193 protein-coding genes and 1 pseudogene (2 of these 194 only partly in view) are annotated in these 225,622 nt (G+C 74.6%); 87 read left to right on the plus strand and 107 right to left on the minus strand.

Annotated features, from left to right (window positions below; all coding sequences use genetic code 11):
- The 6 genes from ACIQOW_RS15915 to ACIQOW_RS15940 all read left to right on the plus strand — a co-directional run.
- Positions 1-485: the 3' portion of an ABC transporter ATP-binding protein gene (locus tag ACIQOW_RS15915; protein ID WP_401084647.1), read on the plus strand. The gene continues 730 nt to the left of window position 1, outside the view; only the last 485 of its 1,215 coding nucleotides appear in the window; the start codon falls outside the window, past its left edge; its stop codon occupies positions 483-485.
- Complete coding sequence (locus tag ACIQOW_RS15920; protein ID WP_188300696.1) at positions 475-1,143, plus strand: ABC transporter permease; 669 nt, start codon at positions 475-477, stop codon at positions 1,141-1,143. Before ACIQOW_RS15915 ends, ACIQOW_RS15920 begins: the two co-directional genes overlap by 11 nt.
- Positions 1,140-1,817, plus strand: a complete 678-nt coding sequence (locus ACIQOW_RS15925) for an ABC transporter permease (protein ID WP_401084650.1) — start codon at positions 1,140-1,142, stop codon at positions 1,815-1,817. The genes ACIQOW_RS15920 and ACIQOW_RS15925 overlap by 4 nt, the downstream gene beginning before the upstream one ends.
- Positions 1,818-1,861: 44 nt before the next feature.
- Entirely contained in the window at positions 1,862-2,803 is a 942-nt protein-coding gene (locus ACIQOW_RS15930) for an ABC transporter substrate-binding protein (protein WP_401084653.1), read from the plus strand.
- Between the two features lie 304 nt (positions 2,804-3,107).
- Positions 3,108-3,704, plus strand: a complete 597-nt coding sequence (locus ACIQOW_RS15935) for a hypothetical protein (protein ID WP_401084656.1) — start codon at positions 3,108-3,110, stop codon at positions 3,702-3,704.
- A 612-nt stretch (positions 3,705-4,316) separates the two neighbouring features.
- Complete coding sequence (locus tag ACIQOW_RS15940; RefSeq protein ID WP_401084658.1) at positions 4,317-6,374, plus strand: glycosyl hydrolase family 18 protein; 2,058 nt, start codon at positions 4,317-4,319, stop codon at positions 6,372-6,374.
- 122 nt (positions 6,375-6,496) lie between these two features.
- Here ACIQOW_RS15940 and ACIQOW_RS15945 read toward each other — a convergent pair whose 3' ends face one another.
- The 7 genes from ACIQOW_RS15945 to ACIQOW_RS15975 all read right to left on the minus strand — a co-directional run bounded on the left by ACIQOW_RS15945 (position 6,497) and on the right by ACIQOW_RS15975 (position 13,156).
- The gene (locus tag ACIQOW_RS15945; RefSeq protein WP_401084661.1) at positions 6,497-7,810 is read right to left on the minus strand and encodes a multidrug effflux MFS transporter; all 1,314 of its coding nucleotides are present in this window, start codon (positions 7,808-7,810) and stop codon (positions 6,497-6,499) included.
- A 336-nt stretch (positions 7,811-8,146) separates the two neighbouring features.
- On the minus strand, positions 8,147-8,629 hold the full coding sequence (locus ACIQOW_RS15950) for a hypothetical protein (protein WP_188300702.1): 483 nt from the start codon (positions 8,627-8,629) through the stop codon (positions 8,147-8,149).
- A gap of 466 nt (positions 8,630-9,095) precedes the next feature.
- Entirely contained in the window at positions 9,096-9,974 is an 879-nt protein-coding gene (locus ACIQOW_RS15955; RefSeq protein ID WP_401084665.1) for an alkaline phosphatase family protein, read from the minus strand.
- A 218-nt stretch (positions 9,975-10,192) separates the two neighbouring features.
- The gene (locus tag ACIQOW_RS15960; protein WP_401084668.1) at positions 10,193-10,591 is read right to left on the minus strand and encodes an ADP-ribosylation/crystallin J1; all 399 of its coding nucleotides are present in this window, start codon (positions 10,589-10,591) and stop codon (positions 10,193-10,195) included.
- A 74-nt stretch (positions 10,592-10,665) separates the two neighbouring features.
- Positions 10,666-11,853: an acyl-CoA dehydrogenase family protein gene (locus tag ACIQOW_RS15965; RefSeq protein ID WP_401084670.1), complete on the minus strand. Its 1,188-nt coding sequence runs from the start codon at positions 11,851-11,853 to the stop codon at positions 10,666-10,668.
- A gap of 209 nt (positions 11,854-12,062) precedes the next feature.
- Entirely contained in the window at positions 12,063-12,371 is a 309-nt protein-coding gene (locus ACIQOW_RS15970) for an AzlD domain-containing protein (protein WP_401085281.1), read from the minus strand.
- Complete coding sequence (locus tag ACIQOW_RS15975) at positions 12,371-13,156, minus strand: AzlC family ABC transporter permease (protein WP_401084673.1); 786 nt, start codon at positions 13,154-13,156, stop codon at positions 12,371-12,373. The genes ACIQOW_RS15970 and ACIQOW_RS15975 overlap by 1 nt, the downstream gene beginning before the upstream one ends.
- Before the next feature lie 153 nt (positions 13,157-13,309).
- Between ACIQOW_RS15975 and ACIQOW_RS15980 the strand changes: the two genes are divergently transcribed.
- Complete coding sequence (locus ACIQOW_RS15980; protein ID WP_401084676.1) at positions 13,310-13,948, plus strand: helix-turn-helix domain-containing protein; 639 nt, start codon at positions 13,310-13,312, stop codon at positions 13,946-13,948.
- A gap of 21 nt (positions 13,949-13,969) precedes the next feature.
- On the opposite strand, the gene ACIQOW_RS15985 is transcribed toward ACIQOW_RS15980, so the two are convergent.
- Positions 13,970-15,961: a cholesterol oxidase substrate-binding domain-containing protein gene (locus ACIQOW_RS15985; RefSeq protein ID WP_401084679.1), complete on the minus strand. Its 1,992-nt coding sequence runs from the start codon at positions 15,959-15,961 to the stop codon at positions 13,970-13,972.
- A gap of 297 nt (positions 15,962-16,258) precedes the next feature.
- Between ACIQOW_RS15985 and ACIQOW_RS15990 the strand changes: the two genes are divergently transcribed.
- The gene (locus ACIQOW_RS15990) at positions 16,259-17,068 is read left to right on the plus strand and encodes a carbon-nitrogen hydrolase family protein (protein ID WP_401084682.1); all 810 of its coding nucleotides are present in this window, start codon (positions 16,259-16,261) and stop codon (positions 17,066-17,068) included.
- 155 nt (positions 17,069-17,223) lie between these two features.
- Positions 17,224-18,630 (plus strand): class II fumarate hydratase, encoded by a 1,407-nt coding sequence (locus ACIQOW_RS15995; RefSeq protein ID WP_401084684.1) that lies wholly within the window; start codon positions 17,224-17,226, stop codon positions 18,628-18,630.
- Positions 18,631-18,739: 109 nt separating this feature from the next.
- On the opposite strand, the gene ACIQOW_RS16000 is transcribed toward ACIQOW_RS15995, so the two are convergent.
- A complete protein-coding gene (locus ACIQOW_RS16000; protein WP_401085284.1) occupies positions 18,740-19,186 on the minus strand; it encodes an SPW repeat protein in 447 nt (148 codons plus the stop codon).
- Positions 19,187-19,398: 212 nt separating this feature from the next.
- Here ACIQOW_RS16000 and ACIQOW_RS16005 point away from each other — a divergent pair, with 212 nt between their 5' ends.
- Together ACIQOW_RS16005 and ACIQOW_RS16010 are read left to right on the plus strand one after the other, a co-directional pair.
- Positions 19,399-19,953 carry a PadR family transcriptional regulator gene (locus tag ACIQOW_RS16005; RefSeq protein ID WP_401084687.1) on the plus strand — a complete coding sequence of 185 codons (555 nt, stop codon included), beginning with the start codon at positions 19,399-19,401 and terminating at the stop codon, positions 19,951-19,953.
- 182 nt (positions 19,954-20,135) lie between these two features.
- The gene (locus ACIQOW_RS16010) at positions 20,136-21,851 is read left to right on the plus strand and encodes an acyl-CoA dehydrogenase family protein (RefSeq protein WP_401084690.1); all 1,716 of its coding nucleotides are present in this window, start codon (positions 20,136-20,138) and stop codon (positions 21,849-21,851) included.
- Positions 21,852-22,016: 165 nt separating this feature from the next.
- On the opposite strand, the gene ACIQOW_RS16015 is transcribed toward ACIQOW_RS16010, so the two are convergent.
- The 4 genes from ACIQOW_RS16015 to ACIQOW_RS16030 form a co-directional block, all read right to left on the minus strand.
- Positions 22,017-22,727: a response regulator gene (locus ACIQOW_RS16015; RefSeq protein WP_401084693.1), complete on the minus strand. Its 711-nt coding sequence runs from the start codon at positions 22,725-22,727 to the stop codon at positions 22,017-22,019.
- Positions 22,728-22,941: 214 nt separating this feature from the next.
- Complete coding sequence (locus ACIQOW_RS16020; RefSeq protein ID WP_401084696.1) at positions 22,942-23,604, minus strand: hypothetical protein; 663 nt, start codon at positions 23,602-23,604, stop codon at positions 22,942-22,944.
- Positions 23,605-23,640: 36 nt separating this feature from the next.
- Positions 23,641-24,051, minus strand: coding sequence for a hypothetical protein (locus tag ACIQOW_RS16025; protein ID WP_188300716.1), 411 nt, complete (start codon positions 24,049-24,051; stop codon positions 23,641-23,643).
- Positions 24,048-24,467, minus strand: coding sequence for a hypothetical protein (locus ACIQOW_RS16030; protein WP_401084700.1), 420 nt, complete (start codon positions 24,465-24,467; stop codon positions 24,048-24,050). The genes ACIQOW_RS16025 and ACIQOW_RS16030 overlap by 4 nt, the downstream gene beginning before the upstream one ends.
- Positions 24,468-24,808: 341 nt before the next feature.
- On the opposite strand from ACIQOW_RS16030, the gene ACIQOW_RS16035 reads away from it, so the two are divergent.
- The 5 genes from ACIQOW_RS16035 (at position 24,809) to fahA (ending at position 31,167) form a co-directional block, all read left to right on the plus strand.
- Positions 24,809-26,239 (plus strand): phosphoribosyltransferase family protein, encoded by a 1,431-nt coding sequence (locus ACIQOW_RS16035; protein WP_401084703.1) that lies wholly within the window; start codon positions 24,809-24,811, stop codon positions 26,237-26,239.
- A 231-nt stretch (positions 26,240-26,470) separates the two neighbouring features.
- Positions 26,471-27,685, plus strand: a complete 1,215-nt coding sequence (gene hppD, locus ACIQOW_RS16040; RefSeq protein ID WP_401084705.1) for a 4-hydroxyphenylpyruvate dioxygenase — start codon at positions 26,471-26,473, stop codon at positions 27,683-27,685.
- A 97-nt stretch (positions 27,686-27,782) separates the two neighbouring features.
- Positions 27,783-28,985: a homogentisate 1,2-dioxygenase gene (locus ACIQOW_RS16045; protein WP_401084708.1), complete on the plus strand. Its 1,203-nt coding sequence runs from the start codon at positions 27,783-27,785 to the stop codon at positions 28,983-28,985.
- Positions 28,982-29,947 carry a hypothetical protein gene (locus ACIQOW_RS16050; RefSeq protein ID WP_401084711.1) on the plus strand — a complete coding sequence of 322 codons (966 nt, stop codon included), beginning with the start codon at positions 28,982-28,984 and terminating at the stop codon, positions 29,945-29,947. Before ACIQOW_RS16045 ends, ACIQOW_RS16050 begins: the two co-directional genes overlap by 4 nt.
- Positions 29,944-31,167: a fumarylacetoacetase gene (gene fahA, locus ACIQOW_RS16055; RefSeq protein WP_401084713.1), complete on the plus strand. Its 1,224-nt coding sequence runs from the start codon at positions 29,944-29,946 to the stop codon at positions 31,165-31,167. Before ACIQOW_RS16050 ends, fahA begins: the two co-directional genes overlap by 4 nt.
- A 118-nt stretch (positions 31,168-31,285) precedes the next feature.
- On the opposite strand, the gene ACIQOW_RS16060 is transcribed toward fahA, so the two are convergent.
- Positions 31,286-32,056, minus strand: coding sequence for an SDR family oxidoreductase (locus ACIQOW_RS16060; protein WP_401084715.1), 771 nt, complete (start codon positions 32,054-32,056; stop codon positions 31,286-31,288).
- A gap of 99 nt (positions 32,057-32,155) precedes the next feature.
- On the opposite strand from ACIQOW_RS16060, the gene ACIQOW_RS16065 reads away from it, so the two are divergent.
- The 5 genes from ACIQOW_RS16065 to ACIQOW_RS16085 all read left to right on the plus strand — a co-directional run bounded on the left by ACIQOW_RS16065 (position 32,156) and on the right by ACIQOW_RS16085 (position 38,756).
- Positions 32,156-32,833: a TetR/AcrR family transcriptional regulator gene (locus ACIQOW_RS16065; protein ID WP_401084717.1), complete on the plus strand. Its 678-nt coding sequence runs from the start codon at positions 32,156-32,158 to the stop codon at positions 32,831-32,833.
- 218 nt (positions 32,834-33,051) lie between these two features.
- The gene (locus ACIQOW_RS16070; protein WP_401084720.1) at positions 33,052-34,155 is read left to right on the plus strand and encodes an enoyl-CoA hydratase/isomerase family protein; all 1,104 of its coding nucleotides are present in this window, start codon (positions 33,052-33,054) and stop codon (positions 34,153-34,155) included.
- 40 nt (positions 34,156-34,195) lie between these two features.
- Positions 34,196-34,888: a GntR family transcriptional regulator gene (locus ACIQOW_RS16075; RefSeq protein WP_401084723.1), complete on the plus strand. Its 693-nt coding sequence runs from the start codon at positions 34,196-34,198 to the stop codon at positions 34,886-34,888.
- Positions 34,889-35,098: 210 nt separating this feature from the next.
- Complete coding sequence (gene aceE / locus ACIQOW_RS16080; protein WP_401084726.1) at positions 35,099-37,813, plus strand: pyruvate dehydrogenase (acetyl-transferring), homodimeric type; 2,715 nt, start codon at positions 35,099-35,101, stop codon at positions 37,811-37,813.
- A 157-nt stretch (positions 37,814-37,970) separates the two neighbouring features.
- On the plus strand, positions 37,971-38,756 hold the full coding sequence (locus ACIQOW_RS16085) for an enoyl-CoA hydratase (protein WP_401084728.1): 786 nt from the start codon (positions 37,971-37,973) through the stop codon (positions 38,754-38,756).
- A gap of 120 nt (positions 38,757-38,876) precedes the next feature.
- Here the strand turns inward: ACIQOW_RS16085 and ACIQOW_RS16090 are convergent, their stop codons facing one another.
- On the minus strand, positions 38,877-40,697 hold the full coding sequence (locus ACIQOW_RS16090; RefSeq protein WP_401084731.1) for an NAD-binding protein: 1,821 nt from the start codon (positions 40,695-40,697) through the stop codon (positions 38,877-38,879).
- Positions 40,698-40,941: 244 nt separating this feature from the next.
- Here ACIQOW_RS16090 and ACIQOW_RS16095 point away from each other — a divergent pair, with 244 nt between their 5' ends.
- Positions 40,942-41,541, plus strand: a complete 600-nt coding sequence (locus ACIQOW_RS16095; RefSeq protein ID WP_188300727.1) for an HdeD family acid-resistance protein — start codon at positions 40,942-40,944, stop codon at positions 41,539-41,541.
- A gap of 40 nt (positions 41,542-41,581) precedes the next feature.
- On the opposite strand, the gene ACIQOW_RS16100 is transcribed toward ACIQOW_RS16095, so the two are convergent.
- The 3 genes from ACIQOW_RS16100 to ACIQOW_RS16110 all read right to left on the minus strand — a co-directional run bounded on the left by ACIQOW_RS16100 (position 41,582) and on the right by ACIQOW_RS16110 (position 44,488).
- Complete coding sequence (locus ACIQOW_RS16100) at positions 41,582-42,217, minus strand: DUF6461 domain-containing protein (protein ID WP_401084735.1); 636 nt, start codon at positions 42,215-42,217, stop codon at positions 41,582-41,584.
- Positions 42,218-42,264: 47 nt separating this feature from the next.
- Positions 42,265-43,626 carry a CoA transferase gene (locus tag ACIQOW_RS16105; protein WP_401084738.1) on the minus strand — a complete coding sequence of 454 codons (1,362 nt, stop codon included), beginning with the start codon at positions 43,624-43,626 and terminating at the stop codon, positions 42,265-42,267.
- A gap of 232 nt (positions 43,627-43,858) precedes the next feature.
- A complete protein-coding gene (locus ACIQOW_RS16110) occupies positions 43,859-44,488 on the minus strand; it encodes a LysE family translocator (RefSeq protein WP_188300730.1) in 630 nt (209 codons plus the stop codon).
- Positions 44,489-44,691: 203 nt separating this feature from the next.
- On the opposite strand from ACIQOW_RS16110, the gene ACIQOW_RS16115 reads away from it, so the two are divergent.
- Entirely contained in the window at positions 44,692-45,150 is a 459-nt protein-coding gene (locus tag ACIQOW_RS16115; RefSeq protein WP_401084741.1) for an Lrp/AsnC family transcriptional regulator, read from the plus strand.
- Positions 45,151-45,229: 79 nt separating this feature from the next.
- Positions 45,230-45,916: an MBL fold metallo-hydrolase gene (locus ACIQOW_RS16120; RefSeq protein WP_401085287.1), complete on the plus strand. Its 687-nt coding sequence runs from the start codon at positions 45,230-45,232 to the stop codon at positions 45,914-45,916.
- Positions 45,917-46,006: 90 nt separating this feature from the next.
- On the opposite strand, the gene ACIQOW_RS16125 is transcribed toward ACIQOW_RS16120, so the two are convergent.
- Positions 46,007-47,590: a cytochrome P450 gene (locus tag ACIQOW_RS16125; protein WP_401084744.1), complete on the minus strand. Its 1,584-nt coding sequence runs from the start codon at positions 47,588-47,590 to the stop codon at positions 46,007-46,009.
- Between the two features lie 273 nt (positions 47,591-47,863).
- On the opposite strand from ACIQOW_RS16125, the gene ACIQOW_RS16130 reads away from it, so the two are divergent.
- Positions 47,864-48,790, plus strand: coding sequence for a hypothetical protein (locus tag ACIQOW_RS16130; protein WP_401084747.1), 927 nt, complete (start codon positions 47,864-47,866; stop codon positions 48,788-48,790).
- 322 nt (positions 48,791-49,112) lie between these two features.
- Here the strand turns inward: ACIQOW_RS16130 and ACIQOW_RS16135 are convergent, their stop codons facing one another.
- Entirely contained in the window at positions 49,113-49,364 is a 252-nt protein-coding gene (locus tag ACIQOW_RS16135; protein WP_401084750.1) for a zf-HC2 domain-containing protein, read from the minus strand.
- A gap of 85 nt (positions 49,365-49,449) precedes the next feature.
- On the opposite strand from ACIQOW_RS16135, the gene ACIQOW_RS16140 reads away from it, so the two are divergent.
- The 4 genes from ACIQOW_RS16140 to ACIQOW_RS16155 all read left to right on the plus strand — a co-directional run bounded on the left by ACIQOW_RS16140 (position 49,450) and on the right by ACIQOW_RS16155 (position 54,244).
- Entirely contained in the window at positions 49,450-50,013 is a 564-nt protein-coding gene (locus ACIQOW_RS16140; RefSeq protein ID WP_401084753.1) for a sigma-70 family RNA polymerase sigma factor, read from the plus strand.
- 277 nt (positions 50,014-50,290) lie between these two features.
- Positions 50,291-51,670, plus strand: coding sequence for an MFS transporter (locus ACIQOW_RS16145; RefSeq protein ID WP_401084755.1), 1,380 nt, complete (start codon positions 50,291-50,293; stop codon positions 51,668-51,670).
- Between the two features lie 103 nt (positions 51,671-51,773).
- Positions 51,774-53,087, plus strand: coding sequence for a cytochrome P450 (locus ACIQOW_RS16150; RefSeq protein ID WP_401084758.1), 1,314 nt, complete (start codon positions 51,774-51,776; stop codon positions 53,085-53,087).
- Between the two features lie 92 nt (positions 53,088-53,179).
- Positions 53,180-54,244 (plus strand): L-tyrosine/L-tryptophan isonitrile synthase family protein, encoded by a 1,065-nt coding sequence (locus ACIQOW_RS16155; RefSeq protein ID WP_401084761.1) that lies wholly within the window; start codon positions 53,180-53,182, stop codon positions 54,242-54,244.
- An 18-nt stretch (positions 54,245-54,262) separates the two neighbouring features.
- Here the strand turns inward: ACIQOW_RS16155 and ACIQOW_RS16160 are convergent, their stop codons facing one another.
- The 3 genes from ACIQOW_RS16160 to ACIQOW_RS16170 are packed head-to-tail and all read right to left on the minus strand — an operon-like array spanning position 54,263 to position 57,267.
- Complete coding sequence (locus ACIQOW_RS16160; RefSeq protein WP_401084762.1) at positions 54,263-55,060, minus strand: ABC transporter ATP-binding protein; 798 nt, start codon at positions 55,058-55,060, stop codon at positions 54,263-54,265.
- The gene (locus tag ACIQOW_RS16165) at positions 55,057-56,145 is read right to left on the minus strand and encodes an iron ABC transporter permease (RefSeq protein ID WP_188299959.1); all 1,089 of its coding nucleotides are present in this window, start codon (positions 56,143-56,145) and stop codon (positions 55,057-55,059) included. Before ACIQOW_RS16165 ends, ACIQOW_RS16160 begins: the two co-directional genes overlap by 4 nt.
- 3 nt (positions 56,146-56,148) lie before the next feature.
- Positions 56,149-57,267, minus strand: coding sequence for an ABC transporter substrate-binding protein (locus ACIQOW_RS16170; RefSeq protein WP_401084766.1), 1,119 nt, complete (start codon positions 57,265-57,267; stop codon positions 56,149-56,151).
- Between the two features lie 306 nt (positions 57,268-57,573).
- On the opposite strand from ACIQOW_RS16170, the gene ACIQOW_RS16175 reads away from it, so the two are divergent.
- Complete coding sequence (locus tag ACIQOW_RS16175) at positions 57,574-58,425, plus strand: helical backbone metal receptor (RefSeq protein ID WP_401084769.1); 852 nt, start codon at positions 57,574-57,576, stop codon at positions 58,423-58,425.
- Between the two features lie 90 nt (positions 58,426-58,515).
- Here the strand turns inward: ACIQOW_RS16175 and ACIQOW_RS16180 are convergent, their stop codons facing one another.
- Both ACIQOW_RS16180 and ACIQOW_RS16185 read right to left on the minus strand, forming a co-directional pair.
- Positions 58,516-59,235, minus strand: coding sequence for a response regulator (locus ACIQOW_RS16180; RefSeq protein ID WP_401084772.1), 720 nt, complete (start codon positions 59,233-59,235; stop codon positions 58,516-58,518).
- Positions 59,232-60,482 carry a sensor histidine kinase gene (locus ACIQOW_RS16185; RefSeq protein WP_401084775.1) on the minus strand — a complete coding sequence of 417 codons (1,251 nt, stop codon included), beginning with the start codon at positions 60,480-60,482 and terminating at the stop codon, positions 59,232-59,234. Before ACIQOW_RS16185 ends, ACIQOW_RS16180 begins: the two co-directional genes overlap by 4 nt.
- 164 nt (positions 60,483-60,646) lie before the next feature.
- Here ACIQOW_RS16185 and ACIQOW_RS16190 point away from each other — a divergent pair, with 164 nt between their 5' ends.
- The gene (locus ACIQOW_RS16190; protein WP_401084777.1) at positions 60,647-61,570 is read left to right on the plus strand and encodes an ABC transporter ATP-binding protein; all 924 of its coding nucleotides are present in this window, start codon (positions 60,647-60,649) and stop codon (positions 61,568-61,570) included.
- Complete coding sequence (locus ACIQOW_RS16195) at positions 61,567-62,343, plus strand: ABC transporter permease (RefSeq protein WP_401084779.1); 777 nt, start codon at positions 61,567-61,569, stop codon at positions 62,341-62,343. Before ACIQOW_RS16190 ends, ACIQOW_RS16195 begins: the two co-directional genes overlap by 4 nt.
- A 244-nt stretch (positions 62,344-62,587) precedes the next feature.
- Here ACIQOW_RS16195 and ACIQOW_RS16200 read toward each other — a convergent pair whose 3' ends face one another.
- The 3 genes from ACIQOW_RS16200 to ACIQOW_RS16210 all read right to left on the minus strand — a co-directional run bounded on the left by ACIQOW_RS16200 (position 62,588) and on the right by ACIQOW_RS16210 (position 68,092).
- A complete protein-coding gene (locus ACIQOW_RS16200; RefSeq protein ID WP_401084782.1) occupies positions 62,588-64,924 on the minus strand; it encodes a hypothetical protein in 2,337 nt (778 codons plus the stop codon).
- A 278-nt stretch (positions 64,925-65,202) separates the two neighbouring features.
- The gene (locus ACIQOW_RS16205; protein WP_401085289.1) at positions 65,203-66,741 is read right to left on the minus strand and encodes a lipase maturation factor family protein; all 1,539 of its coding nucleotides are present in this window, start codon (positions 66,739-66,741) and stop codon (positions 65,203-65,205) included.
- A gap of 277 nt (positions 66,742-67,018) precedes the next feature.
- Positions 67,019-68,092 (minus strand): GAF domain-containing protein, encoded by a 1,074-nt coding sequence (locus tag ACIQOW_RS16210; protein ID WP_401084785.1) that lies wholly within the window; start codon positions 68,090-68,092, stop codon positions 67,019-67,021.
- Between the two features lie 415 nt (positions 68,093-68,507).
- Between ACIQOW_RS16210 and ACIQOW_RS16215 the strand changes: the two genes are divergently transcribed.
- From ACIQOW_RS16215 to ACIQOW_RS16235, 5 genes are all read left to right on the plus strand, one after another.
- Complete coding sequence (locus tag ACIQOW_RS16215; protein ID WP_401084788.1) at positions 68,508-69,782, plus strand: acyl-CoA dehydrogenase family protein; 1,275 nt, start codon at positions 68,508-68,510, stop codon at positions 69,780-69,782.
- A 242-nt stretch (positions 69,783-70,024) separates the two neighbouring features.
- Positions 70,025-72,265 carry a sensor histidine kinase gene (locus tag ACIQOW_RS16220; protein ID WP_401084790.1) on the plus strand — a complete coding sequence of 747 codons (2,241 nt, stop codon included), beginning with the start codon at positions 70,025-70,027 and terminating at the stop codon, positions 72,263-72,265.
- The gene (locus ACIQOW_RS16225) at positions 72,262-72,696 is read left to right on the plus strand and encodes a roadblock/LC7 domain-containing protein (RefSeq protein WP_401084791.1); all 435 of its coding nucleotides are present in this window, start codon (positions 72,262-72,264) and stop codon (positions 72,694-72,696) included. Before ACIQOW_RS16220 ends, ACIQOW_RS16225 begins: the two co-directional genes overlap by 4 nt.
- Positions 72,693-73,118: a DUF742 domain-containing protein gene (locus tag ACIQOW_RS16230; protein ID WP_401084794.1), complete on the plus strand. Its 426-nt coding sequence runs from the start codon at positions 72,693-72,695 to the stop codon at positions 73,116-73,118. Before ACIQOW_RS16225 ends, ACIQOW_RS16230 begins: the two co-directional genes overlap by 4 nt.
- A gap of 113 nt (positions 73,119-73,231) precedes the next feature.
- A complete protein-coding gene (locus ACIQOW_RS16235) occupies positions 73,232-73,807 on the plus strand; it encodes a GTP-binding protein (protein ID WP_401084796.1) in 576 nt (191 codons plus the stop codon).
- Between the two features lie 47 nt (positions 73,808-73,854).
- Here ACIQOW_RS16235 and ACIQOW_RS16240 read toward each other — a convergent pair whose 3' ends face one another.
- The 8 genes from ACIQOW_RS16240 to ACIQOW_RS16275 all read right to left on the minus strand — a co-directional run bounded on the left by ACIQOW_RS16240 (position 73,855) and on the right by ACIQOW_RS16275 (position 89,645).
- Positions 73,855-74,313 (minus strand): MarR family winged helix-turn-helix transcriptional regulator, encoded by a 459-nt coding sequence (locus ACIQOW_RS16240; protein ID WP_401084799.1) that lies wholly within the window; start codon positions 74,311-74,313, stop codon positions 73,855-73,857.
- Between the two features lie 167 nt (positions 74,314-74,480).
- Positions 74,481-76,445: a hypothetical protein gene (locus tag ACIQOW_RS16245; protein ID WP_401084802.1), complete on the minus strand. Its 1,965-nt coding sequence runs from the start codon at positions 76,443-76,445 to the stop codon at positions 74,481-74,483.
- A complete protein-coding gene (locus ACIQOW_RS16250) occupies positions 76,442-80,374 on the minus strand; it encodes a DUF5682 family protein (RefSeq protein WP_401084805.1) in 3,933 nt (1,310 codons plus the stop codon). The genes ACIQOW_RS16245 and ACIQOW_RS16250 overlap by 4 nt, the downstream gene beginning before the upstream one ends.
- Positions 80,375-80,378: 4 nt before the next feature.
- The gene (locus ACIQOW_RS16255; RefSeq protein WP_188295685.1) at positions 80,379-81,542 is read right to left on the minus strand and encodes an AAA family ATPase; all 1,164 of its coding nucleotides are present in this window, start codon (positions 81,540-81,542) and stop codon (positions 80,379-80,381) included.
- Entirely contained in the window at positions 81,539-86,644 is a 5,106-nt protein-coding gene (locus ACIQOW_RS16260; protein WP_401084809.1) for a hypothetical protein, read from the minus strand. Before ACIQOW_RS16260 ends, ACIQOW_RS16255 begins: the two co-directional genes overlap by 4 nt.
- A complete protein-coding gene (locus tag ACIQOW_RS16265) occupies positions 86,641-87,498 on the minus strand; it encodes a DUF4132 domain-containing protein (protein ID WP_401084810.1) in 858 nt (285 codons plus the stop codon). The genes ACIQOW_RS16260 and ACIQOW_RS16265 overlap by 4 nt, the downstream gene beginning before the upstream one ends.
- A gap of 297 nt (positions 87,499-87,795) precedes the next feature.
- Entirely contained in the window at positions 87,796-88,578 is a 783-nt protein-coding gene (locus ACIQOW_RS16270; protein ID WP_188295684.1) for an ABC transporter ATP-binding protein, read from the minus strand.
- 35 nt (positions 88,579-88,613) lie between these two features.
- The gene (locus ACIQOW_RS16275; RefSeq protein WP_401084814.1) at positions 88,614-89,645 is read right to left on the minus strand and encodes an ABC transporter substrate-binding protein; all 1,032 of its coding nucleotides are present in this window, start codon (positions 89,643-89,645) and stop codon (positions 88,614-88,616) included.
- 105 nt (positions 89,646-89,750) lie between these two features.
- On the opposite strand from ACIQOW_RS16275, the gene fhuB reads away from it, so the two are divergent.
- The 3 genes and pseudogenes from fhuB (at position 89,751) to ACIQOW_RS16290 (ending at position 93,611) form a co-directional block, all read left to right on the plus strand.
- Positions 89,751-91,928 carry a Fe(3+)-hydroxamate ABC transporter permease FhuB gene (gene fhuB, locus ACIQOW_RS16280; protein WP_401084817.1) on the plus strand — a complete coding sequence of 726 codons (2,178 nt, stop codon included), beginning with the start codon at positions 89,751-89,753 and terminating at the stop codon, positions 91,926-91,928.
- Between the two features lie 10 nt (positions 91,929-91,938).
- A pseudogene (gene fes, locus ACIQOW_RS16285) lies at positions 91,939-93,066 on the plus strand (enterochelin esterase); the annotation flags it as partial.
- Positions 93,067-93,416: 350 nt separating this feature from the next.
- A complete protein-coding gene (locus ACIQOW_RS16290; RefSeq protein ID WP_401084820.1) occupies positions 93,417-93,611 on the plus strand; it encodes a DUF397 domain-containing protein in 195 nt (64 codons plus the stop codon).
- Here ACIQOW_RS16290 and ACIQOW_RS16295 read toward each other — a convergent pair.
- Complete coding sequence (locus ACIQOW_RS16295) at positions 93,599-94,147, minus strand: Uma2 family endonuclease (RefSeq protein WP_401084822.1); 549 nt, start codon at positions 94,145-94,147, stop codon at positions 93,599-93,601. The two genes, ACIQOW_RS16290 and ACIQOW_RS16295, sit on opposite strands and share 13 nt — an antisense overlap.
- Positions 94,148-94,241: 94 nt before the next feature.
- Here ACIQOW_RS16295 and ACIQOW_RS16300 point away from each other — a divergent pair, with 94 nt between their 5' ends.
- Positions 94,242-94,781, plus strand: a complete 540-nt coding sequence (locus ACIQOW_RS16300) for a hypothetical protein (RefSeq protein ID WP_401084825.1) — start codon at positions 94,242-94,244, stop codon at positions 94,779-94,781.
- Between the two features lie 4 nt (positions 94,782-94,785).
- On the opposite strand, the gene ACIQOW_RS16305 is transcribed toward ACIQOW_RS16300, so the two are convergent.
- From ACIQOW_RS16305 to ACIQOW_RS16315, 3 genes are read right to left on the minus strand one after another with little or no spacing between them, the layout of a single operon-like run.
- Entirely contained in the window at positions 94,786-96,180 is a 1,395-nt protein-coding gene (locus ACIQOW_RS16305; protein WP_401084828.1) for a DHA2 family efflux MFS transporter permease subunit, read from the minus strand.
- Complete coding sequence (locus ACIQOW_RS16310) at positions 96,177-96,362, minus strand: MbtH family protein (RefSeq protein WP_401084831.1); 186 nt, start codon at positions 96,360-96,362, stop codon at positions 96,177-96,179. The genes ACIQOW_RS16305 and ACIQOW_RS16310 overlap by 4 nt, the downstream gene beginning before the upstream one ends.
- Positions 96,359-103,657: an amino acid adenylation domain-containing protein gene (locus tag ACIQOW_RS16315; protein ID WP_401084834.1), complete on the minus strand. Its 7,299-nt coding sequence runs from the start codon at positions 103,655-103,657 to the stop codon at positions 96,359-96,361. Before ACIQOW_RS16315 ends, ACIQOW_RS16310 begins: the two co-directional genes overlap by 4 nt.
- A 117-nt stretch (positions 103,658-103,774) precedes the next feature.
- Between ACIQOW_RS16315 and ACIQOW_RS16320 the strand changes: the two genes are divergently transcribed.
- Positions 103,775-104,971 carry an amidohydrolase gene (locus ACIQOW_RS16320; RefSeq protein WP_401084837.1) on the plus strand — a complete coding sequence of 399 codons (1,197 nt, stop codon included), beginning with the start codon at positions 103,775-103,777 and terminating at the stop codon, positions 104,969-104,971.
- Between the two features lie 111 nt (positions 104,972-105,082).
- Here ACIQOW_RS16320 and ACIQOW_RS16325 read toward each other — a convergent pair whose 3' ends face one another.
- From ACIQOW_RS16325 to ACIQOW_RS16355, 7 genes are all read right to left on the minus strand, one after another.
- Positions 105,083-105,865: an AMP-binding protein gene (locus tag ACIQOW_RS16325; protein WP_401084840.1), complete on the minus strand. Its 783-nt coding sequence runs from the start codon at positions 105,863-105,865 to the stop codon at positions 105,083-105,085.
- Positions 105,865-106,098 carry a phosphopantetheine-binding protein gene (locus ACIQOW_RS16330; RefSeq protein ID WP_401084842.1) on the minus strand — a complete coding sequence of 78 codons (234 nt, stop codon included), beginning with the start codon at positions 106,096-106,098 and terminating at the stop codon, positions 105,865-105,867. The genes ACIQOW_RS16325 and ACIQOW_RS16330 overlap by 1 nt, the downstream gene beginning before the upstream one ends.
- Positions 106,095-106,799, minus strand: a complete 705-nt coding sequence (locus ACIQOW_RS16335; RefSeq protein WP_401084844.1) for an isochorismatase family protein — start codon at positions 106,797-106,799, stop codon at positions 106,095-106,097. Before ACIQOW_RS16335 ends, ACIQOW_RS16330 begins: the two co-directional genes overlap by 4 nt.
- A 38-nt stretch (positions 106,800-106,837) precedes the next feature.
- The gene (locus ACIQOW_RS16340) at positions 106,838-108,517 is read right to left on the minus strand and encodes a (2,3-dihydroxybenzoyl)adenylate synthase (RefSeq protein ID WP_401084846.1); all 1,680 of its coding nucleotides are present in this window, start codon (positions 108,515-108,517) and stop codon (positions 106,838-106,840) included.
- Complete coding sequence (dhbC, locus tag ACIQOW_RS16345) at positions 108,514-109,725, minus strand: isochorismate synthase DhbC (RefSeq protein WP_401085292.1); 1,212 nt, start codon at positions 109,723-109,725, stop codon at positions 108,514-108,516. The genes ACIQOW_RS16340 and dhbC overlap by 4 nt, the downstream gene beginning before the upstream one ends.
- A 130-nt stretch (positions 109,726-109,855) precedes the next feature.
- The gene (locus tag ACIQOW_RS16350; RefSeq protein ID WP_401084848.1) at positions 109,856-110,638 is read right to left on the minus strand and encodes a 2,3-dihydro-2,3-dihydroxybenzoate dehydrogenase; all 783 of its coding nucleotides are present in this window, start codon (positions 110,636-110,638) and stop codon (positions 109,856-109,858) included.
- Between the two features lie 549 nt (positions 110,639-111,187).
- Complete coding sequence (locus ACIQOW_RS16355) at positions 111,188-112,420, minus strand: CapA family protein (protein WP_401084851.1); 1,233 nt, start codon at positions 112,418-112,420, stop codon at positions 111,188-111,190.
- A gap of 313 nt (positions 112,421-112,733) precedes the next feature.
- On the opposite strand from ACIQOW_RS16355, the gene ACIQOW_RS16360 reads away from it, so the two are divergent.
- The 4 genes from ACIQOW_RS16360 to ACIQOW_RS16375 all read left to right on the plus strand — a co-directional run bounded on the left by ACIQOW_RS16360 (position 112,734) and on the right by ACIQOW_RS16375 (position 116,846).
- Positions 112,734-113,558 (plus strand): universal stress protein, encoded by an 825-nt coding sequence (locus ACIQOW_RS16360; RefSeq protein ID WP_401084853.1) that lies wholly within the window; start codon positions 112,734-112,736, stop codon positions 113,556-113,558.
- Positions 113,559-113,731: 173 nt separating this feature from the next.
- Positions 113,732-115,036 (plus strand): M48 family metalloprotease, encoded by a 1,305-nt coding sequence (locus ACIQOW_RS16365; protein ID WP_401084856.1) that lies wholly within the window; start codon positions 113,732-113,734, stop codon positions 115,034-115,036.
- Positions 115,037-115,066: 30 nt separating this feature from the next.
- A complete protein-coding gene (locus ACIQOW_RS16370) occupies positions 115,067-115,489 on the plus strand; it encodes a MarR family winged helix-turn-helix transcriptional regulator (RefSeq protein WP_188299000.1) in 423 nt (140 codons plus the stop codon).
- Between the two features lie 184 nt (positions 115,490-115,673).
- Entirely contained in the window at positions 115,674-116,846 is a 1,173-nt protein-coding gene (locus ACIQOW_RS16375; protein ID WP_401085295.1) for a PP2C family protein-serine/threonine phosphatase, read from the plus strand.
- Positions 116,847-116,956: 110 nt separating this feature from the next.
- On the opposite strand, the gene ACIQOW_RS16380 is transcribed toward ACIQOW_RS16375, so the two are convergent.
- The 3 genes from ACIQOW_RS16380 to ACIQOW_RS16390 form a co-directional block, all read right to left on the minus strand.
- Positions 116,957-117,121 (minus strand): hypothetical protein, encoded by a 165-nt coding sequence (locus tag ACIQOW_RS16380; protein WP_401084860.1) that lies wholly within the window; start codon positions 117,119-117,121, stop codon positions 116,957-116,959.
- 204 nt (positions 117,122-117,325) lie between these two features.
- A complete protein-coding gene (locus tag ACIQOW_RS16385) occupies positions 117,326-118,102 on the minus strand; it encodes a GNAT family N-acetyltransferase (RefSeq protein ID WP_401084863.1) in 777 nt (258 codons plus the stop codon).
- An 81-nt stretch (positions 118,103-118,183) separates the two neighbouring features.
- The gene (locus tag ACIQOW_RS16390; RefSeq protein WP_401084866.1) at positions 118,184-118,630 is read right to left on the minus strand and encodes a MerR family transcriptional regulator; all 447 of its coding nucleotides are present in this window, start codon (positions 118,628-118,630) and stop codon (positions 118,184-118,186) included.
- Between the two features lie 147 nt (positions 118,631-118,777).
- On the opposite strand from ACIQOW_RS16390, the gene ACIQOW_RS16395 reads away from it, so the two are divergent.
- The gene (locus ACIQOW_RS16395; RefSeq protein ID WP_401084869.1) at positions 118,778-119,695 is read left to right on the plus strand and encodes an NAD(P)-dependent oxidoreductase; all 918 of its coding nucleotides are present in this window, start codon (positions 118,778-118,780) and stop codon (positions 119,693-119,695) included.
- A gap of 91 nt (positions 119,696-119,786) precedes the next feature.
- Here ACIQOW_RS16395 and ACIQOW_RS16400 read toward each other — a convergent pair whose 3' ends face one another.
- The 3 genes from ACIQOW_RS16400 to ACIQOW_RS16410 all read right to left on the minus strand — a co-directional run bounded on the left by ACIQOW_RS16400 (position 119,787) and on the right by ACIQOW_RS16410 (position 122,725).
- Positions 119,787-120,575 carry an SDR family NAD(P)-dependent oxidoreductase gene (locus ACIQOW_RS16400; protein WP_401084872.1) on the minus strand — a complete coding sequence of 263 codons (789 nt, stop codon included), beginning with the start codon at positions 120,573-120,575 and terminating at the stop codon, positions 119,787-119,789.
- A 235-nt stretch (positions 120,576-120,810) separates the two neighbouring features.
- Positions 120,811-121,542 (minus strand): MIP family channel protein, encoded by a 732-nt coding sequence (locus tag ACIQOW_RS16405; RefSeq protein WP_401084875.1) that lies wholly within the window; start codon positions 121,540-121,542, stop codon positions 120,811-120,813.
- 253 nt (positions 121,543-121,795) lie between these two features.
- A complete protein-coding gene (locus tag ACIQOW_RS16410) occupies positions 121,796-122,725 on the minus strand; it encodes an NADP-dependent oxidoreductase (RefSeq protein ID WP_401084878.1) in 930 nt (309 codons plus the stop codon).
- 148 nt (positions 122,726-122,873) lie between these two features.
- Here ACIQOW_RS16410 and ACIQOW_RS16415 point away from each other — a divergent pair, with 148 nt between their 5' ends.
- Positions 122,874-124,289: a LuxR C-terminal-related transcriptional regulator gene (locus ACIQOW_RS16415; RefSeq protein ID WP_401084880.1), complete on the plus strand. Its 1,416-nt coding sequence runs from the start codon at positions 122,874-122,876 to the stop codon at positions 124,287-124,289.
- A 25-nt stretch (positions 124,290-124,314) separates the two neighbouring features.
- Positions 124,315-124,779, plus strand: coding sequence for a protein phosphatase (locus tag ACIQOW_RS16420; RefSeq protein ID WP_401084883.1), 465 nt, complete (start codon positions 124,315-124,317; stop codon positions 124,777-124,779).
- A gap of 31 nt (positions 124,780-124,810) precedes the next feature.
- Here ACIQOW_RS16420 and ACIQOW_RS16425 read toward each other — a convergent pair whose 3' ends face one another.
- The 5 genes from ACIQOW_RS16425 to ACIQOW_RS16445 all read right to left on the minus strand — a co-directional run bounded on the left by ACIQOW_RS16425 (position 124,811) and on the right by ACIQOW_RS16445 (position 128,724).
- Positions 124,811-125,287 (minus strand): SUKH-4 family immunity protein, encoded by a 477-nt coding sequence (locus ACIQOW_RS16425; RefSeq protein ID WP_401084886.1) that lies wholly within the window; start codon positions 125,285-125,287, stop codon positions 124,811-124,813.
- Between the two features lie 335 nt (positions 125,288-125,622).
- Positions 125,623-126,654: an urease accessory protein UreD gene (locus ACIQOW_RS16430; protein ID WP_401084888.1), complete on the minus strand. Its 1,032-nt coding sequence runs from the start codon at positions 126,652-126,654 to the stop codon at positions 125,623-125,625.
- Entirely contained in the window at positions 126,651-126,830 is a 180-nt protein-coding gene (locus ACIQOW_RS16435) for a hypothetical protein (protein WP_401084891.1), read from the minus strand. The genes ACIQOW_RS16430 and ACIQOW_RS16435 overlap by 4 nt, the downstream gene beginning before the upstream one ends.
- 248 nt (positions 126,831-127,078) lie before the next feature.
- On the minus strand, positions 127,079-127,834 hold the full coding sequence (locus tag ACIQOW_RS16440) for an alpha/beta hydrolase (RefSeq protein WP_401084893.1): 756 nt from the start codon (positions 127,832-127,834) through the stop codon (positions 127,079-127,081).
- Positions 127,835-127,962: 128 nt separating this feature from the next.
- Positions 127,963-128,724 carry an alpha/beta fold hydrolase gene (locus ACIQOW_RS16445; RefSeq protein WP_401084896.1) on the minus strand — a complete coding sequence of 254 codons (762 nt, stop codon included), beginning with the start codon at positions 128,722-128,724 and terminating at the stop codon, positions 127,963-127,965.
- 212 nt (positions 128,725-128,936) lie between these two features.
- Between ACIQOW_RS16445 and ACIQOW_RS16450 the strand changes: the two genes are divergently transcribed.
- From ACIQOW_RS16450 to ACIQOW_RS16460, 3 genes are all read left to right on the plus strand, one after another.
- Positions 128,937-129,470, plus strand: coding sequence for a SigE family RNA polymerase sigma factor (locus ACIQOW_RS16450; RefSeq protein WP_188298979.1), 534 nt, complete (start codon positions 128,937-128,939; stop codon positions 129,468-129,470).
- Positions 129,467-130,393 (plus strand): hypothetical protein, encoded by a 927-nt coding sequence (locus ACIQOW_RS16455; protein WP_401084898.1) that lies wholly within the window; start codon positions 129,467-129,469, stop codon positions 130,391-130,393. The genes ACIQOW_RS16450 and ACIQOW_RS16455 overlap by 4 nt, the downstream gene beginning before the upstream one ends.
- A gap of 74 nt (positions 130,394-130,467) precedes the next feature.
- The gene (locus ACIQOW_RS16460) at positions 130,468-130,611 is read left to right on the plus strand and encodes a hypothetical protein (RefSeq protein WP_401084901.1); all 144 of its coding nucleotides are present in this window, start codon (positions 130,468-130,470) and stop codon (positions 130,609-130,611) included.
- 46 nt (positions 130,612-130,657) lie between these two features.
- On the opposite strand, the gene ACIQOW_RS16465 is transcribed toward ACIQOW_RS16460, so the two are convergent.
- The gene (locus ACIQOW_RS16465; protein ID WP_401084903.1) at positions 130,658-131,893 is read right to left on the minus strand and encodes a glycosyltransferase; all 1,236 of its coding nucleotides are present in this window, start codon (positions 131,891-131,893) and stop codon (positions 130,658-130,660) included.
- A gap of 232 nt (positions 131,894-132,125) precedes the next feature.
- On the opposite strand from ACIQOW_RS16465, the gene ACIQOW_RS16470 reads away from it, so the two are divergent.
- Entirely contained in the window at positions 132,126-132,929 is an 804-nt protein-coding gene (locus tag ACIQOW_RS16470; RefSeq protein WP_401084906.1) for a DUF4037 domain-containing protein, read from the plus strand.
- Positions 132,930-132,968: 39 nt separating this feature from the next.
- Here ACIQOW_RS16470 and ACIQOW_RS16475 read toward each other — a convergent pair whose 3' ends face one another.
- Both ACIQOW_RS16475 and ACIQOW_RS16480 read right to left on the minus strand, forming a co-directional pair.
- The gene (locus ACIQOW_RS16475; protein ID WP_401084909.1) at positions 132,969-134,753 is read right to left on the minus strand and encodes an acyl-CoA dehydrogenase; all 1,785 of its coding nucleotides are present in this window, start codon (positions 134,751-134,753) and stop codon (positions 132,969-132,971) included.
- Between the two features lie 31 nt (positions 134,754-134,784).
- Complete coding sequence (locus tag ACIQOW_RS16480; RefSeq protein WP_401084912.1) at positions 134,785-135,345, minus strand: hypothetical protein; 561 nt, start codon at positions 135,343-135,345, stop codon at positions 134,785-134,787.
- 224 nt (positions 135,346-135,569) lie between these two features.
- Here ACIQOW_RS16480 and ACIQOW_RS16485 point away from each other — a divergent pair, with 224 nt between their 5' ends.
- On the plus strand, positions 135,570-135,719 hold the full coding sequence (locus ACIQOW_RS16485; protein ID WP_401084915.1) for a hypothetical protein: 150 nt from the start codon (positions 135,570-135,572) through the stop codon (positions 135,717-135,719).
- Here ACIQOW_RS16485 and ACIQOW_RS16490 read toward each other — a convergent pair.
- The gene (locus tag ACIQOW_RS16490) at positions 135,682-136,164 is read right to left on the minus strand and encodes a YbaK/EbsC family protein (protein ID WP_401084918.1); all 483 of its coding nucleotides are present in this window, start codon (positions 136,162-136,164) and stop codon (positions 135,682-135,684) included. The two genes, ACIQOW_RS16485 and ACIQOW_RS16490, sit on opposite strands and share 38 nt — an antisense overlap.
- Positions 136,161-137,993 (minus strand): 2-isopropylmalate synthase, encoded by a 1,833-nt coding sequence (locus ACIQOW_RS16495; RefSeq protein ID WP_401084920.1) that lies wholly within the window; start codon positions 137,991-137,993, stop codon positions 136,161-136,163. Before ACIQOW_RS16495 ends, ACIQOW_RS16490 begins: the two co-directional genes overlap by 4 nt.
- A gap of 191 nt (positions 137,994-138,184) precedes the next feature.
- Here ACIQOW_RS16495 and ACIQOW_RS16500 point away from each other — a divergent pair, with 191 nt between their 5' ends.
- The 7 genes from ACIQOW_RS16500 (at position 138,185) to ACIQOW_RS16530 (ending at position 145,641) form a co-directional block, all read left to right on the plus strand.
- Positions 138,185-138,868: a FadR/GntR family transcriptional regulator gene (locus tag ACIQOW_RS16500; protein WP_401084922.1), complete on the plus strand. Its 684-nt coding sequence runs from the start codon at positions 138,185-138,187 to the stop codon at positions 138,866-138,868.
- A gap of 465 nt (positions 138,869-139,333) precedes the next feature.
- Positions 139,334-142,282, plus strand: a complete 2,949-nt coding sequence (locus tag ACIQOW_RS16505; protein WP_401084925.1) for a nitrate- and nitrite sensing domain-containing protein — start codon at positions 139,334-139,336, stop codon at positions 142,280-142,282.
- Positions 142,279-142,734, plus strand: coding sequence for a roadblock/LC7 domain-containing protein (locus tag ACIQOW_RS16510; protein WP_401084928.1), 456 nt, complete (start codon positions 142,279-142,281; stop codon positions 142,732-142,734). The genes ACIQOW_RS16505 and ACIQOW_RS16510 overlap by 4 nt, the downstream gene beginning before the upstream one ends.
- 5 nt (positions 142,735-142,739) lie before the next feature.
- Positions 142,740-143,282 carry a DUF742 domain-containing protein gene (locus tag ACIQOW_RS16515; RefSeq protein ID WP_401084931.1) on the plus strand — a complete coding sequence of 181 codons (543 nt, stop codon included), beginning with the start codon at positions 142,740-142,742 and terminating at the stop codon, positions 143,280-143,282.
- 2 nt (positions 143,283-143,284) lie between these two features.
- On the plus strand, positions 143,285-143,884 hold the full coding sequence (locus tag ACIQOW_RS16520; RefSeq protein ID WP_401084933.1) for a GTP-binding protein: 600 nt from the start codon (positions 143,285-143,287) through the stop codon (positions 143,882-143,884).
- 83 nt (positions 143,885-143,967) lie between these two features.
- Positions 143,968-145,101, plus strand: a complete 1,134-nt coding sequence (locus tag ACIQOW_RS16525; protein ID WP_401084936.1) for an FAD-dependent monooxygenase — start codon at positions 143,968-143,970, stop codon at positions 145,099-145,101.
- Positions 145,102-145,236: 135 nt separating this feature from the next.
- Positions 145,237-145,641, plus strand: a complete 405-nt coding sequence (locus ACIQOW_RS16530; protein ID WP_401084939.1) for a hypothetical protein — start codon at positions 145,237-145,239, stop codon at positions 145,639-145,641.
- On the opposite strand, the gene ACIQOW_RS16535 is transcribed toward ACIQOW_RS16530, so the two are convergent.
- On the minus strand, positions 145,589-146,389 hold the full coding sequence (locus ACIQOW_RS16535) for a serine hydrolase (protein ID WP_401084942.1): 801 nt from the start codon (positions 146,387-146,389) through the stop codon (positions 145,589-145,591). The genes ACIQOW_RS16530 and ACIQOW_RS16535 overlap by 53 nt on opposite strands.
- 158 nt (positions 146,390-146,547) lie before the next feature.
- Positions 146,548-146,829 carry a hypothetical protein gene (locus tag ACIQOW_RS16540; RefSeq protein WP_401084945.1) on the minus strand — a complete coding sequence of 94 codons (282 nt, stop codon included), beginning with the start codon at positions 146,827-146,829 and terminating at the stop codon, positions 146,548-146,550.
- A gap of 265 nt (positions 146,830-147,094) precedes the next feature.
- Between ACIQOW_RS16540 and ACIQOW_RS16545 the strand changes: the two genes are divergently transcribed.
- On the plus strand, positions 147,095-148,033 hold the full coding sequence (locus ACIQOW_RS16545) for an arsenic resistance protein (RefSeq protein WP_401085297.1): 939 nt from the start codon (positions 147,095-147,097) through the stop codon (positions 148,031-148,033).
- 46 nt (positions 148,034-148,079) lie between these two features.
- Here ACIQOW_RS16545 and ACIQOW_RS16550 read toward each other — a convergent pair whose 3' ends face one another.
- Positions 148,080-148,751, minus strand: a complete 672-nt coding sequence (locus ACIQOW_RS16550; protein WP_401084948.1) for a hypothetical protein — start codon at positions 148,749-148,751, stop codon at positions 148,080-148,082.
- A gap of 231 nt (positions 148,752-148,982) precedes the next feature.
- Between ACIQOW_RS16550 and ACIQOW_RS16555 the strand changes: the two genes are divergently transcribed.
- Together ACIQOW_RS16555 and ACIQOW_RS16560 are read left to right on the plus strand one after the other, a co-directional pair.
- A complete protein-coding gene (locus tag ACIQOW_RS16555) occupies positions 148,983-149,168 on the plus strand; it encodes a hypothetical protein (RefSeq protein ID WP_401084951.1) in 186 nt (61 codons plus the stop codon).
- Between the two features lie 261 nt (positions 149,169-149,429).
- A complete protein-coding gene (locus ACIQOW_RS16560; protein WP_401084954.1) occupies positions 149,430-151,121 on the plus strand; it encodes a hypothetical protein in 1,692 nt (563 codons plus the stop codon).
- 438 nt (positions 151,122-151,559) lie between these two features.
- Here ACIQOW_RS16560 and ACIQOW_RS16565 read toward each other — a convergent pair whose 3' ends face one another.
- The 4 genes from ACIQOW_RS16565 to ACIQOW_RS16580 form a co-directional block, all read right to left on the minus strand.
- On the minus strand, positions 151,560-152,327 hold the full coding sequence (locus ACIQOW_RS16565) for an HAD hydrolase family protein (protein WP_401084957.1): 768 nt from the start codon (positions 152,325-152,327) through the stop codon (positions 151,560-151,562).
- 493 nt (positions 152,328-152,820) lie between these two features.
- A complete protein-coding gene (locus tag ACIQOW_RS16570; protein WP_401084960.1) occupies positions 152,821-154,380 on the minus strand; it encodes a hypothetical protein in 1,560 nt (519 codons plus the stop codon).
- A gap of 89 nt (positions 154,381-154,469) precedes the next feature.
- A complete protein-coding gene (locus tag ACIQOW_RS16575) occupies positions 154,470-155,279 on the minus strand; it encodes a leucyl/phenylalanyl-tRNA--protein transferase (protein WP_401084963.1) in 810 nt (269 codons plus the stop codon).
- Positions 155,276-158,716 carry an amino acid adenylation domain-containing protein gene (locus ACIQOW_RS16580; protein ID WP_401084966.1) on the minus strand — a complete coding sequence of 1,147 codons (3,441 nt, stop codon included), beginning with the start codon at positions 158,714-158,716 and terminating at the stop codon, positions 155,276-155,278. Before ACIQOW_RS16580 ends, ACIQOW_RS16575 begins: the two co-directional genes overlap by 4 nt.
- Before the next feature lie 231 nt (positions 158,717-158,947).
- Between ACIQOW_RS16580 and ACIQOW_RS16585 the strand changes: the two genes are divergently transcribed.
- Positions 158,948-162,169 (plus strand): putative bifunctional diguanylate cyclase/phosphodiesterase, encoded by a 3,222-nt coding sequence (locus ACIQOW_RS16585; protein ID WP_401084969.1) that lies wholly within the window; start codon positions 158,948-158,950, stop codon positions 162,167-162,169.
- Between the two features lie 72 nt (positions 162,170-162,241).
- Here the strand turns inward: ACIQOW_RS16585 and ACIQOW_RS16590 are convergent, their stop codons facing one another.
- Positions 162,242-162,553: an ArsR/SmtB family transcription factor gene (locus ACIQOW_RS16590; RefSeq protein ID WP_401084971.1), complete on the minus strand. Its 312-nt coding sequence runs from the start codon at positions 162,551-162,553 to the stop codon at positions 162,242-162,244.
- Between the two features lie 246 nt (positions 162,554-162,799).
- Between ACIQOW_RS16590 and ACIQOW_RS16595 the strand changes: the two genes are divergently transcribed.
- Positions 162,800-164,317: an MFS transporter gene (locus ACIQOW_RS16595; protein ID WP_401085300.1), complete on the plus strand. Its 1,518-nt coding sequence runs from the start codon at positions 162,800-162,802 to the stop codon at positions 164,315-164,317.
- A gap of 61 nt (positions 164,318-164,378) precedes the next feature.
- Here ACIQOW_RS16595 and ACIQOW_RS16600 read toward each other — a convergent pair whose 3' ends face one another.
- The 3 genes from ACIQOW_RS16600 to ACIQOW_RS16610 all read right to left on the minus strand — a co-directional run bounded on the left by ACIQOW_RS16600 (position 164,379) and on the right by ACIQOW_RS16610 (position 167,668).
- The gene (locus tag ACIQOW_RS16600; RefSeq protein WP_401084974.1) at positions 164,379-166,175 is read right to left on the minus strand and encodes an alpha/beta fold hydrolase; all 1,797 of its coding nucleotides are present in this window, start codon (positions 166,173-166,175) and stop codon (positions 164,379-164,381) included.
- A gap of 164 nt (positions 166,176-166,339) precedes the next feature.
- Positions 166,340-167,185: a helix-turn-helix domain-containing protein gene (locus ACIQOW_RS16605; RefSeq protein WP_401084977.1), complete on the minus strand. Its 846-nt coding sequence runs from the start codon at positions 167,183-167,185 to the stop codon at positions 166,340-166,342.
- Positions 167,186-167,365: 180 nt separating this feature from the next.
- Positions 167,366-167,668, minus strand: coding sequence for a DUF397 domain-containing protein (locus tag ACIQOW_RS16610; protein WP_401084979.1), 303 nt, complete (start codon positions 167,666-167,668; stop codon positions 167,366-167,368).
- Here ACIQOW_RS16610 and ACIQOW_RS16615 point away from each other — a divergent pair.
- The 3 genes from ACIQOW_RS16615 (at position 167,661) to ACIQOW_RS16625 (ending at position 170,438) form a co-directional block, all read left to right on the plus strand.
- Positions 167,661-168,350, plus strand: coding sequence for a CPCC family cysteine-rich protein (locus tag ACIQOW_RS16615; RefSeq protein ID WP_401084982.1), 690 nt, complete (start codon positions 167,661-167,663; stop codon positions 168,348-168,350). The two genes, ACIQOW_RS16610 and ACIQOW_RS16615, sit on opposite strands and share 8 nt — an antisense overlap.
- Before the next feature lie 90 nt (positions 168,351-168,440).
- Complete coding sequence (locus ACIQOW_RS16620) at positions 168,441-169,532, plus strand: hypothetical protein (RefSeq protein ID WP_401084984.1); 1,092 nt, start codon at positions 168,441-168,443, stop codon at positions 169,530-169,532.
- 27 nt (positions 169,533-169,559) lie between these two features.
- The gene (locus tag ACIQOW_RS16625; RefSeq protein ID WP_401084987.1) at positions 169,560-170,438 is read left to right on the plus strand and encodes a DUF3592 domain-containing protein; all 879 of its coding nucleotides are present in this window, start codon (positions 169,560-169,562) and stop codon (positions 170,436-170,438) included.
- On the opposite strand, the gene ACIQOW_RS16630 is transcribed toward ACIQOW_RS16625, so the two are convergent.
- Positions 170,386-171,114 (minus strand): helix-turn-helix transcriptional regulator, encoded by a 729-nt coding sequence (locus tag ACIQOW_RS16630; RefSeq protein WP_401085303.1) that lies wholly within the window; start codon positions 171,112-171,114, stop codon positions 170,386-170,388. The genes ACIQOW_RS16625 and ACIQOW_RS16630 overlap by 53 nt on opposite strands.
- On the opposite strand from ACIQOW_RS16630, the gene ACIQOW_RS16635 reads away from it, so the two are divergent.
- On the plus strand, positions 171,110-171,391 hold the full coding sequence (locus ACIQOW_RS16635; protein ID WP_401084990.1) for a hypothetical protein: 282 nt from the start codon (positions 171,110-171,112) through the stop codon (positions 171,389-171,391). The genes ACIQOW_RS16630 and ACIQOW_RS16635 overlap by 5 nt on opposite strands.
- 78 nt (positions 171,392-171,469) lie before the next feature.
- Here ACIQOW_RS16635 and ACIQOW_RS16640 read toward each other — a convergent pair whose 3' ends face one another.
- On the minus strand, positions 171,470-172,114 hold the full coding sequence (locus tag ACIQOW_RS16640; protein WP_401084993.1) for a hypothetical protein: 645 nt from the start codon (positions 172,112-172,114) through the stop codon (positions 171,470-171,472).
- A 79-nt stretch (positions 172,115-172,193) separates the two neighbouring features.
- On the minus strand, positions 172,194-172,577 hold the full coding sequence (locus ACIQOW_RS16645; RefSeq protein ID WP_401084994.1) for a VOC family protein: 384 nt from the start codon (positions 172,575-172,577) through the stop codon (positions 172,194-172,196).
- A gap of 198 nt (positions 172,578-172,775) precedes the next feature.
- On the opposite strand from ACIQOW_RS16645, the gene ACIQOW_RS16650 reads away from it, so the two are divergent.
- The gene (locus tag ACIQOW_RS16650) at positions 172,776-173,117 is read left to right on the plus strand and encodes a hypothetical protein (protein WP_401084997.1); all 342 of its coding nucleotides are present in this window, start codon (positions 172,776-172,778) and stop codon (positions 173,115-173,117) included.
- A gap of 96 nt (positions 173,118-173,213) precedes the next feature.
- On the opposite strand, the gene ACIQOW_RS16655 is transcribed toward ACIQOW_RS16650, so the two are convergent.
- The 4 genes from ACIQOW_RS16655 to ACIQOW_RS16670 all read right to left on the minus strand — a co-directional run bounded on the left by ACIQOW_RS16655 (position 173,214) and on the right by ACIQOW_RS16670 (position 175,995).
- Positions 173,214-173,852 (minus strand): flavin reductase family protein, encoded by a 639-nt coding sequence (locus tag ACIQOW_RS16655; protein WP_401084999.1) that lies wholly within the window; start codon positions 173,850-173,852, stop codon positions 173,214-173,216.
- A 181-nt stretch (positions 173,853-174,033) separates the two neighbouring features.
- Positions 174,034-174,471 carry an arsenate reductase ArsC gene (locus ACIQOW_RS16660; RefSeq protein ID WP_401085001.1) on the minus strand — a complete coding sequence of 146 codons (438 nt, stop codon included), beginning with the start codon at positions 174,469-174,471 and terminating at the stop codon, positions 174,034-174,036.
- Positions 174,464-175,558 carry an ACR3 family arsenite efflux transporter gene (gene arsB, locus ACIQOW_RS16665; protein WP_401085004.1) on the minus strand — a complete coding sequence of 365 codons (1,095 nt, stop codon included), beginning with the start codon at positions 175,556-175,558 and terminating at the stop codon, positions 174,464-174,466. Before arsB ends, ACIQOW_RS16660 begins: the two co-directional genes overlap by 8 nt.
- Complete coding sequence (locus ACIQOW_RS16670; protein WP_401085006.1) at positions 175,555-175,995, minus strand: ArsR/SmtB family transcription factor; 441 nt, start codon at positions 175,993-175,995, stop codon at positions 175,555-175,557. Before ACIQOW_RS16670 ends, arsB begins: the two co-directional genes overlap by 4 nt.
- 77 nt (positions 175,996-176,072) lie before the next feature.
- Between ACIQOW_RS16670 and ACIQOW_RS16675 the strand changes: the two genes are divergently transcribed.
- The 3 genes from ACIQOW_RS16675 to ACIQOW_RS16685 all read left to right on the plus strand — a co-directional run bounded on the left by ACIQOW_RS16675 (position 176,073) and on the right by ACIQOW_RS16685 (position 178,208).
- Positions 176,073-176,501 (plus strand): ArsI/CadI family heavy metal resistance metalloenzyme, encoded by a 429-nt coding sequence (locus ACIQOW_RS16675; protein WP_401085009.1) that lies wholly within the window; start codon positions 176,073-176,075, stop codon positions 176,499-176,501.
- A 177-nt stretch (positions 176,502-176,678) separates the two neighbouring features.
- Positions 176,679-177,317, plus strand: a complete 639-nt coding sequence (locus ACIQOW_RS16680; protein ID WP_401085012.1) for a hypothetical protein — start codon at positions 176,679-176,681, stop codon at positions 177,315-177,317.
- Between the two features lie 63 nt (positions 177,318-177,380).
- The gene (locus tag ACIQOW_RS16685; RefSeq protein WP_401085014.1) at positions 177,381-178,208 is read left to right on the plus strand and encodes a methyltransferase domain-containing protein; all 828 of its coding nucleotides are present in this window, start codon (positions 177,381-177,383) and stop codon (positions 178,206-178,208) included.
- 103 nt (positions 178,209-178,311) lie between these two features.
- Here ACIQOW_RS16685 and ACIQOW_RS16690 read toward each other — a convergent pair whose 3' ends face one another.
- Complete coding sequence (locus tag ACIQOW_RS16690; protein WP_401085017.1) at positions 178,312-178,578, minus strand: hypothetical protein; 267 nt, start codon at positions 178,576-178,578, stop codon at positions 178,312-178,314.
- Positions 178,579-178,844: 266 nt separating this feature from the next.
- Between ACIQOW_RS16690 and ACIQOW_RS16695 the strand changes: the two genes are divergently transcribed.
- A complete protein-coding gene (locus ACIQOW_RS16695; RefSeq protein ID WP_401085020.1) occupies positions 178,845-180,074 on the plus strand; it encodes an alpha/beta hydrolase family protein in 1,230 nt (409 codons plus the stop codon).
- A gap of 649 nt (positions 180,075-180,723) precedes the next feature.
- On the opposite strand, the gene ACIQOW_RS16700 is transcribed toward ACIQOW_RS16695, so the two are convergent.
- On the minus strand, positions 180,724-181,491 hold the full coding sequence (locus ACIQOW_RS16700) for a hypothetical protein (RefSeq protein WP_401085021.1): 768 nt from the start codon (positions 181,489-181,491) through the stop codon (positions 180,724-180,726).
- Between the two features lie 92 nt (positions 181,492-181,583).
- Positions 181,584-183,626, minus strand: coding sequence for an FAD-dependent oxidoreductase (locus ACIQOW_RS16705; RefSeq protein WP_401085024.1), 2,043 nt, complete (start codon positions 183,624-183,626; stop codon positions 181,584-181,586).
- 233 nt (positions 183,627-183,859) lie between these two features.
- On the opposite strand from ACIQOW_RS16705, the gene ACIQOW_RS16710 reads away from it, so the two are divergent.
- Positions 183,860-185,113 (plus strand): FAD-dependent monooxygenase, encoded by a 1,254-nt coding sequence (locus ACIQOW_RS16710; RefSeq protein WP_401085027.1) that lies wholly within the window; start codon positions 183,860-183,862, stop codon positions 185,111-185,113.
- A 51-nt stretch (positions 185,114-185,164) separates the two neighbouring features.
- On the opposite strand, the gene ACIQOW_RS16715 is transcribed toward ACIQOW_RS16710, so the two are convergent.
- Positions 185,165-185,740, minus strand: coding sequence for a TerD family protein (locus ACIQOW_RS16715; RefSeq protein ID WP_188299563.1), 576 nt, complete (start codon positions 185,738-185,740; stop codon positions 185,165-185,167).
- 213 nt (positions 185,741-185,953) lie between these two features.
- On the opposite strand from ACIQOW_RS16715, the gene ACIQOW_RS16720 reads away from it, so the two are divergent.
- Positions 185,954-186,247 carry a hypothetical protein gene (locus tag ACIQOW_RS16720; RefSeq protein WP_401085030.1) on the plus strand — a complete coding sequence of 98 codons (294 nt, stop codon included), beginning with the start codon at positions 185,954-185,956 and terminating at the stop codon, positions 186,245-186,247.
- Positions 186,248-186,336: 89 nt separating this feature from the next.
- Here the strand turns inward: ACIQOW_RS16720 and ACIQOW_RS16725 are convergent, their stop codons facing one another.
- Together ACIQOW_RS16725 and ACIQOW_RS16730 are read right to left on the minus strand one after the other, a co-directional pair.
- Complete coding sequence (locus tag ACIQOW_RS16725; RefSeq protein ID WP_401085033.1) at positions 186,337-187,917, minus strand: glycerol-3-phosphate dehydrogenase/oxidase; 1,581 nt, start codon at positions 187,915-187,917, stop codon at positions 186,337-186,339.
- Positions 187,914-188,576 carry a TetR/AcrR family transcriptional regulator gene (locus ACIQOW_RS16730; RefSeq protein WP_401085036.1) on the minus strand — a complete coding sequence of 221 codons (663 nt, stop codon included), beginning with the start codon at positions 188,574-188,576 and terminating at the stop codon, positions 187,914-187,916. Before ACIQOW_RS16730 ends, ACIQOW_RS16725 begins: the two co-directional genes overlap by 4 nt.
- A 74-nt stretch (positions 188,577-188,650) precedes the next feature.
- Between ACIQOW_RS16730 and ACIQOW_RS16735 the strand changes: the two genes are divergently transcribed.
- Positions 188,651-190,219, plus strand: a complete 1,569-nt coding sequence (locus ACIQOW_RS16735; protein ID WP_401085039.1) for an FAD-binding oxidoreductase — start codon at positions 188,651-188,653, stop codon at positions 190,217-190,219.
- Positions 190,216-191,124: a diacylglycerol kinase gene (locus ACIQOW_RS16740; RefSeq protein WP_401085042.1), complete on the plus strand. Its 909-nt coding sequence runs from the start codon at positions 190,216-190,218 to the stop codon at positions 191,122-191,124. The genes ACIQOW_RS16735 and ACIQOW_RS16740 overlap by 4 nt, the downstream gene beginning before the upstream one ends.
- Before the next feature lie 145 nt (positions 191,125-191,269).
- Here ACIQOW_RS16740 and ACIQOW_RS16745 read toward each other — a convergent pair whose 3' ends face one another.
- From ACIQOW_RS16745 to ACIQOW_RS16755, 3 genes are all read right to left on the minus strand, one after another.
- On the minus strand, positions 191,270-192,187 hold the full coding sequence (locus tag ACIQOW_RS16745) for a DUF6891 domain-containing protein (RefSeq protein WP_401085045.1): 918 nt from the start codon (positions 192,185-192,187) through the stop codon (positions 191,270-191,272).
- Positions 192,188-192,345: 158 nt separating this feature from the next.
- Positions 192,346-192,648 carry a DUF6342 family protein gene (locus ACIQOW_RS16750; RefSeq protein ID WP_401085047.1) on the minus strand — a complete coding sequence of 101 codons (303 nt, stop codon included), beginning with the start codon at positions 192,646-192,648 and terminating at the stop codon, positions 192,346-192,348.
- A gap of 207 nt (positions 192,649-192,855) precedes the next feature.
- Positions 192,856-193,287, minus strand: a complete 432-nt coding sequence (locus ACIQOW_RS16755; protein ID WP_401085050.1) for a hypothetical protein — start codon at positions 193,285-193,287, stop codon at positions 192,856-192,858.
- 316 nt (positions 193,288-193,603) lie between these two features.
- Between ACIQOW_RS16755 and ACIQOW_RS16760 the strand changes: the two genes are divergently transcribed.
- Positions 193,604-194,752: a Cmx/CmrA family chloramphenicol efflux MFS transporter gene (locus tag ACIQOW_RS16760; protein ID WP_401085053.1), complete on the plus strand. Its 1,149-nt coding sequence runs from the start codon at positions 193,604-193,606 to the stop codon at positions 194,750-194,752.
- Between the two features lie 61 nt (positions 194,753-194,813).
- On the opposite strand, the gene ACIQOW_RS16765 is transcribed toward ACIQOW_RS16760, so the two are convergent.
- The 5 genes from ACIQOW_RS16765 to ACIQOW_RS16785 all read right to left on the minus strand — a co-directional run bounded on the left by ACIQOW_RS16765 (position 194,814) and on the right by ACIQOW_RS16785 (position 201,600).
- The gene (locus ACIQOW_RS16765; protein WP_401085056.1) at positions 194,814-196,172 is read right to left on the minus strand and encodes a DUF2252 domain-containing protein; all 1,359 of its coding nucleotides are present in this window, start codon (positions 196,170-196,172) and stop codon (positions 194,814-194,816) included.
- 133 nt (positions 196,173-196,305) lie between these two features.
- A complete protein-coding gene (locus ACIQOW_RS16770) occupies positions 196,306-198,831 on the minus strand; it encodes an FtsX-like permease family protein (RefSeq protein ID WP_401085058.1) in 2,526 nt (841 codons plus the stop codon).
- The gene (locus tag ACIQOW_RS16775; RefSeq protein WP_401085061.1) at positions 198,828-199,709 is read right to left on the minus strand and encodes an ABC transporter ATP-binding protein; all 882 of its coding nucleotides are present in this window, start codon (positions 199,707-199,709) and stop codon (positions 198,828-198,830) included. The genes ACIQOW_RS16770 and ACIQOW_RS16775 overlap by 4 nt, the downstream gene beginning before the upstream one ends.
- Positions 199,710-199,814: 105 nt before the next feature.
- Complete coding sequence (locus ACIQOW_RS16780) at positions 199,815-200,609, minus strand: aminotransferase class IV (RefSeq protein WP_401085064.1); 795 nt, start codon at positions 200,607-200,609, stop codon at positions 199,815-199,817.
- The gene (locus ACIQOW_RS16785; protein ID WP_401085066.1) at positions 200,602-201,600 is read right to left on the minus strand and encodes a GNAT family N-acetyltransferase; all 999 of its coding nucleotides are present in this window, start codon (positions 201,598-201,600) and stop codon (positions 200,602-200,604) included. Before ACIQOW_RS16785 ends, ACIQOW_RS16780 begins: the two co-directional genes overlap by 8 nt.
- Before the next feature lie 166 nt (positions 201,601-201,766).
- On the opposite strand from ACIQOW_RS16785, the gene ACIQOW_RS16790 reads away from it, so the two are divergent.
- Together ACIQOW_RS16790 and ACIQOW_RS16795 are read left to right on the plus strand one after the other, a co-directional pair.
- A complete protein-coding gene (locus ACIQOW_RS16790; RefSeq protein ID WP_401085069.1) occupies positions 201,767-203,041 on the plus strand; it encodes a hypothetical protein in 1,275 nt (424 codons plus the stop codon).
- Complete coding sequence (locus tag ACIQOW_RS16795; RefSeq protein ID WP_401085072.1) at positions 202,948-204,060, plus strand: glycosyltransferase family 4 protein; 1,113 nt, start codon at positions 202,948-202,950, stop codon at positions 204,058-204,060. The genes ACIQOW_RS16790 and ACIQOW_RS16795 overlap by 94 nt, the downstream gene beginning before the upstream one ends.
- On the opposite strand, the gene ACIQOW_RS16800 is transcribed toward ACIQOW_RS16795, so the two are convergent.
- The 4 genes from ACIQOW_RS16800 to ACIQOW_RS16815 form a co-directional block, all read right to left on the minus strand.
- Complete coding sequence (locus ACIQOW_RS16800) at positions 204,032-204,394, minus strand: hypothetical protein (RefSeq protein ID WP_401085075.1); 363 nt, start codon at positions 204,392-204,394, stop codon at positions 204,032-204,034. The genes ACIQOW_RS16795 and ACIQOW_RS16800 overlap by 29 nt on opposite strands.
- A 69-nt stretch (positions 204,395-204,463) precedes the next feature.
- Entirely contained in the window at positions 204,464-205,120 is a 657-nt protein-coding gene (locus ACIQOW_RS16805; protein ID WP_401085078.1) for a response regulator, read from the minus strand.
- Complete coding sequence (locus tag ACIQOW_RS16810) at positions 205,105-206,415, minus strand: sensor histidine kinase (RefSeq protein ID WP_401085080.1); 1,311 nt, start codon at positions 206,413-206,415, stop codon at positions 205,105-205,107. The genes ACIQOW_RS16805 and ACIQOW_RS16810 overlap by 16 nt, the downstream gene beginning before the upstream one ends.
- Before the next feature lie 10 nt (positions 206,416-206,425).
- Positions 206,426-206,755, minus strand: coding sequence for an EamA family transporter (locus tag ACIQOW_RS16815; RefSeq protein WP_401085083.1), 330 nt, complete (start codon positions 206,753-206,755; stop codon positions 206,426-206,428).
- 15 nt (positions 206,756-206,770) lie between these two features.
- Here ACIQOW_RS16815 and ACIQOW_RS16820 point away from each other — a divergent pair, with 15 nt between their 5' ends.
- A complete protein-coding gene (locus tag ACIQOW_RS16820; RefSeq protein ID WP_401085086.1) occupies positions 206,771-206,923 on the plus strand; it encodes a hypothetical protein in 153 nt (50 codons plus the stop codon).
- A 278-nt stretch (positions 206,924-207,201) separates the two neighbouring features.
- Entirely contained in the window at positions 207,202-208,512 is a 1,311-nt protein-coding gene (locus ACIQOW_RS16825; RefSeq protein WP_401085088.1) for a chitinase, read from the plus strand.
- 74 nt (positions 208,513-208,586) lie between these two features.
- Here ACIQOW_RS16825 and ACIQOW_RS16830 read toward each other — a convergent pair whose 3' ends face one another.
- The 4 genes from ACIQOW_RS16830 to ACIQOW_RS16845 form a co-directional block, all read right to left on the minus strand.
- Entirely contained in the window at positions 208,587-211,547 is a 2,961-nt protein-coding gene (locus ACIQOW_RS16830) for a hypothetical protein (RefSeq protein WP_401085091.1), read from the minus strand.
- On the minus strand, positions 211,547-213,445 hold the full coding sequence (locus ACIQOW_RS16835; RefSeq protein WP_401085094.1) for an HSP90 family protein: 1,899 nt from the start codon (positions 213,443-213,445) through the stop codon (positions 211,547-211,549). The genes ACIQOW_RS16830 and ACIQOW_RS16835 overlap by 1 nt, the downstream gene beginning before the upstream one ends.
- Positions 213,446-213,521: 76 nt before the next feature.
- Entirely contained in the window at positions 213,522-214,559 is a 1,038-nt protein-coding gene (locus tag ACIQOW_RS16840; RefSeq protein ID WP_401085097.1) for a hypothetical protein, read from the minus strand.
- Between the two features lie 161 nt (positions 214,560-214,720).
- Positions 214,721-215,728: a LuxR C-terminal-related transcriptional regulator gene (locus ACIQOW_RS16845; RefSeq protein ID WP_401085100.1), complete on the minus strand. Its 1,008-nt coding sequence runs from the start codon at positions 215,726-215,728 to the stop codon at positions 214,721-214,723.
- A gap of 293 nt (positions 215,729-216,021) precedes the next feature.
- Here ACIQOW_RS16845 and ACIQOW_RS16850 point away from each other — a divergent pair, with 293 nt between their 5' ends.
- The 3 genes from ACIQOW_RS16850 (at position 216,022) to ACIQOW_RS16860 (ending at position 217,549) form a co-directional block, all read left to right on the plus strand.
- The gene (locus ACIQOW_RS16850) at positions 216,022-216,351 is read left to right on the plus strand and encodes a hypothetical protein (protein ID WP_401085103.1); all 330 of its coding nucleotides are present in this window, start codon (positions 216,022-216,024) and stop codon (positions 216,349-216,351) included.
- Between the two features lie 260 nt (positions 216,352-216,611).
- Positions 216,612-216,836 carry a hypothetical protein gene (locus ACIQOW_RS16855; RefSeq protein WP_401085106.1) on the plus strand — a complete coding sequence of 75 codons (225 nt, stop codon included), beginning with the start codon at positions 216,612-216,614 and terminating at the stop codon, positions 216,834-216,836.
- A gap of 53 nt (positions 216,837-216,889) precedes the next feature.
- Positions 216,890-217,549: a response regulator gene (locus tag ACIQOW_RS16860; RefSeq protein WP_401085109.1), complete on the plus strand. Its 660-nt coding sequence runs from the start codon at positions 216,890-216,892 to the stop codon at positions 217,547-217,549.
- Positions 217,550-217,701: 152 nt separating this feature from the next.
- Here ACIQOW_RS16860 and ACIQOW_RS16865 read toward each other — a convergent pair whose 3' ends face one another.
- The 4 genes from ACIQOW_RS16865 to ACIQOW_RS16880 form a co-directional block, all read right to left on the minus strand.
- Complete coding sequence (locus ACIQOW_RS16865) at positions 217,702-219,204, minus strand: SagB family peptide dehydrogenase (RefSeq protein ID WP_401085112.1); 1,503 nt, start codon at positions 219,202-219,204, stop codon at positions 217,702-217,704.
- A gap of 70 nt (positions 219,205-219,274) precedes the next feature.
- On the minus strand, positions 219,275-221,542 hold the full coding sequence (locus tag ACIQOW_RS16870) for a TOMM precursor leader peptide-binding protein (RefSeq protein WP_401085116.1): 2,268 nt from the start codon (positions 221,540-221,542) through the stop codon (positions 219,275-219,277).
- A gap of 110 nt (positions 221,543-221,652) precedes the next feature.
- Complete coding sequence (locus tag ACIQOW_RS16875; RefSeq protein WP_401085119.1) at positions 221,653-224,958, minus strand: DUF4135 domain-containing protein; 3,306 nt, start codon at positions 224,956-224,958, stop codon at positions 221,653-221,655.
- Position 224,959: 1 nt separating this feature from the next.
- Positions 224,960-225,622 carry the 3' end of an ATP-binding cassette domain-containing protein gene (locus tag ACIQOW_RS16880; protein WP_401085122.1) on the minus strand. Its footprint extends 1,599 nt past the window's final position, so the window shows 663 of its 2,262 coding nt (coding positions 1,600-2,262); its start codon lies off the right edge, out of view; the stop codon is at positions 224,960-224,962.

Genomic DNA, 225,622 nt, shown 5'->3' on the forward strand with positions numbered 1-225,622 from the left:
GCGGCCTCGCCCTGCGCCCCGCGAGCGCCGTCGAGATCCGCCCCGTGAGCGACGGACTCCGGTACGGGGGATGGGAGTTGGCCCTGGACGACGGGCGGCACCCGATCGGCTGGATCGACCGTGACGCCGTCACCGCCGAGCTGCACCCGGCGGCCGGATTCCGCCCGGACACCGACACCCTGCGCAGCGCGCTGGACGCTACCGTCCTCTCCCCCGCCGGAGCCGCGGTCGCGCTGGACGCCGACGGCCGGGCCACCGGCACCGCGAGCCGCGAGGCCGTCCTCGCGGCGCTGCGACCCGACGCCCCCGATTCGACGGCCGCCGACGCGCCCGTCCGCATCGGCAAGTCCCCGACCGCAGGAAGCCGATCGGACGACCCGGGCCGCGCGGGCGGCACGAGCGGCACGGACACGGCGGGCGGCACGGGCACCCCGGGCGGCACGGACACGGCGGACGGCACGGACGGAGCCGACGGTGGACGATGAACCGATCGTCCGCTGGTACTGGATCGGCGACCACGTCGGCTACCTCGGCCACCTGCTCGCCGACCACGCCGTGATCGCCCTCGTCCCCGTGCTCATCGGTCTGCTGCTGGCCGTCCCGCTCGGCCTGGCCTGCGCCCGATTCCCGCGGCTCTACCAGCCGCTGTCCGCCGTCTTCAACATCGTCTACGCGCTGCCCTCGCTGGCCGTGTTCGTGGTGCTGATCCCGTACACAGGGCTCGCCACCCAGGCGACCGTGATGATCCCGCTCACCTTCTACGCCCTCGCCGTCCTGCTGCCGACCACCGTGGACGGGCTGCGCGCCGTCCCGGACGCCGTCCGGCAGGCCGCCACCGCGATGGGGTACGGGCCGTGGCACCGGCTGACCTCGGTCGAGCTGCCCGCCGCCGTGCCGTACCTGATCGCCGGACTGCGGGTCGCCGCGGTGTCCAGCATCTCGCTGGCCAGCGTCGGCGCGCTGGTCGGGCGCGGCGGGCTCGGCTACCTGTTCATCGACGGCTTCCAGCGCACCTTCCCGACCCCGATCGTGGCCGGTATCGCGCTGATCGCCGTCCTGGCGCTGGCCGTCGACCTGGTGCTGGTGGCCGCCCGGCGGCTGCTCGCGCCCTGGGCGGTCCGGGAGAAGGGAGCGGGCTCGTGAACTGGCTGAACTGGCTGAGCGACTTCTTCACCGCCCCGGACCACCTCAGCGGGCCGGACTCGATCGTGCACCGGGTCTCCGAACACCTGCTGCTCTCCGGCGAGGCCCTGCTGTACGCGACGCTGCTCGCCGTCCCGCTCGGGCTGCTGATCGGCTACACCGGGCGCGGCGTCACCGTGGTGACCGCGCTCGCCGGCGCCGCCCGCGCGCTGCCCACCCTCGGCCTGGTGACGCTGGCCGTGCTGCTCGCCGGGGTCGGCGACACCGCGGTCCTGATCCCGCTGGTCGCCCTGGCCGCGCCGCCGCTGCTGGTGGCCGCCGTCGAGGGGGTTCGGGGCACCGACCCGGACGTCCGGGACGCCGCGCGCGGCATCGGGCTGACCCACCCGCAGGTACTGCGGCAGGTCTGCCTGCCCTCGGCCGCGCCGACCCTGCTTGCGGGCTTCCGCACCGCGACCGTGCAGGTGATCGCGACCGCCACGGTGGCCGCCTACGTCGGCCTGGGCGGGCTCGGCCGCTACGTCATCGACGGGCTGGCGACCCGCAAGTACGCCGTGACCGTGGGCGGTGCGCTGCTGGTGGTGCTGCTCGCGGTCGGCGCCCAGCTGTTCTTCGCCCTGCTCGCCCGGTTCGCGCTCCCGCCCGGGGTGCGCGCCCAGCAGCAGCCCCGCTGATCTCCTCCCCTCCTCTCTCTCGTCCCGGAAGGACATCTGTCACCATGTCGACAATCAACCGAAGCCGTCGCGCCGTCGTCCTCGGCACCCTCGCCGCGCTCGCCCTCGGCGCCACCGCCTGCGGTTCCTCGGGCGGCGGCGACCCGCTCGGCGGGGGTTCGAGCACCGCGGCCTCAACAGGCGGGTCGGGCGGCTCAGGGTCGACGGTGGTGGTCGGCTCGGCGAACTTCCCCGAGAACGTCCTGCTCGGCTCGATCTACTCGCAGGCGCTCAAGGCCAAGGGCATCAAGGTCGAGGAGAAGTTCAACATCGGCAGCCGCGAGGTGCTCTACGGACAGCTGCAGAGCGGGAACCTGACCGTCCTGCCGGAGTACAACGGCTCGCTGCTCGCCTACCTGGACGCCAACTCCACCGCCGTCACCACCCAGGACGTGAACGCGGCGCTCGCCAAGACGCTGCCCGCCTCGCTGGGCATCCTCGACTCCTCCCCGGCCGAGGACAAGGACTCGCTGAGCGTCACCCAGGAGACCGCCGACAAGGACGGTCTCAAGAGCATCGCCGACCTGGCCGCCAAGGCGGGCGAGTTCACCATCGGAGGGCCGCCGGAGTTCAAGAACCGCCGTGAGCAGCAGCTCAAGGACGTCTACGGGCTGACCTTCAAGGAGTGGAAGCCCACCGCCGACACCACCGCGAACGCGCTCAAGGACGGCAGTATCCAGGTCGGCAACGTGTTCACCACCGACCCGAAGATCGCCCAGTACAAGCTCGTCCCGCTGTCCGACCCGAAGAACATCTTCGGCGCGCAGAACGTCACCCCGCTGGTCAACAAGGCGGGCGTGAACGCGACCGCGACGGCGGCGCTCAACGCGGTGTCGGCCAAGCTCGACACCACCGGGCTGCTGGCGCTGATGAAGCGCGTGTCGACGGACAAGGAGGACCCGTCGGCGGTCGCCAAGGACTGGCTGAAGTCCAACGGCCTCGGCTGACGGTCGGACGGCCGGACGGCCGACCTGGCGCCCCTGCCGGTCCGGCGGTTTGAACGGCCTGACGGCTCGACGGTTTGCCCGTCCGGCGGATCGCCCGTCTGGCGGTCTGCCTGTCCGGTGGTTTGCCCGTCTGGCGGTCTGCCTGTCCGGTGGCCGGCGCGGGTTGCCGCCGACCGGCCGGGGGTCGTGAACGCGGCGGCCCGGAGGAGCTTCCTCCGGGCCACCGTCCGCCGTTGCGGAGCCCCCTCTCCGGCCTGCGGAGGGACCTTCCCTTCCATGCCGCGAACATGACAGTGTGGGCGCCATGCGCACTCGTCTCCTCGCCGCCACCCTCACGGCACTCGCCGCGGTGAGCCTCGCTGCCTGCTCCGGTTCCGGGTCGGGCTCCGGCAGGGCCACCGCCGCGGCCGGCTCCCCCACCGCCTCCGCCACCACTCCGGCCGCTTCCCCCACCGGCGCCGCCACCACACCCGAGGCGCCCGCGCCCGGGTCCGCCGCGCCCACGACCGACAGCACGGCCGCCCCCACGGCCACGGCCGACAGCACCGCCGGTGCGCCCGCACCCGACGCCGGCGCCTCGGGAGCCCCCGCACCGGCCAAGCCCGCCCCGCCCGCCGACGCCGGGCTGCCCGCCAAGCCGGGCACCGACCTGACGGCCAAGCTGGTCTCCGCGCTGGACGCGATCGATCCGGCGATCGTCGGAGGCAAACCCGAGCAGGCCGTGGACCGGGCGCGCAACCAGTGCCAGTCGATGTACCAGTTCCCCAAGGACAAGCAGAAGTTGGTCGAGCTGGCCGGCCAGCGCTTCACCTCCGCCGACCACCCGCAGGGGTTCGGACCTGACATCGCCGCGAAGATCAACGACGCACTGCTCGCCACGCTCTGCCCTCCGGCGCGCTGAGCCGGCCCGCGGACCCGCGGGCCGGGCAGGGTCCGCGGGTTACGCAAGGTCCGCGAGTAACGCGGGGTCCGCACATTCGGAAGAACCGCATTTCCGCCGCTCCACGGGTTTCGCAGAACCGTGGATCCGCGCCACCATGAACCGCCCGGCGTCCTGAGCGCCGGGCCGCCGTGGCCGCGCCCCTTCCCGGGTGCGCGGCCACGGTCTTCTCGTTCCCGGCCCCTTCGGCGACCACCCCACCCGCTCTGGTCGCCCTTTCGCCCCCTTCGGCCGCGCGGACCGTATGCTGACGAACTGTTAGGTCTCTTGACAGACCAGTGGTCTAGTCCAAACATAAGCATGTCGATCCGACCGGGATGCACTGTGGGGGTGTGGCCACCGGCGGCTGAGGCACTGCCCTGCCATGTTCCGTTCCACCCCCGCTCCGTACGGCGTGCGCATGCGCACGCCGCCCGCATCCACGCGAGCCGGCGAGCACTCGCCCGCCCGCACGCTGGTGCTCCCGATATCCGACCCGGTCCAGGCACCACGCTGCCGACCCCACACTGCTGCGTCGCCCGGACCGATCGCACCTCCCCAACGTCCTGCCCCACCAAGTCTGTTGGAGATTTCATGCGCCTTCGCCGAACAGTCCAGGCCGTGTTGACGGCCTGCGCCACGCTGGTCGCCTCGGCCGGCCTGGTAGCCGCCGGGACGAGCTCCGCCCAGGCCGCCACCCCGCTCCCCAACCGGGTCTTCGCCCCCTACTTCGAGGCCTGGACCGGCCAGAGCCCGGCCCAGCTGGCCGCGCAGTCCGGCGCCAAGCACCTGACCATGGCGTTCCTCCAGACCGCCACCAAGGGCTCCTGCACGCCGTACTGGAACGGCGACTCCTCGATGCCGGTGTCCTCCGCGACCTTCGGCGCCGACATCGCGACCATCCGCGCCAACGGCGGGGACGTGATCCCGTCCTTCGGTGGCTACACCGCCGACAACACCGGCACCGAGCTGGCCGACAGCTGCACTGATGTCAACCAGATCGCGGCCGCCTTCGAGAACGTGATCACCACCTACGACGTCAGCCGGATCGACCTCGACATCGAGGACAACTCGCTGACCAACACGGGTGGGATCGACCGCCGCAACAAGGCGATCAAGCTCGTCCAGGACTGGGCCGTCACCAAGGGCCGGACCATCCAGTTCTCCTACACGCTGCCGACCACCACCTCCGGGCTGGCCGACAGCGGCCTCGCGGTGCTGCGCAACGCGGTCAGCAACAACGCGCGGATCGACGTCGTCAACATGATGACCTTCGACTACTACGACAACGCCACCCACGACATGGCGGCCGACACCCAGACCTCCGCGCAGGGTCTCTACAACCAGCTCGCCAGGCTGTACCCGTCCAAGACCCCCGCCCAGCTGTGGGGTTCGATCGGGATCACCGAGATGATCGGTGTCGACGACTTCGGCCCGGCCGAGACCTTCACCCTGGCCAACGCCACCACCGTGTACAACTGGGCGGTCGCCAAGGGCATCAACACGCTGTCCTTCTGGGCGCTCCAGCGTGACAACGGCGGCTGCCCGGGCACCAAGGGCAACGACAACTGCTCCGGGATCGCCCAGAACACCTGGGACTTCACCCACATCTTCGCGCCGTTCACCAGCGGCTCGACGGTGAGCAACGACTTCTCGATTTCGGCCAGCCCGAACTCCGGTACGGTAACCGCCGGTTCGTCCACCTCGGCGACCATCGCGACGGCCGTGACGGCGGGTTCGGCGCAGAGCGTCAACCTCACGGTCGGCGGCGCCCCTGCGGGCGTCACCGCGACCGTCACCCCGGGCAGCGTCACCGCCGGCAACAACGCCACGCTGAACATCAGCACCACCTCCGCGACGGCGCCCGGCAGTTACCCGATCACGATCACCGGTTCGGCGGCCTCCGGCAGCCACAGCAGCAGCTTCATCCTGACGGTCAACGGCACTCAGCCGAGCAACGACTTCTCGGTCGCCGTGAACCCGACCTCCGGTACGGTCACGGCCGGTTCGTCCATCTCCGCGGCCGTCACGACGGCCGTCACCGCGGGCTCGGCGCAGAACCTCAACTTCTCGATCATCACCGTCCCGATCGGCGGCCTCACCGCCACCGTCACCCCCGGCACCGTCACCGCCGGCAACAGCGCCACGCTGAACATCACCGCCACCGCGAGCACGATGCCGGGCACCTACCCGCTGATCATCAACGCCACCGGCCCGTCCGGCAGCCACTCCGCGACCTACTCGGTGACCGTCACCGGGACCGGCCCGGCGACCACCGTGGTCAACGGTGACCTGGAGAGCGGCAGCCTGGCCCCGTGGACCTGCCAGAGCGGCGGCGGCCTGGCCTCCAGCCCGGCCCACTCCGGCACCCACTCGCTCCAGGCCGCGGCCACCGCGAGCCAGACCGGCGAGTGCGCGCAGACCGTCACCCTGAAGCCCAACACCAGCTACACCCTGAGCGGTTGGGTGCAGGGCAACTACGCGTACGTCGGCGTCAGCGGTGGTGCCACCGCCAGCGTCTGGGCCAACTCCTCCACCTGGACCAAGGTCTCCGTCCCCTTCACCACCGGCGCCAACGGCACCGTCACCGTGTACCTGCACGGCTGGTACGGGCAGGGCAACGTGTTCGGGGATGACTTCTCCATCGTCTGAGTCCGCTTCGGCTGACGAATAACGGGTGACAGCTGACAGATTTCAACATCTGTCAGCTGTCATCTGTTTTCTGTCCTCTGGTTTCTGTCCTCTGGTTTCTGTTCGTCGCTCGCCGCTCTCTGCTACCGCTCCGGTCGGCACAGCGCCAGGTACGCCACCGTCGCCAGCACCCCGCAGACCAGGACCACCAGCGCCAGCAGCACCGCCGACGGCTGCCCGCCAAGGCTGCTCAGCGGAGCGACCACCGCGCCGCACAGGAAGTTGCCCGTCCCGAGCAGCGCCGACGCCGTACCCGCCACCTGCGGCTCGACCAGGCCGAGCGCCTGCGCGGCGGTGTTCGGCAGGAGCACCCCCAGGCTGCCCATCATCACGAACAGCGGCGGGCAGAAGCCGGCCAGCCCGAAGTCCCACACCGTCGTCAGCAGCACCAGCGCCACCCCGGCGGCGACCGCCGCCGCGAGGCTGCCGAGCATCAGCGCCCGCTGGGTGAAGCGCGGCGCCAGCACCCGCCCGTTCAGCTGGGTCATCACCACGATCGCGAACGAGTTCAGCCCGAACAGCAGGCTGTAGGTCTGCGGCGAGACCTGGTACACGTGCTGGAGCACCGTCGACGACCCGCTGATGTAACCGAACAGCGCCCCGAAGGCGAGCGAGCTGGTCAGCGCCAGCCCGAGGAACGGCAGGTTGCGCAGCAACCGCCCCATCGTCCGCAGGGCCGCGCCCACTCCACCGCGGTCCCGGGTCTCCGGCGGCAGCGTCTCGCGCAGCACGCCGAACGCGACCAGGGTGAGCAGCAGTCCGAGCGCCGTGAGCACGCCGAAGGTGCCGCGCCACGAGGTGAACCGCATCAGCTGCGCACCGACGATCGGGGCGAGGATCGGCGCCAGCCCGGATATCAGGGCGATCGAGGCGAGGAAGCGCAGCAGCGCGACGCCCTGGAAGCGGTCCCGGGAGACGGCCCGCCCGATCACCAGCCCGGCGGACCCGGCCGCGCCCTGGACGAAGCGGGCGGCGATCAGCACCGTGAGGTTCGGCGCGAACACGCACACCACGCTGGCCAGGGTGTAGAGGACGAGCCCCACGAGCAGCGGCACGCGGCGCCCGAAACGGTCGCTGAGCGGTCCGAAGAGCAGCTGCCCGGCCGCGACCCCGAACATCGAGAAGGTCAGGGTGAGCTGGACGGCGGCCGGCTGGGCGACCAGGTCGTCGGCGATCGCGGGCAGGCCCGGGAGGTAGAGGTCCGTGGTGAGGGGGCCGAGCGCGGTGAGACCGCCGAGGGCGGCGATCACGGCCCAGCCGGGGCGGGCCTGGCCGGTGTCGGGTGCGGCGACGGATCCGGTGGCGGTTCCGGGGACGGACGGGGCGGGCAGGACGGACGGGGTGGCGGCGGCTGCGGTCGACGTGTCGTCGGTGGGGCCGACGGTCGGGCCGGGCATGGTTCTCCTTGCGGACAGGTGACGTGGGATTCGTTCGCGCTCCGTCCTATCGCAGCCCGGCCCGGTTCCGACAGCGGGGGTGGGCCCTGTTCGGCCACGGAGTGTGCCCGGATCGATCGCCCGCCGGCCGGTCCCTGCTCGCCCACGACGACGGCCCGCCCGCACCTTCCGGTGCCCGGCGGGCCGTAGCGGTACCTGGCCAGAATCAATCAGGAACGGCCAGGGGTGATCAGAAATCGGTCAGCAGCGACCGGGGGCGCCGATGCCCGAGCGGTGCGCTCAGTGCTTGACGACGTGCTCGGCCCTTGGCGACGTGCTCGGCCCTTGGCGACGTGCTCAGTGCTTGACGACGTGCTCGGCGCGGAGCGCCGCCTGCACCGCCGCACCGTCCTGCCACGCGTAGAGCTGGTTGCCGTTCAGCGCGACGCTGTAGTGCCCGCAGGTGCCGCTGGCCTTGGTCGCGACGCCCTCGGGGAACCAGCCCGCCTTGAGCGATTCCGGCACCGGGTGCGCGCCCCGGCCCGGCTGCCCGGCGGTGCAGCCGACGGGCAGCCGCCCCTCCGGAAGGGTGGCGCGCAGCAGGCGGTCGTCGCCGGTGGTGGACATCAGGTACTTGACGCCGGAGGCGTTGTCGGGCAGCCAGGCCGGCATCGTGTGACGGTCGGCCTTGGCCTGGGTGCCGGTGTCATAGGCAGCCTGCTGCTGGTGGCGCTCGTCGTACCAGTCGGACACCCGCGGGCCGATGGCCACGGCCGCCACGGCCACGGCCATGCCGGTGCCGGCTACTCCCAGCGCGACCTTGCTCACGATGCCCTTCATGCCCGGCTGTCCTCTCCCGTGTCGTGGCCGATGCGGCCGTTGCCTGTTGTTCCCGCTGCCGAGGGCCGTTCACGTCGTTCGGCTCTGCGCCACCGGCCCGGTCTGCGCGGTCCGCCGCCCGGTGTCACCATCGTGTCCCGGACGGACCCGTCGGATCGTCACCACTAGGTCGCGATCTCGGCTCCGACCCACGGGGTAGGTCCTCCACCTTCAGGCGTATGCCGTTCGGCAGAGGCCATGAGAACCGCGGGTTCCGGACCGCCGAGGCCCCGGGCACCTGCCGCTCCGGCACTCAGGGTGGCACCCCCGGGTCGAGCACGACCCGAGTCCCAGTCGAGCCTTGCTCAAGCCCGGCGCCGCCGCAGCCCGGCCTGCTGCACCCGGGGCACAGGCGGCCGGCCCCAGGGTCGGCCACTCTGACCCGGACCGCCCGGCTGGGACCGCCCAGGCCTGGAGCCCTTCGGGCTCAGACCTCCGCCGGTACCGGCCGCGCGACCGGGAACGGGCGGCCGTCGAGGGTCCAGTGCGGGTCGATCGGGCGCAGCAGCGAGGCGTACACCTGGGCGGCGACGTCCGGGTGGCGGATCTCGCCGGTGGGCGGGCCGGCCGGGATGCCGTGCCCGGCACAGGCGACCCAGGCCGTCAGCTCCTCGACCGTACGGCCGCCGTGACCGCCGACGTCCACGTGCCCGTGGTCGGTGACGACGATGACCGTCCACTGTTCCTCGGCGTGGGTCGCCCGGCCCCGGACGGCGTCGAGGAGGCGGCCGAGGCGCTCGTCGGCGGTCCGCATGGACGCGCGGTACTCGTCGCCGCAGCCCAGGAAGTGGGCGGTCTCGTCGACGGCGCCGAGGTAGACGAAGGAGGCCTCGGGGTCGGCGGTGCCGAGGACGTGGACGGCCTCCCGGGTGACCTCCTCGTCCACGGCTTCCCAGGCCTCGGGGGATTCCTCGGCGGGCGCCACGTAGGAGAGCCGGCCGGGGGCGCGGAACAGCGGGCCGCCGGACTCGTTGATCACCAGCGGGTCCCAGCCGGCCGCGACGAAGGTGCGGCGGCGGTCGCCCCGGTTGAGGCGGGTGGCGAAGTCGGGGAACACGTCGAGCCGGTTGCCGCCCAGGTGGTTGCCCCAGACCCCGTGCTTGGCGGGCTCGACCCCGGTCACGATGGTGGCCCAGCACGGCCCTGACATGGTGGGCGTGCCCTCCCCGACGGTGACCGGTACCAGGAACCCGGCCTCGGCGACCTCCTGGAGCCGGGGCATCGGCACCTGCGCCAGGTAGTCGTGGCGGACGCCGTCGATCCCGACGACGAGCACGCGGGGGCGGGGCCACTGGGCAGCGGACATGCTGGGGTTCCTTTCGGTCGTGCGCATCCGGCCGCACCCGCCGAGGGCGCCGCCGACCGCGCCATGCTTCACCGGCCGCCGTACGGATCGGCGTCACTCCGTCGAACCCCAGGTGGCCGCAAGGTGTCGGAAGGGCACCGTCCGACTGCCCGGTGGCCGCCCGCCCGCCCGCCAACCGCGACCCACGACCCGCGACCGCCTCAGCCACGCCGAACCGGTCAGGGCAGCGGGCGGAACTCGTGCACGACCTCGATGCGGCCGACGATGTGCCGGTTGAACTCGGCCAGTTCCCCGGCGGGCACCCAGAGTTCGAGGATCGTGCGGCCGCCCGCCCGCTGCACGGGGTAGCGGGCGAGGAAGGCGGTGTCGACCTTGAAGCGGGTGACGTAGCCGACGCCGGAGGCGGGCACGTTCCAGTCGCGGGCGATCCGGATCGCGTAGTCCTCGTTGAGGACGGGGTAGAAGATCGGCTGCTCGGGCAGACGGGGCGGCCAGGCGCGCCGGTCGGCGGCCTCGACCAGGGCCAGCTCCTCGGGGCCGGTGGGACGCCAGAGGGTGGTGGTCGGGGACGTGACCTGCGCGCTCGAAGGCGTGGCCTGCGGGGTCGGGCCGTTCATGGAAGGGACGGTAGCCGGGCCGCGACGGGCCCGGCCACCGGATATCCCGGCCCCGGGAGGTGCGGGCGGGCCCGTCAGTGGTAGGCGGACTCGCCGGTGATGGCCTCGCCGAGGACCAGGGTGTGGATCTCGCTGGTGCCCTCGTAGGTGAGCACCGACTCCAGGTTGTTGGCGTGCCGCAGCACCGGGTACTCGGTGGTGATGCCGTTGGCCCCGAGGACGGTCCGGGCGCTGCGGGCGATCTCCAGTGCGGTGCGGACGTTGTTGAGCTTGCCGAAGCTGATGTGCGGCGGGCGGGCCGCGCCCCGCTCCTTCAGCCGGCCGATCCGCAGGGCGACCAGGTAGGCCTTCTCCACCTCCAGCATCATCTCGACCAGCTTCTGCTGGGTCAGCTGGAAGCCCGCGATCGGGCGGTCGAACTGGATCCGGCTCTTCGCGTAGTCCAGGGCGGTGGTGTAGCAGTCGCGGCCGGCGCCGACGGTGCCCCAGAGGATGCCGTAACGGGCCTCGTTGAGGGAGGAGAGCGGTCCGCGCAGGCCGACCACCCCGGGCAGCACCGCGTCGGCGGGCAACACCACGTCGTCGAAGGCCAGTTCGCTGGTGACCGAGGCGCGCAGCGACAGCTTGCCGTGCACGTCGGTGGCGGTCAGGCCGCGGGTGCCGCGCTCCACCAGGAAGCCGCGCACCCCCTCCTCGGTCTGTGCCCAGACCACGGCGACATCGGCGATGCTGCCGTTGGTGATCCACATCTTGCTGCCGGACAGCACCCAGTCACCGCCCTCGCCACCCTTGCGCACCGCCCGGGTGCGCATGTTGGCCGGGTCGGAGCCGAAGTCCGGTTCGGTGAGGCCGAAGCAGCCGATCAGCTCGCCGGCGGCCATGCCGGGCAGCCAGCGCTGCTTCTGTTCCTCCGAGCCGAAGGCGTGGATCGACCGCATGGCGAGCGAACCCTGGACGGAGACGAAGCTGCGCAGCCCGGAGTCGGCCGCCTCCAGCTCCATGCAGGCCACCCCGTACGCCACCGCGTCGGCGCCCGCACAGCCGTAGCCGTCGAGGTGCATGCCGAGGACGCCGAGTGCGCCGAGTTCGGGGGCGAGTTCGCGGGCCGGGAAGACCCCGCGTTCGAACCAGTCGCCGATGTGCGGGCGGATCCGCTCCTCGGTGAACCGGCGGACGGTGTCGCGGATCAGCCGTTCCTCGTCGGAGAGGAGGTCTCCGACGGCGAGCAGGTCGGACGGGTCGATCCGGGTCGGCTTCGTCATCGAAGCTCCTAGTACTCTCGGCGGGATACCGGCGAGTATCGCGCACCCGACCGGGCGGTGGACGGGCTCGAACGAGTGAGGATGGCGACACGTCGACGGCGCGTCACGTAGTCGCCGCGGCGACGGCGAACAGATGACAGCCGACGGATCACAGAGAACGGACGACGGATAACAGATGACAGCTGACAGATTTCAAACTCTGTCAGCTGTCACCCCACTCCACAGAGCCGCAGCACCGCTGTCGTCGCCGCGCCGGCGACGACCACCACCGGGAACGGCGCCCGGCGCAGGGCGAGCACTCCCGCAACCAGCACGCCCGCCGGACGGGCCCACCCCGCGAAGCCGTGCCCCTGGGTGAGCGCACCGGTCACGACCAGGGCCACCAGCAGGACCGCGGCCGCGACGGCCAGCAGGTGCCGCAGCCGCTCCGAGAGAGCGAGCCGGCCGCCGAGCAGCGGCCCCGCGAGCCGGAAGGCGTACGTTCCGGCCGCGAACAGCAGGATCGCGTACAACGGCATCATCGGACCGCCTCCTTCTCCCGGCACTCCATGCTTCGTCCGTCAGCCGTCTTCCGCTTGCCCGCCGTCTTCCGTTCGCCCGCGGCCTCCCGCGCCTTCTCCCCCGCGGCCTCCCCCGCCGCGGGCCGCCCCACGAACAGCAGCCCGACGAGGGCGAGCAGCACCGGCACTCCGACCGGGACGAACGGCGTGGCCGCGACCGCGACCACCGCGCCCGCCACCGCCGCCGTACGGGTCCCACGGTCCGCGAGTGAGGGCAGCACGAGCGCGAGCAGCACCGTGGGGAAGGCCGCATCCAGGCCCAGCGCGTCCGTGTCGCCGATCAGCCCGCCCGCGACCGCGCCGAGCAGCACCGAGAGGTTCCAGATCAGGAACAACGCGATCCCGCAGAGCCAGTAGGCGGCCCGACGCCGGGCCGGTTCGTTCTGCTGCAGGGTGAAGGCCGCGGTTTCGTCGGTGAGCAGGTGCGCACCCAGAAGCCGGCGCCACCACGGGCCGCCGAGCACGTCGGCCACGGCGAAGCCGAAGGGCAGCAGTCGGGCGTTGAGCACCAGTCCGGTGGTGACCGCGGCAAGGGCGCCGCCGCCGGACAGCACCACACCGACCGCCGCGAACTGGGAGCCGCCGGCGAACACCAGGACGGAGAGCGCGATCGGCACCCAGAGCGGCAGACCGCCGGAGACGCCGATCGCACCGAAGGAGGCGCCGACGAGGGCGTCGGCAAGGCAGACCAGAGCGATGTCACGGATGGTGGCATGTTCCAGTGTTCGGAGAAGCGAACGCATGTTCATTAGAGTGAACCGACCCAGCGCGTTCGTCAAGGCGAACACGTAGACCGATCAAGCGAACGGCATCGGCGGGTCGACCATGGCAGCATGAACGGCAGCAACTGCGACGGAAGCCATGGAAGGGGCCAGGAGAAAGCGTGAGTGGCGAGCATGAGTGACCAGACCACCCCGGCCACGAGCCCCAATGGCAGCGGTCACAGCAACGACAGCGGCACCGGCACCGGCACCGGCACCGGCACCGGCACCGAGCTGATCGGCCTGATCGCCACCTCGATCCGGCGTGAGCGCGAGCGCAGCGGGCTGTCCATGGCCGAGCTGGCGCGGCGCGCGGGCATCGCCAAGTCCACGCTCTCCCAACTGGAGTCGGGCGCGGGCAACCCCAGCGTGGAGACGCTCTGGGCGCTCGGGGTCGCACTGAACGTGCCGTTCAGCCGGCTGGTCGACCCGCCACGCCCGGCGGTCAGGGTGGTCCGGGCCGGCGAGGGTCCGGTGACCCACTCCGAGCACGCCGAATACGCCGCCACCGCGCTCTCCTCCTGCCCGCCGAACGCCCGGCGCGACATCTACCGGATCGAGGCGCAGCCGGGCGAGGCCAGGGCCTCCGATCCGCACATGCCCGGCACCGTCGAGCACGTGTTGATCGGCGCCGGGCGGGCACTGGTCGGGCCGACCGAGGCGCCGGTCGAGCTGGGCCCGGGTGACTACGTGAGCTACCCGGGCGACGCCCCGCATGTGTTCCGCGCCCTGGCTCCGGACACCCTCGCGGTGATCGTGATGGAGCACATCTGACACTTCGTCAGGCAGGTGCGGTTACTTCAACAGCCCGTCCAGGAAGGGGTTTCCGAACACCCGGTGCGGGTCGTGGTGGTCCAGGACGGCGACCGCCTCGTCCCAGCCGGGCCCGCCGCCGGCCCGCAGGCTGTCGGGGATGACCCGGTCGAGCAGATCCTGATCGGACCAGGCGGCGTCGGCGGTGTAGGCCCACCCCTTGGACCACTCGACCCGCAGCCCCGCCCGGGTGCCGTCGAAGGTGCGCAGCAGCCACTGCTCCAACTCCCGGGCGAAGCGCTCCAGTCCGGGGGTGCCGGGGAAGGCGAGGACGTCCAGCCAGACCGCCGTGTCCCACTCGGGGCGGTCCGCGCGCGGGCGCAGCGCCGAGAGCAGCGGGGGCCGGGCGCCGGGAACGCCGGAGGAGGCGGGGTCGTCCAGGCCGGTGGCCCGGATCTCCACCGCGCCGTTCACCGGGAACTCGCCCCTGGCCTGGTAGGCGGCGAGCAACTCCCGGTAGTAGGCGGCGAATTCGCTCACCACCCACTGGAGATCGGCGCGCCTGGTGAGGATCGCGTAGCCGTTGGCGGTGACCCGCAGGGTGGTCGGGCGGACGTACTGGAGCAGGGTGCGCGAGGGGCCCCAGAGATCGGAACGCAGTCCGCCCGCCAGCAGGTGGGTGAGCACCTCACCGCTGAGCAGTCGGCGGAGCAGCCCGCCGGAGAGCAGCACCTCCGTGATGTCCCCGGTGAGGCTCACCTTCGCGACCAGGTACTGGAGTTGGCCGAACAGTGGGGCCGACGCCCAGGCCCCGGTGACGATCTCGCCGGCGAGCCGGGCGACCGGTTCCGGAATGCTGTCCGAGAAGGGGTAGTTGTACGGGTGGTCGACGGCGAGTGAGGCGAACGGCTTGTTCGGGGTGACGCTCCAGGTCTTGAGCCAGGGGTAGTCGGTGTAGGCGAACCAGATCGCCTCGGCCCGGCCGTCGCGTTCCACGAAGTCGGCGAAGGTGCGCGGGCCGCCCCCGCCGCCGAGGACACCGCCCAGCACTCCCCCGAGCACTCCGCCGAGCCCGCCGTCCGTACCGGCTCCCGCACCGGCACCGGCACCGGCACCCGTGCCACTGCCCGTGCCGCTGCCGGAGCCGCTGCCCGGGCGAGCGAAGAGGTCGCTAGCCGGGATGTCGAGCCGGCTGACGCAGCGCAGCGGCCGGTCGGCGCCGGCCCTCAGCACCACCTCGGTGAGGAAGGCGCGGCCCAGGTGCACCAGGAAGGCGGCGCTGTCGGCCTCGGAGCGGTCGAAGCCGCGCAGCGTGTAGCGGCCGGTGGCCGGGTCGAGGACGACGGCGGTGAGCCGGACGACCTGGTTGCTGACCGACCCGTAGCCGTGCCCCTCCGGCCGCACCTCACCGGCGGCCGGCACGGCGGTGCCGTGGCCTCCGATGGCGAGCACCCCGCCCACGGTGATCTCGCCGGGAGCCGGGCAGGCGGTCAGGCCGAGGCCGCGGCCCGCCAGGTGTGCGAGCAGCGCCTCCATGGTGGCGCCGGTCTGCACCCGGACGGTGCCGGGCGAGTCGGCGCTGATGGCGGTGAGGTGGCGACTGGTGTCCAGCAGCAGGACCCGGGCGCTCTCCCTGGTCCCGGCCGCGACGGTGAGCGGCGCCCAGGTGTGCCGGTAGCCGGAGGCGCGCAGCCGCCAGCCGTTGGCGTGCGCCCAGTCGGCGAGGGCCGGGACCTCCTCGGGAGTGCGGGGCGCGCAGGTCCACAGCTGGTCGGTGCGGATCTCGCCGGACCAGTTCTGGAAGACCCGCTGGTACAGCTCGGTGCCGACGGGCAGCGCGGGCGGTACGGGCGTGGCGGCCTCAACGCTGTCGGGACCGATGGTGCCGCGCAACAGCCAGGCCGCACCGCCGAGCGCCGCCGACGCGCCCAGCAGCTGGCGCCGGGTGAGGCCTCCGGGAGTGTTCGTGGCGGCCTCGGCGCCGGTGGCGCCGGTGGACGCGGCCGCGTCAGCGGAGGCATTCGTCGGGGTCATCCCCTCCGATATCGCCCCGTCGCCCGCTCCGCTCGTCGGCCCGTGTCCTGTGGTCATCGTCCGTCCGCCCCTCGCACTGGTCCCCCCGGGCCGAACTGCGGCACTCCGGGTCCGGCCGGAGTCGGCCCGGCCCGATCCGGAGCGTATGAAGGGGTGGACGGCAGTCTGAAGCGCCTTCCGTCGATCTCACTCCTTCGAGTGAGATCAGCCCCGATCGGGACCCAAGGGCCCCGATCACCTCCTCCGCCCCTCGCACGCCTTCGTTGCCCATGCCACCGACGGGCGCATAGGTTGATCATGACCAGCTCACCCCGCCCCGCCGGAGGCCCCGCCATGCCCTCGTCCGCGACCTCTGCCACAACCTCTGCCACGGCCTCTCCCGCGCCCGCGCCGCTGACCGTCGCGGTAGCCCAGCCCGTCTGCGCCGCCGCAGGCCGTCCGGACACCGTCTCCGAGAACGTGGCCCTGCACGCCGAGGCGGTACGGGCGGCGGGCACCCGGCTGGTGGTGTTCCCCGAGCTGTCGCTGACCGGCTACGACCTGGCCGCACCGGCCGTCGGCCCGGCGGACGCGCGCCTCGCTCCGCTGGTGGCGGCCTGCGCCGCGACCGGCGCCGTCGCCCTGGTCGGGGCGCCGGTCGCCGAGGCCGACGGGCGCGAGTCCATCGCCACCCTGGTGGTGACCGGGGAGGGCGCCGTCGTGGCCTACCGGAAGATGCGCCTCCACGGCGCCGAGGTGGAACGTTTCACCCCCGGGGAGAAGCCCGTCACCCTGGAGCTGGACGGCCTGCGGCTCGGCCTCGCGATCTGCGCGGACGCCGCCGACCCGGCGCACGCCGAGGAGACCGTCGCGCTCGGCGTCGACGCCTACGTCGCCTCCACCCTCTACGGGCCCGGTGCCGCCCAGGCCGAGCGCCGGGACGGACACTTCCGCGACCGGGCCGCCGCCCACGGCGTGTGGTGCGTGCTCGCGACCTGCGCCGGGGCCACCGGCGAGTACCCCGACAGCTCGGGCGGCTCCGGCGTCTGGGCCCCGGGCGGCGAACTCCTCGCCCAGGCCGGTACCGCCCCGGGGGAACTGCTCCGCGTGGAGTTGCCCCGGCGGTAGGCCTCGGACGGCTACGGACGGCGTCCGTAGCACCCGGGTCGGATCACGGGATCATCGGATCATCCCGGCCGGAAATACCCGGGCCCCGCTCGCGGCTGTGGTGATCGGAGATCCGTTCCGGGCCCGTCGGGCCCGTACAGGAGGTGCAGCGCACGATGGGTGACGAGCAGGAGAAGCCGCAGGAGTACCGGATCGAGCACGACTCGATGGGCGAGGTCCGGGTGCCGGCGGACGCGAAGTGGCAGGCGCAGACGCAGCGGGCGGTGGAGAACTTCCCGGTGTCCGGTCAACGGCTGGAGCGCGCGCACATCGCCGCGCTGGCCCGGATCAAGGCCGCCGCGGCCCGGGTGAACGCCCGGCTCGGGGTGCTGGACGAGGAGACGGCGGAGGCGATCGCGGCGGCTGCCGAGGAGGTCGCGGAGGGGCGCTGGGACGACCAGTTCCCGGTGGACGTGTTCCAGACCGGCTCGGGCACCTCGTCCAACATGAACACCAACGAGGTGATCGCCACCCTGGCCGGGGAGCGGCTGGGCCGGGCGGTCCACCCGAACGACCACGTCAACGCCAGCCAGTCCTCCAACGACGTCTTCCCCTCCTCGATCCACATCGCCGCCACCGCCGCCGTCACCCACGACCTCGTCCCGGCGCTGGAGCACCTCGCGGAGGCGCTGGAGCGCAAGGCCACCGAGTTCGCCCGGGTGGTCAAGTCGGGCCGCACGCACCTGATGGACGCCACGCCCGTCACGCTCGGCCAGGAGTTCGGCGGCTACGCGGCACAGGTGCGACACGGACGGGAGCGGCTGCTGGCCACCCTCCCCCGGGTGGCCGAACTCCCGCTCGGCGGGACGGCGGTGGGCACCGGCATCAACACCCCGCCCGGCTTCCCCGCGGCCGTCATCGCCGAGGTCGCCCGCGCCACCGACCTGCCGCTCACCGAGGCCAGGAACCACTTCGAGGCACAGGGCGCGCGGGACGCCCTGGTCGAGCTGAGTGGTCAACTGCGCACGGTGGCGGTCGGGTTCACGAAGATCGCGAACGACCTGCGGTGGATGGGCTCCGGCCCGCGCACCGGGCTCGGCGAGATCAACCTGCCGGACCTCCAGCCCGGTTCGTCGATCATGCCGGGCAAGGTGAACCCGGTGCTGCCCGAGGTGGTGCTGATGGTCGCCGCCCAGGTGGTGGGCAACGACGCGACGGTCACGCTGGCGGGCGCGAGCGGCAACTTCGAGCTGAACGTGATGCTCCCGGTGATCGCCCGCAACGTCCTGGAGTCGGTGCGGCTGCTCGCCAACAGCGCCCGGCTGCTGGCCGACCGGACGGTGGACGGCGTCACCGCCAACGTCGAAAGGGCCAGGGAGTACGCGGAGTCCTCGCCCTCGGTGGTGACTCCGCTGAACCGCTACATCGGGTACGAGGAGGCCGCGAAGGTCGCCAAGCAGGCCCTGGCCGAGCGCAAGACCATCCGCCAGGTGGTGGTGGAGCGCGGCTACGTCGAGCAGGGCCGGCTCACCGAGGAGCAGCTGGACGAGGCCCTGGACGTGCTGCGGATGACGCACCCGTAGCCGGCCGCGCGGCGGGCGGCTGTGGGCATCGGCGCGGGCCGACGGGCGCGGGCCGGGGCGCGGCGGGCGGTTGTGCCCTCCGCGCCCCGGTCACGGGCTGCGGGGAAGATCAGCCCTTGGCACGGCCTGCCCGGCCGCGCCGCATTGACGCTCCGTTCGACGTCATGGTCGCCATCGAGATCGCCGCGAGGCCGAGCAGGAACATCACGGCGCCCACGATGATGCAGGTCACGATGTTCTTGCCGTGCGCGACGGACCCGGAGACGACCCAGGGGGAGATGATCGTCCAGACACCGAGCGCGGCGGCCGCCCAGGCCCTCGCGTGGGTGCGTTCGTAGGCCGATCCGTAGCCGGCCATCAGGGCCGTGTAGGCCAGACCCACGATCAGGCAGGTCACGGTCAGGGTGCTGTACGCCGTGAAGCCGACGATCCATGGCGATGCCGCCAGGAAGAGGCCGGCCAGGACGGCCAGGGCCTCGACGGCCTGGGCACGAGGAGTCGAGGTGACCCGCTCGTAGCGTTCGCGGAGTTCGACGATGTCCGGATGGTGCTCCATGCCCGTCGTCGGGATATGGGTTGCCACCGATACCACCTCCTGTGGTCGGGACCGGTAAGGCGCTTGCCCCGTACCCATTCTGGCTCTTATCTAACGTTTTGCACCCGTTGGACGGAAATGCCGGATAACCATCCGATCACGGCGGTGACCTGCGTCTCAACCGTCCGGGTCGGCATTGCCTATGCAACTGGTTGCATAGCAGGATGCGAGCCATGGCACTGGAGCACGCGATCCTCGTCTCGCTGCTGGAGCAGCCCGGCTCCGGCTACGAGCTGGCCAGGCGCTTCGACCGCTCGATCGGACGCTTCTGGACCGCCACCCACCAGCAGATCTACCGGGTGCTGCGGCGGATGGAGTCGGACGGCTGGGTGGCCGCGCAGGAGGTCTCCCAGGACGGGCGACCGGACAAGAAGGTCTACTCGGCGGCCGAGGCCGGCCGGGCCGCGCTGGCCGGCTGGCTGCGCGAACCGGTCGAGCCGGAGACCGTCCGGCACGAGCTCGCGGTCAAGATCCGGGCCGCCGCCTTCGACGATCCTGCCGCGCTGATCTCCGAGGTCGAGCGGCACCGCGAGGGCCACGCCAGCCTGCTCGCCCGCTACCTGCACGGCGAACAACGGGACTTTCCCGACCCCACCGCACTCGACGCCCGACAGGAGCTCCAGCACGTGGTGCTGCGCGGCGGCATCGAGTACGAGCGGATGACCCTCGCCTGGCTCGACGACGTACTCGCCACCCTGCGCCGCCTCGCCGGCAGCCAACCGTCCTGACGGACTGCCTCCGACCGCCCCGAGCGGCCGACCGCCGGCCATCGACAAGCGCCATGCGGCAGCCGGCAGCCGGCAGCCGACGAATGACAGATCACGGATGACAGATAACAGAATCTGAAAGCTGTCATCTGAACTCTGTCACCCCGCCCTCCCCGACACCCTCGACCCCCGGGAGCCCCTCGATGCTCTTCAACCCGCGCAGCTACGACCCCGCCCAGTTCGACGAGCCGACCCGCCGGCTGCTGCGCGCGACGGTGGACTGGTTCGAGTCCCGCGGCAAGAAGGCGCTGATCGACACCTACGTCGCCCGCAGCTGGTACGCCGACTTCCTGGCCTTCGCCGCCGAGGAGGGCCTGTTCGCGGAGTTCCTGACCCCCGCCACGGCCGACCCCGACAAGCGCTGGGACACCGCGCGGATCGCCGAGCTGAACGAGATCCTCGGCTTCTACGGCCTCGGCTACTGGTACACCTGGCAGGTCACCATCCTGGGCCTCGGCCCGGTCTGGCAGAGCGAGAACGAGGCCGTCCGCGCCCGCGCCGCCAAGCTGCTGGCCGAGGGCCACGTGATGGCCTTCGGTCTCTCCGAGCGCACCCACGGCGCGGACATCTACTCCACCGACATGATCCTCACCCCGGACGGCGAGGGCGGCTTCACCGCGACCGGCTCCAAGTACTACATCGGCAACGGCAACGTGGCCGGCCTGGTCTCGGTGTTCGGCCGCCGCTCGGACGTCGAGGGCCCGGAGGGCTACGTCTTCTTCGCCGCCGACAGCCGCCACGAGGCGTACCACCTGGTCAAGAACGTGGTGAACGCCCAGATGTACGTCAGCGAGTTCCGCCTGGAGGACTACCCGGTGCGCGCCGAGGACGTGCTGCACACCGGCCAGGCCGCCTTCGACGCCGCGCTCAACACCGTCAACGTCGGCAAGTTCAACCTCTGCACCGCCTCGATCGGCATCTGCGAGCACGCGATGTACGAGGCCGTCACGCACGCCGACAACCGGGTGCTGTACGGCAGGAAGGTCACCGACTTCCCGCACGTCAAGCGGGAGTTGACCGACGCGTACGTCCGTCTGGTGGCGATGAAGCTGTTCAGCGGCCGGGCCGTGGACTACTTCCGGACCGCCTCCCCCGAGGACCGCCGGTACCTGCTGTTCAACCCGATGACCAAGATGAAGGTCACCACCGAGGGCGAGAAGGTCATCGACCTGATGTGGGACGTCATCGCGGCCAAGGGCTTCGAGGCGGACACCTACTTCGACAAGGCCGCGAAGGACATCCGCGGCCTGCCGAAGCTGGAGGGCACCGTCCACGTCAACCTGGCGCTGATCCTCAAGTTCATGGGCAACTACCTGTTCGCCCCGGCCGATTACGCCCCGGTACCGACCCGTCTGGACGCCACCGACGACGCCTTCCTTTTCCGCCAGGGGCCGGCCCGCGGCCTCGGCGCGATCCGCTTCCACGACTGGCGCGCCGCCTACGACCGCCACGCCCAGCTGCCCAACGTCGCCCGCTTCCGCGAACAGGCCGACGGGTTCTGCGAGTTGCTGCTCAAGAACGCGCCGAGCAAGGAGCAGCAGGCGGACCTGGACTTCCTGCTGGAGATCGGCCAGCTGTTCGCGCTGATCGTCTACGGCCAGCTGGTGCTGGAGCAGGCCGAGCTGACCGGTCTGACCGCCTCCGAGCACGGCGGGGACCTGTTGGACCGGATCTTCGACGCACTGGTCCGCGACTTCTCCGCGCACGCCACCGAGCTGCACGGCAAGGCCTCCGCCACCGAGGAGCAGGCCGGCTGGGCGCTGGCGAACGTCCGCCGCCCGGTCGCCGACCCGGCCCGGGACGCCCGGGTGTGGACGCGGGTCGAGGCGCTCTCCGGCGCGTACGAGATGCAGCCGTAGCAACGGCGCTCAAAGACCGCCTCCGGAGGCGACCTCCGGAGAGGGCGTCCGGAGAGGACCTCCGGAGGCGGCGGGCGAAAGCGGGTTTCGGAAAGGACGTACGGAGAAGACGTCCGGAAGCACCGAGACCCCGGGGGTGCCGGTCGGCGGGCCGGCACCCCCGGTTCACCTCTCCTGGCGGGTCCCGCCGTCGCCGAGGCCCATGTCGCGGGCCCGGGCGACGGCCTCGGCGCGCGTGGCGACGTGCAGCTTCTCGAAGATGTGGGTGATGTGGTTGCGGACGGTCTTCTCCGCGACCACCAGCTCGCGGGCGATCCGCCGGTTGTCCAGCCCGCGCGCGACCAGGTCCAGCACCTCGGCCTCGCGGGCGGTGAGTTCGGGGAAGAGCTGCCCCGCCTCGCGCATCCTCGCCCCGGCCAGCAGGGCGGTGATCCGGCCGGCCACCTCGCCGCCGAACACCGCGCCGCCCGCGGCGACCGTCCGCACCGCGTGCAGCACCTCCTCGCGCCCGGCGCCCTTCACCAGGTAACCGCGCGCGCCCGCCTGGAGGGCGGCGAGCAGGTTCCCGTCGTCGTCCGACATGGTCAGCATCAGCACCGGCGGTGGTGCCTCCCGGGTGGCGAGCTGCCGGACGGCCTCCAGTCCGGAGCCGTCGGGCAGCGAGAGGTCCATGATCACCACGGTCGGACGGTGCCGGGCCACCGCCTCCGGGACGTCGGCGACCCGCTCGGCCTCGGCGACCACGAGGACGCCCTCGGCACTCTCCAGCGCCGCCCTGAGGCCCTCCCGGAACAGGGGGTGGTCATCGACGATCAGCACCCGGACGGACGGGGCGTCACCCGGTTCCGAGGGTGCCACCGGCTGTTCTTCATCCACCCGGCCGACACTATCAGCGGCCATCGCGTGACTTTCCGTGACGACCCCGGGAGGCCGCCCGCGTGTCGGGGCCGTCCCGGCGGCGGGCGACGACCGGCAGATGACAGATGACAGCCGACAGATAACAACAAACAGCTGACAGATTTTGAAATCTGTCAGCTGTCTGTTGCCACCACCGCGGCCGACCGGAGCGAGGCGAGGGATCGCCCCGGCCTCACCCCTGCGGACCGGTCTGCCCCGAGCACGTGGGCCTGTCGCCCCACTCCGGTCCCGGAACGGCGCCGGGTGCGCCGACCCGGCCCAGCACGACGGTGACCGGTCCGCGCCGGCCGACCCGGAGACCGTACTGCTCCCCCGCCCTGACGTAGACCAGGTCGCCGGGGAGCAGTGACTCTTCGCCGAGGTCACCGAGGAAGACGGCGGCCCCGGTGAGGACCAGCAGGAAGGCGTCGGCCGCCCGGTCCCGGTACGGTCCGCAGGTGCCGCCCGGGTCGATCCGCGCCGTGCCCACGTCCACCTGCCGCCAGCTCCGGGCGGACCGGGAGTCCGACCGCTGAGCGGGGATGTCGGCCCTGGGCGTGGGGCGGACCGTGAGCACGGTGGTCGGCGCGCCGCGGACGGCTGAGATCCGGTAGGAGGTGCCGGGCCGGTGGTGCAACGCCTCGCCCGGGCAGAGGATCCGGCCGGCCGCGAACAGTCGGCCGGAGAGCACCACCGTCACCGACTCGACGGATTCGTAGGGAAGTTGCTCGACCCGGACACCCGGCGGCAGCGCCTCGACGGTCAGTCCGGCGCGGACGGCCGGCCGCTGCTCCGGGTCGATCAGCCGCTGGAAGGCGGGCGCGGTGCGGGGCACGGCAGCGGGGACGAGAATCACGAGAGGCCTCCTCCGGACGAGGACGGGCAGGACCGGTCAGGGCCGGTCGCAGCGGGCGGCGCGGCGCCGGGCCAGGGCGGCCCGGGTGGCGGCCGAATGCCGGGGGACGGCGAGGGTCAGACGGAGCAGTTCCACGCCGAGCGGCCCGGCTTCGAGGTGCAGCGTGCGGCCGCGGCGGGCCAGCAGCAGGTCCCCTTCGGAGGCCAGGTGGTCAGGCTCGCCGGAGAGTCGGCCGACGACGGCGGCGCCGCGCAGCACGTGCAGGACGGTCTCGGTGTCGGACCGGCCCGGGAGGACGTGGTGGGCGCCCGGGCTCAGCCGCAGGTGGTCGAAGGCCTCGCAGGCGCTGGCGAGCATCGGGCGCCGGGCGAGGGAGCGGATCCGTACGCGCTCGCCGTTCGGGCCGATGACGACCATGGCGGAGCCGGTGTCGGTGGTGACGATCACCTGGGGTCGCCTCCTTCGGGAGGGGCTTCGGACGGGGCTGAGGAGGAGACGGGGACGGCGAGCATGGCGTGGAAGAACTCCAGCCCGGCCAGCCCGGCGGTCAGGACGGTCCGCGAGCCGAGCGGCAGCACGACGGCGGTGCCCTCGACCAGCGGCAGGCCGACGCCGACGGATTCCGGGCGGTCCTCGGGTGCCGGGCCGTCCGCGTGGTCGGGGTGCTCGAAGCTCTCGGGCAGGTCGGCGAGACCGGAACCGGCGGTGACGTAGATCGCGTGCTCGACGCCGTCGGCGGCCACCTCGGTGCGGTGGCCCGGGTCGAGCCGTTGCAGCCCGACGCCGCGCAGCGGACCGGCGAGCAGTCGGCCGGGGTCGACCGCACCTCGTCGCCGCAGGTCGGTGATGACGGTTCCCGACATGACAGGCGCTCCTTCCGGTCGCGGGCGGGCTCTGTGGTCCGCCTCTGCGGTCCACCCTGCGCCGCCCGCTGTCCCGGCCACACGGGGGCGTCGTCCCGTCCGGCTCCCGGCCCGATCCCACCCGCGATCCCGGCCCCGTCCCAGGCCCGATCCCACCTGGGATCCCACCCGTGGTCCCGCCCCGGCCCCTCCCCGCCTGCACGGCGGTCAGGACCGGTCAGGATCCAGTCAGGACCGGTCCCCGGCTCCGTCCCCCGGCCGCCGCCCGCACCCGCCGTGGGCCCGCCCGCGACCGCCCCGAGCCGAGCGGAACGACGTACGGTGGAACCGGAGGCCGTGTCATGCACGTCACCGGAACCCACTTCACCCGCTTCGCCGACCGCACCGAGGCGGGCCGTCGGCTGGCCGCCCGGCTCGGCCGTCTGGCCGGCCCCGACACCGTGGTCGTGGCGCTGCCGAGGGGCGGCGTGCCGGTGGCAGCCGAGGTCGCCTCGGCGCTCGGCGCACCGCTGGACATCTGCGTGATCCGCAAGCTCGGCGTGCCCTACCAACCCGAGCTGGGCATGGGGGCGATCGGCGAGGACGGCGTCCGGGTGCTGAACGAACAGGTCATCCGGTTCTCCGCGGTCACCGACGAGCAGTTGGCCGAGGTCGAGCGGCAGGAGCGCGCCGAACTGGCGCGCCGGGCCCGCCGCTACCGGGGCGACCGGCCGCCCGCCGACCTGCGCGGCCGCACGGTGGTCGTGGTGGACGACGGCATCGCCACCGGGTCGACCGCCCGGGCGGCCTGCCGGATCGTCCGGGAGCGCGGCGCGGCCCGGGTGGTGCTCGCCGTCCCGGTGGCGCCCGCGGACTGGACCGAGCGCCTGGACGAGGTCGCCGACGAATTGGTCTGCGTCGGCACGCCGTCCCCGTTCTTCGCGATCGGCGAGTTCTACACCGACTTCTCGCAGACCCAGGACGAGGAGGTGCTGCGACTGCTGGCGAAGGCCAGGGAGGGGGGCGGCGGCGGGATCGGGAGCGGTCCGTCCACCGGCCCCGCCGCGGTCGACCGCGAGCTGCTGCTGCCCGTCGCCGGAGTCCGTCTCGCGGGCCGGCTGACCGTCCCGGCCGGCGCGCGCGGTGTCGTCGTCTTCGCGCACGGCAGCGGCAGCGGTCGGCTCAGCCCGCGCAACCGGCACGTCGCCGAGTACCTGAACCACACCGGACTGGCCACACTGCTCTTCGACCTGCTCACCGAGGACGAGGAGGCCGACCGCCGGAACGTGTTCGACGTGGCGCTGCTGGGCTCCCGGCTGAGCGCCGTCGCCCGGCGACTGGGCGCGGCGGAACACACCCCGGACGACCCCGACGACCCCGACCGCCCGAACCACCCGGACCGCCCGGACGACCCGGTGCCCGAGACCCAGGGCCTGCCGCTCGGCCTGTTCGGCGCCAGCACCGGCGCCGCCGCCGCGCTGCACACCGCCGCCGACCTGGGCCCGGCGGTGCGCGCCGTGGTCTCCCGGGGCGGCCGGCCCGACCTCGCCACGCCGGACGTGCTGACCCGGGTGCGCGCCCCGACGCTGCTCCTCGTCGGTTCCCTGGATCCGACCGTGCTCGACCTCAACCGGCAGGCCCGCAGTCGGCTGCGCTGTGCGAGCGAGCTGATGGTGGTGCCGCGCGCGAGCCACCTGTTCGAGGAGCCGGGGACCCTCGACCGGGTCGCCGAGCTGGCCTCCGGCTGGTTCCTCCGCCACCTCCCGCTCCCCGTCAACCCCGGAAGTGCGTGATCGCCCCATTGCGCAGACTTCGTGCGTCACCCCCGGTCAGCAGCACATTTTGCGCAGCGGACCGCGGGATTTTCTAATCATCTTGTACACATTGAGCAGTCAGAATCCGACCTGTTGCCCAACCACTCCGACAGGAGCAAGCTCTCCGCAACCACACCGCCCACCCGTTCGCGGTGTGGTGGCGATCCAGCGGAAGCCTCGACGGCGAGGCCCGAAGTGGAGGAACGAGCGATGACCCCGCAGTCCCACGCCCTTGAGTTGACCCCCGAGGAGCGCGAGGCCGGTCTTGACGCCGACCAGCTGCGCCGCCTCGTCGGCCTCGTCGAGCACGACGCGGCCGCCGATCCGTTCCCGGTGACGGCCCAGGACGCGGTCGTCTTCGTGGTCGGCAACGCCACCCAGACGGCCCAGTTCTACCAGGTCGTCTTCGGCATGGAGCTGGTCGCCTACTCCGGCCCCGAGACCGGCCGCCGGGACCGCAAGGCGTACGTGCTGCGCTCCGGCTCCTGCCGCTTCGTGATCAAGGGCGGCGTCCAGCCGGACAGCCCGCTGCTGGAACACCACCGCCGCCACGGCGACGGCGTCGTCGACCTCGCCCTGGAGGTCCCGGACGTCGACAAGTGCATCGAGCACGCCCGCGCGTGCGGCGCCACCGTTCTGGAGGAGCCGAACGACATCTCGGACGAGAACGGCACCGTGCGCCGCGCGGCCATCGCCACCTACGGCGAGACCCGCCACACCCTGATCGACCGCTCCCGCTACCACGGCCCGTACCTGCCGGGCTACGTCGTCGCGGAGAGCAAGGTCACCCACCCGGAGGGCTCGCCCAAGCGCCTCTTCCAGGCCCTCGACCACGCCGTCGGCAACGTCGAACTGGGCCGGATGAACGAGTGGGTGACGTTCTACAACCGCGTCATGGGCTTCGTGAACATGGCCGAGTTCGTCGGCGACGACATCGCCACCGAGTACTCCGCGCTGATGTCCAAGGTCGTCGCCAGCGGCAACCACCGGGTGAAGTTCCCGCTCAACGAGCCGGCCATCGCCAAGAAGAAGTCCCAGATCGACGAGTACCTGGAGTTCTACACCGGCCCCGGCTGCCAGCACATGGCGCTCGCCACCAACGACATCCTCACCACCGTGGACGTGCTGCGGGCCCGCGGTGTGGAGTTCCTCAACACCCCGGACGCCTACTACGACGACCCGGAGCTGCGCGAGCGGATCGGCAAGGTCCGGGTGCCGATCGAGGAGCTGAAGAAGCGCGGCATCCTGGTCGACCGCGACGAGGACGGCTACCTGCTCCAGATCTTCACCAAGCCGATCGGCGACCGCCCCACCGTCTTCTACGAGTTCATCGAGCGGCACGGTTCGCTCGGCTTCGGCAAGGGCAACTTCAAGGCGCTCTTCGAGTCCATCGAGCGCGAGCAGGACCGCCGCGGCAACCTGTGAGCGTCGGAGAGCTCTGACGGGCTCCGGCGAGCCCTGAGGGACTCCGAGGGGCCCTGACGAACGGATCTCTGCCAAACGGTCGAGGAGGACCACGGAGATGGCGTACTACCGGCAGCTGGGCAGCATCCCGCCCAAGCGGCACACCCAGCACCGCACCCCCGAAGGCGGGCTGTACTACGAGGAGTTGATGGGCGAGGAGGGCTTCTCCTCGGACTCCTCCCTCCTCTACCACCGGGGCATCCCCTCGGCGGTGGTCAACGCGGTGCCGTGGGAGCTGCCGGACCAGTCCACGGTGCCCAACCACCCGCTCCTCCCTCGTCACCTCAAGCTGCACGAGCTGTTCGCGGACCAGGACTGGAAGTCCGCGGACGCCGTCGGCAGCCGCCGGCTGGTCCTCGGCAACGGCGACGTACGGATCTCGTACGTCGCCGCCGGGGCCCCGAGCGCGCTCTACCGCAACGGGCTCGGCGACGAGTGCGTGTACGTGGAGTCCGGTTCCGGCACGGTCGAGACGGTGTTCGGCTCGATCGAGGTCGGGCAGGGCGACTACGTGGTCATCCCGCGCGCCACCACCCACCGCTGGGTGCCGGCCGGCGACGAGCCGCTGCGCGCGTACTGCATCGAGGCGAACAGCCACATCACCCCGGTCAAGCGCTACCTGTCCAAGTACGGGCAGCTGCTGGAACACGCGCCGTACTGCGAGCGGGACTTCCGCGGGCCGGTCGGCCCGCTGGTCGCCGACGCCCCCGGGGACGTCGACGTGCTGGTCAAGCACCGCGGCCCGAACGGGATCTCGGGCACCCGCTACACCGTGCCGCACCACCCCTTCGACGTGGTCGGCTGGGACGGCTGCCTGTACCCGTACGCCTTCAACATCAAGGACTTCGAGCCGATCACCGGCCGGATCCACCAGCCGCCGCCGGCCCACCAGGTGTTCGAGGGCAACGGCTTCGTGATCTGCAACTTCGTTCCGCGCAAGGTGGACTACCACCCGCTGTCGATCCCGGTGCCCTACTACCACGCCAACGTGGACAGCGACGAGGTCATGTTCTACTGCGGCGGCGACTACGCGGCCCGCAAGGGCTCGGGCATCGGCCAGGGCTCGATCTCGCTGCACCCGGGCGGACACACCCACGGGCCGCAGCCCGGGGCGTACGAGCGCAGCATCGGCGTGGACTTCTTCGACGAGCTGGCCGTCATGGTGGACACCTTCCGCCCGCTGGAGCTCGGCGAGGGCGGCCGGGCCACCGAGGACCCCGACTACGCCTGGACCTGGTCCGGTCGGGGGCCGGGGCGATGAGCGCACTGCCCCCGGGGGGTGTGATCCCCGAACTGTTCCGCGGCCTGTTCGACGACGCGGCGGTGTTCCCACCGGGGAACCTGCCGGTCGTCGAGGCGGTGCCCGCGCACCGGGCGCACCGGGCGGCCTGGTACGCCGAGGCCGTCGGGCCGCTCCTCTGCGGGGCTGGCCGGCTGCGCGAGTTGGCCGCGGCGGTCGTGAACTCCCCGGCAGCCGCGGACGCTTCCGCGGCCACGGACTCCGCGGCGGTGACGGCCGCCGCGGCCGAGGGGGGCACAGCGGGGGCGGACGGCCCGGCGGCGGGCGACTGGCCGCTCAAGGTCGGGCTGGTGCTGCCGGGGGGCAGCACCGAGCTCGCCCAGGCGCTCGCCGCCGTCGCGCCGTTCGAGCTGGCCGGCGTCGAGCTGGCCACCCGGGACGCCGCCGAGGCGGTGGCCGAGCTCGACCGGCTGCTGCCGCCGGGCGTCCCGGCCGCCGTCGAGGTTCCGCGCGAACTCCTGCGCGGGGACGGGCTGGACGCCGTCCTGGACGTGCTGCTGGACAGCCCGTACCGGGCGAAGTTCCGCACCGGCGGGGTGGTCGCCGAGGCGTTCCCGGACGAGGATGAGCTGGCCGCCTTCCTCACCGGCTGCGCGCGGCGTGGACTGCCGTACAAGTGCACGGCCGGGCTGCACAACGCCGTCCGGCACACCGACCCGGAGACCGGCTTCGAGCACCACGGCTTCCTGAACGTGCTGCTGGCCGCGCAGGAGACCGACCGGGCCACGGCGGCGACGGTGCTGGCGGAGCGCGACGGCGAGGTGCTGGCCAAGGCGGCGCGCGCACTGACGGACCGTCAGGTCACGGTGATCCGAAACTCGTTCACCGCGTTCGGCACCTGTAGCATCACCGAACCCCTGGGCGACCTGGCCGCGCTCGGCCTGCTCCCGCCGCCCAGTCCACTGCACCAGGAGGACCGTTGAGCACCACCCCCAGCAGCTGGCTCGCCAGCGCCCAGGACTCGCCGTTCGGCGTGCACAACCTGCCGTACGGCGTCTTCACCGCCGCCGACCGGCCCGGGCGGCGCCGGATCGGCGTGCGTGTCGGGGACTTCGTGCTGGACGCCGGGGCGGCCGCCCGTGCGGTCGGCGCGCCGTCCGTGCTGCTGGACGCGGACTCGCTCAACCCGCTGATGGCGGCCGGGCGTCCGGTCTGGACCCGGGTGCGGGCGGACCTCACCACCTGGCTCACCGACGAGTCGTTCCGCGAGGCACTGTCGCCCGCGCTGCTGCCGGCCGACGAGGTGGAGCTGCACCTGCCGTTCGAGGTCGCCGACTACGTCGACTTCTACGCCTCGGAGCACCACGCCACCAACCTGGGCCGGATCCTCCGCCCGGGTTCGGAGGCGCTCACCCCCAACTGGAAGCACCTGCCGATCGGTTACCACGGGCGGGCGGGCACGGTCGTGGTCTCCGGCACTCCGGTGGTGCGGCCGCACGGGCAGCGCAAGGCGCCGGCCGACGCCGCGCCGAGCTTCGGGCCGTCCCGTCGGCTGGACATCGAGGCCGAGGTCGGCTTCGTCGTCGGCACGCCGTCGGAGCTGGGCCGACCGGTCGTGATGGACGACTTCCGCGAGCACGTGTTCGGCGTCTGCCTGCTCAACGACTGGTCGGCGCGCGACATCCAGGGCTGGGAGTACGTGCCGCTCGGCCCGTTCCTCGGCAAGTCCTTCGCGACCTCGGTCTCACCGTGGATCGTCCCGCTGGATGCCCTGGAGCACGCCCGGATCGCGCCGCCGGAGCGCGACGTCGAGCCGCTGGCGTACCTGGACGACCGGGGCCGCGAGCCGTGGGGGCTGGACCTGGCGATGGAGGTCCGGCTGAACGGGCACCCGGTCTCCCGGCCGCCGTTCGCCACGATGTACTGGACGGCGCAGCAGCAGCTGACCCACATGACCGTCAACGGCGCCTCGCTGCGCACCGGCGACCTGTTCGCCTCGGGGACGGTCAGCGGGCCCGAGCGGGACACCCGGGGTGCGCTGATCGAGCTGACCTGGAACGGCGAGGAACCGCTCAAGCTGCCGGACGGGACGACCCGGGCCTTCCTGGAGGACGGTGACGAGGTGACCATCACCGCCACCGCGCCCGGGCCGGACGGCGCCGTGGTCGGCTTCGGCGAGGTCTCGGGGCGGGTGCGGGGCTGAAGGGTCCCGGGCGGCGGCAGGTGACAAGCCGCGGGTAACAGATAACGGATTACAGATAACGGATGACAGCTGACAGCTTTCATCATCTGTCAGCTGTCATCTGTTTGCCCGCCCCTGCCTACAACCGGGAGCCTCCGGTGGCATCGACCACGCGCCCGGTCATCCACCGCGCGTCGTCCGAGGCGAGGAAGGCGACGATGTCCGCGATGTCCTCCGGCGCCCCGACCCGGCCGAGCGCGGCGAGCGCGGCCGCCTGCGCCCTCGCCTCCGGGTCGGCCAGCCAGCCCGCGTTGAGGTCGGTGTCGATGATCCCGGGCGCCACGGAGTTGACGGTGATCCCGCGCGACCCGAGCTGCTGGGCCAGGTTGAGCGAGAAGGTGTCCAGGGCGCCCTTGGTCGCGCCGTAGGCCATGATCTCCGGCATCGCCATCCGGGCCAGGCCGCTGGAGACGTTGATGATCCGACCGCCGTCGCGCAGCCGCTCCAGCCCGTGCTTGACGATGAAGAACGGCGCGCGGACATTGACCGCGAAGACCTCGTCGAACTCCTCCTCCGTCAGGCCCGCGAGGTCGGAGCTGCGTCCGATCCCGGCGTTGTTCACGATGATGTCGACGCCTCCGGTGGGCGCGTGCCCGCTTATCCGCTCGTCGAAGGCCTCCCACAGCGCGACGGCGTCACCGTACCTCCCGAGCGCGGAGGGCAACGCGAAGGCCCGCCCGCCGTCGGCGCGGATGCCCGCGACCACCTCCTCCGCGGCCGCCTCGTCCCGGGCGTACCCGACGGCGACGGTGGCGCCGTCCCGCCCGAGCCGGCGGGCGATGGCCCGGCCGATCCCCCTGCTGCCGCCCGTGACCAGCGCCGTCCTGCCCTGAAGTCCGTACGCGCCCATGGCTGAGCCCCCTTCTGCTGCATCCCGATAGTTATTGAGCGATCGCTCAAAAAAGAAGCTAGCACACATTTCTTGAGTGAGTGCTCTAAAATTCAGCGCATGACAGCGGCGCAGAAGGCGAAAGCAGCACCGGAAGGCGGGGCGACCGCCCCCACGCCGACCCCCACATCGGCCCCCGCATCGGCCCCCCGACGCGGCCGCCCGCCGGCCTTCGACCGGGACGAGGTGCTCACCGCGGCCACCCGGCTCTTCTGGCAGCACGGCTACGAAGCCACCTCGGTCACCGACCTCACCTCCGCCATGGGCATCCGCCCCGGCAGCCTGTACGCGGCCTTCGGCGACAAGGAGTCGCTGTTCGAGGAGGTCGTCCGCCGGTACGGCCGCTCCCCCGTCGGCGCGTTCGTGACCGTCGCGCTGGAGGAGGAACCCACCGCGCACGACGCCTTCGCCCGCATCCTGCGCGAGGCCGCCGCCGTCTACGCCGACCCGTCGCACCCGGCCGGCTGCCTGATGATCTCCGCGGCCACCAACGTCACCCCGCAGGACGCCGGCATCCAGGACCGGCTGCGCGAGCTGCGCAACGGGAACCTGCGGACCTTCGAGGAGCGGCTGCACCGGGCCCGGCAGGACGGCGAGCTGCCGCCCGAGGCCGATCCGAAGACACTGGCCGGCTACTTCGGCACGGTCCTCCAGGGAATGTCCCAGCAGGCCAGGGACGGCGCCACCACCGCCGACCTGACCCGCATCGCCGAACTCGCCCTGCGCGCCTGGCCCTGAGCCGGGCCGCACACCCCGGCTCTCCCCCGGCCCGCCCCACCCCCGGCCCGGTGATCACAACCGCCCGCCTCCCCCGGTACGGTGGACCGCGGAATCCGGCCGGGGCCAGGAGGAACGGCGGAACCGGCGGGTACGGACAGCGGACGGCCACGGAGCCCGGTGGACACCGGCAGGCTCCGACGGACGTCGGCATCACCGAGGGACGGGAGCGGGACCCGATGAGCACAGAGGTGGCGGAGGTCCGGGCCTTCCTGGACGGCGGCGTCGGACGGCTCGTACTGGACCGTCCGCGGGCGCTCAACTCGCTGACCCACGGCATGGTCACCGCCCTGCGCGCCACCCTGGACGACTGGGCCGCGGACGACCGGATACGCGCCGTCGTCCTGACCGGCGCGGGCGAGCGCGGCCTGTGCGCGGGCGGCGACATCCGGGCGATGCACGACGACGCCAAGACGGGCGGGGCCGGCACCCGGGCGTTCTTCCGCGACGAGTACCGGCTGAACGCGCTGATCGCCCGCTACCCGAAGCCGTACGTCGCGGTGCTGGACGGCATCACCATGGGCGGCGGCGTCGGCGTGTCCGCCCACGGCGCGGTGCGGATCGTCACCGAGCGCTCCACGGTCGCGATGCCCGAGACCCGGATCGGCATCGCCCCGGACGTCGGCGGCAGCCGCCTGCTCGCCCACGCCCCGGGCGAGTTGGGCACCCACCTCGGGCTCACCGCGGCCTCGATGGGCCCGGGCGACGCCCTGCTCTGCGGGTTCGCGGACCACTTCGTGCCCTCATCGCGCATCCCCGGGCTGCTCGAAGCCCTGGGCCGGACCACCGCCGCGACGGCCGGCAGCACCACCGCCGGGATCGCCGCCCTCGTCGCCGCGCACGCCGAGCCCGCGCCGCCCGCCGCGCTGGCCGCCCAGCGCCCGTGGATCGACTCCTGCTACGCGGCCGACACGGTCGAGGAGATCGTCGACCGGCTGCTGGACTCCGGTGTCCCGGAGGCCAAGGAGGCCGCCGAAGCCGTCCTGGCGAACTCCCCCACCGCCGTCAAGACCACCCTGGCCGCGCTGCGCCGCGCCCGCACGCTCCCCTCGCTGGAGGCCGTGCTCGACCAGGAGTACCGGATCTCCTGCGCCGCGCTGGAGAGCCACGACATGGTCGAGGGCATCCGCGCGCAGGTGATCGACAAGGACCGCAGCCCCCGCTGGAGGCCCGGCACGCTCGCCGAGGTGACGGAGGCGGACGTCGCCCGCTCCTTCGCGCCACGCGAGGGTGATGAACTTGGCCTCGCGCCGCGCGAGGGCGACGCACCGGGCCTCGCCTGATCCGGCCCCCGACCTCCCACCGGCACACCTGGAGCCCGCCATGAACCACCCGGTCCCGCCGCCCCCGGCCGGGGAAACCGACCCGCTGTCCAGGGTCCCGCTGGGCGAGCAGGTGCGCGGGCTGCTGCTGGAGGGCCTGCTGAACGGCCGCTGGCAGCCCGGCGACCGGATCGTCGAGCGGCGCCTGGCCGTCGAGCTGAAGGTCAGCCAGGCGCCGGTCAGGGAGGCGCTGCGGGCGCTCGGGACTCTCGGGCTGCTCGACGCCGAGCCCAACCGGGGCGTGCGGGTGCGCGAGATCGGCCCGGCCGAACTGCTGGAGGTCTACCAGGTGCGGGCCTCGCTGGAGCGGCTGGCCGCCAAGTCCGCGGTGGTCCGGCTGGCCGGCGACACCACCGCCCTGGAGCGGCACGCCGAGCGGATGGCGGCCGCGGCGGCGGCGGGCGACGCGCTCGGCCAGGCCCGGCACGGGGTGGCCTTCCACCGCGAGATCGTGGCCGCCTCCGGCAACGGGACGCTGTTGCGGACCTGGGAGGGTCTCGGGGTCGAGGTGTGGACGGTGCTCTCGCTGCACCGGGTCCGGCCCGAGCTGCACGAGAACGCCGCCGACCACCAGCCGCTGATCGAGGCGTTCCGGCGGCAGGACCCGGAGGCCGGCCGGCTGCTGGCCGAGCACGTCCTGGAGTACGCCCGACGCGGGAGCGCGCAGGACGAGGACGCCCGGCACTCCGACTGAACCCTCCACGCAGCCGTCCACCTCGCGGGTTCTCCTTCCCTCCATCGATAATGTTCGCACAAAGATGATCGATCATCTCTCAAATTACTCGCCAGTATCGCTTGACGCGCCACCAGAGTGCTCCTTACCGTCCAAATAATTCCATGGAGAGGAATGTCATTCCGCATCCCGGAATGAACACCTGAAGCGCACCGCAAAGGGGAATCCACCGTGTCCCAGCCCGTGTCCCAGCTCGACCAGCTGCCAGACCCAGACCCCGAGGAGACCTCGGAGTGGCGCGCGTCCCTCGACGCCGCCCGCGACTTCGGCGGCCCCGACCGCGCCGCCCACCTGCTGCGCCGCCTCGTCGAGCACGCCGAACTGCGCCGGCTCGACATCCCTCCGCTGCTGGACACCCCGTACGTCAACACCATCCCCGGCGCCGCCGAACCCGAGTTCCCCGGCGACGAGGAGATGGAGCGCCGGATCACCGCCTGGAACCGCTGGAACGCCGCCGCCATGGTGACCAGGGGCAACCACCGCGGCGGCCTGGGCGGGCACATGGCCACCTACGCCTCCGCCGCCTGGCTGTACGAGGTCGGCTTCCAGCACTTCTTCCGCGGCAAGGAGGCCGACGGCTCCGGTGACCAGCTCTACGTCCAGGGCCACGCCGCCCCCGGCGTCTACGCCCGGGCGTTCCTGGAGGGCCGGATCTCCGAGGCCCGGCTGGACCGCTTCCGCCAGGAGGCCGGCGGCGACGGCCTGCCCTCGTACCCGCACCCGCGCCGGCTGCCCTGGTTCTGGGAGTTCCCGACCGTCTCGATGGGCCTCGGACCGCTCTCGGCGATCCACCAGGCCCGGTTCAACCGGTACCTGACCGCGCGCGGGATCAAGGACACCTCCGGCTCGCACGTCTGGGCCTTCCTCGGCGACGGCGAGATGGACGAGCCGGAGGCCACCGCCGCCCTGGGCCTGGCCGCCCGCGAGCAGCTGGACAACCTCACCTTCGTGGTCAACTGCAACCTGCAGCGCCTGGACGGGCCGGTGCGCGGCAACGGCAGGATCGTGCGGGAGCTGGAACGCCGGTTCCGCGCGGCCGGCTGGAACGTGGTCAAGTCGCTCTGGGGCGAGGCCTGGGACGAGCTGCTGGCCCGCGACACCACGGGCGCGCTGGTCCGCCGGCTGGGCGAGGTGCCGGACGGACAGTTCCAGACCTACGCCGCCTCGGACGCCGCGTACATCCGCGCGCACCTCTTCCACGGCTCCCCCGAACTGCGGGCGCTCGCCGACACCGTGGACGACCGGCGGCTGGTCGAGACCGTCGCCACCTCCCGCGGCGGCCACGAGCCGCGCAAGGTGTACGCGGCCTACCGCGCGGCGCTGGAGCACCGGGGCGCGCCCACGGTCGTACTGGTGCAGACCGTCAAGGGCTGGACGCTCGGCCCCGGCTTCGAGTCCCGCAACGCCAACCACCAGATGAAGAAGCTCTCCGGCGCGGAGTTCAGGGCGATGCGCGACCTTCTCGGACTCCCCATCCCCGACAGTGCGTTGAACGACAGGATGCCGCCGTACGCGCACCCGGGACCGGACTCCCCCGAGGTCCGTTACCTGCGCGAGCGCCGCGCCGCGCTGGGCGGACCGGCGCCCGCCCGCCGAGTGCGCTTCACCCCGCTGCCCGACCTGCCCGCCAAGCCCTTCGAGGCGCTGTTCAAGGGCTCCGGCGGGCAGGAGATCGCCACCACGACGGCCTTCGTCCGACTGGTCAAGGACCTGATGCGGGACAAGGAGACCGGCCGGCGCTGGGTGCCGATCGTCCCGGACGAGGCACGTACCTTCGGCATGGAGTCGCTCTTCCCGAGCGCGGGCATCTACTCACCACTGGGGCAGACCTACGACCCGGTCGACCGTGACCAGCTGCTCCACTACAAGGAGTCGGCGACCGGCCAGATCCTCAACGAGGGCATCACCGAAGCCGGCTCGATGGCATCGCTGACCGCCGCCGCGACCGCGTACGCCACCCACGGCGAGCCGGTCATCCCGTTCTACATCTTCTACTCGATGTTCGGCTGGCAGCGCACCGCCGACCAGATGTGGGCGCTGGGCGACCAGTTGGGCCGAGGCTTCCTGATCGGCGCCACCGCCGGCCGGACGACCATGACCGGCGAGGGCCTTCAACACGCCGACGGGCACTCCCAGTTGATCGCCTCCACCAACCCGGCCGCACTCTCCTACGACCCGGCGTTCGGCTACGAGGTCGCTGTGGTCGTCCGCGAGGGACTGCGCCGGATGTACGGCGCCGACGAGCAGCACCCGCAGGGCGAGGACGTGTTCTACTACCTCACCGTCTACAACGAGCCGCTGCCGCAGCCCGCGCTCCCGGACGGAGAGGGGGTCGTGGACGGCATCCTGCGCGGCCTCTACCGCTACCGCACGGCGGACGCCGCCGCCCTGCCCGCCGCCGCGCCGCGGCTCCAACTGCTCGCCTCCGGCACCGCCGTGCGCTGGGCCCTGGCGGCGCAGCGGCTGCTCGGCGAGGAGTGGGGTGTGGCGGCCGACATCTGGTCCGCGCCGTCCTGGACGGAGCTGCGCCGCGAGGCGCTGGACTGCGACGCGGACGCCCTGGCGCGGGCCGCGGCCGGCACCGGGGCGGCGGGCCGCGTCCCGTACGTGACCCGGGCGCTGGCCGGGGCGCCCGGGCCGGTGCTGGCGGTCAGCGACTGGATGCGCGCGGTGCCGGACCAGATCCGCCCGTGGGTGGAACAGGACTGGACCTCGCTGGGCACCGACGGCTTCGGCCTCTCGGACAGCCGGGCGGCGGCCCGGCGGCACTTCGGGGTGGACGCCGAGTCGGTGACGGTCGCGGCGCTCGCCTCGCTGGCCCGCCGGGGCGAGGTCGACGCGGAGACCGTACGGCGGGCGGCGGAGCGGTACGGCGTCCGGTTCTGACCGGCCCGGCTCCGCCCCTCCCATCGCCCCCGCCTCCGGCACCTGGTGACCGGCGTCTCGCATACCAAGACTGGCGCGAGGCGGGGCGCGTCGTAGATCGTTGGGTGGTCAGGGCGCGCCCGCGGGCGCCGAGCAGCGGAAATGGGAGTCGACGGCGATGACCGAGACCGAGACCTACGAGACGATCCTGGTCGAGCGCAGGGGCCGGGTGGGGCTGATCACGCTCAACCGGCCCAAGGCGCTCAACGCGCTGAACACCCGGCTGATGAACGAGGTCGTCGCCGCCGCGACCGCCTTCGACCGGGACCCGGAGATCGGCTGTCTGGTGATCACCGGCTCGGAGAAGGCCTTCGCGGCCGGCGCCGACATCAAGGAGATGCAGGGCAACAGGTTCCCTGACGTCTACCTGGACGACTGGCTGGGCCCGTGGGACCGGATCGGCGCGCTGCGCAAGCCGGTGGTCGCGGCGGTGGCCGGGTTCGCGCTGGGCGGCGGCTGCGAGCTGGCGATGCTCTGCGACGTGCTGCTGGCGGCGGACACCGCGAAGTTCGGGCAGCCGGAGATCAAGCTCGGGGTGATCCCCGGCATCGGCGGCTCGCAGCGGCTCACCCGGGCGATCGGCAAGGCGAAGGCGATGGAGCTGTGCCTGACCGGTCGGATGATGGGCGCAGAGGAGGCCGAACGGGCCGGACTGGTCTCCCGGATCGTCCCGGCGGACCAACTCCTCACCGAGGCGCTGGCCACCGCCGGGACCATCGCGGCGATGTCCACCCCGGCGGCGGTCATGATGAAGGAGAGCGTCAACCGCGCCTTCGAGACCACCCTGGCCGAGGGCGTCCGCTTCGAGCGCCGGCTCTTCCACGCCGCCTTCGCCACGGCGGACCAGAAGGAGGGCATGGCGGCCTTCGCCGAGAAGCGCCCGCCGGAGTTCCAGAACCGCTGACGGCGCGGGACGGCAGACAGAGTTCAGCTGACAGATTTCAGATGTTGAAATCTGTCAGCTGAACTCTGTTTTCTGTTTTCCGGCCTCTGCCAGGTGTCGGCTGTCAGCTGTCAGCCGAGTTCACCCCTCCCCCACCGCCACCGTGTTCAGCCGGGCGAGCCCGCTGCGGGTGGCGGCGACCACGATCTGGTCGCCCGGGGCGAGCCGCCGGGTGCGGTCGGGGAAGTTCCACTGCAACTGCCCACCGTGGGCGAAGCGCACCGCGATCACCCGGACCCCGCCCGGATCCTCCAGGTCATGCCGGTTAAGCCCGATCAGCCGGCTGCCGTCCTCCGCCTTCAGCTCGGCGATCAGCAGCACGTGCCGGAGCACCGACAGTGTTCCGCGCACCTCGCGCCCCATCAGCGCCGCCGCGAACGCGGGCGCGGCCAGGTAGGACACCGACCGGGAGGCCGCGTTGTCCAGCGTCCGGTAGAAGTGGCTCGCGAAGTCGTCCTCGAACAGCCGCACCACCACCCGGACTTCGGGATTGCCGTGGCGCGCCTCCAGGGCCGCCTCCAGGTTGGTGGCGTCGTCCCCGCTGACCGCGACCAGTGCCCGGCTGTGCTTCAGCCTGGCCCGGCGCAGCTGCTGCTCGAACGGGCCGTCGCCCAGCACCACCGGAATCCCGAGCGCCCGTACGGCGGCGATGCCGCGGGCCTGCGGGTCCCGCTCCATGCAGACCACCGGTACGCCCATGTCGTGCAGTTGGGTCGCCACCCGGGTGCCCACGTTGCCGAGACCGACGACGATCACGTGGTCCCGGGTGCCCGCCCCCGGGTTGCGCGGCTGCCCGCGCCGCCCGGAGCCCAGCACCTCGACCGCGATGGCGGTGGCGACCGGCGCGAAGGTGATCCCGCAGACGGTGATCACCACCTGTGCGACCCGCTGCCAGAACCCGCCGGTGCCCGACCCCGAGGAGATGTCGGCGAGCTGGTCCGGCTGGGCGGCGCCGGCCAGGTCGAGCAGTGCGATGTAGACGGTCCAGCCGAAGTTCCGGTTGAGGTACCAGAGCACCCCGAAGGCCAGCAACACCGCCGCGAAGGCGGTGAGCAGCACCAGCCTCATCCGGGCACTGGTGAAGAAGCGCATGGTGTCGAGCACCCGCCAGCGCAGCCGCCGTTTCCAGTCGGTCGGCTCCCGGGGCTCGATCCGCAGCACCTGGAGCGCCGCACGGCCGCCCGACTCCTCCTCCGGGGCCGGGTCGGCCTGCGGTACCGGTTCGCGCCGTACGGTGCCGGGACGGATCGGCCCGTCGTCGCCGAACTCGCTGGCGAGCCGGACGAATTCGGCCGAATCGCCCTGCTGTTCGGGCAGCAGCCTGATCCTGCCGACGTCCTGCCGGTCGATCTGGTCGGCGACCACGCAGATCCGGTCGGCGGTGATGTCGTCGTCGAACGCGATGTGCAGGTAGCGTCCCTCGATCTCCACCGAGTTGGGCCGTCCGAGCGCCGCGGAGGCGAAGGCCGGGGCGGCGGTGGCGGAACCGGAGAGCGCGGCACCGTTCTTGAGCAGCCGTTCGATGTTCTCGCCGAGCCGCTGGTTGAACATCCGGAACACGATGCGGATGTCCGGGTTGTGGTTCTGGGCGCTGAGCGCGGTGTGGATGTTCTCCTGGTCGCTCCCCTCGACCAGGGCGAGGCCGCGCGCGGTGCCGATGGACACCGCGCGCAGCGCCTCCTCGGTGACGCTGGCGTACTCCACGACCGCGGCGACGCCGGTGAGTTGCTCGATCTGCGGCGCGTGGTCGCGGGTTCGGTCGGCGACCAGGACGACGACCGGGACCTCGTAGTGCTCGACGAGTTCCCGAACCAGTCGGTGGGCCAGCGCGTTGCCCCCGCAGACGATGTAGTGCTGGCTGATCGGCTCGACCGGAGGGGTCCCCCACCCTTCAGAAGTCATACCGACAGACGGTATCGACGGAGAATGGCCGGGGGATGTCGTTCCGGTGACCGAGGAGAATCCCCCGAACGGCCGAACCCGACGCGCGGTCCGGCGGTGACGCGCGGAGGCTGGGGTTCGTTCCCTGCCCGCCAGCCGGGCGACCCGACACCGATCGTGACCCGACGCCCCACACCGGCCGTCGCGGCATCACACGGTCGGCACGTCACCCGTCGCCCGGCGCCAGCCCGAGGAGTACGCCACCGTGGCCCCTCCGATCATCACTCCCGACGGTGCCCCGGTCCAGGGCCCGCTCGGACTGCTCGCCAAGGCCGCCTGGCAGGTCCTGCTGGTCGCCGGACTCGCCTCGCTCGCCCTCGGAATCGTGGTCTTCGCCTGGCCCCGGCAGACGCTCCTGGTGGTGGGCGTGCTGTTCGGCCTCTACCTGCTGGTGATCGGCATCGTGCAGCTGGTCGCCGCGTTCGGCACCCACTCCACCACCGCACTGCGGGTGCTGGCCTTCATCAGCGGCGCGATCTGCGTCCTGCTGGGGCTGCTCTGCTTCCGCAGCGCCGTGCAGTCGCTGCTGCTGCTCGCGCTCTGGATCGGGATCGGCTGGCTGTTCCGCGGCATCACCCAGCTCGCCGCCGCGATCTCCGACCCGCTGATGCCCGCCCGCGGCTGGCAGGCCTTCGCGGGCGTGGCCAACACCCTGGCCGGCGTGCTGCTGATGGTGTGGCCGGTCGGGTCGATCTCCGCGCTGACCGTGCTGGCCGGCTGCTGGCTGGTGATCCTGGGCCTGGTCGAGATCGTCACGGCGGTGCAGGTGCGCGGCCGGGCCAAGCGGATCCCGGCGGGGGTCTGACCGGCGCCTCCCGAAGGCTGCCCACCCCATACCGGAGGCGTCACGGGCGCGGCGCGTAGCCGATCCGGTAGGTGGCGGCCTCCAGGCGCTCCGGGCTGAGCCGGGCGTCGGTCAGCCGCTCGGCGAGCGCGAACGCGGCCTCGCCGCACAGGTCGTGCTCCTCCGTCTCCAGCTCGAAACCGCAGGCGGTCAGCAGCTCGGGGATACCGGGAGCCTCGGCGTCCGTACCGTCCCGCTGGTCGGGGAAGAGCGGCTCGAAGTGGAGCCGCCGAGTGCCGTGCTCCCACCAGTGGAAGTGGTCCGCGGCGTTGACGTCGCGGAAGTGCGAGACCAGCCGGGTGCCCTCGCCGAGCCGGGGGATCACCGTGTCCAGGACGCCGAGGTAGCCGTAGGGCTCGATCGCGAGGGCCCAGCCGTCGAGTTCGGTGACCGCGACGAGCAACCGGTCCTCGGCCGGGTCGAACAGCGCCCCGGCCTCCGCGTCCGCCCCGTCCTCGTAGGCCTCCGAGCGGGCCGTCACCGCTTCCAGGCCCACGGCGTCGCTCCCCGGCAGGGCGTCGAAGCGGCGCAGCAGCTCGTCGGGCGTGAGCCCCTGGACCCGGGTGAGGCAGTAGGCCTCGGCCAGGCCCGGGTAGCGCGCCTCGAACCAGGTGTAGTCGGTGGCGTGTGCGGTCATGGCGGTGATGCTGCCAGACCCCTCGGACAGCGGGTCACCCGGGCACGTCAGAGCCAGACCGGCTCGTCCGTCCCCCAGCGCCCGGGCGGGCGCGACCAGTCGGCCGGCGCGCCCTCGTAGCCGATCGGCGGCAGGGCGTGGCGCAGCCGCCCGTACGCGGAGTCGGTCTCGGTCAGCCACTGGGAGGGGTCGTACGGCCCGGACGGGACTCCCTGCGGCACTTCCGGTTCCGCCTCCGGTTCGATGCCGTGCAGCAGCCAGGAGGCCGTGCCGGCGAGGGAGAAGCGCAGGTGGCGGCCACCGGGGCGGTGGGTGCGCTGGTCGGTGAGCGCGCGCAGGACGGCGGCGGCGACGAGGTAGCCGGTCCCGTGGTCGAGCGCCTGGGCGGGCAGCACGCCGGGGCGGCCGTCCGCGCCGGAGTCGTGGGCCGCCTCGTGGGCTGTTTCGGGGGCCGCCTCGTGGGCCGCCTCGTGGGCGGCGATGCCGACGCCCGCCTGGACCAGGCTGTCGAAGCCCCTCCGACCGGCCCAGGGGCCGGTCCAGCCCCAAGCGCAGAGCTGGGCGAGGATCAGGTCCGGGCGGCGGGCGAACAGGGCCCCGGGGCCCAGGCCGTGGGCGTCGAGGCTGCCGGGGCGGTAGCCGCTGACCACGACGTCCGCGGTGGCGAGGAGTTCCTCGAAGACCGCGTGGTCGGCCGGCTCGGCGAGGTCGAGGCGGGTGGAGCGCTTGCCGAAGCCGGTGTCCGCGTGGGCGTCCTCGGCCTCGGGCAGCCGGGGCGAGTCGATGCGCAGGACGTCGGCGCCCAGCAGGGCGAGGGTGCGGGTGGCGACCGGTCCGGCGATCACCCGGGTGAGGTCGAGGACCCGGATCCCGGCGGCGGGCCGGTCCACGGGAGCCTCGCCGAGCGGGCGCACCGGTGCGGACCCGGCCGCGGCACCGATCTCCCGGTGCTCCACCAGGGGGTGTACGGCCGGGCTCACCGGCGCGACGGCCACCGCGAGCGCCCCTGCCTCGTACGCGCGCTCCTGGATCTGCTCGGCTGGCAGTCCGCGGAGCACCTCGGCGAGCTGCTCGGGCCCGGCGTCGGCGGCGAGGCCGAGGGCGGAGAGCAGCCGGGTGCGGTGGTGCGGGTAGTTGGCGTGGGTCCGCACCCAGCCGTCCGCGGTGCGCCAGAAGCCGGAGTGCGGGGCGAAACCGACAGGCGTACGGCCGTCGATCGCCAGGTGCCGCTCGCTGACGAAGGCGGTGGCGACCGCGCCCTGGTCCACCCGGACGGCGGGAACGGGCGCACCGCCACGGTGGGCGGCGAGTTCGGCGGCGGCCAGTGAGCAGACCGCCACCGTCGCCCGGGCGAGCCGGCGCACCGGGAGACCGGAGGGCAGGACGTCGTCCGGGCCGTGGAAGGTCACCCGCTCCAGCAGTCCGGCCGGTCCGCCGAGGGCCGCCCAGGCGTGGGCGGTGGGGCGGTCGGCGGCTGCGGCGGGCCCGGGAGTTCCAGAAGTTCCAGGCGTCCCAGGGACTCCAGGGGCTCCTGTGGGTCCAGTAGGTCCTGCGGTTCCTACGGTTCCTGCGGTTCCTACGGTTCCTACGGTTCCTGCGGGCAACGGACGATCGGTCATGCCCGGCATTGTGCTCCCCTTCTCAGGCGCTCGCCGTGACGCCCGCCACCAGCATCAGCAGTACCGCCGAGACCATCGTCATCCGGCGGGCCGCCTGCGGGGTGCCGCCGAACCGCCCGCCGAGGCGCCCGCTGGCGTGGGCGACCAGCCCGTACACCACCGCGCAGGCCAACACGTTGAGCGAGCCGAGCGCGAGCACCTGCCCGCCGACCGGCAGTGCGGCGTCCGGGTCGACGAACTGCGGCACCAGGGAGAGGTAGAGCAGCAGCCCCTTGGGGTTGAGCAGCGCGGTCAGCACGCTCTGGCGCAGCACCGTCGCGGTGGGCTGCGGCTTGGGCGCGGTCAGGGCGGCGGCGCCCCCGCCCTTGCGCAGCGCCAGCAGCATCATGACGGCCAGCACCAGCAGGTACGCGGCGCCGGTCAGTCGCAGCACGGGCAGGGCGGCCGGGACGGCGCGCAGCGCGGCGGCCAGTCCGGCGCTGGAGAGCAGGGTGTGGACGGCGTACCCGGCGCAGACCCCGCCGACCGCGATCAGCGCGGCGCGCCGTCCCTGGCCGAGGCCGCGGGCGGCGATGTAGAGCCAGTCTGGGCCCGGAGTGCAGACCAGGAGCAGGTCGACTCCGAGGAAGAGGAGGAGGGCGTGGGTGTCCATGGGCGTGGGCGTGGCCTGTCGTGCTCGTCACGGTGTGGGACCCGGCGCGGCGGCCGGGGGCGTTCCGGCGGTCTGCCGGGGGTCCCGGCAGCTGGCCAGGGCGTCCCGGCGGCCGGTTCGGTCACTGAAGGTAGCCGGATCCGACTGGCACGCGATGGCCACTTCCTGCTGGTCGGAGCGGCGTTTTGGCAGAATGTTGCGCCATGGACCGAATCGACCGCAGAATCCTCCGCGAGCTCCAGCAGGACGGGCGGCTGACCAACGCCGAACTGGCCTCCCGGGTCGACCTCACCCCCTCCCCCTGCCTGCGCCGGGTGCGCCAGCTGGAGCAGGACGGCGTGATCCGCGGCTACCGCGCGCTACTGGACGGCGCCGCGGTCGGGCGCGGCTTCCAGCCCTTCGTGACAATCACCATGCGTCACGAGGACCAGATGACGGTCGCCGAGTTCGAGCGCCGGGTGGCCGAGCTGCCGGAGGTGGTGGAGGCGCACCGCCTGTTCGGCGAGCCCGACTACCTGCTGCGGATCGCGGTGGCCGACATCGCCGCGTACGAGCGCTTCATCACCGACGTGCTGTCCGGTCTGCCGGGCATCGCGCAGGTCAACTCGCACCTGACGATGAAGCAGGTGAAGGCCGACCGGGGGCTGCCGGTCGGCGGGTAGGGTGCGAACGGGGGCCCGCACGGCCGCCCGTACGAGGGCAGAGCGACGCACTGCGACGTGGGGGGCTGAATTGCGCGTGATCCGCCGTCTCGACCTGGGGTACTTCGTCCGGCCGGCCGGCGAGACGGGCGGCCCGGAGCCGCGCGTGGAGCCGGTGCTCGCCTACCTGGTCCGGCGTCCGGAGGGACTGCTGCTCTTCGACACCGGGATCGGCGGCGGCGAGCCGGAGACCGAGGCGCACTACCGTCCGGTCCGCCGCCCGCTGCCGGAGGCGCTCGCCGCGGCCGGGGTCGCCGTCGCCGACATCGACCTGGTGGTCAACTGCCACCTGCACTTCGACCACTGCGGCGGCAACCCGCTGTTCGCCGGCACGCCAGTCCTCGCCCAGGCCGCCGAGCTGGCCGCCGCCAGGAACGGCGGGTACACCATCGACGCGCTGGTCGACTTCCCCGGCGCCGAGCACCGCGAACTCGACGGCGAGGCGGAGGTCTGGCCCGGCGTCCGGGTGCTGCCCACGCCCGGCCACACCGGGGGCCACCAGTCGGTGCTGGTGGACCGCCCGGGCGGCGGGCCGGTCCTGCTGGCCGGGCAGGCGTACGACTTCGCCTCCGAGTACGGGCAGGCGGTGCTCGCCCGGCGGGCGGCGCGCGAGGGCGTGGCCGCGCCGCTGCCCGGCTACCGGACCTGGCTCGACCGGGTCGCGGAGTACGGGCCGCGCCGGGTGCTGTTCGCGCACGACCACGCGGTCTGGGAACCGGCCGACTAGCGGCGGACCCACCGGGGCCGGCCGTGTGGAAGGTTCCACCGGTTCAGCAGGTCCAGGTGGTTCGGAACAGTCGGTTCGGAACAGACGGGTTCAGAAGGTGAAGCGCAGCGAGCGGACCCGGTGGTCGAAGCTGGACGGGACGAGCTGCGGCTCGCCGACCGACCGTGCCTCGGGCAGCCGGGTGAAGAGCTCGCGGAAGAGCGCCGTCATCTCCTGCTGGGCCAGGTGCGCGCCGAGGCAGTAGTGCGGACCGCCGCCGCCGAAGCCGAGGTGCGGGTTGGGCGTGCGGGTGATGTCGAAGGCGTCCGGGTCGGGGAACACCACTTCGTCCCGGTTGGCCGAGCCGTAGAACAGCGCGACCTTCTCCCCCGCCCGCAGCAGGGTGCCGCCGGTGCCGCCCAGCTCGTGGTCGACGGCGAGGGTCCGGTTGAACTGGATGATCGGCGTGGCGTGACGGATCATCTCGTCCACCGCACCGCCGAGCCGCCCGTCGAGGTCGTCGAGCAGCAGGGCGCGCTGCTCGGGGTGGACGGTCAGCAGGTGCAGGCCGTGGGCCAGCGCGTTGCGGGTGGTCTCGACCCCGGCGACCAGCAGCAGGCTGAAGAAGGCGCCCAGCTCGCGCCCGGTGAGCCGGCGGCCGTCCAGGTCGGCGGTGACCAGCGCGGAGATCAGGTCCTCCTCCGGTCGGCGACGGCGCTCGCGGCCGATCCCGGCGACGATGCCCTGCATCCGGCCGAGGGCCCGCAGCCCCCGCCCCGGTGCCCGGAACCGGCGGCGCAGCGGGCGGGCCACCCCGATGTCCTCGGAGCTGCGGTTGACCAGGTCGAGGATGGCGCGGCGCGTCCGCTCGGGAATGCCCATCATGGTGCAGATCACCTGGAACGGGAGCTCGGCGGCGACCGCGCTCACGAAGTCCTCCGGCCGCTCCCGCTCGATCCGGTCGACCAGCTCGGTGCTGATCCGCCGGACGTCCTCCTCGACCCGGTCGAGCAGCCGCGGGGTGAAGGCCCGCGAGACGATCCGGCGCAGCTGGGCGTGGCGGGGGTCGTCCAGGTTGACCATCGAGTCGCCGAACAGCAGCCGGACCCAGCGGGCCGGGGCGGGCGTGGTCACGCCGGGCCCGCTGAGGAAGACGGCGGGGGTCCGGCTGGCCTCGACCACGTCGGCGTGGCGGACCAACGCGTGGAAACCCCGTCCGGTAGCGCGGTCACCGAAGAACACCGGGCCGGGACGGCGGCGCAGCTCCTCGAAGGCTGCGGCGCGGTCGGCGGCGGGCAGCTGCCAGAAACGGGGGTCGGCGAGGTCGGCGGGCTCGGGCGCGGTGGCGGGCTCGGGCGCGGTGGCGGGCTCGGGCGCGGTGGCGGGTTGGGAGGCGTCAGCGGCCTCGGCTGCATCAGCGGGTTCGGATGCGTCGGATGCGTCGGATGCGTCGGCGGGCTGGGACACCTCGGATGCGTCGGCGGGCTCGGACGCCTCGGCAGCCTCGGCGGGCTCGGACACATCGGCGGCCGGGGTCGGCTCGGCCGACTCGGCCGGCTCCTCGCGGCCCTCGGCCTTCGCCGGGGCGGTCGCCGGCTCCGGGGCCGTCGCCTGTGCTGGGACGGTCGGCTGCGCGGTGGCGGCGGGCTCGGCAATGTCGGCCGTGGGCGCCGAGGTATCCGTCGGGGTCTCCAAGGCGGGACCTCTCTGCTTCTTGACGGCGCCGTTCCGATACGCACCGTACGCGATGATGCACATTTAGTGAGCGAATGATGCGCGCTGTCAAACCGCCCCGATGGTCGTACGAGCGGTTGTTCCGGTCTGCATGCCGGTCGGCGCGGCGGGCCGGCGCACCCGCACCGACGGCGGTCCGGAGCGCTGCGGCCCGGGCGGGCGGGCATGTTCTCACGGAACGGATCCGGCCATCACCGGAGGGTGCGGTCCGGGCCCGGCGGGGCGGGTGCGACGATGAGTGCCATCGTGATGACCGACCGGATCCGCCTGCTGCGCGCCGTGGTCTTCGCCGCGCTGTGCGTGGCGATGGCCGCCACCGCGCACGTCGCCATGGCCGGGTCCGGGGTCACCCCATCGGTGCTGGCCGGGGCTTTCGGGGCGGTCCTCGGGCTGACCTGGCTGCTCGCCGGGAAGCGGCGCGGACTCGGGGTGATCAGCCTCTGGATGGTCGTGGCGCAGACCGTGCTGCACCAGTTGTTCGAACAGGCCGGGGCGCTCTCCCGAGGGGGCGGCGGCCTCGGCCGGCTCGCCGGCACCGACTGGGCCGCCCTGCTGCTGTGCAACCCCGACCGGGCGACCGGCGGGCTCTCCCCGGTCGAACTGGCGCGGATGGCGGGCATCGACCCGGACGTCCCGCCGACCACCGGCGGCCTGCGGCCCACGGCGGGAATGCATCACGGCGCCCCGGGCGCAACGGCCGTGGACCAGGGCCTGCCCGGGATGACCGGCATGGCGGGGATGCCCTCCGGGCCGCACGTGATGCCCGACGGGACGTTCCACGGCGGCGGGTCGTACGACGCGGGGCAGAGCCTGGCCGGCGGACCGGCGCACGGGACGGCGCACGACGTGGCGCACGGAATGTCCCACGGCATGTCGCCGGGGATGACCGCCGCCCACGTGCTCGCCGCGCTGGCGTGCGCGCTCCTGCTCTGGCGCGGTGACGCGGCGCTGGTCCGGCTCTTCGAGCTGCTCGGCGCACTCGGCGCGGTGGTCGCGGGGGCGCTGCTGCTCCCACTGCTGGCGCTGTTCGCGCGCCCCTTCGGCTGCCGGGCCCCTGCGCCGCCCCGACCGGCCGACGACCGGGCCCGGCCGCCGCTGTCGGTGCTGCTGACCCACGCCGTGGTCCGGCGCGGGCCTCCGGCGTTCGCCCTCGCCTGCTGACGCGCCCGCCGCTGTTCCCGCACCCTGGCCGCCTCCGGCCGCCGGGACGCGCGCGACGGGCAGGTCGCCCCGGGGTACGGCCGCGCCTTGCGCCGTCGCGCCGCCGGGGTGCGGGCCCCCGCGCGCCACCCGTGCCTCCCCAGGGGATTCCGGCGTGCCGCGCGGCTGCCCACGGACGCCGACGGTGCCGCGCTGCGCGGTGCCGTTCCCAGCCTTCCCCCGGGACCTTCCCATGCCTGAATTCGACGGCGCACCGGCTCCGGCCGGCGCCACCGTCCTGCCGTTCCCCCTGCCCACGGCGTCCCGACCGTGCCGACCGCGGCTAGCGCTCCGCGGGGGCCTGAACTCCGGGCCGCTCCTCGCCCAGCCGGGCCAGCAGCCGGGCCGACCACTCGGGCGACGGCCCGTCTGCGGTGCCCGACCGCACCTGCCGGCGCAGCCGTTCGGCCCGGGCCAGCCACTCCTGGCAGCCGGTGCAGCGCGCGACGTGCTTGTCCAGCCGGGCCTCCGGCAGGCCGCTCGGTTCGCCGTCGAGCCGGGCGGACAGAGCGGTACGAAATTGCACGCATTTCATATGCCCATCGTCCCGCATGACCTCGACGGCAGGCCCGGTCGGGTCGAGCGCCGCCTGGTCGGGGGCCGTCCGGTCGGGGGCTGCCGTGGATGACGAACAGCTCACCGCACTGGCACTGACCGCCCGCGCCGGACGGGCGGCGGACGTCGAGGCCTTCGTCCGGGCGACCCAGCGGGACGTCTGGCGCTTCGTCGCCCATCTGACCGACGTGCAGTCCGCCGACGACCTCGCGCAGGAGACGTTCCTGCGCGCGCTGCGAGGCCTGCCCGCGTTCGCGGGGCGCTCCTCGGCCCGTACCTGGCTGCTGTCGATCGCCCGGCGCACGGTGATCGACCGGTACCGGATGGCCGCCGCCCGGCCGCGCTGCGCGGCGCTGCCGGACTGGCAGGAGGCTGCGGAACGGCAGGGCGGCGCACCGTCGGCCGGGTTCGAGGACGGCATCGCGCTCGGCGACCTGCTCGACCGGGTGCCCGCTCAGCGGCGGGAGGCCTTCGTGCTGACGCAGGTGGTCGGCCTGAGCTATGCCGAGGCGGCCGAGGTCGCCGGCTGCCCCGTCGGGACCGTCCGGTCCCGGGTCGCCCGGGCCCGGGAGGAACTGGTGGCGCGTCTGCGTGCCGCCGAGACCGGGGAACTCGCGACCGCCTGCTGAGCATGAGGGCCACGGGACGGGCACCGGCGGTCAGCCGACGGCTGACGGCTGACGGCTGACGGCTGACGACGAATAGCAGACAGCGAACAGATGACAGACTTCGAAATCTGTCATCTGTTCGCTGAAAGCTGTCAGTCGCCTGCCCCGCCCCCGCCCCGCCTCCCCGAAAAATTCCCCCACGTGTTCGGAACCGGAGCCCCCGAGCCCCCGACTGCTGTACCGGACCCCGCCGCCGAGGCGGTGTCCGGTACAGCAGCACGGGAGACGGAGGGACTTCATGGCAGCGCATCCGAACCAGGCCGCCGCTTCCCTGACAGACAACCGGCAGCACCCGGCCGACCGCTGGAGCCTGGTGGTCGCGGCCGGCCTGCTGTCGTTCGTCGCGATGCTCGACATGAACGTGGTCAACCTCGCGCTCACCGACATCTCGGCCGGCCTGCACGTCTCCCCCGGAGTCGCCCAGTGGGCCGCCTTGGGCTACCAACTCCCTCTGGTCGCCCTGCTGTTGCCCGCCGGTCGATGGCTGGACCAGGTCGGCACCCGCTCGGCCCTGCTGCTCGCGGTCGGCTGCTTCGCCACGTGCAGCGTGCTGGCCGCCTGCGCCCCCTGGGCCGGCTGGCTGATCGCGGCCCGGATGCTCCAAGGCGCCTTCGGGGCCGTGCTCTTCGTCCTGATGCCGGTACTCGCCGCGACCTCCGTCCGGCCCGAGCTGCGCGGCCGGGCGATGAGCGTGCCCGCGACGCTCGGCCCGCTCGGCGCCGTCACCGGGCCGGTCATCGGCGGTCTGCTGCTGGACCACCTCGGCTGGCGGGCGGTCTTCCTGGTCAAGCTGCCGGTCTGCCTGGCCGCCGTCCTGATCGTGTGGCGCCATGCCCCGCGCCATGGCGGGCTACGGCCGCCCGACCGGGCCGCGCTCGGTGACGCCGTGCTGATCGGCACCGCGGTGGCCGCCGTCCTGCTCGGCCTCACCCTGGCGCCCAGGGGGCCGCAGTGGCTGCTGCTCACGCTGCCCGCCGTCCCACTGGTGCTGGGCTGGCTGCGCCGCCCCGGCGGCCGACCGGTGGCCGAGGTGCTGCGAGTCGCCGGGACCGCCGGGGTCAACGCCTCGGTGCTGGCGCTCGCCGCCGGCTTCGCGGCCTGCCACTACCTGCTCGCCCAGCACCTGCGCGGCGCCCGGGGCGAGAGTGCCACCGCCACCGCGCTCACCATGCTGGCCTTCCCGCTCGGCATGGTGCTGGCCGGCCGGGTCGGCGGACGGCTGGCCGACCGCTGGGGCGCCCGCCCGACCGCGCTCACCGGCGCCGCCGTCACCACTCTCGGCCTGGCCCTGCTCGTCCCGCTGGACACCCAATGGTCCGCCCTCGACATCGCCGCGCGACTCGCCCTGGCCGGTGCCGGGATGGGCCTCAACGGCGGTCCCACCCAGGCCCTGGTGATGTCCGCCTCCCCGCCGGGGAAGCTCGCCACCGCCGGGTCCGCCGTCCAGCTCGCCCGCAGCCTCGGCTTCGCGCTCGGTCCGGCCCTCGCCACCGCCGCCGCCCTGACCGGTGACCGCACCACCACCGGGACGCGCGCCGGCATCGCCCTGGCCGCCCTGGTCGCGGCGACGGCGGTCGTCCTGCTCGCCCTGTACCGCCGCAGCGGCGACCGCGGCTGACTCCGACGGCCCGCACCCCGCGCCCCGGCTCCCCGAACACACCCGCACCCGCACCCGCACCCGCACCCGCACCCGCACCCGCACCGCCGAAGGATCACCCCAGATGACCGAGACCGCCCCCGACACGCCGCGCTGCCCGTACGGATACGACCGGCTCCCCTCCCCCGTCCCGCTGTACGGCCCGGACTACAAGCGCGACCCGTACCCGCTCTACCAGCGGATGCGGGAGGCCGGTCCGGTGCACCGGGTGGAGTTCCCCAGCGGCATCCACGCCTGGCTGGTCACCGGCTACCGGGCCGCCCACGCCGCCCTCAACGACCCCCGCCTGGGCAAGAACCACGCGCTGGGCAACGCCGACTGGCGCCGGCTCGCCTCGATCATGCCCGAGCCGCAGCACTCACAGCTCCAGGTCCACCTGCTCCACCAGGACCCGCCCAAGCACACGTCGATGCGCCGGCTCGTCCTGGACGCCTTCGCCCCGCGCCGGGTGGAGTCGCTGCGCCCCCGGTTCCGGGAGCTGGCCGACGCCCTGGTGGACGAGCTGCCGGAGTCCGGCGGCGCCGACCTGGTGGCCGGCTTCGCGGCCCACTACCCCTTCCGGGTGCTCGCCGAAGTCATCGGCCTGCCACCCGAGTTGGCGGAGCGCTTCGACCGGGACTGGGGCAAGGTGGTCCAGCCGGTCGGCCCGCAGGACCCCGGCCGCCCGGCGTACGAGGCGCGGCTGCGCGGCCTCCAGACGTACATCGCCGACGTCGTCGACCACAAGCGCGCCGACCGCCCGGCCTCCGGTCGGCCCGCCGACGAGGACCTGCTGGGCCGGCTCGTCGCCGCCCACGACGCGGGCGAGTTGAGCCGCGCGGAGCTCGACTCGATGGTGTTCCAGCTGCTGGTGGCCGGGCAGGAGCCGGTCACCAACCAGATCACCACCATGCTGGTCACCCTGCTGCGTCACCCCGAAGAGCTCGCCAGGCTGCGCGAGGGCGTCGAGGAGCCCGGCCGGCTCGCCCGGGCGGTGGAGGAACTGCTGCGCCACGACGCCGCGTTCGAGCTCACCACCTGGCGGTTCTTCGCCGAGGACAGCGACCTGTTCGGCACCGCCGTCCCGGCCGGCGACTCGGTGATCGTCTCGCTCTGCGCCGCCAACCGCGACGACGCGCAGTTCTCCGAGGCCGACCGCCTCGACCTCGACCGCACCCCCAACGCCCACCTGGCCTTCGGCCACGGCATCCACTTCTGCCCCGGCGCCGCGCTGGCCAGGGCCGAGCTCCAGATCGCCCTCGCCACCCTGCTCACCCGGCTGCCGGGTCTCCGCCCGGCCGAGGCGCCCGGCGACGGCCTCGCGGACCTGGTGTGGGTTCCCGCCGTCCTGGCACGCGGGGTGAACCGGCTGCCGGTCGCCTACGACCGCCGCCGCTGACCCCCGGGCGACGACCCGCCGTCGCCACCGCCGTCACCCGGCAACGCCCGCCCGCAGCCCGCACCGCACCACCTTCCCGTGGAGGAACCACCATGCCGCCCGTCGGCACCGCTCCCACCGCCACCGCCACCGCCGCCACCACTCCCTTCATCGGCGCTCCCGCCATCGGCGCCCCCACTCCCGAGGACCGCCCCTCGGCCGAGCGGCTCGCCGCCCGCGTCCTCGGTCTGCTGCTGCCGCACCGTCGCGCCGCCGACCCGGAGTTCGATGCCCGGCCTGAGCACTTCCCGCTCCAGCTCGCCCAGTTGGCGGACTTCATCGCCGCCGGTGAGCCGATCGTCCTCACCCTGCCCGGCTTCCCCTGCAAGTCGCCGAACCCGGCGAAGGTGCTCGGCCACCTGCCCGACGAGGGCGAACGGCTGTCGCTGACCTTCCTCGACGGGCTCTGCGCCGGGATCGGCCGTCTGTACGCACCCGGCGCGCGCATCCTGATCTGCTCGGACGGACACATCTTCGGCGACCTGATCAACGTCCCGGACGACCACATAGACGCCTACTCGGACGCCCTGACCGCGATGATCGCCCGCGAGGGCCTGACCCGCCTCGACACCTTCGACCTGCGGGCCGTCCTCGGCGACCTCCCGTACGACGAGAAGCGCGCCCGGGTGCACGCCCAGTACGCGCCCGGCGTCGAGGAGTTGCGCGAGCAGGTGCTGACCGAGGAAGAGACCCTGCGGCTCTACCGGGGCATCACCCGCTTCCTCGCCGAGGACAGCACCGGCTTCACCGGCACCCGCTCCGCCCTCCAGCGGGAGTGCCGCCGCCGCGCCTACGGCGTGATCCAGCGCAGCCGCGCCTGGGGCGAGTTGATCGCCGAGCACCACCCGCGCGCCGTCCGGCTCTCCATCCACCCGCAGCCGGCCGGGGCCTCGAAGTTCGGCATCCGGCTGCTGGCGGCAGCCGACGCCTGGACCACACCCTGGCACTCCGCGGTGCTCCACCGCACGGACGGCGGAGCGGAGTTGCTGCGCAACGACGAGGCCGCGCGGCTCGGCCGGCTGGTCCTGCGCGACGACCGGCCGAGCCACTACGAAAGCCACCGGGAAGAGACCCACGACGAGAAGCAGGACGAGAACCGCCGGGGACGAGGCCGCTGAGGCCCAGGCCTCCTGCGGCTAGGGCCCGGCGGCGGACACCGGCGCCGCCGGGCTGCGGTGGTCGAAGGCGATCAACGGATCGCCGGTGAGCGGGTGTTCGACCACCGCCGCCCGCACCCCGAAGACCCGGGCCAGCAGTTCGGCGGTCAGCACCTCGCGCGGCGTCCCGGAGGCCACCAGGGCGCCGTCGTGCAGGACGTGCAGCCGGTCGCAGACCGAGGCCGCGGCGTTGAGGTCGTGCAGGGCGACCAGGGTGGTGCGGCGCTGTTCTCTGAGCAGGGCGAGCAGTTCGACCTGGTGCCGGACGTCCAGGTGGTTGGTCGGCTCGTCCAGCACCAGGACGTCCGGCTGCTGGGCGAGCGCCCTGGCCAGCAGGACCCGTTGCCGTTCACCGCCGGACAGTTGGGCGAACCTGCGGTCGGCGGCCCCGGTCATGCCGACCCGGTCCAGCGCCCCCGCGGTGATCCGGTGGTCCTCGGCGTCGTCGGCGGCGAAGGCCCGCTTGTAGGGCGTGCGGCCCATCGCGACCACCTCGCGGACGCTCAACTCGAAGTCCCCGCCGCGCTCCTGGGGCAGTGCCCCGATGTGCCGGGCGGACTGTGCGGGCCGCAGCTCCGCCAGGTCCCGGCCGGCCAGCAGCACCCGTCCTGCGCTCGGCCGCAGGTGCCGGTAGACGGTGCGCAGCAGGCTGGACTTGCCGCTGCCGTTGGGCCCGACCAGTCCGGCGATCTCCCCCTCCTCGGCGATCAGGTTGGCCCCGGCCAGCACCGTCCGGCCGGCCAGGGCGACGCTCAGGTCCTCGACGGCGATCCTCAACTGCGCTCCAGTCGTCGGTCCAGCAGGTACAGCAGGGTGGGGGCGCCGAGGACGGCGGTGACCACGCCGATCGGCAGCTCCTGGCCGTCCAGGGCGGTGCGGGCCACCGTGTCGACGACGACCAGCAGCAGCGCCCCGGTGAGCGCGGACAGCGGCAGCAGCCGCCGGTGGTCGCCGCCGAGCAGCAGCCGGCAGACGTGCGGCACCATCAGCCCGACGAATCCGATCGCACCGGACACCGCGACCAGCACCCCGGTGAGCACGCTGGTGACGACGAAGACCTCGCGGCGCAGCCGGGGGACGTCCACGCCCAGCCCGGCGGCCGTCTCGTCGCCCATCAGCATCGCGTTGAGCCCCCGGGCACGGGACTGGAGCAGGGCCAGTCCGAGGGCCACCGCGACGGCGGGGACGGCGAGTTGGGCCCAGACCGCGCCGCCGAGGCTGCCCATCAGCCAGAACAGCACGCCCCGGGTCTGCTGCTCGTCGCTGGTCTGGAGGACCAGATAGCTGGTGAGTCCGCCGAGGAACTGGGCAATGCCGATGCCCGCGAGGACCAGGCGCAGCGGGGAGAAGCCGCCGCCGCGCCGGGCCATCAGCCAGACCAGCGAGAACGCGGCGAGCGCGCCGGCGAACGCCGCCAGGGAGACGGTGAGGCCGAACGCGCTGCCGAACGAGAGCTGGAGTCCGAAGGTGGTGCCGAGGACGATGGCGGCGACCGCGCCGAGCGAGGCGCCGGAGGAGATGCCGAGCAGGTAGGGGTCGGCGAGCGGATTGCGGACCAGGGCCTGTACGGCGGTGCCGACCAGGCCGAGTCCGGCACCCACCACGGCCGCCAACAGGGCTCGTGGGACGCGTAGTTGCCAGACGATGAGGTCACGGGTGCCGGGTTCGGGGGAATGCCCGGTGAGCCGGCGGGCGACCACCGACCAGACTTCACCGGGCGGGACGTCCACCGAGCCGAGCGAGACGGCGGCGGTCAGCGCGAGCACCAGGGCGGCGGCGAGGACGGCGGCCAGCGGCCCGGCCCGCAGACTGCGGGCCGGGCGGGCTTCGCCGCGCTCCTTCCGGAGAATGGCCGAAGTCACGCTCTACTGACCGTTCTTGGTGGTGTCCGAAGCGTTGGCCGGGTCGGCGTGCTTGACCAGGTCGGGGTGGACGGTGGCGGCGATCTGCCGGACGGCGTCGGCGTTGCGCACCCCCGCGATGGTGGTCACCTCGGAGCCGAGCCGGACGAAGTGCCCCTCCTGGACGGCCTTCAGGCCCTGGGTCGCGGGGAAGCCCTTCAGGAAGGCCTCGGCCTCGTCGAAGGCCTTGCGGGTGGCCTCCTCGCTGCCCCGGTTGCGCACGGCCAGCTGGATCCAGTCCGGGTTCTTGGCGACCACGTCCTCCCAGGAGCCCGGCTTGAAGTCGGCGTCGCAGTCGGCGAACACGTTGCGCGCCCCGGCCTGGGTGATCACGGCGTTGGCGACCTGCCGGCCGCAGACCGACACCGGCTGCTTGGTGCCGGCGTCGTAGTCGAAGACGAAGTAGCTCGGCCGCTGCCCCTCCGGCACGGCGGCGAGCGCGGTCCTGACCTCGCCGAGCTGCTTCTCCATCCCGGCGACCAGTTCCTCCGCCCGCGCGGCGGTGCCGGTGACGGCGCCGAGCCGGCGGACGTCCTCCTCGATCCCGGCGAGGTCGGTGCGCGGCCCCTTGGTGGCCTTCGGCGTCCCGGCACAGGCGGTGGAGAGCAGGTAGACGTGCTGGATGCCGGCCGCCGCGAACTCCTCCTCGCTCGGCCCGGTGGCGCCGCCGCCCATCATCGGCATCGCGCCGAAGGTGTCCACATAGAGGTCGGCACCGGAGCCGAGCAGCTTCTCCTTCGGGATGCCCTTGTCCCCGAGCGCCGGCACCTTGGCGCCCTGCTCGGCGAGGGCGGCGGGCAGGGTGCCCTTGCCGGGCGGGAAGCCGGTGCCGATCACCCGCTCCCCCGCGCCGAGTCGGAGCAGCAGCTCCAGGCTGGAGGCGTTGCTGGTGACGATCCTCACCGGCGCCTTGGCGATGGTGGTCTCCTTGCCGGCGCAGTCGGCGACCTTGACGGGGTAGCCGCCGGCCGGGGCGGCGTTGACGGTGACGGGGGCTGCCTGCCCGCCTCCGGTCCCGCTTCCGCAGGCCGTGGCGAACAGGGCGACGGCGGCCGCGATTCCGCAGACGACGCGAGGGCGCATGACAACTCTCTCCTGGTCGGTGATCGCGATCGGGGACCGCGACCGGTGGGGGGTGCTTTCGGTGGGGGTACTTGGCGGGGGGTCGGTGGTCGTGTTCGGTGGTCGTGTTCGGGCCCGTGCTGCGGACCCGGACCAGGTAGTCGGGCGGGCCCGGCGGTCGGTTCCCGGGCAATCGCGACCGGTTGCCGCCCGTACATCCCGACCGCCCATACGCCCCACGCCGCACGCCCCGGCTGTCCGCACGCTCCGCCTGTCCGCACGCCCCAGCCGCCGGACGCCCGGGCCGTCCGCACGTAGGCTGACCGGATGGCCGATCCCACCGCCCCGCGCGACGACCTCGACCTACCCGTCCGGCTCGGGCCGCGCCCGCCCCGCCGGGTGGTCTCGCTGGTGCCCTCGCTGACCGAGGCGGTCGCCGCCACCGCGCCCGGGCTGCTGGTCGGCGCCACCGACTGGTGCAGCCACCCCGCCGACCTGTCCGTCACCCGGATCGGCGGCACCAAGAACCCGGACGTCCCGCGCATCCTCGCGCTCGCACCGGACCTCGTCCTCGCCAACGACGAGGAGAACCGGCGCCCCGACCTGGACGCACTGCGGGCGGCCGGCGTCCCGGTCTGGGTCACCGACATCCGCACCCTGGACGACGCCTTCCGCTCCCTCGACCGGCTGCTGAGCACCGCCTGCGGGCTGCCCCGCCCGGCCTGGCTGGATGAGGCGGAGGCGGCCTGGGCCACCGTCGGGAGCGGCAGCACCCCTCCGGGGCCCGGCGGCCGGCGGCCCGGCGGCCAGCGGACCGTCGTACCGATCTGGCGCCGCCCGTGGATGGTCCTCGGCCGCGACACCTTCGCCGGCGACCTGCTGCGCCGTCTGGGCCTGCGGCTCGTCCACGCCGACCACCCCGAGCGCTACCCGGCCGTCCCGCTGCCCGAACTGCTCTCCTGCCGGCCTGAGTTGGTCGTCCTGCCGGACGAGCCGTACCGCTTCACCGCCGAGGACGGCCCGGAGGCGTTCCCTGGCGTCCCGGCCGCACTGGTCAGCGGACGGCACCTGACCTGGTACGGCCCGTCCCTGGTGAGCGCCCCGGCCGTGCTGCGGCGAGCCCTCGACCACCCGGCCGTCCCCGGCGGTACGGGCTCCCCGCGGGCTGACCGCCGGTGACCCGCGGGGCGGCCGCACAGGAGGACGGCCACCGCCCGGAGCACACCGCTACCACCCGGCCGACCGGCCTGCCGCCGCCCCGCCGGCTGCTCAGTCCACCAACCCCGCCCGGTAGGCGGTGATCACCAACTGAACCCGGTCCCGGGCGGCCAGCTTGGCCAGCAGGTGCCCGACGTGGGTCTTCACGGTGCCGGTGCTGACGCCCAGCCGCTCGGCGATCTCGGTGTTGGTCAGCCCGCGCCCGATCAGGGTCAGGACCTCCGACTCCCGCCCGGTGACGGCCCGCCGCACCCTCTCCCGGTCACGATCCCTCTCCCGATCACGATCACGATCCCGGTCCCGCTCCCGCGAGCCGTCAGCGCGTGCGGCCGCCGGTTCGGCGGGCCCGACGGCGAAGGCGCGGATCAGCCGGCGCGTGATGCTCGGGGCGATCAGCGCGTCCCCGGCGGCCACCACCCGGATCGCGGTGAGCAGTTCCTCGGGCGGGGTGGACTTCAGCAGGAAGCCGGAGGCCCCGGCCCGCAGCGCGCCGTAGATGTACTCGTCGAGGTCGAAGGTGGTCAGGACGAGGATGCGCACCCCGCTCTCGGCGGTGATCCGGCGGGTGGCCGCGAGGCCGTCCGTGCCCGGCATCCGGATGTCCATCAGGACCACGTCCGGGTGCTCGGCCCGGGCCAGCCGGACGGCCTGTGCGCCGTCCGCCGCCTCACCCACCACCTCGAACCCGTCGGCGGCGGCCACGATCCCGGCCAGACCGGCCCGTACCAGCGTCTGGTCGTCGGCGACCACGACCCGGATCGGCCGCGTCACGTCGTCGCTCCCGTCACCGGCAGGACCGCGCGGACCCGGAAGCCGCCGCCCCGCACCGGCCCGGCCTCCAGCCGCCCCCGGTACAGGCCGACCCGCTCGGCCATCCCCGCCAGCCCGTGCCCACCGCCCTTCGTGTCACCCAAGCCGCCGGAGCTGCCGCCGCCCAAGACGACGCCGGTCCTGTCGCCCGCGCCGCCGCGTCCCGAGTCCGTCACCTCCAGCACCAGCCGCTCCTCCTCATAGGCCACGTCCACCCGCGCCGCGTCGGTGTCCGCGTGCTTCACCACGTTGGTCAGCGCCTCCTGGACGATCCGGAAGGCCGCCAGCTCGATGCCGTCCGCCAGCGGCCGCACCAGACCGCCGACCCGCAGCTCGACCCGCACCCCGGCTTCGGCGCTGCTCGCCACCAGCCGTTCCAGGTCGGCCAGTCGAGGCGCCGGCGCCAACTCCTCGTCCACGGTGCCGCGCAGCACGGTGAGCAGGCTGCGCAACTCCGCCATGGCGTCCCGGCTCACCGACTGGATCGCCGCCAGCGCCTGACCGGCCTGCACCGGATCCCGCTCGATCACGAAACGGCCGTACCCCGCCTGGACGTTGACCACGCTCATGCTGTGCGCGATCACGTCGTGCAGCTCCCGGGCGAGCCGGATCCGGTCCTCGGCCAGCTCGGCCTTCGCCAGATCCGCCTGGTGGCGGCGCGACTCGGCCTCGTACGCACGGTGGCGGGCCACCAAGCCGCCGAGCGCCCAGACGGTGACGAGCTCCAGCGCGACGAACACCAGGTTGTTCCACAGCTCCCGCGAGCCGAACTCGCTCAGCCCGGCGCCCAGCAGGCCGAGCGCGAGTACGCCCGCGCCGACCCGGGACGGTCGCACCGCCGCGACCAGGTAGACCACCATCCCTGCGGCGACCGCCACCTGGAACCCGGCCAGGTTCGCGATGGTCAGCCGCCCGGCCACCGCGACGATCACCACCCAGGCGCCGAACACCACCCCGCCGGCCGCCACCGGCGCGAGCCGCCGCAGCCCGGCCGCCACACCGACCCCGACCACGCAGGCCAACACCGCCACCGTCTCGGCCGTGGACGGCTGCGGGTAGCCGCGGTGGTGCGGGTCGAACACCCGGCAGGCGTCCAGCACCCGGAACCAGGTGACCACGGTGAGCACCAGCGAGACCGCCAGGTCGACCGCCACCCGGTGCCCCGGGCGCAGTCTCCCGGCCACCGGCGGAAGCGGGGCATTGGGCATTTCCCCAGGCTATCCACGCTCCGCCGCCCCGGCATCGCCCCGCAGGCCTACGACCACGGGCAGAGACCGCACCCGGGCCGACGCCGGGTTTCCGCCCACGGCGGGACGCCCCGCCCCCGGCACCGACGGGAACGTGGAGGCACGTCACAAGGAAAGGCACCACGTTGATCGAGGTACACGACCTCACCAAGCGCTACGGCGGCGCCCTCGCCGTGGACGGGCTGAGCTTCACCGTCCGCCCCGGACAGGTCACCGGCTTCCTCGGGCCGAACGGCTCGGGCAAGTCCACCACCCTGCGGATGATCCTCGGCCTGGACGCCCCGACCGGCGGGCGGGCCACCGTCAACGGCCGCCCGTACGCCGCACTGCGCCACCCCCTGCGCGACGTCGGCGCCCTGCTGGACGCGACGGCCGTCCACCCCGCCCGCTCCGCCCGCCACCACCTGCTCGCACTCGCCGTCAGCAACGGCCTCGGCACCCGCCGGGTCCGCGAGGTGCTGGCGCTCACCGGCCTGGAGCCGGTGGCCCGCCGCCGGGCCGGACGGTTCTCGCTCGGCATGAAGCAGCGGCTCGGCATCGCCGCCGCACTGCTCGGCGATCCGGGCGTCCTGCTGCTGGACGAACCGGTCAACGGGCTGGATCCGGAAGGCGTCCAGTGGATCCGCACCCTGCTGCGCGAACTCGCCGCCGAGGGAAGGACCGTCCTGCTCTCCTCGCACCTGCTGAGCGAGACGGCGCTCACCGCCGACCACCTGGTGGTCATCGGTCGCGGACGACTCGTCGCCGACTGCTCGACGGCCGGCTTCCTCGCCGAGCACGCCCCGACCGACGTCCTGGTGCGCTGCACCCGGCCGGCCGAACTCGCCCACCTGCTGCGGGCGGACGGGGCGGTCCAGGTGCGGGAGGAGCCGGACGGGTCGCTGGCGGTGTCCGGACCGGAGCCGGCCGCGATCGGCGAGCTGGCCGCCGCGCACGGCATCGGCGTCCACGAACTCACCGTCCGGCAGGCCTCCTTGGAGCAGGCCTTCATGGACGCCACCGGCGGAACCGCCGAGTACCGCACCCGTTCCGAAAAGAGGACCGCATGATCACCGCCCCGACCACCCGCGGCGCCCTGGCCGGAGAGTGGGTCAAGCTGCGCAGCGTCCGCGCGACCCCCCTGGCCGCCGCGACCGCCCTCGCCGCCGCGCTGTTCATCGGCCTGATCGACTACGCGAGCGCCGCCGACAGCTGGGACGGCTGGACGACCGACCAGCGCGAACGCTTCGACCCCGTCCGGTACGGGTTCTCCGGCGGCTTCTACGTCGCCGTGCTCGCCGTCGGGACGCTCGGCACGCTGGCCGCCTCCAGCGAGTACACCACCGGCCAGATCCGCTCCACCCTGGTCGCCGTCCCGCGGCGCGGCCAGGTGCTCGCCGCCAAGGTCCTGGTGGTCGGCGGCGTGACGGCACTGCTCGGGCAACTGCTCGCCTTCCTGACCTTCCTGCTCGGCCGGCGCGCCCTGACCGCCAAGCACCTCGCCGTCTCGATCGGCGACCCGGGGGTCACCCGGGCCGTGGTCGGCTGCGGCCTGTTCCTGGCGGCCTTCGCCCTACTCGGCCTGACGCTCGGCTTCGTCCTACGCCACACGGCGGCCGCCGTCACCGTGCTGTTCGGGACGTTCTTCCTCTCCCCGATGCTGCTGGCGCCGTTCGGGGACGAGGTCGCCCGCTTCGGCCTCCAGAGCGTCTTCGAGGGGCTGGGGACCACCGTCCCGGGCTCCGACCGGCTCGGCCCGGTGGCCTGCTTCGCCGCCCTGGCCGCCTACCTGGCCGTCGCCTTCGCCCTGGCACTGCTCGGCCTGACCCGACGGGACGCCTGACGGCGCCTGCCCGACCGGGGCAGGCCCGGCAGTCCGCCGCCGGCCGTACCGGCCCCAGCGTTGCGGCCGGTACGGCCGGGAGGCCGGAAGAACGGTAAGACCGAGGCCACCGGCCGTCAGGTGCACGGGTCCGGGGCGGCAGGGCTCTTCGAGGTGACGCCCCTCGCCGATCCGACGTCAGCGCCCGGAACACGACAGGGCCCGGGACGCGTGCTCGCGTCCCGGGCCCTGCGGTCGTACGTCGTCAGCCGCGGGCGGCGGCGACGGCGGCGCCCAGCGCCTCCTTGATGCGGGGGCCGAGGCGGGCGAAGCCCAGTTCCTTCATGGCCGCCCGCAGCAGCTCCTCGTCCGTCCGCCCGGCACCGTCGCCGTCCACCCACCGCACGACGGCGAGCAGCTCGTCGGCGGAGTAGGCGGTCACGGGGCGACCGGGCGTGAAGTCCGGCTTCGCGGGACGGGCGTCAGCCGCCGGCTCGGCGGCGGGGACCTCGGGTGCGACGGCGGGGGCCTCGGCGACGGGCTCGGGCTCGACGGCAGCCTCGACGGCGGGCACCTCGGCGGCTACCTCGGCCTCGGCGACCGGCTCCGCCGCCTCTGCGACAACGGTCATGGGCTCGGCGGCAGGCTCCTCGGCCGCAACCTCCGCAGCCGGCGTCTCTACGACGGGCTCCGCCACGACGGCCTCGGGCTCGGTCTCGACCATGGGCTCGGACTCAGCGGCGACCTCGGCCTCAGTCACCTCAGGCGCAGGCGCGTCAGCCTCGACCACCGGCTCCTCGACCACGACCTCAGCAGCGACTGCCTCGGGCTCGGCCTCGACCACAGCTGCCTCGGGCTCGGCGGCAGGCTCCTCGGCCACAACCTCCGCAGCAGGCTCCTCAACCAGGATCTCCGCCACGACGGCCTCAGGCTCGGCCTCGACCACCGGCTCAGCCTCGGGCTCAGCGGCGACCTCGGCAGTCTCGGCCTCAGCCACCTCAGCCACCTCAGCCGCAGGCCCATCGGCCTCGACGACCGGCTCCTCGACCACGACCTCCGCAACGGCCTCTTCGGTCCGGACGGTGTCGGTCGCCTCCGGCTCCGTCTCATCCGCAGCCCCGGCCAGGGCCGCGGTCGCGGCGGCCACCAGGTCGTCGGCGGCCGGGGAGGGCGCCGGGAGGGAGACCACGGCAGCCGGGGTCTCCTCCTCTGCCTGCGCCGCCTCCGGCACGTCCTCAGCGACAGCCGCGTCCGACGTGGCCTCGGCCTCGACCTCGATCGCAGCCTCGGCCTCAGCCTTGATCTCGATCTCGACAGCCGCAGCAGCCTGCTCGGCCTCCTCGGCCGGAGCCGCCACCGAGGCCGGGGTCTCCTCCACGAGCCCGGCCCGCTGCCCACCGGCCAGCACCTGGAGGGCAGCCGCCTCGGCGTCAGCCTGGCCGGCCGGCTCCTCGGTCCCGGACTCCTCGGTCCCGGACTCCTCGGCCCCGGACTTCTCTGTCCTGGGCTCCTCCGTCCTGGGCTCCTCGGCCGCACTCTCCTTGACGCGGGGCGACTCGGCCTCAGCCTTGACCTCGGCCTCAGCCGCGACCTCGGCCGCCACCTCCGCACCCGGCTCCTCGACCGCCGTCTCCTCGGCGACGGTCTCCTCCGCCAGCCCGTCCCGCTGTCCGGCCGCCAGCGCCTGGCGGGCCGTGTACGCGGCCTCGGCGGCGCGGCGGTCGGCCTTGGCGGCGGCGAGTTCGGCGAGCAGGTCGGCGAGGCCGGCCTCCTCCAGCCCGGCGCGCAGGCCCCGGATGGTGGGCAGGCGGTAGAGGGTGCCCTCGTCCGCGGCGAGCCGCTCGACCAGGTCGATCAGCTCGGCGAAGGGCAGCCCGTCCAGGTCGTGGTCGGGCAGCAGACGGGCGAGGCCGCGCAGCCCGGTGCTGATCGTCTCGAAGGCCTGGGCGGTGCGGTCGACCAGGGCGCCGTCGGCGGCCACCCGCGGCAGGGTGCCGGACGGGGCGAGCGCGGCCCAGGCGCGGCGCTCGATCTCGGCGGAGGTGAGGGCCTCGTGCAGGTCCTCCCGGCGGATGCGGCGGTCGGTGGCGAGCGCGAGGGCCTGCTTGCGCAGCGAGCGGCCGCGCAGCCAGGAGAGCTTGACGCCGTTCTCGCGGCGCCAGGCGCTGTCGGCGGTGGCGGCGGCGAGGGCGCCGAGGTCGGCGTCGTACGCGGCGGGGACCAGGGAGGCCGAGGTGCGGTGCACCCGCTGGAGCATCTCGACCAGCAGCACCGTCTTGGCGACGGTGCCGGGCTCGTCCAGCTTGACCTCGCTGGCGAGCGCGGCGGCGGCCTCCCAGGTCTGCTGGAGGTCGCTGCCGCGCAGTTCGGCGAGGGCGGTGGAGGCCGCGCGGGCGTCCTCGGGGGTGGCGACGGTGTCGACGGCCGCGTACCAGGCGTGGGTGTCGGCGGTGAGCGTGAAGGCGCCGAGTTCGGCGTAGCGGCCGAGGTCCTCGCGGAGGTCGGGCTCCGCGGCGGCGTCCTGGGGGTCCTTGACGTCTGCGGCGTCGGCGACGTCCGCCGGGTCGGCTGCGTCGGCGTTGCGCGAGTGAAGCACTGTCATGTGAGGTCCGGTTCTGGGCGACGACGGCGGGGCTGGCGGCGAGGGGGCGGCGGACCGGTTGCGCGGGGTCGCCCCTGGGGCGGGGCAAGGGGGCGCGCGGTCGGGCTGCCGGTTGTGGAGGCCCAGAATACGGGTGCCCGTTCGAGCCTTGCACGCACCCACCGCCCCGACGGGCGGGTGTCGTATGCCATACCGCCCGCCTGGCCGCCACCCGGGAGGTCCGCCCGGGTGGTCCCGCGGTGCTCCGAACGGGTGTCTCCGCTGCTCATCGGGGCTCATCACGGCTTCTCTCTCCGGCCGCCGCCGGGCCGCCGGAGCCGCTCCAGTGGCCCCTTCCGGACGCCGCGTCCGCGTTCCCGGCCCGGCCGGCCGAGCGGCGGCCGGTGTCCGGCCCGGCCGATGGCGTGCAGATCGACCGGCGCGAGGAACTCGCTGAGCGCCGTCCGGTGCCACCACGCGCCGGTTTCCCGCAGTTCGCGCCAATCGGTGAACCGGTAGAGGTAGAGCGTCGCCCGGACGTGGGTCGGCGGGGCGTCCGGGAAGGGGTTGTGGCGCAGCAGCCGCAGGGTGGCCCGGTCCCCGGTCAGCAGGCGGGCGACGAAGGGCAGGAACCAGGGGCGGGCGTACGCGGACGAGATGCCGGCGAACCACATCAGCCAGTCGAGCCGCAGGTGGTAGGGCGCGAACTGGCGTGGCAGCCGGCGCACGTCACCGGGCTTGCCCTTGAAGCCGTACTCGCGCCAGACGGTGTGCGGGGTGAGCACGGCCTCGTCGGTGCCCTCGACCACCACCTCCTGGCGGAGCCTGCTGATGCTGCCGAAGGCGCCGTAGGTGTTGACCAGGTGCAGCCGGTTGAAGGAGCGGTTCATGGCCTGGCCGCGGGAGACCATGTTGCGCACCGGCCAGTAGCTGAGCACCACGACGACGGAGGTGAGCGCGATCACCAGCGCCTCGTACCAGACCGGGGCGCCGGGGTACGCGCGGGCGTGGACGGGCAGGCCGAGGCGCGCCGGTTCCACCGCGGCGAGGGCGAGGGCGATGGTCAGCCAGTTGAGCCAGGCGAAGTTGCCGGAGGCGACCAGCCACAGCTGGGTGGCGAGGACGGCGCAGGCGGCGTAGTTCGCGACCGGCTGCGGCAGCAACAGACAGACCGGTACGACGATTTGGACGACGTGGTTGGCAGCGGCCTCGACCCGGTGCAGCGGGTCGGGCAGGTGGTGGAAGAACCAGCTCAGCGGTCCTGGCATCGGCTGGGTCTCGTGGTGGTACCTGAGGCAGGTCAGGTCGCGCCAGCAGCTGTCGCCGCGCAGTTTGATCAGTCCGGCGCCGAACTCGACCCGGAAGGCCAGCCAGCGCATCAGCCACAGCACCAGCGTGGGCGGGGCGGTGTCCGCGTTGCCCAGGAAGGCGGCCAGGAAGCCGGCTTCGAGCAGCAGGGACTCCCAGCCGAAGGAGTACCAGGTCTGCCCGACGTTGACGACGGAGAGGTAGAGGACCCAGAGCACCGTCCACAGCAGGACCGAAGCCCAGAGCGGGACGACGTCGCCGAGTCCGGCCGCGACGGCGGCGGCCAGGGCGGCGCCGCTCCAGGCGACGGCGGCGAAGAACCGGTCGCTGTAGTGGAGGTGGAAGAGTCCCGGCGACCGGCGGAACGGGACCCTGGCGGTGAAGCGGGGCACCGGCAGCATGCCGTCGGTGCCGATCAGGGCGCGGAACTGCGCGGCGGCGGCCAGGAATCCGATCAGGTACAGGGCGGCGAGCAGGCGTTGGACGAGCAGCCGGCTCAGCCAGTAGTCGGGGGCGGCGAACCAGTCCATGCGGCCCATGCCTACCACCCGGCGCCCCGGGCCCGGGTCCGGTCGGGGCGACGGAGCGCGGAGGGTTCACCCGCTCGGCCCGGAGCGGCTCCGGCGGAGGCACCGGTCGGCCCCGGCGAAGACACCGAGCGGCTCCGGCGAAGGCACGGACCGGCACCGGCGTAGGCACGCACCGGCCCGGCACCGGCCGGCCCCGGACGGCACCGTGGCGGGGAGCCTCTCCTCGGGGGTGAGAGGCGCCCCGCCACGGTGGTGGACGGGTCGTGCCGGCCGGCGTTCAGCTGGGCAGGACGGGCCCGGGCTCGCCGATGATCGCCGAACGCCCGGGCACCGAGGTGCCGCTCTGCTGGAGCCGGTCGACGAGCAGGGCGGCCAGCGTGCCGAGCTCCTCCTCGGTGCGGGACTGCGCGGTGGTGTCCATGCCGACGGTGAGGACGCCGTTGATCTGGCCGGTGAGCGCGGCGCGCAGCGGGGTGCAGGTGAAGCTGAAGGTCTGCCGGCCGCGCTGCGGGTCGGGGCGGGGGGACTGGATCCGGACGTTGTCGAGGACGGTGGTGCGACCGGCGTGGTAGGCGTCCAGGACGGCCCGCCCCAGGCCCGCCGCGCCGAGCTGCGGGTAGGCGGCGCCGACCGTCCCGTACGCGACCGGCGCACCGAAGGTGTCGGCGTGCTGGGCGTTGGCGTACCGGACCTCCTGGCCGGGGCCCTCGGTGAGCATGATGGGGAACGGCGAACCGTCGAAGGCGGCGAACATCTCCTGGCGCTGGGCCATCAGGTTGTCGCGCAGCCGGATCTCGGAGAGCAGCGCCTCGGCGAGGTGCTGGATGTCGCGCAGCCGTTCACGCCCCCACTGCCGGGGTTCCCGGTCGAGGACGCAGACGGTGCCGATGACGGTGCTGGTGCTGTCGACGAGCGGGGCGCCCAGGTAGGCGCGGACGCCCAGTTCGTCCACCACCGGGTTCCCGGCGAACCGGGGGTAGGCGAGGATGTCGTCGAGGGCGAGGGGGGAGCGCTGGGCGACGACGTGCGGGCAGAAGCCGTGACTCAGCGGCATTTCGCGGCTGGGGAGATCGAACGCGATGCCGCGATCCGCCCAGGAGGGTCCGTCCTCGGCCGTGATGTCGACCGGATTTGGCGGAATGTAGAGCCCCCGGAACATCTGACGTTCGTCATTGATGAAGTTGACCATCGCGATGGGAGCGCGCGTGATACTGGCTGCGAGGTGGGCGAAGCGATCGAAGGCCTCGTCCGCGGACGGGTCGTTGAGCCCGAGGCCGCGCAGCCTGCGGGTTCGCTCGGACTCCCCGGAGGCACCCGGGAACTGGCCTTGAGTGCTCATCACATCAGTCATGGCGCACATGTAACCAGACATCAGCAGGCGGGGCCTTTGCCGTCCAGTGTTCCTCAGCCTTGCTGATGGCCAGTCAAAACCGCACGTGAACGACAGGTCGACGGACCGTCACGAAGCGGAGATCAGTCCCCTTCCGGGGGCTGGACAAAACCCCTCCGGATAAACACGGGCCGAATCACGCCAATCCAAGATCGACTCTGGGACGTCGTGGCGCGCCCATACAACAATGAGCCCTGCCGAAGACACGGACGGCGCCCCCTCACCGGGACACCGCCCGATGACGCATGCGCCGATCGCACCGGGGCGACCGGCCGACACTCCCGCACACACCCACCTACCCCCGTGGGGGTTGCCGGAGCGGCTTCGACGGCACGGACGGAGGCACGGGCACCACACACATCGAGAGGACCGGAGCATGGCGATGGACTACTTCACCGACGACCGTCACGAGAACCTCCGCACCGAGGTCCGTGACTTCGCGGAGAAGGAGGTACGTCCGCAGGTGGCCAGGATGGAGGCCGAACGGAAGGCGGAGTTCGAGCTGGCCCGGGAGATCGCCCGCCGGGGCTGGATCGGCGTGACGATTCCGCGGGAGTTCGGCGGGCTCGGACTGGGGCACGTCGCCAAGACCGTGATCGTCGAGGAACTGGCCCGGGTCAGCGGGGCCGTGGGCGCGATCGCCCAGGCCTCCCAGCTGGGCGTGGCCAAGGTCCTCCACTACGGCAGCCAGGCCCAACGGCGCACGTGGCTGCCGAAGTTCGCCACCGGGGAGTGCCTGCCGACCATCGCCGTGACCGAGCCGGAGTCCGGCGGGCACGTGCTCGGGATGGCCGGCACCGCCGTCCGCGACGGCGACGAGTACGTGCTCAACGGCCGCAAGTGGTTCGTCGGCAACTCCCACATCGGCGACGTGCACGGCGTGATCCTGCGCACGGGCCAGGGCAGCCGGGGTCTGTCGGCCTTCCTGGTCGAGACCGACCGCGCCGGGTTCCGCACCGGCTCCCCCGGGTCGCAGAGCGGGCTGCACGGCTTCAGCTTCGGCGAGATCGTCCTGGAGGACTGCCGTGTCCCGGCCGGCAACCGGCTCGGCCGGGAGGGTCAGGGACTGGACGTCGCCTACTCCTCCTCCACCCTCTACGGCCGGATCAACCTCGCCGCCGTCGCGCTCGGCATTCACACCGCGATCGTCGAGGACACCGCCCGGTTCACCGAGGAACGGGTGCTCTACGGCCAGCCGATCAACCAACTCCCCAACATCACGCTGAAGCTGGGCGAGATGCAGTCCCGGCTGATGACCGCCAGGCTCGCCGTCTACCACGCCTCCCACCTGCTGGACCACGGTCGCGCCTGTGACGCCGAACTGATGAACGCCAAGCTGATCAACACCGAGTACGCGCTGGACTCCGCGCGCAACGCGATGGAGATCCACGCCGCCCGCGGCCTGCAGACCGAGTTCGGCATCGAGCGCTACCTGCGGGACGCCACCCACGTCTACCCGCCGGCCGGCACCTCGGACGTCCAGCGACTGAGGCTCGGACAGGTCGCCTCGGGCACCTACGGCAAGCAGTGGTCGGCGGAGCTGTCGGACCTGACCAGCTGGGCCTGGAGCGAACTCAACCAGCGGGAGAACCCCGCGGAACCACCGGGCGGGCGGGGCGGGCAGGTGCTGCCGATGCCGCTGGCGGGATGAAGACCGTTCTACATATCGTCAGTTGATGTTGTGTCAAGGGCTCATGGGGCTGATAGCGTTCCAGCCGTCGGCTGTCGTGCCAGTGCTCCGCCCCGCCGGTGACACCACGTCACCTGCTCCGGCAGTCCCGGCCTCGAAGCCCCGAAGCCCGGCCACGCCGCACGGGATCGACCCGCCGGCTCGGACCCACCGGTCCGAGCCGGCGTGCCGGTCCCGCGGCTCGGCCCTGAGCGAGGAATCAGATGCCAGCCATATCGGCCACCCGCCCGGGCCACCGCGCCGGCCGGTCCGGCTCCCTCCGCGGCCGGCTCCTCGCCCTCACGCTGGTCCCCACCGCGGGCCTCCTCGCCGCCTGGGGCTACGCCGGCTTCCTGCTGCGCGACACCGGACACCGCACCGCGCTGCTGGCCGGCAGCGCGGTGGTCGCCCTGGTCGTGCTGGTCAGCCTGCTCCACGGCGTCCGGACCGCCCTGACCCTGTCCGCGCGGCTGTCCGGACTCCGGGCCGAAACCCTCTCGCTCGCCCGGCAGGAGATCCCCGAGGTGGTCGGACGGCTGCGCGCCGGGGAACAGGTGCCCGTCCCGCCGGTCTGGACGCCGTCCCGGCGGATCGGCGACGAGGTCCAGCAGAGCGCGGACGGCCTCGCCGCCGTCCGCCAGGTCACGGTCGCCGCCATCGTCCACCAGGCCCGGGGCCGCGAGGGGACGAAGAAGGTCTTCCTCAACATCGCCCGGCGCACCCAGATCCTGATCCACCGGCAGATCAGCATGCTGGACGCGCTGGAGCGCGAGCACGAGGACCCGGAGCTGCTGCGCGAACTGTTCGCGGTCGACCACCTGGCCACCCGGATGCGGCGCAACGCCGAGAACCTGGTCATCCTCGGCGGCGCCCTGCCCGCCCGGCGCTGGCGCAACGCCGTGCCCGTGGTCAACGTGCTGCGCAGCGCCGTCTCGGAGACCGAGAGCTACTCCCGGGTCGTCGTCCAGGGCGTGCCGCGCGTCTCGCTCGGCGGGCAGGCCGTGGCCGACGTCATCCACCTGGTCGCCGAGCTGATCGAGAACGGCACCACCTTCTCCCCGCCGTACACCCAGGTGCAGGTCTCCGCGCAGGAGGTCCCCAGGGGCCTGGCGGTCGAGGTCGAGGACCGCGGACTCGGCATGACCGAGGAGGAGTACGAGCGGCTCAACACGTACCTGGCCAACCCGCCGGAGCTGGACGTCTCCGCGCTCGGCGACGACCTGCGGCTCGGCCTGTTCGTGGTGGCGCGCCTGGCCGCCCGGCACGAGGTCCAGGTCACCCTGCGCCCCTCGCCGTACGGCGGGACCCGGGCTGTGGTGCTGGTGCCCTCGGCCCTGCTGGAGCAGGCCGGACAGTCCGCCGCGGTGCCCGGGCTGCCGTCCGGTGCCCGGATCACCCGGACGCCGGTGTCCGAGCAGGCTCCGACGGCGGCGGGGCCCGAGGACGACTCCGTGACCGGGTCCGAGCCGGAGTACGGCGCAGGCGCAGGAACCGGCTCCGGGTATGGCTCCCGGTCCGAGTACGCGGCCGAGTACGGGGCCGGGCAGGTCTGGCAGGGGTCCCGGGAGCCGACGGACGCCATGGACGCGACGGACGCGACGGACGCGCCGGGCGGTGCGACGGGCGGGGGTTTCGGCGCGTTGCTGGGCGGGGGCCAGGGGGCTCCGGGCTCGTTCGGCACCGCGGGGGCTCCCGCGGTGCCCTACGCGGCGGCCCCTCCGGAAGCCCCGGCGGTGCACGCCCCGGACGGCGCCGGCCCGGGCACCGCGGGAAGCGGCGACGCCCTCGCCGGATCCGCCTCCACGGCCGCGGCCGGCCGCGGAGGGCTGCCGGTCGGCGCCCTGATCCCCGGACTGCCCGGTGCGGTGGTCGTGCCCCGGCCCGTCCTGCCGCGCAGGTACGAGCTTCCGACCGGCCCCGCGTCGGCACCCGGCCCCGGTTCCGACGGCGGCCCCGGCAACGACCTCGCGGGCGCTCCGGCCGGCGTTCCCGGCGGGGGCGGTACGGCCGACCACTCCGCGCCCGTCCACCGGTACTTCCAGGAGGGGCCGGCGGAGCAGGGCCAGGACGGCGAGCTGCGCACCCCTCGGACCCTGCCGCAGCGGGTCCGCAACGCCAGCCTGGCCGAGCAGCTCCGCGTGGCCGACGCGCCCGGCACCACGATGCCGTCCGGGCCCGTCCCGCAACCGCACCAGGCACAGCCGCCGGTGTCTCCGTTGACACCGGCGCACGGATCGCTCCCCGGCGCCTTCGGCCACCGGCACGACAGCACCGAAGCCGACGACCCCTCGCCGACCCGGTCCCGCGCCACCATGGCCGCCATCCAGCGCGGCACCCTCAGCGCCCGCGCGGCCCGCGGCGAGCCGGACGTACCGGTCGCGCCCACCCGCCGGGCCGCACCATCCGCCCCGCGGCAGGCCCCCGCGGAAGCCCCCGCCGTCCAGGAATCCGAGGAACAGCAGTGACGACCCAGCACACCGAAGCCCAGCGCGACCTCAACTGGCTGCTGGACCAGCTGGTCGCCCGGGTGCCCGAGACCCGGCACGCCGTCGTCCTCTCCGAGGACGGCCTGCTCGTCGGCATGTCCCAGGGCCTCGACCGGGCCGACGGTGAGCACCTCTCCGCCGTCGCCGCCGGCCTCCAGAGCCTGGCCCGCGGCGCCGGGCACCGCTTCGACGGCGGCCGGGTCCGGCAGACCGTGATCGAGATGGACCGGCTGTTCCTGTTCGTCACCACCGCCGGACAGGGCGCCCGGCTGGCCGTCCTCACCAGCGAACAGGTGGACGCCGGGCTGATGGCCTACGAGATCAACATGCTGGTCAAGCAGGTCGGCCAGTACCTCACCGCGGCGCCGCGCAGTGACGCCGGCCGGAGCGGCGAGGGCGGCGGTGCGTGACCTCCGCCGCTGCCGAGGGCTCGTTCGACGGGGGATCGTCCGACGAGGAGTCGTCCGACGAGGGCTCCTTCTACGACAAGGACGCCGGCCACCTGGTCCGTCCCTACGCGATCACCAACGGGCGCACCGGACCGGTCCGTGACGGTTTCGCCCTGATCACCCTGGTGGTCACCACCGACCCGCGCACCGACACCGCCCGGCTGGCCCCCGAACCCGCCGCGATCCTCGACCTGTGCCGCGAACGCCCGCTGGCCGTGGCCGAGATCGCGGCCGTCCTGGACCTGCCGGTGAGCGTGGTCAGGGTCCTGCTGGACGACCTGGCCGAGGACCGCTTGATCCTCACCCGCGCCCCGGTCCGGCTCGCCGAGGCGCCGGACCTCTCGCTGATCGAGGCCGTGATCGAGGGCGTCCGCCGGCTCTGACGGGCGGGCAGACCGGGCGCGCAGACCGGGGCGGCGCTCCGGGTGGGGCCCGCCGCGCTCCTCGCGTCCGCCGCGCCTTCCGCCTCCCACCAGTTCCTTACAGGAGAACCGAATTGACGACCCAGAGCCTGGTACCGGGCGCGGTCAAGATCCTCGTCGCCGGCGGATTCGGCGTCGGGAAGACCACCATGGTCGGCTCCGTCAGTGAGATCGAACCGCTCCGGACCGAGGAGCGGATGACCGACGCCAGCATCGGGGTCGACAATCTCGACGGCGTCCGGGACAAGTCCAGCACCACGGTCGCCATGGACTTCGGACGGATCACCGTCCGCGAGGACCTGGTGCTCTACCTCTTCGGCACGCCGGGGCAGTTCCGCTTCTGGTTCATGTGGGACGACCTGGCGGTCGGCGCCCTCGGCGCGGTCGTCCTCGCCGACACCCGGCGGCTGGAGACCAGCTTCGCCGCCGTGGACTTCTTCGAGCAGCGCGGCATCCCGTTCGCGGTCGGCGTCAACTGCTTCCACGGCCGCCGCGAGGCCACCCCCGAGCAGGTCCGCCGGGCGCTGGACCTCGGCCCGGACGTCCCGGTGGTGCTCTGCGACGTCCGGGAGCGGGCCTCCAGCAAGGAGGTGCTGCTCGCCCTGCTCGACCGGGTGCGCCGGAACGCCCTGGCGGCCGTGGGGCCGTGAGGGCCCGCGGGGCTCAGGGACTGAGGGGGCTTACGGGCTCGTGGGGTTCAGGCGGTGGCGTGGACCGGGTGGAGGTCGGCGAGCGACTCGACCAGCGGGGCCAGCTCGGGGACCCCGGTGGCCTCGGCCAGCGTCGTCTCCAGGGCGGCGTCGTGCACCGGACGGGCGGCCGTCAGCAGGTCGCGGCCCTCGGGCGTCAGCTCGGTGTAGATGCCGCGCCGGTCGTCCGCGCAGAGGAAGCGGCTGAGCAGGCCCCGGTCCTCCAGGCGGCTCACCAGCCGGGTGGTGGCGCTGCTGCTCAGCGCCGCCGCGCGGGCCAGCTGCTGCATCCGCATGTGCCAGCCGTCCTGGCGCGAGAGCGCCTCCAGCACCGTGTACTCGACCACCGAGAGCTTGAACTCGGCCTGGAGCGCCTTCTCCAGCGCGGTGTCGATCATCCCGTGCAGCGCGGCGAGCGTCCGCCAGCCACGGGCCCGGACCTCGGCCGCATCGTCGCGGATCCCCATGACTCGCCTACCCTTCCGTCGCGCTGCCCGTACCGGGTGCCGCAGGAGTCCCGTGCGGGATCTCGTAGGAGCTCTCGGACGAGGTTTCCCACGAGGTCTCGTACGGTGTCCTCCTGCGACAAGTATGCCAGTCTGCGCGGAATATCGGTCCGTGCAAATAGTTCGGCTTATACCCGGACGGGTTCCGCCCCTCGGCCGGTCCCTTCCTCCTCTCCCGGCCGGGCCTCCTCTGCCGACCAGGCCGCCGCGCACAGCGCCGTGGCCAGCTCCTCGGTGTAGGAAGCGGCCGCCAGCCAGGCGGTGGCGAAGACCTCGTGGTCGTCCGTGACGACCCGGCCGAAGACGTCGCGCTGCCGGTCCGCCGCGGCGGCCCGCAGACCGGCGAGGAGCTCGGCGGCGGTGGCCAGTCCGGCGGCGAGCAGCAGGCCGCGGTCGGCGGCGGCCGAGGCCTCGCTCGGGGCGAGGGCGTGCCGTCCGGTGGTGACCGCCTGCTCGACCCGGCGGCCGAGCACGTGGACGGGCGGGCCGTGCGGCGCCGGGGCCGCCACCGGCTCGGGGCCGGGGCCGGGGTTGGGCCCGCCGGCGCCCACCGGACCGCCCACCAGCCCGCCCGCAGGTGCGGAGGCGGCAAGGTCGGCGGTCTGGAGGCGTTCGAGGCCGAGGTTGACCCGGCCCGCCCGGTCGGCGGGCAGGGTGAGCGGGTCGGCGGCGTCCGGGGGTGTGCCGATCGCGAGCAGGCGCAGCTCCGGGCGGCCCGCGCGCTCCAGCCGGCCGATCACCCGCAGCCGCAGGCCGGGCGCGGTGGCGAGGAGCGCCAGGTTCGCCCGGAACGGCAGGCCGGGGTGCTCGTGCGCCGGGCTCAGGACGATCACCGGACCGCCCGCCGTACAACGCGCCAGCAGCTGTGGGGTGCCGCCCGGCCCGGTCGGGGCGGTGCCCAGCAGAGTGACGTCCAGGAACAGCAGGTCACTCCCGGCCGGGCGGCTCTCGTACGGCAGCTCCTGAGCCGCGAGCGCCCGCGCCACCTGGGCGGACACCGGTTCGGACCAGAGCCGGGAGGCCGGTTCCGCCGTCCACGCCGCGCCCGCGGCGCGGACCGCCCGGACCGAGGCTCCGGCGCCCAGCCGGCCTCCGGTGGACCTGGTCGCGCCCTGGACGGCCAGCCCGGCACGGCTGAACGCGCGGTGGCTGAGCGCGGCATCGCCCAGCCGGACCGTCCGGCTGCCCGCCCCGACCGCCTGCGGGGCTGCGGCCGCGGCGTCGTCGTGCGGCATCACCTCGGCGATGGTGCTGAGGCGCCCGCCCGCGTCCACGGCCCAGCTGACCGCGCCCGCGTGGGTGGCCGTCAGCACCGGCTCGGCGAACAGCCCGTAGAGCCGCAGGCCGCCCTCCTCCCGGTAGGCCTGGCGCGCGGTGCCGCGCAGCTCGGCGACCGGGGCGATGCCGGCGTCCAGGGCCGTGGTGAGGCCGAGCAGTTCGCGCAGGCCGGCCACCAGGTCCACCAGCCGGTGGTCGGGCGCGCCGGAGCGCGCCGCCCGGATCCGGGTCACCACGGTGACCGCCGCCGCGGCCGGGCGGTACAGGCCCGCGAGGCGCGCCTGGTGGGCGGCGCGCAGCAGTTCGGCCTGGGACACGGCGCCCGCGCCGCCCACCCCGGCGGCCAGCACGGCGGCCGCGGCCCGGTGGAGGTGACGGACGGCGGCGCGTTCGGCCGGGGCGAGCGGAGTGGGGGCCTGCTGGTCGGGCCGGCCGGTCTGCTCCTCGGGGGTGTCCCCGGCCCCTTCGCGGGCTTCCGTGGCTGCCGCCCCGGAGTCGGTCTCCGGCCCGGCCTCGGCGAGCGGGCAGAGGGTGACGGCGGCCGCCCGGTGCACACAGGCCGGGGCGAGCAGGCAGCCGCAGCGCACGCCGGCCTCGGCGGCGACCACCCCGCCCGGGGCGTTCAGGACGAGCACCGTCTCCTCGTCCACCTCCACCCGCCACTCGTCGCCGTCGCGGGAGACCGGCCGCTCCGCCAGCTTCGCCGCCGCGCCGTCCAGCCGCTTCTGGAGCCGGGCGCTCAGCCCGGCCACCACCTCGGCGACCACCTCGGGCCGTACGCCCGGCCAGTCGCTCGTCCGCGCCGTCACACTCATCGCACCTTCTCCCCCACCCAGCGGGCCAGTTCCAGCGGACTCAACGCCGCCACGGGCATTCCGGCCGCGACCAACCGGCCCGCGACCGCCTTCGAGTAGCGGGCCGTCCCGGTGTCGTCCAGCGCCGCGCAGCCGAGCAGGTGCACGCCGGAGTCCACCAGCGCCCGGGTCTGGGCCAGCAGCCCGCCGACCGGCCCGCCCTCCTCGAAGTCGCTGACCACCGCGATCAGCGTGCGGGACGGCACCGTCACCAGCTCCCGCGCGTAGCGCAGCCCGCTCGCGATGCTGGTGCCGCCGCCGACCTGCACTTCCAACAGCAGGCTCAGCGGATCGTCCACCCGCTCCGTGAGGTCCAGGACCTCGGTGGAGAAGGCGACGAAGTGGGTGCTCAGCGAGGGCACTCCGGCCAGGATCGACGCCGTCAGCGCGGCCCACACCGTGGAGGCCTCCATCGACCCGGAGACGTCCACGACCAGGATCAGCCGCCAGTCGTTGGCCTGCCGCGCCCTGGTCCGGAAGACCGGGCGCTCGGGCACGATCAGGGTGCCGCCGTCCGGCCCGGGGCGGGCGGTGGCCAGGTTGGCCCGGATGGTCCGGTCCAGGTCCAGCCCGCCGCCCGGACGGCGGGACGGCCGCGGCACGGCGATCCCGGTCAGGGCCGGGCGCAGCCTGGTGGCCAGCTCCCGGCTCAGCTCGGCCACCAGGCGCCGCACCAGCGGGCGCAGCCGGGCCACCCGGGCCTCCGGCAGGCCGCCGGCGTGGTCCAGCACGGTGCGCAGCAGGTCGACGGACGGGCGGACGGCGGCCGGGTCGATCGCCTCCAGGACGTCGGTGCGGCCCTGCGCGACGGCGGCGGCGAGCACCTCCTCGCGCACTCCGGGGCCGAACAGCGACTCCAGGTCCTCGGCCCACTCCCGCACTCCGGGGTACGGGGCCTCACGGCCGCCCTTGCCTCCCCTGCTGTCCAGGCCGGGGCCTGAGCCCTCGCCGTGGCCGCTGCCGTACAACTCGTCCAGCGCGGTGGCGAGCCGGGCGCCACGACCGGTCAGGCCGCCGTTGCCGGCGCGGCCGAGGAGCAGGCGCCAGCGCTCGGCGGGGGCCAGGGTGTGGGGGTGGGTGACAGGCGGAGTGGTCGACGGGGTGGCCATGGCGGAGAGCAGGTCCGGGGCAGCGGGCGACGGCGCGTCCGCCGGGGGCTCCGCCGGTGGTGCGGGCGTCGGGGCCAGCAGGCCGCGGCGGGCGAGTGCCGCCCGGGCGGCGAGGTCCGCGCGCACCCAGCCGGCGAGCACGGCGGGGCCGGCCTCCTCCGGCAGTGCGGCGAGCCGGGTGCCCAGGCTCTCCTCGACCAGGGCCAGCAGCCGGTCGCGGGCGGCCGGGCTGAGCGTGTCGAAGCCCCCGCGCAGGGCGGGCAGCCGGTCCAGGAAGGCGTCGTCCGACAGCGAGGTGACCCGCTCCAGCACCGGCTCCAGTGCCTGCGGCGCCGAGTCGAACAGCCCTTCCGCCGCCGTCAGCAGCCCGACCAGCCTGCGGCCGAGCGCCCGCCGCGCCTCCGGGCCGGTCGCGCCGTCCACCCAGGAGGCGGCCCGGCCGCCCAGCACCTCGGCCGGCTCCTGCCCGAGGAGCACCCGCACCGCACCGGCCGCGCCCCGCACCAACGGGCTGCCCCGCTCGGCGAGTTCGGTCAGCACGTGGGCCAGCCGCACCCCGCCGAGCCGGTCCGCCCGCCGCACCAGCTCCACCAGTGCCCGGGCGTCCTGCGGGTCGTCCGATCCGCCGAGGCCCTCCAGCTGCCGTACGGCGGCGGCGGTGAGCACCTCACCGGCGGCGGCCAGGACTGCCTGTGCCGGCCCGGCGGACGAGCCGGGAGCCGCGGCGGACGGAGCGTCGCCGTCGGGGATGCGGAGGCCTGCGGCGACCGGCCCGGTGGGGGCGACGGCCTGCTCGGCTCCGTGATCCGGGGTGTGGCCAGGGGTCCGGCCGACGGCGGGGGCGTCGAGGGTGCCGGGGACTGCCGCTGTACGGCCACCAGCGGCGGCGGCAGCCTCACCCGGGGCACTGTCCTCCGCGGATCCGCCCGCCGGGGCGGGCCCGGCGGCCTGGCCGCCGCCGACCCGGGTGGAGCCACCGGGTGCGGATGCGCCCGCCTCCTTGCCGTTCCCTCCCGGAGTGGCCTCGCCCGGGGCGTCGTCCCCTTCGGCTCCGTGCGCCGGGGTGTGGCCGGGGAAGTGGCCCGCCGTCAGGCGGTCGAGGAGGGCCAGGGCGTCGAGGAGGTCGGGGAGGGTGGCGGAGGTCGGCAGGACGGCCGTGAGCTGGCCGAGACGGGTCTCGGCGAGGGCGGGCAGGCCGCAGGAGGCGGCGGCGGTGAGGCCGTCGATGATCTCGCGCGGCGTCGGCTGGTCGGTGAACCGGACGCGCAGGGCGCCTTCGGCCGCCTGCGCGGGGGTGACGCCTCGGGTGCCGGCGACGGTGAGCATGGCGGCGGTGGCGGGCGTCCAGTGCAGGCGCCAGCGGGTGCCGAGGGTCTCGGTGCCGCCGGCGCCTGTGGTGGCGACGGGCTCGGCGTAGGGGACCTCGCAGACGGTGAGGCGGTGCAGGAGGATCTCGCGGCGGCGGTCGAGGTCGCTGCGCAGCGGGTCGAGGCGCAGGTCGCGTGGGCCCGGGTCGGTGGGGTTGGGGAGGCCGAGGCCGGCGAGCAGGGTCTCGACGGCGGGGGCGAGTCCGCTGCGCGGGGCGGCGGGGGTGGGGCGGCCGGTGCGGGTGCCGACCAGGACCTGTTCGAGGGCGCGGGCGACGGCCCTGCCGCGGCCGAGGGGTTCGCCCTGGGCGAGGACGGTCTGCACCGCTTCGACGAGTTCGCCCCGGCCTGGGGCGGCGTGGCCGCGCAGCCGGGCGAGGTCGCCCGCCAGGCGGACGATCTCGCGGGCGTCGGCCGGGCCGCTCGGGTGGTCCTGGGCCCGCAGGGCGGCACAGATCCGGACGGCGGTGGTGGTGAGCGCCTCGGCGAGGCGCTCCGGGGCCCCGCCGGCGTCCAGGACGGTGTGCTGCCACTCCGGGTCGCGGATGCCCGCCGGGTAGCCGGAGCGGGCGTCGAGCAGCGGGTAGGTGTACGGGATCAGGGACAGCACGTGCCCGGGGTCGTCCGGGCGCGGCGGCTCCTCGGTGGCGAGCGGGCCGTCCGACAGGGCGGGGGCGTGGAAGGCGCCGACGACGGCGGCGACCCGGCGTCCGCTGGCCGAGGCGGCCTGGATGCGGGCCCGCATCCAGGCCTCGCGGCGCAGGTCGTACGGGTCGACGCCGTGGCCGGTCTCGGCGTCCCTGCGCAGTGCCCAGCCGACCAGCAGGGCGGCGCGCCGGACGGCCTCCGGGGTGGAGCCGGGGGCGGCCGTCTCGACCAGGCGGTCCCACAGGTCCTCGTCGGAGTCCCGGCCGGTGAGGCGGTGGCGCAGCGCGTCGGCGACGCCGGGCCGCCCGGCCCGGCCGTCGGCCCGCGGCTCCCCGGGCCCGCCGGCCGCCGAGCGGACGGCCCGGTGGGCGAGCGGGAGGTCGCAGGCGATGACCTCCACCCCGTTGTCCCGGGCCCAGCGCAGGGCGACGAGTTCCGGGGAGAAGTCGGCGAACGGGTAGAAGGCGGGCCCCGCCCCCTCCTCGGGCCCGGCCGGGGCCGCCGCGAGGGCGACCGGGGCCAGGGTGGCCTCGTCCGCGAGCCGGCCGAGCCAGGGCTGGAACTCGGCGGGCAGCTCGACCAGGACGGCCTCCGGCCGGGCGGCGTCGAGCAGCGCGGGGACGACCGCGCTGAGGGACGGCGCGTGGTGGCGCACGCCGATCAGGTAGGGCCCCGGACGGCCGGTGCCGGAGGCAGCCAGCCGGTCGGCCTCGGCCCGGACCGTCCGGTCCGCGTCGTCCGGGCGGGGGATCTCCGCGCTGCTCATCGGATCAGGCCTCCAGTGCCGAGCGGAGGTCCCACAGGGTGCGCCAGGTGGCGGCGCCCTGTTCGGCACGGCGGCGGACCGGGCCGTCCCAGTAGCCGAGCAGCCGGGCCGCGTCGGACGGCTCGTCCTTGCGGACCACGCCGAGGAGCTGACCGGGCAGCCGGCCGAGCAGGTCTCCGCCGTCGGGCAGGTAGGCGGCGCTGACGCCGAGCGAGGTGGCGACGGAGACCGCCTCGGCGGTGCTCATCACGGTGGACGGGCGTTCGACGTCCCAGCCTTCGGTGGAGCGGCCGGTGCGCAGGTCGCGGAAGGCGGTGACCAGGGCCTCCAGGACGGCGTCGTCCACCGCGTAGGCGGCGCCGGCCCTGGCCACGGCGACGGTGGACTGGCGGCGGACCAGGTCGACCTCGGCGGCGAGGCTGCCGATCGGGCCGACCGTCTCGAAGTTGAACCGCCGCTTGAGCGCCGCGGACATCTCGCTGACACCCTTGTCCCGCAGGTTGGCGGTGGCGATCAGGGTGAAGCCGGCCGCGGCGTGCAGCTGCCCGTCCTGGGTGCCGGCCAGCTCGGGGACGGCGATCCGCCGTTCGGAGAGCAGTGAGACCAGGGCGTCCTGCACCTCGGGCAGGCAGCGGGTGACCTCCTCGACCCGGGCGACCGCGCCGGTGGTCATCGCGGTGAGCACCGGCGAGGGGACCAGGGCCTCGCGGCTGGGCCCCTTGGCGAGCAGCAGGGCGTAGTTCCAGCCGTACTTGAGCTGGTCCTCGGTGGTGCCTGCGGTGCCCTGGACGGTCAGTGCGCTGGTGCCGCAGACGGCGACGGCGAGCAGCTCGGAGAGCATGGACTTGGCGGTGCCTGGCTCGCCGACGAGCAGCAGGCCGCGCTCGCCGGCGAGGGTGACGACGCAGCGCTCGACCAGCGCGCGTTCGCCGACGAACTTCGGCTCGATGACCAGGCCCTTGCGCCCGGCCTTGAGCTTCTCGCCGCCGCTGCCCATCACGAAGGTAACCACGGCGCGCGGGGTCAGCCGCCAGCCGGGCGGGCGCGGGCCGCCGTCGTGGGCGGCCAGGAACTCCAGTTCGGCGGCGTACTTCTCCTCGGGCGGGACGATCTGCCGGTCCGCGGGGGCGGTGGCGGTCGCACCCGTGGTGGTCTCGGTGGCGGTCATCGGCGGGCCTTCCTGCGCTTGCTGGTCCGGAGCTCTTCGTAACCGGGGGCGTCGCCCTCGACGGTCCGCTGCCAGGCCCGGGCGAACAGCTCGGGGACGGACAGCGGCACCGAAGCGGGCCGGTGGGTGTGCAGTTCGTACAGGGCGGCCTTCCAGGTCTCGGCCGGCAGCGCGGGCGACTTGGCCTCCTGCCAGCCGCCGGGCAGGAAGAGGCCGCGGCCGGCCCGGGAGCGCTTGGCCTCCAGCACCAGGTCGGTGGCGGCGAGTTCGGCGCGGGCCCTCTTCAGCCGGGCGGGCTTCCAGCCCGTCCAGCGGGCGGCGTTGCGGTCGGTCGGGTCGGGCAGGGCGAGCAGCTGGAGGTAGAGCGTGGCGGCATCCTCGCCCAGGCCGTGGGTGCGGGACACCTCGGCGACCAGTTCGGGGACGGACAGCCGCGGGTCCTGCAACCAGACCGGGCCCTCGCCGGGGGCCGGCGCCACGGGGACGGTGGCGGCCAGCCGCTCCGGCTCGCCGCGCAGCACGGCCTCGACGGCCCGCCGCTCGGTCGAGTACCAGTAGCTGTTGGAGAGCCCTTCGAGCAGTTCGAGCAGCGGGTCGTCCGGCCCGGTGAGGGCGGCCGGGCGCAGCCAGACCCGCTCCGTCTCCTCGTGGTACGGCGTCAGGACGAGTGCCGGTCCGCAGCGGACCAGGCCGTCCCGGTCCGCGCCGCCCTCGGCGGGCAGGCCGAAGTGGGTGCGCAGGACGGCGGACAGCGAGGCGCCCTTGACGGTGCGCAGCAGGTCGAGGTCGAGCAGCAGCTCCGGGTCGGCCAGGCGGTCGCGCAGCGCCTCGGCGGCCGTGGGCAGCAGCGGGCGCAGCGGACTGTCGGCGGGCAGGTGGTAGGCGAGCCAGCGCAGCGCGGCGATGGTGGAGCTCAGCGCGCCGCTCCCGGGGACGGCGGACTCGTCCTCGGCGACCAGTCGCAGGCCGACCCCCTCCGACTCGCCGAGCCGGAAGCCGGTGCGGCCGGTCAGCCACGGGGTGTGGCCGGGGTTGAGCACCGCCTCGACGGTGTCGATGGGCACCCCCTGGACGGTGGCCAGGACCTCGTCGGGGAGGGTGACGAGCCGTCCGAACCGCCGGATCCACTCCTCGGCCCCGGCGGCGATGTCCGGCCCCTCGGTCCACAGGGTCTTCGGGTCGGCGGGCAGCAGGGCACCCCAGACGGCGGCGAGACCGTCGTGGTCGTGCCGCCGCAGCCAGTCCCTGGCGGCCTTGAACTCTGCTGTCTTGAAGTCGAGTTCGGCGGGAACGGCGACGTCCGTCCAGTACAGCAGGCCGCTCGGCGGGCTGAGCAGCAGGGCGGAGCGGGCGACGCCGATGCCGGTGAGCCGGCTGAAGGCCTCGGCCCTGGCCCGGTCGTGCGGAACGGCGCCGCGCAGCGCGGCGGCCCGCCAGAACGTGGCGACCCAGGCGGCGTCGACCAGTTCCCCGGTGCCGCGCTCCTCGACCGTGGTGAAGTGCGCGACGGGCCCGAACTCCCCGCTCGGGTCGTGGTCGACGGCGAGCCAGTGCACGGTGCCGTCGGTGTACTGCCGCTGGTGGGCGAGGATGACGACGGTGCGCCCGCCGTGCCGCAGCACCTCGCCCTGGCGCTTGGCGACCGGCCGGCCACTGGTGGCGTTCACGGCCGCCGGGACCTGCTCGGCGAGGACGATCTCGCGCAGGGTGGTGCCGCGGTCGGCCAGCGGGCCCTTGGTCAGCTCGCCGAGCAGCAGGACCAGCGAGGAACGGTGGGCGGGGTCGGTGAACGGCGAGGCCACCGCGTGGGCCAGGGCGTGGACCCGGCCGAGCAGGTGCAGCCAGCCGTGGCTGACGTCGCCGTTGCGCAGGGCGACGGTGGCGGGGGTGCTCCAGCCCTCGCCGTCGGCGGCGGGCGGGGCGGCCAGCACCCCGGTGACGGCGCGCAGGTTGTTGAGCACCCAGCAGTGCTCGGAGGAGCCCCAGTTGTTGCCGAAGCCGCCGGGCTCCGGCAGCACGGCGCGCACGGCGTCGCGCAGCTCGTGGTCGCGCCCGTGCTCGGGCTGCCACTCCGTGTCCTGCTTCTTGCCCGGGCGCTCGGCCTCCGGCTGCGGGGCGAACCGGGCGATCCGGTCCAGCAGGTCGGCGGCGAGGCGGGCGATCCCGGCGACGCCGGCGAGCAGCCGCTGGTCCGCGATGCCGGGCAGGATCGCGCCGACCTCCGGGACGGGCAGGGTGCGCGGGGTGCGCCGGGCGAGCGGCCGGCGCACGCCCTGGACGGTGAGCCAGCACCGCTCGTCCTCGGGGACCGGCTCGGTGTCGACCGGCCAGGCGGCGTCGATCAGCCGGGCGGCCTGCTCGGCGGTGACGGTGCGCAGCACCTTGGAGCCGGCCTCGTCGCGCGGGCGCAGGGCGTGCCAGTGCGGGTACGGCGGGACGAGCGGGGTGCCGGCGGCGGAGAGCTCGCCGGCCCGGCAGGGGCGCAGGTCGACGGTGCGGTCGGCGTGGCCGGTGAGGTCGGGCAGGTTGAGCGAGAAGTGCTCGCCGGAGGTGTGGCTGACCACCGGTGCGGCCGCGCCGGGCAGGGCGAGCCGGCCGACCGGGACGGTGTCCGACCGGTGTCCGGTCAGCGGCAGCACGATGCGCTGCCCGTCGGCCGTGAAGGTGGTGACGGCCTTGTGCGGCTCGACCCTGGCCCAGCTGCCGAGCACGGTGCCGTCGGTGCCGAGTGGCGTGTGCTCCAGGCCGGGCTGGAGGGGCAGCAGCCAGGTGTTCTTCCGGCTGAGCCGGCCGGCCTGGGCGGTGGCGGCGATCACCGGCGGTTCGGCGGTGCGGCCCAGGGTGCCGGTGACCGGGTCGAGTTCGCGCAGGACGGCCTCACCGTCGGAGGCGTGGCGCACCGTCCAGTAGCCGGTGCCGTCGCCGAGGACGCCGTGCTCGTCGGGCATCCGGGTGTCGCCGGCGTGCAGCGGGCGTTCGCCGGTGGTGCGGCCGCCGCCGGGCAGCTGGAGCGACGGCGGCTCCGGATCCCGGTCCCGGTAGTAGTAGCCGACGAGGACCTCGCCCTCCAGCTCGAACTGCTCGTCCGGGCGGCTGGACCAGTACGCGAGCTGCTTGCCGTCCTGGGGCCAGACGACCAGCAGTTCGCCGTCGGCGAAGCGCAGCCTGGTCCGGTTCCGCTCGTTCGACGGCCGCTCGGGCAGGCGCAGGGTGTGCTCCAGCACGATGCCCTCCGGGCCGACCACGACGGCCCGGTCGAGGCGGGTGAGCAGCAGGTTCGGCCAGGCGTCCTCGATGACCAGGCCGCTCAGGCCCGCGCCGCCCAGGCTGGGGACGGGGTGCTGGGGGGCGTCGTCGGCGGGCGGGTCGGCGAGCTTGCCGAGCGCCTCCTCCAGGGCGGGCCAGCCGAGTTCGTCCAGGATGCCGGCCTGGAGGGCGTCGGTGAGCAGCGTGGTGACGTCGAGGGCGGCGACCCGGTCGGCGACGGCCGGCGCGACCGTCCGGACGGCGGTGCGGTGCCGGCCGAACTCGCGGACCAGGTCGGTGGCGGCGGTCAGGCCGCGGGCGGCGAACAGCTCCTCGGCGCGCTCCTCGGCCCACTCGGCGAACAGCTCGTTCAGCAGCGGCAGGGCGGGCACCTCGCGCTTGGCGGCCGTCGCCCAGGCGGACGGGGTGGCGCGGCGCAGCAGGGGCCGGTAGCGCTCGTCGGCGCCGACGGCGGTGAGGTCGGGGCTGTCGGGGCCGCACTCCGCGACCCAGTCGTGCAGGTCGATGCCGAGGCCGTCCGGCGGGTCGGCGACCGGCACGCCCGCGGTGAGCAGCAGGTCCAGCAGGTCGATCCGCGTCCGGCTGGCGCGGACGCCGGTGTGGAGGTCCACCGGGACGGCGTCGGCCTTGAGCCGCTCGATCATCCGGCCGGCCAGCGCGAGGGTGTCCGGGCAGCTGGGCCGGTTGCGCCAGCCGCGGCCGTGGTGGTTGCACCAGCGCTGGAGCCAGGCGGCGGCGGGCTCGGCGCCCTCGGCGCGGGGGCCGGTGAGCAGGGCCTCGGCGCCGGTCTCGGTGAGGACCGCCAGCCAGGCGGTGTCGTGCGGGGCCGGGTCGGGCGAGGCCGGGTCGGGCAGCAGCTCCAGCAGGCGGGTGCGCACGGCCGCGTCGCCGCGGCCGAGTTCGACCAGTGCGCCGTGCCAGGACTTCCAGAACGCGCCGGGGGCCCGGTTGACCGCCGGGGAGTCCAGCAGTTCGGCGAGCAGCGCCCGCTCGTGCTCGGTGCGGTCCAGCCCGGCGGCCTTGACCAGTGCGCGGGCGTCCTCGGCGACTCCGGCGTACGGGGCCATGCCGGCCGCGGAGCGCTCGGTGCACAGCTGGCGGAAGCGCTGCCAGGCGGTCAGCGGGTCGAGCCGCTGGGCGAGCTCCTTGACGTACTGGCGCAGGGCCTTGACGGTGAGCGCGCCGGCCAGGGCGAACTCCAGGAAGACGGCGCGCAGCCGCTCCTCGTCCACCGTCAGGCCGTACGTGCGCTCGGCGTCGCGGGCCTTGCCGAACCAGGCGGCGGCGTAGGTCTGGTTGCCGTGGCCGAGGAAGATCCGGCCGACCTCCTCGCAGAAGGTGGGCAGGAAGTGCGGCACGGCCCGGCCGAGGCGGGTGGCCAGCTCGTCGAAACCGTCCTTGGCGGCGCCGGGCTTGGAGGTGGCCTGGCGGGCGAGCCGCTCCATCTCCTTGACCAGGGCGAGCGCGTGGTGGCCGTTGGCGGGGTCGTGGACCAGCGCCCAGGCGGGGAAGCCGAGCGCCTCCTGGCGGACCTGGCCGACCTCGGCGGGCGCGGTCTCCGGCACCAGGCCGAGGAAGTCGAGGGCGAGGTCCTCGGCCGGGCCGAGCGCGCCGGGGACGAGCCGGACGATCCGGCGACCGTCGAGCGCGGGGTGGGTGTAGCCGCGGGCGGTGAGCACGTCGGCGGCGCTGTCGGGGCGGCCGGCGTCGGGCAGCGTGCCGGCGGGGAGCACCGCCCCGGCGTCGAGCAGTTCCTCGGGTGTCGCGGTCCGGTCGGCTCCGGTGCGGTCGGCTCCGGTGCCGGTGGTGGTCGTGGTCAGGCCGGTGGCGGTCATGCGGCTTCCTCCCCCTGGATCGTGCGGCCGGCGTGCAGGGCGGCGGCCATCCGCATGCCCTCGGACCAGGCGACCGGTCCGACCTCGGTGAGCGGCAGGGCGCGGCCGTCGGGGCCGGCCCAGCTGAGCGCGCCGGTCTCGCACGCGTCGTACTCGTAGTAGTCGCCGACCCAGACCCGGGCCTCGACGGTGCGGCCGCCCTCGGTGACCGGCTGGACGGCGGAGCCGCCGCGGACCCGGCAGCCGAGCCTGGCGCAGCGCCCGACCAGCTCGCGCAGCTCGCGGTAGCGGCCGCCGGCGTAGGTGGTGACCTCGGTGCCGGCCGACGGCTCCGCGGGCCGGTGCCAGACCTCGCGGTAGAGCTGCTGGACGCGCTGGGAGACGCCGAGCTCGACGGCGAACTCGCGCAGGTCGTCGAGGTCGTCGAGCAGGACGGGGTGCGGTATCAGGATCTCGCCGTCGGTGAGGCGCACGGTGTCGCCGTCCAGGTCGACCAGGCCGAGGCCGCGCTCGGCGTCGGCGCCGCGCAGGAAGCCGGCCACCGAGCCGTCGGTGGCGGTGACCACGAGGTCCTTCAGGACGCCCTGCCAGGCCGCGTCCGGCCACACCGCGGTGAGGACCGCGGCGGGCACCGGCAGCGATCGGACCATCCAGCGCTCGACGTCCTCCTGGCAGCCCCGCTCGTGCGCGGCCAGCCACTCGGCGAGCTGCTTGAGCTGGGTGACCACCGGGTCGTCACCGAGCTTCGACGGTACGGACTTGAGGTCGCGGCCCGCCGCGTTGCGGCACACCACCCTGCCCTCCCCGTCGAGGGCGACGCGGTACCCTCCCGCGCCCGTCTCCACCCATGCCACGGCCGTACTCCTCACACCAGGGAACGCCTGTCGACGGTGTTGCCGACCAGCGATGCGAGGAACGTAGCGAGGGGTACTGACAACGCGACGGGCGGGGTGAACATGGGCCCTGACATGCAGAGTTCAAACCACTCGAACGAGTGATCGAAGAAGAGAAAAAAGCGGGGCGGCCGCCTCGTGGCAGCCGCCCCCGCCGGACCGGCGGATCGGTTCGGATCGGTTCAGTTCAGATCAGTTCGGATCAGTTCGGATCAGCCGGCGGACCAGCCCGGCACATCAGCCCAGTGGCGCCCCGGGTCAGCCCAGCGGCGCCCTGGGAACGATGACCGGCGCACCGTCGCCCGGCGCCGCCAGCACATGGCTGTCGATGTCGTACAGCGCCCGCACCAGCGGCGCGTCCACCACCTCGCGCGGCGGCCCGCAGGCCACCACCGCGCCGTCCCGCAGCGCGACCAGCAGGTCCGCGTAGCGGGCCGCCGCCGCGAGGTCGTGCAGCACCATGACCACCGTCCGCCCGCCCGCCGCGACCCGGCGGACCAGCTCCAGGACCTCCACCGCGTGCCCGAGGTCCAGCGCGCTGGTCGGCTCGTCCAGGAGCACCACCGGGGTGTCCTGGGCGAGCACCATCGCGAGCCAGCAGCGCTGGCGCTGGCCGCCGGACAGCCGGTCGAGGCGGCGGTCGGCCAGCTCCTCGACACCGGTGGCGCGCAGGGCCTCGGCGGTCAGCCGCTCGTCCTGCGCCGACCACTGGCGGAACAGCCCCTGGTGCGGGTGGCGGCCGTAGCGGACCAGCCCGGTGACGGTGACCGCCTCCGGGGCCTGCGGGCTCTGCGGCAGCAGGGCGATCCGGTGGGCGGCCTGGCGCGGGCGCAGCCGCCACACGTCCTCGCCGCCGACCAGGACCCGCCCGCCGTCCGGCCGGTGCAGCCGGGCCACCGCCCGCAGCAGGGTGGACTTCCCGCAGCCGTTCGGGCCGACCACCGCCACCACCTTCCCGGCCGGGACGGTCAGGTCGACGCCGCCGAGCACCGGGCGCCCCGGCCCGTAGCCGGCGCTGAGCCCCTCGATCGTCAACTCCATGACTGCTCCCCCTCGACCCCTCTGCCGGTGTCCGCTCAGTTGCCCGCGAGCGCCTTGGAGAAGTCGCCGATGACGACGTCGGCGGCGAGCGGGCCGCCCCGGGTGGACCAGACCGAACCGTCCACGGTGACGGCGTGGTTGTTCTTCACCGCGTTCAGCTCCTGGTAGGCGGGCTTGGACTGGACCTCCTTGAGCGCGGTCTTGCCGTCGTCGGTGAGGGTGGACAGGAACAGCCAGTCGCCGTCGATCTCGTTGAGCTTCTCCAGACTCAGCGCCGGGCTGTGCGCGTTGCCGTCCTTGTCCTGCGCGGCCGGGCGGGTCAGGCCCATGTCGAGGGCGACGCCGCTGGCGAACTGCTTCTTCTCCATCCAGCTCGGGCCGGTGGGGTTCCAGCGCACGATGGAGACGGCGGCGCCCTTGTTCTTGGCGAGCTCGCCGCCCGCCTTGGCGGCCTTGGCGTCGTAGTCGCCGATCACCTTGTTGGCCTGCTCCATCTTGTTGACGGCGTTGCCGATGCCGCGGAAGGCGAGCTTCCAGTCATCGGTGGGCGCCATGGTGACCAGCGTGGCGGGGGTGATCTCGCGCAGCTGCTTGAGCACCTGCTCGTCCTGCATGTCGCCGGCCAGGATCAGGTCGGGCTTGGCGGCGATCACCTTGTCCATCACGGGCTGGAGCAGGTTGCCGACCACCGGGATGCCCTGCACCTTGTCCTTCAGGTACGCCGGCGGCTCGGCCAGCCCCTGGCCGTTGGTGATGCCGACCGGCTTGACGCCGAGGGCGAGCACCGCGTCCAGGTCCTCCTGGGTGAGGGTGACGATCCGCTTGGGCTCGGCGGGCACCTCGACGGCCTTGCCGGTGGCGTCCTTGACGGTCCGCTTGCCGCCCGCGGCGTCCGCCTTCCCGCCGCCCGCCGCTTCGGCCGCCGGGGAGGCGGAGGTGGACGAGCCCGAGGACGAGGAGCCGGAGGAACCGCAGCCGGTGAGCAGGAGCGCGGCCGCCCCGGTGACGGCCAGCGCCTGGGCCGCACGGCGGCGGACGGGGCTGAGCGGGCGACGGGCGAACGGCATGGGTGCCTCCGGGCAACGGTGGTACGGAAGTTGTGCGACGTCCGGGAGAGAGCGGCAGGTGGAGGTGCTCTCGGGACGACTCGACCATTAGGTTAGCCTTACCTTATGACATTGTCGCAAGCCGACGTCCACGAGGCGCCCCCCGCCGCCGCGCCGGACTCGCCGCCACCGGCCCGGCCGAGCCGCGGCTCCGACGGCACCCGCCCCATCTGGCCGGCCGTCACCGCGGCGGTGCTGCTCCTGATCGCCCTGGCCGCGCTGTCGCTGTCGGTCGGCGCCGGCGAGGTCGGCCCGGGGCGGGTGCTGGACTACCTGCTGAACCACGACGGCGCCCGAGCGGACAGCCGGCTCGCCCTGGTCGTCGGCGACCTGCGGATGCCCCGCACCGTCACCGCCCTGCTGGTCGGCGCCGCGCTCGGCGTCGCCGGGGCGCAGCTCCAGTCCGTCACCCGAAACCCGCTCGCCGAGACCGGCCTGCTCGGCGTCAACGCCGGCGCCTCGCTCGGCGTCGTCGTCGGCATCGCCCTGCTCGGCGTGCAGACCTCCTTCGGCTACCTCGCCTTCGCCTTCGGCGGCGCCGTGCTCGCCAGCACCGTCGTGCTGCTGGTCGCCAGCACCAGGGGCGGCGGCTCGCCGATGCGGCTGGTGCTGGCCGGCTCCGCCGTCGCGGCGATCTTCCGCGGGCTCACCGACGTGCTGATCGTCAACTCCCCCGAGGCGTACGAGCGGTACCGGGTGTGGGTGCTCGGCTCACTGGCCGGCGTGGAAGGCTGGACGACGCTGCGCCAGCTCGCCCCCGTGCTCGGCGCCGGGTTCCTGCTCGCCGCGCTCACCACCCGGCCGCTGACCGCGCTCGCCCTCGGCGACGACCTCGCCCGCGGCCTCGGCCACCGGCCCGGCGCCACCCGGGCCGCCGTCGCCTTCGCGGTCACCCTGCTGACCGCCTCGGCGGTCGCGCTGGCCGGCCCCGTCGCCTTCCTCGGGCTGCTCTCCGGCTTCCTCGCCCGCACCATCGCCGGCCCCAGGGTCGGCCGGCTCACCCTGCTCGCCGCGCTGTTCGGCGCCGCCGTGCTGACCGGCGCGGACGTGCTCGCCCGGGTGGTGGCCAGGCCCTTCGAGGCACCGGTGTCGGTGATCGTCGCCCTGATCGGCGCCCCGGCGCTGATCGCGATCGTCCGTTCCAAGCGCTCCGCCGCCCTCGCCATCGGCGACCAGGCCGAGTCCACGCCGCCCGCGCGAAGCGGGGAACCCGCCCCGCCCAGGCCGGACGTGACGCTGCGCTACGGCGCCTGGTCGCTGCTGCTGCCGCACCGCGCGCTGCTGGCCTCGCTCGGCCTCACCGCCGCGCTGCTGGCCGCCGTGGTGGTCGCGGCGCACGCCGGACAGAGTGAACTCGGCCTCGGCCGCACCTTCCAGGCCGTGTTCGGCTACGGCGACCGGCTGGACGTACTGCTGGTGCAGAAGTTCAGGCTCGGCCGGATCGTCGCCGGGCTCGCCGCCGGCGCGGCCCTCGGCCTGGCCGGCTGCCTCACCCAGACCCTCGCCCGCAACCGCCTCGCCACCCCCGAACTGCTCGGCGTCAACGACGGCGCGACGGCTGCCGTACTGATCTCCGCCAGCACCGCGGGAACCTTCGGCGCCTGGTGGGCCGGACCGCTCGGCGCTCTCGTCGCCGTCCTGGTCGTCACCCTGGCCTCCGGCGGGCTCGGTGCCCGCGGCTACCGGGTGCTGGTGGTCGGGCTCGCCATGTCGGCGCTCGCCTCCTCGATCATCCAGGTCGCGATGGCCCGTCGCTCGCTCAACTCCGCGGGCTCGCTGTACATCTGGACCAACGGCAGCCTCAACGGGCGGGACTTCGCCGTCGCCACGCCCGTACTGATCGGGCTGTCCGTGCTGGTGCCGCTGGCGCTGGTGGTGGCCCGCCGGCTGGCGGTGCTGCGCTTCGACGACAGCGTCGCCTCCGCCCTCGGCGTCGACCCGGGCCGGGTCCGGCTCGCCTGCCTGCTGCTGGCGGTCGCGCTCGCCGGGCTGGCCGTCGGGGTCTGCGGGCCGGTCGGCTTCGTGGCGCTGGCCGCTCCGGTGATCGCCGGTCGCCTGGCCGGGCCCGCGCGGGTGCCGGTGCTCGGCTCCGCACTGACCGGCGCCCTGCTCGTCGTGCTCGCGGACACCCTGGGACGGGTGCTGTTCGCCGGGGTGGAGATCCCCGTCGGCATCGTCACCACCGTCCTCGGCGGTCCCTTCCTGCTCTGGGTGCTGCTCGGCCGCAAGGGCAGCCCCGCCTAAGCCTTTTGGAGTCACTGCTGTGGAAACCCCGATCGTCGCCCCCGACCCCGACGACCCCGCCTACCGCCTGGTCACCTTCACCCACCGGGACGGCGACTGCGACGGCGTGCTCGCGCTGCTGCACACCGTCACCGACAAGGACCGCCACGCCGGCGACCTGACACCACATCTGATGAATCGTCAGACCGACGGCACCTGGGCGATCAGCTACCGGCTGCGCGCGGACCACCGCGCGTCCTACCAGCTGTACCCGTTCCGCGGCGAGGCCCCCGGCACCACCCGCCCCGACTGGCTCCGGGTCCTCGACCAGGCCCGCCCCGACCCGTACGACGCCGGGCCCCGACTGCCCGCCCGCGACGGCCGCCACCCCTCCTCGGTGCTCAGCCTGCCGGCGGCGCCCGCGCAGCCGTACGTCGAGCGGCGCGACGGCGTGCCGCGCGGGCGGACGCTGGAACACACGGTGGCCGGGCGGCGGGTGGACGTCCACCTCCCGGCCGGACACCGCGCGGACGACGGACCGTACCCGGTCGCGGTGCTGCTGGACGGCGAGATGTGGGGCGAGGTGCTGTCCGTCGGCGACACCCTCGACAACCTGACGGCGGACGGCGCGATCCCGCCGACCGTCACCCTGCTCGTCCACACCATGGGCCCGCAGCGGCCGGACGACCTGAGCTGCAACCCGGCCTTCGTCGACCTGCTCGCCGACCGCCTTCTCCCATGGGCCGCAACGGAGTTCGGAGCGAGCACCGACCTCGCCGCCACGGTCGTCGCGGGCCAGAGCGCGGGCGGCCTCACCGCCGCCTACGCCGCCTACCAGCGGCCGGACCGCTTCGGCAACGCGCTCTGCCAGTCCGGCTCCTTCTGGTGGCCGGACGAGACCGAGTTCGACGCGGGCAGCGAATGGCTCACCCGCCGCTTCGCCGCCGAGGAACGGCGCCCGGCCCGCTTCTGGGTCGAGGTCGGCCTCCAGGAGTGGATGCTTCTCAGCCAGAACCGCCACCTGCGCGACGTCCTCACCGCCCGCGGCTACGACCTCACCTACCGCGAGTTCAACGGCGGCCACGACTACGCCTGTTGGCGAGGCGGGCTGGCGGACGGGCTGGCGGACCTCCTCGGACGGCCTCAGCGGCACGCATGAGGCAGTCAGCGACGACGGCGGCTGCCTCACCAGCAGCACCCAAGGCGCCGCCCTCGGCGTCCGGCAGTGCGCCGGCGACGACAACCAGCGCCGGCGCATCGCCGCCTGATCCGCCTCACGTGACCCCCTGACCGCCGGCCCGGCCCCCGCCGGGCCGGCGGTCACCCATAGGGATGGTTTCGGTCGATTCGCACACCACCGGGCCGGATGGCGCCTGGCGTCGGAAGCCACACCCGGATGACCTGTGCGACGCGAAGGGGATTCTGGTGGCGGGAGCGCAGTTCCATCCTCCGGCAGGCTCTCACTCCGGAGAAGTCCGCCGAGTTCACCAGGACGCTGGTGGAGGATCATTGAGTCACGGTTTGGTCTGGTTCAAGTCCAGCCACAGCGGTACCGAAGGTGGCGCCTGCGTCGAGGTCGCCCTCACCCAAAGCGCCATCCACGTCCGGGACTCCAAGGACAAGGCCGGACCCCGACTCGCCCTCACCGCCGAGGCCTGGGCCGACTTCATCGGCTTCGCCGCCGAGGCCGCTCAGTCCCGGTAGGGCACCAGCCGGGCCAGGTCCAGCTCGAAGTCGAACGGCGCGGGAATGCGGATCCTCTCCCCGAACTCCCGCTCCGTCCTGGTGTGGTAGCGGTCGCGGTCGGGCTCCGAGAACAGCGTCACGGTCTTCTGCCGAGGGTCCACGATCAGGTAGAGCGGAAAGCCCATCCGCGGGTAGTCGCGGACCTTTCCGCTCCAGTCGTTGTCGGGGTTGGACGGGGACACGACCTCGACCGCGACCAGCGCCAGGTCCGCGGGGATCTCGCGGCCCAGCTCGATGACGTCCTCGGGCAGGTAGGTGAGGTCGGGGTTGCGCACGGTGCCGAGTTCGGGCGAGGAGAGGTCGCTGTTCCCGGTCGGGAAGTAGCCGGGCGGGCAGTGCGCCTCGAACTGTCGCTGGACGATCGCCAGGTCGAGCTGGTGGGTCGGCGGCGGCGACGCCTGCATCACGATGACGTCGCCGGACAGCTCTGCCTTGTAGCCGTCCGGCAGACTGCGGCGGGCCTCTTCGAGCAGGCGGTAGTGCTCAAGGGTCATGGTCGTTCCTCCGGTGCTCCGACCACCGTACGGCAGTGGCAGCCGTCGGCCCGAGCGGCTTGTCCGCCACCCGAGTGAACGTCAGACTTGTCCCATGGCAGATGATCGGACCGCCCGGCTCCTCGTAGCCGGCCTCGGCCTCGTGTTCGTCCAGACCGGCGCCGGCGCCATGCCGACCGCCGTCGAGGTGCCGCTGCGCGTGGTCTCGGTGGCCGCGTTCCTCCCCCTGATCGGGGTCGGGAAACGCTGGGGCGGCAGGGAGGGGGCTCCGCTGGGCCTCGGCCTCGGGCGGAACCAGTGGTACCTCGCGGGCTCCGCGGCAGCCGTGGCCCTCCTCGGGGCCTGGGTGGCCGACCGGCTCCTGCACACCCCGCAGGCCGCCGGAGCGTGGTTCGCCGCCGTGGCGGGTGCGTACCTCGTCGTCCTCGCCGCCCTCCGGCGGCTGCCCGCGCTGCGCGTCCTCGGCGGCGCGATGGCCCTGTGCGGGGCGGCCGGGCTGGCGCTGGCCTTCGGCGGCGTCTCGGCGGCCGCCGTCGGCGCCGTCACCGGAATCGCCCCCGGGGCGCTGTTCCTGGGCACGGTGTGGTGGTGGTCCGCCCGGCCGCGGCGCGCGCCCGAGCGGACCACCATGTGAGGGTTCAGTCCTCCGGGGGTGGCCCCGGGGCCTCGGCCGGGAGGCGGAGGGCCAGCAGGGCGCCGGCGGCGACCAGCGCGGCGGTGAGCAGCAGTGCGAGGCGGTACGGCCCGGCACCCGCGCCGTCGTCGACCGCGCCGATCAGCGCCGCCGTGGCGGCGATGCCGAGGGCACCGCCGAGGGTGCGCAGGATGGTGAACAGGCCCATCGCACGGCCCATCGCGGGCGGTGGGACATCGGCGAAGCCGGCGATCTGCACGGTGAGGACGGCGGTGCCCAGGATCAGGCCGACGGCGAACATCAACGCCCTTACGGCCCACGGGTTCTCCGCGAAGCCGAGGGCGGCCAGCACCGCCGCCGCCAGCAGCAGCCCGGGCAGGGCGAGCCGGCGCGGGCCGAGCCGCGGCAGCAGGCGGTCCACCACCTGGGAGGCGGCCATCAGGCCGATCGCCTCGGGGAAGACGCTCAGCCCCGCGTCCAGCGCCGACGCGCCGCGCACGGCCTGGACGAGCAGCGGCAGCGCGAACAGCGCGCCCATCAGCCCGGCCGAGGTCAGCAGGGCCAGCCAGCTCGCGGCGCCGAAGGTGCGGTCGGCGAGCAGCCGCAGGTCCACCAGCGGTTCGGGTGCGCGGAGTTGGTGGCGTACCGCCGCTCCCAGCAGGGCCAGACCGAGCAGTCCGCCGATGGCCACCCCCGGCGAGGTCCAGCCGTGCGCCGGGCCGAAGCCCAGGGCGTAGGTCAGCAGGCCGAGGCCCGGGGTGGCGAGCAGGAAGCCGGTGGTGTCGAAGCGGCCGGCCGGCGGCTCCTCCTCGCCGCGCAGGCCGATCAGGCCGATGAGCACAGCGGCCGCCCCGATCGGCACGTTGACCAGGAACAGCCAGTGCCAGGAGAGGTGTTCGGTGAGGAAGCCGCCGAGCGGCGGCCCGAGGGCGGGCATCAGCGCGGTCGGGACGATCAGGAAGCGGCCCAGGCCGGCCCGCTCGTGCGGGGCGAAGGCCCGGAACAGCAGGGTCATCCCGACCGGGGTGAGCAGCCCTCCGGCCACCCCCTGGACGGCCCGGGCGGCCGACAGCGCGCCCAGTCCCGGTGCCGCCGCGCAGAGCGCGGAGACGAGGGTGAAGGCGGCGAGCGATCCGAGGAAGACCCGCTTGACGCCGTACCGGTCGCCCAGCCAGCCGGCCACCGGCAGGCCGAGGGCGAGGCCGACCAGGAAGGCGGTCTCCACGGCGTTGGCCGCCGAGACGGGCCGGCCGAAGTCCTCGGCGATGCTGAACAGCGCCGGGTTGACGATGGTCGAGTCCAGGCCGTTCATGCACATCGCGGCCGTGTAGACGACCACCACCGCGGCGCGCCCCGCGAGCAGGGGGCGCGCCGGGGTCCCGACCGCCGGAGGGGTCACAGGGTGGTCCAGTGCGCGCTGATCCACTCCAGGGCGGCCGCGCGCTCGCACGGGCCGTGGGCGACGCCCCAGCCGGCCGGGACGGCGGCGAAGGCGGGCCACAGGGAGTGCTGTCCCTCGGGGTTGACGAGCGCGAGGAACGCGCCGTCGGCGTCGAAGGGGTTGGCGGGGGCGTCACTCATCGGTGGTCTTCTCCATCGTCGGTCTTCTTCGGGAGGTCGGCGAGGTGGTCGGCGATCACGCTCGCGATGTGCGCGATCGGGGCGGGCAGGGTCATGTCCTTGTGGGAGCAGGCCACGTCGGTGTTGGCGATCAGACCGGACACGTACGGCTCCCAGAGTTCGGGCACCAGGGTCTCGTCGATGGTGTCGACGGTGGCGCGGAAGAACAGCACGTCGCCCTCGAAGCGGCGGTGGTCGTAGCCGCGCACCAGGTGGTTGGTGTTGAGGTAGATCTCGTTCAGCGCGGCCACGGTGGCCTCGTCGAGTCCGGCGAGCGGGCTGCCCTCGCGGCGCAGCACCTCGGTGACGGCGCCGAGTTCGAGCGGGAGCCCGTCCAGGTCCTCGGGCCCGAAGCCGCCCATGGTGAGCAGCGCCTCGAGGGCCTCGGCCCGGTCGGGGACGGGCAGTTCGCGGAAGCCCTCGGCCGGGTAGGCGTCCAGGACGGCGAGCAACTCGACGTCCTGGCCCAGCTCCTGGAGCCGGACGGCCACCGCGTGCGCGATGATCCCGCCGGTGGACCAGCCGAGCAGCCGGTACGGGCCCTCGGGCTGGACCTCGCGCAGCCGGTCCGCGTAGTGCGCGGCCAGCTCCTCCAGCGTCGCGGGCAGCGGGAGCCCTGCGGTGGCGGCGCCGACGCCCTGGGCCTGGAGGCCGTAGATCGGGATCTCGCCGGGCAGGTTGCGGATCAGGCCGGTGTAGCACCAGCTGAGGCCGCCGGCCGGGTGGACGGCGAACAGCGGGCGCTGCCGGCCGGGGGCGACGGGCCGCAGCGGGAGCAGTACGTCCAGGGCGTCGGCGTCCGGCGCGCCCGCCGCGAGGGCGGCGTCCAGGGCGGCCACGGTGGACGCCTGGAACAGCGCGCCGATGCCGACCTCAAGGCCGAGCACCTCGCGGATCCGTCCTGCGAGCCGCACGACCAGCAGCGAGTGCCCGCCGAGCGCGAAGAAGTCGTCCTCGACGCCGACCGCGGCCACCCCCAGCACCTCGGCGAACAGTTCGCACAGCTGCTGCTCGCGCGGGGTGCGCGGCGGGCGTCCGGCGCCCGCCACGGGGGCCTCGGGGGCGGGCAGGGCGCGGCGGTCGAGCTTGCCGTTGGCGGTCAGCGGAAGGCGGTCGAGCAGCACCACGGCGGAGGGCACCATGTGGACGGGCAGTCCGGCGGCGGCGTGGGCGCGCAGTTCCTCCGGCGTGGCGTCGGCCGCGACCGCGTAGCCGACCAGCCGCTTGTCCCCCGGGACGTCCTCGCGGACCACCACGGCGGCGTCGGCGACGGCCGGGTGGGCGGCCAGCACGGCCTCGATCTCGCCGAGTTCAATCCGGAAGCCGCGCAGCTTGACCTGCTGGTCGGCGCGGCCGAAGTACTCCAGCACGCCGTCGGTGCGGCGCCGGGCGAGGTCCCCGGAGCGGTACATCCGGGTGCCGCGCTCGCCGAACAGCCCGGCGTACGGGTCGGCGACGAACCGGGTGGCGGTCAGCTCGGGGCGGCCGAGGTAGCCGCGGGCCAGGCCCGCCCCGGCCACGTACATCTCGCCGGTGACGCCGGGCGGGACGGGCTGGAGGTGCTGGTCGAGGACGTAGACCCGCAGGTCGGGGATGTTGACGCCGATGGTGCTGCTGCTCCCGGCGGCGGCGCTCGCCCGGTCGAGGGCGACGTACGAGACGTGCACGGTGGTCTCGGTGATGCCGTACATGTTGACCAGCGTGGGCGCGTCCTCGGCGTGCCGGTCGTACCAGTCGTCCAGCCGGCCGAGTTCGAGCGCCTCGCCGCCGAACACCACGTAGCGCAGGGCGAGTTCGCTGCCGGGGCGGTCCCGGTCGGCGGCGCTCAGCTGGTAGAAGGCGGACGGCGTCTGGTTGAGCACGGTGACCCGCTCGCGGGCGAGCAGGTCGAGGAAGGCCGCCGGGTCGCGGCTGACCAGGTGCGGGACGACGACCAGCCGGCCGCCGTGCAGCAGGGCGCCCCACAGCTCCCAGACCGAGAAGTCGAAGGCGTAGGAGTGGAACAGCGTCCAGACGTCCTCGGCGCCGAAGCCGAACCAGTGGTCGGTGGCGCCGAACAGCCGGACCACGTTGTGGTGGGTGACCGGCACGCCCTTGGGCTTTCCGGTGGAGCCGGAGGTGTAGATGACGTACGCGGTGTCCTCGGCGCGCAGCGGGCGGGTGCGCTCGTGCTGCTCCAGCGGAGTGGCCGGGAAGGCGGCGGACTCGGGCCCGTCGACCAGGAGTTGCCGCACCTCGTGGGCGGGCAGCCGGGGCGCGGTGGCGCGGTCGGTGAGCAGGGCGGCGGGGGTGGCGTCGGCCAGCATGTAGGCGAGCCGGTCGGCCGGGTAGTCCGGGTCGAGCGGCAGGTACGCGGCGCCGGACTTGGCCACCGCCAGCAGGGCGACGACGAGGTCGAGCGAGCGGGGCAGGGCGAGCGCGACGATGGTGCCGGGGCCGATGCCCTCGGCGGCCAGCAGCCGGGCCAGCCGGTCGGCGCGGGCGGCGAGTTCGGTGTAGTCGAGCCACTCGTCCCGGTAGTTGACGGCGACGGCCTTCGGGTTGGCGGCGGCGGCCGCCTCGAACAGCTCGGGCAGGGTCGCGCTCGGGGCGGAGGTGACGGGGGCGCCGTTCCACTCGACCAGGGCGCGCAGCCGCTCCTCCTCGCCGATCAGCGGCAGCCGGCCGATCGGGGTGTCGGGGGCGCTCGCGGCGGCGGTGAGCAGCCGGGCCAGGCGCTCGCCGAGGGCGGCCACGGTGGTGGCGTCGAAGAGGTCGGTGCGGTACTCCAGGAAGCCGCCGATGCCGCCGCCGGGCAGCTCGCCGGCGTTGAGGGTGAGGTCGAACTTGGCGGTGCCGCTGGGGATCGCGGCGATGTCGGCGGTCAGGCCGCCGCCCAGCGCGACCCGCTCGTCCGGGCGGCTCTGCCAGGCGAGCATCACCTGGAACAGCGGGTGCCGGGCGAGCGAGCGGGCCGGATTGAGCGCCTCGACCAGCCGGTCGAAGGGCAGTTCGGCGTTCTCCTGGGCGGCGAGCACGGTGCCGCGGACCCGGGCCAGCAGCTCGCGGAAGGTGGGGGCGCCCGACGTGTCGGTGCGCAGCACCACCGAGTTGACGAAGTAGCCGACCAGCGCGGCCGTCTCCTCGTCCTCGCGGCCGGCCACCGGGGTGCCGACCGGGATGTCGGTGCCGCCGCCGTGCCGGCTGAGCAGGGCGGCGAGCCCGGCCTGGACGGCCATGAAGACGGTGCTCCCGGCGGCCCGGGCGAGCCCGGCCAGGGCGGCGTGCGCCTCGGCGCCGAGGGCGAAGGGCACGGTGTCGCCCCGGTGGCCCGCGACGGCCGGGCGGGGGCGGTCGAGGGGCAGCTCCAGCTGGTCGGGCAGTCCGGCGAGTGCGGCGCGCCAGTGCTCGGTCTGCCGGACGGCGAGCGGGCTGGGCGCGTCGGCGGTGCCGAGCCGTTCCCGCTGCCAGACCGCGTGGTCGGCGAACTGGAAGGCGAGCTGCCGCAGTTCGGGAGCCCGTCCGGCGATCCTGGCGGTGTAGGCGGTGGCCAGGTCGCGCAGCAGCGGGGTGGTGGAGGCGCCGTCGCCCGCGATGTGGTGGAGCAGCAGGAGGAGGGTGTGCCGCTCCGCGCCGTCGGCGACCCCGGCCATAGCGGATCCGGTGAACAGCGTGACACGCAGCGGCGGTTCGGCGGTCAGGTCGAAGGCGTACCGGACGGCCTCGGACAACTCGGACGACTCGGCGGTGCCGTCGTGCAGTTCGACGGCCGCGGGCGGCAGGACGCGCTGGTACGGCGTGCCGTCCGGCTCCTCCCCGTAGACGGTGCGCAGCACCTCGTGCCGGGCGACGACGTCGCCGAGGGCGAGGGCGAGGGCGCTCCGGTCGAGCGGGCCGGTGAGGGTGAGCGCGAACGGGATGTTGTAGGTGGGGCTGGGGCCTTCGAGCCGGTGCAGGAACCAGAGGCCGCGCTGGGCGGGCGAGAGCGGCATCCGCTCGGTGCGCGGCACCGGCACCGGGGCGGGACGGCGCCCGGCCTCGGCGCCCTCGCCGCGGGCCTCTTCGAGCAGGGCGGCGAGACCGGCCGGGGTCGACTGCCGGAACACGTCGGCGAAGCCCACCGGGGCGGCGAAGGTGTCGCGCAGCCGGGCGGCGAGGCGGCCGGCGAGCAGCGAGTGGCCGCCGAGGTCGAAGAAGGAGGTGTCCCGTCCCGGCGCCTGCGGCAGGCCGAGGACCTCCGCGAACAGGCCGCAGACCAGCTCCTCCCCCGGCGTCGCCGCGGCGGCGCCCTCGGTGGTGGCGGCGGGCTCGGGCAGGGCTCGGTGGTCGAGCTTGTCGTGGCCGGTGCGCGGCAGTTCGTCCAGCAGCAGGACGGCCGCCGGGACCATGTGCGCGGGCAGCCGGGCGGCGAGCGCGGCGCGCAGCCCGTCCGGGTCCGGCGCGCTGCCGCTCCGGGGGACGGCGTAGCCGAGCAGGCGCTTGCCCTGCGGGCCGGGGCGGGCGATCACCACGGCCTGGGCGACGCCGGGCAGTTCGGCCAGGACGGCGGCGATCTCGCCGGGTTCGATCCGGAAGCCGCGGATCTTCACCTGGTCGTCGGCCCGGCCGAGGAACTCCAGGGTGCTCCCCCCGGCCCCGGGGCGGCGGCGGGCGAGGTCGCCGGTGCGGTACATCCGGCTGCCGGGCGGGCCGAAGGGGTCGGCGAGGAAGCGCTCGGCGGTGAGGTCGGGGCGGCCGAGGTAGCCGCGGGCCAGGCAGGCGCCGGCCACGTACAGCTCGCCGGTGACGCCGTCGGGCACGGGGCGCAGCGAGCCGTCCAGGACGTAGGCGCGGGAGCCGCGCACCACCCGGCCGTGCGGGGCGCCGTCCGGGCCCGGGGTCCAGGCGTAGGCGTCGACGGTGGTCTCGGTCGGGCCGTAGAGGTCGACCGGGTGGAGGCCGGGGACGGCGGTCAGGCGCTGCCAGAGGGCGGGCGGGGTGGCCTCGCCGCCGACCACGAGGACGGACGGGCGGTGCCGGCCCTCGTCCAGGATGCCCTCGGCGAGGAGGACTTCGAGGTAGGAGGGGGTGAGGTCGAGGTAGTCGATGCGCTCGCGGTCGAGGTGGGCGGCGAGGGCGGCCGGGTCGCGGTAGGTGGCGTCGTCCAGGAGGTGGAGCTCGTGGCCGTGGACCATCCAGAGCACCGGGTCCCAGGAGGCGTCGAAGGCGAACGAGGCGCTGTGGGCGACGCGCAGCCGCTCGCGGCCGGTGCGCCGCACGGCGGGGGCGATGTGGTCCTCGCCGAGGCCGGCGTGCAGGTTGGCCAGCGAGGCGTGGGTGACCACCACGCCCTTGGGACGGCCGGTGGAGCCCGAGGTGTGCAGCACGTAGGCGGGCTGGTCGGGTCGGGGGGCGGGCAGGGCGGCGGGCAGGGCGGCGGCGGGCAGGGCGGCGGCGGGCTCGTCGTCGGCGTCGTCCGGCCGGAGGGTGGGCAGGCCGGCGGGCAGGTCCAGTCCGGCGAGGGCCTCGGCGGTGCCGATCGCGCAGACCGGGCGGGCGTCGGCCAGCACGGCGGCCAGGCGCCCGGCCGGGTGGGCGAGGTCGAGGGAGACGCAGGCGCCGCCCGCCTTGAGGACGGCGAGCATCGCGACCAGGGTGCCGGTGCCGCGCGGCAGGGCGATCGCGACCGGTGCGCCGGCCCGGACGCCGAGGGCGGCCAGCCGGTGGGCGAGCCGGTCGGCGGCGTCGTCGAGCTGCCGGTAGGTCAGCGCGGCCGGGCCGGAGCGGACCGCGACGGCGTCCGGGGTGCGGGCGGCCTGGGCGGCGAACAGCTCGGGGACGGTCCGCTCGGCCGGGGGCTCGGTGCGGCCTTCGGTGGCGCGGCGCAGGCCGTCGGCGTCGAGCAGGTCGATCCGGGCGATCGGCGTCCGCGGGTCGGTGAGCAGCAGTTCGGCGAGGGCGTCGAGGTAGCGCAGCAGGCCGTCGCGGTGGGCGGCGAGGGAGGCGGTGCCGTGGCGGGCCGGGTCGGCGTCGATGGCCAGGCGCAGCGCGCCGTCGGGGCCGGGCGAGACGTTGAGGGCGAGGTCGTCGACCGGTCCTGCGGCGAGGTTGCGGACGGTGCCGGGCAGGCCGGCCAGGTCGAGGTCGCCCTCGAAGGCCTTGATGTTGACCATCGGGCCGAACAGGGCGCGGCGGTCGCCGGTGCGGCCGAGGTCGCGGCGCAGGTCCTCCAGCGGGTAGCGCTGGTGGCGGCGGACGGCGCGCAGTTCGCGGACCACCGCGCGCAGCAGCGTCTCGGCGCTGTCGGCGGGGCGGACGGCGAGGCGCAGCGGGAGCACGTTGGCGGCGGCGACGGGGGTGCGCAGGGCGGCCGGGCCGCGGCGGTTGGCGAGCGGCAGGCCGAGGACGACGTCCTGGGTGCCGGTCAGGCGGTGCAGGTAGCCGGCGGCGGCGGCGAGGAGCAGTTCGGCCCAGGTGGCGCGGACGGTGTCGGCGGCGCGCTCCAGGCGGCCGCGGGTGCCGGCGGGGAGGTCGACGGTGAGGCGGATCCCGGCGTCGGGGGCCTCGTCGGCGGTACCGGCGGAGGTACCGGCCGCGGGCTCGGCGGCGGGCTCGGCGGCGGGCTCGGGGGTGCCGGGGAGGGTCGCCGGGGTGTCGGCGCCGGCCATCCGGGCGGACCAGTGGGCGCGGTCGGCGGCGTACTCGGGGCCCTCCAGGTACGCGGCCTCCTCGGCGGCGGCCTCGGCGAGTGGGGCGAAGGGGCTCGGGGCGGGTTCGGTGCCGGCGGTGCGGGCCGTGTAGAGGGCGGCGACCCGCTCGCCGAGCAGCGTCAACGCGTAGGCGTCGACGGCGAGGTGGTGGATCCGGCGGTACCAGAGCCGGCGGTCGTCGGCGAGCCGGACGAGCGCGTGGGTGAACAGCGGGCCCTCGGCGAGGTCGGCCGGGCGGGCGAGGTCGGCGCGCATCCAGGCCTCGGCCTCGGCGGCCGGGTCGGCGGCGGCGCGCAGGTCGAGGCGGTGCAGCGGCCAGTCGCGGCCGGGGCGCAGCCGTTGGCGGGGCGTGCCGTCCGGGCCGGTGACGACGACGGTGCTCAGCGCGTCCGCCTCGGCCACGGCCTGCCTCAGCGCCTGCTCGAACCGGTCCTCGTCGAGCGGGCCGGTGATCTCGACGGCGTCGCCGGTGTTGTAGACCGGGCTGGCCGGGTCGAGCGCCTGGGCGTACCAGATGGCGGCCTGGGCGGCAAGCAGGGGGATGTCGTCGGTCTGGCTGTCGGCGATCTGGGTTTCGACGGCAGGCATGGGGTGGAGAGCTCCTCGGGGATCCGGAACGCCTTACTTAGGTTAGCCTAATCTAACTTCATATGATCTGGTCAACGGCCTCGCACGGCCGGGCCCCTGACACCCCGGAGGCGCCCCATGTCCCCGACCGAGCCGCTGCCGCAGGGCACCGGACCCACCGCCGCCAAGGAGGCCGTGCGCACGCGCGTCCTCGCCCTGCGGACGGAACTGCTCGCGCTCAGCCGGCGCATCCACGCCCACCCCGAGACCGCCTTCGAGGAGCACCTGGCGGCCGCCTGGTGCGCCGAACTGCTGCGCGGACACGGCTACTCGGTCACCGCGCCCGCGCACGGCCTGGCCACCGCGTTCGACGCGCGCCTCGGCAGCGGACCGGTCACCGTCGCCCTGGTCTGCGAGTACGACGCGCTGCCCGGGCTCGGCCACGCCTGCGGGCACAACCTGATCGCCGCCGCCGGGATCGGCGCGGCCCTCGGGCTCGCCCCGTACGCGGACGAACTCGGGCTCACCGTACGGGTGATCGGCGCGCCGGCCGAGGAGCGCGGGGCCGGCAAGGCCCTGCTGCTGGAGGCCGGGGCGTTCGACGGGGTGGACGCCGCGATGATGGTCCACCCCTGCCCGGTCGAGGTCGCCGACTTCCGCTCCTTCGCCCTCGGCACGCTGTCCGTCCGCTACACCGGGCGGGCCGCCCACCCGAGCCTCGACCCGCACCGGGGGCGCAACGCCGCCGACGCGCTCACCGTGGCCCAGGTCGCGATCGGGCTGCTGCGCCAGCAACTCCCCCCGCAGTGGCGGGTGCACGGCATCACCACGGCGGCCGGGACGGCGCCGAACCTGATACCGGACAGCGCGAGCGCCGAGTACGAGATCCGGGCCTCGGCGGCCGAGGACCTCGCCGAACTGCGCTCCCGGGTCGAGGACTGCTTCCGCGCCGGGGCACTCGCCACCGGGTGCGAGGTGGAACTGACCCGGCCCGAGCCCGACTACCTGGACATGCGCTCCGACCCCCGGCTGCTGGCCCTGTGGGGGGCCAACGCGGCGGCGCTCGGCCGGCCGGAGCCGGTCGAGAGCGGACCCTTCGCCTGTACGGACATGGGGAACGTGTCGCACGCGGTGCCGTCGATCCATCCGGTGCTGGACATCACGGGCGGCACCTGTGCTCCGCACGAGGCGGCGTTCGCCGAGGCGGCGCTGGGCGCGGAGGCGGAGCGGGCGGTGCTGGACGGCGCGGTGGCGATGGCCTGGACGGCGGTGGACCTGACGGTGGGCGAGGCGGCGGGCCGGGCAGCGGGCCTGGCGGCGGCCGAGCCGCGCTGACCGGCACCGACCGGCGGGTGACGGCCGACGGCCGACAACTTTCAGCGAACAGATGATGAAATCTGTCATCTGAAATCTGTTCGCTGAAAGTTGTCACTTGAAACCCGGCCCTCACCCGCCGAGCATCGCCCCGGGCGCGACCCGTACCGCCGTCACGCCCAGCTCCCGCACCAGCGTCCCGACCTCGCCCTCCCGCCACGGATCGGCGAGCACCACCGCGGCGCCCGTCCGCAGCGGCCACAGGTACTCCCAGAGCGGCAGGCCCAGGTGCAGCACCCGGTCGCCCGGGCCGAGCGGGTGGTCCGCCTGGAGCTCGCGCACCCGGCGGTCCGCCTCGGCGTGGGTGAGCCGGACGGCGGTCGGGCGCCCGCCCGGGCCGTACCCGACGCAGAGCAGGTGCTGCGGGGTCAGCGCCCTGGGCGGGTCGGTGGGCAGCTCGCCCGCCGTCTCCAGCCCGTCGAGCGCCCCCGGCACCCCCTCCCCCAGCACGCAGACCGGAGCGTTCTCCGCGAGCAGCCGCTCCCGCCGCCCCGGGGTGTCCGCCGGGTCCAGCGGCAGGTACGCCGCGCCCGACTTCACCACCGCGAGCAGCGTCGTCAGCAGCTCGGCCGGCCGGCGGGCAGGACCCAGGCCGACCACCGTGCCCGGACGGGCCCCGCGGGCGGCCAGGGCCCGCGCCAGCCGGTTCGCCGAGGCGTTCAGCTCGCGGTAGCTGACGGTCCCCCCGCCGGCGAGCACCAGCGCCGGCGCGTCCGGCGTCCGGGCGGCCTGCGCCTCGACCGGTCCCACCGCGGTGGTCGCCGGGTACCGCACCGTGCGTCTGGGCAGCGGCGGCAGCTCGGGCACCGTGGTCGGCGCCTCCCCCAGGACCGCCTCCCGGACCCCGGCGGCCATCACGCCGCACCCAGCAGCTCGGCCCAGGCCTCGATCGCCGGGCGCTCCGCGAGCTGGACGAAGGCCACCTCGGCCCCCTGCTCCTGCCAGCGCCCGGCGAGCGTCATCAGCCGGATGGAGTCCAGCCCCCAGTCGACCAGGTTCTCGTCCAGCGGGATCTCCGCCGGGTCCTCCCCGAGCAGGTCGGCGACCTCGGCCCTGATCCGCTCCACCGTGAAGCCCACGCCCGTCACTTCCCGCCCACCCCTTCGAGCACATCGACATCCGAACCACTCGCGGCGCCGACCGGCTCCGCGGTCACGCCCAGCGCCCCGAGCACGGCCCGCGCCGTGTCGACCATCCCGCAGCGCCCGGCCACCCAGGCCAGTGCGCCGCGGTGCTCCTCCGGGCCGAAGTCGGCGACCGCGTCGGCCACCACGAAGGCCTGCACGTCCCGCATCCAGGCGTCGCAGGCGGTGGCCTGGACCCCGATGTGCGCGTACACCCCGGTGATCACCAGCTGGTCCCGCCCCTGCTCGCGCAGCAGCCGCTCCAGCTCGGTGCGCACGAAGGCGCTGTACTTCCACTTGGTGAGCACGGTGTCGCCCGGCGCCGGGGCGACGGCGTCGGCGATCGCGGTGGCCCGCGGGTCGTCCGGGATGCCGGGGCCCCAGAAGTCCTGCTGCAGCCCGCGCTCGGCCGGGCTCTGCCCGCCGAGCTGCGCCGAGTACACGACCGGGACGCCGGCGGCGCGCGCCGCGTCGGCCAACGCCGCGACGTTGTCGAGGAGTTCGGGCACCGGGGCGGCCTCGGCGTCGTAGGCGCCCAGGAAGTGGTTCTGGAGGTCGTGCACCAGCAGGACGGCGCGCGCCGGGTCCACCGTCCAGGCGACCCGGTTGGCGGGCAGTTCCTCGGCGGCGGGCATGGGATAGCGGGGAATGCGGGGCAGGCCCACGGTGGTGTTCCTTAACTGGAGGGCGGTGGCCGACGGGATCAGCCGGCGGTCAGGGAGGCCGCGATCGCGGCGCGCAGGTCCTTCTTGCTCACCTTCCCGATCCCGGTGGCCGGAAAGGCCGCGACGAACTCGACCCGGTCGGGCACCTTGTACTCGGCGAGCCCGCGCTGCCGCACGAACCGCTTCAACTCGACGCCCTTCGGGGGTTTCTCACGGTTCTCGGCACGCAGCACCACGTAGGCACAGGTGCGCTCGCCCAGGTACGGGTCGGGCATCGACACCACCGCCGCGTCGTGCACCGCGGGGTGCGCGAGCAGGTGGTTCTCGATCTCCTCGGCGGCGACCTTCTCGCCGCCCCGGTTGATCTGGTCCTTGGCCCGCCCCTCGACCACCAGGTGGCCGGTCGGGGTGCGCCTGACCAGGTCCCCGGTGCGGTAGAAACCGTCCGCGGTGAAGGAGCCGGCGTTGTGCCCGGGCGCGTTCCAGTAGCCGCGGATGGTGTAGGGGCCGCGGGTGAGCAGGTGGCCGGTGGCACCGTCGGGCAGGTCCCGGTCCTGGTCGTCCACCACCCGGACCTCGTCGTCCGGCGAGATCGGCCGGCCCTGGGTGGTGGTGATCAGCTCCTCCGGGTCGTCCAGCCGGGTGTAGTTGACCAGCCCCTCGGCCATCCCGAACACCTGCTGGAGCGTGCAGCCCAGCACCGGGCGTACCCGCCGGGCCGCCTCCTCGCTGAACTTGGCGCCGCCGACCAGCAGCACCTCCAGGCTCTCGTACCCGCGGACACCGCGCTCGGCGGCGTCCATCCAGAGCAGGGCGAGCGGAGGCACCAGCCCGGTGATGGTCACGCCCTCGCGCTCGATCAGCGGGAAGGCCGTCTCCGGGGCGGGCTGCGGGCAGAGCACCACCCGGCCGCCGGCGTACAGCGTGCCGAGCGAACCCGGCGAGCTGAGCGGGAAGTTGTGGGCGGCGGGCAGCACGCACAGGTACACGCTGTCCGGGTCCTGCCCGCACAGTTCGACCGAGCCGCGCAGCGAGTAGATGTAGTCGTCGTGGGTGCGCGGGATCAGCTTCGGCACGCCGGTGCTGCCGCCGGAGAGCTGGAGGAAGGCGACGTCCCCGGGGCCCGGCTCCCCGCCGAAGGCCTCGGGCCCGGGCCCGTCGCAGGGCACGTCGGCGAGCCGGACGTGCTCCCCCGGGTCCTCCCCGGCCACCAGCACCAGACGCAGCGCGGGATTCTCCGACCGTACCCGGGTGGCGAGTTCGCGGTAGTCGTGGCCGCCCTCGACGGCCGGCACCACGTACGCGGCGGCTTCGGTGAAGGAGCAGAAGTACCCGATCTCGGTGTACCGGTGGGCGGGCAGCGCGAAGACCGGCAGCGCGCCGATCCGGAACAGCGCGAAGACGACCTCGAAGAAATCGGCGGCGTTGGGCAGCTGGACCACCACGCGGTCCCCGGCCCGGATGCCGCGGGCGAGCAGTCCGGCGGCCATCCGGTCGGCCCTGCGGTCGAGTTCGGCGTACGTCCAGCGCCGCTCCGCCGAGGCGACGGAGTGGCCGCCCGGGTCGACGACGGCGATCCGCTCACCGTGGGCGGCGGCGCGCTCGCGCAGCATCCGCCCGAAGGTCTCGCCGCGCCAGTACCCGGCGGCCCGGTAGCGCTCGGCGAACTCGGCTGGGTACGGGGTGAATCCTGCGAGAACGGTCTCCAGCGGCGTCACCGGGCCACCCCCGCGGCATCCAGGAAGGTGCGGAACTTGGCGCTGGTCTCGGCGAGTTCGGCCTCCGGCCGGGACTGCTCGACCACCCCGGCGCCGGCGTACACCCGCAGGGTGCGCTCCTCCGCCTCCGCGCAGCGGATGGTGACCACCCACTCGCCGTCGCCGCTCGCGTCCTCCCAGCCGACCATGCCGGTGTAGAGGCCCCGGTCGAACGGCTCGACCTCGCCGATCACCCGGCGCGCGACGTCCGTCGGCGTGCCGCAGACCGCCGGGGTGGGGTGCAGCGCGCAGGCCAGCTCCAGGGCGGAGACGGCGGGGTCGGCCAGCTCGCCGCGGATCGTGGTGGCCAGGTGCCACATCGCCGCCGTCCGTACCAGGGTGGGCCGTTCGGGCACCTCCAGGGTGCGGCAGTACGGCGCCAGCGCCTCGCGGATGGCGTCCACCACGACGGCGTGCTCGTGCAGGTCCTTGGGCGACTCCAGCAGCGCGGCGGCGCGCCGGACGTCCTCGCCGAGGTCCTCGCTGCGCGGCACCGAGCCGGCCAGCGGGTTGGCAAGGACGACCGTTCCCCGCCGGGAGAGCAGGAGTTCGGGGCTGGCACCGATCAGGGTGCGACCCTCGCCGGCCGGGACGGCGAAGGTGTAGCCGCCCGGGTCCCGGCGGGCCAGCCGCTGGAGGATGGCGGGCAGGTCGAACGGCTCGGCGGCGCTCAGCTCCAGCGTCCGCGCCAGCACCACCTTGCTCAACTCCCCGCCGCGCAGCCGCTCGACGGCCTCCGCGACGCCGGCACCGTACGCCTCGGGCGCGGGCACCGGGCGGATCCGCCAGTCGGTCCGCTCGGCCCGCGGCGCGGGCAGGGCGATCAGCGGGTCGTCACCCAGGGCCCCCGCGGTGCGGACCCTGGCGGGGACGGCGAGTTCGACCCGGCTGTCCCGGTCGAACGCCACCGCGCCCACCACCAGGGGCCGTTCGACCCCGGCCTGGCCCGCCTCGGCCAGTGTCTCGGCGACCCGTACGGGCAGCGGACGCCCGTCCTGCGGCACCCGGGCGTGCACGCCGGAGCCGAGCAGGGTGCGGGTCGGCGAGGCGAAGAACGCCTCGTCGGAGCCCGCCCGGTACTGGCCGAGCAGTCCGCTGGCCGCACCGATGACGGCGTGGTCCTGGCTCCCGGCAAGGGAGTTCGCCGGGGCCCCGGGCCCGGCGGGTATCGGGCCGGCAGGGGCGTGGTGCACCGTGGTCACGGTGGTTTCTCCAGTCTGGGACGGTTCTTCGGGAAGGCGAGGAGGAGGGACGGGCGGACGAGCGGGCGGACGGACGGACGGGCGCGAGCGGTACGGCTCAGGCGCGCAGGGTCGCGCCGCCGTCGACGTACAGGTCGTGCATGGTGATGTGCCGCGCCCGTTCGGAGGCCAGGAACACCACGGCTTCCGCGATGTCGGCGGGCGCGGCGATCCGCCCGAGCGGGATGCCGACCCGCCAGGCGCTCGGATCGCCCTCGATCACCCGGCGTTCGGCCGCCTCGGCGTCCTCGCCCCACAGCGCGCGCTGCATCTCGGTGTCGGTCGAGCCGGGCGACACCACGTTGCACCGCACCCCGGACCTGGCCAGTTCCAGCCCCAGGCAGCGGGTGAACATGGTGGCCGCCGCCTTGGACGCCGCGTAGGCGGCCATCCCGGCCCGCGGCACACCGGCGGCGTTGGAGCCGACGGTCACGATCGCCCCGCGCCCGCGGGCCGCCATCAGACGGCCGACGGCGCGGCCGGTGTGGAAGACGCCGGTGGTGTTGACGGCGAAGGTGTCCGCCCAGTCGACGTCGGTGAGTTCGACGACCGGAGCGGTGCGCAGGATTCCCGCGACGTTCACCAGCGTGGCGATCGGGCCGAGCCGGCCCTCGATCGACTCCACGGTGTCGGCCACGGCCCGGGAGTCGGAGACGTCCAGGACGTACGGGCGCACGGACGGAAGCTCGGCGGCCAGGGCTTCGAGCGCACCGGGGTTGCGGTCCACCGCGGCGACAACGGCACCCTCGGCCGCCAGCGCCCGGGCCACGGCCGCACCGATGCCCTGCCCGGCCCCGGTGACCATGGCGACGGCACCGGCGAATTCGGACTGTTGCTGCACAGGACATCCCCTCCGACCAGCAAGATTAGGCTAGGCTAACCTAACACAGCTGTTCGCCCGCGCCGAGAGTCTGTGCGAACGTCAACTCACTCCGGGGGCCTCGCACCGGACGCCCCGCACCGGATTCCGAACCCGGATTCCGGCACCCGGTCGGTGCCGGGTCGGGGTGCGGACCCGCCGCACGTCGCCGTCCGGGAGACCGAGGAGGGCACCGCGGCTCCTACGGCAGGCGGCTCGCGAGGGTCAGGGCGCAGACGCCGACCGGCAGGCCTGCCGGCTCCATCGGCTGAAAGCCACAGAAGTCCGGCACGGCTGGGGAGTTGTACTCACGGACGGTCGGGGAGCCGTGGCCGTGGCGCTCCCCCACCGTGGTCCGACACAGTGTTCCGACGGCCGGGTGGTTCCTCGGCCTCGGCACAGAGGCGGGCGCGCTTCGAGGGGTGGTGGCCTCGGGCTCCCGGGTCCCGGTGGGCGGCGGGGGCGGCGTCAACCTCGACGGGGGCGCAGCCGGTCGGTCGTCAGTTCCCGGTGTCCGCCCACGGCGGCACCCTAGCGCGGTGCGGCGGGGGTGGTCGCAGCCTTCGCCGGGCCCGAAGGGGCCTTCGTGGGGGCCGTGGACGGGGGAGCGGTGGGAGTCGTCTGATCGGCGGTGCCGGGAGCCCCCGGTGCCGGGGCGAGCCCGGTGCAGCCGCGCAGGCCGTCGCGGCGCTTGAGGGCGGCCTCGGCGGTGGCGCCGGTGACCGGTTCCGGGATGCCCTTGTCGTCGATGGTGGCCGGGGTGAACGCCTCGCCGGTCACCTTGCCGTCGGCGGTGAGGGTGAGGGTGGTGACGCCGGTCTCGTTGGAGTTGGCGTAGTTGGAGGTGCCGTACCAGAGGAAGTTGCCGAAGCCGTACCCGATGTAGGTGTTGCCGAGCATGCCCGAGCCCACCATGGTGTGCGCGTGGGTGCCGACCACGGCGGTGGCGCCGGCGGTGGCGAGCTTCTTGGCGATGGTGGTCTGCGGACCGGTCGGACAGGCCTTGCCCTCGTCGCCCCAGTGCAGGTAGACGAGCACCACCGGAGCCTGCTGCTTGGCCGTCTCCACCGCCTTGACCAGCGCCGGGACGTCCAGTGCCGAGGCGATGCCCGGCTTGTTGGCGCCCGCCCGCCACTTCTGGTTGGTGAGGTCCTCGACCTGGCTGGCGGCGACCACCGCGACCTTCACCCCGCGCACGGTGGTGACGTACGGCGCGTACGCCTCCTTGGCGTTGCGCCCGACGCCGACCACCGGGATCGGCGAGGAGTCCTTGGCGGCGAGGGTGTCGGTGAGGCCGTCGGCGCCGAAGTCCACGGCGTGGTTGTTGGCCATCGAGACGACGTCGACGCCTGACTCCTTGAGCGCCGGGAGCGCCTTGGGTGAGGTGCGGAAGGTGTACGTCTTCGGCTCGGGGGCACCGCGCCCGGTGATCGCGGTCTCCAGGTTGAGGACGGACAGGTCGGCGTCGGCCAGGGTGCGGGAGATCGGGCCGAGCGCCGGCTCCCCCGGCTGGACGGCCAGCCGGGCCTCGGTGCGGCCCTCGAAGTGGACGTCCCCGGCGAAGGCCACGGTGATGGTGCCGTCGGGCCGGGGCGGGGCGTTCTTGCCCGGGGCGGTGCCGGAGGGCGAGCCGTCCGTCGCCGAGGACTCGGTCGGCGGGGCGGGTGCGGCGGAGGCCGGGGCCGGGTCGGGGTCGTCCGGCCCACAGGCGGCGACGGCGGTCAGTCCGACGAGCAGCGCGACGGTGGCCGCGGCACGGCGCATGAGTGAAGTCCCCCCGAGGATGATCCAAGAGCGGTCAGCCTACGCCACCGAATCACCACCTCCCGGACCCGATCCCACAACATTCCGGCCACAAAAGGGCGCTGGCGGACGCGGCCCCGTGACGCCGCGCGAACCCGGCCCGGACGGCTGTCCCGGCCCGCCGTACCCCGTCCGGGACCACTGCCCTGGCCCGCCCGTCCCAATCGCCCCGCCCGCCCGGGCCATCCCGTCCCTGGCGCGGAGGCGGGCGGGGCGCGCAGCGTGGGTGTAGAGGGAGCAGGCTTCGTACCCGAGGGCCCGGAGGTGTGACGTGATGGGGAGCAACCGATCCCCCGCCGTGGGCGGCGACCCGTCCCCCGCCGTGAGCGGCAGCCGGGCCTCCCCCGCCCGGGAGCGCCGGATCGTGGTCGGGATCGACGGTTCCGAGCCGTCGAAGGCGGCCCTGCGCTGGGCGGTCGGCCAGGCCGTGCTGACCGGTGCGACGGTGCACGCGGTGGCGGCCTGGGAGTACCCCTCCCTGTACGGGTGGTTCGCGCCGATGGTGGACGACGGCTTCGAACGCACCGCCCGTCGCACGCTGAGCGCGGAGATCAACGAGATCCTCGGCCCGGACCGCCCGGTGGAGGTCCGGGAGAGCCTGGTGCTCGGCCATGCCGCCGAGGTGCTGCTGGACGCGGCCGAGGACGCCGACCTGCTGGTGCTGGGCAGCCGCGGCCGGGGGACCTTCGCCCGGACGCTGCTCGGCTCGGTGTCCACCCGCTGCGCGGTGCACGGGGCCTGCCCGGTGGTGATCATCCGCTCCGGCGGGACGGCCACCGGCCCGCCGCGGTCCGTCACCACCATCGCCGGTGCCGGTGCCGTCATGGGCTCCGGGCAGCCGGCCCCCGGCGCCGTGCGCACCAAGGACTGGCAACTCAGCCTGCACGTGGTCGAGGACGCCGACACCACCCGGGTGCACGCCGTGCTGGACGCCGACGGGAACGTCCTGCACAGCGACGCCCGCTCCCGCCGCAACCCGGGGGACGCCCCGGTCCCGGAGGTCGGCGACGAGTTCGCCGTCGGCCGCGCCCTGGTGGACCTCGGCCACCAGTTGCTGCGCGCCGGTGTCCACGGCGCCACCGGACCCACCGAGGAGTGAGTGCCGGGCGACGACGCGAGCACCGCCGCGTGACACTGGTCCGCGGTGTGGGCACCAGGCCCACCGAGGAATGAGCGCCGGGCCCGCGGTGTGCGCACCGACCGGGCGGGTGCGCCATGCTGAATCGCCGCACCGCCCCTCCCACGCCCCGACCGGAAGAGCCGCACCCCGCCATGGACACCAGCCCGGCCCCCGAAACCCCGGCCCCCGACGGAGGCCACTCCCCCGCTCCGTCGTCCGACTCCGCCCCGGGCCTCGGCCCCGGCACCGGCCCCACCGCGGACCTCACCCCTGATCTCACCCCGGACTTCACCCCCGCCGAGCGCGCCCGGGGCCGGGCGCTCCGCCGGGCCCAGCTGCCGTGGGCGCTGGGCGGGCGGCTGGCGGGCCTGGCGCTGACCCTGCTGCTCGGCCTCACCCCGGCCGGCGCCGCCCTGGTGACGGCCGTCGGCGGCCGGCTCGGCGGTTCCAGGACGGCCGAGGTACTGGCCGGCGCAACGGCCCTGGTACTGCTCGGCCAGGCGCTGCAACTGCCGTTCGGAGCCGGGGCGCGGACCGTCCGGGCCAGGTACGGGCTGGTGACCCAGGGTTGGGCCGGCTGGGCGCTGGACGCCGTACGCGGTCTCGTCCTCACCCTCGTCCTCGTCCTCCCGCTCGCGCTCGGGCTGTTCGCACTGACCGCCTGGTCCCCGCAGCGCTGGTGGCTGCCGGCGGCGGGCGCGGCGGCGCTGCTGACGGCCGCGCTCTCCTTCCTCCACCCGCTGCTGATCGAGCCGGTGTTCAACCGCTTCTCCCCGATGCCCCCGGGCGAGCTGCGCACCGCCCTGCTGGCACTGGCGGAGCGGGACGGCGTCCGGGTCCGGGACGTCCTGGTGGCGGACGCCTCCCGCCGCACCACCGCGCTCAACGCGTACGTCTCCGGGTTCGGGGCGACCCGCAGGATCGTCGCCTACGACACGCTGCTCACCGCCGCCACGCCGCGCGAGGTGGAGCTGGTGGTCGCGCACGAGCTGGGCCACGTGAAGCACCGGGACGTGCCGGTCGGCACCGCGCTGGGCGCGCTCGGCGCGGCCGTCGCGGTGGCCGCCCTCGGACTGCTGTCGGCCTGGCGCCCGCTGCTGGACGCCGCCGGGGCGACGGACGCCGCGGACCCCAGGGCGCTGCCGCTGCTGGCGGCGCTCGCGGCGCTGCTGGGCGCGCTGTCGGGGCCGCTACAGTGCGCGGTGAGCCGCCGGATCGAGGCCAGGGCGGACCGGCACGCGCTCGAACTGACCGATGACGCCGAGCAGTTCGTGGCGATGCAGCGCAGACTGGCGGTGGCGAACGTCTCCGATGTCGACCCGCCGAGGGTGCTTGAGCTACTGTTCGCCACTCACCCGAGTGCGACCAGCCGGATCGCCGCTGCCCGCGTCTGGCAGGCCACACCGGAGCGGCGAGCGCCGGAGCGACGCGCGACCCCGGGCGAATATGTTGTATAGTGCAACAAATATCGAGGAGGTAGGAACGCCGTGCCCGGCCGCCAGTCGTCCATCGAGACCATCCAGCGCGAGCTGACCGCCTTCGCCCGCCGCGCCCGGCACAAGGCCTCCCAGCTGCACCCCGACCTCTCCCTGGTCACCTACAGCATCCTCGACCTGATCACCGAGCGCGGCGGCTGCCGGGCCGCCGACGTGGCCGCGCACTTCATGCTCGACAAGTCCACCGTCAGCCGTCAGGTCACCGCGCTGGAGAAGCTCGGCCTGCTGGCCCGCGAGACCGACCCCGACGACCAGCGCGGCCAGATCCTGCGTGCCACCGAGGCCGGGCTCACCCTGCTGCGGGACGCCAACGAGCAGCGCCGCCTCTCGTTCACCGCGCGCTTCACCGAGTGGTCCGACGACGACGTCGCCCGCTTCGCCGCCTACCTGGCCCGCTACGGCGACGAGGGCTGAGGAAGGCCGAAGAGGGCCCCGGCAACCGGCCGGAGAACGGCCGGTGCGGCGCCTCCGGGTGCGCCCCGCCACCTCCACGGTGTACAGAGGAGGAGTGCCCCTCCGGCAGCGCCCCGATGCGCCGCACCCACCCCCCGCGCCGCATCCACCCGACCGCCGCCGCGCCTGGCGGCCCGACCGCCGGGTGCTGACGGCGCTCACCCTCGCGCTGATCGTGCTGATCACCGTGGTCGACATCCTCTCCCCGCCGGAGATCCACCTCGGACCGCTGCTGATCGTCGCCCCCGCCCTCACCGCCTCCTTCGCCGGCCCCCGGGCCACCGCCGGGGTCGCCGCGCTCGCGTTCGCCGCGCTGACCGTCATCGGCGCCGTCCGCGACAGCCTGACCAGCGCCAACATCGAGACCCAGCTGAGCGCGCAGCTGATCGTCTCGGTCCTGATCGTCGGACTGCGGGTGCTGCGCGAGCGGCACGAACGGGAGCTGGCCCGGGTGCGCTCGGTGTCCGAGGCCGCCCAGCGGGTACTGCTGCGCCCGCTGCCGGAGCGGATCGGGCCGCTGCACCTGGCCTCCGTCTACCTGGCCGCCGAGGCCGAGGCCCAGGTCGGCGGCGACCTGTACGCGGCCGCCCGGACCGCCACCGGCACCCGGCTGCTGGTCGGCGACGTGCGCGGCAAGGGCCTGTCCTCGCTCGGCGACGCGGCCCTGCTGCTCGGCGCCTTCCGCGCCGCCGCGCACCTGCACGCCGAGCTGCCCGACCTGGCCGCCTACCTGGACGGCAGCGTCAGCTGGGACCTCGCCCAGCTCGCCGAACAGTCCCGACGGGACCGGTGGGACCGGCAGGACTCACGGGCCGCACGGGATGGACGGGACCGGCAGCCCCGGCCGACGCTGTCCGCACTGGCCCGTCCGGCGCCCGAGGAACCGCCCGAGGAAAGCAGCGAGTCCGGGGAGTCCTTCATCACCGCGGTGCTGCTCGACATCCCCGACGACGGCTCCCCGGTCCGCCTGATCGACTGCGGCCACCCGCCCCCGCTGCTGCTGAGCGGCGGCGGCATCACCACCCTGGCCGCCCGCCATCCCGCCCCGCCGCTGGGCCTCGGCGAGCTCGCGCCGGTGCGGTACGAGGTGGAGACCGTCCCGTTCCACCCCGGCGACCGGCTGCTGATCTACACCGACGGCGTGATCGAGGCCCGCGACGCCCAGCGGCGCTTCTACCCGCTCACCGAACGCGTCGCCGCCTGGCGCGCCGAACGCCCCGCCGCCCTGCTCCACCACCTCCGCCGCGATCTGCTCGCCCACGTCGGCGGCCGGCTGGACGACGACGCGGCCATGGTCGTGGTCGAGCGGCTGTGGTGAGGGACCGCGGCCGACGCCGGACCGACGGACCGACGGACCGACGGACAGGTCGCGGCTCCCCGACGACGGGTAACGGATGACAGATGACAGATTTCAGCTTCTGAAATCTGTCATCTGTTGGCCGTTATCTGCTCCGGGCCGGCGCCGAACGCATGGGTGAGGAACTCCCGGCCCGGCCGTCGCCGCAAGAGCCCGACGACAGACCCGAGGACGAGCAGGGCGGACAGGACGGCGGCCGCCCGGGGGCAGCGGGCGTGGAGGAGGCTGGACGACACGACGGGGCTCCTTTCCACGGGAGCCCGGACGGCCCCCGATCGCGGTGCCACCACGATGACCCCCGTACCCCCTCCCGCACATGTACCGAACGGCACACCCCGAGCGGCGACACCCCCGCCCACCCCGGCCCGCCCCTGCCGATCGGCAGGGGCAGGCGCAGGGAAACAGGCAGGCGCAGGGGCAGGACACCCGGCGTCAGGCCGTCAGGCCACGCCCCGCACGTACGGCGTCGTCGTGCTCAGCCAGGCGAAGCCGAGACGCTGGAGGATGGGACGGCTCTGGTCGCTAGCGTCGACCTGGAGGTACTGGTAGCCGAGGTCGGCCGCGAGGCGGGCGCGGTGGGCGACGAGGGCGCGGTAGATGCCCCGGCCACGCCACTCCGGCGCGGTGCCGCCGCCCCAGAGCCCGGCGAACCCGGTGCCCGGGATCAGCTCCATCCGGGCGCCGCTGACCGGACGGTCCCCGGCCATCGCGACGACCATGCTGACCGTCTCGGTGCCTGCTCGCAGCTGGTCGAGCATCCGCTCGCGCAGGCCGGGGTGCTCCGCGCCGAAGGCCAGGGCATGGGCCTCCATCAGCAGCTCCACCCCGGCCGGGTCCGTCACCGGGAGCAGCCGGACGCCCTCGGGCAGCGCGGAATCGGTGGGCAGGTCGGCGATCCGGGCGATCATCAGCGCCTCGTCCGGCTCCGGGGTGAAGCCGGCCGCCAGCAGCCGGGCGCCGAGGTCGGCGGGCCGGTCGTGGGAATAGGCCTTCCACTCGAACTCCAGCCCCAGCCCGGCGAAGTGGCGCACCTGCGCGGCGATCGCCGCGTCCGCTCCCGCCTCGTCCAGGCCGGACCAGACCACGCCGTTCCAGCTGTGCTCCGCGCCGACCTGCCGGACCACCGCGCCGTCGCGTTCGACGCGGCAGCCGGGGTCGGGCGGCGCGTTGCGCCGGAGTCGGTCGTCGTACAGGGCGAGCACCTCGTCATGATCCATCCGCTCACTCCAGCACGGCACGGGAACGCGCGCCATCGAGTTTCCCCGCCACCGGCCGCGGGCCGCGGGCCCCGACGGACGTCACGTCCGCGCCGGACGTCCGGTCACCGACGGACGCCCCCCGACGGACGCCCGGCCCCCTGCCCGGAACCGGCCGGAGCGGATCGCCTCGCTCGGCGCCTCCGCACCCATGATGGAGTCCAACAGGGCCACGGACTCGCCGAGTTCGTCCATCCGCCGGGTGATCCGGGCACGTTCCCCGGCCAGGACCGCGAGCAGTTCCGGGCAGGTCGGGCCGGGCCGGCGCCGCCCGGGGAGCGGCAAGCCGTGGAGGACCTCGGCGATCACGGCGCTGTTGAGCCCGGCCGCGAGAAGGGTGCGGATGCCGCGGACGGTCTCCACGTCCCGCTCGCCGTACTCGCGGTAGCCGCTGGGGCGGCGCTCGGGGGCGAGCAGCCCCTGTTCCTCGTAGTAGCGCAGGGCGCGCGGGGTGACGCCGGCCCGCCGGGCGAGTTCTCCGATCCGCATCGCGGTACCTCCTGTGGCCACACGTCCGCCTGGACCCTCCACCCGGACTCTCCGCGCCGGCTCCGCGTCGCGCCGCTCCATCGCGCCGCCCCGTCGCGGTCCTCCGCCTTGACTCTGCCGTCGGCGTGAAGCTCTAGCGTAACCGCCATGCCGAACGAACGATCTTCCTCAACCACCCTCACCCGTACCGCCGTTGCCGTGCTGGGCCTGGGCCCGATGGGCCGGGCGCTGGCCGGGGCGCTGCGGGGCGCCGGCCATCCGGTCGTCGTGTGGAACCGCACGCCGGGCCGGGACTCCGAGCTCCTCGCCCTCGGCGCGCGGTCTGCCGCGAGCGCCGCCGAGGCGGTGGCGGACGCCCCGCTCGTCCTGCTCTGCGTCCGCGACCAGCCGGCCGCCCGGGCCGTGCTGGAGGCCGCCGGGCCCGCGCTGCGCGGCCGGACCGTCGTCAACGCCACCTCGATCGCGCCGGGCGACGCACGGGCGAACACCGTCGACGCCGAGGCCCGGGGCTTCGACCTCCTGGACGCCGCCATCCTCACCCCCACCCCGACCATCGGCCGCCCGGAGGGCACCGTCCTGCTGAGCCGCGACGCCGCGGTCTTCGCCGCCCACGAGGCGACGCTGCGGGCGCTGGGCACCGTACGGCACATGGGTGCGGACCCCGGCCGGGCCGCGGCCTTCGACGCGGCCCTGCTCGACCTGTTCTGGACCACCGTGCACGGCTGGCTGCACGCCCTGGCCCTGGCCCGTGCCGAGGGCATCGGCGGCGCCGAACTCGCGCCGTACGCCCAGGGGTTGCCGCGCATGCTGCCGCCGCTGATCGACGACTTCGCCCGGCGCGCTGACGAGCGCCGGCACCCGGGCGACCGGAGCAGCCTCGCCTCCGCGGAGGCCGGGCTGGCGCACGTCGCCCACACCGCCCGGGCGCGCGGCCTGGACACCTCCGTACTGGACGCGGCACTGGCGCTCACCCGGCGGGCGGTCGCGGCCGGGCACGGGCCGGAGGGGGTGTCCGCCCTGGTCGAGCTGCTCGCGGCGGAGCCCGGCCTCCCCGGCCGGCCGTAGCACCGGCGGCACGACCGCACTGCCGCACAGCCGCGCTGCCTCACTGCCGCACTGCCGCACGACCGCACGACCGCACGACCGCACGACCGCCCTACTGCGCCAGGTACCCGCCGTCCACCGGCAGCACGACCCCGGTGACGAAGGACGCGTCGTCGGAGGCGAGGAAGAGGACGGCGGCCGCGACCTCGGCCGGGTCGCCGAGCCGGCCCATCGGGTGCAGCTTCTCGATCGCCGCGAGGTACTCGGAGCCGCCGGGCTCGTCGTACAGCCGGGCGACGCGCTCGGTGGTGATGGTGCCGGGGGCGACGGCGTTGACCCGGATGCCGCGGTCGGCCCACTCGACGGCGAGGTGCTTGGTGAGGCCGGAGGCGACGAACTTGGCGGGCCCGTACACCGCCTGGCCGCGCTGGCCGGCCTCGCCGGAGATGGAGGAGAGGCAGACGATCGAGCCGCCGGGCCGCTCCTGCGCGGTCATCGCCTCGATCGCGTACTTGCAGGTGAGGAACATGCCGCGGCCGTCCACGGCCATCACGTGGTCCCAGTCCTCGGCGGTGGCCTCGGTGATCTCCATCAGCGGGATGACCCCGGCGTTGGCCACCAGGACGTCCAGCCGCCCGTGCCGCTCGACGGCGGCGGCCACCATCCGGCGGGCGTCCGCGTCGTCGGCCACGTCGCCGACCACCGTGCTGACGGCGCCCGGGAACTGCCCGGCCAGCCGGCCCAGCCCGGCCGCGTCCACATCGGTGGCGACCACCGACGCGCCCTCCCGGACGAATCGTTCGGCGGTGGCCCGCCCGATGCCACTGGCCGCGCCCGTCACCACACAGGAGCGGCCGGCCAGCCGCCCGGCCGCGGGGGTTCCCGCGTTCACAGTCACCATGGCGGCGACTCTACCCAGCGGGCGGGCGGGAGCGGGGGCCCTTCGGCCGGGGCGCCGGATCCGGCCGGTCGGGGGCTCGAAAGTCGCCGGGTGGAAACGACGGCAGCGACGGCCGGGACCGTCAGTACGGTCCCGTCCGTCGCTGCCGTCAATGCCGTCCCGGCCGTCCCGTCCGTCGCTGCTGTCAATGCCGTCCCGGCCGTCGCTGCCGTCAATGCCGGCTGGACCGCGGGAGCTACACCCGCGCGTCCGTGGCCAGCGCCTCCGCCACGGGGAGGTTGGGCTGCGGGTGGGTGAGCAGGTGCACGCCCGCCGCCAGCGCGCCGCCGACCAGCGGGGCGAGCAGGAACAGCCACAGCTGCGAGAGCGCGTCGCCGCCCGCGAAGAGCGCCGGGCCGAAGCTGCGCGCCGGGTTGACCGAGGTGCCGGTGAGCGGGATGCCGACCAGGTGGACGACCACCAGCGCGACGCCGATCGGCAGCCCGTCGAAGCCGACCGCGGCCAGCCGGTGGGTGACCGACAGGACGACGTAGACCAGCAGGAAGGTGAGGACGACCTCGGTCAGGAACGCGCCGCCGGCGTTGATGTGCATCTGGGAGCGCTCGCCCCAGCCGTTGGTGCCGAGCTTGCCGTGGGTCTCCAGGCCCGGTATCTGCTTGGCCAGCAGCAGGACCAGTGCCGCGCCGGCGGTGCCGCCGAGCAGCTGCGCGATCCAGTACGACACCGCCGTGCGCGCGTCGATCCGGCGGGCCAGCAGGAAGCCGAGCGTCACCGCCGGGTTGACGTGGCAGCCGGAGATCGGCCCCAGCGCGTACGCGAGCGCGAGCAGCACGAAGCCGAACGCGAACGCGATGCCCACCGGGCCGATCGCCTCCCCCGCGAGCACGGCCGCACCCACCGCCAGCAGCACCAGCAGCAGAGTCCCGAGGAACTCGCCGATCACCGCCCGCCTGTCCGTTCCACCCATACGCCTGGTCCTCCTGACCGTCAGGGCAGGCGGTTAGGTGCCGCCCACGTTCGGCCAACCCTGGTCGACCGTTCGAGGGACCGCATGTCGGCCGAACGGCCCACCGCCGTGTTCACGGCGCGCCCGCCTGCCGAATTACTCCGAACGGATGAAACCGTACGGAAATGGCAAGGCTTACGCAAAACGGTCATAGGTGATCAAGGCGGGTCAGGGTGGGCGGAGGCCGGCCCGGCGGCCGGGCGGCGGACGCCTGTCAGACCGTCAGCACGATCTTGCCGCGCACGTGCCCGGCCTCACTGACCCGGTGCGCCTCGGCCGCCTCCGCCAACGGGAACACCCGGTGCAGCGGCAGCCTCAGGGTGCCCGCCTCGTGCAGGGCGAGCGCGGCCGCGTAGGCACTCCGGTGGTAGGGCTCGACGCCCTCGGCCCCGCCGTTGAAACGGACGCCGTGCTCCTGCGCGCCCTCGATGTCGGCGATCGTCAGCACCCGGTCCGCACTGCCCGTCAGCTCGATCGACAGCGGCAGCACCCCGCCCCGCCCGGCCGCGTCCAGCGCCCGGTCCACCCCGCCCGGGGCGGCCGCCCGCACCCGCTCGGCCAGGCCCTCGCCGTACGTCACCGGGATCGCGCCGAGCTCCCGCAGGTGCGCGTGGTTCGGCTCGCTCGCGGTGCCGACCACGGTGATCCCGCGCGCCCGGGCGAACTGGAGCAGCACGGTGCCCACCCCGCCGGCGGCGCCGTGCACCAGCAACGTCTCGCCGGACCGCACACCGAGGACGTCGAGGGCCCGCTCGGAGGTCTCGGCGGCCGTCGGGATCGCGACGGCCTCCTCCCAGCCCAGCGTGGCGGGCTTGTGCGCCAGCCTCGCCACGTCCACCACCGCGTGCTCGGCGTAGCCGCCGCCCATCGGCGCGCCGAACACCTCGTCGCCGGGCGCGAAGCCGCTCACCCCGGCGCCGACGGCCTCGACCACACCGGACACCTCGAAGCCCGGCACGATGGGGAACGCGAACGGGAACAGCCCGGCCAGCTCGCCGGTGCGCAGCCTGCGGTCCGCCGGGTTGACGCCCGCCGCGCGGACCGCGACCCGCACCTGACCGGGGCCGGGGACGGGCAGGTCGATGTCGGTCAGGCGCAGTACGTCCGCGCCGCCGAACTCGGAGTAGGAGATCGCCTTGGTCATGGAAGGCCCTTCGGTTCCAGGGGAGTTGGTTTCTCCCGACACCTCCATCCTGGAACCGGGGCCGGACACGACCAGCCGGTCCTTCGGAGGGTTCGACCTGTCCGAACGGCCAGGCGGGATCGACGGCACCCGAACTAGGCTGGGCCGCATGGACGGCATCGACGGCATGGACGGCACGGACGACGCGGACGGCACGACTGCCAGGGGCGGCACGAGCGGCACGGACGGCACCCCCGAGGCCTGGCGGCAGCACTGGGGCCGCCCCGAGGACGCGCTGGCCCGCGCCGTCGAGGTGCTGCGCGCTCCCCGGCCCGACGTCCTGCCGCGGCTGTCCGAGGTGCTCGCCACCCTCGTCCCGCACACCGCGCTCGCCCAGCTCAGCGGCGTCTGCACGTTCAGCCCCACCCGCAGCTGCGGCCCGGCCGAGCTGACCGGGGCGATCAGCGCGCTGGACCTGTCCCGGCTGGCCGAACGCGCCGCCGGGACGACCTCGGCCGGCCGGCCCTGGCAGGGCGAAGCCGAACTCGCCGGACGGCCCCGGCCACTGGTGGTCACCGCGGCCACACCGGGCGACGACAACGGCGCCGTCCTGGTCCTCGTCCGGTCGGACACCGCGCCGGTGCCACCCGGGGCGCTCGCCGTCCTGCAACAGCTGTGGGACCTGGTCATCGCCCACTCCGACCACCGCGCCACCGACGCCGCCCCCACCCAGACGGCCGCCTCCCGCGCCTCCGCCAACGGTCGCGCCCGCGCCATCGCCGAGTTCACCGGCACCCACAGCGCGGCGCTCACCGCGATCCTGGCGCCGCTGCGCTCGGCCGACCTGGACGACGCCACGGCCCGCCGGCACGCCACCGAGCTGGCCGTCACCGCCCTGCTCGACCTGCGCCGGAGCGCCGAACTGGACCGCACCCTCAGCGAGCAGCCCGCCGACGCCGCCTTCGCCCGGCTGGTGCGCGAGCTGCGCCCGCTGCTGCGGCACACCCGGGTCCGCCTCGACGTCGCGCCGCCGGCGCAGGCCGACCGGTCCGTCCCCACGGACGCCGCGCACACCGCCCGCGACGCCGTCCGGGCGGCCGTGCTGCTGATGCTGGAGCAGGAGAAGCCGACCCGGCTGCACGTGAGCTGGCGGTTCACGGCCGACGGCCTGCTGCGCGCCGTGGTGCGCGGCGACGGCCTCGGCCTGCTCGCCGCCGACGCCCTCACCGTCCACCGCACCGTCGACCGCATCACCGCCCTCGGCGGACGCCACGGCGTCGAGGCCGTGCCCGGCTGGGGCACCACGGTGACCGTCGACCTCCCGCTCGCCCTGCCCGAACCCTCCCTCTCCGGGGACCCGTTGGACGGCCTCCAGCCGCGCGAGCTGGAGGTCCTCGACGAACTGGCCCTGGGCCGCCGCAACCGGGACATCGCGGCGACGCTGCACATCAGCGAGTCGACGGTGAAGTTCCACGTCGCCAACATCCTCGCCAAGCTCGGCGTCTCCTCACGCGGCGAGGCCGCCGCCCTGGCCCACCGCGCCGGACTGCCGCGCGGGCCGGTCGGACTGCACGCGGCATCCTGAACACCCCGCCCCGAGAGGAGACCCCGTGCCCGACCCGACCACCTGCGGCCCGGCCGCCTGCGACCCCACTACCTGGGACCCGGCCGCCCCCGGCATCCTGCGACTGCCCTCCGGCCGGCTGCTGCGCGGCCGCGGCCTCAGCCGCCCGCTGCCGCCGGGCCCGCCGCCGGCCTTCGGCCTCTACCTGCTGGGCCGCCCGCCGACCGTCGACTGGCCGAGCCGCTGGGTGCGCTGGCCCGACTTCCGCCTCCCGACCGACCGCGCGGACGCCGCCGACGCCTTCCACGAGGCCTGGGAGCGATCGGCCACCGAACGCGTCGAACTCGCCTGCGCCGGCGGCCGCGGCCGCACCGGCACCGCCCTCGCCTGCATCGCCGTCCTGGACGGCGTCCCGGCCGCCGAGGCGGTGGCCTACGTGCGCGAGCACTACAGCCGGCACGCCGTCGAGACCCCGTGGCAGCGCAAGTTCGTGGAGCGGCTGGGAAGGTGACACACCGTGGCCGCGGGGCGCGGGGCGCGGGTCACACGCTCATGCCGTAGCCCAGCTCCTCCGCCGCGACGCACCAGAAGGCGTTCTCGTCGGCGACGGCCTCGGCGTCGAGCTCCGCGAACCGCTCCAGCAAGGCTTCGGTGAGCTCGTCGGCGTCCCGCTCGGCCAGGTCCACGGCCTCGTTCCCGTCCAGCCCCTCGTCCGGCCCCGCACCGGGGCCGTCGTACGCGTCGGCCTCGGCGGCGGCCTTCTCGTAGGCGCGGGTGAAGGCGACGAACGCCTCGACGCCGGAGTTCACCAGCTGGGGTTCGCCGCCCTCCGGCAGGCACCACAGCGAGCCGTCCTCCCGCCGCACCCCGAGGGCACTCACCTCGGGATCCACCGCGACCAGGACGTACCGCACCCCGTCGACCGCGCGTTCCGTCAGCGGCCCCTCCTGCCAGGCCCCGGGGTAGGGGCAGCGGGCGGCGCATCCGGCCAGGAGTGAGGAGAGTTCGGCATCGTTCATACCGGGAGAACCTAGCCTCCGCCTCCGACAGGCAGGTCCGCCCGGATGGTCGCCCGGCAACGGGACGAGGCGGACCGCCGCCGGGTGCTCGTCGCGGTCCGTCCCGAGGCCCTGGAGCGCTTCGGGACGGTGTGGCGCGAGCTGTTCACCGACTGGACGGCCGTCTTCGCCGAGGACACCGAGGCCGAACTCGCCTTCCTGCTACGGCACATGAACCGCACGGTCGAACTCGGCCACCGACAGGCCGCCCGCCTGGCGGCCATGGGGTCCGGCCCGGTGGACTCCCTCAGGCCCGGGGCCGAGCCGGAGTCCGCCGGCGTCCGAGCCGGCGGGCGCTACGTCTTCCGCAACTCCGGCGCCGGCACCCCGATCAGCAGCCGCCGGACCGCGTCCCAGGCGGCGCGCAGGGCGGCAGCGCAGGCCCTGGTGTCGGAACCGAGCAGCCGCAGCCAGGCTCCGCCGTCCTGCGGCAGCACGCTGACCCCGGACAGCAGGTCGCCGCCCGGCCGCCCGCACCCGGCCACCGCCTCGTGCAGGACGTCCGCGATCCTGGCCGCCGGGGCGAGCGGGCTGAGCACGTACAGGCTGGACATCACGTCGTGCCCGCCCAGCACCGCCGGGCCGGTGACGCCTGCGCCCCCGGCCCCGCCCCCGGCCCCGCCGCCGGCCCAGGACCCGGCCCGCGCGGGCACCAGCCGCACCGTGTCCAGGGCCACCAACCCGCCGTCCGGACGCCGCACTTCGAGGTCCGAGGCGAACACCCGGTAGGCGTTGCGCTCGCCCCTGGCTAGCCGGCCGGCCAGGACGGTCTCACCGGCCAGCACCGTTGCGGCCGGGTCGACGGTGAGGACGGTCCGCTGGTAGAGGCGCGAGTCGACGAAGGGGATCACCGGCTCGGGCAGGTACTCGACGTAGGCGCGGGGCCCGGCCGTCAGGTTGACCAGCTGCGTCGCGTAGTCGTGCTCCATCCGGTAGACCTTGGTGGCCGCCTGGGTGGTCAGGTGGACGGCGGTGCCGGCCCCGCAGCGCAGGTCGGTGCGGAGCCGGTCGGCCTGGAGGATGCCGCCGCCGGTGGACATCAGGAAGGTGACGGCCAGGTCGGGGCGGGCCGGGTCGAAGTACAGCGGGCGCATGATCTGCAACGGCGACTTCTGGTAGTGGCCGGTGAGTTCGGTGCGCCCGCCGACCTCCTCGAAGGCCAGCTCCAGCAGCCCGACCTTGCCGGGACGCCCGACCGCGAGGGTGTCGGGCGTCCCGGCGTACCGCAGGACCTCGGACGGGACGCGGTCCGGCTCGTAGTGCCGGGGATCCAGCCGGGGATCCAGCCGGGACGCCGCCGCGGTCGGGAACGACGGGGAAGGCGTCACGCCGAGACCTTGCGGAAGGCCTCCAGGAAGGCCGCGATGGCCACGAAGAAGAGCCCGCACACGACGGACGGCATGAAATCGACCTGTGCGACGCCCCGGAGGACTTCCGCGACCACCCTGCCCGATATCGGACGAGCCGCCACCGAGGCGCTCTCCCCACCCTCTTGCTGACCCATCCCGCGCACCAATTCCCGGTACGGCCGGCATGCCCGGAAGCAGGCCCCGGCGATTCCTCCGGAACCGTACTCCTGCGGAATGCGAAGTCCAGGGAGCACGACGGGTCATGCCGAATCCACGGAAGGTGACCGACGGGGCACTGGGCTGCAACAATCTGTTGAACCAGGCGCCGGTCACGACCGTTGCAGGGAGAAATCCTTTGCGAAGTTCTACTGACGGTTGGCGTAGCCGGCGCCGGTGCCCCCGGTCAGCTCGTCCGGATCAGATGCCGGGCCAGGAACCGTTCGGACGAGGCCAGTTCGAGCTCCGGCACGTCCAGGTGGCCGCCCGGACCGGCGTGCAGCGTCTTGTCGCGCGAACCCAGCGCGCCGAACAGCGCCAACGCCCCCGCCCGCGGGACCAGTTCGTCGTCCCACTGGAGGAGGAACTCCACCGGCACGCCGACCCGCTCGGCCGCCGCCGTCTGCGACGCGTGGCCCGTCAGCCCGAACACCGCTGCGACGATGCGCGGTTCGGCCGCCACCAGCGGGATGCCGATCACGCTCCCCAGCGACAGCCCCCAGTAGCCGACCGGCCCGAGGCCGCCCGGCTCCCCGCCCGGCTCCTCCAGGGAGTCCAGCGCGTCCAGCACGGCCACCCACTCGGGCACCGCCCGCTCCGCGACCGCCGCCGTGTGCCGCGCCACCCAGGCGCTGACCGGCCGGCCCGCCGCGATCAACTCCCCTGTCTCGGTGGCGAACCGCTCGTCCTGCGCGCTGCGCGACCGCTCCCCGTGCCCGGGCGCGTCCAAGGACACCGCCGCGAACCCGAGCCGCACGCAGCGCCCGGCCCGGTCCACCACCCCGGGCCCCAGCTTGTGCTGACCGCCGCCGTGCCCCAGCAGCACCAACGGCCGCCCGCCGAGGGGCGGTCCGTCCGGCTGCCAGAGCACACCGGGCACGCCGTCGAGGGTGAAACGGCGCTGGGTCACGCCGTCCGCGCTGGATTCCGAGGTGAAGTGCACCCAGCCATCATGGCTCCCGACACTCGTTCGAGTCCCGGCTTTTCCGGTTGCCGCCGGAACGCCTGCCGGAACGGTCGTCGGACCGCCCACCGCAACGGTCGTCGGACCGGTCGTCGGACCGCCGGGCGCTACCGCGCGGCCGGGACGGCTTCGCGCAGGAAGGCGAGCAGCAGTTCGGTGGTCTCGGCCGGGCGCTCCAGGCTGGGGAGGTGGCCGGCCCATGGGAGCTCCCGGTGACGGGCGTCGGGGAGGAGGCCGGGGAGGGCGGCGGCGATCTCGCGGAAGTCCGGGAAGTCGTGGGCGCCGGACACGGCCAGGGTGGGGGCGGTGATCCGGCCGAGGTCGACGTCCTCGCGGTCGGGGCCGACCGTGGCCTCCAGCTGGACGTCGAAGGCGTGCCGCTGCATCCGGCGGACCCTCGCCCGGGTCTCCTCGTCGGCCTCCGGGCCGAGCCAGGACCCGACGTTCAGCTCGACGGCCGCGTCGATCTCCCCGGCCTCGATCAGCTCGTCCTCGCGCCCGCCGAAGGCGCGCAGGGTGTCGCTGGGCCGGTGCCCCGGCATGCCCGCCCCGAGCAGGGCCAGCGCGGTGACCGCCTCGGGGCGCAGCGCCGCCGCCGTGAGCGCGATCCGGCCGCCGTGGGAGGCGCCGACCAGGGCGGCGGCCTGGATGCCCAGGTGGTCGAGCAGCGCGAGGACGTCCCGGGTGTCGCTGTACGGGACGTCGGAGAGCGGCGTGTCGCCGAAGCCGTGGAAGTCGCAGCGGACCACCCGGTACCCGGCGTCGATCAGCGGCTGCCACTGGGCGTCCCACATCCGCCGGTCGCACACCGAGGAGTGCAGCAGTACGACGGCGGGCCCGCTGCCTGCCACGTCATGAGAAATGATCACCGGCGGATGGTAGTGCCCCGGCTGCCGTTCCCCAAACGGTTTCCGGCGGGCCCGCACCGCCGGCCCTCCGCCCCACCGACCCTCGGCGCCCCGCCCGCCCGTACCTCCCTGATGAAGGCCCCGTCCGGATGAGCCCCGCCCGGAGGCGGGCTCGGCGGCACCGGTAAGCGTTTCCGGCCGCCCCGGGCTCTGGACGGGTGAAGGAGGTGCTCATGGGAGAAGCGAAGAGTGTTCGGGACGAAGGGTTCCAGGCGTTCATCGTCGCGGTCTGGCCGCGCCTGGTGCGGACGGCGTACCTGCTGGCCGGCGAGCAGTACGCGGCCGAGGACCTGGTGCAGTCGGCCGCGGAGAAGGCCTGCGCGGCCTGGTCGAAGGTGCGCAGGGCCGACGATCCGTACGCCTACGTGCGACGGATCCTGGTCAACCAGCACGCGCGCCGCTGGCGCCGCCGGCCGCCGGAGTTGCTGGTGGACGCGGTGCCGGACGCGGCCCGGGTGGAGGACGGCTTCGCCCGCTCCGACCAGCGCGGGGCCCTGCTGGCCGCGCTGGCCACCCTGCCGCCGCGGCAGCGCGAGGCGGTGGTGCTGCGGCACTGGGAGGACCTGAGCGACAGCCAGACGGCGGCGGCCATGGGGTGCTCGGTGGGCGCGGTGCGCAGCCACGCCGCGAAGGGCATCGCGCGGCTGCGGCAGGTCTCGGCGCTGGTGGAGCTCAAGGACACGACACACATCGGAGGAGCGGCATGAGGAACGGTACGGACCCGGACGGCGTGGGGGCGGACATGGCGGACGGCAAGGACGTGTGGGTGGGGCTCGGCCTGGCCGAGGCCGCGGCGGGCGCGCGGATCGGCCAGGCGCCGGTGGCGGACATCGTGGCGGGCGGCCGGAGGCTGCGGCAGCGCCGCCGCACCGTGGTCGGCACGCTGGCGCTGGCCTCGGTGATGGCCCTGAGCGTCGGGGCGGTGGCGCAGCTGCGCCCGGACCGGGCGCCCGCCCGGGAGATCGGTCCGGCGGGTGTCGGCGCCGTGCTCCAGCCGGCGGCGAGCGCCACCCCGACCGCCTCCGCCGTGCGCGACCCGTTCGTCCCCGTACGGGTGCTGCTGGGGCAGGGCAGCACCCCGGACGGCAAGCAGTGGCAGCTGTGGGAGGCCCTGTGGCCGGTGGCCCCGAAGGAGCGGGCGTTCGAACAGGCGACGGCGGTGTGGGAGGAGCGCAGCAAGTACGACTCGGCGGTGCCCAAGCCGACGGAGGAGTTCGTCCAGCGGTACTGGCAGCCGGACTCCGATGTCACCAACGTCTACTTCACGGTGGACGGGGTGCGGCTGAGCCACGACTCCGAGGGCTCCCAGGCGGCCCCCGGCAAGCTCGACCCGCGCAACCGGACCACCTTCGGCGGGGGCCTGGTCGGCCACCGGGGCAAGGGCGACACCGTGGCCCCGCTCGACGTGGTGCTGATCTCCCTCGGCCCGGACGTCGGCCGGGTGCTGGTGACCTGGGCGGACGGCTCCACCACCGAGCCGCCGTTCGTCACCGTGGCCGACTCCCCCATCCGCGAGATGGTGGTGGCCCGCCCGGGCACCCTGCGGGCGACGTCCTGGCAGTTCTTCGACAAGGACGGCAGGAAGCTCCCGGACGCCGGCGCCAAGTACCTGACCGAACCGGTCTCCTGACGAGCCGGTTCCGGTCCCGGCCCGGCGGCGTCCTCCGGCGCGTCGCGCTCGCCCCCTGGGCGCCGCTGGCGGTCATGGCGGTCTGCACCGCCGTCCCCGGCCCGCCGGAGGGCACCGCGGCCCCCTTCACCTTCGGCCTGGCCTGGTCGACGCATCTCGCCCTGCGGCGTGCCCGGGGTGTGGTGGTCGGTCAGGAGGCCGTTTCCGCCGGCGGTTGACGGAGTGGGAAGTCGGCCCGGCCGACTTCCCACTCCTCGCCGTTCCTCAGCCCAGCAGCAGTTCCGCGGCCCGCTCCGCACCGTCCGTGCGGATCCCGGCCGCGAGGGCGGCGGCGCGCTCGCGGGTCCTGGGGGTGAGCGCCAGGTGCAGGGCGATGGCGAGGGAGCCGGCGGTCGGGGTCCGGCCACTGCTGTGGGCGACGCCGATGCCCAGCTCCGCGACCCGTGAGGCCCAGTACGGCTGGTCCACCATCTGCGGGACCAGCACCTGGGGCGTGCCGGCCCTGGCGGCCGTGGTGGTGGTGCCCGCGCCGCCGTGGTGGACGACGGCGGCGACCTGCGGGAACAGTGCCTGCTGGTTGACCTCGTCGACCGCGAAGCAGTCCGCGGCCCCGTCCACCTCGGCCAGCCGGGCCCAGCCGCGGCCGAGCAGCACCCGGCGGCCCTGCGCGCGGACCGCCTCGACGGCGGCCCGGGCGGTGTCCGGGGCGTCGCGCAGCGGCATGCTGCCGAATCCGACGTACACCGGCGCCTCGCCGGCCGCCAGGAAGGCCGACAGGCCGGCGGGCAACGGGCGTTCGTCCGGCAGGATCCACGCGCCGGTCTGCACCACCTCGGGCCAGGCCACGCCCGCACCACCCTCGGCCCCGCCCGGGCCCGGCCACGGGTCGAGCAGCGGGTCGGTGGCCAGCCAGGGCCGGCCGGTGAGGACGTGGTCCCGCACGTTGTCGGGCTCCGACAGCCCGACCGCCGCCCGGTGGGTGTTGACCGCGGCCCCGAACAGGGCGTTCATCGTCCCGATGTTCAGCTCCCACAGCTCCCGGAGGTCGGTCACCTCCGCCGGGTACGGCAGCATCGGGTACTCGAACGGCCGGTGGTGCGGGGAGGGCAGCATGGTCGGCTGGAGGGCGACGCACACGAAGCGGGCACCCAGTTGCTCGGCCGCCGCCTGGGCGCCGGCCACCGCGGGGAACAGGCCGGTGGCCACCACCGCGCCGCCCGGTCCGGCCGCCCCGAGCACCGCCGCGTGGAACTGCCCGACCAGCGCGGCGGCCCGCTCGGGCAGGTCCGAGGGCGCCGGGGGCGGGCCGCTGACCAGCGCGCGCACCGACTGCCCGACGGGCACCAGGTCCACCCCGGCCTCGGCCAGTCGCGTCGAGAACTCCTCGTCCGGCGGCGCGCACACCCGCACCTCGGCGCCCAGGTCCTTCAGCCGCAGCGCCAGCGCGGCCATCGGCTCGACGTCCCCGCGCGACCCGTACGTCGACAACACCACTCGCACGTCGTGACTCCCCGTTCCTTCGGCTTGCGTCCTCAAGCCGGTGATTCTGCGGCATCACCGGGGCCTTGTGGCAAGGCCCTCCGTGCGCTATACGTTGAGAGTGGCGAGGAGTGGGTACGCCTCCGCGAGCGCCGGCGCAGCCCCGAACTCCCCCTGACCGCAGGGCCCTTCCGGCCGCCGGTCGGCCGGGAAATCCCCGGCCGTCCCCCGCACCGCCTGCCAGACTCCTCCCATGCGCGCGATCATCGAGGACATGGCCGGTCGACTCGCCCGGGTGCCGGGAGTGGTGGGGGTGATGCTCGGCGGGAGCCGGGCGCGGGGCGAGGAGCGGCCGGAGTCGGACTGGGACCTCGGGGTGTACTACCGGGGCGGCCTCGACCTTGACGGGCTGCGCGCGCTGGCCGGCCCCGGGGTGGAGGTGGCGGGCCCGGGCGGCTGGGGTCCGTGGGTGAACGGCGGGGCGTGGCTGGAGGTCGACGGGGTCGCGGTGGACTGGATCCTGCGGGACCTCGACCGGGTCGGCCGGGTGTGGGCGGACTGCCGCGAGGGCCGCTACGAGGTGGGCGTGCAGGCCGGCCACCCGCTCGGCTTCTGGTCGCCCTGCTACCCCGGCGAGGTCGCCCTCGGGCAGCCCCTGGCCGACCCCACCGGCGAGTTGACGGACCTCAGGCGGCAGACGGCCGCCTATCCGGAGCCGCTGCGCGAGGCCCTCACGGCGGCCGCCTGGGAGGCCGGCTTCCTGCTCGACACCGCGGCCAGGAGTGCCGCCCGCGCCGACGTCCTGCACGTCTCGCTCTGTCTGTCCCGGGCCGTCGGCGTCCTGGTCCAGGCCCTGTACGCCCACCACCGCCGCTGGTGCCTGAACGAGAAGGGGGCCCTCGCCGTCGCCGGCCGGCTCCCGGACGCCCCGGCGGACTTCGGCGACCGCGTCCGCGCCCTGCTGGGGGCGCCCGGCGGTTCGGCGGCCGAGCTGACGGCCACCGTCGCCCGGGCGCGGGAGCTGGCCCGGGAGACGGTGGCCGCGCTGGACGGCTGAGCCGGGGGACGGTGGCCGCGCCGGGGCGCCGGCCCGGCCTCAGCCGGAGTGGACGAACGCCTCCTGGTAGCCGGGCCCGGTGATGGGCCGCCGGGCGTAGAAGGAGTCGGGCAGGGCGAAGGCGTCCACCAGGGCGAGCGCGTGCTCGGACAGTCGTGCGACGGATCGTTCCTGCAATCCGGGCAGCTGGGCCGCCTGGCAGGCCGTCAGCTCTCCGGCGCCGAGCAGCAGCGTCCCGTGCGCGTCGATCCGGCGCAGCGTGAACACCCGGTGCAGGTCGTGCAGGAGCGAGCGGGCGGTGTCCTCCCGGGCGTCCTCGGCCCAGGCGAGCAGGGCCGCGGCCGCGTCGTGTTCGGCGCGCGCGGTGACGGCGGCCAGGGCGTCGGGCGCGGCCGCGTTCCACCGCCGCAGGCCGTCCCCGGCCGGTGCCTCGCGCAGCCGCGCCCGGGCGCGGGCGAGCCGCAGCCGGACGACGGTGCGCAGCAGGCCCTGGCGGACGGCCGGGTCGTCGAGGCCGCCCGTCACCGGCGCGGCGGCGGGCCGGGGGTCCTCCAGCAGGAGTTCGGCCGCCGCCTTGGCCCAGAGCGCGAGGTTGTCGCCCTCGGCGGTGATGGTGCCCTCCACGTCCGACGCGTAGGCGGTGATCCCGTTGACCGTCAGCAGCCCCTGGGCACCGCACCGTTCGCGCGCCTCGGTGACCAGGTCCCGGGCCTGCCAGGTGGTCCAGCCCTTGGCGATGGCGACCTGCCGTTCGGCGGCGGCCGGCTCCTCGGGGGCGGCCGGGTCGTGCCGGGCCCAGCACTCGGCGGCTGCGCGGTGCAGGGCGGTCATCGCGTACGCGGTGGCGAGGCCGTCCAGCAGCGGGCCGTGGTGGGTGCGGTGGGCCCAGACCGGGACGCGCCGGTCGGGGCGGGCCCCGGCGACGTCGCGGTGCTGGGCGTACCGGACGGCGGTGGCCAGCGCGGCCCTGGCCCCGCCGATCGCGGCGGCGCTCATGCACAGCTTGCCGACGGTCACCCGGCCGATCGCGGTGAGGAACCGTTTCCGCTTGCTGCCGACCGCGCTGGTGAACGTGCCGTCGTCGGCGAGCCGGCCGTGGGCGCCGGTGAGCAGCGCCTCGTACGGCAGGCCGACCCGGTCGAAGGAGGTGAGGCAGTGGTCGACCGGACTGCCGGGACGCTCCGGCAGCGGGTCGACGGCGATGCCGGGCAGCGGGCGCCCGTCCCCGCCGGTGAGCGGTACGAGGAACAGGAAGACCCCGTGGTCGCGCCCGTCGACCCGCAGCCGCGCGGCGACCACCGCGGACTTGGGGCCGCCCGCGGGGCCGGTGTTCGGCATGAACTTCCGGGCGGACGGGCCGGGGGTGTGCAGGGTGAAGCCGCGGTCGGTCCGGTCGTAGTCGGCCACGGTCTCCAGGGCGGCGGCGTCGTTGCCGTGGCCGAGTTCGGTGCACAGGAAGGTGCCGGTCCGGTCCATCCGCAGGTAGTCGTCCAGCGGGCGCTTGGGCGACCGGTCGTGGTCGAGCAGGGTGCCGAGGAACAGGTTGTAGTGGATGCCGGCGAGGACGGTGAGACCGCCGTCCACCACGGCGGTCCACTCGTGCAGGGCGGCGAGCAGCAGCGGGTCGCCGGCCAGGGCGGCCGGGTCGGTGTGGGCGTTGAGCTGCCGCAACCGCCGGTAGGACGCGGCGATCCGGTCGGCCACCGGGGCTTCGGGGCGGCTGTGCAGGGCGGGGTCCGCGGTGAGCTCCCGCCAGGGCTCGTGGACGCGTTGACGGTCGGGGCCGAAGAGGAGGCGGGACAGCTCGGCGGTCGTCGGTGTCATGTAACCGATCAAAGGCCGGGCGCCGCAGAGGTTACGGCCCTGTGACCGAGATCACCGCACCCGCGGGCGATTCCGGCGGGAGGTCAGCCCCGGTACCAGGAGGCGACGATCGGGAGATGGCGGAGGCCGCCACCACGGCGGCGGCTTCCGCCATCTCCCGCTCCCAGTTCCGCGCCGCCTCGGCCGGCCAGGTGGTCTCCACGCAGCCCGGGCAGCAGATCTCGGCGACGACGTCCTCCAGCCGCCGCTCCGCCGCGGTCGGCTCCGAGAGGCTCCCGGCCCAGAGCGCGACGGCGGCCTCCCCCGGCGTGATCTCCCCGGACGTCAGCCGGGCCGCCGTGTGGTGCAGCCGGCAGCGCCGGGCGAACTCGTCGTCCGGGACCGGCAGGCCGAGCTCCCCCAGTGCCCGGTGCAGCAGCCCCGTCAGCTCGTCCGAGGGCTCCCCCCGGCCCTGCCGCCCCGCCAGTTCGCACAGCGCGGGCGAATCCCCGCCGATGCCCCGCCCCAGCAGTTCGGCGGCGGCCATCGGCAGGTCCTCGGGGAACACCAGGCCGGCGGTGTGCCGCCAGGCCAGGGTGAATGCGGCGTCCATCGCGCCATCCTGCCCCGTCGGCCGGGGATGCCGCCACCGAGTTCACCGCGGGCCCGGTCCGCCGCCTTCGCCGATGCGCCGCCGCCCTGCGGAAAACCGCAGGGCGCGGCGGTACGGAAACCCGCAAGCGGTTCGCCGGAAACCCGCATACCGCGGCTGACCTGCACTTTCTAGCGTGGAAACAGCCGGGGACGAGCCGTCCCCCGACCACTCTGGAGCCCCGCATGCAGCACACGATCCTCGCCGTCGCCCAGCAGCCCGCCGACGGCTTCGCCGGCTGGGCGGCCGACCTGGTGGACACCATGGCCGGCCCCGGGGCCGGCCGGCCCCGGTCGGTCAGTCGGCCACCACCGTGGACGGGGTTCCGCCCGTGACGGCGAGGAGTTCCCGGTAGCTCATCGGCACGACGGTGTGCGGGTGTCCGGCGGCGGCCCAGAGCACCTCGTACGCCTCGAGGGCCGTGTCGACGACGGTGCGCAGCGGTGCCGGGTGGCCGGTCGGGGCGACGCCGCCGATGGCCTGGCCGGTGGCCTCGCGGACCTGGGTGGCGGTGGCGCGCTCGATCGGTCCGGTGCCCAGCCGCCCGGCCAGGTGGGCGGTGTCGACCCGGTGGGCGCCGCTGGTCATCACCAGCAGGGGCGCACCGTCGCAGACGAACACCAGGCTGTTGGCGATGGCGCCGACCTCGCAGCCGAGCGCGGCGGCGGCCTCGGCGGCGGTGCGGGCGGAGTCGGGCAGGACGCGGATCTCGCCGGGGACGCCGGCCGCCGCCAGCGCTTCGGCGACGGCCTGGCTGCGGGTGGGGAGGGAGGAGGTCATCGGCCCATCATGCCCTCTGCGCCGAGGAGTTCCGCACCGGCGGTGTCCCTCTCGTCGGCCTGCCGTGCCGAGGCGCGTCCGACGGCGCTCAGCACCGCCCGTACGCCCGCGGTGAGCACCGAGGCGTCCCGTCCGACGCCCCACACCACCCGGCCGCCGGAGCCGTCCTGGCCGCCAGGAGCACCGGAGCCGTTCGGAGTGCCGGAACCGTCAGGACCGCCCACCCTGGCCTCCACGTACGCGACCGCGTCCCGCCCCTGGCCCACCGCGTGCTCGCTGAAGGAGAGGATCTCCACGCCCACCGCGTCGGCGACCGCGTCCAGCGGCCCGGCGCCCCTCCCCCGGCGGCCGTCGACCTCGGCCCAGTCGTCGCCGACCCGCCACCGCCGCCCGGCTCCCGCGTCCAGGTACTCGGCCCGGAACAGCCCGTACAGCTCCTCGGCCGTCACCTCCCGCCCGCTGTCGTCGGTGGCCTCCTGCACCACCCGGGCGAACTCGATCTGGAGGCGCCTGGGCAGCTCCAGCCCCTCGCCGGCGTGCAGCAGGTAGGCGATCCCGCCCTTGCCGGACTGGCTGTTGACCCGGATCACCGCCTCGTAGTCCCGCCCGAGGTCGGCCGGGTCGATCGGCAGGTAGGGCACCGACCAGGGCGCCTCCCGCTCCGGGACGCCCAGTTCGGCGGCGGTCGCGGCGTGCCGGGCGAAGCCCTTGCGGATGGCGTCCTGGTGGGTGCCGGAGAAGGCGGTGTGCACCAGGTCGCCCGCGTACGGGTGCCGCTCGTGGACGGGCAGCCGGTTGCAGTGCTCGACGGTGCGCCGGATCTCGTCGATGTCGGAGAGGTCGAGCATCGGGTCGACGCCCTGCGTGTGCAGGTTGAGCGCCAGGGTCACCAGGTCGACGTTGCCGGTCCGCTCGCCGTTGCCGAACAGGCAGCCCTCGACCCGCTGGGCGCCCGCGAGCACGGCCAGTTCCGCGCAGGCGACCCCGGTGCCGCGGTCGTTGTGCGGGTGGACGGAGAGGATCACCGCCTCGCGCCGTTCCAGGTGGCGGTCCATGTACTCGATCTGGTCGGCGTACACGTTGGGGGTGGCGATCTCGACGGTGGCCGGCAGGTTGTGCACGACGGGCCGCTCCGGGCTGGCGTCCCAGAGCCGGGTCAGGCCGTTGCAGACCTCCAGGACGTAGTCCGGCTCGGTCAGGTTGAACACCTCGGGCGAGAACTGGAACCGCAGGCCGTCGCGGCCCTCCCCGAGCCTGGCCATCAGGGTCGCGGCCTCGGTGATCAGCGCCCGCAGTTCCGCGCGCTCCTTGCCGAGGACGACCTCGCGCCACTGCGGCGCGGTGGCGGTGTAGAGGTGGACGACCACCCGGGGCAGTCCGGCGACGGCCTCGAAGGTGCGCTCGATCAGGTCGGCCCTGGCCGCCGTGAAGACCACCACGGTGACGTCCTCGGGGACGGCCCCCGGGGTGGTGGCCAGTTGGCGGACGAAGTCGAAGTCGGTCCGGCTGGCGGAGGGGTAGCCGACCTCGATCTCCTTGAAGCCCATGGCCAGGAACAGGTCGAACATCCGCTGTTTGCGCGCCGGGTCCATCGGCTCGGCGAGCGCCTGGTTGCCGTCGCGCAGGTCGACGGGCACCCACAGCGGCGCCCGCTCGGTCCGCCGGCCGGGCCAGCGGCGCAGCAGGGCGGGCACGTGCACCCGCTCGTGGGCGGGGCGGTAGCGGTGGGAGGGCATGGTGCCGCCGCGCTGGGGGTTCCAGGCGGGGGCGCCGGCCGGGACGGGACCGGCGGGGGCGTGCAGGTTCGGGAATCGTGCGGACGATGGCATGAACGGTCCTCATCGGCAGGCATCGGCAGGTACCGGAGACCGGCAGGACGGCGCCCCGCAGCGGGGTGCCGGTCAGGTCACGCCCCGCTGCGGCCACCAAGAAGAAGGCCTCCCGGGGGGAGCGTCCACGGCTGCATGCCGGGTAGACTAACCACGACACAAGTCCTCAGACAACCTGACAGGTGAACCCGATGGCCGCGCTCCGCCCCTCCCCCCTCGCCGAACAGGCCGCCGCGCGGCTGGAGGAGCAGATCCGGGCCGGGCAGTGGCCGGTGGGCGGCAGGCTGCCGGGCGAGGTGGCACTGGCCAAGGAGCTGGGTGTGGGCCGCTCGACCGTCCGGGAGGCGCTGCGCACCCTCGCGGCAGCCGGGATGGTGCAGAGCCGCCAGGGCTCCGGGGTGTTCGTCACAGCCGACCGGCCCACCGGGGACTGGGCGTCCCGGCTGCGCCGCGCCGAGCTGGCGCACGTCTACGAGGTGCGGACGGTGGTCGAGGTGCAGGCGGCCCGGCTCGCGGCCGTCCGCCGCACCGAGGCTGACCTCGTCGCGCTCGACGCGGCGCTCGCGGTCCGCCGGGCGGCGGGCGGGGCCGGCGACGCCGCCTTCGTGGACGCGGACATCGCGCTGCACACCGCCGTGGTGGCGGCCGCGCACAACCCTGTCCTGGATGACCTGTTCGCCCAGTTCGCCCCGGTTCTGCGCGAACAACTGGTCGTCCTGGTCGGCCTGTTCGGGCTGCGCGCGGAGGACCCGGACCACGGCTACGGCTCGCACGCCGACCTCGTCCTGGCGCTGCACGACGGCGATCCCGAGGCGGCCGGGCGGGTGCTGGCCGCGGAGCTGGAGGCCACCCGCTCGCGCCTGCTGACCCACTGAGCGACGCCCGACAGGACACCCGACAGGGCACTCTCCAGCACGCCCACCGCCCCGCCGAGTACCTTCCGGCGGGGCGTCACACACTTTTCACACCCCGGCCATTCGCCGGCCGCGCGTCGCATTGACACTGTGTCAAGCAAGTCCGGAACCGCCTGCTCCGCATACGTACAGCCAACGAATGAATGACATTGTGTCCGTCACGTGCGCAAGCACGGATCAGGCGGCGAACGGATTTTCACTTCAATCACACGGTGCGACTAGTATCGCTTCGTCAAAAATCCCGTGCCCGGACGGCCCGCCCCTCACCGGCCGGCCGCCAGCCTCAAGGAGTCAGCTCTGCGCGCGCGTGCGAATCGGCGGCCCCCGACGCCGAAGGGCCCCCGCAGGCGTCCACGCCTGTCCCTGCGGACGGCGCTGCTCGTCCTGGCCGTCGTCCCCAGCATCGCCCTGGTCGCCCTCTGGGCCGTGACCAGTGGTGAGACCATTTCCGACTTCCAGCGACTGGCCGACCAGGCCACCGTCGCGCAGAAGGCCGGTCAGCCCTCCAACATCGTCTACTACAACCTCCAGGAGGAGCGCCGGCTCAGCGCCGAGGCGCTCGCCAGGCCGGGCTCCAACGCCGACCAGCTGCGCCGCCAGCGACAGCTGACCGACGAGGCCGTGCGGCAGTTCCAGTCCCTCTCCTCGGCGGCCGCCGACAACGCCCCGGCCGAGGTCCTCGCCTCCGTCACCGAGGCGCGCCAGGCCCTCGGCAAGCTGGCCGAGCAGCGTTCCGCGGTCGACCGCGCCACCACCGACCAGCAGAGCGTCTTCACCTACTACACCGACCTGATCAGCGTCGACATGCAGCTGTTCACCGCGCTCAGCCGGGTCGACACCGGCGAGGTCACCTGGCTGTCCAAGACCCTGGTCAACGCCTTCTGGGCCAAGGAGATGATCTCCCGCGAGGACGCCATCCTGGCCCGCGGCTGGCCCGGCGGGCGGCTGTCCACCGCCGACTACCAGCAGGTCCAGCAGCTGATCGGCGCGCAGGACCACCTGCTCAACGTCCAGGTCATCCCCTACATCCCGGACGGCGAGGCGCAGGGCTGGCGCGACCTGGTCAACAGCCCGTCCTGGCAGGGCAAGGCCGCCGTCGAGCAGGCCCTGCTCAAGCCCACCGCCGCCGACGCCAACGGCACCGTCAGGCTCCCGGCGACGCAGGACCAGTGGCGCCAGGCCGTCGACGGGCTCAACCCGGCGCTGGTCAAGGTGATCGAGGTACGCACCGACGGCATCATCGAGGTCGCCAAGTCCGCCATCATCGGCATGCTCACCCGCGTCGTGCTGACCACCGCCATCGGCCTGATCACGGTCGTCGCGGTGATCATCGCCTCCTGGCGCCTGAGCCGCTCGCTGCGCCGCCGCATCAAGGACCTGCACACCCAGGCCGAGGAGATGCGGCGCACCCTGCCCGAGGTGGTCGACCGCCTCGGGCGCGGCGAGCAGGTCGACGTCGAGGCCGAGACCCACGCCATCACGGAGGGCTCGCACGGCACCGGCACCGACGAACTGGCCCAGCTCGGCCAGGCCCTCAACCAGGCCCGCTCCTCCGCCCTGGAGGCCGCCGTCGGCCAGGCCGAGCAGCACCGCGGCTTCGAGCGGCTGCTCCAGCGCATCGCCCGCCGCACCCAGCTGCTGATCGGCCGCCAGCTGCGCAAGCTGGACGAGCTGGAGCGCAAGCACGACGACCCGGAGGTCCTGGAGGGCCTCTTCGACCTCGACCACCTCACCGCCCGCCTGCGGCGCTACGAGGAGAACCTGGTCATCATGGCCGGCGGTCAGCCGCAGCGGCGCTGGCGCAAGCCCGTCCCGCTGCTGGACGTGCTGCGTGCCGCCCAGGGCGAGGTGCAGGACTACCGCCGGATCTCGATCGACATCGAGGGCCACCCGTGGCTCTCCGAGCGGGCCGTCGGCCCGGTGGCCCACGTGCTCGCCGAGCTGATGGAGAACGCCACCACCTTCTCCAAGCCGCCCACGCCGGTCGAGGTGCGGGCCGCCATGGTCGGCCGCGGGCTCGCGATCGAGATCGAGGACCGGGGCCTGGGCATGGACCCGGAGCAGTACGACGCGGCCAACGAGCTGATGAGCCGCCCGCCACGCACCGACGTGCTGGCCAGGGCCGACGACATCCGCCTCGGCTTCCACGTGATCTCCCGGCTGGCCTCGCTGCACAGGCTGAAGATCGAGTTCCGCCCGTCCGCCTTCGGCGGCACCCGGGTGGTCGTGCTCGTCCCGGACGAGCTGGTCATCGAGGGCGACACCGGGCTGCCGGACGGCGCCGGCGGCACGGCCACCGAGCCGATCCCGCTGGTGCGCCGCTCGCGCCGGGCGGTGCGCTCGGCCTCCGACGAGACGCCCGCCCCGGTGCCGGCCGGTCCGCCGGTCGCGCCGGTGGAGTCCTTCCCCCAGGGCGACTTCGCCCCGCAGGCGGCTCCGCTGCCGCTGCCCGTGGCGGGTGCCGGGGTGGAGGCCGGGCCTGGGACCACCCTCCAGGACATGCCGCTACCGGAGGCTCCGTTCCAGCCGCCCGTCATCCAGCCGCTCCCGCTGCCGGTACCGGTACCGGTGCCCGCGGACGGCCCGGAGGCCTTCCCGGCCGCGCCGTTCGCGGCGCATCAGGAGTTCCCGGCGGCCCAGGCGTTCCCGGGGCAGCCGGAGTTCCAGCCGGAGTTTCAGCCGGAGCCGGCGTTCACGGCGGAACAGGCGTTCGCCGCGGAGCAGCCGCTCCCGGTGGAGCAGCCCTCCCCGGCGTACCCGGCCGAGCCGTCGTACGGTGCTGAACCGCCGTTCGCCCCGGAGCCGTCGTACGGGTCGGAACACCCCTTCCAGCCGGAGCAGCCGATCGAACACAGCTCCCCGGCCGACCCGGCACCCGCCCAGGGGGCCACGGCCTACCCGGACATCGCCTACGCCAGGGTCACCGAGGCCGAGGCGCCGTACGCCGACGAGCAGTACCGCCCGGCCGACCACTACCGGCTGGCCGAGCGGCGCCGGCGCCGCGAGTACCAGACCTCGGTGCCGTTCAGCCCGGCCGAGAACAGCCAGCCCCCGCTGCCGCAGCGCGTCCGGCAGGCGAGCCTGGCCGCCGAGCTGCGGGTGCCGCCGCCGGCCCAGCCGCAGTGGGTCGAGCGCCCCGCCGAGGAGGCCGCGCAGCCCGCGGGCCCGTTCCAGCGCACCGAGCGGCGCTCGGGTGCGGCGATCGGCGCCTTCCAGCGCCAGTCCCGCGCCGCCCGGGCCCAGGACAGCGGTGAGCACCCGCTGCCCGCGCCCGCCACCCCTCCGGTCCCCTCCCCCGCACCCGAGCCCGCCCCGGCCCCCTGGGCCCTCCCGGCCGCGGACTCCCGAACCACACGAACGGATGAGCAGTCATGAACCGCACGATCGCCACCCACCAGGATCTGGACTGGCTGCTGGACGGACTCGTCGACTCGGTGCCCGGGACCAGGAACGCCGTCCTGCTCTCCGACGACGGACTCGTGGTCAGCCACTCCCGCACCATCGAGCGGGCCGACGCCGAGCGCCTGGCCGCCGTCGCGACCGGCCAGCAGAGCCTGGCCCGCGGCGTCGGCGCGTTGTTCGACGGCGGCCCGGTGCACCAGGTGATCGTCGAGCTGGCCGAGTGCTGGCTGTTCATCATCGCCGCCGCCCAGGGCACCCACCTGGCCGTGGTCGCCTCCCAGGAGGTGGACGCCGAGGTGATGTCCGTCGCGATGCACACCCTGGTGCAGCAGGTCGGCCAGAAGCTCAGCACCCCGGTCCGCCAGGACGGCGCGCCCGCCGCCCCCGGCTCCTTCGACGCCTTCGCCGCCAGGAACCGGGGCTGACGCGGGTGGAACCGTACGGGAACGACGCCTGGGGGGACGGCCGCGACGACGGCCGGCAGGCCGGCCCGCCGTCCGGTCCGCCGTCCGGTCCGCAGTCCGGCTGGGACGACCGCTGGCGGCGCGGCTCGGTGCCGCACTGGAGCGAGCTGGAGGAGGAGGACGCGGAGGACGAGACGGGCAGCATGGTGCGCCCGTACACGATCACCCGCGGCCGAACCGCGCCCGAGCGCGACGACCTCACCCTCATCACCGTGCTCACCACGGTCGAGGAGGAGGCCGAGGCGGCCCTGGCGCGGGGCAACCGCGCCGGTGCCCGCGGCCTCCAGCCCGAACACCGGCTGATCCTCGAACGCTGCCGGCGCCCGGTGGCCGTCGCCGAGGTGTCGGCGGGCCTGGACCTCCCGGTCTCGGTCACCAAGATCCTGCTGGGCGACCTGGTCGCCCAGGGCCTGCTGAAGGCCCGGGCGCCGCTCTCGGTGGCCCGGGCCGCCGGGGGCGTGGACCTCGGCCTGCTCACGGCCGTACGCGAAGGACTCCGGAGACTCTGAACATGGCCACACCCCACTCCGCCATCGGCCCCGCCGCCGCCCCGGTCGCCCCGGCCGCCGTCAAGATCCTCATTGCGGGCGGCTTCGGCGTCGGCAAGACCACCCTGGTCGGCTCGGTCAGCGAGGTCACCCCGCTGCGCACCGAGGAGTACCTGACCCGGGCCAGCGTCGGCGTCGACGACCTGTCCGGCGTCGACCAGAAGACCACCACCACCGTCGCGCTCGACTTCGGCCGGATCACGGTCAGCCCCGAGCTGGTCGTCTACCTGTTCGGCACGCCCGGCCAGGAGCGCTTCTGGTTCATGTGGAACGACCTGGTCAACGGCGCCCTCGGCGGGATCGTCATCGCCGACACCCGCCGGCTGGACACCAGCTTCGCCTCGATCGACTTCTTCGAGAGCCGGGGCATCCCGTTCGTGGTCGCGATCAACTGCTTCCACAACACCAACACCCGCACCCCCGACGAGATCAGGGCCGCACTCGACCTCGACCCGCAGGTGCCGATGCTGCTCGGCGACGTGCGCGAGCGCGCCTTCGGGCGGGACCTGCTGCTGGCCCTGGTCGACCACCTGATGGACCTCGCCGCCGCACCCGTCGGCTGAACCGGCGCCGGCCGGGCCTCCCCGCCCCGGCCGGCCGGCCTTCGCACCTCTGGACTTCTGAACTTCCCTTCGGAGCACACCTCATGACCACACCCCTGCGCGTCCTCGTCCACGGCGGCGGCATCGGCGGCCTCACCCTCGCCACCGCCCTGGCGCGGCGCGGCCACCACGTCGACGTCGCCGAGCTGCGCGAGCAGCCGGAGGCCCTCGGCGTCGGCATCATCCAGCCGTCCAACGCCCTGCACGTGATGCGCGAGATCGGCGTCCTGGACGACTGCCTGGCGGCCGGCTTCGAGTGGGAGGTGCTGACCATCTGCGACCCGGCCGGCGCCACCCTCGCGAAGATCCCGCAGCCCCGGATGGGCGACGCCCCGTCCAACAACGGCATCCCGCGCCCCGCGCTGGCCCGCGTGCTCGCCGACGCCGCCGCCAAGGCGGGCGCCACGGTCCGCTTCGGCACCACGATCGACACCCTGCGCGAGAACGCCGACGGCGTCGACGTCGCCCTCACCGACGGGCACGGCGCCCGCTACGACCTGGTCGTCGGCTTCGACGGCATCGGGTCGCCGCTGCGCCGCCACCTGTACGGCGAGAAGTACCTCCCCCAGTACACCGGCTTCGCCAACTGGCGCGTCACGCTGCCGCGTTCGCCCGAGGTGATGGGCGTGGTGATGTCCTCGGGCAACCTCAGCGCCAAGGCGCTGCTCACCCCGATCAGCGCGGAGCAGATGTACCTGGGCTCGGTCTTCGCCGAGGCCGAGGGCTTCCGTCCGGACCCGGAGCGCGCCCACGAGCAGCTGCGCGAGCGGCTGGCGGGCTTCGGCGGCCCGATCGCCGAGGCGCTGGCGCGGATCACCGACCCGGACGCGGTGGTCTACTCGCGGATCTCCCAGGTCACCGTCGAGGAGCCCTGGCACGTCGGCCGGATCGTCCTGGCCGGCGACGCCGCCCACGCCTCCACCCCGCACCTGGCGCAGGGCGCCGCGATGGCCGTCGAGGACGCCCTCGTGCTCGCCCTGAGCCTGGACGCGGCCGACACCGTCCCGGCCGCGCTCACCGCCTGGGAGGAGCGCCGCCGCCCGCGCGCCATGTGGGTGCAGGCGCTGTCCCGCGCCGTCCTCAAGCAGGAGACCGGCACCGCGACCACCCCGGAGGAGGACGAGCTCCTCAAGGTCGGCATCCCGGGGGCCGCGCACGTCCTCGTGCAGCCGTACTGACGGCTCCGGCCGTCGCCGTCCCGCCCCGACCGGTCCCGCCGGTCGGGGCGGTCTTGTGCCGCACCGGATCACGGGGCAGGCTGACGGCCGTCCGGTCAGCCGACGCCTGGGGGTACGGTGCCGTCCCTGTTCCGCATGCTCGACCTGCACGAGGCCGTGGAGCGCGAACGGCAGGACGCGCACGGGCGGTTGTTCGTCTCCGACTACAACGGCGGGCACCCGTACGTCGCCGACTACCTGGGCCCGCTCGCCGACACCCCGCCGTACCTGCTCGGCGACGTCACCCGGTACTCCGCGATCGACGAGGACCGCGCGCTGCGGGCCAAGATCGCCCGGCTGCACCGCGAGTACGACGACGCGGAGTACGGGCCCGGCCAGGTGATCCCGGCGGGCGGCTCCAGCAGCCTGCTCGGCACCTTCTGCACCTGGCTGCACCTCAACGGCGTGCGGCGCGTCCAACTCACCGGCCGCGAGGGGTTCGTCCGGATCAACCTGCTGAACGAAGCGGCGCTGGACGGGCTGACGACGCTCGCCCGGTGATCTGGTCGCGCCGGTCCCACACCGCCTTGGAGATCCGGGCGATCAGCCGGGCCGCCGGGTCGGCGCGGTCCGTGCCGTCGGCGAGCGGACCGGTGTAACAGACGGCGATCAGGTACGGCGGGCAGTCGGCCGACTGGACCAGCCCGACGCTGAGCCGGACTCCGGGGAACCAGCCGTTCTTGAAGGCGATCCGGGTGTCGGCGGGCAGACCGGCGGCCAGGTCCACCCGGAACTCGTTGCGTTCGAGGAGCGCGAGCAGCTCCGGCTCGCCGGCGAGCGAGCGCAGCAGCCGGACCAGGTCGTGGGCACTCACCCGGTTGTGCACGCCCTGGGCACGCGCCGCGTAGTCCTCGATCCCGCGCGGGGTCGCGCTGCGGGTGGCTCCGGCACGGCGCCAGACGTCCGCGACGGCCTGCCGGGTCGTACGGGCCAGGCAGATGTTGGTGGCGAGGTTGGAGGAGTGGGTGATCATCCGCTCGGCGAGCAGCCGGAGGGGGACGTGGGTGCCGAGCAGTTCCCAGGGCAGCGGGTCGCTGTCCCAGTCCGGGTCGTTGCCGAACTCGCCGCCCACGACGGACTCGAAGCGGTTCACCACCGGCACCTCCGCGTCGAGGTTCGCCCCGCCGCGGCAGAGAGCGGCGAGCACCGCGACCTTCATCGTGCTCGCGGCGTCGTGCAGTTCGTCCGGGTCGCGGACGTACACCGGATCGGAGTCACCCACCCAGGGGGCCACCACCACAGAGAGCATGGGGGAAGGGTAGGGGAGACCGGGTCCGGAACTCGACGGTTGCGGCGTACGACACGAGCGCTCGTCCGCCTCCGCCGGGAGCGGCCGGGAGCGGGAGGCCGGACTGTCCGGCCTCCCGCTCCCTCAGCCCTCCGCCGTGTCAGTCGACGGAGCAGGCGTCAGTTGACGTAGTAGCTGAACCCGAGCGTCGCCGCGGTCATCCCGGCGGCCACCTCGCGGGTCACCGTGCCCTGACAGTTCGGCGCGGAGTACACGTCGACCGCCACGTCCGTGAGGTTCTCTACGATCACCGGCGACAGGGTCGGGTAACAGCCCCGCGCCGGGTTCTGCTTGACCACACCGTTCACGACCAGGGTTCCCGTCGCGGCCTGGGCCGGAACGGCGAGTGCGAGCACTCCGGCGGCGGCCAGCATCCCGGCCACTGCGAATCGACGACGCATGACTGTCTCTCCCTTGCTTCCGCGGGCGCACGACCGGTTGCGGCGCCCGTCCCGGCCATGGATTCCCCCGGCGCCGCGCTCGTGCCGGAACGGCCCGCCGCAATCCCCCGAACCGCCGAAGGCCGGCTGCCTCCCGTCGACCGGTGCCGGGGGCGGGCCCGTGACCTGTGAGGATGGGAGCGGGCCGCCACCAGCGCGGCGACGACGAGCGGCACGAGGGAGCAGTCGGGTGTCTGGGCAGGGACCGCGGGGCCTGGTCGAGCGGATGGAGCACCACCAGGTGGTGATCTACCTCGCGGCGATGGCGGCCGGCGGGCTGCTGGGGTGGCTGGCGCCGTCCGCCGGGCCCGGGCTGGAGCACGCCATCAACCCCGTGCTCGGCCTGCTGCTGTTCGTGACCTTCCTCCAGGTCCCCGCCGCCGAGCTGCTGCGGTCCCTGCGCGACGGCCGCTTCCTCACGGCCGCGCTCGTGGTGAACTTCGTGGTGGTGCCGCTCGTGGTGGCCGCGATGTTCGCGTTCCTGCCCGCCGACCGGGCCGTGCGGATCGGCGCGCTGCTGGTGCTGCTCTGCCCGTGCGTGGACTACGTCACCGTCTTCTCCGGCCTGGCCGGCGGCTCCAACCGCCGCCTGCTGGCCGCCACCCCGCTGCTGCTGGTGGCGCAGATGGTGCTGCTGCCCGGGTTCCTCTACCTCTTCATGGGGCCGGAGCTGGCCGACGTCGTCGAGGCCGGACCGTTCGTCGGGGCGTTCGTCTCCCTGATCGTCGTCCCGCTCGCCGCGGCGTGGCTGCTCCAGGCCTGGGCCGCGCGCCGGCCCGCCGGGCGGCGGGTGTCCGACGCCGCGACCACCACGATGGTGCCGCTGATGGCCGCGACCCTGCTGACCGTCGTCGCCTCCCAGGTCCCCAAGCTCGGCGGCAGCCTCGGCGACGTCGCCGGTGTCATCCCCTTCTACGTCCTGTTCCTGGTCGTGATGGCCTTCGCGGGGAAGGCCGTCGCCCGGCTGTTCCACCTCGACACCGGGGCCGGGCGCGCGATCGTCTTCACCGGCGCGACCCGCAACTCCCTGGTCGTGCTGCCCCTGGCGCTCGCCCTGCCGGGCTCCCTCGCGCCGGCCGCGTCCGTGGTCGTCACCCAGACCCTCGTCGAGGTCCTCGGGATGCTCGTCTACGTCCGGCTCGTCCCCCGTCTGGTCCCCTCCTGACCGCCGCCTGACCGCCGCCCCCGGGCCGGCCGGGGGCGGCGGACCGTCAGGGCAGGTAGGTGCGCCAGCAACTGGCGGTCGGCGAGGGGGTGGCGCTCGGCGAGGGGGTGGCGGGGCCGCCGCTCGCCGTCGGCGAGGCGGAACCCGGCTCGCCGCACGGGCTCGGGGGGACGCCGGGGCCGACGAAGGACACCCCCCGCACGTCGTAGGGCCCCTGCCCGTACCAGCCGTGGAAGTACACCGTCAGCTCGGTGGTGCCGGGCCCGGTGGTGACCCGTACCGTCAGGTCGTTCCAGTCGCGCTCGTCCGACCAGGCGGCGGTGGGCGCGGTGCCCGCGCCGGAGACGCCGACGAACGCGTACGGGCCACGCACCGAGGCGGTCAGCGTGTAGGCGGAGTCCGGCTGGACCCTGACCTTCTGGGTGCAGCCCGCATAGCTGTCGGCGGTCGGCCGGCCGGTGGTGTAGTGCTCGTGCGGGACGGTGCTCCGCGACGTGGTCGGCTCGCAGTCCCAGATCCACGGGTAGGAGTCGAACCGCCCGTTGACGATCAGTTCGACGTTCGGCAGGGCCGCCGTCGCCGAGGCGGCCAGTCCGACGGTGGAGCCGGCCACCGCGAGCACGGCGGTGGAGAGGCCGAGGGGAAGGGCGGCGCGGCCGCGCCGGCGGGTCGGGCGGTTCCGGTGGGTCGGGTGGGTCTGGCGGGTGTGTGCACGCATGCCGTCTCCGGGTGGGAGTGCCGATGGGGGCAGCGGTGCGAGGGAGTGGAGCACACCCTGGGGGACGGCGCCCGCCGCCGTCAAGGGAGGCGGCGGGGGTGCCGTTCCGGCGCTCCGGGCCGCCGGGCCGCCGGGCACCGGGCGGCCGTCACCGAACCGCCGCCGATTCGAGGCCGTCCCCGTACTTCGGCGGGCCGCGGCCGCGGGGCATCCTGGCCCGGGGGTGGGTGTATGGGCGCACAGGAGCGGGAGAACGGCCGCGCGGAGCGGTCCGGCGCGCGGCTGACGGCGCTGCTCGTCGGGCTGGTCGCGGCCGGCGCGGCGGTCGGCATGCTCCTCGGGGTCGGCGTCTTCGGTCTGGTGACGGTCCTGTCCCTGGTGCGCCGCGTCGTCGCCTGCTTCCTGCACGGCTGCTGACTCCGCGCCGGACATCGCAAAGGCCCCGTCAAGTCACAGCAGTTCACCCGGGGTTCGCCGGAGCGCACCCGGCACCGTCCGCGGACCGGGACCCGGCAGCTCACGCCGGAAAATCCCGTCCCACCTGACAGTGGCGCGCTGTACGCTGAACGCGCATTCGAACTGTGTGGAATCTGTTCGTCTTTGAACACATTTATGGGGGAATCGGTGCGTAATCGCCGAATTGTGGTAGTCGCTGCCCTCGTGGCGGCCGGTGTCGGTATGGCCTCCTCCGGGATCGCCCAGGCGGCCGGGCCCGCCTCGGCGCCCGCCAAGTCCGCGCCCGCCGGCTCCGCGCCCACCGGGCCCGCGGCCGGCAGCGCCGGAGCGGACGCGATCAAGAAGCTTCCCGGCAAGACCTTCGACAGCCCCGCCGACCGCACGGTGACCTCGCCGGTGCCCGGCGAGCAGGCCGGCCAGGCCGCGCCCGCCCAGGGCGACACCGGTACCCGGAAGCTCTCCGCGGTCATCGGCGTCGGCCTGCACGCCACGGCCGCCAGCGCCCACGGCATCGACCTGGAGACCAAGCTCTTCCCCACCGACACCTCCAACCTCGCCGTGACCATCGCCTGGGGCGACGGGACGACCAGCACCTTCAACACCACCGTCGGCGGGGGCGGCAACGACACCCGCGTCACCAAGCACAAGTACGCCACGGTCGGCGTGTTCGACATCAAGGTGACGGCCAAGGAGGCCTCGCAGGGCGTCCAGGGCTCGAACCAGGTCACGGTCGGCACCCTGGGCGCCGAGTTCACGCCCCACACGCCCACCCGCGTGCTGGACACCCGCTCCGGCGTCGGCGCCGCCGCGGCCAAGGTCGGCGCCCGCAGCACGGTGGCCCTGAAGATCGACGGCGCCGCCCAGATCCCCGTCGGCGCCTACGCGGTGGTCCTGAACGTCACCGTCACCAACGCCGACGGCCCCGGCCACATCTCGGTGCAGCCCACCAAGAGCTCGGCCGAGAACGCCACCACCTCGAACCTCAACTTCACGGCCGGCCAGACCGTCCCGAACCTCGTGGTCGCCACCGTCGGCAACGACGGGTACGTCTACCTGTTCAACGCCGGCTGGCAGTCGGTGGACCTGCTCGCGGACGTGACCGGCTACTTCACGCCGCAGACCGCCAGCGGCTACAAGTCGGTGACGCAGAGCCGCGTCGTCGACACCCGCTCGGGCCTCGGCACGGCCCAGGGCCCGGTCGCCGGCCAGAGCGGCTTCGACGTCGCCATCGCCGGCCGGAACGGCGTGCCGTACGGCGTCACCGCGGTGGCGCTGAACCTGACGGTCACCAATCCCCAGGACGCCGGCCACCTGACCGCCTACCCCAGCGGGCAGGCCGCGCCGACCACCTCCAGCGTCAACTTCACCGCGGGCCAGACGGTCGCCAACGCGGTGATCGTGCCCGTCAGCGCGGACGGCAAGGTCTCCATCCGCAACGGCAGCTGGCACCCGGCCGACGTGGTTCTCGACGTCGTCGGCTACTACACCCCCACCAGCCGCTCGGCGCTGGTCCCGGTCGGCGTTCCGGTCCGGCTCCTCGACACCCGCGTGCCCGACGGCAACCGTCCGGCCGCCCCGGTGCCGGCCCGCGGCTACTTCGTGCTGGGCCTGGAGGGCGACACCACCACCCCCGAGGTCGACGGTTGGGTGCTGAACACCACCGTCACCAACACCAAGGGCCCGGGCTTCCTGTCGGTCGACCCCGACCCGAACTACTGGTCCAACTACCAGAACGGCAACGCGGTCGTCCCGAACCGTCCGGTCTCCTCGACGCTCAACTGGACGGCCGGCGCGACCGTCCCGAACGTCGCGCAGACCTCGGGCGGCAAGGGCGGCATCGTCGACTTCTGGAACCAGGGCTGGGAGGACGCCGACCTCCTGGTCGACCTGCTCGGCTACTACGAGTCGAACTGACCCGTCCGACAGTCTGACGGCCTGATGTTCTGACCGTCAGGTGTCCGACGTCCGGGCAGGGGCGGCGTTCCGTACGGAGCGCCGCCCCTGTCCGCGTTCCGGACGGCCTTCGGCTGCCTGAAGCCGTCATCGTGGCCGAGAAGTCCCCAACGTCTGCCGCGGGTTGGCTCGGCGATGCCGGCCATCGCCTCCCGTGCCGGGAGGTCCCCGCCGTCAGCGAGAGCCGCTGCCCCGGTGTGCGGAGGACGAGCCGGGCCCCGCAGGTGGCGGCTCACGTCGCCGACCAGAGTGATCCGCACCCGGCGCTCCACGAACCGCCACCGCCCGTCCGCGCCGCGCGCGATGCGGTCGTGGTACCGGCCGCCCGCGATGACCTGGAGCGGCAGCCCGGGCAGTGCCTGGAGCACGGTGACGTACGAGCGCGCGGCCGTCCGGTGACTACCGGCCGGGGGCCGCGGCCAGCCGGGAGATCTCGGCCGCCACGGCCTCCGGCTCGGCGGTGACGGTGACCCGGGCGACGCCGTCCAGGCCCGGGTGGGCGCCGACCCGCACCGAGTGCCGGGCGTTGCGCAGCAGGTCGAGGTCGTTGATGTCGTTGCCGAAGGCGTTGTAGGCGTCGATCCCCAGCGAGGACAGCGCCTCCCACTTGTTGGTGGTGCCCGGGGCGAAGTCGATGATCGCCTCGTCGAGGTGGTGGTTGACGGTCATCCCCAGCGTGCGGCCGGCCTCGGCGAGGGCCGCCAGGTCGGTCGCGTCGACCACCAGGAACTTGACGACGGCGGGGAGTTCGGCGAGTTCCACCCGGCGGGCGAGGCCGCCCTGGTCGACCCGGCCGCGGATCGGGTGGTCGGCCGGTCCGGTGTAGGCGTAGTCCCACGGGCCGTCCGCGAGGTAACCCGCCCGGAACCGCTCGGCCTCGGCCAGCAGCCGGCCCAGCTCATCCGCCTCGAACGCGGCCCGCGCCCGCACCCGGCCGTCGACGGAGACCAGGCTGCCGTTCCCGCCGATCAGCGTCGCGGTGGGGAACGCCTCGTCCAGGACCGGCAGGAGGTCGCGGACCGGCCGGGCCGAGGCGAAGACCAGCTGGTGACCGGCCCGCTCGCAGTCCTCGATCGCGGCGAGGATCCGGCGGTCGATCGTCCGCCCGTCGAAGCAGAGGGTGCCGTCGATGTCGAAGACCGTGGTGCGGGCGCTGGTAGTGATCACCCCGCGATGGTATCCAGCCGCTGTCGTACACGACCCACCGGCCATGGCCCGCCTCCGGACCGGGCCCGCCGGCAGCGGCTGGTGACCGACTCGGCGAGGGGCCCGAGGGCGTCCCTGTCCCCCTGACCTCGCCGGTCAGGCCCGGACCTGTTCCGCGACACCGCCCACGGGTTCGCCGCCGCCCGGGCCGCCTCGCCGCCACGGCCGCGGCCTTCGCACTCACCGCCCGCGGCGGGCCCGGCGGCTAGACCGCCGGGGGCAGGCCGTTCCGGCGGCGCTGCTCGGCGAACGACATCCGGCCGTGGCCTCAAGTCCCAGCTCGTCCACCACGGTCGGGAGTCTAGGACCCCCCACCGACAGAATCCGCGCCGACGGACTCCGGCCGGTCCGGCCGCCCGGCCACCCGGGAGGCGGCCCGAGGATCCGAGCCCGGCGATGACGAGGGCCCCTCGGTCGGTGAACTCGACCGAGGGGCTCATGTAATGACGAAGGGTCAGCTATCGCTTGGCCGCGGGGCTGGCAGCGTCGCCGAGCCGGCGAGCAGGGGCCACTCCCGGTGGAACGGCGGCAGTGGCAGCCTGCCCTCGATGACCGGGGCGCCGAAGACCTTCAGGTGGGCGAGCAGCGAGCCGTTCAGGTCGACGCCGCCGACCAGTGACCAACTGCCTTGCGCCTGCGGCGGGTTGCCGGAGGAGTCGGCGACCAGCGAGCCTTCGGCCTGGGCGCGCAGATAGGGGGCGACGGTGGTCTCCACGCCGACGGTGTCGTACAGGCCGAGGCTGATCTCGGCGCCGAGCGCCGCCCGTACGCCCGCCTTGCCGTTGAGCCGCACGTGCACCGGGGTGATCTTGGTCTCGGCGCTGGTGACCGGGGTCCAGCCCTTGCCTCCGGTGTAGTCGGCGCGCACCGCCCACGTCCCGGTGGCGTCCTGCTCGGCTTCCAGGTGGACCTGGCCGTCGGCGCTGACCTCCAGGTAGCAGGTGAGGCCGAGGTTGACGACCACCGGCAGGCCCGCGACGGTCAGTACCGGGCTGGCCCGCAACTTTGCGAAGGGGACCCGGACCGGTGCCGCGCCGGTGCTGCGGGCGGCGTCGCCGGTGACCTTCCACTGGGCGTGGGCGCCGAGGTCGAAGCCGATCGAGGCGGTGCGCGGGCTGCTGGCCGCCGCGCCGTGGTAGGCGAAGTGGACGGCCGGGTGGAGCTGGAGCGAGCCGGACGCGTCCAGGCTCGCGCCGTCGGGCAGCGGGACGGGGGCCTTGAGGTCGACCTCCAGGGTGCCGGAGGCGTCGGCCCGCACGCCGTCGCCGGTCAGGCCCGCGGTCGCCTTGAGGTCCTTGACCAGCGGGGTCACCGTGATGCCGTGCGGGTCGACGGGGACGCTGCCGTCGGCCTCGGTGCTGCCGAGGAGTTCGGCCAGGGTGGCCGGACGGGTGGTCAGGGCGAGCGTGTCGCCCGCGCCGGGGCGGACGCCGGTGACGGCGACCAGCGCGCCCTGCGGTGCGGCGGCGGTGGGCGGGCTGGCGATCGGCTGCCCGGGCTGGACGGCGGCAGTCGCCGCCGTGGGGGCGGCGCTCGGGGCAGCACTCGGGACGGCGCTCGGCGAGGCCGGGGCGGTGGCGGCCCGCCCCGCCGCCGACAGCACCGCCGTCCCGCCCGCCGGGTCGTACGCGATCAGCTGGAGGTTCTTCGCCGCCGCCGCGACCGCGCCACCGTCCTTGCCGGGGTTGCCGATCGCGGCCTGCCGGTCCCCGGCGGGCGCGGCGGTGACGGGCACCTTGACGGTGGTCGGACGGCCGCCGGCGGGGCTGCCCGCCTTGGCGCGCGGGGTGCCGCCGGCGGGCTTGGCGACAGCGGCCGGGCTGCCCCCGGCGGCGGTCGCGGCCGGTTCCGCGACGGTGGCGGTGGCGGTGGCGGTGGCGACGGCCGGTACGGCACCGGCCTGGGAGGTACCGGGATCGGCCGGCCCGCACGCGGCGGCCCCGGCGAGGACGAGGGTGAGGGTGAGGGTGAGGGCGGCGGGGCCGACGGCCCTGCCTATGGAACTCTTGAACACGCGGCGTCATGTTACTGACTGGGAATAAGTTTGTCGAAGACAGGCCAAAGATCGGACCGGGCTGGTCCGACCGCAGGTCAGCCCCCAGGTCAGCCCAGGCGCGCCGCCGGCAGCGGCGCCCGCTCCAGCACACCGGTTCCGCCGCCGGACAGCTCCGCGAGGTACCGCGACCGCGCCATCGGCTCGGCGCCCAGGCTCCGTACGTGCGGACCGTCCCACTGGGCGTCGAGCAGCCGCCCGCCCGCCGCGGCGAACCGCGCCCCGAGGTCGGCGACGGCGACCCGGGCGGCGTCCGGGCGGCGGTGGAACATCGAGTCCAGGCTCAGCACCGGCCCGACCGTGACCCCGAACACCCCGCCGACCAGCTCCTCCCCCTCCCACACCTCCCCGCTGTGCGCCGCCCCCAGCTCGTGCAGCCGCAGCATCACCGCCGCCAACTCATCGGTGAGCCACACCGGTTGGCGCCCCTCGGCGCAGGCCTCCAGCACCTGCCCGAAGGCCCGGTCGGCGCTCGTCCACCACGAGGACCGGTTGCGCAGCCGCCGCGCCAGCCGGCTCCCGAGCCGTACGGCGCCGGGGGCGATCACCGGCCGCGGGTCGGGCGACCACCAGGCCAGCGCGTACGGGTCAGCCCCGCCCGGCAGCAGTGCCACCTCGCCCGCCTCGACGGCCTCGCCGTACACCGCCTCGTTGTACGCGCTCGTGTAGACGTCCGCCGCCGGCAGCGGGAACAGCCCGTGCCGGTAGGCCGCCAGCAGTTCCCCGGCACCGGGCGCCCCGCCTGAGCTGCCGGAACAGCCGGAACAGCCGGAACCGAGCGACCCGCCGAAGGCCACCGGTCCTTCCCCCGGCCCGCGTCGCAGGTCCAACGCGTCCAGGGCGGCGCCGAAGGAGCTCACGACGCCGCCCGCAGGAAGCCCTCGCGCTCCAGCCCGGACAGGTAGTGGTCGATCAACCCCGCGTCCACCGGCGGAAGTTCGATCCCGCTCCCGGCCAGCGCCGCGTCCGCGTTCGTCCGCTCGAACAGCGGGAACGTCGGCCGGAAGTACATCTCGCTGATCGACAGTTCCGACCCCGGGGCGCGGTCCACGAACAGCGGGACGAACGGTGCGATCGGGTGCGTCGGGTTCCCCGCGGCGAACCGGATCATCCGCTGCACCCAGTCCCCGTACGGCAGTCGGGCGATCCGGTGCCCGCGGGCCCGCAGCCGCCCGGCGAGGTCGGCGAGGACGCCGGGCCGCGGGGAGGTGAGGTGGTAGGCCTCGCCGGCGGCGGGTGCGTGGGCGGCGATGTGGGCGATGGCCCGGGCGAAGCGGTCGGCCGGGACGAAGTCCAGCAGCAGCTGCACGTCCGGGCTGGTCCCGCTGTCGGCCAGGTAGGCGATCAGCGCGCACAGTTCGGTGCCGGTGTTCATCACCCCGTCCGCCAGGTCCCCGGTGACGTCGTTGGTGCGCAGCACGGTGACCGGCAGCCCGGCGGCCGCCGCGTTGTGCAGCAGCTGCTCGGCGACCCACTTGCTCTCGACGTAGCCGACGCCGAGCCGTTCGGGGTGGGCGAGCGGGGTCCGTTCGGTGACCTTCGGGACGCCGGCCGCGCCGAAGCCGGCCAGCACCGCGAGGGTGGAGAGGTAGTGCACGGGGATGCCCCGGCTGTGCCCGGCGAGCCGGACGACCTCCCGGGTGCCGCCGACGTTGGCCCCCCGCAACTGGTGGTACGGGTAGAGGAAGTTGACCTGTCCGCCGAGGTGGTGGATGGCGTCCAGGTGTTCGGCCATCCAGTGGAACCGGCGGTCCGTCAGCCCCAGTCGCGGCCGGGTGAGGTCGCCGGCCAGCGGCACCACCCGCGGGTCGGCGAGGTCGTGCCGCAGGAAGCGCTGCTGCGCGGCCCGCAGCCGTTCCAGCGCGTGCTCCTCGTCGGGCGCGCGGACCAGGCAGTGGATGCGCGCCCCGGTGGTGGCGAGCAGCGCGTGCAGCAGGTGGGCGCCGCAGAAGCCGGTGGCGCCGGTGAGCAGGATCTCGGCGGGGTCGGCGCGGGAGGGCGCCGGGCTCCAGGACTGCCGGATGCCCTCGGCGAGCCGGGCCTCCGCGAACCAGTCGACGGCGGCCTCGGGCCGTCCGACGCCGGCGGGGGCCTGCGCCCGCGACTTCGCACCCGCCTCCGCACTCGACTCGGCACCCGCCTCCGCGCGCGCCGCCTGCAACGCCCCCGCGAAGGCCCGCAGTACGGGTGCGCGCAGCAGCGCCCGGGTGAGCGTCCGCACCTGCCCGACGTCGATGCCGAACATGATCCGGGCCCTGGCCAGCATCTCCATCGCGAGCAGCGAGGTACCGCCGAGCGCGAAGAAGTCGCCGTCCGGGCCGACGTGTTCGACGCCGAGCAGCTCCGCCCACAGCCGCCCGACGGCCTCCTCCACCGCCCCCGCGCCGGATACCCCGGCTGCCGAGGAAGCGGGCGCCGGAGAAGCGGGTGCCGCCGGACGCACCGGGGCGTGCGGCAGCCGCCGCCGGTCGATCTTCCCCGCGGCCGTGAGCGGCATCGCCTCCAGCGGCACGAACCGCGCCGGCACCAGGTACTCCGGCAGCCGCTCGGCCAGGAACGCCCGGAGCCCCGCCGCACCGTCGGCCGCCCCGGCGGCGGGCGTGTAGTACGCGGTGAGCGTCCGGGTGCCGTCCGCCGCCTGCCCGTCGGCCGCGACCCTGGTCTGCCGGACGTCCGGGTGGGCGGCCAGGACGGCTTCGATCTCGGCCGGGTCCACCCGGTGCCCGCGCACCTTCACCTGGTCGTCGAAGCGCCCCAGGATCTCCAACTGCCCGTCCGCCCGCCAGCGTCCGGCGTCACCGGTGCGGTACATCCGCTCACCGGGCAGCGGCGCGTACGGGTCGGGCAGGAAGGACTCGGCGGTCAGCCCGGCCTGCCGCCAGTAGCCGCGGGCCAGGCCGGGCCCGCCGAGGTGGATCTGCCCCTTCTCCCCGGGCCGGACGGGGCGCAGCCGCGGGTCCAGCACGTGCACCCGCACGCCGGGCAGCGGCCGTCCGATCGGCACCGGCGCGGCGGAGGCGCCGGGACCCCCGCCCAGCAGCTCCGCCGTGACCACGCAGAGCGTCGAGGTGACGGCCGCCTCGGTGACCCCGTACGCGTTGAGCAGCCGCGCGCCGGGCAGCCGTTCCAGGCAGCGCAGGCAGTCGTCGGCGTGCACCGCGTCCCCGCCGACCACGACCAGCCGCAGGCCCCGCGGCCCGGGGCCGCCGGGCGGGAGCAGGTCGAGCAGGTGGTGCCAGTAGGCGGGGGTGAAGTCGGCGACGGCCAGGCCGAGCCCGGGCAGCCGGCCGGCCAGCTCGGTGGGCGCCCAGGTGCCGCCCGCGCTCCCGCCGCCGCCCAGGACGACCGTCGCGCCCGCGAGCAGGGCGCCGAGCACCTGCTCCAGCGCGGTGTCGGAGCCCAGCGCGGCCAGGTTCAGGACGTGTTCGCCGGGGCGCAGCCGGTAGGCGTGGACGATCCGGTCGAGGGTGAACAGCAGTGCGCGGTGGGTGACCGGCACGCCCTTGGGACGGCCGGTCGTGCCGGAGGTGTAGATCAGGTAGGCGAGGTCGTCGGGGAGGGCGCCGTCCTGTCCGAGCAGGTCCGCACCGGGAGGCCCTGGCACGTCCGCACCGGGAGGGCCCGACACGTCCGCGCCGAAAGGCCCCGGCACGTCCGCGCCGGAGGGCCCGGGCGCGGAGACTCGCACCACTCCCGGGAGTTCGTCACCGTCCGCGCCCCCGGCGGAACCCTCCGCGACCAGCACCCGCGCCCCGCAGTCCTCGACCAGCCGGGCCAGCCGCCGCCGCGGGTGCGCCGGGTCCAGCGGCAGGAAGGCCCCGCCGGCCTTGAGCACCGCCAGCCAGGCGGTCACCAGCCCCGCCCCGCGCTCCAGGCAGACCGGCACCACCTGTTCGGGACCGACCCCGTGCGCCCGCAGCGCGGCGGCCAACCGGTCGCTGCGCAGGTCGAGTTCGCGGTAGCTCAGGGTGGCGTCCTCGGCGAGGACGGCGACCGCCTCCGGGTCGTGCGCCGCCCGCGCGCGGAACAGCCCGTGCACCGTGTCCGCGAATCCGGCCGCCTCCCGCCGGACGGGGGTGCCGCCGGCGAAGCCCAGCCCGGCCGGGCGCCACGCGCGTTCCACCCACTCCCGGCAGTCGGCCGGGCCGGCCGGCCCGTGGACCTGCTGCCAGCCGGCCGGAACGGTCAGGCCACCGGGCCAGATCGCATACTGACCGTGGCCGTTGCGGACCACGGCGTGACGCCCGGAGTTCACATCCGTCCGTACGCCCTGTGCGCTGTCTGCTGCGTCGTCCACCGGCTTGACCTCGTGCTGTGGCGGCAGAATGCTGGGGAGTGCGACATTTCCGACTATACGCACTCCTGCCTTGTCGAGGACGTCCGGTCGCACCCCCACCGGACGCCTCGCTGCTGCGCGAAAGCGCCCATCCGTCCCACCGGGCCGGCTCCGTACCCTCCGGCCCGTCCCGCCCTCGCCCGAACTCCCCCGCCCGACCGGTGGGGTGATGTCGCGGAGGAGGTAGCTTCGTTGACTCGCCGGCGACACCGCCTGATGGTCCTTTACCTGCTCTGGATGGTGCTGTTCACCGGCATCTACTACGCGAATCCGGGCCAGCGGATCATCTGGTGGACGGGCATCGGCCTGGGCGGCGTCGTCGCCATCGTGGCCGGCGTCCGGCTCAACCGCCCCGCCCACGCGCGGTTCTGGTACGTGCTGGCGCTCGCCAACCTCAGCTTCACCGTGGGTGAGGTGGTACAGGCCGTCCAACTGGACATCCTGCACCTGCCCAACCCCTTCCCCTCCGTCGCGGACGGCTTCTACCTCGCCGAGTACGTGCTGTACGCGGTCGGCGTGCTGGGCTTCATCCGCTGGCGCACGGCCCGTCAGGACCTCGCCGGGCTGCTCGACGCCCTCATCCCCACCATCGGGATCGCCCTGCTCGCCTGGATCTACCTGATCCTCCCGTACGCCAGGAACCCGGACCTCGACTGGTTCCAGAAGGCCGTCTCGATCGCCTACCCGCTGGGCGATGTGGTCGTGCTCGCCCTGCTGCTGCGCCTGCTGACCCCGCGCGGCGGCAACTCCCGCTCGCTGCAACTGCTCGCCGTCGGCTCGCTCGGCATCCTGGTCTCCGACGTGCTGTACGGGCTGATCCAGCTGCACGGCACCTGGCACATCGGCACGCCGGTCGAACTCGGCTGGGCCGCCTTCTACACCGCCTGGGGCGCGGCCGCGCTGCACCCGTCGATGGTCGAGCTGACCCGGCCGGTGCCCACCCAGCAGCCGGACCTGGGCACCGCCCGGCTGGTGCTGCTCACCCTCGCCTCGCTCATCGCGCCCGCCATCCTGATCATCGAGGCACTGGCCGGCAACACCAGCAACGCGGGCGTGATCGGCGCCTTCTCCGCGCTGCTCTACCTGCTGGTGCTGGCCCGGCTGGCGGTGGTCGTCTCCGCCCGCAGGCAGGCCGTGGCGCGCGAACGGGCGCTGCGCGAGGCGGGCGCCCGGCTGACCGCGGCCGTCACGGTGGAGGAGGTCGCGAACGCCGTCCAGTCCGCCGCCTCCACCCTGATGCCGACCGAGCCCGGGCACGTCGCCCTGCTCACGGTGGCCGGGGACGGCGTGCTGCACGTCCGGCATGCCGGGAGCGGCGCCGCGCCGCACGCACCCGGGGACGCCGCGCGCTCCGACGAGGTGCTGGCCCTCGCCACCGCCAGAAGGACGCTGCTGCTGCCCGTCGCGTCCCTCGGCCCGAGCCCCGGGCGCGACCCCCTGGACCCCGGGCGCGACCTGCCGGGCCCCGGCCGCGACCGCCCGGGCCCCGAGGGCGAGCGGCGCACCCGCCTCGGCGGCATGCCGTACGCCCTGGTCTGCCCGCTCACCCTCGCCGAGCGCCCCTCGGGCGACCCGCTGATCGGCGCGCTGATCGTCACCGGCACCGAGCAGGAGCTGATCAGCCTCTGGGGCTCGCTGGAGATCCTCGCCGGGCAGGCGGCCCTCGCCGTCGAGCGGGTGGTGCTGAGCCAGGAGGTCGCCCGCCGCGACAGCGAGCTGTACTTCCGCACCCTGGTGCAGAACTCCAGCGACGTCATCCTGATCCTCGACGCCGACGACGGCGTGCGCTACGCCTCCCCCTCCGCCGAGACGGTGCTCGGCCACCCCGGCCTGGCGGGCACCCTGCTGACCGACCTCGTCCCGCCCGAGGACAGCCGGGAGGTCGGCAAGGCGCTGGCCCGGATGCGCGGGGCCGCCGACCAGCCCAGGAGCGAGCAGCCCCGCGAGCACTGGCGGCTGCTGCGGCAGGACCACACCCCGATCGAGGTCGAGGTCCGCTTCAACGACCTGCGCGCCGACCCGACCGTCGGCGCCCTGGTGCTCACCCTGCGCGACGTGACCGAGCAGCGGCAGATGGAGCGCGAGCTGACCCACCGGGCCTTCCACGACTCGCTGACCGGCCTGGCCAACCGGGTGCTGTTCCAGGACCGGGTCGGGCACGCGCTCTCCCGGGGCGAGCGCAGCGGGGCCGTCACCGGGGTGCTCTTCATCGACCTGGACGACTTCAAGGTGGTCAACGACACCCAGGGCCACGCGGTCGGCGACGAACTGCTGGTCGCCGTCTCGCTGCGGATCTCCACCGCGCTGCGCGCCTCGGACACCGCCGCCAGGCTCGGCGGCGACGAGTTCGCCGTCCTGGTGGAGGACGCGCGGCGGCCCTCCGACGTGGACACCATCGCGGCCGGCGTGCTGGCGGTGTTCGCCGAACCGTTCCGGCTCAAGGCGGGCGCGGTGCGGGTGACCGCCAGCATCGGCGTGGCGACCACCGAGGACAGCGTGGACGCGGCCGAGCTGCTCACCCACGCCGACCTCGCGCTCTACTCCGCCAAGGCGGCCGGCCGCCGCCAGTGGTGCCACTACCGGCCGGCCCTCCAGACCGGGATGGTGGAGCGGCACGAGCTGAACGAGCACCTGGACTCGGCGATCGCGGAATCGGCCTTCCAGCTGTACTACCAGCCGATCGTCGACCTTCGCTCGGGCGACCTGGTCGCCTTCGAGGCGCTGGTCCGCTGGCCGCACGACCGGCGCGGCATGGTGCTGCCCGACGAGTTCATCGCCCTCGCCGAGGAGAGCGGCCAGATCGTCCCGCTGGGCGCCTGGGTGCTGGAGCGCGCCGCCCAGGAGGTCGCCGCCTGGCACGCCGCAAGCTCGGCGCTCCGTACCGCCGCCGGCCGGCCGCCGCTGCGGGTGAACGTCAACGTCTCGGCCCGCCAGTTCCGCGACGCGGGCTTCGTGGAGGTGGTCCGCCAGGCACTGGCCACCTCCGGCATCGACCCGCACACCCTCGTCCTGGAGCTCACCGAGTCCGTGCTGATGCGCCGCGACGACCGCATCCACGCCGACATGGCCACCCTGTCCGGCCTCGGCGTCGGCATCGCCATCGACGACTTCGGCACCGGCTACTCGTCGCTGTCCTACCTGCGCGAGTTCCCGATCTCGCTGCTCAAGATCGACAAGTCCTTCATCGACGGCCTCGGCCACTCGCCCCAGCAGTACGCCCTGGTCGAGGGCATCACCCGGATCGCCGACACCCTCGGTGTCCAGGTCATCGCGGAGGGCATCGAGCACCCGGAGCAGCGGAACCTGCTCGCCGCGATGGGCTGCCCGCTCGGCCAGGGCTACCTCTTCGCCCACCCCATGGACTCGGCGCAGGCGCGCGCCCTGGTCCGCAAGACGGCCTACGAACCCGCCTGAGGGCGGGCCCGGGTGGGCCGGGCCCACGCAGCAACGGCCCACGCGGACGGACCCACCCGGGCTTCCGGACGCTCAGGAGTCCGTGCGGAGCAGGTCGAGCAGCCCAGGGAATCGCCGGTCGAGCTCCTCGCGGCGCAGCGTGGCCGCACGGCTGTTGCCCCGGTCGACCTGGCGGATCAGTCCGGCCTCACGCATCACCCGGAAGTGGTGGGTGAGCGTGGACTTGGAGACCGGCAGGTCGAAGGAGGCGCAGGTGCGCGCCGCCCCCTCGGCCTCCCGCAGCAGGGCGGAGATCACCCCGTAGCGCAGCGGATCGGCGAGCGCGTTGAGCACGGTCCGCAGGTCCATCTCCTCGGTCGAGGGGTGGCCTTCCGGGTCGGGCATCGGATCCTCCATCCTCGGGCGTCCTCAGGTATGGGTTGCATCGTACCTCGGTCGCATGCCACCGTGAGGTTCGATCAAATCCTTACCTGGCCGTCGGGACCGACGGCCGGTCCGAGCCTGGAGTCACGCCCCTTGCGTACGCAGAGCCTGCCCTCCGCCGTACCCGCGACCCGCCCCGCACCACGGCCACAGCCCGGGCTCGCCCTGACGCTGGCGTCCGTCCTCCTCGCGGTGTTCGTCGTCCCGATGTCCATCTCCGGCACCGCCGTCGCCCTCCCCCGGATCGGCGCCGGCACCCACGCCGGCCTGGCCCCGCTCCAGTGGGTGGTCAACGCCTTCAACGTGGCCTTCGCCTGCTTCACCCTGGTCTGGGGCTCCGTCGCCGACGTCGTCGGCCGGGTCAGGGCCTTCGCGGCCGGCGTCGCCCTCTACGCCCTCGGCTCGCTGGCCGGCGCCGTGGCCCCCGGCGTGCTCTGGCTGGACGCCGCCCGCGCCCTCACCGGCATCGGCGGCGCCGCGATCTTCTCCTGCGGCGCCGCGATCCTCTCCACCGCCTTCGACGGCCCGGCCCGCGCCAGGGCCTTCGCGCTGTTCGGCACCGTCGCCGGCGTCGGCGTCGCCGTCGGCCCGACCCTGTCCGGTGTGCTGGTGCAGGGGCTCGGCTGGCGCTGGGTGTTCGCGGCACACGCCGTCGCCGTCGCGCTCGTCCTGCCCGCGCTGCGCACGATCTCCCGTACGGTGCCGGCACCGCCCGCCCCGTCCTCGGGGACGGCCAGGACCGGCCGCGGGCGGATCGACGTCCCCGGCAGCGCGCTGTTCGTGCTCGCCATGGTGCTGCTCACCACCGCCATCGTGCAGGGCTCCCAGTGGGGTTGGGGCAGCTCGGCGGTGCTCGGCCTGTTCTTCGGCGCGGCGCTCGTGCTGGCCGTCTTCGCCGTCGTCGAGCGCCGCACCGCCCACCCGATGCTGGACCTCGGCGTGCTGCGCGACCGCCGCTTCGTCGGCCTCTGCCTGGTGCCGGTGGCCGCCTCCTTCGGCTTCGTCACCGTGCTCACCTACCTGCCGAGCTACCTGACCGCCGTCACCGGCCGCGGCACCGGCGCCGCCGGGCTGCTGATGCTGCTGCTCACCGCGCCGGTGCTGGCGCTCCCGATGCTCGCCGCCCGGCTGGTCACCCGGGGCGTGCCCGCGCTCACCCTGATCCGCCTCAGCCTGGTCTGCCTGGTGGCCGGCGACCTCGCCCTCACCCTGCTCTCCCCCTCCGCCACCGTCCTGCTGCTCGCCGCCCCGATGCTGGTCACCGGCGCCGGGATGGGCCTGTCGGCCGGCCTGGTCGACGGGCAGGCCCTGGCACTGGCCGACCCGGCCAAGGCGGGCATGGCGGCGGGCTTCCTCAACACCCTGCGCCTGGGCAGCGAGGCCGTCGCCGTGGCGGTCTACGGCTCCGCGCTGGCCACCGTGCTCGGCGGCCGGATCGCCGACGGCATCGGCGCGCACCCGGGCGCCGCCGGCGGGGCCGCCCGGACCGCCGAGGCCACCGATGTCGCCGCGGTCACCGACCGGGCGGCCGGCGGGGACTTCGCGGGCGCCGCCGAACTGTCCGGCGCCACCGACCGGCACGCCTTCACGGACTTCCTCGCGCACGCCTACGACTCGGCCTTCCACTCCGTGCTGTGGGGCCTCGCGGTGGCCGGCGCGGTGCTGTCGGTCGTCATCGCGCTCCTGCTGCGCGACGGCGGGCGGCCGCGCCAGGACGGGGCCTGAGCGGCGCCGGTGGACGGCCCGCCGCAGAGCCGCTGCGGCGGGCCGTCCTGCCTCCCGGGGATCAGCCGAGCGGCAGCTCCAGGACGGCTTCGCCGTCGTTCGGCGAGCTGACGGTGGTGGTGGTGACGACGGTGACCGCGTTCGCGGTCGAGTACAGCGGGTCGCGGCTGTTGACGACCAGCGCCAGCCGGTGCCCTGCGGACAGGTCGTAGGAGGTGGGCTGGAGCCGCCAGCTGACGGCGGCGTCGGTGTCCGGGGTCAGGTTGTCGGCGGTGTAGGGCTCGTGGGTGATGATCCGCGCGCTGCCGTCCGGTGCGACGTCGTACAGGTACGCCACCAGCACGGCGGTGTCGGTGGTGCTGCGCACGGTGAGCCGTACGGTGGCGGCGCCCCGGATGCGCCGGGCGACGGCGCCCGAGCCGGTGAGCGCGTCGGTCTCCCAGACCAGCAGCCGGGAGGGATCGAACGTCGCCCGGTCGTAGGGCTTGGGGTTGCCGAACCACTCCTTCTGCCCGGTCTTGAGCAGCTCGCCCGCGTCGGCCTCGGTCAGGCTTCCCGCGAGGAACTCCCGCGACCAGCCCGTGGCCGGCTTGTCGGTCAGCTCGCCCTCGCCGGTGAGGTGCCAGGTCTCGCCGTCCGTGGTGACCTCGTCCCACGACGCGTACGACTCGCGGCGGGCCGGGACGGTGATCCGCTTGGTGCCGATGATGGTGCCGGTGGTCTCGTAGGTGAACATGGACTGGTTGACCACCTGGGGCCAGCCCGGCACGTCGTTGTCCTGGCCGAGCAGGTGGTGGTCCAGCCAGGCGAAGGCCTCCTGGATCGGCACCGCCAGCCCGGGGAACGGGATTCCGGGCACCAGGCCGGCCAGACCGGGGCCCTCGGGGGCGCCGTGGTCGCCGATCCACAGGTTCAGGTGCTTCGGCACGGTGAGCGCCGTGAACGTGTCGATCACCGGGGCGACCGGGAACAGGGTCTCGTGCCAGGTGTTCGAGATGAACGTCGGGATGCCGCGTTCGTTGGTCCTGTCCACGTAGGTCTGCGGGGAGCGCTCGGTGCCCCAGGCGACGACCTTGTCGAGGTTCCGGCCGGCCGCGAAGTCGTCGAGGACGTCCAGGGTCTCCTGGTCGAACTTCTCCTCCCGCGGGCCGCCGGTGAAGGCGATCAGCGCCTCCACCGCCTTCACGTGCCGGGTGCCGTTGTCGTAGAGGCTGGTGGCCAGGTTGCCCCAGGTACTCAGGGCGACGACCGCGGAGACCCGGGCCTTCTCGTCGTGGGCGGCGACCAGCTGGCTGATCCCGGAACCGTAGGACTCGCCGAGGAAGCCGACCTTGCCGGGGCCGAAGTGCCGCTCCGCGAAGTCGATCACCTTCTCACCGTCGGCCCAGTCCTTCTTGCCGCCGACGTCGATGAAGCCCTGCGAGGTGGACACCCAGCCCTTGATGCCGATACCGCGCGGGGTGTACGCGAGGACGTGGTACCCCTTCCGTGCCAGCGTGAGGTACAGGTACAGGAACGGCAGCCAGCCGTACGGGTTCCAGCCCGCCGGCACGATCACGACCGGGTGCGGATTGCCGTCGCGCAGCTTGATGGCCAGCCCGGACAGCCGGACGCCGCCGGCGCCCTCGATCCCGGACAGCTCGGTCACGGCCTTCTCCCGCACCTCGCCGACCAGCTCCGCCAGCGCCGGCGGCAGCTGCACCCCCGACTCGCCCCGGAGAGCCGCGAGCAAGGCCTCGGCCACCCCGACCACGGACGCACTGGGGATCAGACCGTCGCCCCAGATGCCGTTGGTGGCGATGTCGGTGAGCGTGGCCTCGGTGATCGCCGGGATCGGCTCTCCACTGATACTCGTCATGTGAACCACCCTTTTCCGTGACGGATACTGACCGCATCCTGATCACGGCAGGGGTCATGCCAAACTGACCGCTCGTCAGATTCATCAGTATGGGCGGCGTTCTCTGTCAAGTTCCATAATGAAAAGATGAGTTGTGCTATCGGTTCACCGAGAACCGGGCACCCTCACCTCCCCGCGAGCGCATCGACCGCCGAGCCGACCAGTGCCCGGGCCCGGTCCCCGTACACGGCCATGGCGGACAACTTCTCGAAGGCGTCCAGGTAGTGGGCGATCTCGCGGGGCCTGGTCACGGTCAGGCTGGCCGTGAGGGTCTCCACCTCGACCCTGCCGCCGTCGTAGACGCTGAACGTCTCCAGCGGCCACACCTCCCGTTCCGCACCGGCCGGGATGACCCCCAGCGAGACGGCGGGCAGCGAGGTCGCGGCCAGCAGGTCCACGAGCTGCCCGCGCATCGTCCCGGCGTCGCCGACCCGGTGGCGCAGCACCGACTCCTCCATCAGCAGCGCGAACCGCTGCCTGCCCTCCCTGACGATGCGCGACCGCGCGAGCCGGGCGTCGACCGCCTCGGCGACGTCGTCGGGCGTGCCGTGGAAGCGGGTGATGGCGGACAGCAGCGCCGTCGCGTACGCGCGGCTCTGGAGGAATCCGGGGACGAGCGTGGAGCTGTAGACCCGGAAGACCTCGGTGCGCTCGAACAGCGGCACGTACGAGTTCTGCAACCGCGTGAGCCCGGTGCGCTGGAGACGCCGCCACTCCACGTACATCGACTCGGCGGACCGCGTCGCGGCGATGAGGTCGGCGGACTGCTCCTCCGCGCCGCAGAGCCGGCACCAGGTGCGGATGTCCTCGTCGGACGGGGAGGTCAGCGCGTTGATGATCCTGGAGGACTTGGAGGGGTGCCAGCCGGCCCGGAGGGCCAGCTCGCGCCCGTTGATTCCGGCGTCGCGGCACAACTCCCGGAGCCGGGAGGCGACTTCCTTCCGGGCCGCTTCCGCACTGCTGGACGGCATGACTGAGGGCATGGTTCACCTGCCTGGGAGCGTCGGGGTGGACTGCCGGAGAGCCTAGCCACACCCCGGCCCCATCACCGAGCCGATTGCATCTACGTGCAGAGGAGTTGGGCCCGGTGTCGCCGCCGCACGAGGCGCCGGCCGGCCCGACGAGTCGGACCGGCCGCCTCGCCGTCGTGCTCAGACCTCGGCGCCGGCGGCGAACGTCACGAACGCCTCCCAGGCCGTGGGCGAGAACGCGAGGTGGGGTCCGCTCTTGTCCTTGGAGTCGCGGACGAGGACGGCGGTGGTCGTCTCGGCGACCTCGACGCACTGGCTGCCCTCGTTGGTGCTGTGGCTGCTCCTGAACCAGCTGAGTTCGCTGCTCGCTTCTCCCCCTCGACGCGGGATGGCGCGGACCTTTCGACGGTACGCCGCCCGCCCGCGCCCGGAAACCGGTTCGCCGTCACCCGGGCCGGCGGGCCAGACTGCCGGGATGGACACCCGCCGACCCTGCCCCTGCTGCGGCCACCTCGTCTTCGACGTCCGGGACGGCTGGCCCGGCTCGTTCGTCGTCTGCCCGGTCTGCCACTGGGAGGACGACCCCTCACAGCTGCGCTGGCCGCTCAGGCCGGACGGTGCCAACAGCGTCCCGCTGGTCGAGGCCCAGCGGAACGTCCGGGAGTACGGCGCCTGCGACCAGCGCGGCCGCCGCTTCGTCCGCCCGGCGACGCCCGACGAGCCGCTCGACCCCGCCTGGCGGCCCGTCGACCTGGCCGTGGACGTCTTCGAGGACTGGCGGGACGCGGTGCGGCGCCCCTGGCCCGAGGACCGATCCGTGCTGTGCTGGTGGCTCCCGGCCTTCTGGGACAACACCGAGGACGAAGGCCTGCCACCGGTCCCCGACCCCCTCACCATCGACGTCGGCTCCGTCCGCGACGAGAGCGGCCTCCACGCCGTCCTGAAGCGCGAACTGCGGTTCCCGGCGTTCTACGGCATGAACTGGGCGGCGTTCCGGGACTCGATCACCGGCCTGGTCCCGATGCCGGGGGAGCTGCGCTTCGTCCACTGGGCCGAGTTGGAGCACCACGCCCCGCACGCGGCGGCGGCGCTCCGCGAGCAGCTGGCCCGATTCGCGACGCCCGACCGGGACTTCACCGTCCGCTACGACTCCGACGACCGGTAGCCGCGGACACGGCCTCGGCACGGGCACGGTGACGATCTCGTTGCGGAATCGGTCTGTCGGCCGCCATCCCCACCCGGCACAATCACCGGTATGACGACCACCGCCGGCTCGCCTCCCACGCGCAACACGCCGGTCGCCCTCGCCCGCGGCTTCCTGACGGGCGGCGTGACCGGAGGATCGCTCGCCGCGATGGTCGTCGGCGTCGTCGTCGAGAACGCGCCGCTGTTCATCGCCGGGCTGGCCCTTCCCTTCGCCTACGGCGGGCTGCTGTACCTCGCCGGCATGCCGCGAAGGGCCCGGGAGGCGGCCCTCGTGCCGCGGACGGCGCTGGCGATGATCGAGAGCCGGGACGTCCCCCAGAGCGAGATGACCGACCGGCCGGTGCGGTTCGACCTCACCGTCGCGCCGGACGACGGGCCCGCGTTCCGGGTGGAGTTCACCCAGGACATCAACGTCGCCGACCTCCCCGACTACCGGCCGGGCGGCGTCGTGGTCGTCCGCTACCCGCCGGACAGCCCGGTGAAGGTGCGGATCGTGAAGCGGCCGATTCCCGAGTGGGAGGAGCGGGCGGCCGGCGCGCGGCTGGACTCGGCACCCGAGTCGACCAGGCTGAGCAAACCGCCCGACGGCTGTGCCGTCGGCTTCCTCGGGTTCGTCGGGCTGCTGCTCGCCGCGGCGGCCGTGGTCTTCCTGTTCCGCGTGGACCTGTTCGAGGACAAGGCCACCGAGCCGCCGTCCTCGTCGGCACCGCCCTCGGTCTCCTCGACCTCGTCGACCAGGGTGGTGACGGGAGGGTCCGGCACCGTCGAGCTCGGCCCCGGGCAGTCGTTCCTCACCGAGGGCGAACTGCGCGAGGACATCGACTCGGTGACCCGGCACGGTGAGCAGAACCTGGCGACCAACCTCGTCGTGCAGGACCGCCTGCTGCTGGTGACCTTCGTCTCGGACGACACGAAGGCCCAGGCGTTCCCGGTGTCGGCGCTCCCCTACGAACGCTTCCCCGCCCTGGTCGAGGAGGCGAGGAGCGGCCTCGGCGGCCGGAGCGCGCAGAGCTGGAACATCGTCGTCTCCCGGCTCGGCGGGGCCGTCACCATCGTGGTCAGCGTGACCGGGCCCGAGGGCTCCGCCGTGCTCCAGGCGGACGACCAGGGCCGGGTGCTTCGGCGCACCGCGGCGCACTGACCCCACCGAACGAGGAACGGGCGGCTCATGAGCTGGAGTTGGCACGGAGTTCTGGTCCTGTGCTGCGGGGTGTTCGGCACCCTGGCGGTGCTCGGGTACGGCCTGTCGCTGGCCGGCCTGACCAAGGCGCAACGGGCGGTCCGGGTGCCGGGGCGGATCGAGCGGGTGGGCGAGCCCAGGAACGGGGGCTCGCAGAAGGACGGGATAGCGGTGGTCGTCCGCTTCCGGGACCCGTCCAGCGGTGAGGAGCACGTCGTCACCAACGACGGCCAGTGCGGCGACCGGATCATCGCGGCCTGGGTGGGCCGGGAGGTCGGGGTGCGGTACCCGCCGCGGCGCCCGCACGCCTTCCGGTTCGTGGACGACCTCCAGGCGGGCCGGCGCGGGCTCGGCTGGCCGGCCTTCTGGACGGTCCTGGTGTACTGCGGCCTGGTGGCCCTCGCGGCGGTCGACTGGTCCTGGCCGTGGGCCCTGGTCGGGGGCGGCGCGCCGGGGACGTTCCTCGCCGCGTTCCACCTGCCGGGGGACCGGCAGCAGGCGCAGGCCCGTCTCGACAGGCTGACCGCCATGGCGGCGGTGCCCGGTCGCGTCGTCGCCGTCCTCAAGACCGTGGAGACGGACGCGGACGGCGACGTCACGACCAGCCGGACGCCCGTCGTCACCTTCACCACCCACGAGGGGGTGGCCGTCACGGCCCACTACCCCGCGCGCCTGCCGGACGCCGCCGTCACGTACGGGCAGGACCTCGTGATCCACTACACCCCCGAGGATCCGGCCGACTTCACGCCGGACCTCGCGGCCGAGCACCGGGGCGGGAGGAGTGACCTCGGCTGCGGGATCGGGGCACTCGTCGTCATGGCGGGGACGGCCATCGCGGGCGGGGTGCTGCTCTGGCTGTGGCGCTGACGCGCCAACGGCCCGCCGCTGTCGGAGCGGTGGGCCGTTGAGGGGAGATCCGGCCGGTCAGACCTCGGTGGTGGCGGCGAACGGGACCCCCCAGTCCAGCATGCTCGCTCCTGCTCAGCGGCATAACCTGGATGGCCATTCCCCGCATCCGTCCCACCTCCAACAAATGATGCAGTTGCTCCTCGTGAACGTCCCAACCTCCCAGAGGCCGTGGAAGGACACTCTCGTCGATGACCCAGCTGAAGATCGCACGCGGCCATCGCGCCAGGACTTCCTGGCGAGCGATTCTGGACGTTACCCGCTCCTCGATGACCTCTTCCGTCAACAACGGCTGCCTCATCCCGTACAAAGCTCGCGCGTGCGCCTCGGTTTGCAGCAATCCCGGGATGAGCAGGGTGCTGTGTTCATGGACCTCGACCGCCACGGGCTCCAGTTCGGCATAGCCCCGGAACCAGGCCGGATGGCGCACACGGGCCTTGTTCCGCGCCTTCATCACGTCATCCCTCGCGACAGCCAGCAGTCCGCCCGCGTTGAGCTCCCGGTCCACCGCGACCAGCAACTCGGGCTGCGGGGTCCGCAGTCCACGCTCCACCGCGCTGACCAGCTGCTCGCCGTAGCCGATGCGTTCGCCGAGTTCCTTCCGCGTCAGCCCGGTCTGCTCCCGCAGGAGTTTGATCTGCTTCGAGTTTCACCTCTCCCTCACCACCACCGTGCGCCGGGGCACCACCCTCCGCATCGAGATCAGCGACCCCCGAGGCGACAAACTCCCCGTCCTCCCCCTCGTCCACACCCCCAACGCCCAGACCGGACGCGGCCTCACCCTCGTCGACGCCCTCTGCCACCGCTGGGGCACCATCCCCCGCCACCCCAACGCCAAGACCGTATGGGCCGAGATCGACCTCCCCGACCCGGCCCCCACCACCGATCCGGCCACCACCCCCGACACCCCCTGAACCCCGCCATACCCCACGCCCCGATCAACCACCAGGAGTGGGAAGCCGGCCCCACCGACTACCCACTCCGTCACCGGTCTACCGACCGTCGATCCCGAAGGTGCCGTCGAACAGCGCCACGGTCGCGGCCACGTCCGCGACGAACCGGGCGACCTCCTCCCGCGCCTGCCCGACCCGCTCCTCCTGCCCCGCCGCCAGTGTGGCCGCTCGGCCGTCGAGTTCGGCCGTCCGCCGCTCCAGCCGCCTCCTGCCCCAGGAGGTGCGGGCCCGGTCGGCCCGGCCCCGCAGCTCGTCGGCCCGGCGGGGCAGCCCCGCCAGCTCGGAGGACTCGGACAGCGCGGCGTCCACGGCGCCGACGGCGGCCAGTTGGGCCCGGTACAGCGCCGGCCGCACCGGCCCGACCGCCAACAGGAACGCGTCGCTGCCGAGTCGGTGTCCCTGGGCTCTGGAGTCCCCGGCGATCCGTACGTCCTGCTCGAAGGAGGCGACGTGAGGATTGCGGTCGTCCTCGAACGTCAGCTTCGCCCGCAGGATCCAACCGGCCAGCTCGACATCGGGCGGAGTGGCGGCGACCGCGTCGGCGACCAGCTGCCAGTTCTGCGATCCGATCCGCAGGAGGTCGGCGAACGTCCGGACGCAGCTCTCACCCGCCAGCGCCGCCGGATCGTAGCCCTCCCGCCGTATTCCGGCGATCGCCGCTTCCATCATGTCTGCCACCGACATCAAGGCCCTCCAGCCACCGGGACACGGGAAGCCGACCGAGCCGGCTCCCCCACTCCCCGCGTCCTCCCCCGCACGACCGTCAGGGATGCGCGGCGGCCCGGTCGGACTCGCTGCGCAGGACACAGAATTCGTTGCCCTCGGGGTCGGCGAGGATGGCCCAGCCCGCACCGTCGGGCTTCCGGTGATCGGCGACGAGGGTGGCACCGAGGCCGAACAGCCGCTCCACCTCCTCGTCGCGCGAGGTCTCCGGCCGCAGGCACAGGTGCACCCGGTTCTTGACCGTCTTGGCCTCGGGCACCTCGTTGAAGTACAGCACCAGGCCGCCCGCCAGCAGCACCTGCGTCTCCCGGTCCCCCGGCCGGCAGTCGGCCTCCAGCGGACGGCCCGTCACACCACTCCAGAACCGCGCCAGCCCATAGGCATCCGCACAGTCGATCGCCACGTTCTGCAACACCGAAACCATGCGTGCGAGTCTTCCCGATCTTCCCGCCGGAGGCCAACGGGCCGGGCCCGCTCCACGCGGGCGCCGCCCCACGCGGGGGCGCCATCCGACTCGCCCGCCTGACCCCACCCTGACCTGCGGCGATGCCGCCCGGGTGCAGGCCCTCGGGGACGTGCCTACGGTGGAAGCAGTAGCCCAGAGCATCCGGGAGGTTACGCCATGACTTCCGAGAAGAAGCCAGTCCAGCTCAAGGCACGCACGGTAGGCGGCCATGTGGTCGCCAACGCACCGATCAGCGGCGACTTCGAGGCCACCCTGACCGATGCGGACGGCAAGCCGATCGTGGGGCGTCAGGTCACCTTCTACAGCACCGCGAGCGGCCAGCGGGTCGGCTCCGCGACCACCGACCAGAGCGGGATCGCCAAGCTGAACTCCGGCTCCAAGATCCTCGACCCGGTCATCGTCGCCAGCACCCTCACCACGGGCTGCGAGGCCCGGTTCGAGGGCGACGACGAGTACCAGGCCGCCTCCGCCCACGCCGGCACCGCGGTCGGCGTCTAGCCGAACCACCCACCGGGCAGAGCCTGTCGGCACCTGGGGAGTGGGAAGTCGGCCGGGCCGGCCTCCCGCCCCCTTCGCGAGACCGTCCGCGGTGGCTCAGGCGGCCGCCGACCGGAGTCCGTGCGGCATGTTCCAGCCCTCGGCGAGCCTCGACGGGTGGACGTTCTGCCCGCCACCGAAGAACTCACAGAACTTCATGATCAGCGGGTCCCAGCCGAGCGGGTCCACGTAGTGCGTCCCGGGGATGACCAACTCCTCCTCCACGTGGGCGCGGAGGACCTCGACCTGGAAGGCGGTGGCGTGCGGCTCGGGAACGCCGAAGGGGTGGGCCGAGACGACCCTGCACTCCAGCTGGACCGGGCACTCCGCCGCCCTGGGAGCTCGGACCAGGTCCGACGCCTGCTCGGTCAGCCCGGCCGTCGAGAACTTGTCCGGCTCGTACCGGTAGCCCTGCTCCACCTTGTAGTCCGGTACGGCCGGCCTCCCGGTGGTGAGCGCGATCCGGTCGACGGCGTCGACCATCGCCGACGAGGGCAGGTTGAGCACGCACTCGCCCTCCCGCCGTAGATTCGCCGTGGTCTGGGCGTTGTTGCCGAGACCGAGCATGCAGGACTGGCCCAGCCACCACGCCGAGGAGATCGGCGCGAGGTTCGCCGTGCCGTCCTCGTTGAGTGTGCTGACCAGCACCACCGGGGTTCCGAAGTACAGGACCTTGAGCCCGGGGACGACGTGCATGCGCGGTGCCTTTCACGGAGTGCGGGGTGGACCGGCCCGCGATCAGGACCACGAGCCCACACCGACCCTCTCCGAGCGGGGCCACCGGCACCGGCGGAAACACGACGTCACGTTCCGGACAGGCGCGGCGGTCGCCGATGCGCGCGTGCCGGGAGTGAGGCGTTTCGCCTCACTCCCCTTCTCACGCTGCGGGCGCGACGCCGAGTTCCGCCAGCAGGCCGCGGACGCGCCGCTCGATCTCGTCGCGGATCGGACGCACGGCCTCGACGCCCTGGCCGGCCGGGTCACTCAACTCCCAGTCCAGGTAGCGCTTTCCGGGGAAGTACGGGCAGGCGTCGCCGCAGCCCATGGTGATCACCACGTCCGAGGTCCGGACCGCCTCGGCGGTGAGGACCTTGGGCGTCTCGGCGGCGAGGTCGATCCCCACCTCTCCCATCGCCAGGACCACGGCCGGGTTGACGGTGTCGGCGGGCGCCGAACCGGCCGAGCGGACCTCGACCCGGTCGCCGCCGAGGTGCGCGAGGAAGGCGGCCCCCATCTGGGAGCGGCCCGCGTTGTGCACGCAGACGAACAGCACCGAGGGCCTGGACGGCGTGGACTCGGAATTGGGCTCAGGCACGGACGGAACCTCCGGCGTCGGTGGCGGACTGGGGGAAGTAGCGGCGGGCGGCGAGCGCCACGTGGACGAGGCCGATGAGGACGGGCACCTCGATCAACGGCCCGACGACTCCGGCGAGGGCCTGGCCGCTGGTCGCGCCGAAGGTGGCGATGGCGACGGCGATGGCCAGTTCGAAGTTGTTGCCCGCGGCGGTGAACGCGAGGGTGGTGGCGCGCGGGTACTCCAGACCCACCGCGCGGCCCAGCGCCAGGGAACCGGCCCACATGACGGCGAAGTAGACCAGCAGCGGCAGCGCGATCCGGGCGACGTCCAGGGGCCGCGCGGTGATCGCCCGGCCCTGGAGGGCGAACAGGACGACGATCGTGAACAGCAGTCCGTACAGCGCGAACGGGCCGATCCGCGGCAGCAGCGCGGTCTCGTACCAGGTGCGGCCGCGCGCCTTCTCGCCCAGGCGGCGGGTGAGGAAGCCGGCGGCGAGCGGGATGCCGAGGAAGATCAGCACGCTGCGGGCGATCTCCCAGACCGAGACGTCGAGCGCCGCCTGCTCCAGGCCCAGCCGGCCGGGCAGCACGGAGAGGTAGAACCAGCCCAGCGCGCCGAAGGCGACCACCTGGAACACGGAGTTCAGGGCGACGAGGACGGCGGCGGCCTCCCGGTCGCCGCAGGCCAGGTCGTTCCAGATGATCACCATGGCGATGCAGCGGGCGAGGCCGACGATGATCAGCCCGGTGCGGTACTCCGGCAGGTCGGGCAGCAGCAGCCAGGCGAGGGCGAACATCACGGCGGGCCCGACCAGCCAGTTCAGCACCAGCGAGGGGATCAGCAGACGGCGGTCGCGGGTGACGGTGTCGAGGCGGTCGTAACGGACCTTGGCGAGCACCGGGTACATCATCACCAGCAGGCCGAGCGCGATCGGCAGCGAGACGCCGGTGACGGTCACCTTCGCGAGCGCGTCGCCCAGGCCGGGGACGAGCCGGCCGAGGCCGATGCCGAGGGCCATCGCGGCGAGGATCCAGAGGGCGAGGTAGCGGTCGGTGAACGACAGCCGGCCGGCCGCGGGGGCGGGCGTCCCGGGTGCGGCGCTCATGTGGCGGCTCCAGCGGGCTCGGCGCAGGCCGACTCGGCGCGGGCCGGCCCGCCCGTCGGGCGGGTGAGGATGCCCGCGAGGCGGTCGGTGGTCGCGGGGACCAGCCGGTAGTACACCCAGGTGCCCCGGCGCTCGGAGTCGATCAGCCCGGCCTGGCGCAGCAGCTTCAGGTGATGGGAGATCGTCGGCTGGGACAGGTCGAAGGCCGGGGTCAGGTCGCAGACGCACACCTCGCCGCCCGCGCCGGAGGCGATCATCGACAGCAGCCGCAGCCGGACCGGATCGCCCAGCGCCTTGAACAGCGGCGCCAGTTCGGCGGCCTGCGCCTCGTCCAGCGGGGCGCCCAGCAGCCCGGGGCAGCAGCCGTCCCGGTCACCGGCCCCGCGGTCGTCAAGGCTGTCGTCCTGGCCGAGTACCCGAAGTTCCTGTTTCGACATGCCTCTATGTTGACGAACTTCGATCCAAGCCGCAATCTTGCATCGAAAGATATCGATCCAACCTGATGGAGGCCACCGTGTCCCGTGTCCAGCTCGCCCTGCGCGTCGCCGACCTCGAAGGCTCCGTCGCCTTCTACTCCAAGCTCTTCGGCACCGAACCCGCCAAGCGCCGCCCCGGCTACGCCAACTTCGCCATCGCCGAGCCCCCGCTGAAGCTGGTCCTCATCGAGGGCGAGCCGGGCGAGGACACCCGGCTGGACCACCTCGGCGTCGAGGTCGCCTCCACCGAGCAGGTCACCGCCGCCACCACCCGCCTCCGGGACGCCGGCCTCGCCACCTTCGAGGAGAACGACACCTCCTGCTGCTACGCCGTCCAGGACAAGGTCTGGGTGACCGCCCCCGGCAAGGAACCCTGGGAGGTCTACGTCGTCAAGGCCGACGCCGACACCCTCGGCAAGAGCGCCGACAGCGCCCCCGCCACCTGCTGCACCGGCGACGCGAGCTGAACCCGTCCGGCATGGGAAGTCGGCCCGCCCGACTTCCCACTCCGAGCCCTCCCGGCTGTTTTCGGCCGGATCCGGCGCCCCGGGAGCGGTGTTCCGGCCTCCCTTCGTGTCCGTCCCCGCACACACTTCCGCCACAACCGATGCTGGGCGCAGCTGACGACACCCGGAGGTGGACGGATGAGGACCAGGCCCAGGACCAGGAGCGCAGTGCGCGCGGTGGCCGCCGCACTGCTGATCGCCGCGGCGACCGCCCAGGCCACGACCCAGGCACAGGCGCAACCCCGGGAGGAGGTGCCCCAGCCCGGGCTGATCGCCACCACCGACCTGCCGCCGGACTCCCTCACCTGGCAGGTCTCGTCGATCGGCCCCGGCTGGAAGGACGACGCCCCCTGCCTCTGGAACTGGGCGGGTCCGGCGGTCTCCGAGGACCGCCTCTTCACCGCGAACTTCATGACCTCCGAGACCGCCGCCGCCACCGAGAACGTCATCGTGCTGCCGACCGAGGCCGAGGCCGTCGCCACGCTCGACTCCGTGCGGCAGTACCTCGCCGGCTGCGCGGACCGGACCCGGGCCTCGTCCCCGACCTCCGTGGTGACCGGGTACGACCACGGCACGGTCGACGTCGAGGAGGGCGCGACGGTCGGCGGCGTGCACCTTCAGAAGGTCCCGGCCTGGGAGGGCTACCGCAACTTCCTGTACGGCGTGGGCCGGGACGGCAACACCGTCGCCATCGTCGAGTGGGAGAGCAACTGGACCCAGCCCGACGTCCCCGCCTTCAAGGAGACCGTCCGCGCCGCCGTGAACAAGCTGTATTGATCCCCGGGGGGCCGCGGTGGGGCACGAACGGACGGGCCGTCACCTCCGGTTACGGTGAGCGCCATGACGGACCCGCGCCCCACCTCGGCCTTCCACTCCGCCAACGCCGCCAACCGCGACCCGGCGGTCACCGGCCGGCTGGTCACCGCGCTGGACGTGCAGGCCGCCAACCCCGGGGTACGGCGGCTGCGCGCCTGGGCGCACGACCGGCTCGCCGCGCGCCCCGGGGAGCGGGCACTGGACGTCGGCGCGGGCACCGGTTCGGAGACGCAGGTGCTCGCGGCGGCGGTCGCCCCGGAGGGCGACGCGATCGGCATCGAGCCCCACCCCGGTCTGCGGGCCGTCGCCGAGCAGCGCGCCGCCGAGGCCGGCAGCCGGGCCCGGTTCCTGGACGGCGACGCGCTCGCACTGCCGCTGCCCGACGGCGAGTCGGACGTGGTCTGGTGCGAACGCGTCCTCCAGCACCTCACCGATCCGGCGGGGGCCGTCGCCGAGATGGCCCGGGTGCTGCGCCCCGGCGGCCGGATCGCCCTGCTGGACACCGACTGGTCCACCTTCGTGCTGCACCCGACGGCCCCGGAGATCCGCCCCGCGCTGGCCACCGTCGTCCAGGGCGCCGCCGCCCAGCCCGACGCCGGACGCAGCCTCGCGGGCCGGCTGGTCGAGGCGGGGCTGACCGTCGACCACCTCGGCGGCGACGTCCTGCTGCACGACTCCCACGCGGTCGCCCGGCCGATCGTCCGCGGGCTCGGCGCGGCGGCCGTCGGCCGGGGCCTGATCACCGAGGAGCAGCGCGACCGGCTCTACGCCGGCCTCGACGCGGCCGCCGGGGCCGGGACGTTCCACCTGTCGGTGACGATGTTCGCCGCCGTCGCCCACCGGCCGCACTGACCCGCCGGCCGCACTGACCACCGGCCGGGCTGACCCGCCGGCCGCCGGCCCTGACCGCGCCCACGACACCGCCCGGAGCGGCACCGGACAACGCGGGGCAGGTTCACCGGCGGCGCAGCGCCGCCTCGCAGAGCCGGCAGCGCTGCTGCTCCAGCTCGGGCGGGTACCACGGCTCGCCCGGCCGGACGGGGCGGTAGTGGGAGTGCTCCATCGGAACGGTGTCCAGCCCGCACAGGGTCCGCGCCTGCGGGTCCTCCGGGACGTCCGGGTCCTGTCCGGCGACGTGCACGGCGACCACGCCCGGCCCGACACCCTCGGGGCCGAGGGTCTGGTCCGGGGCCAGTTCGAAGAGGACGACGATCGAGGCCACGGTCCCACCGTGGCGGGCGGCGGCCGTCCACGCATTTCGATCTTCACCCTGCCGGGCGCTGCCCGGGCCGCCGCCGGCGCCGCCACCCCGCTCGGGTGGCGCCGGACTCTCCCGCACCCTCCCGCCCTCGCGCACCCCTCGCGCACCCCTCGCGCACCCCTCGCGCATCAGCCCGGGGATGTACATCCGTGGGCCAATGGCAGGTGACGGAGGATCAACCGGCGGGCCGATGCCGCCGATCCGCCGCCCGTGACAGCGTTCCGCGCATGGACACCACGCCGATCGCAGCCCACGCCGGACCGACGCGCCGCCGGGTGCTGGGCGCCGCCCTCGCGCTGGGCGCCGCCGCCCCACTGGGCCTCGCCCTCCCCGCCTCGGCAGCTCCCTCTTCCTCACCGCCTCCCGCCACCCCCGGGCGGCTCACCCTGCCCGCGCCCACCGGCCCCTTCCCGGTCGGCATGGTGCCGCTGCACCTGCGCGACGAGTCCCGGCCGGACCCGAACGCCAGGCCCGGACGGTACCGCGAGCTGATGGCCACCGTCTGGTACCCGGCCAGGACCGCCGACGCCGCGTCGTACCCGCTCGCCCCCTGGATGACCGAGGGCGCCCTGAAGGCCTTCCTCGACGACGTCGGATTCCCGCTCCCCCTCTCCCTCGCCCCGCTCACCTCGGGCCACCAGGGCGCCCCCGTCCACCGGACCGGCCGGCCGCTGCCCGTCGTCCTCTACTCGCACGGCGCGGGCAGCCACCGGGCCGACCACACCATCGTGGTCCAGGAGTTGGCCAGCCACGGCTTCGCCGTCGTCACCGTCGACCACACCCACGACGGCATCACCGAGTTCCCGGACGGGACGGTCGTCACCCGGGACGCCGCCGCCCCGGGGCTGTACCCGCGGGACTACGCCGCCGACCTGCTCTTCCTGCTCGACCGCGTCGTCGACCTCGCCAACGGCCGCAACCCCGACGTCGACGGGCGCACCCTCCCGGCCGGTCTGCCCGGCGGCCTGGACACGCGGAACATCGGCGCCTTCGGCTGGTCCAAGGGCGGCACCGGCACCGCCCTCGCCCTGGTCGCCGACCGACGCATCCGCGCCGGGCTCGCCATCGACGGGCCGATGGCCTCCAACCCCGCCATCACCACCGACATCGACCGGCCCTTCATGATGATGACCGCCGACTTCGCCCGGGCCACCAACCCGTACGCCGAAACCTTCTGGGGCCACCTGCGCGGCTGGCGCCTCGACGTCCAGGCCACCGGCGCCGTGCACAACTCGTACGGCGACAACATGACGCTGATCCCCCAGGCGGGCCGGCTGCTCGGCATGACCGAGGAGCAGATCCGGTCCAAGGTCGGCACCCTCGACCCCCAGCGCGGGATCCGCGTCCAACAGGCCTACCCGCGCGCCTTCTTCGACCTCCACCTGCGGGGCCGGCACTGCGGCGACCTGCTCGACGGACCGTCGCCGGCCTTCCCCGAGGTCGTGTACCACCCGTAGACCCGGTACGGCGCGGGCGGCCACCGCGGGGGTGCGGCCGCCCGCCCCGCCTACCCGTGGCCGGCCGGCACCGTACCCGCACCGCCCAGCGCTTCACCACATAGGCCCCGGCCCATGCCTACAGGTCCACAACCAGCCCGCCGAGCAGGCTCCACAGTACAACTCACAGTTACTTCACAACTGCACCTCCACCAATTGATCACCCAAAGACCTCCGGGAACCGAGAGCGCCCCATCCAACGAACGGATAGGGCGCTCCTGAAGACGGGCTCGACGAGATTTCGCGATCCCCGGGCTACTGACGAACGAACGGCTCCTGACCGGCGTCCACTCCGGTCATCCCGAGCTGCTCGCCGTTATTGCCCTTGCCATACTGAAACACTCGTCTTCCAGGACCCGGTGACGGCCGGTTCCGGAGCCTTCCCCACCGTGCACGAGGCGACCAGCGGCAGCACGCACACCAGCAGCTCCGGCACATACCGCCTCGAAAGCCACGGAGAGTCGATCACGTGTTATCCCCCTCGCCCCGGAGGCACCGTGGGCCTCATGAGCCCCTGCCGCCGTCCCGGCATTCTGGCAGGCGCGCTCGGCGGCGACCGCACCGCGGCCCCCACCGGACGCCTGGGCGTTCGGTGGGGGCCTGGAGGGACTCAGACGCGCTTGGCCTCGGAGGCGGTGGCGGTCGGGACGGTGGTGGGGACGGCGGTCGGGAGGGCCGTGGGGGCGGTGGTGCTGCCGGCGTGGGTGCCGAGGGTGCGTTCGACCTTGGCGACGGCGGTGCGGTACTGCATCGAGGCGGTCTGTTCGTTGCTGCCCTGGCGTTCGAAGTAGCCGAAGAGCATGGTGACCGTGCCGAAGCGTTCGATGCCGACGTAGCCGTTGAGCTGGACGCCGGCCAGGGTGCCGTCGAGGTGGACGGCGGGGGCGTCCTTGCGGTCGCCGAGGGTGACCGGGCTGACGGTGAAGGTCACGGAGTCCTGGGTGCCCGCCTCGAAGGTGATGCTGTGGCAGCTCTTCAGGGCGTCGGTGGCGTTCTTGAAGTCGGCGGTGAGCCGGTCGGAGGACTCGGCGGCGAGGGCCTGGGTGACCATCGGGTTGCCGTCCGGGCCGTCGAGTTCGACCGCGGCGTGGGTGACCTGCGGTCCGGTCTGGGTGGCGTGCATGTTGATCAGGTCGCTGAGTGCGGCGCAGCCGGTCACCGGGGTCTGGTTCCCGCCCGGACTGGGGCTCTGCGTCACCGAGATCGCGGTGTAGCCGGGGCCGAGGTCGGCCGGGGTCAGCAGGGCCGGCTTCAGCTGGTCGGCGGTGGGCAGGGTCTCGGCGGGTGCGGCCGAGGCCGGCCGGACCGCCGGGCCCAGGGCGACCGCCACGACGGCGGTGGCGGCGGCGAGGACGTGGATGGGCCTGGGAAAGGGCATACGGGGCCCCCGGTCGAGGGTTCGGGCAGGGACGAGGCAACCAGTGTCCCACCGGGGGCCCTGCGCGGCGCGCGGGCGGGAATCTCCGCAGGTCAGATGGATGCGGCCAGTTCGGTGCCCTGCTGGATGGCCCGCTTGGCGTCCAGTTCGGCGGCCACGTCGGCGCCACCGATCAGGTGCACCGGCAGGCCGCGCTCGCGCAGCGCCTCGTACAGCTCGCGGCGCGGCTCCTGGCCGGTGCAGAGCACGACGGTGTCCACGGGGAGCAGTTGGCGCTCGCCGTCGACGGTGAAGTGCAGGCCGGCGTCGTCGATCAGGTCGTAGGTGACGCCGGGGACCATCACCACGCCGCGGTGCTTGAGTTCGGTGCGGTGGATCCAGCCGGTGGTCTTGCCGAGGCCGGCGCCGACCTTGCCGGTCCTGCGCTGGAGCAGGTGGACGCTGCGCGGGGGCTCGGGCCGCTCGGGGGCGCGCAGGCCGCCGCGCTCGCGGTACTCCGGGTCGATGCCCCACTTGGCCTGGAACACCGGCGGGTTGAGGCCGGCCTCGTCGCCCTGGTCGGTGAGGAACCCGGCCACGTCGAAGCCGATGCCGCCCGCGCCGAGGATGGCGACCCGCTTGCCGACCGGCGCGCCGTCGCGCAGCACGTCGAGGTAGCCGAGCACGCTGGGGTGGTCGATTCCGGGGATGTCGGCGGGAGTTCGGGGGGTGACGCCGGTGGCGAGGACGATCTCGTCGTGGCCCCGCTCGGCCAGCTGCCCGGCGGTGACGGTGGCGCCGAGCCGCTGGGTGACGGCCAACTCGGCCAGCCGGGTGCGGAAGTAGCGCAGCGTCTCGTCGAACTCCTCCTTGCCGGGGATGCGCCGGGCGATGTCCAGCTGCCCGCCGATCTCCTCGGCGGCGTCGTACAGGGTGACCTGGTGGCCGCGTTCGGCGGCGGAGACGGCGAACGCGAGGCCGGCCGGGCCCGCGCCGACGACGCCGATACGCTTGCGCGACATCACCGGACCGAGGACGAGTTCGGTCTCGTGGCAGGCGCGCGGGTTGACCAGGCAGGAGGTGATCTTGAGGCTGAAGGTGTGGTCGAGGCAGGCCTGGTTGCAGCCGATGCAGGTGTTGATGGCCTCGGCGCGGTCGTCGCGGGCCTTGGCGACGAAGTCGGCGTCGGCGAGCAGCGGGCGGGCCATCGAGACCAGGTCGGCGCTGCCCTCGGCGAGCAGGTTCTCGGCGATCTCGGGCGTGTTGATGCGGTTGGTGGCGACCAGCGGGATGCCGACCTTGCCCATCACCTTCCTGGTCACCCAGCCGAAGGCGCCGCGCGGCACCGAGGTGGCGATGGTGGGGATGCGGGCCTCGTGCCAGCCGATGCCGCTGTTGATGACGGTCGCCCCGGCGGCCTCGACGGCCTGGGCGAGCCGTACGACCTCGTCCAGGGTGGAGCCGCCGGGCACCAGGTCGAGCATGGAGAGGCGGTAGACGATGATGAAGTCCTCGCCGACCCGCTCGCGGACCCTGCGGACGATCTCCACCGGGAAGCGCATCCGCCGCTCGTACGGGCCGCCCCACTCGTCCTCGCGGTGGTTGGTCGCGGCGACGATGAACTCGTTGATCAGGTAGCCCTCGGAGCCCATGATCTCGACGCCGTCGTACCCGGCGCGGCGGGCCAGCCCGGCGCAGCGGGCGAAGTCCTCGATGGTCTGCTCGACCTGCCCGGCGGTGAGTTCGTTGGGCACGAAGGGGCTGATCGGGGCCTGGAGCGCGCTGGGGGCGACGAGGTCCCGGTGGTAGGCGTAGCGGCCGAAGTGCAGGATCTGGAGGGCGATCTTCCCGCCGGCGGCGTGCACCGCGTCGGTGACCACCCGGTGCTTGTCGGCCTCCTCCTCGGTGGTCAGCATCGCGCCGCCCTCCCAGGGGCGCCCGGCCTCGTTGGGGGCGATGCCGCCGGTGACGATCAGGCCGACGCCGCCGCGGGCCCGTTCGGCGTAGAAGGCGGCCATCCGCTCGTAGCCGCCGGGGGCCTCCTCCAGGCCGACGTGCATGGAACCCATGATCACGCGGTTGGGCAGGGTGGTGAAGCCGAGGTCGAGCGGGCTGAGCAGGTGCGGGTAGCGGCTGCTGCCGGGGTGGGCGCTCATCGACGTCTCCTGGGGCGCGGGCGGGGGCGGACCGGGGGCTTTGTTACCGCAGAGTAGGTGACGGGCGCCGCAGTATGCAACTAGTTGCATAAGCCCGTTGCGCAAGGCCTGCCGGGACCGTGCTCCGGATGACTCGAACACCACTCCGGGGCCCGCTCGTCGGCGTATCGTCGTGTCCCGGACAGCGCGGGGGGACGGCGCTGGGACATCGCGAGTTCGGGAGAGGAGCGACCGTGCGAGGTGGCTCGGTGGCCGTGGTCGGGGGCAGCATCGCCGGGAGCGCCTTCGCCGGCGCCGCCGCCCGGCTCGGCGCGGAACGGGTGGTGGTGCTGGAGCGCAGCCCCGGCCGGCTGGAGGACCGGGGTGTGGGGCTCTGCACCCACGACGACCGCTTCGACGAACTGGTCAGGACCGGACACCTCGCCGCGGACACCCGCCGCCACCGCCTCACCGTGCGCCACTGGGTCACCCGGGGCGCGGCCGGCGAGGGCGACGGACCGGACGGCTGCGGGCGGCTGCTCTGGGCCCAGCCCTTCGCGTTCCACTCGCACCACTGGGGCGTGCTCTGGCAGGCACTGCGCGAACGGACGCCCGAGCAGGTCGAGTTCCGGCTGGGCACCACGGTGACGGCGGTCGGCAACGGGCCCGGCGGCGAACCCGGCAGCGCCTGGACCGAGGACGCCGACGGCGGCCGCGAGACGTACGACCTGGTGATCGGCGCCGACGGCTACCGCTCGGTGGTCCGCACGGCCGTCTGCCCGCAGGCCGAGCCCGAGTACGCCGGGTACGTGTGCTGGCGCGGCAGTTACGACTCCGCCCTGCTGGCCGGGCTGCCCGGCGGAGCGGCGCCCTGGCCGGAGGAGCACTGCACCACCGTCTGCTACCCCGGCGGCCAGGTGGTGATCTACCGCATCCCCGGGCTCGAACCCGGCAGCACCCAGGTGAACTGGGTCTTCTACGCCCCCACCCCCGCCTGGCTGCGGCTGGACGGCCCGACCAGCATCCCGGCGGGCAGCCTCACCGACGCGCGGCTGGACGAGCTGCGGCAGCTCTCGGAGCGGAACCTGCCGCCGTACTGGGCCGGGGTGGTCGCGCTGACCCCGCGCGAACGGACCTTCCTCCAGCCGATCTACGACCTGGCCGCCCCGCGCCGCACGGCCGGCCGGCTGCTGATCGGCGGGGACGCGGCCACCGTGGTGCGCCCGCACAACACCAGCGGCGCGGTGAAGGCGATGCAGGACGCCCACGCCTTCGAGCTGGCCGGGCGGGAGGCCGTCTCCTGGACCGACCTGCTGGCCGCCTATGACCGCGAACGGACGGCGGCCGGGCGGGAGTTGGTGGAGCTGGGCCGCGCCCTAGGCCGGGCCCAGGTCACCGGTTCGCCGGACTGGTCGGGGATGGACGCACCCGCCATGGCCGCCTGGTGGCAGCACCAGCTCACCGGCACCGGGGGTTTCGGCGGCCACGCGCTCGGCCGCAAGGGCTGAGCGCGCGCCGCGGCCGTCGAAACCCCGTCGATCCGGACCGGGACGGAACGGTCAGACGTTGACGCCGTAGTCGGTCGCGATGCCGCGCAGCCCGGAGGCGTACCCCTGGCCGATGGCACGGAACTTCCACTCGGTGCCGTTGCGGTACAGCTCGCCGAAGACCATCGCGGTCTCGGTCGAGGCGTCCTCGGTCAGGTCGTAGCGCGCGATCTCCTGGCCGTTGGCCTGGTTGAGAACCCGGATGAACGCGTTGCGCACCTGGCCGAAGCTCTGCAGCCGGGCGTCGGCGTCGTAGATCGACACCGGGAAGACCACCTTGGCCACGTCGGCCGGCACGCGGTCCAGGTCGACCTTGATCTGCTCGTCGTCCCCGTCCCCGCCGCCGGTCAGGTTGTCGCCACTGTGCTCGACCGAACCATCGGGGCTGCGGAGGTTGTTGAAGAAGACGAAGTGCTGGTCCGAGACCACCTTGCCCAGCGCGTTGCACAGCAGCGCGCTGGCGTCCAGGTCGTAGTCGGCTCCCGTGGTGGTGCGCACGTCCCAGCCGAGACCGACGATCACGGCGCTCAGACCGGGCGCCTCCTTGCTCAACGAGACGTTGCCGCCCTTGGCCAGCGAAACTCCCACAATGCCCTCCTCGATCTCTCCCTGCGAACGAATCTACAACACTGTAGAGATCAGGAGAATCCATCGGGAGGCGGGCCCCGCCCCGGGAATTTCTCAGGGCAGCGGACGGGAACTCCGGCCGCCGCGCTCCGCATGCCGAGCACCCCGGCGGGGGGCCGCCCTACACTGACAGTGGATTTCCCCTCGTCGCAGGCCCTGTCGCCGGAGGTCCCGATGCGCCAGCGGTACAGCTTCCACCTCGACCAGGACGGGCACTCGGTGACCGTCAACGTCCGGTCCGGCTGGATCACCGAGACCGAGCTCCTGGTCGACGGCAAGGAGTGCGCCTTCCACCGTGTCCACGGGCACGGCGTCTACCCGCTGACCCTCGCCGCCCAGGTCGCCGAGGAACCGCCGGAGCCGCTCGCGGTGCGACTGGACCGCACCGGCCGGACCGAGCACCCGCTCTCCTGCGTCCTGGAGATGGCCGGCGCCGAGCGCCCGATGCCCGAGCGCACGGCGCGCTGAAACCGCTCGTTCGGGTGGTTTGCCCATGAATGCCACGAAACCTTACGATCCGGGCCTGCTCCCCTTCCCCCGCGCCGCGGCCTGACGCGTCAGCCCGTCAGGCCCTCCCCGAGGCGCTCCGCCACGATCTCCTCGACGGCCTGCCGGGCCCGCTCGGCGTCCTCGGCGACCAGCCCGATCCTGGTCCGGCGGTCCAGCACGTCGGCGGCGTCCAGCGCGCCCTCGTGGGTGACGGCGTGGGCGATCTCGGCGCGGGTCACGTCCAGGCCCTCCGCGACCGGCGTCAACTCCCCTGCCGCGATCACCTCGTGGCCCGCGCCGCCGTGGCGGGCCGACAGCGAGGACAGCACCTCCGCCCCGGAGAGCGAGCGGCTGTCCCGGTGCCCGGGGGCGCCGATCAGCGGCAGCCTGGCCGTCCAGCAGGCGCGGGCGGGCAGGCCGCGCAGCCGGACGGCGGTGTCCACCGCGTCCTCGGCCATCCGGCGATAGGTGGTGAGCTTGCCGCCGACCACGGTGATCACCCCGGACGGGCCCTCCAGCACCGCGTGCTCGCGCGAGATGTCGGCGGTGCTGCCGTCCCCGGTGTCGATCAGCGGGCGCAGCCCGGCGTAGGCGCCGCGCACGTCCGACCTGGTCAGCGCGGTGGCGAGGGCGGCGTTGACGGTGTCGAGGAGGAAGGTGAGCTCGGCCTCGGTGGGCTGGGGCTCGTCCGGGACCGGGCCCGGGGCGTCCTCGTCGGTCAGTCCGATCGCCACCCGGCCGAGCTGCTGCGGCAGCGCGAAGACGAACCTGCTGGTGGAGCCGGGCACCGGCACGGTGAGGGCGGCGGTCGGGCCGCCGAGCGCCGCCGCGTCCACCAGCAGGTGGGTGCCCCGGCTGGGCCGGAGTCTGATCGAGGACTCCACCTCGCCGGCCCAGACGCCGGTGGCGTTGATCACCGCGCCGGCCCGGACGGCCAGTTCCCGCCCGGTCAGGGTGTCGACCAGCCGGGCCGAGGTGCCGGTGACCCGCTCCGCGCGCACCCTGGTCAGCACGCTCGCGCCGTACTGCGCGGCGGTCCTGGCCAGCGCGACCACCAGCCGGGCGTCGTCCACGAGTTGGCCGTCGTGGGCGACCAGCGCGCCGCGCAGCCCGTCCGTCCGCACGCCCGGGACCAGCGTGCGGGTCCGGGCGGCGTCGATCCGGCGCACCCGGGGCAGCAGCGCGCCCGGGGTGCCGGCCGTCAGGCGCAGCGCGTCCCCGGCGTGGAAGCCGGTGCGGATCAGCGCGGCCTGGCCGGGGCGCAGCAGGTCCGGGAGCAGCGGTACGAGTTGGGGCAGCGCCCGGATCAGGTGCGGGGCGGTGCGGGTCATCAGCACGCCGCGCTCGACCGCGCTCTCCCTGGCCACCCTGATCCGCCCGGAGGCGAGGTAGCGCAGGCCGCCGTGCACCAGCTTGGAGCTCCAGCGGCTCGTCCCGAAGGCGAGGTCGCGGGCCTCGACGAGCACCGTGCGCAGACCGCGCGAGGCGGCGTCCAGGGCCACCCCGGCGCCGGTGACGCCGCCTCCGATCACCAGGAGGTCGATCCGGGCGTCGTCGCCGAGTGCTTCGAGCTCCAGCGTGCGGCGGGCGGCGTCGAGTCGGGAGGTTCCGGCGTATGGGCCGGCGTGCGGGCCTGCGGTGGGGGTCACGGCGCGAGGTATCCGTTCAGTGCTCTGGCCAGTTCGCGCCGCCAGGCCGCCTCGGGCAGCAGGGAGGTGACCATGCGGTGCGACTGGACGGTGGACTGGGCGATCAGCAGGACCATGGCGGCCAGTTCGAGCGGCTCGCCGGCCCGGACCGAGCCGTGCTCCTGGCCCCGTTCGATGCCGGAGCGCAGCGCCTCCAGCAGGCCGCGCTGGCTGGCGCCGAGCCGCTCGACGACGTACTGGAGCAGCAGGTCGGAGTCGTCGGAGCGGAGCAGTGCGCCGAGCACCGGGTGGTCGCGCAGCCGGACGGCGACCTCCACCACCCGCTCGACGAAGGTCTCCCGGTCGCGGACGTCCAGCTCGGTGCCCTCCAGGGTGGCCAGGATCTCCCGGGTGAGCAGGGCGCCGATCACCGCCCGGACGTCCGGCCAGCGGCGGTAGACGGTCGGGCGACTGACCCCGGCGCGGCGGGCGATCTCGGACAGCTGGGTGCGGCGCACGCCGAGGTGCACGATCAGGTCGGCGGCGGCGTCCAGGATCGCGTCGTCGGTGCTGCGGGCCCCGGGTGGCCGGCCCGGCCCCTGGGTCCGGTCCGATGTCGGGGTCCGGCCCGATGTCGGGGGCTGGCCTGGCGTCTGAGGCTCGGCGTTACTACTTGACATGATGTGTGAAACTGTAACGCATGGCACCTGAGACGCAAGCGGGACCGGCCGGCGCCGCACTTCCGCTCCCCCCGATGAAGTGGGACGCCTGGGGCGACCCGGCGCTCGCCAAGGAGCTGTCCGCCGACATCAAGGGACTGCTCGCCGCCGCCCTCGGCGTCACCGGGGACGCCGCCCCCGGGCCGAGCGCCGAGGAGGTCGTGCTGCGCCCGTCCCGGATCGCCGCCGAGGACCTCAAGGCGCTGGCCGACGCCGTCGGCGAGGCGCACGTCAGCGCCGCCGACGCCGACCGGCTGCCCCGCGCCGGCGGCAAGTCCACCCCCGACCTGCTGCGCCGCCGCAGCCGCGAACCGCAGGACGCGCCCGACGCCGTCGTGCTGCCCGGCACCGAGCAGGAGATCGCCGCCGTCCTCGCGGTGTGCGCCGAACGCCGCGTCGCCGTCGTCCCGTTCGGCGGCGGCACCAGCGTGGTCGGCGGCCTCGACCCGGAGCGCGGCCCGTTCGAGGCCGTCGTCTCGCTCGACCTGCGCCGCTTCGACCGACTGCACGACCTGGACGAGACCTCCGGCGAGGCCGTCCTCGGCGCGGGCCTCACCGGCCCGGCGGCGGAGGCGCTGCTCGCCGAACGCGGCTGGGAACTCGGCCACTACCCGCAGAGCTTCCGCTACGCCACCATCGGCGGCTTCGCGGCCACCCGCTCCTCCGGCCAGGACTCCGCCGGGTACGGGCGCTTCGACGAGATGGTGCGCGGGCTGCGCGTCGTCACCCCCGCCGGGGTGCTCGACCTCGGCCGCGCCCCCGCCTCGGCCGCCGGCCCCGACCTGCGCCAGCTGTTCCTCGGCGCCGAGGGCACCCTCGGCGTGATCACCGCCGTCCGGCTGCGCGTCCACCCGCTGCCCGCCGTCAAGGCGTACGAGGCGTGGAGCTTCCCCGACTTCGCCACCGGCACGGCCGCGCTGCGCACCGTCGAGCAGCAGGGAGCGGGCCCCACCGTGATCCGGCTCTCCGACGAGGCCGAGACCATGATCAACCTGGCCATGACCGAGCAGATCGGCGGCGCCCCCGCCGTCACCGGCTGCCTGGCCGTCACCGTCTTCGAGGGCGGCGCCGCCCAGGTCGCCGCCCGGCAGCGGCTCACCCGGGACACCCTGCTCGCCGCCGGCGGCACCTCGCTCGGCGAGGCCCCCGCCCTGGCCTGGGAGCACGGCCGGTTCAACGCCCCCTACCTGCGCGACTCGCTGCTCAGCGCGGGCGCGCTGTGCGAGACCCTGGAGACCGCGGCCGGCTGGAGCCGGCTGCCCGCCCTGCGGGCCGCCGTCACCGAGGCACTGACCGGGGCCCTGCCCGGCTCCCTCGTGCTCTGCCACATCTCGCACGTCTACCCGACCGGCGCCTCGCTCTACTTCACCGTCGTCGCCGCGCTCGGCGAGGACCCGCTCACCCGCTGGGGCGCCGCCAAGCGCGCCGCCGGGGACGCCATCCTCGGCGCGGGCGGCACCATCAGCCACCACCACGCCGTCGGCGCGGACCACCGGCCCTGGATGACCGAGGAGGTCGGCGAACTGGGCGTGCGCATCCTGCGCGCCGTCAAGGCCGAACTCGACCCGGCGGGCATCCTCAACCCCGGCAAGCTGATCCCGTGACCGGCGTGAGAACCGTCCGCAGGGTCGCCGTTCTCACCAACCCGGCGGCGGGCATCGGCCACGCCGAACCCGCCGCCCGCCGGGCCACCGCCCGGCTGCGGGCCCTCGGCGTCCAGGTCGAACCGCACGCCGGACGCTCCCCCGAGGACGCCGTCCGCCTCGCCCGCGAGGCGGCGGCGGACGGCATGGACGCGGTGGCCGTGGTCGGCGGCGACGGCATGATCAACCTCGCCCTCCAGGCACTGGCCGGCACCCCCGTCCCGCTCGGCGTGATACCGGCCGGCACCGGCAACGACCACGCCCGCGAGTACGGCCTGCCGCTCGGCTCCCCCGAGGACGCCGCCGACGTCATCGCCGCGGGCCGCACCCGCGGCGTCGACCTCGGCCGGATCACCGGCCCGGACGGGACCGTCCGCCGGTACGGCTCCGTCCTCGCCACCGGCTTCGACTCCCTGGTCAGCGACCGCGCCAACCGGCTGCGCTGGCCGCGCGGCCGGATGCGCTACAACCTGGCCATCGTGGCCGAGTTCGCCAACCTGCGCCCGCTGCCCTTCCGCATCACCCTCGCCGACGGCACCGTCATCGAACGCGACCTCACCCTGGCCGCCGTCGGCAACACCCGCAGCTACGGCGGCGGCATGCTGATGTGCCCCGCCGCCCTCCCCGACGACGGGCTGCTCGACCTCACCCTCGTCGACGCCATGCCCCGGCTGCGCATCGCCCGGTTCTTCCCCACCCTCTTCAAGGGCACCCACGTGGGGTACCCCGAAGTCACCACGCTGCGCACCGAGTCGCTGCGGATCGAGTCACCCGGCATCACCGCCTACGCCGACGGGGAGTTCATCACCTCACTCCCGGTGGAGGTCGCCGTGGAGAAGGACGCCCTGCGGGTGCTCGTGCCGTGAGAAGGTGACGCCGTGGTCCGGCCCGACCGGGCGGGCCACGGCGACGGACCACCTCGGACGCGCCCTGACGGCCGCCGGCCTCGGCCTCACCGACTACTGGCGCTGGGCGCGCCGGACCTGACCGCCCGTCCGCCGGAGGCCTCCCTCACCCGCCGAGGCGGCGGCGCCACAGCAGCGGGCGTATCTTGATCGCCTGGGACGGGGCACCGTTCCAGACCGTCGGCAGGCCGGCCGCCGCCAGGGCGGCGACCACCTCGTGCCCGACGGCGACGGTCGTCTCCGGGGAGCCGTCGAAGCCGCCGTACAGCAGGGACAGGCCCCGGCCGAGGGCGGCGGACTCGGTGGACTGGGAGTGGAAGTAGACGAAGCCGCGGGCGCCGGAGGCTCCGGCGGCGCCGATCTCGGCCTCGCCGCAGGAGCGGCAGCAGGAGAAGTCCTCCCGGGCCGTGATGCCGGCGGCCTCCAGGGCGGCGAAGGCCCTGGTGAGGCGCTCCGGATCGGTCTCGCCGACCCAGCCGGTCTGCTCGCCGACGCGCTCCAGCCAGAGCCGGTCGGCGAGTTGCTCGGCCTGGGGGCGCGAGAGCGGGCGGCGGTCACCGGAGACCAGGTGCTCCTCGGCCTGTTCGGCGAGCCGGGCGCGGTCGGTGTAGCCGCAGGCCAGAGTCAGCCGCAGCCGCTCCTCCACGTCCCGGCGCTCGCCCGCGTCCAGGTCGAGCGCCGGCACCGCCTCCGGTGCCGGGCCCAGGTCGAGCGGCTGCCAGTCGAGGCCGTCGTCCCAGCCCACCGCGCCGCGCGCCCAGCCCGTCATGACCTCGGCCACCCGCTCGGGATCGGACAGGCTCACCTCGAAGTGCCGCTCGCCCGAACCGTCGCGGTGCTCCAGGGTGTAGTCCTCGCCGTCGGCGTGCCACACCTGGACGTACACGTCGGGCAGGTCCGGTATCCGCTCCACGACCAGGAAGCGGTCGTCCGGCGCGCCGATGCGCCGGACCATCCCCGCCAGTTCGTCCGCGGTCACCCTCAGGTGCCGCGTCTCGTTCCTCTGCACCGCGATCGCCAGCATGGGGCCACCCTTGCACGTACCACTGACAATCCCGGCGGCCGATCGCGCAGTTCAGGCCCGGTGCACCCGGTGACGAACGGCCGCAACGGCCGCAACGGCGGAGGCCCGCACGCTCCGCGGAGCGCGCGGGCCTCCGGGCCGCGGGGCGGCGCACCCGCCTAGAACTTCAGGCCGCCCCACTGCTCCTGGGTCACGCCGCCCGCCAGGTACAGGTTGCCCTCCGAGTCCAGGATCGCGACGAACTTCTTCGTGCCGCCCCAGTGGGTCGTGAAGTAGAACTTGTTCTTCGCGTGGTCCACTTCCAGGTTGGTGTTGATCGACAGCTCGATGCTCTGCGGGCCGCTGACCAGCACGTCCCTCTTGGGTGAGCTGTCGTAGACCCGGTTCTGCGTCAGCTTGACGCGGCCGTTGGCGTCGCCGCTCTTCACGTCCGACGCCACGCCGAGGTCGATCTCAGGCATGGAGACCCTCCCCTGCGGTCCCGCGGGGCCCCTGAGGACAAGCCCGCTCTCCAGTGGAATCAACTTCGTTGCCAGGTGAGTCACTTGGCCACCTGGACCGATCGGAAATCTACACAGTCCGGCCATGGAATCCGCGCCTCCGTTTGAAAATTTCCGATACGAGTCAAAAACGAACAAGCATTGACCGATTTTGCTCGCTCGGAAACCTCAGGAGCACCACAGGCCCCATCTGTCCCAAGGGAGTCGGTAAACGGAAGGGGCCCACGCACTCCGGTGAGTGCGCGGGCCTCGGTGCCGCTTCGGGACCGACCGCAGGCGCCAGGCGGGCCGCACCCTGCCGGAGCTCTCGGCGAGGGCCGGCTCTCCGCTGTCGGGGTCGACGGTGTAGACGCGGTAGCCCGCGTCGGTGGTGATCCGGATGTGGTCGGCGTCGGACCACCGCGCCGAGACGAACTCCCCATCTCCCGGGATCTGCTGCTGGACCGTCAGGACCGACCAGCGGCGGGCCGAGGGGCCCGTCCCGGTCTCCAGGCCGACCTGGAAGGTGTTGCTCTCCCGCTCCGACTGACCGCGGTTGACCACGGTCAGCGGCAGCAGCGCGGTGGCGGCCAGGATCCCGCCGATTCTCACACGATTCATCGAACCCCCTTGCGGGGCACCCTAGACGGCCCGCTCCTCCGGACGAATCCGGGAGGCCCCGCTCCGGCGCGACGGGCTCCGGGGCCACCGGAAAACCGGATGCTCCGGCGGCGGACGGTCGGGTAGCCTGCGGGGCATGTCGAGCCCTGAGGCATCCAGGGTGGGGGCTTTCGGTCACGCGCCGTCAGCCCCCTGAAACCCGGAGACCCCGAACCACCGAGGTCCGGGCGAGCGCCGCGCCCGCGCCGCCCGGGGGCTGAGCGTGCGGTGACGAGACGTCCTGTCCTCGTTCCCACCGCCTCCTCGGAGCCTCTCGATGCCCCTTCCGCTGTATCTGCTCGCCCTGGCCGTGTTCGCCATGGGCACCTCGGAGTTCATGCTCGCCGGGCTGCTGCCCGGCCTCGCCGCCGACCTCGGCGTCACCGTCGGTACGGCCGGCGGGCTGACCTCGGCCTTCGCGGTCGGGATGGCCGTCGGCGCGCCGCTGACGGCCGCGCTCGCCCGCAACCGGCCGGGGCGCGGCAGCCTGCTCGGGTTCGTCCTGGTCTTCGCGGCGGCCCATGCCGCCGGGGCCCTCACCGGGAACTTCCCGGTGCTGCTCGCCACCAGGGTGGTCGCCGCGCTCGCCAACGCCGGGTTCCTGGCGGTGGCCCTGACCACCGCCGCCGCCCTCGTCCCGGCGGACCGCAAGGGGCGGGCACTCGCCGTGCTGCTGTCCGGGACGACGGTGGCGACGGTCGCCGGTGTCCCCGGCGGGGCGGTGCTGGGCGCGCTGTTCGGGTGGCGCGCCGCGTTCTGGGCCGTCGCGCTGCTCTGCCTGCCCGCCGCCGCCGGCATCGCCAAGGGCCTTCCGCCCGTCGCCACTTCGGCCGGCGGGCGCCCCGCCCCGGCGCTGCGCGCGGAGGTCGCCGAGCTGCGCCGCCCCGGCCTGCTCCGCGCGATGCTGCTCGCCGCGCTGGTGAACGCGGCGACCTTCGGCGGCTTCACCTTCCTCGCCCCCGTGGTGACCGGCCCCGCCGGGCTCGGTGAGCTGTGGGTACCGGTGGCGCTGGTGCTGTTCGGGACCGGGTCGTTCGCCGGAGTCACCGTCGCCGGGCGGCTCGCGGACCGCCGCCCTGGCCTGGTCCTCGCCGTCGGCGGCCCGCTGCTGCTGGCGGGCTGGCCCGCCCTGGCCGTCCTGGCGGGCGTACCGGCCGCGCTGCTGCCGCTGGTGTTCCTGCTGGGTGCGGTGTCCTTCGCGGTCGGCGGCACGCTGATCACCCGGGTGCTGTACGAGGCGACGGGTGCCCCCACTCTGGCGGGGGCCTACGCGACCGCCGCGCTCAACCTCGGCGCCACCGCGGGGCCGTTGCTCGCCGCCGCCACCCTCGGCACGGCGGCCGGCGACCTCGGGCCGTTCTACGCCGGCGGGCTGCTGGTCGCGGCGGCGCTGCTGGTGGCGACGGTGCGGCCGCGGGTCGGCTGAGCCACGGGTGGCGGTACGGGAAGAAACGGGGGGTACGGGGCCGGGCGCGGTGGGCCCCGGTTCACACCCCCCGCGTCGCCGCCACCCGCCCGTCCGCGACCGCCGCCACCAGCCGGCCGTGGTCGGCCGCCGTCCGGTCCGCGTAGCGCAGCGCGAAGTCGGCGACGGCCTCGGCGAAGGTGTCCGCGCCGCCGAGGTAGCCGGCGATGGCCAGGCGGTCGCCGGTGCGGGCGTGGGCGCGGGCGAGGGTGCGGCCGCAGAGGTCGGCGTAGGCCCGCAGCCCGGCGGGCCGGAAGTCGGAGATGTCCGTGGAGCCCTTCATGTCACGCAGTTGGCGGCCGTAGAAGTGGCGCCCGGCGGGGCCCGTGGTCCAGCCGAGGAAGATGTCGCTGGCGGCCTGCATCAGGTGCTGTCCGGTGACCACCCGGCGGCCGCCGTGGTGGACGGTGACCTCGGCCTCCGGCCGCAGCGGCGGCAGGTGTTCCTCCAGCACCGACCGGCCGGCCTCCTTGAGCTGGAGGAACAGCGGGTCGCGGCCGCCCTGGCCCTCCAGCAGCACGATGTAGCAGCGGGTGCCGACGCTGCCCACACCGACCACCTTGGTCGCCGCGTCCACGAAGCGGTAGCGGTCCAGCAGGACCCTGCGGTCCTCCGCGAGGGTCGACCGGTAGTCGCTGAACACCTTGCCCACGCCGCGCAGTTCGGTCCGCTTCAGCGGCTCGATCAGCGGCGGCTCGCTGACGATCCGGCGCCGCCCGTCCCGTTCCTCGGTGAGCTTGCCGAAGGCCTGGAGGCTGGTGCGGCGCCGGGCGTGCGCGAACTCGGCCTCGGCCCGCTCGCGCTGCCTCGGCCTGCGCAGCAGCGCCGGCAGGTCGGCGGTGTCCACCCGGGCGTACCAGACGTCGAGTTCGCCCCTGCCGGCCAGCTTCCGCATCGCGCCCGCGTACCCCTGGACGGCGGCGAGCGCGGCCCTGCGCGCCTGCCGCTCGTCCTGGCCGTTGTCCCTGGCGGCGACGGCGACGCTGGCGGCGAGCCGCTTGACGTCCCACTCGAAGGGGCCGGGGAAGGTCTCGTCGAAGTCGTTGACGTCGAAGAGCAGCGCGCGCTCCGGCGAGGCGTACACGCCGAAGTTCAACAGGTGGGCGTCGCCGCAGAGCTGGACGGTGAGGCCGGTGTTCGGCAGGGCGCCGAGGTCGGCCGCCAGGACGGCGGCGGCGCCGCGCAGGTAGGCGAACGGGCTGTCCGCCATCCGCCCGTGGCGGATCGGCAGCAGCCCGGCGACCCGGTCCTCGCCCTGCCGCTCCAGCACGCCGAGCGGGTCGGGCCGGTCGGCCGCGGGGATCCACCGGCCGTGGGCGGAGCGGGAGACCCGCTCCCGGGCGGCCCGGCCGTGCCGGCGGCGTTCGGCGGGGGTGGTCATGCGGCGGCTCCGGGCGTCGGCGGGTCGCGGGTCCTTTCCGGCGACGCTAGGACAGGAGTGCGGGAGGGCGCACCGCACGCCCTCCCGCACTCCGCCGTCCGGGTGAACCGGGCGGCCCTCCACCCCCGGCCCGCTACTGCCGTGCCGCGCCCAGCGCCGCCGGCCGGGTCCGCAGCAGGGCCCGGGCCGGCAGCCCGGTCGCCCCGAGGCAGAGCAGCACGGCTCCGGCGGCCAGCGGCAGGACGAGCGTCGGCGGGACGTACGGGGCGGAGTTGGCCACGCCCCTGGCGACCGGCACCAGCGTGAGCGCGGCGATCGCGGCGCCGACCGCGAGCCCGGTCGCGGCCACCAGCAGCGCCTCCCAGCGCACCATGCCGCGCACCTGGCGCCGGGTGGTGCCGGCCAGCCGCAGCAGCGCGACCTCGCGGCGCCGGTCCAGCACCGTCATCACCAGGGTGTTGGCGGCGCTGACGGCGGCGAACCCGCCGAGCACGGCCGCCATCACGGTGTTGGCCCAGCCGCTGAGCTCCAGATCCTTGTCGGACTGGGCGACGAAACCGGCCCGGTCGGTCACCGCGGCGCCGGGCAGCGCGCCCAGCCCGGCGGCCACCGCCGTACGGTCGGCGCCCGGCGTGGTGGCGACCAGCACCTGGCTGTCGTACCCGGCGGTGACGTGCGCGGCCACCGCGGCCCGCGGCAGCAGGGCCTGGCCGACGCCGAGCCCGCGGTCGTACACCGCGACCACGGCGGGCCGCGCGGCGGTGCCGTCGCCGAGCCAGAGCGGCACCCGGTCGCCGACCTTCGCGCCGAGCGAGTCGGCCAGGGTGGCGCTCAGCGCGATGGTGTCGGGGGCGCGGCCGAGATCGGCGAGCGCACCGCTGCGCACGCCCAGGTCGAGCACCTTCGGCAGCCGGGCCGGGTCGCCGTCCACGGCGAGCACGGGGGCGGAGCCCAGCATGCCGCCGTTCTCGTAGACCACTCCGGTGCGCAGCACGCCGACGGCGGCTGCCACACCGGGCACCCCGGCGGCCTTCCCGGCGGTCCCGGCCGGCAGGCCGGGGCCGGTGGCGCCGATCACGTGGTCGGCGGTGACGCCGGCCCTGACGTTCTCGCCGGTGGTGTGGCTCACGGTGCTCTGGAGGATCAGCAGGGTGCCGCAGAAGGCGGTGACCAGGACGATCGGGGTGATCGCCGAGGCCAGCCTGCGGGCGTTGGCGCGGGTGTTGTCGGCGGCCAGCGAGCCGGACGCGCCGCCGGCCCGCAGCGGGGCGCCGAGCACCACCGCGGCGATCCCGGCCAGCCAGGGGCCGAGCAGGGCGACGGCCATCATGAAGCACATCACCACGCCGAGCGCGGTCTGGGCGGCCTTGGTGCCGTCGAGGGCGTTGGCGAGGCCGGCGGCCACGGTGCCGCCGACGGCGAAGAGCAGGCCGAGGACGGTGCGCACCCTGCCGGGGCGGGGCGCCTCGACGGCGGCCTCGCCGAGCGCCTGGGCGGCGCGCATCCGGGACGGCCGGCGGGCGGCCAGGAAGCCGGCGGTCAGCGCGGCGAGGGTGCAGACGAGGACGGCGGCGAGCATCGGGACCGGACCGACGTCGAGGCGGACGTCCGCGGGGACGGCGCCGCGGTCGACCAGCTGGCCGAACCACCAGTGGGCGAGGGCCAGTCCGGGCAGGATGCCGAGCGCCGCGGCGAGCGGCGCGACCAGCATCGCCTCGGTGGCGATGGTGCGGCGGATCTGGCGCGGGGTGGCGCCGACGGCGCGCAGCAGGGCGAACTCGCGGGCCCGCTGGCCGGTGGCGAGGGCGACGGTGCTCATCACCACGAAGACCGCGGTCATGGTGGCGTAGCCGCCGAAGGTGCCGCCGAGGGCCATCAGCATGCTGCGGGCGCCGCCGAGGGCGGGGTGCTCGACGGAACCCCGGTCGTCCCCGGTGAAGGTCCTGGCGTCGCCGCCGACGGCCTGGCGGACCTGGGCGGCGAGCTGGGCCGTGGGCACGCCCTCGCGGGGCTGTACGGCGATGGCGTCGATCCGGCCGGGGTGGCCGGAGAGGCGGTCGGCCGTGGCGTCGGCGAACCAGGCGGTGGGGCCGGCCTGCTGGGCGGCGGCCAGACCGGAGACCCGGTAGGTCGCGGTGCCGCCGGGTGCGGTGAGCGCGAGGCTCGCGCCGGGCGCCAGGTGGGCGGCGCGCGCCGTGCCGGCGTCCAGCACCACCTCGTTCGCGCCGGGCGCGCGGCCCTCGACCAGTGTGTCGCCGGGACCGGCGATGCCGAGCGCGGCGAAGCCCCGGCCGGTCATGGCCGGCGCCTGGCCGGCGGCGGGCAGCGGGAAGGCGGTGTCGGGGCGGGCGGCCGCGACGCCGGGCAGGGCGGTCAGCCGGCCGACCAGTGCGGCGTCCGTCCGGGCCCGCTCCGGGGTGGCCTGCTCCTGGGTCTCGGTGCCCTCGCCGACCTTGCGCTCGATCTTCACCGCCTGGTCGGCCGCGACCACCACCGGGGCGGCGGCGTAGCGGTCGGTCTCCAGGCTCGCGGTCAGGCCGGTCTGGAGCAGCGTGCCGCAGGCCACCACCACGGCGGCGCCCAGCAGCAGGGCGACCAGGGTGCCCACGAAGGACGCGGGGCGGAAGCGCACCGAGGCGCGCGCGAGTCCGTTCGTCACGCCGCCACTCCCACCGGGCGGGCGGTGAGCGCGACCATCCGGTCCGCGACGGCCTGCGGGCTCGGGTGCGGCAGGTCGTCCACGATCGCGCCGCCGGCCAGGAACAGCACCCGGTCGGCGAAGGAGGCCGCCACCGGGTCGTGGGTCACCATCACCACGGTCGCGCCCATCGAGTCCACGGCCTGCCGCAGCAGGCCCAGCACCTCGTGCGCGGTGCGGGTGTCCAGCGCGCCGGTCGGCTCGTCGGCGAACACCACGTCCGGGCGGGTGATCAGCGCGCGGGCGATCGCCACCCGCTGCTGCTGGCCGCCGGACAGCTGGCCGGGACGCCGCCTGGCGTGCTCGCCCAGGCCGACCCGGGCGAGCAGTTCCCGTGCCCTGGCGCGGTCCTGGCGCTCCCCGGCGAGGCGCTGCGGGAGCAGCACGTTCTGCTCGACGCTCAGCGAGGGCAGCAGGTTGAAGGACTGGAAGACGAAGCCGATCCGGCTGCGGCGCAGCTTGGTGAGCCGGTCCTCGCTCAGTGTGGAGATGTCCTCGCCGCCGAGCCGGACCTGCCCCTGGTCCGGGCGGTCCAGGCCCGCCGCGCACTGGAGGAAGGTGGACTTGCCGGAACCGGACGGGCCCATCACGGCGGTGAAGCTGCCGTGGGCGAGCGCCAGGTCGACGCCGCGCAGTGCCTGCACCGTCGCCTCGCCGCGCCCGTAGGTGCGGCGCACCCCGCGCAGCTCGATCGCGGGGGCCTGGTGCGGGGTGCCCGTGGAGGGGAAGCCGGTGGAGGAGGAGGTGCCGTGGCCGTACCCGTCAGGGCCGTACGGGGCTCCGGCGTACGGGTCCGTCCCGCGCTCGTCGGTCCTGCGGCGGTCTTGGCGGCGTGCCATGGAGGGGCCTTCCTTCGGTTCTGCGTCGCTCGTCGTCAACGTCCTCCAACCTAGGGAGGACGGGACGCGCGAACCATGCAGGTCACCGGCGGACCGGTGGTGGGGTTATCCCCCCACCTCCTCGGCGGAGACCCCCAGGTAGGCGGCCCGCAGCCCGGCGAGCGCCGGGTGCGCGGGGTCGAAGGCCGTACCGTCGACGGCCGCCAGCGGGCGCACCCCGACGCCCGCGTTCACCGCGAACGCGGCGGTGAAGCGGTCCAGCCCGGCCGCGGGCAGCCGTTCGCGGGACTGCGGCCCCCGGTACGCGGCGGACAGCAGCGCCTCGGTGACGCCGGGCAGGCTCGGGCCCTCCGGCCAGACCAGCTTGTCCTCGGCCAGGAAGCCGACGTTCCAGGTCGCGCCCTCGACCACCAGGCCGGCGTCGTCGACCAGCAACACGTCGTCGTAGCCCGCGAGTTGGGCCAGCCTGCGCTGGTGGACCAGGCCGAACAGGCCGACGTGCTTCACCTCGGGCAGCTCCCGCCGGTACGCCGTGGTGCGCACCCGCAGCGGGGCGGGTGCGGCCGTCGCGGCCGGGCGGGTGGTCACCAGCAGGGCGGGCGCGGCGGGGGCGGCGGGGCGCTCCAGGCCGAGCGCCGGGTCGTACACCGTGACCCGGACGATCACCGGCGCGCCGTCGGCGGGCAGTACCGCGCCGATCCGCTCGCGCACCGCCGCCCGGTCCAGGGCGGTACCGAACAGCACCCGGCAGTCCCTGACCAGCCGGTCCAGGTGCAGCGACAGGCCGCGCACCCGGCCCGCCTCGGCGCGCAGCGTGGTGAAGTGCCCGTAGTTGAGCAGCCCCAGGGCGGCCAGCCGCGCCGGGTCGGCGGGGGCGCCGTCGATCTCGATCTCAGCCATCCCCCGAGTCTGCCAGCTGCGGGGACGGCGGCGGGGCGGGCTCCGGCAGCGGCACCGGGCGGTACGGGCTCACCACCGGACGGCCCGCCGCCCTGGCCACCCGCTCGAACTCCTCGATCCGACGGGCCAGGCCCTCCGGCTCCCCGGCGTCCGACCAGCGCCACGCCTCCGCCCACCACTGCGGGCCGCGCACCAGCGGCCGTCCGGCCAGCGCCAGGCAGAGGGCCAGCGTGGAGCGGGCGTACTCGTGCACCCAGCCGTCGCAGCCCCGGTAGTCCGCCGTCTCGTCCAGCCGCAGCCAGCGGCCCTCCTGCCCGGCGGCCAGTATCGGCACCCAGCCGCGCAGCCGGTCGGCGACCAGCAGGAGCAGCCGCCCGTCCTCCTCCCGCACCCGGTGCACGGGGAGTCGGGGCATCCGGGCGAAGGACAGCGAGCGCTTCCAGCCCACCACCCACAGGCCCCGGCGCAGGTAGTAGCGGACCGCCGGCTGCCAGGCCCAGTGCGCCTCCAGCCGGAACCCCGGCAGGCCCTCGGCGGTGGCCGCCGCGTACACCTCGTCCAGCGCGGAAGCCGCGAGCCCGCGCCCGCGCGCGGCCGGGGTCACGTAGAGGGAGGAGACGGCCAGTTGGCTCGGGCCCTTGGTCCAGTTGTCCACCGCGACGGTGCCCACGACCGCGTCCGCACTGGCGTCGGCGCCGGTGTCGGTGTCGGTGTCGGTGTCGGCACCGTCCAGGATCCAGTAGCGCCGGCGGTACAGCTCTCCGCCCGGCCACTCCCGCCCGCTCTCCCCCAGCCGCTCCCGCCACCCGCGCTCCGCCCGCGGCGCCAGCCCGTCCGGGTCCACCCGCTCGCCCAGCTCGCCCTCCACCAGGGACGCCAAGTCCCAGAGCGCGAACCGCCGTTCCTCCCCCGGCCCGACCGCCCGCAGCCGCGGCCCCGCCGCCAGCCGGTCCTGCGCCCGCTCCACCGCCGCACCCCACGACCTCCGCACACGCCGAGGATAGCGGCCGGGCACGGACCATCAGTAGCCCGACGGCCACCGAACGTCAGCGCGGGCACCCGGGGTGTCGTGGGCGGGCCGGTGGTGGGGGAAACCCGACCACAGGACTCGACCTGGCCGTGATGACCCCGCTGAGCTGCGCCGATGCAATGGAGGGGTGACGAAGCGGACGTACTGGTGGTGCGGCGGGTGGCTGGTGGCGGCGGGATGGGCGGGGGCGTTTCCGGTGGTGTCCGGGCTCGGGCCGCACCGGAGTTGGGGGCTCTGCGCGGCCGTCGGGTACCTGGCGGCGGCGCTCGCCGTGGTGGTGCCGCGGCGGCGCGGGCGCGAGGTGTCGGTGGCCGTCGCGGCCGTCGGGGCGGTGCTGGTGCCGCTGCTCGTCCTGGTCCTGGACGGGCGGGGGCAGAGCGAGGTCGGGGTGATCGAGCGTTCCGGGTCGCTGCTGCTGCACACCGGCACGCCGTACCTGGCCGACCCGCAGACCGTCGCCCAGTACTCCCCCTACCTGCCCGGGCTGGCCCTGCTCGGTCTGCCCAGGGCGCTGCTCGGCTCCTCGCCGCTCGGCGACGCCCGGCTCTGGTGCGCGGCGGTGTTCCTGGTCTGCGTGCTGCGGACGGTCCCCGCCGGGCGCAGGCTCGGCGCCGCCGCGCTCACCGTCTCACCGGTGGTGGCGCTGCCGCTCTGCGTCAGCGGGGTGGACCTGCCGCTCACCGGACTCCTCTGGCTCGCCCTGGTCCGCGCCGCCGAACGGCGGCCGGTGGCGGCCGGGTCGGCACTGGCCGCCGCCTGCGCGATGAAGTGGACGGCCTGGCCCGCGCTCGCCGTGCTCGCCGCCCTGCTCGCGGTCGGCGCCGGACGGCGCGCGGCACTGCGCGGGACGGCCGTCGCGGTGGGGGCGGCGACTCTCGCGGTGCTGCCGGTGGCGCTGCGGGCACCGGGGCCGCTGGTGGAGCAGGTGTTCGCCTTCCCCACCGGGCGCGGCCCGCTGCCGACCCCGGCCGCCAGCCCGCTGCCCGGACGGCTGCTCGCCGGCCTCGGCCCGGCCGGCTGGTACGCCGCCGTCGCCCTGCTGCTGCTCGCCGGGCTCGCCGTCGGGGCCTCGCTGCTCACCCGCCCGCCCCGCACCGCGGCCGCCGCGGCGCACCGGCTGGCCCTCGGGCTGGCGGCGGCCTTCCTGCTGGCGCCCGCCGGACGGTTCGGCTACCTCGCGCTGCCGCTCGTCCTCGTCCTGCTCTCCCGCTCCCTCACCGCTCCGAAAGGCCTGCCATGGGCACCACCCTCGTCGTCACCAACGACTTCCCGCCGCGTCAGGGCGGCATCGAAACCTTCGTCCGGGCCATGGCCGACCGCGTCCCCGGCGACGACGTCGTGGTCTACACCTCGGCCGAGCCCGGCGCCGAGCGCCACGATGCCGCTCTCCCCTACCCGGTGATCCGCGACCGCTCCCGCACCCTGCTGCCCACCCCGCGCGCCACCCGCAGGGCCGCCGGAATAGCCCGCGCGCACGGCTGCGACCGGGTCTGGTTCGGCGCCGCCGCGCCGCTCGCCGCGATGGCGCCCGGTCTGCGGCGGCTGGCGCCGGGCATCCGGCGCACCGTCGCCACCACGCACGGCCACGAGATCTGGTGGGCCCGCACCCCCGGCGCCCGCGGCCTGCTGCGCCGGATCGGGCGCGGTACGGACGTGGTCACCTTTCTCGGCGAGTACACCCGCGCCAGGATCGCACCCGCGCTGGGGCCCGGCGCCAGGCTGGCGCGGCTGGTACCCGGCGTCGACCCGGCGCTCTTCCGGCCGGCCGGCGGCGGGGACCCCGCCCCCACCGGGGCGCCGTCCGCCGCACCGGTGGTCCTGTGCGTGGCGCGGCTGGTCCCGCGCAAGGGCCAGGACGTGCTGATCCGCGCCCTGCCCGCGATCCGCCGGGCCGTGCCGGGGACCACCCTGGTGCTGGTCGGCCGGGGCCCGGACGAGGACCGGCTGCGGGGCCTGGCCCGCCGGTCCGCCGAGCCGGGCAGCGTGGTGTTCACCGGCGGCCTCGACCACGCCGGGACGGCCGTCCACTACGCCGGGGCGGACGTCTTCGCGATGCCCTGCCGCACCCGGCGGCTCGGTCTGGAGGCCGAGGGTCTCGGCATCGTCTTCCTGGAGGCGGCCGCAGCGGGCCTCCCGGTGGTGGCCGGCCGCTCCGGCGGCGCCCCGGACACCGTCCTCGACGGCGTCACCGGCACGGTCGTCGACGGCCGCGCCCCCGCCGAGGTGGCCGCGGCCCTGACCCGCATCCTGCTCGCCCCGCCCGCCGAGCGCGCCCGGATGGGCGCGGCGGGGCGGCGCTGGGCGGAGGAGCACTGGACCTGGGAGGCCTCGGCGCGGCGGCTCACCGACCTGCTCGACCCGGGCGTGCCCCTGCCGGAGCCAGCCGCACCGGTCACTCCGGCTGCCCGCGCAGGTGCCTGACCAGCCGTGCGATCGCGGGCGCCCCGCCGTTGGCCAGGACCGCCGCCACCCAGTTCCGCGCCTGGCCCGCCAGGTCGTCCCGGCTCGGGCAGGAGAAGCTGAACAGCCAGACGTGGGCGGACAGATCGCGCTCCGACAGTGCCCGCCACTCCTCGCCCCCGGCCTCGGCCAGCCGGTCCGCGCAGGCCGCCAGCGCCTGGTCCCCGTCCCCGCCCCACTCCTGCCGCAGCCACAGCAGGAAGTTCGTCTGGGCGGTCGTGCTGTCGTCCCTGGTGGCCTCACCCTTCAGCAGTCGGTTGACGATTGCGCTCTGCGGTTCCCGTGTCCTCGCCATGACGCCATCGTTCCGGCACCACAACCACCGTGACAAGTGGATCGGTTGCCGCCCCGCCCGGCCGCGGGCTCACTCCCCCCGCAGGTGCGCCAGCACGGCGAGCACCCGCCGGTTGCCCTCGGTCGGGTCCAGGTCCAGCTTCATGAAGATGTTCCCGCAGTGCTTCACCACCGAGGCCTCGGTGATGCTCAACCGGCCCGCCACGGCCTGGTTGTTGAGGCCCTCGGCCATCAGTCCGAGCACCTCGCGCTCGCGCGGGGTGAGGCGGCCCAGCGGGCGGTCCGCGGACTGACCGCGCAGCAGCACCCTGACCACCTCGGGGTCGATCACCGTGTCCCCGGCGGCGACCCGCCGCAGCCCGTCCAGGAAGTCCGCGACGTCGCCGACCCGGTCCTTCAACAGGTAGCCCAGGCCGGCCGACTGGGCGCCGGCGGCGGCGAGCAGCCGGGTGGCGTACGGGGTGGCCACGTACTGGGAGAGGACCAGGACGGGCAGCCCCGCGTGGCGCTCGCGCAGGGCGAGGGCGGCGCGCAGGCCCTCGTCGGTGTGGTCGGGGGGCATCCGGACGTCGGTGACCACGATGTCCGGCCGGTCGGCGTCGACGGCCGCGATCAGCGCCCCGGCGTCGCCGACGGCGGCGGTCACCCGGTGGCCGCCGAGGGTGAGGAGTTCGACCAGTCCGGCGCGCAGCAGCACCGCGTCCTCGGCGATCACGACCCGGAGCACGGGACCTCCAGCCGCAGCGTCGTCGGGCCGCCCGTCGGGCTCGTCACCATCAGTCGTCCTCTCAGCAGTGCCACCCGGTCGGCGAGTCCCGCCAGCCCGGTCCCGGCGGCCGGGTCCGCCCCGCCGCGGCCGTCGTCGGTCACCCGGACGACCAGCCGGCCGCCCGCGACCCGCCCGTGGACGGTGATCGCGGTGGCGCCGCTGTGCTTGGCGGCGTTGGTCAGCGCCTCGGTGACGGTGAAGTAGGCGGTGGTCTCCACGGGTGCGGGCAGCCGCTCCGGGAGGTCGAAGTCGGTGGCCACCGGGATCGGGTGGCGCTGCGCGACCTCGTCGACGGCGGCGGCGAGCCCGTGGTCGGTCAGCACCTGCGGGTGGATGCCGCGCACCAGTTCACGCAGCTGCTCCAGGGCCCGCCCGGCCTCGCCGCGCGCCCGGGTGACGAGCTCGGCGGCCCGGCCCTCCTGGTCGCGCAGCTCGTACTCGGCGAGCCCGAGGGTCATGCTGAGCACGACCAGCTGCTGCTGGGCGCCGTCGTGCAGGTCGCGCTCGATCCGGCGCCGCTCGGCCTCGAAGGCGTCGGCCAACCGGGCGCGGGAGCGGGTGAGTTCGAGCACCCGGCGGCCGAGGTCGTCCTCCCTGGGCCCGAGCAGGAAGCGGGCCAGCGCGACCTCGGCGCCGACCAGCAGCGCCCCGGCGTACGCGCAGAACAGCAGACCGGCCAGCCCGGCGGCGGTGAACGGCAGGGCGGCGAGCGGGCCGGGGACGGCGCGCCCGGGGATCAGCATCACCGTCTCCGGGGCGAGCGCCCAGACCACCAGCGGGGAGAGCACGTACGCGCCGGAGAGCACCAGCAGCGCGGTGAAGCCGAGCGAGGCGGCGGCCAGGACGGTCGAGGTCAGCACGGCGTGGCCGAGTTCGCGCCAGGTGGCCCGCTCGCGAAGCCGGGTGCGGACGCGGGCGCGGCGGCCCGCCCCCGGCAGGCCGCGGTGCGGGTCGGGCAGCGGGAGCGGGTCGACCAGCCGCAGCCGCCACCGGGCCACCCCGGCGGCGGGGATGCCCGCGAGCACCAGGGCCAGCAGCACCGGCAGTCCGACACCGACCACCGACAGGCCCAGCCCGAGCACCAGCAGCACCGCGAGGACCACCAGCAGCACCGGCCCGAACAGCGCGCCGCCGAGCAGGTACGCCCAGCAGCGCGGCGCCCAGCGGGTGAACGGGAAGCGCAGCGGGTGCGCCCGCAGCGCCTCGCGCGCGGAGGCCGGCTGCCGCTGCCCCGTGCTGCTCCCCTCGTTCACCCGGTCCACCCTAACCGACGGGCTGACGACCCTTCGGGGCCTCGCCCGCGGCCCCCTCGGAGGCCGCCTCGCAGGCCCCGGCCCCGGCCCGGCGCGGCCTGGTCAGCGCGACGGCCGCGATCACCAGCGCGCCGCCGACCAGGGCGTTCCAGCCCACCGGCTCGTGCAGGAGGGCCGCGCCGAGCGCCGTCGACCAGAGCGGCATCACGTACGTGACGGCGGAGGCCACCGCCGTTCCGGCGCCGCGGACCAGTGCCAGGTTGAGCAGGTACGCCAGGCCGGTGCCGATCACGCCGATCGTCAGCAGGGTCTCGGTGATGCCCGCGCTGGCGCTCACCATGCTCCGGCCGACTGTGTGCTGGTCCCGATCCGTCCCGCCGTCCACCGGACGCTGACGCTCACCGGCCCGACCGGCCGCCCGTGGTCCCCGGCGGTCAGCGGGCTGCTGGCGGACATGGGCGCGGGGAGCGGGGAGGGTGCCGGGGCGGGTGCCGCCCTCGGGGCCTGACCTGCCACGACGCAGACCTGCCGGCTGTCGGGCGCGGGCGCGCGCCTGCCCGTCCACGCGGTTCGTGTTCTCCCCGGCCACCCGTCGACTCCGGGACCCGGCCGCCCGGAGACGAGGGAGCTTGACCTCTTTGGGGTTGACCGTCATTCCCGACAGGTCTATACCAGTGAGCACCTTCGGCAACTCCCCGGCACCGAGGGCCCGTTCGGCCGTCACGCCGCCCCCACACCCGGCGCGACCAGGCCGCTCCCCACCGCCGTTTCCTGGAAAGGCCTCCGATGGAACGCGCTCTTCCCCCACACCGCACCCCGCCCGCCCCGCGCGGCCGCCGTTCCCGGCGGGCCGCGCTCGCCGTGGCGGGCGTGCTCGGACTGCTCGTCGGCGGCGTCGCCGCCCTGGCCGCCACCGGCTCCGCCGCCGCGGACACCACCCGTGGCACCGCCGCCGGAGGGCTCGGCAGCAACTGGTACGCCTCGGCGCCCTACCTGATGCCCGAGGACAACAGCCCGCCGGACGCCGCCGCCGTGATGGACGCCACCGGCCAGAAGGCCTTCCAGCTGGCGTTCATCCTGGCCCAGGGCAACAGCTGTTCGCCCGCCTGGGGCGGCACCTCCTCGATCGACACCGACACCACCATGCCGGGCGTCATCCAGACCGTCCGCGGCAAGGGCGGGGACGTCTCGGTGTCGGTCGGCGGGTACGGCGGCACCAAGCTCGGCCAGGTCTGCGGCACCCCCGAGGCGACCGCCGCCGGGTACCAGAAGGTGATCACCAAGTACGGCCTCAAGGCGATCGACTTCGACCTGGAGGAGCCGGAGTACGAGAACACCGCGGCGATCCACAACGAGATCGGCGCGGCGCGGATCCTCCAGCAGAACAATCCCGGGCTGTACGTCTCGATCACCACCGCCGGCACCAACGCGGGCACCGGCTGGTTCGGCACCCAGATGCTCAACGAGGCCAAGTCGCAGGGCTTCACGCCGGACAACTACTCGATCATGCCGTTCGACGGCGGCTTCAACGGCGCGGCGGCGCAGACCGACGCGCTGGTGAAGTTCAACGGGATCCTGCAGACGACCTTCGGCTGGAGCGAGGCCACCGCGTACGCCCACGAGGGCGTGTCGCTGATGAACGGCCGCACCGACGCCGCCGAGTACTTCCGCCAGGCCGACTTCCAGGCCGTGCTGGACTTCGCCACCGCCCACGGCCTGGCCCGGTACACCTACTGGTCCGTCAACCGGGACCGCCAGTGCCAGGGCCCGGTGGACCCGGGGCTGTCCGGCTCCTGCTCCAGCGTGGCGCAGAACGACTGGGACTTCACCAAGTTCACGGTGAAGTTCGCCGGGGCGACCCCGCCCACCACCCCGAGCTCCTCGCCGACCGGCCCGGACAGCCCGGGCACCCCGACCACCAAGGTGCCCACCCCCGGCACCTGCACCGCCCCGGCGTGGAACGCGGGCACCACGTACAGCGGCGGCGCCAAGGTCTCGTACAACGGGCACGGCTACCACGCCAAGTGGTGGACGCTGAACGAGGTGCCGAGCGCGAGCGGCCAGTGGGGTGTCTGGACCGACGACGGCCCCTGCTGACGGGACTCCCCGGTGAGGGCGGCGGCCAGGTGAACCCCGGCCCCGCCTTCACCGACGGTGGCGGCCGCCCGGGCTCACTCCCCGGCGAACCGCTCCCGCAGCTCCGCCAGCACCTCCGCCGCCTCCGGCAGCCCGGCCGCCTCGCAGCGCGCGATGCCGGCGGTCAGCCTGGCCACCGCCGCGTCGGTGCGCCCGAGGTCGCCGCCCTCGATCAGCGCGGCCAGCCGGACCGACTCCGCCCGCGGCGACTCGGCCCGCCCGCCACCCGCCCCGTACGCGGGGATGGCCAGCTCGACCTCGGCCAGCGCCTCCTCGTAGCGCTCGGCGACGGCCAGCGAGCGCGCCCGCTCGTAGTGCGAACCGCCGCGCAGGTGCCAGGAGTTGTACTCCTCGCCGCGCGCCTCGGCCGCCTCGCCGACCGCGTCCGCCTCGGCCAGCAGGGCGAGCGAGGCGGTCAGCCCCTCCTCACCCTCCTCCCGCATCGTCAGCCGGGCCAGCTCCCGCAGGGTGGCGGCCAGCTGGTCCACCTGCGGGGCCCGGCCGTGCGCCGTGCGGGCCCGGGCCAGCGCGGCCTCGGCGGCGTCCCAGCGGTCGGCCCTGGCGAGTGCCAGAGCGGCCTCGCAGGCGACCATGGTGTGGGTCTCCTGGTCCTCCCAGCCGGCCACCTGGTCGGCCAGCCGCAGGTACTCCTCGGCGGCGTCCCGGTACTCCTCCAGGTCGGACAGGCCGCGCGCGAGGTCCAGCCGGGCCTGGGCGGCCATCCGGACGTCCAGCCGGTCCGCCGAGGCGTCCAGCAGCACCGACTCCAGTACGGCCACCGCGTCCGCCGCCCGGCCGGTGTCCCGCAGCACGTCGGCCAGTTGCAGGCGCACCCGGGCGGCGTCCTCGACCGCCTCGGCGCCCTGCCGGTCGTAGCGCGCGGCCGCCTCCGACAGCGCGCGGACCGCACCGCCGAGGTCGCCCGTCCGGAGACAGGAGTGGCCGAGCATCAGGTACGTCGGCGCGTACGGGTAGGAGTCGTCGCCCCAGCGCACGGCCTCGGCCAGCGCCCGGTGGAACACCTCGGCCGCCTGGCCGGGCTCGTCGCTCTGCAACAGCACCTGACCGAGCAGGCCGAGTACCCGCGGGGTGTGCCAGGGCAGCCCGGCCTCGTCCAGCCGGGCCAGCACCTCGCGGAGTTCGGCCTCCGCCTCGGCCTGCCTGCCCTCCCGGGCGGCGACATCGGCGGTGTACTGCCGGGCGGCGGCGGCCCGGCGCTCGGAGCCCAGCTCCACGGCGGCCCGCCGGTAGGCCTCGACCGTCGTCCCGAAGCGCCCGGCCACCTCGGCGGGCGGCTCGGGCAGCGCCCCGACCAGGTCGTGGTGGGCGGCGTAGGCGCGGCACTGCAGGACGATCAGGTAGTCGTCGTCGGTGATCGCGCCGCCGGCCCGCAGCTCCCCGGCCCGGACCAGCGCCGCGTCGAGCGCCGGCCAGTCGACCTGCCGGGCGCCGGACCCGCCCTCCCCGGTCTCGACGGCCTCGCCGGCCTCGCCGGTCTCGACGGTCTCGTCCAGGTCCACGATCAGCGTCCGGGTACGGCACATCAGCGCCGCCCCGTCCATCCCCACCTGCTCGAACAGCTCGGCGGCGGCCAGCAGCCCGGCCCTGCCCTCGGCGGTCGCGTCACGGTGGAGGGCCTCGTGGGCGCGCTGCTCGGCGAGTTCGGCACGCAGCCGCTCCGGGCCGCCCAGTTCGTCGCTCCGCGGATGGACGAAGTCCGCGGCCCCGGCCCGCTCGGCGACCCGCCTCCACAGCCGGTCGGAGTCCGGGTGGCCGAGCAACTCCAGCTCGCGGGCCCTGAGCACCAGCGCGGTGAAGTCCTCCGGCTCCGGCTCGGCCTCCCGGCGCGGCGCGGGCACGGCGGCCGGGACGGCGGACAGCCCGGGCGCGGCGGCGGCCCGCACGCCCAGGGCCAGCGGCTCGGCCGTCAGCGGCCCGACGGCCAGCCGGGCGCGCCGCCCGGCGCCGACCGCGTCGGTGCCGTTGCGGGCGTCGAAGCGGGCGGCCAGCGCGTCGGCCTCGGCACGCACGTGGGCGAGCAGGGGGTCCACCGTCCAGACGGTGCCGGGCGGGCCGGTGACGGCGAGGCCGCCGTGGCCGGCTCCGGCGAGCCGGGCGAGCAGCACCTCGACACCGGTCAGGAACTCCAGCCGGGAGCCCGGCGAACCGGTGACCGCGAACAGGTCGCGGTTCTCGGCGAGCAGTTCCAGGCCGCGCGGCTCGTTTCCGGAGAGCGCGCAGAACTCGATGTGCAGGCCGACGGCGTCCAGCATCGAGGCCTTGCCGCGGGCCTGGCGGTAGCCGGTCAGGTGGCCGGAGCGGGCCTCGTCCAGCAGGCCCAGGCGCAGCTGCGCGAGCAGCGCGTTGGCCTGGCTGAGCTGGGGCTCCTGCTCGCAGCCGCTGCGGCCGTCGAGCACCGGGGCGAGCAGTTCCAGCGCCCTGGCGTCGTCCCCGGCGGCGATGAAGTGCCGGGCGCGGGCGCGGGTCTCGCAGGCGTGGCAGTCGCTCAGTTCGGAGCGCGGGCGCCCCGCCCACAGCTCGTAGGCGTCCTGCACTCCGGTGCCGGTGTGCACGGCCAGGTGGTAGCGCTGGGCGTAGTACGGCTGGAGGTCGTGGCCGGCCGCGCGGTACCGGTCGCGCAGCTCGGTGTGCCAGCGCCTGATCGCCGCGAGCGGGACGTCCGGGGTCTCCAGGAGCGAGTCGGCGACCCACTTGAAGCGCCAGAACACCTGGTGCGCGGCCCACTCGCCGAAGCCGTCCGGGTCGGTGTCCCAGAGCTTGAGGATGCGGGCGAAGACGACCGGGCCCTTGGTGCTCTCGCCGTCGAACTCGTAGGCCTCCATCAGCTCCAGCAGGGCCATCGAGCGGACCCGGGTGTCGTCGAACTGCTCGGCGGCGTCGACGAGTTCCTCGGCGGTGACGGTCCTGGTCCGGCCGTACGGGCGGGCGTCGTTGTCGCGCAGCGCGGCCATCACCGCGTCGGGGGTGTCCAGCATCACGCCTCCTTCTCGTCGTCGCGGCGGGTGCCGGCGCCCGGGGCCGCTCCGGTGCCGCCCGCCGCCTCGTGGCCGAGCATGGCGTGGTCGAGCAGGCTGATGAACGAGCGGTTGAGCAGGGCGGACTCGCTGGCCTTGAGCGGGCGGCGGGTCATCAGCACGGCCTGCCCGTACAGCGCCTCGACGGCGGTGACGGCCAGCTCGCGGTCGGTGACGGTCGCGGCGCGGCGCACCAGCGGGTTGAGGTGGTTGAGCACCAGCTGGGCGCGGGGCACCTCGGCGCGCAGCGAGCCGAGGATGTCCGCCCACAGGCCGTCGGCCTCGTCGGCGAGCTGGGCCCGGGTGCGCTCGTGCCTGGCCTCCCGGTTGTCGAGCAGCAGGGCGGGCGCGTTGGTCGGGTGGAAGCTGCGCAGCGCGACGTCGCAGTCGAACCGGCCGACCACCTCCCGGGCGATCGCCAGGAACGCGCCCGCGGCCAGTTCGGCGGCCGGGTCGACGGTGTCCAGGTGTGCGGTGACGGTGCCCGGGTCGAGGTCGGCGACGGAGACGCCGGGGCGGATCTCGGGCAGCCGGTGCACCAGGTCGCGGTCGTAGGTGTAGCCGCCGTTGACGACGCCGAGCCCGGCCGCTCCGGCGATCGGGGCGACCTGGCGGAACTCCTCGACCGTACGGGTCACCAGCACCACCGGGTGGCTGCGGGCGAACTCGTCCAGGGTGACGTTGCCGTCGGTGGTCTCGAACGGCAGCCAGGGCAGCATCATCCGCAGCAACTCGTCGTCGTACCGGGCGAGTTCCTTGACGGCCAGGTGGTGGACGGACAGGAAGCGGTGCAGCAGCGCCGGGTCGCTCGCGGACAGGCCGGTCAGCCAGTCGCGGATCCTGGCGCCGAGCGCGTCGCGGACGGCGGCCAGCGTCTCGTCGGCGTACAGGCCCTCGCGGGAGGCGGTGGGGCGCAGCCCGTCGGTGTCCACGACGCAGCGGACGAAGAACGCCCAGTCCGGCAGCAGTTCGTCGGCTTGGTCGGAGAGCAGCATGCCCTTGAGGTGCACCCGGTGGCCGTGCCGGCGCGAGGGCGGGGCGGCGTCGGGCAGGACGTACGCGACGCCGCGCAGGCCGACCAGCGGCAGGTCCAGCTCGATGGTGTCGAGCGGGGTGAAGTCGAAGGCGGTGCGGCAGTACTCGGCGAGCGCGTCGCGCCGGGCGAGCGGGGAGGCGTGGCGCTCGGCCCACGGCGGGGTGCGGTTGACCCGGTGCCCGGTGCCGTTCGCGTCGACCACGGTGACGTCGTGGCGCAGCAGGCTGCCGAAGTCGCGGGCGAGGGTGAGGACCCGGCCGGGCCTGGTCCACTCGGCGGCGTCGGCGCGCGGGGCGAGGGTGACGGTGGTGCCGGGCTCGGGCTTGGCCGAGGCGGGCAGGGTGCGGATGGTGTAGCTGCCGTCGGAGCTGCCGCGCCACTCGATCGCCGGGGCGTCCGGGGTGGCGGCGGAGCGGGTGACCACGGTGATCTCGTCGGCGACGACGAAGCAGGCGAGCAGGCCGATGCCGAACTGGCCGATGAACTCGCCGCGGGCCTCGGCCAGTCCGGCGCCGTCCAGCCGGCCGTCGGCGTCGCGCTTGGAACTGCGGCCGATGGTGGCGAGGAAGGTGTGGACGTCCTGCTCGGTCAGGCCGATGCCGGTGTCGGTGACGGACAGCACGTCGTCGGCGCGGACGGTGATCGTCGCCGGCGCCCCGGGGTCGAGGGCGCGGCGGGCGGAGATCGCGTCCACCGCGTTCTGCAGCAGCTCGCGCAGGTAGACCCGCGGGCTGGAGTAGAGGTGGTGGGAGAGCAGGTCCACCAGGCCGCGCAGGTCCACCTGGAAGGTGTGCGCACTCGTCGGGTTGTCGGTAGGGGACACCGGAGGCTCTTTCGATCGCGGGGCGGATGGCGGTGGTGGGTGGCAGCGGTGGCTGGCGGTGGCGGGTGACCGGGCGTCAGTACCCGGCGCAGCGGTCGCGGTGGGCGCGGAAGGTCTTGGCCGGGTCCCCCGCGAGGTAGTGCCAGGGCGACTCGGTGACGGCCCCGTCCAGCGCGTCGAACAGCAGCCGGGCGGTCTTGCGCTGGCCGGCCAGCGAGAAGACCATCGCGAACGTGTTGAAGCTGCCCTGCCAGCCGCGCACCTGGCGGAAGTCCGGGTGCAGGACGGAGCGGAAGGCGGCCTCCTGGAGTTCGGCCACCACGGCGGGGCTGGTCAGGTGGGCGCGGTCCTCGCCGTCCGGCAGGTCCAGCCAGTGCTCCAGGTGGGCGAGGGCGACCAGCTCGCCCAGCTCGCTGCCCTCGGGCGCGGCCAGCATCGCGGAGCGGGCGAACGCGTGCATCTCCTCGTGCGAACCGCCCCACTTGGCGCACAGCTGCTGGAGGCGCTGCCGGTGCGAGTCGGGGTGCCCGGGTGCCCGGCGGACGGCCGCCTCGAAGCGGCAGGTGGCGACCTCGGGGTCGAGCGAGGCGCCGCGGGCGCTGATCTGGAGGAAGTACCAGGGGGCGAGCCAGGACGGCTCGTGCTCGGCCGCCGCCAGCAGCCGCTCCTCGGCGACGTCGAGGCGCTGGTGGAACAGCTTCCACTGCTCCTCCCCGACGTGCTTGGCCTGGGCACGGGAGCGCGCCTCCCAGGCCCAGGTGACGTGCCGGGCGCCGGACAGCAGCAGCGCGTACGGGTCCTCGGGGGTGTCGGCCAGGGCGCGGCCCGTCCACTCCTCGACCCCGCGCACGTCGGCGATCGCCCCGGCGAGGAAGGTCAGCGCGGGGCCGTCCTCGGCGGCGGCCAGCGCGGGGCGCAGCGCGGCCCAGTCCCCGGCGGCGGCCTGGCTCAGCGCCAGGCGCACCGACTCGTCCCCGTGGGCGGGGTCGAGCCGCGGCGCGGCGCCACCGGCCGCCTCCGGCGATCCGGCGCCCCGTCGGCCGAAGCCGAACCCGCGCCACCCGGCCCGGTCCTGCGCGCCCTCCCCGCCGGAGCGGCGTCGGAACAGCGGCATGTCTGGCCCCCTCGAACGTCATCGGCATCTTTCGCATGGCCGCGCGACGGCCGTGCGATAGGTACATATCACGGTCGACTGACATCCGTTTGCCCAGCCCAGCGCCCCGCCCGCGGGGCGGACGGAGCGGACGGGCGCGGCGACCGGGACGCCCGCCGCCGTCAGCGGTGGGTGCTGGGCTCGCCGAGCCAGCCCAGGCCGGCGACGTGGATGCCCGCCTGGAAGCGGCTGCGGGCGTCCATCCGCACCATCAGGTCGGCCATCATCCGGCGGACCGTCCGCAGCGAGACGCCCAGCCGCTGCCCGGCGCGTTCGTCGGTGAGGCCCTCGGCGAGCAGGCGCAGCAGCTCGCGCTCCTGGGCGGTGAGGCCGTGCGGATCGCGCTGGACGCTCTCCCCGAACGGGCGCGACTGCTCCCAGGTCTGTTCGAACAGCGCGCGCAGCGCGGCGATCACGCCTGGGCTGCGCAGCAGGACCGCGCCCTTGCGCGGGTCCTCGGGGTCGATCGGGACGATCGCGGTGGCGTTGTCGACCAGGATCATCCGCAGCGGCAGCACGGGCGCGGTGCGCACCGCGCCGCCCAGGCCGTACAGCCAGCGGGCGTACTGCACGGTGGCCGGGTCGTTGCGCACGCTGTCCTGGTAGACGGTGCGCATCCGGACCCCGCGTTCCAGGGTCTCCCGGTCGAGCGCGCGGCTGGCCTCCATGACCTGCGGGGGCTGCGGCCCGCCGGGGGCGAAGGAGAGCACCTCGACGGCGGCGTCGGCGGCGAGCTGGACGAGCCGGTCCCTGACCTCCTCCAGGTCCGCGACGAGTTCGACGCCGGGCAGGTTGGCGGGCGCGTTGACGCTCGCGTAGTCGGCCATCAGGTTGGCCATCGCGGAGCGGCTGCGCTCGATCTCCCGCTGGTGCCGGGCGGCCTCGGCCTCCTGACGGGCCAGCAGGGTGGCCATGCCGAGTTCGGGGCTGACCGCCCGCCACCGGTCGGCGCTGCCGGTGGGGCGGGTGAGGGCGAGGTCGGCGAGGTGGTCGAGCGCGCCGCGGACGTCCTCGACGGACGCCTCCAGCAGCCCGGCGATCCCCCCGGTGTCGAGTTCGGGGTGGAGCAGCATCGTGCGGTAGACCGCCTCGTCGAAGGCTCCCAGGCCCAGTGGTCTCGGGCCGCTCAACGGGCTGCCCCCGCAGTGCTGTTCGCCATCGCAACCCTTCCCGCTGCCACCTCGGAACCGGGCGGACCCTTCGGGGGGCCAGCGTAGCGGCAGCCGTCCGGGGGTAGAACGCTTTTGCGGAGAAAATGGCGGCCACTCGTACGACTTGTGAACATCCCGGGCCTTCGGGGGCCCGCGGCCGCCCCGGCCGGCGGGCGGTGCGGGGTCCCGGAACCCTGACATGTTGCTGCCTGACAGGTTTCTGACACCCGGATCGGCGTCGCGGGCTGCCGGCGATCGGTCAGTCTGGTGGTGTGCACCCCATTCGCGTTCAGCTGCACGCCCCCGCCGGGACTCCGGCAGGGGTCGTGCCGCCGTCCCCGGAGAGCCTGCGGGACGGTCTTGAGCGCGGCCTCGGCGGCCCGGTCCGGATCGAGCACGCCCGGATCCTGACCGGCCCCGTCGCGGTGGACGCCGTGGTGTTCGTGCTGGCCGGCTCGCTGCTGGCCGCGGAGTCCGCGGTCGCCGCCGCCTGCACCGCCCTGACCGGCCCCGAGGGCCCGCTGCCCGGCTGGCTGGTGTCGCACTGCGCCGCCGACTCCTGGCTGGCCCTCGGCCTGCACGAGCTGCCGACCTACCGCTGACCGCGGGGCCGCGGTGGCCCGCCGGACGCGCCGCCCGAGCTGGCCTCAGGGTGTCACGGCACTCTGGTGCCAGCTCCGGATGCTGACACGCGCCCCCGCCGCGGGCCACTCTCGTCGTGTCGCCGAAGACGACGGACCGGACACCGGGACAGCAGCCCCCCAGGGGCCCGGAGAAGGACCGCCGGAACCGGCCCGCGCCGCACCAGTGCGTCCCGGAAGCAGCCCGGGGCCCATTCGATCGAGAGGACCAGGTACCCGCCATGGCCAAGCCCGCCCGTTTCATCACGATTGTCGCCCTCGGCCTCGGCATCCTGACCGCTTCCACCGCGACCGCGCTCGCCAGTGACACCGACCCCGGCGCGTCCGTCACCGTCCCGGCCACCACCGACGGCACCGCTCCGACCGCCACACCCACCCCGACCCCCACCCCGACCGCCACGCCCACCCGCCCCGGCGCCGGCGGCGACACCTGGGGCTGGGGCTGAGCCGCCCGCGCCGCCCGCCTCCCGCCTCCCGCCGACCCCACCGAGGTAGCCGGATGAGCATCCTGCTGGACCAACCCCTGCACCACCTCACCACGCCCCAGCCCACCGCCGCCGTACGGGTCCTGCTCGCCGACGGCCACCACCTGTTCCGCTCCGGGCTCGGGGCCCTGCTCGACCGGGAGGAGGACCTGGCCGTGGTCGCCGAGGCTCCCACCGCGGAGGCCGCCGCCGAGGCCGCCGCCAGGACCCGGCCCACCGTCGCCGTCCTCGACCCCGACCTGCCGGGGCCCGGCGGACCGGCCGCCGCCCTGATCCGCGACCGGGCACCGGGCACCGCCGTCCTGCTGCTCACCGCGCAGCCGCGCGCGGCCGACCTGCCGCGGGCGCTCGCCGACGGGGCCGCCGGACTGCTCGTCAAGGACGTCCCGCCGGCCGCCCTGATCAGCGCGGTGCGCGAACTCGCCCGCGGCGGACGGGTGTACGACCCGCGGCTGGTGGTGCACGCGGTGCGCTCCGAGGACGTGGCGCTCACCCGGCGCGAGCTGACCGTCCTGGCCCACGTCGCGGACGGCGCGACCATCAACGAGGTCGCCCGCACGCTCTCGCTCTCCCCGGGGACGGTCCGCAACTACGTCTCGTCCGCCATCGCCAAGACCCGCGGCCGCAACCGCTGCGACGCGATCCGGATCGCCCGCGAGCGCGGCTGGCTGTAGGACCGGCCCGGACCGCCGTGGAGCCGCCCCCGGGCAGCGGCCGGCTCCCGCGGCACCGCGACGTGCCGGTGCCCCCGCCACTCCACGGCGGGGGCACCGGCACGTCCGGGTGCGGGTCCGTTCCCCTCCCGGCCGGCGCCGGCGCGTCCGGCTCAGCCCGTCCCGCGCGACCGCGCCACGATGTCGGCGAAGCGCTGCGCCCGGCGCGGCAGCCCGGCCGGCCGGCTGCCGATCAGGAACTCCCCGACCGAGGACTCCGCCGTCCAGTCCAGCCCGAGCGCCCGCGCCGCCGCGTCGGTGTCGCCGGAGCCGAGCCCGCACGGCGCCAGTCCCATCGCCGTCGCCACCAGGTACAGCGTCTGGTAGACCACCCCGACGTGCTTGAGGGTCAGCGCGTACGCGATCTGGCTGTACTTCCAGGAGAGCCGCCCGAACCGCGAGGTGACGGTGAGCAGCACCTGCGGGTCCACCGTGCAGCCGGTCGCCCGCCACGCCGCCGTCATCAGCTCGCGGAACGCCGCCTCGTCGGCCGGTCCGGTGAACGGGCGGGGGCGCAGCCGGTGGGCGGCCGCGTCGTAGCGGTAGACGCCGGGCACCAGGCCCTCGCAGCGGATCACCGAGAGGTAGACCTCCAGTTCGCCGGTGGCGCCGCCGGCCGGGTAGGCGCGGTCGACCACGTCGTAGCCGTGCGGGTCGTCCGGGTCGCCGGGGATGATCCGGCGGATCCTGGCCACCCGGTAGAGCAGTTCGGCGAGCTGGTCGAGGGTGACCGGCGTCGCCGCGTAGGAGCGCACCGAGCTGCGGCCCTCCAGCACCTCGCTGAGCAGCGGGTCGCGGGCGAGCACCGCGTCCCAGTCGGGCACCGGCAGGTCGATCGCGGTGCCGTCCTCGCGCGCGCCGGGTCCGGGGACGGCCGGCAGCTGGGCCGTCCCGGGGTGCGCGAACAGGCCGCCGCTCGGGTAGTCGTGCCGTCCCGGGCGGCTGCGGGCGTGGAACAGCAGGTCGTGGAAGTCCCACAGCGGGGGCTCGCCGGCCGCGCCGTCGTCCAGGAACCCGGCGCCGGCCAGCAGTCCGGCCAGTGACCTGCCCTCGGCGGGGCCGAGCCCGGCGAGGGCCGCGGCCTCGTCCACCCGGCGGGCCGCGGTGACGGCGGCCACGAACGCCCCGGCCGCTGGCCGGTGCAGGGTGAGCCGGAACGGCGCCGTCGGGGACTCCAGGACACACGCCCCCGCGTGCTCCTCCGGCAGCCGGCGCAGGTAGGCGAAGCGGGAGAGCACCGCGGTGTCCAGCTGGGCGGGACCGGCGGGCAGGCCCGCCGAGCGGGCGATCGGGACGGCGGTGGCGAGCGGTTCGCCGAAGGTGTCGGCGAGGCTGGTGGTGACCAGGTACGGGAAGCGCCGCAGCAGGTGCAGCAGCCGTCCGCCGTCACCGAGCCGGCCCAGCTCGTCCAGGTCGGCGCTCTCCCTGGTGAGGGCGTCGAGCCGGCGGACGGTCTCGGCGCCGAGCGCGTGCACCCGCTGGCGGCCCCAGGGGTGGCTGAGTTCGAGGTCGTCGCCTTGCGCGGTGACGACGACCTCGGGGCGCAGCCGCAGCAGCGTCCGCGGTGGGGCGCCGTCGGTGGCGAGGCCCAGGGGCGGCTGTTCGGTCACGGTCATCGGGGTACCTCATTTCCGGCTGGGCGGGCGCCGCGCGCCTCCCGGCGAGGGGCGGCGGCGCCCGGCGGCGTCAGATGAAGATCGGGACGGGGTTGAGCTCCTCCTCCGGGGTGGGCCGGTCGAGCCACCCGAGGGCGAGCGGGACGTCGTAGAGGCGGCCGGGGGCGAAGCGGGCCCAGAAGTGCCGCATCCCGGGGACGATCACCTTGGCGACCGGCAGGCCGACGTCGGGGCGGGTCTGGTCGAGCACCAGGAACTCCATCCCCCGTTCCTCGACCAGCCGTCGGGCCAGCGCGAGGTCCTCGGCGAGGTCGGGTCCGGCCAGCCGCGCCCAGCGGCCGGGGCCGGCGGCGGGGGCGGCCGGGTCCGGCAGCAGGTACGGTTGGCCGGCCACGGTGGCACTGGTCCACCAGGCCTTCTGCTCCGGGTCGGCGCCGGTGTAGTCGACCCGTCCGGTGGCGTCGCCGGCGACCGGGCCGAGGAACTGGTTCATCTCGGTGAGCGCCCTGGTGAGCGCGATGTGCGGGTCGAGGTGGGCGCCGAAGGCGATCAGCACGTCCTCGACCGGCTTGTCGGTGCGCCGGGAGAACGCCCCGACCACCGGGATGCCGAAGTCCGAGGTGAGGTCGAGCGCCCAGATCTCCCGGTTCAACCCCCGGTAGACCTCGCGCAGTTGCCCGATGTACGGGTCTCCGAAGGCGTCCAGGTCGACGGCCGGGCGGCGCACCCGGTTGTACCACCACAGGGCGACGGCGTCCCGCTCGACCAGTTCCAGGAAGCCCTGGAGGGCGGCGTCCTCGAAGGACGTCCCGGCCGCGCAGCCGTTGGAGTCCCCGGCCGCGAAGAAGCCGTTCGCATGCCGGTAGCCGTAGTAGAGCGACATGGTGGGCAGCCAGCGGGTGCGCCCCTCGGTGAGCGACCAGGCGGGCGACCACTCGATCCGCTCGTCCTCGCGGAAGCGCTCGGGCACCGTGTTGAACATCGAGCGCTTCTCGTTCCAGCGGGCCCGCTCGACGTACTGGCGGTCGCTGTAGAGCAGGGTGCGGGCGGGGTGGACGGCGTCGTCGCCGAGTTCGCGGAAGCTCGCGGTGCGCCGGGCCTCGTCGCCCTGGAAGACGCCGGAGTGGCGCTCCATCGCCTCGCCGAGGGCGCTGGCCCTGGCCTGCACGTCGGTGCGGCCCTTGCCGCAGCTGAGCGCGCGCAGTCCGGTGCGCAGCTGGCGCAGGTCGCCGCTGTGCCGGGAGAGGTTCTGCCCGGAGACGTACACCCGCAGCCCTGCCGGGGTGCGTCCGGCGGGGACCAGTGAGGTCACCACGCCGGTGACCGGGGAGAGTTGGTGGCGGTAGCGGTCCAGCATGTCCTCCGGGGAGGCGGAGCGGTGGCCGCCGTCGGAGGTGAAGGCCTTGGCGCGGGACTCGAAGGCGACCGGGGCCAGCTGGCGGCGGGCCATCAGCCCGGCGTCGCCGCAGGCGCCGCACTGCGGGCGGCGGACCAGGCGGTGGCGCTCGGTCTCCAGCAGCACGGTGTCCAGGGTGAGCACCACCGGCTCGGCGGGCCGGAGCCCGGCCAGCCACTTGGCGGTCTCCAGGGCGGCGAGCTGGACGCCGGTCTGCAGGGTGGGCGCCAGCCGGGCGCCGGCCGTGGGGATCGGGCCGTCCTGGCCGAGCCGGTGCCGGAGGTAGCTGAGCGACTGCCGGTTGGCGGACAGCCGGTGGGCCAGGCACTCCCAGCAGCCGGTGGCGCCCTCGGCGCCGTCCGGTCCCGGCACGAACACCGGGCCGACCCAGACGATCGAGCCGACCGGGCGGGCGAGCAGCCAGGGCCGGCCCGAGGCGCGGGCGGCCGCGTCCCGCTCGGCGAGGCCGGGGTGCAGGTAGTCGTCGGTGAGGGCGACGGTGAACCCGGCGTCCGGCGTGACGGTGACCCCGGCGGCGGCCAGCGCGGCGAGGAAGGGCGCGGCGTCGATGTCTCCGTACACCTCGACCCTGACGGTGGCGGTGCGCAGCGTCTCGGCGGCCGCCGCGCCGTCCAGGCCGGCCATCGCGAAGTACGCTGCGGCGGCCGGGTCCCGGGGCCTGGCGGCCTCGGTCAGGTAGCCGCGTTCGCGCAGCCGCTCGACGGCGGTGCGGACCCGGTCGGCGGGAACGGTGGCGGCCAGTTCGCGGCCGATCTGCTCGGCGGTGCGGGTGCCGTCCAGCAGCGGGGCGAGGTCCCTGGCGAGGCGGCCGTCGACCACGGAGACGCCGCGCTCGGAGACCAGGTAGAGGGCCTCGTCCTCGACGACGTACGGGGTGTAGTGGGGCTGGAAGCCGATGGCGGGTGCGGGTGTTTCGGGCATGGCTGGTCCCTGGGGATGGTCGGTGGTCCTCGGTGGTGGTCCTCGGTGGCCCTCGGCCGTCGGCGGCGGTCCTCGGTGGTCCTCAGTGGTCCGGGGACGGCTGCCCCGGCTCAGCGCAGCGTGGCGAGCGGGGCGGCGGCCGGGTCGAGCAGGCGCAGCAGCAGCAGGCCGACGGCCGAAGTGCCGTCCAGGGTGCCGAGGTTGATCCGGTCGTCGGCGACCCGCTCGGGGTACCAGCTGCCGGTGGCGCGGTGGCGGGCGATCAGCTCGCCGGCGAGCAGCCCGGCCGCCTCCCGGCCGTCGTAGAACGGCCCCGGCAGCAGCGAGTCGGCGCCCTCCGGCAGGGTGTGCAGCAGCCCGGCCTCGGCCGCGGTGAGCGCCTCCCCCGCGGTGGCCACCAGCTCCCGCCCGCTGCGCGCGGCGATCCGGTGTTCGCTCACCTCGGGCGCCAGCAGGTCCAGTTCGTCCGGCGCGACGACGGCGGAGCCGAGTGCGGTGGCCGTCTCCAGGCAGGCGAGCCGGCCGGAGCGGGTGGCGGTGGCGAAGCGGTGGGCGCGTAGCCGTTCGCGGACGGCGTCCGGTGCGGCGAGCAGTCCCGACGCCTCGGCGGCGGTGCGGGCGAGGGCGGCCGCGATGGAGTCGGCGCCGGTCGGCACCAGGCCGAGGAAGCCGTCGCCGATCCCGTCGCCCTCCTCCTGCGCCGCGCCGAAGCCCTCCAGCAGCCCTGCGGCCAGGGCGCGGACGCCCTCGTCGGTGGGCCCGTGGCCGGCGCCGGCGGTCCGGCGCAGCCGCAGCAGGTTGAGCAGCAGTCCGGCGCGGCCGAGCGGGGCGTCGTCCCAGGAGTCCCGGGCCGGGCGTCCCGGCCGGGCCGGCGCGGGGGCCGCGACGGCGAGCGCCCCGGGCACCAGCGCCTGGGCGGCGGCGGTGAGTTCGGGTGCGCCGAGCAGGGCAGCGCCGCGGGCCAGGGCGTGGATCAGCGAGCCCGGTCCGGCCAGGCCGCCGGGCACGGGGTGGCCGCCGGCCAGCCGGGTGTCGGCGGCGAAGCCGAACGCGCGGGGGGCGTCCGGGTCGATGAACGAGGCGGCCTCGGTGAGCAGCCGGTGGGCGGCGCGGTGGAACCGGGGCTCGCCGGTGGCGGCCCACAGCTCGGCCAGGTACACCGCGAGCCCCGGGGTGCCGGTGACCAGGTCCAGGCCGAGCACCTCGACCTGGCGCAGCCCGGTGCCCGGGTACCAGCTCTGGCCGAGCCAGCCGGTGCCGCGCCGCTCGGCGAGGACGGCGTCGCCGATCCGCACCGCGTGGTCGAGCAGTTCGCCGTTGGAGGGCACCGAGGCGCGCACCGCCCTGGACGGCTCCCGCTCGCGGTCGGTGCCGGTGCGGGCCGCGTCCAGGCAGCCGGTGAGCACCGCGACCTGGCCTTCCAGGTCGAAGCCGGCCAGTTCGGCGACCCGCTCGCCGAGCCGCTGCCACCCGGTGCCGAGGAAGTGCCCGGGGATCTCCCGGCCGTCCGCGGTGAAGACCGAGGAGGAGGTGGTCAGCGAGCGGAAGAAGGGGATGTCGAGCTCGCGGAAGGCCTCGATCTCGGCGAGCACCACCTCGGCCAGGTCGGTGCGCCCCGGCACCTCGGCGAGCACCGGGGTGGTGCCGTGCAGCGCGCCGGCGAGCACGGTCTCCCTGGTGGCGCCGGAGTCGAGGGCGAGCGGGCTGGTGGAGGCCCTGAGGATCTTGTAGCCGTCCCAGGTGTGCCGCCAGATGTAGCGCACCCAGATGCCCCTGAACCCGGCCAACGGACCCTCGGGGTGGGCGAGTTCCTCGCGCAGCCGGCACAGGGCGGCGTGCATCTCGCGGTAGCCGGCGACCACCTCGTCGGTGTACTGCCAGGGGTCGGCGGTCTCGGTGCCGCCGTCGTCCGTCGCCAGCACCGGCCGGTACGGCGGCAGCGGCAGCGCGGGCACGCCGGGGGCGACCTCCAGGCTGCCGAGCCGGGACAGGCAGCCGATGTCGAGGGTGGTGCGGCCGCGCGCCGGGGTCCAGGACTGGAAGGCCATCGCGGTGCGCACCACGGTGGACTCCAGGTCGTCCAGCAGTCCGTGCTGCTCGGGCCGGACGGCCGGCGGCGGCTGGACCCTCGGGTAGAGCAGGCACTCCAGGTCGATCAGCGCGGGGTGCTCGCCGTCCGCGAGCAGGTTGTCCGCCCACAGGTCGCGGCCCTCCAGCAGCTGGACCAGCCGGACGGTCATGCCCAGGCGCCGGTAGAAGCGGGCGAAGCCGGAGCGGTCGGCGCAGGGCCGGTGCGGGACGAGCTCCTCCCAGCCGTAGTCCTCCTCGGCGGCGCCGGTCAGCGAGGCGGCGTGGCCGTCGTCGCCGCGGTCGCTGCGCAGCAGGACGGTGCGCAGCGGGAGGTCCAGCGACAGCTCCCGGTTGAGCCGCTCGACCAGGCCGAGGTAGGCGGTGGCGTGCCGCATGTCCTTGGGCTTGTAGACCACCGAGCGGCCGCCCGCGAAGTGCAGCAGGGCGACGGAGCGGCCGCCGGCGTGCCGGTCGCCGGCCTCGCCGCGCAGCGAGTCGAGCGCGCCCGGGTCCTCGCCCTGCCACATCCGCTCGACCAGCAGCGTACGGTCCGCGGCGAGCCGGGCGAACAGTTCGGTGTGGGTGTGCTGCCACTGCCGGCAGGCCGTCCCGACCAGGTGGGCCAGGCCGGGCAGCCGCTCCAGCCGGGCCAGCCAGCCCTCCCTGGAGGCGTCCAGGCCGCCGGCGGCGTCCCAGTCGGTGGCGCGCGGGCGGCCGGTGACGGACTGGAGCTCGTGGCAGAGCGCGAGGTTGGCGGCCTCGGTGAGCCGGCCGGTGAGCAGCCGCCCGAGGTCGGCGCGGGCCCGGTCGGTCAGCGGGACGCCGAGCACCCCGCCCGGCCCGTACGGCAGCAGGCTGTCGGCGGCGGCGGCGAAGGCCGCGGCGATCGCGCCCGGGGCGGAGGTGTCCGGGGTGGGCGCCACCGGCAGGCTGCGCAGGAAGGCGGCCAGCGCCAGCGCCCAGTCGGGCAGCGCGGCGTCGTCGGTGAGGACCACGGAGCGCAGGCCCTCGCCGAGCGGACGGCCGGTGGCGGCGAGGTGGTCCAGCAGGGCGGCGCCGCCGGCCGGGCTGCCGCCGCCGGCCCGGCGCAGCCAGGTGTCCACCGCGGCGCGGCGCTCGCGGCGGTCCTCCTGCTCGTCGGGGGCGAACGGCGTGCTGCCGTCCGGCCTGGCGGCGGCGCGTTCGGTGAAGCTCGCGGCGGCGGCGATCACCGCGCGCAGCCGTTCGTCGGCCCGGGGCGGGCCGGGGAGCAGCCGCTGCTCCCCGTCGTCGGGGCCGCTGACGACGCGCGCCTCGGGGGCCGGGGCGCCGTCGACGGCGAGCCAGGTGTGCAGGTCGAGCGACATCTCACAGCTCCTGGAGTCGGGCGAGTCGGGTGAACAGCGGGTCGTGGTCGAGGAGTTCGCGGTAGGTGCCGGTGGCCGTGAGCCGGCCGCCGGACAGCACGTGGATCCGGTCGGCGGTGCGGATGGTGCTGAGCCGGTGGGCGATCACCACCCGGGTGGTGTCCAGGCCGGCGACGGCGGCGGCGACCTGGCGCTGGGTCGCGTTGTCGAGTGCGGAGGTGGCCTCGTCCAGCAGCAGGACGGCGGGCCCGCGCACCAGTGCCCTGGCCAGCAGCAGCCGCTGCACCTGGCCGCCGGAGAAACCCTGGGCGTCCTCCCCGACCCTCGTCCCGAGACCGAGCGGCAGGCGCCTCAACTCGTCGGCGATCCCGGCGAGTTCGGCGGCCTCCCAGATCCGGTCGAGGGTGATCGCGTCCGGGTCGGCGCCGGCCAGGTTGTCCAGCAGCGAGCCGCGCAGCATCCGGCCGTGCTGGAGCACCGTGCCGATCCGGCGCCGCACCAGGCGGGCGTCCAGTCCGGCCAGGTCGCGGCCGTCGTAGCGCACCGCCCCCGACTCCGGCCGCTCGAAGCCGAGCAGCAGCCGGATCAGGGTGGACTTCCCGGCGCCGGACGGGCCGACCACCGCGACGAACTCCCCGGGCTCGGCGTGCAGCGACACCTCGTC

Origin of the sequence: Kitasatospora sp. NPDC091335, assembly GCF_044757205.1 — a bacterium.
Classification (GTDB): Bacteria; Actinomycetota; Actinomycetes; order Streptomycetales; family Streptomycetaceae; genus Kitasatospora.

Excerpts from the sequence above, each read along its gene's own strand:
- ACIQOW_RS16550 (WP_401084948.1), bottom strand. The coding sequence starts at position 148,751 with ATGCGTGCACACACCCGCCAGACCCACCCGACCCACCGGAACCGCCCG.
- ACIQOW_RS15935 (WP_401084656.1), top strand. The coding sequence starts at position 3,108 with ATGCGCACTCGTCTCCTCGCCGCCACCCTCACGGCACTCGCCGCGGTG.
- ACIQOW_RS16405 (WP_401084875.1), bottom strand. The coding sequence starts at position 121,542 with ATGGGTGGAACGGACAGGCGGGCGGTGATCGGCGAGTTCCTCGGGACT.
- ACIQOW_RS16695 (WP_401085020.1), top strand. The coding sequence starts at position 178,845 with ATGGACACCACGCCGATCGCAGCCCACGCCGGACCGACGCGCCGCCGG.
- ACIQOW_RS16110 (WP_188300730.1), bottom strand. The coding sequence starts at position 44,488 with ATGGACACCCACGCCCTCCTCCTCTTCCTCGGAGTCGACCTGCTCCTG.
- ACIQOW_RS16640 (WP_401084993.1), bottom strand. The coding sequence starts at position 172,114 with ATGTCGGTGGCAGACATGATGGAAGCGGCGATCGCCGGAATACGGCGG.
- ACIQOW_RS16605 (WP_401084977.1), bottom strand. The coding sequence starts at position 167,185 with ATGCCGTCCAGCAGTGCGGAAGCGGCCCGGAAGGAAGTCGCCTCCCGG.
- ACIQOW_RS16135 (WP_401084750.1), bottom strand. The coding sequence starts at position 49,364 with ATGAAATGCGTGCAATTTCGTACCGCTCTGTCCGCCCGGCTCGACGGC.
- ACIQOW_RS16450 (WP_188298979.1), top strand. The coding sequence starts at position 128,937 with ATGGGAGAAGCGAAGAGTGTTCGGGACGAAGGGTTCCAGGCGTTCATC.
- ACIQOW_RS15965 (WP_401084670.1), bottom strand. The coding sequence starts at position 11,853 with ATGACGAAGCCGACCCGGATCGACCCGTCCGACCTGCTCGCCGTCGGA.
- ACIQOW_RS16270 (WP_188295684.1), bottom strand. The coding sequence starts at position 88,578 with ATGGAGTTGACGATCGAGGGGCTCAGCGCCGGCTACGGGCCGGGGCGC.
- ACIQOW_RS16060 (WP_401084715.1), bottom strand. The coding sequence starts at position 32,056 with ATGGGCGCGTACGGACTTCAGGGCAGGACGGCGCTGGTCACGGGCGGC.
- ACIQOW_RS16595 (WP_401085300.1), top strand. The coding sequence starts at position 162,800 with ATGTCCATCTCCGGCACCGCCGTCGCCCTCCCCCGGATCGGCGCCGGC.
- ACIQOW_RS16070 (WP_401084720.1), top strand. The coding sequence starts at position 33,052 with ATGAGCACAGAGGTGGCGGAGGTCCGGGCCTTCCTGGACGGCGGCGTC.
- ACIQOW_RS15950 (WP_188300702.1), bottom strand. The coding sequence starts at position 8,629 with ATGAAGGGCATCGTGAGCAAGGTCGCGCTGGGAGTAGCCGGCACCGGC.
- ACIQOW_RS16050 (WP_401084711.1), top strand. The coding sequence starts at position 28,982 with ATGAGCGCACTGCCCCCGGGGGGTGTGATCCCCGAACTGTTCCGCGGC.
- ACIQOW_RS16775 (WP_401085061.1), bottom strand. The coding sequence starts at position 199,709 with ATGGCACGCCGCCAAGACCGCCGCAGGACCGACGAGCGCGGGACGGAC.
- ACIQOW_RS16320 (WP_401084837.1), top strand. The coding sequence starts at position 103,775 with ATGTCCCCGACCGAGCCGCTGCCGCAGGGCACCGGACCCACCGCCGCC.
- ACIQOW_RS16560 (WP_401084954.1), top strand. The coding sequence starts at position 149,430 with ATGGCCTCCTCCGGGATCGCCCAGGCGGCCGGGCCCGCCTCGGCGCCC.
- ACIQOW_RS16750 (WP_401085047.1), bottom strand. The coding sequence starts at position 192,648 with ATGCCTGAGATCGACCTCGGCGTGGCGTCGGACGTGAAGAGCGGCGAC.
- ACIQOW_RS16460 (WP_401084901.1), top strand. The coding sequence starts at position 130,468 with ATGGCGGTCTGCACCGCCGTCCCCGGCCCGCCGGAGGGCACCGCGGCC.
- ACIQOW_RS16385 (WP_401084863.1), bottom strand. The coding sequence starts at position 118,102 with ATGGATCATGACGAGGTGCTCGCCCTGTACGACGACCGACTCCGGCGC.
- ACIQOW_RS16210 (WP_401084785.1), bottom strand. The coding sequence starts at position 68,092 with ATGACTGATGTGATGAGCACTCAAGGCCAGTTCCCGGGTGCCTCCGGG.
- ACIQOW_RS16700 (WP_401085021.1), bottom strand. The coding sequence starts at position 181,491 with ATGCCCTTTCCCAGGCCCATCCACGTCCTCGCCGCCGCCACCGCCGTC.
- ACIQOW_RS16240 (WP_401084799.1), bottom strand. The coding sequence starts at position 74,313 with ATGGGGATCCGCGACGATGCGGCCGAGGTCCGGGCCCGTGGCTGGCGG.
- ACIQOW_RS16490 (WP_401084918.1), bottom strand. The coding sequence starts at position 136,164 with ATGACCTCCTCCCTCCCCACCCGCAGCCAGGCCGTCGCCGAAGCGCTG.
- ACIQOW_RS16840 (WP_401085097.1), bottom strand. The coding sequence starts at position 214,559 with ATGCCGCTGTTCCGACGCCGCTCCGGCGGGGAGGGCGCGCAGGACCGG.
- ACIQOW_RS16250 (WP_401084805.1), bottom strand. The coding sequence starts at position 80,374 with ATGAGCAGCGCGGAGATCCCCCGCCCGGACGACGCGGACCGGACGGTC.
- ACIQOW_RS16815 (WP_401085083.1), bottom strand. The coding sequence starts at position 206,755 with ATGGTGAGCGCCAGCGCGGGCATCACCGAGACCCTGCTGACGATCGGC.
- ACIQOW_RS16510 (WP_401084928.1), top strand. The coding sequence starts at position 142,279 with ATGAACCGCACGATCGCCACCCACCAGGATCTGGACTGGCTGCTGGAC.
- ACIQOW_RS16495 (WP_401084920.1), bottom strand. The coding sequence starts at position 137,993 with ATGCCATCGTCCGCACGATTCCCGAACCTGCACGCCCCCGCCGGTCCC.
- ACIQOW_RS16390 (WP_401084866.1), bottom strand. The coding sequence starts at position 118,630 with ATGCGGATCGGAGAACTCGCCCGGCGGGCCGGCGTCACCCCGCGCGCC.
- ACIQOW_RS16090 (WP_401084731.1), bottom strand. The coding sequence starts at position 40,697 with ATGACTTCTGAAGGGTGGGGGACCCCTCCGGTCGAGCCGATCAGCCAG.
- ACIQOW_RS16425 (WP_401084886.1), bottom strand. The coding sequence starts at position 125,287 with ATGAACGATGCCGAACTCTCCTCACTCCTGGCCGGATGCGCCGCCCGC.
- ACIQOW_RS16650 (WP_401084997.1), top strand. The coding sequence starts at position 172,776 with ATGACTTCCGAGAAGAAGCCAGTCCAGCTCAAGGCACGCACGGTAGGC.
- hppD (WP_401084705.1), top strand. The coding sequence starts at position 26,471 with ATGACCCCGCAGTCCCACGCCCTTGAGTTGACCCCCGAGGAGCGCGAG.
- ACIQOW_RS15940 (WP_401084658.1), top strand. The coding sequence starts at position 4,317 with ATGCGCCTTCGCCGAACAGTCCAGGCCGTGTTGACGGCCTGCGCCACG.
- ACIQOW_RS16620 (WP_401084984.1), top strand. The coding sequence starts at position 168,441 with ATGACGACCACCGCCGGCTCGCCTCCCACGCGCAACACGCCGGTCGCC.
- ACIQOW_RS16780 (WP_401085064.1), bottom strand. The coding sequence starts at position 200,609 with ATGGCTGAGATCGAGATCGACGGCGCCCCCGCCGACCCGGCGCGGCTG.
- ACIQOW_RS16150 (WP_401084758.1), top strand. The coding sequence starts at position 51,774 with ATGACCGAGACCGCCCCCGACACGCCGCGCTGCCCGTACGGATACGAC.
- ACIQOW_RS16005 (WP_401084687.1), top strand. The coding sequence starts at position 19,399 with ATGGCACTGGAGCACGCGATCCTCGTCTCGCTGCTGGAGCAGCCCGGC.
- ACIQOW_RS16645 (WP_401084994.1), bottom strand. The coding sequence starts at position 172,577 with ATGGTTTCGGTGTTGCAGAACGTGGCGATCGACTGTGCGGATGCCTAT.
- ACIQOW_RS16260 (WP_401084809.1), bottom strand. The coding sequence starts at position 86,644 with ATGACCGCCACCGGCCTGACCACGACCACCACCGGCACCGGAGCCGAC.
- ACIQOW_RS16400 (WP_401084872.1), bottom strand. The coding sequence starts at position 120,575 with ATGGTGACTGTGAACGCGGGAACCCCCGCGGCCGGGCGGCTGGCCGGC.
- ACIQOW_RS16355 (WP_401084851.1), bottom strand. The coding sequence starts at position 112,420 with ATGCGCCGTGCCGCGGCCACCGTCGCGCTGCTCGTCGGACTGACCGCC.
- ACIQOW_RS16865 (WP_401085112.1), bottom strand. The coding sequence starts at position 219,204 with ATGACCGTGACCGAACAGCCGCCCCTGGGCCTCGCCACCGACGGCGCC.
- ACIQOW_RS16245 (WP_401084802.1), bottom strand. The coding sequence starts at position 76,445 with ATGAGTGTGACGGCGCGGACGAGCGACTGGCCGGGCGTACGGCCCGAG.
- ACIQOW_RS15955 (WP_401084665.1), bottom strand. The coding sequence starts at position 9,974 with ATGTCCGCTGCCCAGTGGCCCCGCCCCCGCGTGCTCGTCGTCGGGATC.
- ACIQOW_RS15975 (WP_401084673.1), bottom strand. The coding sequence starts at position 13,156 with ATGCGTTCGCTTCTCCGAACACTGGAACATGCCACCATCCGTGACATC.
- ACIQOW_RS16765 (WP_401085056.1), bottom strand. The coding sequence starts at position 196,172 with ATGACCACCCCCGCCGAACGCCGCCGGCACGGCCGGGCCGCCCGGGAG.
- ACIQOW_RS16275 (WP_401084814.1), bottom strand. The coding sequence starts at position 89,645 with ATGCCGTTCGCCCGTCGCCCGCTCAGCCCCGTCCGCCGCCGTGCGGCC.
- ACIQOW_RS16830 (WP_401085091.1), bottom strand. The coding sequence starts at position 211,547 with ATGCTGGACACCCCCGACGCGGTGATGGCCGCGCTGCGCGACAACGAC.
- fhuB (WP_401084817.1), top strand. The coding sequence starts at position 89,751 with ATGACATTGTCGCAAGCCGACGTCCACGAGGCGCCCCCCGCCGCCGCG.
- ACIQOW_RS16500 (WP_401084922.1), top strand. The coding sequence starts at position 138,185 with ATGGCCGCGCTCCGCCCCTCCCCCCTCGCCGAACAGGCCGCCGCGCGG.
- ACIQOW_RS16625 (WP_401084987.1), top strand. The coding sequence starts at position 169,560 with ATGAGCTGGAGTTGGCACGGAGTTCTGGTCCTGTGCTGCGGGGTGTTC.
- ACIQOW_RS16300 (WP_401084825.1), top strand. The coding sequence starts at position 94,242 with ATGGCAGATGATCGGACCGCCCGGCTCCTCGTAGCCGGCCTCGGCCTC.
- ACIQOW_RS16600 (WP_401084974.1), bottom strand. The coding sequence starts at position 166,175 with ATGACGAGTATCAGTGGAGAGCCGATCCCGGCGATCACCGAGGCCACG.
- ACIQOW_RS15985 (WP_401084679.1), bottom strand. The coding sequence starts at position 15,961 with ATGACCCCGACGAATGCCTCCGCTGACGCGGCCGCGTCCACCGGCGCC.
- ACIQOW_RS15945 (WP_401084661.1), bottom strand. The coding sequence starts at position 7,810 with ATGCCCGGCCCGACCGTCGGCCCCACCGACGACACGTCGACCGCAGCC.
- ACIQOW_RS15970 (WP_401085281.1), bottom strand. The coding sequence starts at position 12,371 with ATGCCGTTGTACGCGATCCTGCTGTTCGCGGCCGGAACGTACGCCTTC.
- ACIQOW_RS16720 (WP_401085030.1), top strand. The coding sequence starts at position 185,954 with ATGCGCCAGCGGTACAGCTTCCACCTCGACCAGGACGGGCACTCGGTG.
- ACIQOW_RS16030 (WP_401084700.1), bottom strand. The coding sequence starts at position 24,467 with ATGTCGGGAACCGTCATCACCGACCTGCGGCGACGAGGTGCGGTCGAC.
- ACIQOW_RS16000 (WP_401085284.1), bottom strand. The coding sequence starts at position 19,186 with ATGGAGCACCATCCGGACATCGTCGAACTCCGCGAACGCTACGAGCGG.
- ACIQOW_RS16360 (WP_401084853.1), top strand. The coding sequence starts at position 112,734 with ATGGGGAGCAACCGATCCCCCGCCGTGGGCGGCGACCCGTCCCCCGCC.
- ACIQOW_RS16870 (WP_401085116.1), bottom strand. The coding sequence starts at position 221,542 with ATGCCCGAAACACCCGCACCCGCCATCGGCTTCCAGCCCCACTACACC.
- ACIQOW_RS16045 (WP_401084708.1), top strand. The coding sequence starts at position 27,783 with ATGGCGTACTACCGGCAGCTGGGCAGCATCCCGCCCAAGCGGCACACC.
- ACIQOW_RS16410 (WP_401084878.1), bottom strand. The coding sequence starts at position 122,725 with ATGACCAAGGCGATCTCCTACTCCGAGTTCGGCGGCGCGGACGTACTG.
- ACIQOW_RS16520 (WP_401084933.1), top strand. The coding sequence starts at position 143,285 with ATGGCCACACCCCACTCCGCCATCGGCCCCGCCGCCGCCCCGGTCGCC.
- ACIQOW_RS16115 (WP_401084741.1), top strand. The coding sequence starts at position 44,692 with ATGGACCGAATCGACCGCAGAATCCTCCGCGAGCTCCAGCAGGACGGG.
- ACIQOW_RS16415 (WP_401084880.1), top strand. The coding sequence starts at position 122,874 with ATGGACGGCATCGACGGCATGGACGGCACGGACGACGCGGACGGCACG.
- ACIQOW_RS16705 (WP_401085024.1), bottom strand. The coding sequence starts at position 183,626 with ATGAGCGCCCACCCCGGCAGCAGCCGCTACCCGCACCTGCTCAGCCCG.
- ACIQOW_RS16035 (WP_401084703.1), top strand. The coding sequence starts at position 24,809 with ATGCACGTCACCGGAACCCACTTCACCCGCTTCGCCGACCGCACCGAG.
- ACIQOW_RS16615 (WP_401084982.1), top strand. The coding sequence starts at position 167,661 with ATGGACACCCGCCGACCCTGCCCCTGCTGCGGCCACCTCGTCTTCGAC.
- ACIQOW_RS16535 (WP_401084942.1), bottom strand. The coding sequence starts at position 146,389 with ATGCTCTCTGTGGTGGTGGCCCCCTGGGTGGGTGACTCCGATCCGGTG.
- ACIQOW_RS16590 (WP_401084971.1), bottom strand. The coding sequence starts at position 162,553 with ATGCCCGACCCGGAAGGCCACCCCTCGACCGAGGAGATGGACCTGCGG.
- ACIQOW_RS16215 (WP_401084788.1), top strand. The coding sequence starts at position 68,508 with ATGGCGATGGACTACTTCACCGACGACCGTCACGAGAACCTCCGCACC.
- ACIQOW_RS15990 (WP_401084682.1), top strand. The coding sequence starts at position 16,259 with ATGACCAGCTCACCCCGCCCCGCCGGAGGCCCCGCCATGCCCTCGTCC.
- ACIQOW_RS16315 (WP_401084834.1), bottom strand. The coding sequence starts at position 103,657 with ATGCCTGCCGTCGAAACCCAGATCGCCGACAGCCAGACCGACGACATC.
- ACIQOW_RS16800 (WP_401085075.1), bottom strand. The coding sequence starts at position 204,394 with ATGGCGAGGACACGGGAACCGCAGAGCGCAATCGTCAACCGACTGCTG.
- ACIQOW_RS16435 (WP_401084891.1), bottom strand. The coding sequence starts at position 126,830 with ATGGGTCAGCAAGAGGGTGGGGAGAGCGCCTCGGTGGCGGCTCGTCCG.
- ACIQOW_RS16685 (WP_401085014.1), top strand. The coding sequence starts at position 177,381 with ATGACGGACCCGCGCCCCACCTCGGCCTTCCACTCCGCCAACGCCGCC.
- ACIQOW_RS16085 (WP_401084728.1), top strand. The coding sequence starts at position 37,971 with ATGACCGAGACCGAGACCTACGAGACGATCCTGGTCGAGCGCAGGGGC.
- ACIQOW_RS16155 (WP_401084761.1), top strand. The coding sequence starts at position 53,180 with ATGCCGCCCGTCGGCACCGCTCCCACCGCCACCGCCACCGCCGCCACC.
- ACIQOW_RS16545 (WP_401085297.1), top strand. The coding sequence starts at position 147,095 with ATGGAGCACCACCAGGTGGTGATCTACCTCGCGGCGATGGCGGCCGGC.
- ACIQOW_RS16875 (WP_401085119.1), bottom strand. The coding sequence starts at position 224,958 with ATGTCGCTCGACCTGCACACCTGGCTCGCCGTCGACGGCGCCCCGGCC.
- ACIQOW_RS16455 (WP_401084898.1), top strand. The coding sequence starts at position 129,467 with ATGAGGAACGGTACGGACCCGGACGGCGTGGGGGCGGACATGGCGGAC.
- ACIQOW_RS16485 (WP_401084915.1), top strand. The coding sequence starts at position 135,570 with ATGCAGCACACGATCCTCGCCGTCGCCCAGCAGCCCGCCGACGGCTTC.
- ACIQOW_RS16145 (WP_401084755.1), top strand. The coding sequence starts at position 50,291 with ATGGCAGCGCATCCGAACCAGGCCGCCGCTTCCCTGACAGACAACCGG.
- ACIQOW_RS16075 (WP_401084723.1), top strand. The coding sequence starts at position 34,196 with ATGAACCACCCGGTCCCGCCGCCCCCGGCCGGGGAAACCGACCCGCTG.
- ACIQOW_RS16325 (WP_401084840.1), bottom strand. The coding sequence starts at position 105,865 with ATGGCCGCCGGGGTCCGGGAGGCGGTCCTGGGGGAGGCGCCGACCACG.
- ACIQOW_RS16555 (WP_401084951.1), top strand. The coding sequence starts at position 148,983 with ATGGGCGCACAGGAGCGGGAGAACGGCCGCGCGGAGCGGTCCGGCGCG.
- ACIQOW_RS16310 (WP_401084831.1), bottom strand. The coding sequence starts at position 96,362 with ATGAGTGACGCCCCCGCCAACCCCTTCGACGCCGACGGCGCGTTCCTC.
- ACIQOW_RS16185 (WP_401084775.1), bottom strand. The coding sequence starts at position 60,482 with ATGCCCAATGCCCCGCTTCCGCCGGTGGCCGGGAGACTGCGCCCGGGG.
- ACIQOW_RS16855 (WP_401085106.1), top strand. The coding sequence starts at position 216,612 with ATGGCCAAGCCCGCCCGTTTCATCACGATTGTCGCCCTCGGCCTCGGC.
- ACIQOW_RS16680 (WP_401085012.1), top strand. The coding sequence starts at position 176,679 with ATGAGGACCAGGCCCAGGACCAGGAGCGCAGTGCGCGCGGTGGCCGCC.
- ACIQOW_RS16670 (WP_401085006.1), bottom strand. The coding sequence starts at position 175,995 with ATGTCGAAACAGGAACTTCGGGTACTCGGCCAGGACGACAGCCTTGAC.
- ACIQOW_RS16480 (WP_401084912.1), bottom strand. The coding sequence starts at position 135,345 with ATGGACGCCGCATTCACCCTGGCCTGGCGGCACACCGCCGGCCTGGTG.
- ACIQOW_RS16220 (WP_401084790.1), top strand. The coding sequence starts at position 70,025 with ATGCCAGCCATATCGGCCACCCGCCCGGGCCACCGCGCCGGCCGGTCC.
- ACIQOW_RS16200 (WP_401084782.1), bottom strand. The coding sequence starts at position 64,924 with ATGACAGTGCTTCACTCGCGCAACGCCGACGCAGCCGACCCGGCGGAC.
- ACIQOW_RS15995 (WP_401084684.1), top strand. The coding sequence starts at position 17,224 with ATGGGTGACGAGCAGGAGAAGCCGCAGGAGTACCGGATCGAGCACGAC.
- ACIQOW_RS16170 (WP_401084766.1), bottom strand. The coding sequence starts at position 57,267 with ATGCGCCCTCGCGTCGTCTGCGGAATCGCGGCCGCCGTCGCCCTGTTC.
- ACIQOW_RS15980 (WP_401084676.1), top strand. The coding sequence starts at position 13,310 with ATGAGTGACCAGACCACCCCGGCCACGAGCCCCAATGGCAGCGGTCAC.
- ACIQOW_RS16475 (WP_401084909.1), bottom strand. The coding sequence starts at position 134,753 with ATGACACCGACGACCGCCGAGCTGTCCCGCCTCCTCTTCGGCCCCGAC.
- ACIQOW_RS16175 (WP_401084769.1), top strand. The coding sequence starts at position 57,574 with ATGGCCGATCCCACCGCCCCGCGCGACGACCTCGACCTACCCGTCCGG.
- ACIQOW_RS16130 (WP_401084747.1), top strand. The coding sequence starts at position 47,864 with ATGAGTGCCATCGTGATGACCGACCGGATCCGCCTGCTGCGCGCCGTG.
- ACIQOW_RS16205 (WP_401085289.1), bottom strand. The coding sequence starts at position 66,741 with ATGGACTGGTTCGCCGCCCCCGACTACTGGCTGAGCCGGCTGCTCGTC.
- ACIQOW_RS16255 (WP_188295685.1), bottom strand. The coding sequence starts at position 81,542 with ATGACCGCCACCGAGACCACCACGGGTGCGACCGCCACCGCCCCCGCG.
- ACIQOW_RS16745 (WP_401085045.1), bottom strand. The coding sequence starts at position 192,187 with ATGCTGGCGATCGCGGTGCAGAGGAACGAGACGCGGCACCTGAGGGTG.
- ACIQOW_RS16295 (WP_401084822.1), bottom strand. The coding sequence starts at position 94,147 with ATGACCCTTGAGCACTACCGCCTGCTCGAAGAGGCCCGCCGCAGTCTG.
- ACIQOW_RS16010 (WP_401084690.1), top strand. The coding sequence starts at position 20,136 with ATGCTCTTCAACCCGCGCAGCTACGACCCCGCCCAGTTCGACGAGCCG.
- arsB (WP_401085004.1), bottom strand. The coding sequence starts at position 175,558 with ATGAGCGCCGCACCCGGGACGCCCGCCCCCGCGGCCGGCCGGCTGTCG.
- ACIQOW_RS16860 (WP_401085109.1), top strand. The coding sequence starts at position 216,890 with ATGAGCATCCTGCTGGACCAACCCCTGCACCACCTCACCACGCCCCAG.
- ACIQOW_RS16735 (WP_401085039.1), top strand. The coding sequence starts at position 188,651 with ATGAAGTGGGACGCCTGGGGCGACCCGGCGCTCGCCAAGGAGCTGTCC.
- ACIQOW_RS16530 (WP_401084939.1), top strand. The coding sequence starts at position 145,237 with ATGCTCGACCTGCACGAGGCCGTGGAGCGCGAACGGCAGGACGCGCAC.
- ACIQOW_RS16730 (WP_401085036.1), bottom strand. The coding sequence starts at position 188,576 with ATGTCAAGTAGTAACGCCGAGCCTCAGACGCCAGGCCAGCCCCCGACA.
- ACIQOW_RS16365 (WP_401084856.1), top strand. The coding sequence starts at position 113,732 with ATGGACACCAGCCCGGCCCCCGAAACCCCGGCCCCCGACGGAGGCCAC.
- ACIQOW_RS16195 (WP_401084779.1), top strand. The coding sequence starts at position 61,567 with ATGATCACCGCCCCGACCACCCGCGGCGCCCTGGCCGGAGAGTGGGTC.
- ACIQOW_RS16470 (WP_401084906.1), top strand. The coding sequence starts at position 132,126 with ATGCGCGCGATCATCGAGGACATGGCCGGTCGACTCGCCCGGGTGCCG.
- ACIQOW_RS16540 (WP_401084945.1), bottom strand. The coding sequence starts at position 146,829 with ATGCGTCGTCGATTCGCAGTGGCCGGGATGCTGGCCGCCGCCGGAGTG.
- ACIQOW_RS16655 (WP_401084999.1), bottom strand. The coding sequence starts at position 173,852 with ATGCACGTCGTCCCCGGGCTCAAGGTCCTGTACTTCGGAACCCCGGTG.
- ACIQOW_RS16395 (WP_401084869.1), top strand. The coding sequence starts at position 118,778 with ATGCCGAACGAACGATCTTCCTCAACCACCCTCACCCGTACCGCCGTT.
- ACIQOW_RS16760 (WP_401085053.1), top strand. The coding sequence starts at position 193,604 with ATGCCCCTTCCGCTGTATCTGCTCGCCCTGGCCGTGTTCGCCATGGGC.
- ACIQOW_RS16755 (WP_401085050.1), bottom strand. The coding sequence starts at position 193,287 with ATGAATCGTGTGAGAATCGGCGGGATCCTGGCCGCCACCGCGCTGCTG.
- ACIQOW_RS16100 (WP_401084735.1), bottom strand. The coding sequence starts at position 42,217 with ATGACCGCACACGCCACCGACTACACCTGGTTCGAGGCGCGCTACCCG.
- ACIQOW_RS16795 (WP_401085072.1), top strand. The coding sequence starts at position 202,948 with ATGGCCGACCGCGTCCCCGGCGACGACGTCGTGGTCTACACCTCGGCC.
- ACIQOW_RS15930 (WP_401084653.1), top strand. The coding sequence starts at position 1,862 with ATGTCGACAATCAACCGAAGCCGTCGCGCCGTCGTCCTCGGCACCCTC.
- ACIQOW_RS16825 (WP_401085088.1), top strand. The coding sequence starts at position 207,202 with ATGGAACGCGCTCTTCCCCCACACCGCACCCCGCCCGCCCCGCGCGGC.
- ACIQOW_RS16525 (WP_401084936.1), top strand. The coding sequence starts at position 143,968 with ATGACCACACCCCTGCGCGTCCTCGTCCACGGCGGCGGCATCGGCGGC.
- ACIQOW_RS15960 (WP_401084668.1), bottom strand. The coding sequence starts at position 10,591 with ATGAACGGCCCGACCCCGCAGGCCACGCCTTCGAGCGCGCAGGTCACG.
- ACIQOW_RS16065 (WP_401084717.1), top strand. The coding sequence starts at position 32,156 with ATGACAGCGGCGCAGAAGGCGAAAGCAGCACCGGAAGGCGGGGCGACC.